The 230,686-nt window shown below is 69.6% G+C and carries 203 protein-coding genes, 5 tRNA genes, 1 pseudogene and 1 riboswitch (2 of these 210 only partly in view); of the genes and pseudogenes, 143 read left to right on the forward strand and 66 right to left on the reverse strand.

The window, feature by feature from the left end; all coding sequences use genetic code 11:
* The 3 genes from OG588_RS35470 to OG588_RS35480 all read right to left on the reverse strand — a co-directional run.
* Positions 1 to 87, reverse strand: the beginning of a protein-coding gene (locus tag OG588_RS35470) for a S1 family peptidase (protein ID WP_405953290.1). The gene continues 699 nt to the left of window position 1, outside the view; only the first 87 of its 786 coding nucleotides appear in the window; its start codon is at positions 85 to 87; the stop codon falls past the left edge of the window.
* Positions 88 to 239: 152 nt separating this feature from the next.
* Complete coding sequence (locus tag OG588_RS35475; RefSeq protein WP_405950808.1) at positions 240 to 902, reverse strand: response regulator; 663 nt, start codon at positions 900 to 902, stop codon at positions 240 to 242.
* Positions 899 to 2,053: a sensor histidine kinase gene (locus tag OG588_RS35480; protein ID WP_405953291.1), complete on the reverse strand. Its 1,155-nt coding sequence runs from the start codon at positions 2,051 to 2,053 to the stop codon at positions 899 to 901. The genes OG588_RS35475 and OG588_RS35480 overlap by 4 nt, the downstream gene beginning before the upstream one ends.
* A gap of 107 nt (positions 2,054 to 2,160) precedes the next feature.
* On the opposite strand from OG588_RS35480, the gene OG588_RS35485 reads away from it, so the two are divergent.
* From OG588_RS35485 to OG588_RS35495, 3 genes are read left to right on the forward strand one after another with little or no spacing between them, the layout of a single operon-like run.
* Positions 2,161 to 3,138: an ABC transporter ATP-binding protein gene (locus OG588_RS35485; protein WP_405950809.1), complete on the forward strand. Its 978-nt coding sequence runs from the start codon at positions 2,161 to 2,163 to the stop codon at positions 3,136 to 3,138.
* Positions 3,135 to 4,667 (forward strand): hypothetical protein, encoded by a 1,533-nt coding sequence (locus OG588_RS35490; RefSeq protein WP_405950810.1) that lies wholly within the window; start codon positions 3,135 to 3,137, stop codon positions 4,665 to 4,667. The genes OG588_RS35485 and OG588_RS35490 overlap by 4 nt, the downstream gene beginning before the upstream one ends.
* Entirely contained in the window at positions 4,664 to 5,434 is a 771-nt protein-coding gene (locus tag OG588_RS35495; RefSeq protein ID WP_405950811.1) for an ABC transporter permease, read from the forward strand. Before OG588_RS35490 ends, OG588_RS35495 begins: the two co-directional genes overlap by 4 nt.
* Here the strand turns inward: OG588_RS35495 and OG588_RS35500 are convergent.
* Positions 5,415 to 5,630: a DUF397 domain-containing protein gene (locus OG588_RS35500; RefSeq protein WP_405950812.1), complete on the reverse strand. Its 216-nt coding sequence runs from the start codon at positions 5,628 to 5,630 to the stop codon at positions 5,415 to 5,417. The genes OG588_RS35495 and OG588_RS35500 overlap by 20 nt on opposite strands.
* Positions 5,627 to 6,448: a helix-turn-helix domain-containing protein gene (locus OG588_RS35505; RefSeq protein WP_405950813.1), complete on the reverse strand. Its 822-nt coding sequence runs from the start codon at positions 6,446 to 6,448 to the stop codon at positions 5,627 to 5,629. The genes OG588_RS35500 and OG588_RS35505 overlap by 4 nt, the downstream gene beginning before the upstream one ends.
* Before the next feature lie 112 nt (positions 6,449 to 6,560).
* Here OG588_RS35505 and OG588_RS35510 point away from each other — a divergent pair, with 112 nt between their 5' ends.
* Positions 6,561 to 6,980, forward strand: coding sequence for an ATP-binding protein (locus OG588_RS35510; protein ID WP_405950814.1), 420 nt, complete (start codon positions 6,561 to 6,563; stop codon positions 6,978 to 6,980).
* On the opposite strand, the gene OG588_RS35515 is transcribed toward OG588_RS35510, so the two are convergent.
* A complete protein-coding gene (locus OG588_RS35515) occupies positions 6,971 to 9,247 on the reverse strand; it encodes a tetratricopeptide repeat protein (RefSeq protein ID WP_405950815.1) in 2,277 nt (758 codons plus the stop codon). The genes OG588_RS35510 and OG588_RS35515 overlap by 10 nt on opposite strands.
* 182 nt (positions 9,248 to 9,429) lie before the next feature.
* On the opposite strand from OG588_RS35515, the gene OG588_RS35520 reads away from it, so the two are divergent.
* The 3 genes from OG588_RS35520 to OG588_RS35530 all read left to right on the forward strand — a co-directional run bounded on the left by OG588_RS35520 (position 9,430) and on the right by OG588_RS35530 (position 12,812).
* Positions 9,430 to 10,878 carry an ATP-binding protein gene (locus tag OG588_RS35520; RefSeq protein WP_405950816.1) on the forward strand — a complete coding sequence of 483 codons (1,449 nt, stop codon included), beginning with the start codon at positions 9,430 to 9,432 and terminating at the stop codon, positions 10,876 to 10,878.
* Positions 10,879 to 11,005: 127 nt separating this feature from the next.
* Positions 11,006 to 11,749 (forward strand): DUF6461 domain-containing protein, encoded by a 744-nt coding sequence (locus OG588_RS35525; protein WP_405950817.1) that lies wholly within the window; start codon positions 11,006 to 11,008, stop codon positions 11,747 to 11,749.
* Entirely contained in the window at positions 11,742 to 12,812 is a 1,071-nt protein-coding gene (locus OG588_RS35530) for a DNA glycosylase AlkZ-like family protein (protein ID WP_405950818.1), read from the forward strand. Before OG588_RS35525 ends, OG588_RS35530 begins: the two co-directional genes overlap by 8 nt.
* Before the next feature lie 9 nt (positions 12,813 to 12,821).
* Here the strand turns inward: OG588_RS35530 and OG588_RS35535 are convergent, their stop codons facing one another.
* Positions 12,822 to 13,433, reverse strand: coding sequence for a YceI family protein (locus OG588_RS35535; RefSeq protein ID WP_405950819.1), 612 nt, complete (start codon positions 13,431 to 13,433; stop codon positions 12,822 to 12,824).
* Between the two features lie 443 nt (positions 13,434 to 13,876).
* Between OG588_RS35535 and OG588_RS35540 the strand changes: the two genes are divergently transcribed.
* Both OG588_RS35540 and OG588_RS35545 read left to right on the forward strand, forming a co-directional pair.
* On the forward strand, positions 13,877 to 15,460 hold the full coding sequence (locus tag OG588_RS35540; protein WP_405950820.1) for an acyl-CoA carboxylase subunit beta: 1,584 nt from the start codon (positions 13,877 to 13,879) through the stop codon (positions 15,458 to 15,460).
* 56 nt (positions 15,461 to 15,516) lie between these two features.
* The gene (locus tag OG588_RS35545) at positions 15,517 to 15,708 is read left to right on the forward strand and encodes an acyl-CoA carboxylase subunit epsilon (RefSeq protein ID WP_078652542.1); all 192 of its coding nucleotides are present in this window, start codon (positions 15,517 to 15,519) and stop codon (positions 15,706 to 15,708) included.
* A 66-nt stretch (positions 15,709 to 15,774) separates the two neighbouring features.
* On the opposite strand, the gene OG588_RS35550 is transcribed toward OG588_RS35545, so the two are convergent.
* From OG588_RS35550 to OG588_RS35590, 9 genes are all read right to left on the reverse strand, one after another.
* A complete protein-coding gene (locus OG588_RS35550; protein ID WP_405950821.1) occupies positions 15,775 to 18,906 on the reverse strand; it encodes an NACHT domain-containing protein in 3,132 nt (1,043 codons plus the stop codon).
* 73 nt (positions 18,907 to 18,979) lie between these two features.
* Positions 18,980 to 19,561: an ATP/GTP-binding protein gene (locus tag OG588_RS35555; RefSeq protein ID WP_009314218.1), complete on the reverse strand. Its 582-nt coding sequence runs from the start codon at positions 19,559 to 19,561 to the stop codon at positions 18,980 to 18,982.
* Positions 19,542 to 20,117, reverse strand: coding sequence for a DUF742 domain-containing protein (locus OG588_RS35560; protein WP_026150694.1), 576 nt, complete (start codon positions 20,115 to 20,117; stop codon positions 19,542 to 19,544). Before OG588_RS35560 ends, OG588_RS35555 begins: the two co-directional genes overlap by 20 nt.
* A 95-nt stretch (positions 20,118 to 20,212) precedes the next feature.
* Positions 20,213 to 20,626 (reverse strand): roadblock/LC7 domain-containing protein, encoded by a 414-nt coding sequence (locus tag OG588_RS35565; RefSeq protein WP_019058640.1) that lies wholly within the window; start codon positions 20,624 to 20,626, stop codon positions 20,213 to 20,215.
* Between the two features lie 10 nt (positions 20,627 to 20,636).
* The gene (locus OG588_RS35570; protein ID WP_405950822.1) at positions 20,637 to 23,927 is read right to left on the reverse strand and encodes a nitrate- and nitrite sensing domain-containing protein; all 3,291 of its coding nucleotides are present in this window, start codon (positions 23,925 to 23,927) and stop codon (positions 20,637 to 20,639) included.
* A 401-nt stretch (positions 23,928 to 24,328) separates the two neighbouring features.
* Complete coding sequence (locus tag OG588_RS35575) at positions 24,329 to 24,904, reverse strand: ATP/GTP-binding protein (protein ID WP_006375318.1); 576 nt, start codon at positions 24,902 to 24,904, stop codon at positions 24,329 to 24,331.
* Positions 24,885 to 25,283 carry a DUF742 domain-containing protein gene (locus OG588_RS35580; RefSeq protein WP_019058642.1) on the reverse strand — a complete coding sequence of 133 codons (399 nt, stop codon included), beginning with the start codon at positions 25,281 to 25,283 and terminating at the stop codon, positions 24,885 to 24,887. The genes OG588_RS35575 and OG588_RS35580 overlap by 20 nt, the downstream gene beginning before the upstream one ends.
* Before the next feature lie 111 nt (positions 25,284 to 25,394).
* Positions 25,395 to 25,808 (reverse strand): roadblock/LC7 domain-containing protein, encoded by a 414-nt coding sequence (locus OG588_RS35585; protein WP_005479910.1) that lies wholly within the window; start codon positions 25,806 to 25,808, stop codon positions 25,395 to 25,397.
* Positions 25,809 to 25,817: 9 nt separating this feature from the next.
* Entirely contained in the window at positions 25,818 to 29,792 is a 3,975-nt protein-coding gene (locus OG588_RS35590; protein ID WP_405950823.1) for a nitrate- and nitrite sensing domain-containing protein, read from the reverse strand.
* 572 nt (positions 29,793 to 30,364) lie between these two features.
* Here OG588_RS35590 and OG588_RS35595 point away from each other — a divergent pair.
* From OG588_RS35595 to OG588_RS35640, 10 genes are all read left to right on the forward strand, one after another.
* Complete coding sequence (locus OG588_RS35595; protein ID WP_019058645.1) at positions 30,365 to 30,550, forward strand: hypothetical protein; 186 nt, start codon at positions 30,365 to 30,367, stop codon at positions 30,548 to 30,550.
* 79 nt (positions 30,551 to 30,629) lie between these two features.
* Positions 30,630 to 31,406 carry a fumarylacetoacetate hydrolase family protein gene (locus OG588_RS35600; RefSeq protein ID WP_019058646.1) on the forward strand — a complete coding sequence of 259 codons (777 nt, stop codon included), beginning with the start codon at positions 30,630 to 30,632 and terminating at the stop codon, positions 31,404 to 31,406.
* Complete coding sequence (gltX, locus tag OG588_RS35605) at positions 31,390 to 32,874, forward strand: glutamate--tRNA ligase (RefSeq protein ID WP_405950824.1); 1,485 nt, start codon at positions 31,390 to 31,392, stop codon at positions 32,872 to 32,874. The genes OG588_RS35600 and gltX overlap by 17 nt, the downstream gene beginning before the upstream one ends.
* Positions 32,875 to 32,988: 114 nt before the next feature.
* Positions 32,989 to 33,648, forward strand: coding sequence for a DUF4241 domain-containing protein (locus OG588_RS35610; RefSeq protein WP_405950825.1), 660 nt, complete (start codon positions 32,989 to 32,991; stop codon positions 33,646 to 33,648).
* Positions 33,649 to 33,698: 50 nt separating this feature from the next.
* Positions 33,699 to 34,430, forward strand: a complete 732-nt coding sequence (locus tag OG588_RS35615) for an HAD family hydrolase (protein ID WP_405950826.1) — start codon at positions 33,699 to 33,701, stop codon at positions 34,428 to 34,430.
* 91 nt (positions 34,431 to 34,521) lie between these two features.
* Positions 34,522 to 34,593, forward strand: a tRNA-Gln gene (locus OG588_RS35620).
* Positions 34,594 to 34,635: 42 nt separating this feature from the next.
* Positions 34,636 to 34,708, forward strand: a tRNA-Glu gene (locus OG588_RS35625).
* 61 nt (positions 34,709 to 34,769) lie between these two features.
* A tRNA-Glu gene (locus OG588_RS35630) sits at positions 34,770 to 34,842 on the forward strand.
* Between the two features lie 20 nt (positions 34,843 to 34,862).
* Positions 34,863 to 34,934 (forward strand) — tRNA-Gln (locus OG588_RS35635).
* Positions 34,935 to 34,978: 44 nt separating this feature from the next.
* Positions 34,979 to 35,051 (forward strand) — tRNA-Glu (locus OG588_RS35640).
* 50 nt (positions 35,052 to 35,101) lie between these two features.
* Here OG588_RS35640 and OG588_RS35645 read toward each other — a convergent pair.
* Positions 35,102 to 35,746: a MerR family transcriptional regulator gene (locus OG588_RS35645; protein WP_405950827.1), complete on the reverse strand. Its 645-nt coding sequence runs from the start codon at positions 35,744 to 35,746 to the stop codon at positions 35,102 to 35,104.
* Between the two features lie 79 nt (positions 35,747 to 35,825).
* Here OG588_RS35645 and OG588_RS35650 point away from each other — a divergent pair, with 79 nt between their 5' ends.
* Entirely contained in the window at positions 35,826 to 36,332 is a 507-nt protein-coding gene (locus OG588_RS35650) for a DUF4188 domain-containing protein (protein ID WP_405950828.1), read from the forward strand.
* Between the two features lie 64 nt (positions 36,333 to 36,396).
* Here OG588_RS35650 and ndgR read toward each other — a convergent pair whose 3' ends face one another.
* The gene (ndgR, locus tag OG588_RS35655) at positions 36,397 to 37,113 is read right to left on the reverse strand and encodes an IclR family transcriptional regulator NdgR (protein WP_019068721.1); all 717 of its coding nucleotides are present in this window, start codon (positions 37,111 to 37,113) and stop codon (positions 36,397 to 36,399) included.
* 190 nt (positions 37,114 to 37,303) lie between these two features.
* Here ndgR and leuC point away from each other — a divergent pair, with 190 nt between their 5' ends.
* From leuC to OG588_RS35675, 4 genes are all read left to right on the forward strand, one after another.
* Positions 37,304 to 38,728 (forward strand): 3-isopropylmalate dehydratase large subunit, encoded by a 1,425-nt coding sequence (gene leuC, locus OG588_RS35660; RefSeq protein ID WP_365986525.1) that lies wholly within the window; start codon positions 37,304 to 37,306, stop codon positions 38,726 to 38,728.
* 5 nt (positions 38,729 to 38,733) lie between these two features.
* Positions 38,734 to 39,327, forward strand: coding sequence for a 3-isopropylmalate dehydratase small subunit (leuD, locus tag OG588_RS35665; RefSeq protein WP_266862695.1), 594 nt, complete (start codon positions 38,734 to 38,736; stop codon positions 39,325 to 39,327).
* 276 nt (positions 39,328 to 39,603) lie between these two features.
* Entirely contained in the window at positions 39,604 to 39,834 is a 231-nt protein-coding gene (locus OG588_RS35670; RefSeq protein ID WP_019058655.1) for a hypothetical protein, read from the forward strand.
* 138 nt (positions 39,835 to 39,972) lie between these two features.
* On the forward strand, positions 39,973 to 40,614 hold the full coding sequence (locus OG588_RS35675; protein WP_405950829.1) for an HU family DNA-binding protein: 642 nt from the start codon (positions 39,973 to 39,975) through the stop codon (positions 40,612 to 40,614).
* 85 nt (positions 40,615 to 40,699) lie between these two features.
* On the opposite strand, the gene OG588_RS35680 is transcribed toward OG588_RS35675, so the two are convergent.
* Together OG588_RS35680 and cofC are read right to left on the reverse strand one after the other, a co-directional pair.
* On the reverse strand, positions 40,700 to 40,903 hold the full coding sequence (locus OG588_RS35680; protein WP_366098885.1) for a hypothetical protein: 204 nt from the start codon (positions 40,901 to 40,903) through the stop codon (positions 40,700 to 40,702).
* A 29-nt stretch (positions 40,904 to 40,932) separates the two neighbouring features.
* Positions 40,933 to 41,571, reverse strand: a complete 639-nt coding sequence (cofC, locus tag OG588_RS35685; protein WP_405950830.1) for a 2-phospho-L-lactate guanylyltransferase — start codon at positions 41,569 to 41,571, stop codon at positions 40,933 to 40,935.
* A gap of 144 nt (positions 41,572 to 41,715) precedes the next feature.
* Between cofC and OG588_RS35690 the strand changes: the two genes are divergently transcribed.
* From OG588_RS35690 to OG588_RS35700, 3 genes are all read left to right on the forward strand, one after another.
* Complete coding sequence (locus OG588_RS35690; RefSeq protein WP_405950831.1) at positions 41,716 to 42,525, forward strand: lysophospholipid acyltransferase family protein; 810 nt, start codon at positions 41,716 to 41,718, stop codon at positions 42,523 to 42,525.
* Entirely contained in the window at positions 42,522 to 43,532 is a 1,011-nt protein-coding gene (locus OG588_RS35695; RefSeq protein WP_266862697.1) for an NAD(P)H-dependent glycerol-3-phosphate dehydrogenase, read from the forward strand. The genes OG588_RS35690 and OG588_RS35695 overlap by 4 nt, the downstream gene beginning before the upstream one ends.
* Positions 43,533 to 43,718: 186 nt before the next feature.
* Positions 43,719 to 44,876 (forward strand): D-alanine--D-alanine ligase family protein, encoded by a 1,158-nt coding sequence (locus OG588_RS35700; protein WP_019058661.1) that lies wholly within the window; start codon positions 43,719 to 43,721, stop codon positions 44,874 to 44,876.
* Between the two features lie 28 nt (positions 44,877 to 44,904).
* Here OG588_RS35700 and OG588_RS35705 read toward each other — a convergent pair whose 3' ends face one another.
* Both OG588_RS35705 and OG588_RS35710 read right to left on the reverse strand, forming a co-directional pair.
* Positions 44,905 to 45,396: a DUF3515 domain-containing protein gene (locus OG588_RS35705; RefSeq protein ID WP_405950832.1), complete on the reverse strand. Its 492-nt coding sequence runs from the start codon at positions 45,394 to 45,396 to the stop codon at positions 44,905 to 44,907.
* Between the two features lie 20 nt (positions 45,397 to 45,416).
* A complete protein-coding gene (locus OG588_RS35710; protein WP_327401057.1) occupies positions 45,417 to 45,650 on the reverse strand; it encodes an Lrp/AsnC ligand binding domain-containing protein in 234 nt (77 codons plus the stop codon).
* Between the two features lie 203 nt (positions 45,651 to 45,853).
* Here OG588_RS35710 and OG588_RS35715 point away from each other — a divergent pair, with 203 nt between their 5' ends.
* Positions 45,854 to 46,819, forward strand: coding sequence for a thiamine-phosphate kinase (locus tag OG588_RS35715; RefSeq protein WP_019058663.1), 966 nt, complete (start codon positions 45,854 to 45,856; stop codon positions 46,817 to 46,819).
* Entirely contained in the window at positions 46,816 to 47,601 is a 786-nt protein-coding gene (gene thiD, locus OG588_RS35720; protein WP_405950833.1) for a bifunctional hydroxymethylpyrimidine kinase/phosphomethylpyrimidine kinase, read from the forward strand. Before OG588_RS35715 ends, thiD begins: the two co-directional genes overlap by 4 nt.
* 91 nt (positions 47,602 to 47,692) lie before the next feature.
* On the opposite strand, the gene rpmB is transcribed toward thiD, so the two are convergent.
* A complete protein-coding gene (gene rpmB, locus OG588_RS35725) occupies positions 47,693 to 47,878 on the reverse strand; it encodes a 50S ribosomal protein L28 (RefSeq protein ID WP_004924906.1) in 186 nt (61 codons plus the stop codon).
* Between the two features lie 260 nt (positions 47,879 to 48,138).
* Here rpmB and OG588_RS35730 point away from each other — a divergent pair, with 260 nt between their 5' ends.
* Positions 48,139 to 49,851: a DAK2 domain-containing protein gene (locus tag OG588_RS35730; protein ID WP_405950834.1), complete on the forward strand. Its 1,713-nt coding sequence runs from the start codon at positions 48,139 to 48,141 to the stop codon at positions 49,849 to 49,851.
* 25 nt (positions 49,852 to 49,876) lie between these two features.
* Here the strand turns inward: OG588_RS35730 and OG588_RS35735 are convergent, their stop codons facing one another.
* Together OG588_RS35735 and OG588_RS35740 are read right to left on the reverse strand one after the other, a co-directional pair.
* Positions 49,877 to 52,816, reverse strand: coding sequence for a tetratricopeptide repeat protein (locus OG588_RS35735; RefSeq protein WP_405950835.1), 2,940 nt, complete (start codon positions 52,814 to 52,816; stop codon positions 49,877 to 49,879).
* The gene (locus tag OG588_RS35740; protein WP_405950836.1) at positions 52,816 to 54,633 is read right to left on the reverse strand and encodes an HSP90 family protein; all 1,818 of its coding nucleotides are present in this window, start codon (positions 54,631 to 54,633) and stop codon (positions 52,816 to 52,818) included. The genes OG588_RS35735 and OG588_RS35740 overlap by 1 nt, the downstream gene beginning before the upstream one ends.
* Before the next feature lie 168 nt (positions 54,634 to 54,801).
* Here OG588_RS35740 and OG588_RS35745 point away from each other — a divergent pair, with 168 nt between their 5' ends.
* The 8 genes from OG588_RS35745 (at position 54,802) to mutM (ending at position 63,190) form a co-directional block, all read left to right on the forward strand.
* Positions 54,802 to 58,038 carry a helicase-related protein gene (locus OG588_RS35745; RefSeq protein WP_405950837.1) on the forward strand — a complete coding sequence of 1,079 codons (3,237 nt, stop codon included), beginning with the start codon at positions 54,802 to 54,804 and terminating at the stop codon, positions 58,036 to 58,038.
* Between the two features lie 84 nt (positions 58,039 to 58,122).
* Positions 58,123 to 58,710 (forward strand): 16S rRNA (guanine(966)-N(2))-methyltransferase RsmD, encoded by a 588-nt coding sequence (rsmD, locus tag OG588_RS35750; RefSeq protein ID WP_405950838.1) that lies wholly within the window; start codon positions 58,123 to 58,125, stop codon positions 58,708 to 58,710.
* Positions 58,707 to 59,216 (forward strand): pantetheine-phosphate adenylyltransferase, encoded by a 510-nt coding sequence (coaD, locus tag OG588_RS35755; protein ID WP_019058670.1) that lies wholly within the window; start codon positions 58,707 to 58,709, stop codon positions 59,214 to 59,216. Before rsmD ends, coaD begins: the two co-directional genes overlap by 4 nt.
* Positions 59,217 to 59,315: 99 nt before the next feature.
* Positions 59,316 to 60,407, forward strand: a complete 1,092-nt coding sequence (locus OG588_RS35760; RefSeq protein WP_405950839.1) for an ATP synthase F0 subunit B — start codon at positions 59,316 to 59,318, stop codon at positions 60,405 to 60,407.
* A gap of 155 nt (positions 60,408 to 60,562) precedes the next feature.
* Positions 60,563 to 61,216 (forward strand): DUF177 domain-containing protein, encoded by a 654-nt coding sequence (locus tag OG588_RS35765; RefSeq protein WP_033282673.1) that lies wholly within the window; start codon positions 60,563 to 60,565, stop codon positions 61,214 to 61,216.
* Positions 61,217 to 61,218: 2 nt separating this feature from the next.
* Complete coding sequence (gene rpmF / locus OG588_RS35770) at positions 61,219 to 61,392, forward strand: 50S ribosomal protein L32 (protein ID WP_015657589.1); 174 nt, start codon at positions 61,219 to 61,221, stop codon at positions 61,390 to 61,392.
* A 19-nt stretch (positions 61,393 to 61,411) separates the two neighbouring features.
* Entirely contained in the window at positions 61,412 to 62,257 is an 846-nt protein-coding gene (gene rnc, locus OG588_RS35775) for a ribonuclease III (RefSeq protein ID WP_405950840.1), read from the forward strand.
* A gap of 78 nt (positions 62,258 to 62,335) precedes the next feature.
* Positions 62,336 to 63,190, forward strand: a complete 855-nt coding sequence (mutM, locus tag OG588_RS35780; protein WP_405950841.1) for a bifunctional DNA-formamidopyrimidine glycosylase/DNA-(apurinic or apyrimidinic site) lyase — start codon at positions 62,336 to 62,338, stop codon at positions 63,188 to 63,190.
* Here the strand turns inward: mutM and OG588_RS35785 are convergent.
* Positions 63,187 to 63,588 carry a winged helix-turn-helix transcriptional regulator gene (locus OG588_RS35785; RefSeq protein WP_405950842.1) on the reverse strand — a complete coding sequence of 134 codons (402 nt, stop codon included), beginning with the start codon at positions 63,586 to 63,588 and terminating at the stop codon, positions 63,187 to 63,189. The genes mutM and OG588_RS35785 overlap by 4 nt on opposite strands.
* A 97-nt stretch (positions 63,589 to 63,685) precedes the next feature.
* Positions 63,686 to 64,972: a CAP domain-containing protein gene (locus OG588_RS35790; RefSeq protein WP_405950843.1), complete on the reverse strand. Its 1,287-nt coding sequence runs from the start codon at positions 64,970 to 64,972 to the stop codon at positions 63,686 to 63,688.
* A gap of 155 nt (positions 64,973 to 65,127) precedes the next feature.
* Between OG588_RS35790 and OG588_RS35795 the strand changes: the two genes are divergently transcribed.
* The 4 genes from OG588_RS35795 (at position 65,128) to OG588_RS35810 (ending at position 71,457) form a co-directional block, all read left to right on the forward strand.
* Positions 65,128 to 65,409 carry an acylphosphatase gene (locus OG588_RS35795; RefSeq protein ID WP_405950844.1) on the forward strand — a complete coding sequence of 94 codons (282 nt, stop codon included), beginning with the start codon at positions 65,128 to 65,130 and terminating at the stop codon, positions 65,407 to 65,409.
* A 392-nt stretch (positions 65,410 to 65,801) separates the two neighbouring features.
* Complete coding sequence (locus OG588_RS35800) at positions 65,802 to 66,005, forward strand: hypothetical protein (protein ID WP_329258332.1); 204 nt, start codon at positions 65,802 to 65,804, stop codon at positions 66,003 to 66,005.
* 216 nt (positions 66,006 to 66,221) lie between these two features.
* A complete protein-coding gene (smc, locus tag OG588_RS35805) occupies positions 66,222 to 69,827 on the forward strand; it encodes a chromosome segregation protein SMC (protein WP_405950845.1) in 3,606 nt (1,201 codons plus the stop codon).
* A 208-nt stretch (positions 69,828 to 70,035) separates the two neighbouring features.
* Positions 70,036 to 71,457, forward strand: coding sequence for a sugar porter family MFS transporter (locus OG588_RS35810; protein WP_365306921.1), 1,422 nt, complete (start codon positions 70,036 to 70,038; stop codon positions 71,455 to 71,457).
* A 97-nt stretch (positions 71,458 to 71,554) separates the two neighbouring features.
* On the opposite strand, the gene OG588_RS35815 is transcribed toward OG588_RS35810, so the two are convergent.
* The 3 genes from OG588_RS35815 to OG588_RS35825 form a co-directional block, all read right to left on the reverse strand.
* Positions 71,555 to 71,914, reverse strand: coding sequence for a hypothetical protein (locus OG588_RS35815; RefSeq protein WP_405950846.1), 360 nt, complete (start codon positions 71,912 to 71,914; stop codon positions 71,555 to 71,557).
* 70 nt (positions 71,915 to 71,984) lie between these two features.
* The gene (locus OG588_RS35820; protein ID WP_266862711.1) at positions 71,985 to 72,956 is read right to left on the reverse strand and encodes an LLM class flavin-dependent oxidoreductase; all 972 of its coding nucleotides are present in this window, start codon (positions 72,954 to 72,956) and stop codon (positions 71,985 to 71,987) included.
* A 373-nt stretch (positions 72,957 to 73,329) separates the two neighbouring features.
* Positions 73,330 to 74,754, reverse strand: a complete 1,425-nt coding sequence (locus tag OG588_RS35825) for a cytosine permease (protein ID WP_405950847.1) — start codon at positions 74,752 to 74,754, stop codon at positions 73,330 to 73,332.
* 110 nt (positions 74,755 to 74,864) lie between these two features.
* On the opposite strand from OG588_RS35825, the gene ftsY reads away from it, so the two are divergent.
* On the forward strand, positions 74,865 to 76,067 hold the full coding sequence (ftsY, locus tag OG588_RS35830; protein ID WP_266862714.1) for a signal recognition particle-docking protein FtsY: 1,203 nt from the start codon (positions 74,865 to 74,867) through the stop codon (positions 76,065 to 76,067).
* A gap of 147 nt (positions 76,068 to 76,214) precedes the next feature.
* On the opposite strand, the gene OG588_RS35835 is transcribed toward ftsY, so the two are convergent.
* Positions 76,215 to 76,880 carry a bifunctional DNA primase/polymerase gene (locus OG588_RS35835; protein ID WP_405950848.1) on the reverse strand — a complete coding sequence of 222 codons (666 nt, stop codon included), beginning with the start codon at positions 76,878 to 76,880 and terminating at the stop codon, positions 76,215 to 76,217.
* A 446-nt stretch (positions 76,881 to 77,326) separates the two neighbouring features.
* Between OG588_RS35835 and OG588_RS35840 the strand changes: the two genes are divergently transcribed.
* The 7 genes from OG588_RS35840 (at position 77,327) to ftsH (ending at position 87,902) form a co-directional block, all read left to right on the forward strand.
* Positions 77,327 to 78,811, forward strand: coding sequence for a hypothetical protein (locus tag OG588_RS35840; RefSeq protein ID WP_405950849.1), 1,485 nt, complete (start codon positions 77,327 to 77,329; stop codon positions 78,809 to 78,811).
* A 325-nt stretch (positions 78,812 to 79,136) separates the two neighbouring features.
* On the forward strand, positions 79,137 to 79,736 hold the full coding sequence (locus tag OG588_RS35845; RefSeq protein WP_405950850.1) for a hypothetical protein: 600 nt from the start codon (positions 79,137 to 79,139) through the stop codon (positions 79,734 to 79,736).
* A 328-nt stretch (positions 79,737 to 80,064) separates the two neighbouring features.
* Complete coding sequence (locus tag OG588_RS35850) at positions 80,065 to 81,393, forward strand: ammonium transporter (protein WP_405950851.1); 1,329 nt, start codon at positions 80,065 to 80,067, stop codon at positions 81,391 to 81,393.
* Positions 81,390 to 81,728, forward strand: a complete 339-nt coding sequence (locus tag OG588_RS35855; RefSeq protein WP_003997576.1) for a P-II family nitrogen regulator — start codon at positions 81,390 to 81,392, stop codon at positions 81,726 to 81,728. Before OG588_RS35850 ends, OG588_RS35855 begins: the two co-directional genes overlap by 4 nt.
* Before the next feature lie 24 nt (positions 81,729 to 81,752).
* Positions 81,753 to 84,203, forward strand: a complete 2,451-nt coding sequence (locus tag OG588_RS35860) for a [protein-PII] uridylyltransferase (RefSeq protein ID WP_405950852.1) — start codon at positions 81,753 to 81,755, stop codon at positions 84,201 to 84,203.
* An 81-nt stretch (positions 84,204 to 84,284) separates the two neighbouring features.
* Positions 84,285 to 85,841 (forward strand): signal recognition particle protein, encoded by a 1,557-nt coding sequence (gene ffh / locus OG588_RS35865; protein ID WP_405950853.1) that lies wholly within the window; start codon positions 84,285 to 84,287, stop codon positions 85,839 to 85,841.
* Positions 85,842 to 85,964: 123 nt separating this feature from the next.
* Complete coding sequence (gene ftsH, locus OG588_RS35870) at positions 85,965 to 87,902, forward strand: ATP-dependent zinc metalloprotease FtsH (protein WP_405950854.1); 1,938 nt, start codon at positions 85,965 to 85,967, stop codon at positions 87,900 to 87,902.
* Between the two features lie 33 nt (positions 87,903 to 87,935).
* Here ftsH and OG588_RS35875 read toward each other — a convergent pair whose 3' ends face one another.
* Positions 87,936 to 88,793 (reverse strand): SAM-dependent methyltransferase, encoded by an 858-nt coding sequence (locus OG588_RS35875; protein WP_405950855.1) that lies wholly within the window; start codon positions 88,791 to 88,793, stop codon positions 87,936 to 87,938.
* A 198-nt stretch (positions 88,794 to 88,991) separates the two neighbouring features.
* Between OG588_RS35875 and proS the strand changes: the two genes are divergently transcribed.
* The 18 genes from proS (at position 88,992) to OG588_RS35965 (ending at position 104,593) form a co-directional block, all read left to right on the forward strand.
* Positions 88,992 to 90,407, forward strand: a complete 1,416-nt coding sequence (gene proS / locus OG588_RS35880; protein WP_405950856.1) for a proline--tRNA ligase — start codon at positions 88,992 to 88,994, stop codon at positions 90,405 to 90,407.
* Positions 90,408 to 90,667: 260 nt separating this feature from the next.
* Positions 90,668 to 91,264: a hypothetical protein gene (locus OG588_RS35885; protein ID WP_019058697.1), complete on the forward strand. Its 597-nt coding sequence runs from the start codon at positions 90,668 to 90,670 to the stop codon at positions 91,262 to 91,264.
* A 276-nt stretch (positions 91,265 to 91,540) separates the two neighbouring features.
* Entirely contained in the window at positions 91,541 to 91,960 is a 420-nt protein-coding gene (gene rpsP / locus OG588_RS35890; protein WP_266862722.1) for a 30S ribosomal protein S16, read from the forward strand.
* A gap of 2 nt (positions 91,961 to 91,962) precedes the next feature.
* Complete coding sequence (locus OG588_RS35895; RefSeq protein ID WP_005479813.1) at positions 91,963 to 92,202, forward strand: RNA-binding protein; 240 nt, start codon at positions 91,963 to 91,965, stop codon at positions 92,200 to 92,202.
* A gap of 82 nt (positions 92,203 to 92,284) precedes the next feature.
* Complete coding sequence (gene rimM, locus OG588_RS35900; protein ID WP_405950857.1) at positions 92,285 to 92,845, forward strand: ribosome maturation factor RimM; 561 nt, start codon at positions 92,285 to 92,287, stop codon at positions 92,843 to 92,845.
* The gene (gene trmD, locus OG588_RS35905) at positions 92,842 to 93,675 is read left to right on the forward strand and encodes a tRNA (guanosine(37)-N1)-methyltransferase TrmD (RefSeq protein ID WP_393759431.1); all 834 of its coding nucleotides are present in this window, start codon (positions 92,842 to 92,844) and stop codon (positions 93,673 to 93,675) included. The genes rimM and trmD overlap by 4 nt, the downstream gene beginning before the upstream one ends.
* A gap of 133 nt (positions 93,676 to 93,808) precedes the next feature.
* Positions 93,809 to 94,159 carry a 50S ribosomal protein L19 gene (gene rplS / locus OG588_RS35910; RefSeq protein WP_019058701.1) on the forward strand — a complete coding sequence of 117 codons (351 nt, stop codon included), beginning with the start codon at positions 93,809 to 93,811 and terminating at the stop codon, positions 94,157 to 94,159.
* A gap of 45 nt (positions 94,160 to 94,204) precedes the next feature.
* Entirely contained in the window at positions 94,205 to 94,921 is a 717-nt protein-coding gene (gene lepB, locus OG588_RS35915; RefSeq protein ID WP_266862724.1) for a signal peptidase I, read from the forward strand.
* Complete coding sequence (lepB, locus tag OG588_RS35920; protein ID WP_405950858.1) at positions 94,914 to 96,035, forward strand: signal peptidase I; 1,122 nt, start codon at positions 94,914 to 94,916, stop codon at positions 96,033 to 96,035. The genes lepB (OG588_RS35915) and lepB (OG588_RS35920) overlap by 8 nt, the downstream gene beginning before the upstream one ends.
* Positions 95,923 to 96,897, forward strand: coding sequence for a signal peptidase I (gene lepB, locus OG588_RS35925; protein ID WP_405950859.1), 975 nt, complete (start codon positions 95,923 to 95,925; stop codon positions 96,895 to 96,897). Before lepB (OG588_RS35920) ends, lepB (OG588_RS35925) begins: the two co-directional genes overlap by 113 nt.
* Positions 96,898 to 96,975: 78 nt before the next feature.
* A complete protein-coding gene (lepB, locus tag OG588_RS35930) occupies positions 96,976 to 97,755 on the forward strand; it encodes a signal peptidase I (protein ID WP_405950860.1) in 780 nt (259 codons plus the stop codon).
* A complete protein-coding gene (locus OG588_RS35935) occupies positions 97,745 to 98,284 on the forward strand; it encodes an NUDIX hydrolase (protein ID WP_405950861.1) in 540 nt (179 codons plus the stop codon). The genes lepB (OG588_RS35930) and OG588_RS35935 overlap by 11 nt, the downstream gene beginning before the upstream one ends.
* A 56-nt stretch (positions 98,285 to 98,340) precedes the next feature.
* On the forward strand, positions 98,341 to 98,649 hold the full coding sequence (locus OG588_RS35940) for a DUF2469 domain-containing protein (RefSeq protein WP_003965949.1): 309 nt from the start codon (positions 98,341 to 98,343) through the stop codon (positions 98,647 to 98,649).
* A gap of 143 nt (positions 98,650 to 98,792) precedes the next feature.
* The gene (locus OG588_RS35945) at positions 98,793 to 99,155 is read left to right on the forward strand and encodes a YraN family protein (protein WP_405950862.1); all 363 of its coding nucleotides are present in this window, start codon (positions 98,793 to 98,795) and stop codon (positions 99,153 to 99,155) included.
* Position 99,156: 1 nt separating this feature from the next.
* Entirely contained in the window at positions 99,157 to 100,782 is a 1,626-nt protein-coding gene (locus OG588_RS35950) for a YifB family Mg chelatase-like AAA ATPase (protein WP_405950863.1), read from the forward strand.
* Positions 100,783 to 101,660: 878 nt separating this feature from the next.
* A complete protein-coding gene (dprA, locus tag OG588_RS35955) occupies positions 101,661 to 102,803 on the forward strand; it encodes a DNA-processing protein DprA (protein WP_405950864.1) in 1,143 nt (380 codons plus the stop codon).
* A 271-nt stretch (positions 102,804 to 103,074) separates the two neighbouring features.
* On the forward strand, positions 103,075 to 103,917 hold the full coding sequence (whiG, locus tag OG588_RS35960; protein ID WP_019058710.1) for an RNA polymerase sigma factor WhiG: 843 nt from the start codon (positions 103,075 to 103,077) through the stop codon (positions 103,915 to 103,917).
* Positions 103,918 to 104,035: 118 nt separating this feature from the next.
* The gene (locus tag OG588_RS35965) at positions 104,036 to 104,593 is read left to right on the forward strand and encodes a TetR/AcrR family transcriptional regulator (protein WP_405953292.1); all 558 of its coding nucleotides are present in this window, start codon (positions 104,036 to 104,038) and stop codon (positions 104,591 to 104,593) included.
* A gap of 64 nt (positions 104,594 to 104,657) precedes the next feature.
* On the opposite strand, the gene OG588_RS35970 is transcribed toward OG588_RS35965, so the two are convergent.
* Positions 104,658 to 105,227, reverse strand: a complete 570-nt coding sequence (locus OG588_RS35970) for a murein hydrolase activator EnvC family protein (RefSeq protein WP_405950865.1) — start codon at positions 105,225 to 105,227, stop codon at positions 104,658 to 104,660.
* A gap of 279 nt (positions 105,228 to 105,506) precedes the next feature.
* Between OG588_RS35970 and rpsB the strand changes: the two genes are divergently transcribed.
* The 9 genes from rpsB to OG588_RS36015 all read left to right on the forward strand — a co-directional run bounded on the left by rpsB (position 105,507) and on the right by OG588_RS36015 (position 115,537).
* Entirely contained in the window at positions 105,507 to 106,478 is a 972-nt protein-coding gene (rpsB, locus tag OG588_RS35975) for a 30S ribosomal protein S2 (RefSeq protein WP_405950866.1), read from the forward strand.
* 191 nt (positions 106,479 to 106,669) lie between these two features.
* Positions 106,670 to 107,506: a translation elongation factor Ts gene (tsf, locus tag OG588_RS35980; protein ID WP_019058714.1), complete on the forward strand. Its 837-nt coding sequence runs from the start codon at positions 106,670 to 106,672 to the stop codon at positions 107,504 to 107,506.
* Positions 107,507 to 107,710: 204 nt separating this feature from the next.
* On the forward strand, positions 107,711 to 108,469 hold the full coding sequence (pyrH, locus tag OG588_RS35985; RefSeq protein WP_019058715.1) for a UMP kinase: 759 nt from the start codon (positions 107,711 to 107,713) through the stop codon (positions 108,467 to 108,469).
* 130 nt (positions 108,470 to 108,599) lie between these two features.
* Positions 108,600 to 109,157, forward strand: a complete 558-nt coding sequence (gene frr, locus OG588_RS35990) for a ribosome recycling factor (RefSeq protein ID WP_019058716.1) — start codon at positions 108,600 to 108,602, stop codon at positions 109,155 to 109,157.
* Complete coding sequence (locus OG588_RS35995) at positions 109,157 to 110,347, forward strand: phosphatidate cytidylyltransferase (RefSeq protein WP_405950867.1); 1,191 nt, start codon at positions 109,157 to 109,159, stop codon at positions 110,345 to 110,347. Before frr ends, OG588_RS35995 begins: the two co-directional genes overlap by 1 nt.
* 107 nt (positions 110,348 to 110,454) lie before the next feature.
* The gene (gene rlmN / locus OG588_RS36000) at positions 110,455 to 111,561 is read left to right on the forward strand and encodes a 23S rRNA (adenine(2503)-C(2))-methyltransferase RlmN (RefSeq protein WP_405950868.1); all 1,107 of its coding nucleotides are present in this window, start codon (positions 110,455 to 110,457) and stop codon (positions 111,559 to 111,561) included.
* Positions 111,562 to 111,592: 31 nt separating this feature from the next.
* Positions 111,593 to 111,699: riboswitch (TPP riboswitch) on the forward strand.
* Entirely contained in the window at positions 111,696 to 112,772 is a 1,077-nt protein-coding gene (locus tag OG588_RS36005; RefSeq protein WP_405950869.1) for a thiamine ABC transporter substrate binding subunit, read from the forward strand. (Overlaps the previous riboswitch by 4 nt.)
* A 74-nt stretch (positions 112,773 to 112,846) precedes the next feature.
* Positions 112,847 to 114,448, forward strand: coding sequence for an ABC transporter permease (locus OG588_RS36010; RefSeq protein ID WP_405950870.1), 1,602 nt, complete (start codon positions 112,847 to 112,849; stop codon positions 114,446 to 114,448).
* A gap of 36 nt (positions 114,449 to 114,484) precedes the next feature.
* Positions 114,485 to 115,537, forward strand: a complete 1,053-nt coding sequence (locus OG588_RS36015; protein ID WP_405950871.1) for an ABC transporter ATP-binding protein — start codon at positions 114,485 to 114,487, stop codon at positions 115,535 to 115,537.
* A 63-nt stretch (positions 115,538 to 115,600) separates the two neighbouring features.
* On the opposite strand, the gene OG588_RS36020 is transcribed toward OG588_RS36015, so the two are convergent.
* The 7 genes from OG588_RS36020 to OG588_RS36050 form a co-directional block, all read right to left on the reverse strand.
* Entirely contained in the window at positions 115,601 to 116,284 is a 684-nt protein-coding gene (locus OG588_RS36020) for an LAETG motif-containing sortase-dependent surface protein (protein ID WP_405950872.1), read from the reverse strand.
* Positions 116,285 to 116,444: 160 nt separating this feature from the next.
* The gene (locus tag OG588_RS36025) at positions 116,445 to 117,566 is read right to left on the reverse strand and encodes an LOG family protein (protein WP_405950873.1); all 1,122 of its coding nucleotides are present in this window, start codon (positions 117,564 to 117,566) and stop codon (positions 116,445 to 116,447) included.
* A gap of 25 nt (positions 117,567 to 117,591) precedes the next feature.
* Positions 117,592 to 117,999: a VOC family protein gene (locus OG588_RS36030; protein ID WP_405950874.1), complete on the reverse strand. Its 408-nt coding sequence runs from the start codon at positions 117,997 to 117,999 to the stop codon at positions 117,592 to 117,594.
* Positions 118,000 to 118,062: 63 nt separating this feature from the next.
* Positions 118,063 to 119,391, reverse strand: coding sequence for a hypothetical protein (locus OG588_RS36035; protein ID WP_405950875.1), 1,329 nt, complete (start codon positions 119,389 to 119,391; stop codon positions 118,063 to 118,065).
* Positions 119,373 to 120,113 carry an ABC transporter ATP-binding protein gene (locus tag OG588_RS36040; protein ID WP_405950876.1) on the reverse strand — a complete coding sequence of 247 codons (741 nt, stop codon included), beginning with the start codon at positions 120,111 to 120,113 and terminating at the stop codon, positions 119,373 to 119,375. Before OG588_RS36040 ends, OG588_RS36035 begins: the two co-directional genes overlap by 19 nt.
* Before the next feature lie 192 nt (positions 120,114 to 120,305).
* Positions 120,306 to 121,685: an aspartate aminotransferase family protein gene (locus OG588_RS36045; RefSeq protein WP_026150705.1), complete on the reverse strand. Its 1,380-nt coding sequence runs from the start codon at positions 121,683 to 121,685 to the stop codon at positions 120,306 to 120,308.
* Positions 121,670 to 122,188 carry an Lrp/AsnC family transcriptional regulator gene (locus OG588_RS36050; protein WP_019058728.1) on the reverse strand — a complete coding sequence of 173 codons (519 nt, stop codon included), beginning with the start codon at positions 122,186 to 122,188 and terminating at the stop codon, positions 121,670 to 121,672. The genes OG588_RS36045 and OG588_RS36050 overlap by 16 nt, the downstream gene beginning before the upstream one ends.
* 177 nt (positions 122,189 to 122,365) lie before the next feature.
* Between OG588_RS36050 and OG588_RS36055 the strand changes: the two genes are divergently transcribed.
* Both OG588_RS36055 and OG588_RS36060 read left to right on the forward strand, forming a co-directional pair.
* A complete protein-coding gene (locus OG588_RS36055) occupies positions 122,366 to 123,814 on the forward strand; it encodes a gamma-aminobutyraldehyde dehydrogenase (protein ID WP_405950877.1) in 1,449 nt (482 codons plus the stop codon).
* Positions 123,815 to 124,053: 239 nt separating this feature from the next.
* Complete coding sequence (locus tag OG588_RS36060) at positions 124,054 to 125,202, forward strand: spermidine/putrescine ABC transporter substrate-binding protein (RefSeq protein WP_019058730.1); 1,149 nt, start codon at positions 124,054 to 124,056, stop codon at positions 125,200 to 125,202.
* A gap of 212 nt (positions 125,203 to 125,414) precedes the next feature.
* On the opposite strand, the gene rfbB is transcribed toward OG588_RS36060, so the two are convergent.
* Together rfbB and OG588_RS36070 are read right to left on the reverse strand one after the other, a co-directional pair.
* On the reverse strand, positions 125,415 to 126,425 hold the full coding sequence (rfbB, locus tag OG588_RS36065) for a dTDP-glucose 4,6-dehydratase (protein ID WP_405950878.1): 1,011 nt from the start codon (positions 126,423 to 126,425) through the stop codon (positions 125,415 to 125,417).
* The gene (locus tag OG588_RS36070) at positions 126,422 to 127,489 is read right to left on the reverse strand and encodes a glucose-1-phosphate thymidylyltransferase (RefSeq protein ID WP_405950879.1); all 1,068 of its coding nucleotides are present in this window, start codon (positions 127,487 to 127,489) and stop codon (positions 126,422 to 126,424) included. Before OG588_RS36070 ends, rfbB begins: the two co-directional genes overlap by 4 nt.
* 223 nt (positions 127,490 to 127,712) lie before the next feature.
* Here OG588_RS36070 and OG588_RS36075 point away from each other — a divergent pair, with 223 nt between their 5' ends.
* Together OG588_RS36075 and OG588_RS36080 are read left to right on the forward strand one after the other, a co-directional pair.
* Complete coding sequence (locus OG588_RS36075; protein ID WP_405950880.1) at positions 127,713 to 129,722, forward strand: glycosyltransferase family 2 protein; 2,010 nt, start codon at positions 127,713 to 127,715, stop codon at positions 129,720 to 129,722.
* Positions 129,723 to 129,749: 27 nt separating this feature from the next.
* A pseudogene (locus OG588_RS36080) lies at positions 129,750 to 130,001 on the forward strand (dTDP-4-dehydrorhamnose 3,5-epimerase family protein); the annotation flags it as partial.
* A gap of 107 nt (positions 130,002 to 130,108) precedes the next feature.
* On the opposite strand, the gene OG588_RS36085 reads toward OG588_RS36080, so the two are convergent.
* The 4 genes from OG588_RS36085 to OG588_RS36100 form a co-directional block, all read right to left on the reverse strand.
* Positions 130,109 to 131,494 carry a hypothetical protein gene (locus OG588_RS36085; protein ID WP_405950881.1) on the reverse strand — a complete coding sequence of 462 codons (1,386 nt, stop codon included), beginning with the start codon at positions 131,492 to 131,494 and terminating at the stop codon, positions 130,109 to 130,111.
* A 71-nt stretch (positions 131,495 to 131,565) separates the two neighbouring features.
* Positions 131,566 to 131,826 carry a hypothetical protein gene (locus OG588_RS36090; RefSeq protein WP_405950882.1) on the reverse strand — a complete coding sequence of 87 codons (261 nt, stop codon included), beginning with the start codon at positions 131,824 to 131,826 and terminating at the stop codon, positions 131,566 to 131,568.
* A 31-nt stretch (positions 131,827 to 131,857) separates the two neighbouring features.
* Complete coding sequence (locus OG588_RS36095; RefSeq protein ID WP_405950883.1) at positions 131,858 to 132,412, reverse strand: hypothetical protein; 555 nt, start codon at positions 132,410 to 132,412, stop codon at positions 131,858 to 131,860.
* Positions 132,413 to 132,774: 362 nt separating this feature from the next.
* The gene (locus OG588_RS36100; RefSeq protein ID WP_405950884.1) at positions 132,775 to 133,752 is read right to left on the reverse strand and encodes an Lrp/AsnC ligand binding domain-containing protein; all 978 of its coding nucleotides are present in this window, start codon (positions 133,750 to 133,752) and stop codon (positions 132,775 to 132,777) included.
* A 112-nt stretch (positions 133,753 to 133,864) separates the two neighbouring features.
* Between OG588_RS36100 and OG588_RS36105 the strand changes: the two genes are divergently transcribed.
* Positions 133,865 to 135,307 (forward strand): carboxylesterase/lipase family protein, encoded by a 1,443-nt coding sequence (locus OG588_RS36105; protein WP_405953293.1) that lies wholly within the window; start codon positions 133,865 to 133,867, stop codon positions 135,305 to 135,307.
* 119 nt (positions 135,308 to 135,426) lie between these two features.
* On the forward strand, positions 135,427 to 136,275 hold the full coding sequence (locus OG588_RS36110) for a PhzF family phenazine biosynthesis protein (RefSeq protein WP_405950885.1): 849 nt from the start codon (positions 135,427 to 135,429) through the stop codon (positions 136,273 to 136,275).
* A 3-nt stretch (positions 136,276 to 136,278) separates the two neighbouring features.
* Here OG588_RS36110 and OG588_RS36115 read toward each other — a convergent pair whose 3' ends face one another.
* The gene (locus tag OG588_RS36115) at positions 136,279 to 136,734 is read right to left on the reverse strand and encodes an Lrp/AsnC family transcriptional regulator (RefSeq protein WP_405950886.1); all 456 of its coding nucleotides are present in this window, start codon (positions 136,732 to 136,734) and stop codon (positions 136,279 to 136,281) included.
* A gap of 159 nt (positions 136,735 to 136,893) precedes the next feature.
* On the opposite strand from OG588_RS36115, the gene OG588_RS36120 reads away from it, so the two are divergent.
* Together OG588_RS36120 and OG588_RS36125 are read left to right on the forward strand one after the other, a co-directional pair.
* Positions 136,894 to 138,078 carry a trans-sulfuration enzyme family protein gene (locus tag OG588_RS36120; RefSeq protein WP_405950887.1) on the forward strand — a complete coding sequence of 395 codons (1,185 nt, stop codon included), beginning with the start codon at positions 136,894 to 136,896 and terminating at the stop codon, positions 138,076 to 138,078.
* A gap of 82 nt (positions 138,079 to 138,160) precedes the next feature.
* Positions 138,161 to 139,456 carry an amidohydrolase family protein gene (locus OG588_RS36125; RefSeq protein ID WP_405950888.1) on the forward strand — a complete coding sequence of 432 codons (1,296 nt, stop codon included), beginning with the start codon at positions 138,161 to 138,163 and terminating at the stop codon, positions 139,454 to 139,456.
* A 55-nt stretch (positions 139,457 to 139,511) separates the two neighbouring features.
* Here OG588_RS36125 and OG588_RS36130 read toward each other — a convergent pair whose 3' ends face one another.
* The gene (locus OG588_RS36130) at positions 139,512 to 139,964 is read right to left on the reverse strand and encodes a MarR family winged helix-turn-helix transcriptional regulator (RefSeq protein ID WP_405950889.1); all 453 of its coding nucleotides are present in this window, start codon (positions 139,962 to 139,964) and stop codon (positions 139,512 to 139,514) included.
* A 104-nt stretch (positions 139,965 to 140,068) separates the two neighbouring features.
* Here OG588_RS36130 and OG588_RS36135 point away from each other — a divergent pair, with 104 nt between their 5' ends.
* The 8 genes from OG588_RS36135 to OG588_RS36170 all read left to right on the forward strand — a co-directional run bounded on the left by OG588_RS36135 (position 140,069) and on the right by OG588_RS36170 (position 147,231).
* A complete protein-coding gene (locus OG588_RS36135) occupies positions 140,069 to 141,163 on the forward strand; it encodes an ABC transporter permease (protein WP_405950890.1) in 1,095 nt (364 codons plus the stop codon).
* A 73-nt stretch (positions 141,164 to 141,236) separates the two neighbouring features.
* Complete coding sequence (gene lpdA, locus OG588_RS36140) at positions 141,237 to 142,649, forward strand: dihydrolipoyl dehydrogenase (RefSeq protein WP_405950891.1); 1,413 nt, start codon at positions 141,237 to 141,239, stop codon at positions 142,647 to 142,649.
* 144 nt (positions 142,650 to 142,793) lie between these two features.
* A complete protein-coding gene (locus OG588_RS36145; protein WP_019058741.1) occupies positions 142,794 to 143,183 on the forward strand; it encodes a hypothetical protein in 390 nt (129 codons plus the stop codon).
* Positions 143,180 to 143,803 carry a class F sortase gene (locus OG588_RS36150; protein ID WP_405950892.1) on the forward strand — a complete coding sequence of 208 codons (624 nt, stop codon included), beginning with the start codon at positions 143,180 to 143,182 and terminating at the stop codon, positions 143,801 to 143,803. Before OG588_RS36145 ends, OG588_RS36150 begins: the two co-directional genes overlap by 4 nt.
* Positions 143,804 to 143,850: 47 nt before the next feature.
* Positions 143,851 to 144,342 carry an RNA polymerase sigma factor gene (locus tag OG588_RS36155; protein WP_366099636.1) on the forward strand — a complete coding sequence of 164 codons (492 nt, stop codon included), beginning with the start codon at positions 143,851 to 143,853 and terminating at the stop codon, positions 144,340 to 144,342.
* A complete protein-coding gene (locus OG588_RS36160; RefSeq protein WP_405950893.1) occupies positions 144,326 to 144,844 on the forward strand; it encodes a hypothetical protein in 519 nt (172 codons plus the stop codon). Before OG588_RS36155 ends, OG588_RS36160 begins: the two co-directional genes overlap by 17 nt.
* 83 nt (positions 144,845 to 144,927) lie before the next feature.
* Positions 144,928 to 146,610: a carboxylesterase/lipase family protein gene (locus tag OG588_RS36165; RefSeq protein WP_405950894.1), complete on the forward strand. Its 1,683-nt coding sequence runs from the start codon at positions 144,928 to 144,930 to the stop codon at positions 146,608 to 146,610.
* 93 nt (positions 146,611 to 146,703) lie between these two features.
* Positions 146,704 to 147,231, forward strand: a complete 528-nt coding sequence (locus OG588_RS36170) for a hypothetical protein (RefSeq protein ID WP_019058746.1) — start codon at positions 146,704 to 146,706, stop codon at positions 147,229 to 147,231.
* A gap of 8 nt (positions 147,232 to 147,239) precedes the next feature.
* Here OG588_RS36170 and OG588_RS36175 read toward each other — a convergent pair whose 3' ends face one another.
* Positions 147,240 to 148,391, reverse strand: a complete 1,152-nt coding sequence (locus OG588_RS36175; protein ID WP_405950895.1) for a serine hydrolase domain-containing protein — start codon at positions 148,389 to 148,391, stop codon at positions 147,240 to 147,242.
* A gap of 246 nt (positions 148,392 to 148,637) precedes the next feature.
* Here OG588_RS36175 and OG588_RS36180 point away from each other — a divergent pair, with 246 nt between their 5' ends.
* The gene (locus OG588_RS36180; RefSeq protein ID WP_405950896.1) at positions 148,638 to 149,927 is read left to right on the forward strand and encodes an alginate lyase family protein; all 1,290 of its coding nucleotides are present in this window, start codon (positions 148,638 to 148,640) and stop codon (positions 149,925 to 149,927) included.
* A 43-nt stretch (positions 149,928 to 149,970) separates the two neighbouring features.
* Positions 149,971 to 151,896 (forward strand): RNA polymerase sigma factor, encoded by a 1,926-nt coding sequence (locus tag OG588_RS36185; protein WP_405950897.1) that lies wholly within the window; start codon positions 149,971 to 149,973, stop codon positions 151,894 to 151,896.
* Here the strand turns inward: OG588_RS36185 and OG588_RS36190 are convergent.
* Positions 151,878 to 152,237, reverse strand: a complete 360-nt coding sequence (locus OG588_RS36190) for a winged helix-turn-helix transcriptional regulator (RefSeq protein ID WP_405953294.1) — start codon at positions 152,235 to 152,237, stop codon at positions 151,878 to 151,880. The two genes, OG588_RS36185 and OG588_RS36190, sit on opposite strands and share 19 nt — an antisense overlap.
* Positions 152,238 to 152,366: 129 nt before the next feature.
* Here OG588_RS36190 and OG588_RS36195 point away from each other — a divergent pair, with 129 nt between their 5' ends.
* Complete coding sequence (locus OG588_RS36195) at positions 152,367 to 153,032, forward strand: NADPH-dependent F420 reductase (protein WP_405953295.1); 666 nt, start codon at positions 152,367 to 152,369, stop codon at positions 153,030 to 153,032.
* On the opposite strand, the gene OG588_RS36200 is transcribed toward OG588_RS36195, so the two are convergent.
* From OG588_RS36200 to OG588_RS36210, 3 genes are all read right to left on the reverse strand, one after another.
* Positions 153,016 to 153,702 carry a glycerophosphodiester phosphodiesterase gene (locus OG588_RS36200; protein ID WP_405950898.1) on the reverse strand — a complete coding sequence of 229 codons (687 nt, stop codon included), beginning with the start codon at positions 153,700 to 153,702 and terminating at the stop codon, positions 153,016 to 153,018. The two genes, OG588_RS36195 and OG588_RS36200, sit on opposite strands and share 17 nt — an antisense overlap.
* 37 nt (positions 153,703 to 153,739) lie before the next feature.
* Entirely contained in the window at positions 153,740 to 154,828 is a 1,089-nt protein-coding gene (locus OG588_RS36205) for an adenosine deaminase (protein ID WP_405950899.1), read from the reverse strand.
* A 306-nt stretch (positions 154,829 to 155,134) separates the two neighbouring features.
* Entirely contained in the window at positions 155,135 to 155,260 is a 126-nt protein-coding gene (locus tag OG588_RS36210) for a hypothetical protein (protein ID WP_405950900.1), read from the reverse strand.
* Positions 155,261 to 155,448: 188 nt separating this feature from the next.
* Here OG588_RS36210 and OG588_RS36215 point away from each other — a divergent pair, with 188 nt between their 5' ends.
* Entirely contained in the window at positions 155,449 to 156,198 is a 750-nt protein-coding gene (locus OG588_RS36215) for a DUF4190 domain-containing protein (protein ID WP_405950901.1), read from the forward strand.
* A gap of 921 nt (positions 156,199 to 157,119) precedes the next feature.
* Here the strand turns inward: OG588_RS36215 and OG588_RS36220 are convergent.
* Positions 157,120 to 157,713 carry an NADAR family protein gene (locus tag OG588_RS36220; RefSeq protein ID WP_405950902.1) on the reverse strand — a complete coding sequence of 198 codons (594 nt, stop codon included), beginning with the start codon at positions 157,711 to 157,713 and terminating at the stop codon, positions 157,120 to 157,122.
* 211 nt (positions 157,714 to 157,924) lie between these two features.
* Here OG588_RS36220 and OG588_RS36225 point away from each other — a divergent pair, with 211 nt between their 5' ends.
* The 8 genes from OG588_RS36225 to OG588_RS36260 all read left to right on the forward strand — a co-directional run bounded on the left by OG588_RS36225 (position 157,925) and on the right by OG588_RS36260 (position 167,621).
* Positions 157,925 to 159,460, forward strand: a complete 1,536-nt coding sequence (locus OG588_RS36225; protein ID WP_405950903.1) for a gamma-aminobutyraldehyde dehydrogenase — start codon at positions 157,925 to 157,927, stop codon at positions 159,458 to 159,460.
* A 56-nt stretch (positions 159,461 to 159,516) separates the two neighbouring features.
* Positions 159,517 to 160,764 carry a PotD/PotF family extracellular solute-binding protein gene (locus OG588_RS36230; RefSeq protein WP_405950904.1) on the forward strand — a complete coding sequence of 416 codons (1,248 nt, stop codon included), beginning with the start codon at positions 159,517 to 159,519 and terminating at the stop codon, positions 160,762 to 160,764.
* Positions 160,765 to 160,769: 5 nt separating this feature from the next.
* Complete coding sequence (locus tag OG588_RS36235; protein WP_393049968.1) at positions 160,770 to 161,924, forward strand: ABC transporter ATP-binding protein; 1,155 nt, start codon at positions 160,770 to 160,772, stop codon at positions 161,922 to 161,924.
* Positions 161,924 to 162,850: an ABC transporter permease gene (locus tag OG588_RS36240; protein ID WP_266862755.1), complete on the forward strand. Its 927-nt coding sequence runs from the start codon at positions 161,924 to 161,926 to the stop codon at positions 162,848 to 162,850. Before OG588_RS36235 ends, OG588_RS36240 begins: the two co-directional genes overlap by 1 nt.
* Positions 162,851 to 163,651 (forward strand): ABC transporter permease, encoded by an 801-nt coding sequence (locus OG588_RS36245; RefSeq protein ID WP_405950905.1) that lies wholly within the window; start codon positions 162,851 to 162,853, stop codon positions 163,649 to 163,651.
* 29 nt (positions 163,652 to 163,680) lie between these two features.
* Entirely contained in the window at positions 163,681 to 165,108 is a 1,428-nt protein-coding gene (locus OG588_RS36250; protein WP_405950906.1) for an NAD(P)/FAD-dependent oxidoreductase, read from the forward strand.
* Positions 165,109 to 165,235: 127 nt separating this feature from the next.
* Positions 165,236 to 165,700 (forward strand): hypothetical protein, encoded by a 465-nt coding sequence (locus tag OG588_RS36255; protein WP_405950907.1) that lies wholly within the window; start codon positions 165,236 to 165,238, stop codon positions 165,698 to 165,700.
* 112 nt (positions 165,701 to 165,812) lie between these two features.
* On the forward strand, positions 165,813 to 167,621 hold the full coding sequence (locus OG588_RS36260; RefSeq protein WP_405953296.1) for a chitinase: 1,809 nt from the start codon (positions 165,813 to 165,815) through the stop codon (positions 167,619 to 167,621).
* Here the strand turns inward: OG588_RS36260 and OG588_RS36265 are convergent.
* Both OG588_RS36265 and gabT read right to left on the reverse strand, forming a co-directional pair.
* Positions 167,614 to 168,426 carry a phosphatase PAP2 family protein gene (locus OG588_RS36265; protein ID WP_405950908.1) on the reverse strand — a complete coding sequence of 271 codons (813 nt, stop codon included), beginning with the start codon at positions 168,424 to 168,426 and terminating at the stop codon, positions 167,614 to 167,616. The two genes, OG588_RS36260 and OG588_RS36265, sit on opposite strands and share 8 nt — an antisense overlap.
* A 288-nt stretch (positions 168,427 to 168,714) precedes the next feature.
* Positions 168,715 to 170,049, reverse strand: a complete 1,335-nt coding sequence (gene gabT, locus OG588_RS36270) for a 4-aminobutyrate--2-oxoglutarate transaminase (RefSeq protein WP_405950909.1) — start codon at positions 170,047 to 170,049, stop codon at positions 168,715 to 168,717.
* Positions 170,050 to 170,317: 268 nt separating this feature from the next.
* Between gabT and OG588_RS36275 the strand changes: the two genes are divergently transcribed.
* The 3 genes from OG588_RS36275 (at position 170,318) to OG588_RS36285 (ending at position 176,072) form a co-directional block, all read left to right on the forward strand.
* Positions 170,318 to 172,735 carry an ATP/GTP-binding protein gene (locus OG588_RS36275; protein WP_405950910.1) on the forward strand — a complete coding sequence of 806 codons (2,418 nt, stop codon included), beginning with the start codon at positions 170,318 to 170,320 and terminating at the stop codon, positions 172,733 to 172,735.
* A gap of 116 nt (positions 172,736 to 172,851) precedes the next feature.
* The gene (locus tag OG588_RS36280; protein WP_405950911.1) at positions 172,852 to 174,429 is read left to right on the forward strand and encodes a PucR family transcriptional regulator; all 1,578 of its coding nucleotides are present in this window, start codon (positions 172,852 to 172,854) and stop codon (positions 174,427 to 174,429) included.
* A 197-nt stretch (positions 174,430 to 174,626) separates the two neighbouring features.
* Positions 174,627 to 176,072, forward strand: a complete 1,446-nt coding sequence (locus OG588_RS36285) for an aldehyde dehydrogenase family protein (protein WP_405953297.1) — start codon at positions 174,627 to 174,629, stop codon at positions 176,070 to 176,072.
* Between the two features lie 172 nt (positions 176,073 to 176,244).
* On the opposite strand, the gene OG588_RS36290 is transcribed toward OG588_RS36285, so the two are convergent.
* On the reverse strand, positions 176,245 to 179,082 hold the full coding sequence (locus tag OG588_RS36290; protein WP_405950912.1) for a glycoside hydrolase family 3 C-terminal domain-containing protein: 2,838 nt from the start codon (positions 179,080 to 179,082) through the stop codon (positions 176,245 to 176,247).
* 292 nt (positions 179,083 to 179,374) lie between these two features.
* Here OG588_RS36290 and OG588_RS36295 point away from each other — a divergent pair, with 292 nt between their 5' ends.
* From OG588_RS36295 to OG588_RS36325, 7 genes are all read left to right on the forward strand, one after another.
* Complete coding sequence (locus OG588_RS36295) at positions 179,375 to 181,066, forward strand: extracellular solute-binding protein (RefSeq protein ID WP_405950913.1); 1,692 nt, start codon at positions 179,375 to 179,377, stop codon at positions 181,064 to 181,066.
* 27 nt (positions 181,067 to 181,093) lie between these two features.
* Positions 181,094 to 182,128: an ABC transporter permease gene (locus OG588_RS36300; protein WP_405950914.1), complete on the forward strand. Its 1,035-nt coding sequence runs from the start codon at positions 181,094 to 181,096 to the stop codon at positions 182,126 to 182,128.
* A complete protein-coding gene (locus tag OG588_RS36305) occupies positions 182,125 to 183,087 on the forward strand; it encodes a carbohydrate ABC transporter permease (protein ID WP_405950915.1) in 963 nt (320 codons plus the stop codon). Before OG588_RS36300 ends, OG588_RS36305 begins: the two co-directional genes overlap by 4 nt.
* Positions 183,088 to 183,214: 127 nt before the next feature.
* Entirely contained in the window at positions 183,215 to 185,425 is a 2,211-nt protein-coding gene (locus tag OG588_RS36310; protein ID WP_405950916.1) for a 1,4-beta-glucanase, read from the forward strand.
* On the forward strand, positions 185,425 to 187,395 hold the full coding sequence (locus OG588_RS36315) for a beta-galactosidase (protein ID WP_405950917.1): 1,971 nt from the start codon (positions 185,425 to 185,427) through the stop codon (positions 187,393 to 187,395). Before OG588_RS36310 ends, OG588_RS36315 begins: the two co-directional genes overlap by 1 nt.
* Positions 187,392 to 189,653 carry a glycosyl hydrolase family 95 catalytic domain-containing protein gene (locus tag OG588_RS36320; RefSeq protein ID WP_405950918.1) on the forward strand — a complete coding sequence of 754 codons (2,262 nt, stop codon included), beginning with the start codon at positions 187,392 to 187,394 and terminating at the stop codon, positions 189,651 to 189,653. Before OG588_RS36315 ends, OG588_RS36320 begins: the two co-directional genes overlap by 4 nt.
* A gap of 36 nt (positions 189,654 to 189,689) precedes the next feature.
* On the forward strand, positions 189,690 to 190,403 hold the full coding sequence (locus OG588_RS36325; protein ID WP_405950919.1) for a glycoside hydrolase family 12 protein: 714 nt from the start codon (positions 189,690 to 189,692) through the stop codon (positions 190,401 to 190,403).
* 26 nt (positions 190,404 to 190,429) lie between these two features.
* Here OG588_RS36325 and OG588_RS36330 read toward each other — a convergent pair whose 3' ends face one another.
* The 3 genes from OG588_RS36330 to OG588_RS36340 form a co-directional block, all read right to left on the reverse strand.
* Complete coding sequence (locus tag OG588_RS36330; protein ID WP_405950920.1) at positions 190,430 to 190,816, reverse strand: hypothetical protein; 387 nt, start codon at positions 190,814 to 190,816, stop codon at positions 190,430 to 190,432.
* A gap of 108 nt (positions 190,817 to 190,924) precedes the next feature.
* Positions 190,925 to 192,988, reverse strand: a complete 2,064-nt coding sequence (locus OG588_RS36335; RefSeq protein ID WP_405950921.1) for a TIM-barrel domain-containing protein — start codon at positions 192,986 to 192,988, stop codon at positions 190,925 to 190,927.
* A 111-nt stretch (positions 192,989 to 193,099) separates the two neighbouring features.
* Entirely contained in the window at positions 193,100 to 194,113 is a 1,014-nt protein-coding gene (locus OG588_RS36340) for a LacI family DNA-binding transcriptional regulator (RefSeq protein ID WP_019058779.1), read from the reverse strand.
* A 278-nt stretch (positions 194,114 to 194,391) separates the two neighbouring features.
* On the opposite strand from OG588_RS36340, the gene OG588_RS36345 reads away from it, so the two are divergent.
* The 5 genes from OG588_RS36345 (at position 194,392) to ispG (ending at position 201,680) form a co-directional block, all read left to right on the forward strand.
* A complete protein-coding gene (locus OG588_RS36345; protein ID WP_405950922.1) occupies positions 194,392 to 195,201 on the forward strand; it encodes a GH12 family glycosyl hydrolase domain-containing protein in 810 nt (269 codons plus the stop codon).
* Positions 195,202 to 195,312: 111 nt separating this feature from the next.
* On the forward strand, positions 195,313 to 197,244 hold the full coding sequence (locus OG588_RS36350; RefSeq protein ID WP_405950923.1) for an acyl-CoA dehydrogenase family protein: 1,932 nt from the start codon (positions 195,313 to 195,315) through the stop codon (positions 197,242 to 197,244).
* A 540-nt stretch (positions 197,245 to 197,784) separates the two neighbouring features.
* Positions 197,785 to 199,053, forward strand: a complete 1,269-nt coding sequence (gene dxr / locus OG588_RS36355) for a 1-deoxy-D-xylulose-5-phosphate reductoisomerase (protein ID WP_318019151.1) — start codon at positions 197,785 to 197,787, stop codon at positions 199,051 to 199,053.
* A gap of 8 nt (positions 199,054 to 199,061) precedes the next feature.
* Positions 199,062 to 200,354 (forward strand): M50 family metallopeptidase, encoded by a 1,293-nt coding sequence (locus OG588_RS36360; RefSeq protein WP_405953298.1) that lies wholly within the window; start codon positions 199,062 to 199,064, stop codon positions 200,352 to 200,354.
* A 168-nt stretch (positions 200,355 to 200,522) separates the two neighbouring features.
* Positions 200,523 to 201,680, forward strand: coding sequence for a flavodoxin-dependent (E)-4-hydroxy-3-methylbut-2-enyl-diphosphate synthase (ispG, locus tag OG588_RS36365; RefSeq protein ID WP_405950924.1), 1,158 nt, complete (start codon positions 200,523 to 200,525; stop codon positions 201,678 to 201,680).
* Between the two features lie 55 nt (positions 201,681 to 201,735).
* Here ispG and OG588_RS36370 read toward each other — a convergent pair whose 3' ends face one another.
* Positions 201,736 to 202,194, reverse strand: coding sequence for an ATP-binding protein (locus OG588_RS36370; RefSeq protein ID WP_405950925.1), 459 nt, complete (start codon positions 202,192 to 202,194; stop codon positions 201,736 to 201,738).
* Positions 202,195 to 202,328: 134 nt separating this feature from the next.
* On the opposite strand from OG588_RS36370, the gene OG588_RS36375 reads away from it, so the two are divergent.
* The 10 genes from OG588_RS36375 to OG588_RS36420 all read left to right on the forward strand — a co-directional run bounded on the left by OG588_RS36375 (position 202,329) and on the right by OG588_RS36420 (position 210,251).
* Entirely contained in the window at positions 202,329 to 203,168 is an 840-nt protein-coding gene (locus OG588_RS36375; protein WP_405950926.1) for a helix-turn-helix domain-containing protein, read from the forward strand.
* The gene (locus OG588_RS36380) at positions 203,165 to 203,428 is read left to right on the forward strand and encodes a DUF397 domain-containing protein (protein ID WP_405950927.1); all 264 of its coding nucleotides are present in this window, start codon (positions 203,165 to 203,167) and stop codon (positions 203,426 to 203,428) included. Before OG588_RS36375 ends, OG588_RS36380 begins: the two co-directional genes overlap by 4 nt.
* Positions 203,429 to 203,505: 77 nt before the next feature.
* Positions 203,506 to 204,354 (forward strand): GNAT family N-acetyltransferase, encoded by an 849-nt coding sequence (locus tag OG588_RS36385; RefSeq protein WP_405950928.1) that lies wholly within the window; start codon positions 203,506 to 203,508, stop codon positions 204,352 to 204,354.
* An 88-nt stretch (positions 204,355 to 204,442) separates the two neighbouring features.
* Positions 204,443 to 205,006 (forward strand): GNAT family N-acetyltransferase, encoded by a 564-nt coding sequence (locus OG588_RS36390; RefSeq protein ID WP_405950929.1) that lies wholly within the window; start codon positions 204,443 to 204,445, stop codon positions 205,004 to 205,006.
* 73 nt (positions 205,007 to 205,079) lie between these two features.
* Positions 205,080 to 206,795 carry a proline--tRNA ligase gene (locus OG588_RS36395; RefSeq protein ID WP_405950930.1) on the forward strand — a complete coding sequence of 572 codons (1,716 nt, stop codon included), beginning with the start codon at positions 205,080 to 205,082 and terminating at the stop codon, positions 206,793 to 206,795.
* A gap of 109 nt (positions 206,796 to 206,904) precedes the next feature.
* Entirely contained in the window at positions 206,905 to 207,246 is a 342-nt protein-coding gene (locus OG588_RS36400; protein WP_405950931.1) for a hypothetical protein, read from the forward strand.
* On the forward strand, positions 207,246 to 208,229 hold the full coding sequence (locus OG588_RS36405; protein WP_405950932.1) for an FAD:protein FMN transferase: 984 nt from the start codon (positions 207,246 to 207,248) through the stop codon (positions 208,227 to 208,229). Before OG588_RS36400 ends, OG588_RS36405 begins: the two co-directional genes overlap by 1 nt.
* Positions 208,226 to 208,807 carry a ferric reductase-like transmembrane domain-containing protein gene (locus OG588_RS36410; RefSeq protein WP_405950933.1) on the forward strand — a complete coding sequence of 194 codons (582 nt, stop codon included), beginning with the start codon at positions 208,226 to 208,228 and terminating at the stop codon, positions 208,805 to 208,807. The genes OG588_RS36405 and OG588_RS36410 overlap by 4 nt, the downstream gene beginning before the upstream one ends.
* Positions 208,804 to 210,027 carry an NADH-ubiquinone oxidoreductase-F iron-sulfur binding region domain-containing protein gene (locus OG588_RS36415; RefSeq protein WP_405950934.1) on the forward strand — a complete coding sequence of 408 codons (1,224 nt, stop codon included), beginning with the start codon at positions 208,804 to 208,806 and terminating at the stop codon, positions 210,025 to 210,027. Before OG588_RS36410 ends, OG588_RS36415 begins: the two co-directional genes overlap by 4 nt.
* Before the next feature lie 2 nt (positions 210,028 to 210,029).
* The gene (locus tag OG588_RS36420) at positions 210,030 to 210,251 is read left to right on the forward strand and encodes a ferredoxin (RefSeq protein WP_405950935.1); all 222 of its coding nucleotides are present in this window, start codon (positions 210,030 to 210,032) and stop codon (positions 210,249 to 210,251) included.
* A 68-nt stretch (positions 210,252 to 210,319) separates the two neighbouring features.
* On the opposite strand, the gene OG588_RS36425 is transcribed toward OG588_RS36420, so the two are convergent.
* Positions 210,320 to 211,324 (reverse strand): Lrp/AsnC family transcriptional regulator, encoded by a 1,005-nt coding sequence (locus OG588_RS36425; protein ID WP_405950936.1) that lies wholly within the window; start codon positions 211,322 to 211,324, stop codon positions 210,320 to 210,322.
* Positions 211,325 to 211,504: 180 nt separating this feature from the next.
* Here OG588_RS36425 and OG588_RS36430 point away from each other — a divergent pair, with 180 nt between their 5' ends.
* The 4 genes from OG588_RS36430 to OG588_RS36445 are packed head-to-tail and all read left to right on the forward strand — an operon-like array spanning position 211,505 to position 215,656.
* Complete coding sequence (locus OG588_RS36430) at positions 211,505 to 212,743, forward strand: M20 family metallopeptidase (protein ID WP_405950937.1); 1,239 nt, start codon at positions 211,505 to 211,507, stop codon at positions 212,741 to 212,743.
* Positions 212,743 to 212,985, forward strand: coding sequence for a hypothetical protein (locus OG588_RS36435; protein ID WP_405950938.1), 243 nt, complete (start codon positions 212,743 to 212,745; stop codon positions 212,983 to 212,985). Before OG588_RS36430 ends, OG588_RS36435 begins: the two co-directional genes overlap by 1 nt.
* Positions 212,982 to 214,430: a sodium:solute symporter gene (locus tag OG588_RS36440; protein WP_405950939.1), complete on the forward strand. Its 1,449-nt coding sequence runs from the start codon at positions 212,982 to 212,984 to the stop codon at positions 214,428 to 214,430. The genes OG588_RS36435 and OG588_RS36440 overlap by 4 nt, the downstream gene beginning before the upstream one ends.
* Entirely contained in the window at positions 214,427 to 215,656 is a 1,230-nt protein-coding gene (locus OG588_RS36445) for an amidohydrolase family protein (RefSeq protein ID WP_405950940.1), read from the forward strand. The genes OG588_RS36440 and OG588_RS36445 overlap by 4 nt, the downstream gene beginning before the upstream one ends.
* Before the next feature lie 64 nt (positions 215,657 to 215,720).
* On the opposite strand, the gene OG588_RS36450 is transcribed toward OG588_RS36445, so the two are convergent.
* Genes OG588_RS36450 through OG588_RS36460 form a run of 3 tightly spaced genes read right to left on the reverse strand, consistent with a single transcriptional unit; the run spans position 215,721 to position 217,669 of the window.
* Positions 215,721 to 216,626 (reverse strand): aminoglycoside phosphotransferase family protein, encoded by a 906-nt coding sequence (locus tag OG588_RS36450; RefSeq protein WP_405950941.1) that lies wholly within the window; start codon positions 216,624 to 216,626, stop codon positions 215,721 to 215,723.
* A gap of 51 nt (positions 216,627 to 216,677) precedes the next feature.
* The gene (locus tag OG588_RS36455) at positions 216,678 to 217,154 is read right to left on the reverse strand and encodes a ferritin-like domain-containing protein (RefSeq protein WP_405950942.1); all 477 of its coding nucleotides are present in this window, start codon (positions 217,152 to 217,154) and stop codon (positions 216,678 to 216,680) included.
* A complete protein-coding gene (locus OG588_RS36460; RefSeq protein ID WP_405950943.1) occupies positions 217,151 to 217,669 on the reverse strand; it encodes a hypothetical protein in 519 nt (172 codons plus the stop codon). The genes OG588_RS36455 and OG588_RS36460 overlap by 4 nt, the downstream gene beginning before the upstream one ends.
* 334 nt (positions 217,670 to 218,003) lie before the next feature.
* Here OG588_RS36460 and rimP point away from each other — a divergent pair, with 334 nt between their 5' ends.
* From rimP to OG588_RS36505, 9 genes are all read left to right on the forward strand, one after another.
* On the forward strand, positions 218,004 to 218,540 hold the full coding sequence (gene rimP / locus OG588_RS36465) for a ribosome maturation factor RimP (RefSeq protein ID WP_405950944.1): 537 nt from the start codon (positions 218,004 to 218,006) through the stop codon (positions 218,538 to 218,540).
* A 2-nt stretch (positions 218,541 to 218,542) separates the two neighbouring features.
* On the forward strand, positions 218,543 to 219,541 hold the full coding sequence (gene nusA / locus OG588_RS36470) for a transcription termination factor NusA (protein WP_393049868.1): 999 nt from the start codon (positions 218,543 to 218,545) through the stop codon (positions 219,539 to 219,541).
* 90 nt (positions 219,542 to 219,631) lie between these two features.
* The gene (locus OG588_RS36475; protein WP_266862787.1) at positions 219,632 to 219,910 is read left to right on the forward strand and encodes a YlxR family protein; all 279 of its coding nucleotides are present in this window, start codon (positions 219,632 to 219,634) and stop codon (positions 219,908 to 219,910) included.
* 146 nt (positions 219,911 to 220,056) lie between these two features.
* Positions 220,057 to 223,254 carry a translation initiation factor IF-2 gene (gene infB / locus OG588_RS36480; RefSeq protein ID WP_405950945.1) on the forward strand — a complete coding sequence of 1,066 codons (3,198 nt, stop codon included), beginning with the start codon at positions 220,057 to 220,059 and terminating at the stop codon, positions 223,252 to 223,254.
* 136 nt (positions 223,255 to 223,390) lie between these two features.
* Entirely contained in the window at positions 223,391 to 223,684 is a 294-nt protein-coding gene (locus OG588_RS36485) for a DUF503 domain-containing protein (protein ID WP_019064765.1), read from the forward strand.
* A 105-nt stretch (positions 223,685 to 223,789) separates the two neighbouring features.
* Positions 223,790 to 224,245 (forward strand): 30S ribosome-binding factor RbfA, encoded by a 456-nt coding sequence (gene rbfA, locus OG588_RS36490; RefSeq protein ID WP_019064766.1) that lies wholly within the window; start codon positions 223,790 to 223,792, stop codon positions 224,243 to 224,245.
* Positions 224,242 to 225,147 carry a tRNA pseudouridine(55) synthase TruB gene (gene truB / locus OG588_RS36495; RefSeq protein WP_405950946.1) on the forward strand — a complete coding sequence of 302 codons (906 nt, stop codon included), beginning with the start codon at positions 224,242 to 224,244 and terminating at the stop codon, positions 225,145 to 225,147. Before rbfA ends, truB begins: the two co-directional genes overlap by 4 nt.
* A gap of 299 nt (positions 225,148 to 225,446) precedes the next feature.
* Positions 225,447 to 229,439 carry a trypsin-like peptidase domain-containing protein gene (locus OG588_RS36500; RefSeq protein WP_405950947.1) on the forward strand — a complete coding sequence of 1,331 codons (3,993 nt, stop codon included), beginning with the start codon at positions 225,447 to 225,449 and terminating at the stop codon, positions 229,437 to 229,439.
* A gap of 139 nt (positions 229,440 to 229,578) precedes the next feature.
* Complete coding sequence (locus OG588_RS36505) at positions 229,579 to 230,565, forward strand: bifunctional riboflavin kinase/FAD synthetase (RefSeq protein WP_405950948.1); 987 nt, start codon at positions 229,579 to 229,581, stop codon at positions 230,563 to 230,565.
* Positions 230,566 to 230,654: 89 nt separating this feature from the next.
* Here OG588_RS36505 and OG588_RS36510 read toward each other — a convergent pair whose 3' ends face one another.
* On the reverse strand, positions 230,655 to 230,686 hold the 3' portion of the coding sequence (locus OG588_RS36510; protein WP_405950949.1) for an SCO5717 family growth-regulating ATPase. 3,121 nt of this gene lie beyond the right edge of the window; only the last 32 of its 3,153 coding nucleotides appear in the window; its start codon lies off the right edge, out of view — the gene reads right to left on this strand; it ends in the stop codon at positions 230,655 to 230,657.

The following is a 230,686-nucleotide window of genomic DNA, read 5'->3' on the forward strand; positions in this document are numbered from 1 at the left end:
GGCCGAGACGGGCTGAAGGCTGGCGATCGCGAGAGCGGCGGCGCCGACGGCCGCGCATCTCTTGAGGGCGGTGAGGAGCTTCTTCAACGTGATGCCTTCCGTGGGGGTGGCAATGACGCGCACATGTCAATCGAGAGCATCAAAGAAATGCTCAATTTCTGACATGGGCTGGTCAAATCTGTTGATGGATTATGGGAACCCTGTGAACGTCCGCACAAGGGGTGTGTTTCAGCCATCGGTCAGCCGGTCCTCGGCACGACGAGTCCCGTCTCGTAGGCCATCACCACGGCCTGTGTACGATCCCGCAGCCCCAGCTTCGACAGAATGCGACTGACGTGGGTCTTCACGGTCTCCTCGCCGACGTGCAGGCGGGCGGCCAGCTCCGGGTTGGACAGGCCCTGGGCCAGCAGCCGCAGGACGTCGGTCTCGCGTGGGGTGAGGGCGTCAAGTGCGGTGCGCGCGGGGCCGGTTCGGGGCCGTTGGCGGGCGAACTCGGCGATCAGCCGCCGGGTGATCCCGGGTGCGAGCAACGCCTCACCGGCCGCCACGACCCGCACCGCGTCGAAGAGCCGCTCGGCGGTCACGTCCTTGAGCAGGAACCCGCTCGCCCCCGCGGTCAGCGCGTCGTAGACATGCTCGTCGAGGTCGAAGGTGGTCAGCACCAACACCCTTGGTACCTCAGGGCAGTTCTGGAGCCGCGCGGTGGCCTCGATGCCGTCCATGACCGGCATTCGTACGTCCATCAGCACCACGTCCGGTGACTCCTCGCGGCAGACGCGGACCGCCTCGGCGCCGTCGCGGGCCGTGCCGACGACCGTGAAGTCGGCCTGGGTGGCGAGGAGTCCGGCGTATCCGAACCGGACGATCTCGTGGTCGTCGGCGACGACGATACGGATGTTCACGACAGCGCCGCCTCTTCCTCCGGCTTGACGGGAAGCCGCGCCTCGACCAGGAAACCGCCGCCGGGAGCGGGCCCGGTGCGCAGTGTCCCGCCGACCGTCGCGGCACGCTCGCGCATCCCGAGCAGACCGTGACCGGAGAGGGCGGCGGCGGATCCCGGGCCGGTGGACCCCGGGCCGTTGTCACGCACGCGCACCGCCAAGTCCCCGTCCCCGTAACGGAGTTCTACGTCCACGGCGGCACCCGGCGCGTGTCGGCGGGCGTTGGTGAGGGCTTCCTGGACGATCCGGTACGCCGTGACCTCGATGCCGGGGTCGAGCGCGGCGACGGGCCCGCTGACGATGAGGCGGGTGCGGGAGCCGGCCGCGTCGCGTGACTCGTCGACCAGGTCGATGAGTTGGGCGAGGCCGGGCTGGGGGCGGCGTTGGACCCCCGTGTCGGCGTCCTCCCGCAGCACGCCCAACAGCCGCCGCATCTCGGTCAGGGCGGTGCGCGCCGTGTCGCCGATGGCGAGCAGGCGGGTGGCGCCCTCGGCCGGGAGCCCCGGGGTGGTGAGGCGGGCGGTCTCCGCCTGGACGGCGATCATCGAGATGTGATGCGCGACGACATCGTGCAACTCCCGTGCGATACGAGCCCGTTCACCCCGGGCGGCATGTTCGAGGAGGGTGTCCGCGAAGGCCTGTTCCGTCGCGCTGTGCGCCTGTGCCGTGCTGCGTACGTGGTGGGCGATGCCGGTGGCCGCGGCGGCGGAGGCGAGGGTCGCGACGAGGACGGCGACGATCCGGGTCGGTTCTTCCTGACTGCCGAGGGCGATCACGACGTAGGGCAGGACGAGCAGTCCGCCGAGGCGGGTGGCTCCGGCGCGGCCCAGCACGTAGACGCACACCAGTTGGGCCACGACCCCGCCGACGGTGAGGATGCCGAAGGGCACGAGGGACAGCACGCAGGCCGTACTGACGGCGACAGCGGTACCGCTGCGCGCGGGGCCACCGGACCCCAGTACGAGGGCGAGGGGCAGGGTGGAAGCGAGGGTGAGCAGCAGGAGGACGGCGAACCCAGCGCCCAAGTCGGTGCTGCGCAGCAGCATTTCGGAGAGCGCGAGAACACCCAGGACACCAGAGGCGACGAGATTCCCCGGCCCGCTTCTCTCCACAGCCACCCCCTCATTGTGCCGACCCCCGTCCGGCCCGGCGTCCCCCGCGCGAGGGACCTCCCGGGCGTGACGACGCACCGCACCGGCCGCCCTTAGCCTCCCTCACCATGAGCCACGCAACCGGCGCAACCGATGCAACCGAAGCGACCATCGAAGTCCGCGATCTGCGCAAGCGGTTCGGGCGGACGCTCGCGGTCGACGGACTGTCCTTCAGGGTCGAGCCCGGCACGGTGACCGGCTTCGTCGGACCCAACGGGGCGGGGAAGTCCACCACCATGCGCACTGTTCTGGGGCTGGACGCCCCCGACGGAGGACAGGCGTTGATCGGCGGCCGTCCCTACCACGCCCTGCGCACCCCGCTGTTGGAGGTCGGCGCGCTCCTGGACGCCGCCGCCCTGCACCCCAGCCGCCGGGGCCGCGACCACCTCCGCTGGCTGGCCCACTCGCACGGCCTGCCGATGCGTCGCGTGGACGAGGTCCTCGAACAGGTCGGCATGGAGCAGGCGTCCCGGAGACGGGCGGGTGGCTACTCCCTCGGGATGCGCCAACGCCTGGGCATAGCAGCCGCGTTGCTCGGCGACCCACCGGTCCTGCTGCTCGACGAACCGGTCAACGGCCTTGATCCAGAAGGCATCCAGTGGATCCGCACCCTCCTGCGCCACCTGGCCTCGGAGGGCCGCGCGATCCTCGTCTCCAGCCACCTGATGAGCGAACTCGAAGACACCGCCGACCATTTGGTCGTCATCGGCCGGGGCCGCCTGATCGCCGACACGGCGGTGGCCGACCTCCTTACGGCGGCCTCCGGCGACCGGGTACGGCTGCGCACGAGCAGTCGTACAGAAGCGATGGAACTGCTGGCGAGGGAGGGCGGCACGGTCGCCGTCATCGACCGGGACACCCTCACGGTCACTGGCCTGCCCGCCGAACGGATCGTGGAGCTGCTCGCCGCGTCCCGCGTCCCCTTCGCCGAAGTGGGCGCGCATAGGGCGACATTGGAGGAGGCGTATATGGAACTCACCCGGAACGCGGTCGAGTTCACGTCCACGTCCACGCCCGCCTCGGACGCGGACGAGGTGACCCGATGACGACTCCCACGAAAACCGTCCCGCCGTACCGCTCGGCCCTCCACCCCACCCGGGCCGGCTTCGGCCGTCTGCTGCGCGCGGAGTGGACGAAGTTCTGGACGGTCAGGGCCTGGCTGCTGGTGCTGGCGGTGGCGGCCGTGGTCACGGTCGTGATCTCCCAGATGGGCGCGAGCGGCTCCACCACCGGCGGCGGCCCTCCGGTCGTCCTCGGCCCGGGCGGCGAGGTGGTCAACGACTCCTTCCGCTTCACCCACCGCACGCTGACCGGCGACGGCACGATCACGGCGCGGGTCACCGGCCTGAAGGACGCCTCCGGCAAGGGACTTGGGCCCTGGACGAAGGCCGGGATCATGGTCAAGTCGAGCCTGAAGCAGGGCTCGCCGTACGTGGCGGTGATGGCGACGCCCGCCCACGGCGTCCGTATGCAGTGGAACTTCACCCACGACACGGCGGGCCCGAGCAGCGACCTGGCGAAGGCGCCGCAGTGGCTCAGGCTGAAAAGGCTGGGGGGAAAACTAACCGGCTATGCGTCGGTAGACGGTGAGAAATGGACCCCGCTTGGGGAGGTGGGAGTTGGTGGGGGGCTGCGGGGGACGGTTCAGGTGGGGCTGTTCCTGGCGGCTCCCGTCCACGAGATCGTGCACCGCTCCTTCGGCGGTACGAGCGAGGTGGCGGGCAGCGGCCAGGCCACCGGCACCTTCGACCGTCTCACCTTCCAGGGCAAGTCGACGGACAGCGGCTGGACGGCCACGGACATCGGCGCCCCGACTGCGGACGGCCCGAACAGCCGACCGGGTACGACGACGGTGACCGCGACCGGCACCTACACCCTCACCGGCCAGGGAGACATCGCCCCCGACGAGAACAGCCCCGACACGGTCCAGATGAGCTTCCAGGGAGTCTTCATGGGCCTCCTCTTCATGGTCGCCCTGGGCACGCTCTTCGTGACGACCGAATACAAACGGGGCCTGATCCGTACGACGTTCACGGCGACCCCGTCCCGCCTGAAGGTGCTGGCGGCGAAGACGACGGTGATAGCGGCGATCACCTTCACAACAGGCCTGCTGGCTACGGCAATCGGCTTCACCCTGGCCCAGAAGACCCTGCGCTCGAACGGCTTCAAGCCCCCGGAGTTCCCCGACCTCTCCCTCCTGGAGAACCCGGCCCTGAGGGCGGTGGTGGGCAGCGCGGTACTCCTGTCCCTGGTGGCGGTCCTGGCGCTGGCCGTAGGGGTGGTCCTGCGCAACAGCGCCGGCGCGATCGCCACGGTGGTGGTCCTGGTGATCCTCCCGCAGATCCTGTCCTTCGCCCTCCCGCTCCCCGTCGCGCAATGGCTCCTACGGGTCACACCGGCGGCAGCCTTCGCCGTCCAGCAGGGCGTGACGTACTACCCCCAGGTCCAGCACAACTGCCTCCCGGAGAGCGGCTGTTACCCCCTGTCCCCGTACAACGGCCTGGCGGTCCTGGTGGCGTACGCGGCGGCGGCGCTCCTGCTGGCGGCCTGGACGGTAAGGAGGCGGGACGCGTGAGGTGGCGAGGTTCTCTGCACGCTCTCCATGCCGAGTGGACCAAGCTCCGCACGCTGCCCAGTACTTGGTGGCTCCTGGCGGCAACGGTCGCCCTGACGGCGGCGATGGGCGCGGCGGCGGCCTCGTCGCTCACGACCCGCGTATGCCCGACACCGACGGCCTGCCACGAGGACACGGTCAAACTGGCGCTCACCGGCGTCCAGTTGAGCCAGGCGGTGTGCCTGGTCCTGGGCGCGCTGTCGATCGGCGCGGAGTACGGCACGGGCACGATCCGCACGACGCTGACGGCGATGCCGGGGAGATGGCGGGTGCTCGCGTCGAAGGCGGTGACCTTGTCACTGCTGACGTCGGCTGCGGGGGTGCTGGCGGTGCTGTCCGCCCTGGGCCTGGCCCGCCTGATCTTTCCGGCCCCGCCGCCGGTGGACGGCGCGATGTTCCGCGCGGCGGGCGGCTCGATCCTGATCCTCGTCCTGGTGACGCTCCTGGGCCTGTCCCTGGCGACCCTGCTCCGCGACACGGGCGGCGCGATCACCCTGGGCCTGGGCGTTCTCTATGTCGTCCCGGTCCTGTCCCACGTCATCAACTCCCCGACCTGGCAACACCATTTGCAACGCTGGGCCCCCATGCCGGCGGGCCTGTCCATCCAGGCGACGAAGAACCTGACGGGGTTGGCGATCGGTCCGTGGGCGGGGCTGGGGGTGCTGGCGGCGTATGCGGTGGGGCTGTTGGTGGTGGGGGGAGCGGCGTTCAGGGTGCGGGATGCGTGACCCGGCTCAGGAACTCTGTCCAAGTGCTGGGTGAGACGGTGAGGATGTCGCCGGCGGGGACCTTGGAGTCACGGATGTGGATGGCGGCGGGGTGGGCGGCGACTTCGAGGCAGTTGCCGCCTTCGCTGCTGCTGTAGCTGGACTTGAACCAGGCCAGGTCGCCAGAGCGGTCGTGCTGCCGTGCTGCGGTGTTCATTGCTCTCCTAGCAGTCGCTCCAGGAGGCGCATGCTCTCGGAGGGAGAAAGCGCCTGTGACCGCAGCATTCCATATTTCAGGTGGTAGTTACTCACCTCTTCCGGGTCCTCGACGAGGAAGCTGGCGCGCTGAACTTCCAGGTAGGCGAGGCGCTCGTGGTGCGGGGTCTCCAGCAGTACCAGGGGACCGCCGAGGGACGCGTGGGGCATCCGGTCCATCGGCATGATCTGCACACCCATGTGCACGGGTTCGTTGGCCGCGATCAACTTGCGGATCTGGTCCCGCATGACCTCCGGGCCGCCGACGTTCCGCCGCAGGACGCTCTCCTCGATGATGAAGTGGCCCACCGGAGGCCGATCGCGCGTCCAGATCTCCTGCCGTTGCATCCGGTTGGCCACCCACTGGTCGGCCGTCTCGTCCTCGACCGCTGGATGCCGAGACTCGAAGACGCAGCGGGCGTACGCCTCGGTCTGAAGCAGACCGGGCACGACCATGTTCTCGTACGACAGGATGGCGATGGCCTCCTGCTCGTTGTCGACGAGCCCTTGTGCGAACGAGGGCATCCGCTCCTGCACCGGCAACTTGTCGACGAGGGCGAACAACGCCCCACCGGTGTGCAGCAGTTCATCGAACTCCATGGCCCGACGGTCCTGCAGCGCAAGCCGCCCTTGCTCGATGGACCTGATGGTGTCAACGTGCAGGTTCGCGGTCTCCGCGAACTGCTCCTGTGTGAACCCGGCCTGCCTCCGGTAATGGGCGACCAGCCCTCCGACCGCCTGCCAAGTACCGACCTTCTTGGGCCTCTTCGCCGATTGCATGCGTGTCCCTTTCCCCCGCGCACACCCGAAGTCGTCGTAGTGAGGTCGTAGAGAAAACAAATACGACCTCACTCACTGCCCCACGATAGTGACGGTTTGTGACAGTGGTCCCATGAACGAACAACTCCACCAAAGCCACACCCGCGAGGCCTTCTACCGACGCGACCGCAGATCAGTAGCCCTGGCCCGCGAGTTCACTCGGAACACCCTCGCGGACTGGGAGATCACCGACCGGGCCGACGAAGTGCTGCTCTGCGTAAGCGAGTTGGCAACAAACGCGATCCTCCACGGCGTACCACCCGGCCGGGGCCTCGCCCTCCGCCTCTGCGTCCACCTCGACGGAGTCCTCCGTGTAGAGGTCCACGACAGCGGCACCGGCCCACGCCGCGAGGTCAGGACCCAGTACCGGGATCTCCACGCGGAGGGCGGCCGCGGCCTGATGCTGGTCTCCATGCTTGCGGACAAGTGGGGGGTGGGGGAGCGGGCGCCAGGGAAGGTGGTGTGGTGTGAGTTTGCGGTGGGTCATGGGTGAGTGTTCGGGAGCTCGGTGATGTTGGGATCGTCGCCGAACTTCCGGTACAGATCCAGCGCTTGGCGCCTGACTGATTGTGCATCCTTGGTGCGGTCGAGCTGGAGAAGCGCGGCGCGTATGTTGGCCCGGGCCGAGGTCTCTCCAAGACGGTCGCGGAAAAAGACGTACCAGTTCAATGCCCGGATGTGGGCTCCGAGTGCCTCGTCATGCAACCCCAACTTCCTCCAGGTCCGCCCCAGGTTGTTCCAGATGTTGGCCCGGCGGTGCCAGTCGCCGGATTCGGCGCAGAGCCCCAGAGCATGGACGAAGGCGGTGACGGCTTCCTCATGTCGGCCCAGCTTAAAAAGGATGGTGCCAAGACCGTCACGGGCCGCTATCTCGCCTCTCTTGTCGCCGAGTTCCACGTGGACGGCCAGGGCTTCTTCGAAGGCGTCTTGTGCCTCTTCCATGCGACCCGCCGAACCTAGGGCAGCGCCGAGATTCACGCGTGCATTGGATGCGTGCCGGACCAGACCCGCCTTGGCGGCGATCCGCGCGCTGCGGGTGTGGGCGTCGATCGCGTCGTCGTACCGCCTGAGTGCCACCAGCGTGATTCCGATGTGGTCCCATGCCATGGTCTGTACCTCGGCGTCGCCGGAGTCCTCGGACAACCGCAGGGCTCGGCGGTGGGCGGTCTCGGCCTCCTCGAACCGACGCAGAAGGAACAGGGCTAGGCCGTGAGCATCCGACGTCCTGGCCTCGGCCCAGGAGTCGTGGACTCGGCAGGCGGCCTCATACGCGGCCTTTGTCACGGTGGCCCAGTCGTCGAAGGCACGGCGAAGTAAGAGGTAGCTATCCAGGTACAGGGCGATCAGTAGAGAGTCGGGCCGTCCCTTGTCATCGCCGTCGGTCCAGTGGCAGATCTCCAGCAGTCCAGTACGCTCGGAATCGAGCCATGCCACGGCACGTTCGCGTGTGTTGAAGTAATTCTGGGGTTCCTCTTCAGCGATCCCCTCGACGTGAGTCTTGGCGGATGCGAGCAGTTTGACGTAGAACTTCAGCAACCTCCTCCGGGCCTGGGCTACATCCTCATGCACCCCGGGATCCTCGACGGCGACGAGCCGGGCGTAGACTCGTACGAGGTCATGCATCACCCAGCGCCCACCGCCCGGGAGCGGCGTGAGGAGCGAGACTGCTGCCAGTTCGTCAAGGAATGGTTCCAGGCGCTCCCGCTCCAGCCAGGTCAGGGTGCCCGCGACCTTGAGCTCGATACTGTCCCCCGGTGCCTGCCCCAACAGCCGGAAAACCCGGGCGAGTTCAGGTTCCATCCGCGCATACATCACGTCGAACACGGGCCGCAGACTCAGTTCCTTGCCGTACTGATCAACCCCCTTCGCTCGCAACGCCTGTACCCGATCCTCGGCCACCCGCAACTCACCGACCAGCGTGGAAACCGGCCGCTGCCGACGCCGCCGTAGCAACGCCGAGACGATCAGCAGGGCAAGCGGCAAGTGCCCGCACAGCTCGGCGAGTTGTCGTACAGCCTCCGGCTCATCCGTAACCCGACGGTCCCCGGGTTCGTACTGCCGTAGCGACCGGTCGATCAGGTCCCGCGACGCGTCCGGCGTCAGCCCGTCCACCCTGAACTGCCGTACCGGAAGCGAGTCCTGGACCTCCCGGGACGTCACGAGAACCCGATGCCCGCCGCCCTCTCCCGGCAACAGGGGAGCGATCTGGGCAGGATCGGACGCGTTGTCCAGAACGATCAACACCGGTTCACGGGAACTCAGTTCGGCCCGATACCGCGCGTACTGCTCATCAGCCGTAGGCGGCAGATCCGCATCCCCCACCCCCAGCGCCCGCAACAACGCCAGCACCGCCTGATCCGCAGTCACCGGAACGTCGTCGTACCCCCGCAGATCGACGAACAACGCACCCCCGGCGAACCACCCCCGCCCCCGCGCCGCATGCGCAACACACAACGCCAGCGCGGTCTTTCCGACCCCACCCAACCCCGAGACGGCGGAAATGACGACGGACTCGGAACCACCACCGACCCCCGGATCAAGGGCACCCAACAACTCGGCCACCTCGTCCTCACGCCCGGTGAAGACGGCGGGCGCGGCAGGCAGCGCCGACAACGCGGTGGGGGAGGGGGCCGCACGCGAGGACTCCGACTTCCCCGTCACGGGCCCGTAGAACGTACTGCCCCGCATGTCGATGTGATCCCCGTCGCCCACTGGCCCCGCCCACCACTCGTCCCCACGCAGCACCGCCCACTGCTGCACCCATCCATAGTGCCCGCAGAAAGGTCGGAGCCGTCGGCGTTGCAGCCGCCGTGACCGAGATCCCAGATCCTCGTTAAGGGAAGCGTATTTCCGGGAAACGTACTTCCCTAAGATTCTGCCTGGAGGCGCTCATGCCCGGCCCCTACTCCCGCCCTCTTCTCAACCTCCCGAAACCTCCAGACATGTTCGCCCGCGACTGGGAATGGAGCGAACTCACCGCCTTCGCGGCCGACGAGGGGCCGGAGGCCACCATGGCCGTGGTGTCCGGGCGGCGCCGGCAAGGCAAGTCCTTTCTGCTCGACTCCCTCGCCCGGGCCGCCGGAGGGTTCTACTTCTGTGCGTACGAGGCGACGGAGGCGGAGTCGCTGCGCCGCTTCGGTGAGGAACTCGGCCAGTACACCGGCAGCATCGCCCCCATGCGCTTCGACCGCTGGGAACAGGCCGTCGACGCACTGCTCGCCCTTGGCAAGGACCGACCTGTCCCCGTGGTCATCGACGAGTTCCCGTACCTCGCCAGGGCCACGCCCTCTCTTCCCTCCATCGTGCAGGTCGCCTACGGCCCCCGCCGCCCCGAACGGCTGGAGTCCCGCACCCGCCTCCTCCTCTGCGGCAGTTCCCTGTCCTTCATGGGCAAGCTGCTCAGCGGCACTTCGCCCCTGCGGGGCCGCGCCGGTCTCGAACTCGTCGTACAGCCACTGGACTTCCGGCAGGCGGCGGAGTTCTGGGGCATCGAAGAAGACCCCCGGCTCGCACTCCTCGTGCACAGCGTCGTGGGCGGAACTCCCGCCTACCGAAGGGAGTTCGTACGTGACGACGTCCCGGCCGGCCTGGACGACTTCGATGCCTGGGTCTGCCGTACCGCGCTCTCGCCCCGCTCTCCGCTCTACCGCGAGGCCCGCTACCTCCTGGCCGACGAATCCGACCTCCGGGACCGGGCCTTGTACCACTCCGTGCTCGCGGCCCTCGCCTCCGGCAACGCCACGGCGGGCCGGATCGCCGGTTGCCTGGAGCGGCCCACCAGCGACATCACCCACCCCCTCACGGTCCTTCAGGACTGCGGACTCGTCCGCAAGGAGACTGACGCCTTCCGCCGAAACCGGAGTGTCTACCGCGTCGGCGAACCGCTGATCGCCTTCGACCACGCCATCTCCCGGCCCAAACTCCCTTTGCTGGACAGAGGGTTGGCGGATCAGGTCTGGGCGAGTTCCCGGCCCCGGTTCCTTTCCGGCGTCGTAGGACCGCACTTCGAGCAGATCTGCCGCGAGTGGGTCGCCCACTTCGCCGCTCCCGAGACCTTCGGCGGCATGCCGATCGACGTCTCGTACGGGACCGTTCCGGACCAGGCGGAGCGCACCGCCCACGAGATCGACGTGGTCGTACGAGGCGCGGTGGGCCAGGACAACGGCGTACTGCTATCCCTTGGCGAGGCCAAGTGGGATCAGGTGATGGGCGTGGGACATCTGGAGCGGTTGCGTCATGCTGCCGCGTTGCTTGCTGGACGTGGAGTCGACACGTCGGCCGTCCGACCCGCCTGCTACAGCGGCGCCGGATTCACCGACGAACTGCGAGCCGCGGAGGACCGGGGAGAGGTCGTACTGGTGGACCTGGAGCGTCTGTACCGGGGTGAGTGAAACGCCGCTCGCCCAGAGCCGACGCCAGGAGCCAGGACAGGCCGACGGACGACTGAGATGTCAGTGGTGCGTCCTAGGGTCAACAGACACAGGCAGGGCGTCTGTTGGTTGCTGAAAGGGGCGGCACGTGGGGGACGGCATCCAGTGGCTGGTGGGCGAAACGTCGAGCTCCGGGTGGATGCTGGACGTCCACTTCGCCCGCGGCATCGGCGCCGAGGAACTGGCCCTCCGCCTCGGCGCACCGCCCGGGGCAAGGGCGGAACCGATGACCGACCTCGAGGTGGCTTATCTCGACGTCGACGCCTACCCCGACCGCAGGCCGGGCAGCGCCGTGGTCCGCGTCGGCGAGGACGCCGGCTGGGCGTTCGCCATCACCTACGGCCCCTACCTCGACCGGCTGGGGGAGGTATCGCGGGACGGCGTGGAAGCCGTCTATTACCACCACAACTCGGAGCACCCGCCCACCATCGTCATGTACGCGCGCGACGGCCGCACCGTCTGCGGATTCGGGCTCTGCGAGGAGAGCCGCCGCTACGGGCACGAACCCGACCTACTCCTGCCCGACTTCGTGGCCGCCGGAATCCTGCACTCGGACGGAGAGACCTACCGTGATCCCGACATCGATGACTTCGAAGAACGCGAGCGCCTCGGCCTGGCCGTCCTGGAGGAACGCTTCGGTCTCTCCCTGCCCCGCTCCGCACTCGCCGAGGACCCCCTCCCGGTGTACGCGGTCATGGGCTCACCTGCCCCCGACTTCGAAGAGATCTCCGCGTGGGCCGCGGCCAAGGGCAGACCCCTGCCCGACACCCACCCACGCCTGGTCCCGGCCGGCCTGCGCAAGGAGTACGAAAGGAGTACGAACGGTGCATGAACTGACCCGCCCCCAAGCCCGCCGCATCGCCGTCCAGGCCCAACTCCTCGACGCCGACCGACCCACCGAACTCCATGCGGTCGTACGCCAGTTGACGCTCCTCCAGATCGACCCCACGGCCGCGATCGCGCCCAACGCCGACCTGGTCGCCTGGAGTCGCCTGGGTTCGTCGTACGCGCGGGAAGACCTCACCGCCGCGCTCGCGAACCGCAGCCTCCTCGAACTCCGCGCGATGATCCGCCCGAGCGAGGACCTGGCGCTGTACCGCGCCGACATGGCCGTATGGGAGAAGAAATCGAAGCACTACCGGGAGTGGGTCGCCGCCAACGACGCCTGCCGTCGCGACATCCTCGACCGGCTCGACGGTCAAGGGCCGCTCACCTCAAGGGAGTTGCCCGACACCTGCGCGGTGCCGTGGCAGTCGTCCGGCTGGACGCACAACCGCAACGTCAGCCAGCTCCTGGAGCTGATGGTGTTGCGGGGGGAAGTCGCCATCGCGGGGCGCGCGGGACGGGAGCGGTTGTGGGACCTGGCCGCACGTGTCTACCCGGACGAACCCGCCGTACCACTCGACGAAGCGCGCAGGCTCCGCGACGAACGACGGCTGCGCGCTCTCGGTATCGCCCGCGCCACCGGCACCGCCCTCCCGGTCGAACCCGCCGTCGTCGGCGCGGTCGGCGAACCGGCCGTCGTAGAAGGGGTGAAGGGGCAGTGGCGCGTCGATCCGACGTACCTGAAAAGGGAGTTCACCGGGCGGGCGGCACTGCTGTCGCCCTTCGACCGGCTGATTCACGACCGGAAGCGCACCACCGAACTCTTCGGCTACGACTACCAGTTGGAGATGTACAAACCGGCCGAGAAGCGCCGCTGGGGTTACTTCGCCCTGCCGATCCTCTACGGCGACCAGCTCGTCGGGAAGCTCGACGCCGTCGCGGACCGCAAGGCCGGCGTGCTCCTGGTGAACGCCGTCCATCAGGACGTGGAGTTCAGCAGGAGCATCGCCGATGCCGTGGAGGCCGAGATCGAGGATCTCGCGGTCTGGCTCGGCCTCAGGCGTTCTTGAACCTCGACCTCAGGCGCTCTTGATCGCCGAGATGTCGAAGTTCAGCTTGATCTTCTCGGAGACGAGGACGCCACCGGTCTCCAGCGCGGCGTTCCAGGTGAGGCCGAAGTCGGAGCGCAGGATCTCGGCCTTGCCCTCGAAGCCGACGCGCTCGTTGCCGAACGGGTCCTTCGCCGCGCCGTTGAACTCCAGGTCGATGGTGAGCGGCTTGGTGGTGCCGAGGATCTCCAGGTCACCGGTGATGCGGTAGTCGTCGCCGCCGAGGGCTTCGGCCGAGGTGGAGCGGAAGGTCATCGTCGGGAACTCGTCCGTCTTGAAGAAGTCCGCGCTCTTGAGGTGACCGTCACGGTCCGGGGAACCGGTGTCGATGCTGTCCATCTTGACGTCGAGGGACGCGGTCGACTTGGCCGGGTCCGAGCCGTCCAGGTGCAGCGTGCCGGTGAAGTCGAGGAACTTGCCCTTGACGTTGGTGACCATCGCGTGCCGGGCGGTGAAGCCGAGCGTGGTGTGCGACGGGTCGATGGTGTAGTCGCCGGTCAGCGCGGCCAGGTCGGGGTTGACGGCGGTGGGTGCCGAGGTGGTGGCGTCGGTCTCGTCGCTCTTGCGGCCGAAGATGCCCATGACGTGCTCCTAAAGGGGACGGGAGTGGTGCGGGGGGTTGTGCGGGGTGGTGCAAAGTGGTGCAGGGATGAATCTGTTGAACGTTCAACGATGCCAACACGAAGGACCGTAGACCTATTCCATTCAATTTTCAACATCATCCGCAGCGCGTTGCTCCAACTACTACGAGTACGCCCTCCCGGCGGCCCCGGCAACGCGGGAGCCGCCTCGTGAACCACTCGGGAATCGCTCGTGAATCACTCCAGGGATGGCATCCGCCGCACATGAATGTGAGGTGGCTCTCAGCTGACGCCTTTGTGTGACTCCTACAACGGGTAAGCCCCTTGAGCAGTCGGAACGGCTGCATGGCGCCGAGGTTCTGTTCAGGGGTACCAGGAAAACGGGCCGGAGACTGTGCAGAGTCAACGGCGCCCTTTCCTTGGTGTCCTTCGTAGGGTCAGTACATGACCGTTTTGGATGAGGCGCCGGGTGAGCCGACGGACGCGCGCGGGCGAGTGGCCGAGCTGCACGAGATCCGTGCGCAGGCACTGGCCGGCCCGAGCGAGAAGGCGACCGAGGCGCAGCACGCCAAGGGGAAGCTGACCGGCCGGGAGCGCATCGACCTGCTCCTCGACCCCGGATCCTTCCGTGAGGTCGAGCAGTTGCGCCGGCACCGCGCCGTGGGCTTCGGTCTGGAGGCGAAGAAGCCGTACACCGACGGTGTCATCACCGGCTGGGGCACGGTCGAGGGCCGCACGGTCTTCGTCTACGCGCACGACTTCCGGATCTTCGGCGGCGCGCTGGGCGAGGCCCACGCCACGAAGATCCACAAGATCATGGACATGGCCATCGCGGCCGGTGCGCCGCTGGTGTCGTTGAACGACGGCGCGGGCGCCCGTATCCAGGAGGGCGTCTCCGCGCTCGCCGGTTACGGCGGCATCTTCCAGCGCAACACCAAGGCGTCCGGCGTCATCCCGCAGATCAGCGTGATGCTCGGCCCGTGCGCGGGCGGTGCGGCGTACAGCCCCGCCCTCACGGACTTTGTCTTCATGGTCCGCGAGACTTCGCAGATGTTCATCACCGGCCCGGACGTGGTCAAGGCGGTGACGGGCGAGGAGATCACCCAGAACGGCCTGGGCGGCGCGGACGTGCACGCCGAGACGAGCGGCGTCTGCCACTTCGCCTACGACGACGAGGAGACCTGCCTCGCCGAGGTGCGCTACCTCCTGTCGATGCTCCCGCAGAACAACCGCGAGAACCCGCCCCGCGCGGAGTCGAGCGACGAGGCCGACCGCCGCTCGGACATCCTGCTCGACCTGGTCCCGGCCGACGGCAACCGGCCGTACGACATGACCAAGGTCATCGAGGAGATCGTCGACGACGGCGACTACCTGGAGGTCCACGAGCGCTGGGCCCGCAACATCATCTGCGCGCTCGCCCGCCTGGATGGCCGGGTCGTCGGCATCGTCGCCAACCAGCCGCAGACCCTCGCGGGCGTCCTGGACATCGAGGCCAGCGAAAAAGCTGCGCGCTTTGTCCAGATGTGTGACGCTTTTAACATTCCGATCGTTACGTTCCTGGACGTTCCGGGATTCCTTCCCGGCGTGGACCAGGAGCACGGCGGAATCATCCGGCACGGAGCGAAGCTGCTCTACGCGTACTGCAACGCCACCGTGCCGAGGATTTCGCTCATCCTGCGCAAGGCGTACGGAGGTGCCTACATCGTCATGGACAGCCAGTCCATCGGCGCCGACCTCACCTACGCCTGGCCCACCAACGAGATCGCCGTGATGGGCGCCGAAGGTGCCGCCAACGTCATCTTCCGCCGCCAGATCGCCGACGCCGAGGACCCCGAGGCGATGCGGACGCGCATGGTCAAGGAGTACAAGTCCGAGCTGATGCACCCGTATTACGCGGCTGAGCGCGGACTCGTCGACGACGTCATCGACCCCGCCGAGACCCGCGAAGTACTCATCAGCTCCCTCGCGATGCTGCACACCAAGCACGCGGACCTGCCCTCGCGCAAGCACGGCAACCCCCCGCAGTAACCCAGCGGACCCTCCGCGCTACCCGTGCGGAAACCTCAGCCACGGAGACTGAACCTATGAGCACCCCTGACATTCGCGTCGAGAAGGGCCACGCCGAGCCCGAGGAAGTCGCCGCCATCACGGCGATCCTGCTGGCTCGCGCGGCGGCCGCGCCTGCCGAGGCTCCGGCTCACCGTCCGTTGCCCAAGGCCGGCTGGCGTCGGCTTGAGCGCGAGGGTGGCTTCCGCGCCCCGCACAGCTGGCACTGAGGCTTTTAGCGCGTTCACGGCGGCCCCACTCTTCTTCGGGAGGGTGGGGCCGTTGGCGTTGGCGGGTCAGCCGATGGAGAGGTTCTTGACCGGAAGGTCGAGGGTGGTGATGGGGGTGCCGTCGGGAAACCGGCAGGACCTGATGTGCAGCGAGTGGAGGGAACTGAGGTCGCGGTAGGCACCGGAGTCCCCGGGCACGACGCAGTCATACAGCATGAGTGTCCGCAATTCGGCCGGAAGGGGTTCACGGGCTGTCAGCCACTCCAGCAAGTGCAGGTCGCTGAGGCTGAGGTCATGGAGCCCGGGGATGGCGGAGACACTGCTCAGGCCACGCGGCGTACATGTGCTCGTGGCCGACAGAAGAAGGCTTCTGACATTGGGGAAGTAGCGCAAAGCGGTCAGTTCGCTGGTCTCGCTCAGCTCATAGAGGCTCAGCCAGGACGTCATCAACCCAAGACGCAGGCTGTCGAGGTCGGTCGTGCCCCCGTGGCCGAGCCCAAGGTAGACGAGGTTCCGCAAGTTCTCCACGGATTCGAGCCCGTGCAGCTTTCCGCGCCCCAAGACTGAGAACAACTGCAGCTGTGGGTGAGCCGTCAGCACTGAGAGGTCTCCGGAGCCATCGAGGTTCTCGACCGCCAGACTCGTCACGGGAGGGAGCTGGTCCACGGCCGCGAGCGTCGGGAGCGGGTATTGGATCGACAGCTCCGTGATGGACTTCAACCGAGTCGCCGCACGCCACTGCTGGGAGTGCGTGAGACTCACGAGGTGTCTCTCCAACGGCAGCCCGGCCAGTACCTGCTCGCCGTAGGCGTCCGCGTGGAAGTACGCCCAGGCCTCGACGATTTCCTGGACGACGGGGCGGCGCCGATCCTCGGCGTACGCAACCATCAACGCCAGTGCCTCCTCACCGCCGACCATCGCTACAGTCCGTACGGTCTGTACCGCGGCCTTCTCCGTCAACTCACCCAGCGAACGCGGTAACCGCCGCAACAGGCTCGGCCCCACCGCCGCCAGAGCCGGCGGGTCCGTCTGCCGACGAGCCGGAAGCAGTGCCGACATAGCCCTGTCCAGCCGCCCCGCCAACCCGTCCGGGACCGACGGCAGCGTCTCCTGGCATGAAGCCGCGAGCAGCCGCAGCGCCCGTGCGTGCCGGGGCTCCGCCTCCGCCCGGTCGAGGATGCCGTCCAACAGCTCCCGACACTGCAGGGTGGTGGCGTGCCCAGCGACCATGATGATCGTCTCGCGCCACAGGTCCAGGTGGGCCCGCCCGACCAGGTTGCCGATCCGGTCCTCCTTCGAGGCCTCGTCGGCGGCCAGGTACTCCTGGAAGGTCCGGTGGACGAAGTCGAGGCGGCCCTCGACCGGGGAGCGGAGGATGCCGGACCGGTCCCGCAGCTGTTCGAGGACCCGGTGACCGTCCTGTACCTCTAGGTGCCGCATCGCCGAGAGCTTGGAGGCGACATGGACGGCGGCCTGGTCTAAGGCAATCTCGCTGCGGTTGTTGTCCGACAGGCGCCAGGCAAGATCCCGTAGCACCACCAGCTTGTCACCGAGACTCAGCTTGCTGCCCTGCGCGCTCGGCACGTTCCGGTCGGCGTCGCGTTCGTGGACCAGAGTATGGAGCGCGTTGCGGTACAACTCCATGCGGTCACGGGGGAGTTGGCTGCCCCTGTTCAGGTGCATCGCACAGAGCATGGCGGCCAGCAACGGCGTCCCCGCCAGGGACTGGAGATGCGCACGATCCTTGAGGCTGTTCAAGAGAGATTGCTCGTAGCGCGGCAACTCGTCGACACCGCACGGAAGTTCGTCCCCCAAATCCCGGACCGCCTCGTGCCACTGCCGTACGAACGCGGCCAGGTCCGGCGGGGTCATCCGGTCCAGGTGTAGGGCTGTGAAGTCCTCCCGGCGCAGCCAGTCCGCCCCGGCGGCGGTCGGACGCGAGGTCACGACCACCCGTATGCCGCCGTACGCCCCTAGCAGCTTGCGCAGCCAGTCACGCACCGACCGCCGTTCCGAGCCGAGTAGCTCGTCCACTCCATCCACCAGCAACAGGACCTTGTTGTCCCGCAGTTGGCGTTCCACCCACCCCCTGGGCATGATCCCGGTGATGTTCCCGGCGACACCGTCCAGCAACTCCTCGGGCCGCTTGGGGAGTTGACGGCCGCTGTACTCACGGAGCTTCACGAAGACCGGCGTCAGACCGTTCCAGTCGGCGAGTTCAGCGGTGAAGGCGCCCCTCGCCGCCGTGATCGCCAGCCAGCGCAGCAGCGTGGTCTTGCCGGAGCCCGCCTCGCCGCGCAGGAGCACCCTGGACGCCCCGCCGAGCGCCGACTCCACCCGCATCCCGGAACTCTCCGTCCCGGACTCCTCCCAGCCGCTCAGATCCGGCCTGAGCGGCAGCGCGCGGACGGCGGCGCGGCGGCGGGTCCCGTCGTCCCCGGTGGCGCGCAGGCTGACGTAGGCCACCGACAGCCGTACCTGCGCGGCGGCGCGGTCGGACGTGCGGCGGAACAGTTCCACCTCGTCGAGGCTGTTGCTGACCAACTCCATGTACCAGCGGCGGAATTCCTGGTCCTGGTCGGTGCCGTCCGGGGCGAACAGAGAGCGGTCGGGGAGGCGTTCGAGGACGCGGGTGACTCCGTCGCTCAAGGAGCTGGTGCGGGTCAGGAGTTCGGTCAGCGTCCGTTCCTCGAAGACCGGCAGGGTCCGCACGATGCTGATGTAGTACTCGCAGCACTCGCTGAAGAGGAGTTCATACAGCCGTGTCTCGGGCTCGCTCAGGCCGACCGGTGCGCTCACCGATGCCGTGATGCGGCGGATCAGTTCGGCGGGTTGCGCATCCGCCGCCAGGATCGCCTCGTCGGACAGGTCGGCGCGCGCGAACGTGTCGCACACCCCGTTGAGTGCCGCTTCCCGGCCGCTCTCGTCCAGCCCGCGGAACTCCTGGGCCAGGAACGGCTCCAGCCGCGCGGCCACCGTGTCGGCCATCTCCTCGAACTGCCGCTGGACGCTGCGCGATTGGCGCAGGCCCGGCACCCGTCGTCGTATGAGATCGTCCATCGGCAGCCGGCGCTCCTGCTCCTGCCGCTTGCCCCCCAGCCAGGTCTGCGCCGCCGCCTTCACCACGGTCGTCCCCAGACGTAGTGCAGCCGCCTCCGCGCTCATCGCGCCCCCCTTGCCGAACCGAAGAGCGTTCATTGTGGCAGGGGGTACGACAAAGGGGCCTACTCCAGCCGGAGTTGGCCCCTCGACGTCGTCGTGATGCCGCGTGCTACCGCAGCCGCGCCATCAACGCATGCTCCACCAACGTAATAAGCGCCGACTTCGCATCCGCCCGATGCCGCGCGTCCGTCGTGATGATCGGAGTGTCCGGGCCGATCTGCAGCGCCTCGCGGACCTCGTCCGGGTTGTACGGCTGCTGGCCGTCGAAGCCGTTGAGGGCGATGACGAAGGGGAGACCCGAGTTCTCGAAGTAGTCGACCGCGGGGAAGCAGTCGGCGAGACGGCGGGTGTCCACGAGCACGATCGCGCCGATCGCGCCGCGTACCAGGTCGTCCCACATGAACCAGAAGCGGTCCTGACCGGGTGTACCGAAGAGGTACAGGATCAGGTCCTGGTCCAGGGTGATACGGCCGAAGTCCATGGCGACCGTTGTGGTCGTCTTGTCTCCGGTGTGGGTGAGGTCGTCGATGCCCGCGGACGCGGACGTCATCACAGCCTCGGTACGCAGCGGGTTGATCTCCGAGACGGCCCCGACGAACGTGGTCTTGCCCACGCCGAAGCCACCCGCCACCACGATCTTCGCCGAGGTGGTGGAGCGGGAAGGCCCTCCGCTAGAGCTTGCGAAGTCCACTGAGCACCCTTTCGAGCAGTGTCACATCTGGCTGGCCGCCGGCGTTCTCGTCGCCGCCGGGTTGATGAATGGCGACCAGGCCCGCCTCCGCCAAGTCGGCGACGAGAATCCTGGCCACACCGAGAGGGATCGTCAGGAGGGCCGAGATCTCGGCCACCGACTTGATCTCCCGGCAGAGGTTGCAGATCCGCTGATGCTCGGGCAACTGGCCCTGCATCTGGTGCGGTTGTGCGGTGGTGTGCACCAGCGCCTCGATGGCGAGCTGGTAGCGGGGGCGCGTCCGGCCGCCGGTCATGGCGTACGGACGCACCAGGGGATTGCTCGTCGACCCCGCGGGCGCCGACTCGGGAGAGCGTCGATGGGGCTGCACAGGCTGGATACGCGGCGCCGGCGGCTGGTCGTACGGCGAAGGGCCGGGGCCCTGCGGGTACGGCTGCTGGCGGCGCGGGGACGGCGAGGAGGGGAAGTTGTACCGGTTCTGGGAACCGTCGCCCTGCCCCTGGCCGGGGCCGTACGACCAGTTGCCCGAAGACGAACCGCCTGGGGGTGTTGCCACTTTTCTCCTCCTCCGACTGTGCCGGGCACCCATCAATGTGGAGCCGCGTCCCGAAACCTTATGGCCTCAGGACGCCAAAACGCACCGTCCATCTGTTAGTTGAGAAGACTCCCCTGGAGCTCTGCTCGAAGGTCCGGGGTCAGGACCGTGCCGGCCCGGTCCACCAGAAGGGCCATCTCGTACCCAATGAGGCCGATGTCCGCCTCGGGGTGCGCGAGAACCGCGAGCGAGGAACCGTCGGATACGGACATGAGGAAGAGGAATCCCCGCTCCATCTCCACAACCGTCTGGTTCACGGCGCCGCCCTCGAAGATGCGGGAGGCACCCGCGGTCAGCGAGGTCAGGCCCGACGCGACGGCCGCCAACTGGTCGGCACGGTCGCGCGGGAAGCCGTCGGACATCGCCAGAAGGAGTCCGTCGGCGGAGACCACCACTGTGTGGGACACACCGGGGGTGTTGTCCACGAAGTTGGTGATCAACCAGTTCAGGTTCTGCGCCGCCTGGCTCATCGGGCTCACACTAACGCTCCTGGTTGTAGGTGCTGCCAGAGCCGAAGCCCTGACCGTTCGTTTCGCTGCCTTCACTGCGTCCCCGCTGGACCCCGCGGCGGAGGTTGCTCAGCCTGCCCCGGATGTCCTCGGGAGCGCGGGAGACCTGGGGGCCGCCCTGGGGGGTGCTCTCGGCGGTGCCCTCGACCAGGTTGGCCTTGGGTACCCGCCGCGGCAGGCCGGAGGAGGTGACGCCGCCCGCCTTGGGCTTCTTCAGCGCCGACGCCTGCTGCCAGCGCTCGTCGTTCGCCGACTGCCAGTCCGTGGTGCCCGTGCTGCCGCCCGCACTCGCGGTACCGAAGATGTCGACCTTGCTGCTCTCCGGTGCCGACGGACCCGGCTGCGAACCGTTCGTACTCGTACCGTTCGCGGCCGAACCGCGGCGCGGAAGTCCCGCGTCGGTCAGCGCGTGCACGGCGGAGGGGGCCGGTCCCGGACGCTCGAAGCCTACGTGGTCCCGCTCACTCACGTCAGCGGCCTGCGTGGACTCCGCTTCCGGAGCGTACTGGTCCGGGTACCCGTTGCGGTAACCGTCCTGCTGCGGCCAGTCGTCCCGGTAGGACGGCTCTTCGAATCCCGAGAACGTCTCCGGTGCCGCCGAGTGCGCCGACGCGTGCTCCTCCTGCACCGGCTCCGCGTACCCGGGCTCCGGGTAGCCGCCGTTCGCCTGGAAGGACTCGGCGAAGGTGTCGTTCTGCCCGGCCGTGCCGTTCGGCGCGAAGTACTGCTCTTCGTACGAGGGTTGGCGCGGCTCGTCGTACGACGTCTGCTGCTGCTCCTCGTACGCCGGCTGGCCGGTGAAGCCGGTCGGCTGCTCCTGGTAGCCCTGCTGCCCGTTGCCGTACGGCTGCTGCTGGTCGTCGAACTCGGCGGGGAACTCCGGGTAGTCGCCGGCCTCCAGCTCCTGGCCGGGCTTCTGGGTCTCCAGGGCCGCGCGGCGCTCCTCGCGCATCAGCGAGCGGCCCACCGGGTCCAGCTCGCGGATGTCGTCCGGCACCTCGGGATAGCGGGTGTCGTCGAAACCGAGCTCGGCGGCCGTGCGCAGCGGGGTCTGGCTGAAGTTCTCGCCCTGGTACTGCGGCTGCGGCTGCTCCGGCATGATCTGCGAGACGGTGAACTCGTCGCGCTGGAGCTGCGATTCGCCACCACCACCGTGCGTGATCGCGTCCGGCAGCATGACCAGCGAGGTCGTACCGGCCTGCTCGCCCGAGGGGCGGAGCTGGACGCGGATGCCGTGCCGGTCGGAGAGGCGGCCGACCACGAACAGGCCCATGCGCTGGGAGATCGCGACGTCCACGGTCGGCGGGTTGGCCAGCTTGTGGTTGATGTCCGCGAAGTCCTCGGCGGTGAGGCCGATGCCCTTGTCGTGGATCTCGATCATGACGCGGCCGTCGGGGAGCCGGGTCGCGGTCACGCGGACCTTGGTCTGCGGGGAGGAGAACGTCGTCGCGTTCTCCAGCAGCTCGGCGAGCAGGTGCACGAGGTCGGTCACGGCGCGGCCGTGGATCTCGGCCTCCGGGACACCCGACAGCTCGATGCGCTCGTACTGCTCCACCTCGGAGGAGGCGGCGCGCAGCACGTCGACCAGCGGGACCGGCTGGTCCCAGCGGCGGCCGGGCTCCTCGCCGGCGAGGACCAGGAGGTTCTCGCCGTTGCGGCGCATACGGGTCGCGAGGTGGTCCAGGCGGAAGAGGTTCTCCAGCTGGTCCGGGTCGGCCTCGTTGTTCTCCAGGTCGGTGATCAGGGTCAGTTGGCCCTCGATCAGCGACTGGTTGCGGCGCGAGAGGTTGGTGAAGATCGCGTTGATGTTGCCTCGCAGGAGGGCCTGCTCGGCGGCCAGTCGTACGGCCTCGCGGTGGACCTGGTCGAAGGCTCTGGCGACTTCGCCGATCTCGTCCGTGGTGGTGATGGGGATCGGCTGGACGCGGGTGTCGACGCGGCCGGGGTCGGTGCGCGAGAGCTGGTCGACCAGCATCGGGAGGCGCTGCTCGGCGATGCCGAAGGCGGCGTTGCGCAGCTGGCGCATCGCGCGGCTCATCTGGCGGGCGACCGCGCCGGCCAGGATGAAGGCGAGGAGCAGGGCGACGACGACGGCGGCACCGGTGATGATGGCGTCGCGCTTGGCGTTGTCGGCGATGCCGGACGCCTCGCTCACCGCGATGTCGGCCTTGTCCTCTTCGATCTTGCGGTACGCGTTGTACTTGAGGGTGGTGCCCGCCCACCAGTTCTGGGCGGTGATGCCCTGTGCGGCGAGGGCGGTGCGCGCCGAGGTGTCGGTGGTCTGCAGCTGCGACATGGCCGTGACGATCTTGACCGGGTCGCTCGGCGGCGGTACGTACGTCTTGTTGGCGGCCTTCGCCTGCGCGGCGGCCTGCTTGACCATGGCCGCGCCGTCGGTCTGCACCTTCGCCAGCGCCGTGTTCAGCTTCGCGATGTCCGCGTCGGTACCGCCGGCCTGGTACTCCTGGATGGCGATGCCCTCCAGGTAGGCGTACGAGGTGATGGCGGTGCGCTGGGTCGCCAGGCTGGTCTGGTCGGGGCCGGGGCTGATCAGCAGGTGGGTGCCGATGGAGCGCTCCAGGGAGAGCGCGCCCTTGGCCAGCGCGATGGCGTAGACCGAGCGGCCGTAGCTGGTGATGTTGCCGGTGCCGAGGCCGAGCTCGTTCGAGAACTCGAGGAGCGGGTGCTCCAGGTTGACGTAGCTCTCCTCGGTCTGCACGCCCTTCATCTTCGAGGTGTAGGCGGCGGTCCGGATCGACTGCAGCTGCGGCTCCACCTTGCGGAAGCGGCTGAGCCGGCGCTCAAGGCCCGGCTGGTCCGGCATGTTCTGCGCGGCCTTGTCGAAGACGTCGGCGGCGTCGTCCGTGGCCTTGCGGGCGGCCACGACCGTCGCGTCCTTCGCGCCCTTGCCCTCCAGCAGCGGAGCGGCGGTCACGTCACGCTCGTTGGTGATCGCGTTGCTGTAGGTCAGCGCGGCCTGCACCACGCGGGCGGTCTTCTCCGCGTCCTCGGCGTTCTGCCAGGTGTCGATCGAGCTCTTGACCTGGAAGCCGCCCATGATGAGGCCGACGCCCACGGGTATGAGCAGGATCGCGTTCAGCCTGGTCGGCACCCGCCAGTTGCGGGGGGAGAAACGGCTGCCGCTGGGAGCGGGGGGCGCCGTGGGCTCCGAGCCTGGCACAGGGGCGGGCGCCGCTCCGCGCGGCGGCGGGGTGAAGTTGCCCCGGGCCGACGGCTCGGGACCGTTCTTGCTTCGCCTCACTCGACCAACAACCTTCCGGCGGTCGGCACCTATCGTCGTGCCGCAGTGTCTCAAGCCCGTCAACGACCTCTGCTTATCAGTACGTCGTTGACTATTGGGCAGTTCACGCATTCCAGCACGTCAGCATCCGCGATTCCAAACAGTCGGAACCGCGGATTCCGAGTGATGTAAGCCCCAGATAAAACGGTCATAAAGAGCGAGCCCCGCCAAAAGACGGGGCTTTGTTAGCGCAGCGGCACCGGATGACCGCGACGTGTTGCGGTACCACCGGATTCCTCTGCCGAAACGTTATGAACACCGGGGCCGACCGTGTCAAAGGCCACAGCCGGCTCCGGGGTGTCTACGACAACTGCCGTATGGCGCTGCCGACTTGAGAACTGCATGCAGGGACCCGTCGAGAGCTACCGGAGCCGGGCCATGAGCGCGTGCTCGACCAGCGTGATCAGCGCACTCTTCGCGTCCGAGCGGTGCCGGGCGTCCGTCGTGATGATCGGCGCGTCCGGACCGATCTGCAGCGCCTCGCGGACCTCTTCCGGGTTGTACGGCTGGTGGCCGTCGAACCCGTTGAGGGCGATGACGAAGGGCAGCCCGCTGTTCTCGAAGTAGTCGACCGCGGGGAAGCAGTCGGCCAGCCGGCGGGTGTCCACCAGGACGACGGCGCCGATCGCGCCGCGTACCAGGTCGTCCCACATGAACCAGAAACGGTCCTGACCCGGCGTACCGAAGAGGTACAGGATCAGGTCCTGGTCCAGGGTGATGCGTCCGAAGTCCATGGCCACCGTGGTGGTGGTCTTGTCCCCGGTGTGGGTGAGGTCGTCGATGCCCGCGGACGCGGACGTCATGACGGCCTCCGTGCGCAGCGGGTTGATCTCCGAGACGGCACCCACGAACGTGGTCTTGCCGACGCCGAAGCCACCCGCCACCACGATCTTCGCGGAGGTGGTCGCCCGCCCTCCGTCAGAGCTTGCGAAGTCCACTGAGCACCCTTTCGAGCAGCGTCACGTCCGGTGCGCCGCCGTTGTTCTCGTCGCCGCCCGGCTGGTGGATGGCCACCAGTCCGGCCTCGGCGAGGTCCGCGACGAGGATCCTGGCCACACCGAGGGGCATGGCGAGGAGTGCCGACACCTCCGCGACCGACTTGACCTCGCGGCACAGGTGGCAGATGCGCTGGTGCTCAGGGAGCAGTCCCATCAGCGCTGCCGGGTCGGCCGTCGTGCTGATCAGCGCCTCGATGGCGAGCTGGTAGCGCGGCCTGGTCCGGCCGCCGGTCATCGCATACGGACGGACCAGCGGCTGGTCGCCCTCGTCCCCGTACGGCTCGGCGTACGGGTCGTGAGAGGCGGTGGGCGGGGTCATGAATCCTCCGGGCGGGACAGCAAGTCGGTCGGGCTAGCCGTCTGACAGGGCCGGTGGGGGGATTGTGGCGGCCGGACGGTGATTTGGTGAGACGGGTGGTGCCGGGGCCGGTCAGTGAAGCAGACTGCCCTGGAGTTCGGCGCGCAGGTCCGGCGTGAGAACCGCCCCCGCACGGTCGACGAGCAGTGCCATCTCATAGCCGACGAGACCGATGTCGCACTCGGGGTGCGCGAGCACTGCCAGGGACGAGCCGTCCGAGACGGACATGAGGAAGAGGAATCCCCGCTCCATCTCCACGACCGTCTGTGCCACGTCGCCGCCCTCGAAGATCCGGGATGCCCCGGCCGTCAGCGAGGTGAGCCCGGAGGCCACGGCCGCGAGTTGGTCGGCGCGGTCGCGCGGGAACCCTTCCGACATGGCCAGAAGGAGTCCGTCGGCAGACACGACGACGGTGTGGGACACCCCGGGGGTGTTGTCCACAAAGTTGGTTATCAACCAGTTGAGGTTCTGTGCCGCCTGGCTCATCTGGCTCAACTAACGCTCCTGCTGGTGAGTGGGGCTGGGGAAGCTGCCGGTCTGGCCGGTACCCGTACCGGCCTGTCGACCCTGTGCGATGCCCCGACGAAGATTGGTCAGCCGGCCACGTACGTCGTCAGGCGCACGGGAGACCTGCGGACCGGTTTGGTGCTGTTGCTGCTGAGCCGTACCCGGGACGAGGTTCGCCCTGGGCACCCGGCGCGGCAGGCCGGAAGTGGTGACGCCGCCCGCGGCCGGTTGCCGTACACGCTCTGCCTGCCGAACGAGATCGTCGTTCGGCGAGCTGCGCCAGGTACCGCCCGTGGGACGTTGGGGGGGTGTCGCCGGTACCGACGGTGCCGACGACTGCGGGGCGGGAGCGGAGCCGTTGCTCGAGGAGCCGTTGCTCTGCTGCTGTTCCGCCTGCTGGCCGTGGAACCAGTTGGTCTCCAGCGTGTCGTACAGCGGCGTCCTGCCGTCACCGGGACCCGTGGCAGGCGGCAACGCCTCGGGCTCCTGGCGGGTGGGACGCTGCGGGGCGGGCGGCCGCCCGGTGCCGAGGTCGGCGCCGTTGCGGTTCCCGTTGACCTGCGGCCGCTCGAACTGCCCGGTGTTCGCGGGGTTCTGACGGTTCGGCAGATTGTGCTGACCGGTGGAGCCGTTGTCAAAGCCGGGGGTCGCGAACTGGCCCGTGGAGCTGGGGTCGTACGCCTGCGGGACCGCGAACTGTCCCGTGTTGGCCGGGTTCGACGGGTTGTTGGCCGGGCTGTTCGGTGAGCCGAAGACGTCCGAGCGGACGAACTGGCCGCCGTTCTGCGGGGAGTTGGCGCCGGGACGCGGGGCGTCGGAGTCCGGCCGCGGGAACTGCCCGCTGTCCTGCGATCCGTTCACACCGGGACGGGGGAACTGGCCCGTGTCCTGCGGCCCGCTCGTGCCCGGGCGGGGGAACTGCCCGCTGTCCTGGGACCCGTTGGCGCCCTGCCGGGGGAACTGCCCGGGGTTCTGCGACCCGTTGGTGCCGGGGCGCGGGAACTGGCCCGTGTTCTGCGCTCCGTTGGCACCGGGGCGCGGGAACTGGCCGCTGTCCTGGGCGTCGAAGCGCGGTATCGCCGGCATCTCCGTCGTGGCCGCGGGGCCCTGGTGGTCGTCGATGCGCGGCATCCGGGAGGTCTGCTCGGCGTCCCGCTCGTCGTGACCGCGCGGGGCGTCGAGGTTGCCGCGGCCCAGCGGGGGCTGCGCGTTCTCGTCGCTCCAGCTGGGGCGCTGGTTGCTGTTGCCGCCGGGCAGCTCGGCCCGCGCTCCACCGCGCGGCGGGAGCTGGGGCTGACGCCCGCGCCGCCGGCCACCACCGCGGGGCGGCTCGGGCTCGTCGTTGCTCGTGCGCTGCGGCGGCACCGGGTTGTTGTTGTTCTGCGGCGGCATCCCGCCGAAGGCGTCCTGGCGACCGTCGCCGAAGCCCTGCGGCGTACCCGTACCGGTGGCCTGCAGACCCTGCGGGGTGCCCGGCGCCTGGCCGAAGAGACCGGCACCGGAACCGGCACCCGCGCCGGCCGGACGGCCCTGCGGCGCCGAGGGACCCTGAGGCCCACGCGCACCGCCCGGACCACCCGGACGTCCACCGCCCGCACCGGGCAGCGCGGCCCGCGGGCCCTGACCGGAACCGACCTGGCCGCGCGGAGCGGCCCCGGCACCGAGAAGTCCACCACTGCCACCGGCGGGCGCACCCGCGCCGAGCGCGGAGCCACCCTGGCCGTTGCCCCGGCGGGCCGCACCGGCACCGGCCGCTGCCGCTGCCGCCGCGGCGCCGACGGCGGCCTGACCGGGCTTGCCCGGAGCGGGCTTCTTGCCGCCCTGGGCGACGTCGACGGGGAGCATGACCAGCGCGGTCGTACCACCGGAGTCGGAGGGACGCAGCTGGATGCGGATGCCGTGGCGCTGGGACAGCCGGCCGACCACGAACAGACCCATGCGGCGGGAGACCGAGACGTCCACGGTGGGCGGCGAGGCGAGCCGCTCGTTGATCGCCGCGAGGTCCTCGGGGGAGAGGCCGATACCGGTGTCGTGGATCTCGATCAGGACGCGGCCGTCGGGCAGCGCGTGACCGGTGACCTTGACCTTGGTCTGCGGCGAGGAGAAGGAGGTCGCGTTCTCCAGCAGCTCGGCGAGGAGGTGCACGAGGTCGTTGACCACGCGGCCGGCCACTTCGGTGGTCGGCACGGAGGAGAGCTCGATGCGCTCGTACTGCTCCACCTCGGAGGCGGCGGCGCGGAGCACGTCGACCAGCGGGACCGGTCGGGTCCAGCGGCGGCCGGGCTCTTCACCGGCGAGAACCAGGAGGTTCTCACCGTTACGGCGCATGCGGGTCGCGAGGTGGTCGAGCTTGAAGAGCGAGGACAGCTGGTCCGGGTCGGCCTCGCGGGACTCCAGCTCGGAGATGAGCGAGAGCTGACGCTGGATGAGGCCCTGGGAGCGGCGCGAGAGGTTGGTGAACATCGCGTTGACGTTGCCCCGCAGCATGGCCTGCTCGGAGGCGAGGCGGACGGCCTCGCGGTGCACGTCGTCGAAGGCCGAGGCCACCTGGCCGATCTCGTCCCGGGAGTGCACACCGACCGACTCCACGGACGTGTCGACGTCCTGCGGGTCGGACTCGGACAGCTGCCGGACCAGCTCGGGCAGCCGGTCCTGGGCGACCTTGTTGGCGGTCTCCTGGAGGCGGCGCAGCGAGCGGATCATGGACCGGGCGATGACGAAGGCGCCGACGAGGGAGACACCGAGCACGAGCAGGATCAGCGCACCGGAGATGATCGCCTCACGCTCGGAGGCGGAGCGCAGCTCGCGGGCCTTCTGCTCCATGTCCTCCAGGAGCGTGTGCTCGATCTTCTTCATCTGCTCGATCTTGGTCGAGCTGTCGTCCACCCAGTCCTTGTACGACCGCTTGTCCAGCGAGGCCAGGCCGTTCTGGTTGTCGAGGACACGCTGGGCGTAGGTGTCCGCCGACTCGATGATCGGGTTGCTGTCCTCGATCGGCGTGATGAGCTCTTCGGCGCCCTGGTCGCCGTAGATGTTGCGGAAGATGCTCAGTTCCGACTTCTCGCTCTCCAGAGCGGAGTCGGCGTACAGCCGGTCGTTGGCGGAGAGGCTGCCCGCGACCGTGTTGCTCGCGGGCAGGGCCGCCGCGATCACGGCGCGCTGCACGGACGAGAACTCCTTGGCGGAGGAGAAGGCCGCCAGGGCGCGCGTGCGCTGGATCATCTCCGGGTTGCTGGTGGCCTCCGCCATGTCCTGCGAGAGGTCCAGCAGCTGGCTGATCAGCCGGTGGTAGGCGTCGACCGTCTGTGTCGAGTTGCCCTTCGACTGGTACGCCGTCTTGCGGATCTTGTCGAGGTTGTCCAGCTCGGTCGCGAGACCGACCAGGCTCTCCCGGACGCCCTGGAGGTTGCCGCTCTTGCTGGCGGTGTCCACCTCTTCCGAGGCGTTGATGAAGTTGTCGCGGGCGCGGTCGGTCTTCTCCTCGTAGCCCTTGACCTCGTAGTCGGTGGCCTTGCCGCCGTGCGAGAGAGGGCCGGCCGACAGGTCGCGCTCGTCCTGCAGCGCGGTGGCGAGCGCGGTGGCCTGCTTGGTCATGTCCGTCAGCAGCTTCATGTTGTCGAGCTGCTGGATGTCGGTCATGGAGTCGCTGATGCGCAGCGCGCCCAGCGAGGTGGCCGCGACCACCGGGAGCGCGAGCAGCGACACCAGACGCGTGGAGATGCGCCAGTTACGCAGAGCGACGCGCGAGCCGGGTCCTGGCGCGCCGGACGGCGGCTTCACCGGGGGCGCGGGGGTCGGGGCTGCGGACACACCAGGGCGCCCGGGGCCTCCACCGTCACCTGACGGCGCCGGGCCCGGGTTCTGGGCGTGCTGGGGCGAGGAGCTGCCGGTCTTGGGGCCAGCCCCGCCATGCGGCTCCGGCTCCGCCGAAGCACTGCCATCCCTCTTGAAACGTCCCTGCACTAGCGTCGCAACCTCTGGACCAGGCGCCCCTCCGCGTGAACGGAAGGACGGTGTCGGCGTCTTAGGGAGCGCCCTGAACGCGCACCCCAGTGTGTGGTCGTGAGTGACCGGCGCTGCTCCCCCTTCCGCCGCCCCTGGCGCTGCGTTGCGCCCTCTGAGCGCCGGGCTGATTCTGCGGCGGTCCGTGGAATTCCAGCACAGTGCAGGATCTCCAACAAGGCCCGTAGGCCAGGCTGTGACCTGTGTGACACCGCGTGAGGGGTGCGTCACGAGACGTAGAAAGCTATTCACTCCAAAGGGGGCATATCCCTACCGCCCCCAGGGGCATGCCATGTGCCCAAGTCGCCATGATCAGGAGCGGAATGACAGCTTCAAGGGGGCAATGTCCGTTTCGTTGAGGTGAGTTGGGGGTCCGAATTGGACGCTTTGCCCATGCGGCCGTGAGCAAACTCACACGCGGATCAAGGCCTCTTCGCGTCTTCGCTCGGGAATTGGATGTTTAGCCTGACGCTTTACATGAGGGCACATACTGCCAACCATCCACTCACGGACGACGAGGGTCGAGTACAACAGTGAAGACCACGATGATGTTCCGCAACATTGCCAACCCGCGACGCACGACGCTGGCGCACCTCACGGACGCCGAGCCGCTGCAGACGCCGGAGCTGCAGGAACACTCGCTCGACCTGCCGGCCCAGACCGCCAACCCGCGCCGCACCATCCTCATGGAGATCCCGGTCACCGCCGCCGCGGAGTAATCGCGCGAGCAGGGCACCCGCACCGCGTTAGCCTGGAGCGTCAGACTCCAGCCAGCTCAGTGAGGGGCGCCAGGATCCCGTGCGCATCGCCAGATTCTCCATCGACGGGAACGTCGCCTTCGGCGCGGTCGAGGGCGACAAGCCGGACGAGCTCGTCCTCGACATCATCAAGGGCATCCCGTTCGCGGACTTCGAACTCTCCGGTACGAAGGTCCCGCTCAGCAAGGTCAGGCTGCTGCCGCCGGTCCTCCCGAACAAGGTCGTCGCCTACGGCCGCAACTACGCCGAGCACGCCCGGGAACTGGGCAACGAGGTGCCGGACGTCCCCTTCGCCTTCTTCAAGCCGTCCACCTCGGTGATCGGCTCCGGCGACGACATCCAGTACCCCTCTTTCACCGAGGACCTCCACCACGAGGCCGAACTGGCCGTCGTCATCGGCCGGATGTGCCGCGAGGTCCCGCGCGAGCGCGTCAAGGACGTCATCCTCGGCTACACCTGCGCCAACGACATCACCGCGCGGGACGTCCAGAAGCGCGAGAAGCAGTGGGCCCGGGCCAAGGGCTTCGACACCTCCTGCCCGCTCGGCCCCTGGGTGGAGACGGACCTCGACCCGAGCGACCTCACCATCCAGCTCACGGTCAACGGCCAGCAGCGACAGCTCGGCCGCACCAGCGAGATGATCCACTCGATCGAGGATCTGATCGTCAACATCACCGAGGCCATGACGCTGCTCCCCGGCGACGTGATCCTCACGGGCACCCCGGCAGGCGTCGGACCGCTCACCGTCGGCGACGAGGTCGCCGTCTCCATCGAAGGCATCGGCACTCTCACCAACAAGGTTGTCAAGCGTGGCTAGCGCACCTGTACGCGTCCGTTTCTGCCCCTCGCCGACCGGCAACCCCCACGTGGGCCTGGTCCGCACCGCCCTGTTCAACTGGGCGTTCGCCCGGCACCACCAGGGCACGCTGGTCTTCCGCATCGAGGACACCGACGCGGCCCGCGACTCCGAGGAGTCCTACGGCCAACTCCTCGACGCCATGCGCTGGTTGGGCTTCGACTGGGACGAGGGCCCCGAGGTCGGCGGCCCGCACGCGCCGTACCGCCAGTCGCAGCGGATGGACCTCTACAAGGACGTCGCGCAGCAGCTCCAGGACGCCGGACGCGCCTACCACTGCTACTGCTCCACCGAGGAGCTGGACGCCCGCCGGGCCGCCGCCCGTGCCGCCGGCAAGCCGTCCGGCTACGACGGCCACTGCCGCGACCTCAGCGCCGAGCAGATCGACGCCTACAAGGCCGAGGGCCGCACGCCGATCGTCCGGTTCCGGATGCCCGACGAGACGATCACCTTCACGGACCTGGTCCGCGGCGAGCTGACGTTCACCGCGGAGAACGTGCCGGACTACGGCATCGTCCGGGCCAACGGCGCCCCGCTGTACACGCTGGTCAACCCGGTCGACGACGCCCTGATGGAGATCACCCACGTCCTTCGCGGGGAGGACCTGCTCTCCTCCACCCCGCGCCAGATCGCCCTCTACAAGGCGCTGATCGACCTGGGCATCGCGAAGCAGATCCCCTCCTTCGGGCACCTGCCGTACGTGATGGGCGAGGGCAACAAGAAGCTCTCCAAGCGCGACCCGGAGTCCTCGCTCAACCTCTACAGGGAGCGCGGTTTCCTGCCCGAGGGACTGCTCAACTACCTTTCCCTGCTGGGCTGGTCGCTCGCGGCGGACCGGGACGTCTTCTCCATGGACGAGATGGTCGCGGCCTTCGAGATCTCCGACGTGAACCCGAACCCGGCGCGCTTCGACCTGAAGAAGTGCGAGGCGATCAACGCCGACCACATCCGCCTGCTGGACGTGAAGGACTTCACCGAGCGCTGCGCCCCCTGGCTCCAGGCCCCGTTCGCCCCCTGGGCGCCGGAGGACTTCGACGAGGCCAAGTGGCAGGCGGTCGCGCCGCACGCGCAGACCCGCCTGAAGGTGCTGTCGGAGATCACGGACAACGTCGACTTCCTGTTCCTGGCCGAGCCGGTCGAGGACGAGGCGTCCTGGACGAAGGCCATGAAGGAGGGCTCGGACGCCCTTCTCCGCACGGCCCGCGAGAAGTTGGAGTCCGCGGACTGGACCTCGCCCGAGTCCCTCAAGGAGGCCGTCCTGGCCGCCGGTGAGACCCACGGCCTCAAGCTCGGCAAGGCCCAGGCCCCGGTCCGCGTCGCCGTCACCGGCCGCACGATCGGCCTGCCGCTCTTCGAGTCCCTGGAGATCCTGGGCAAGGAGAAAACCCTCGCCAGGATCGACGCGGCCCTCGCCAAGCTGGCCGCGTAACGCACGCGCGCGTGAAGGGGCGGCGGCCGCAACGGCCTGCCGTCCCTTCGGCGTTGTCAGTGCGGGGCGCTAGGGTTCCGGATCATTGAAGATCGTTCAGGAGAGGCACCTTTCATGCCGATGACCGCTCGTGACTACACCTGGCTGTTCACGCCGGGCAGCGAGTTCAGGGAGGACGAGACCGGCACGGTCGGCGTGATCCACCTCGTCGACGGCGGCCAACTCTGGCTTCCCACCGGCCAGGTGGTCGCCTGCGACCCGTTCGTCTCCCTGGGCGGCGGCGAGTCCGAGCCCTTCACGGTCGCCGTGGCCCCCGGCCACTACCGAGTCGAAGCGGCCGTCGCCACCCTCACCCAGCCCGACGAACTCCCGTCCGACAAGCCCCACTTGCGCGTGGCCGCCGCCCGCCTGGTCATACGGGACGAACCCACCACCGCCTGGGAACTAGCCCTCCAGCCCGGCCAGGACCTCGCCGAACTCACCGAGGACGAGTTCTACGGCTACGGAGTCGACGCCGGCACGGGCTCGTTCTACGACGCGTCGGCCGACGGCTCCTTCCCCGAGTGCGAGGGCGACGAGGGCCCGCTGTGGGACGCCTTCGAGGAGACCGGCCACGCTCCGGGGCCCTACCTGGTCACCTCTCCCTCCACCGGCCACACCCTGGCGGCCTTCGGCTCCGGCTGGGGCGACGGCGCGTATCCGACCTTCATCGGCCGTACGGCGGCCGGTGAAGTCACCTGCTTCGTCACGGACTTCTTCATCGTCCCCGTGTGACGGCGGGCCGGGGGCAGACGCGCCCCCGGGCCGCGGGTTACCGTCGGATCATGACCATTCGGGCCGTTGTCTGGGACGTCGACGACACCTTGTTCGACTACACGGGTGCGGACCGCGCGGCCATGCGCGAGCACCTGCTGGCCGAGGGACTGGCCGACGGGCACGCGGACCTGGCGGAGGCCCTGGAGCGCTGGCGGGTGGCCACCGAGTTCCACTGGGCGCGCTTCTCGGCCGGCGAGGTCTCGTTCGAGGGACAGCGACTGGACCGCGTCCGGCTGTTCCTGGACCGGGAGTTGACCGACACCGAGGCCGAGGACTGGTTCCAGCGCTACAAGGCCCACTACGAGACGGCCTGGGCCCTCTTCCCCGACGTCCTGCCCGTCCTGGACGCCCTCGCGGCCACCCACCGGCACGCCGTCCTCTCCAACTCCAGCCTCACCGTCCAGGACCGCAAACTGCGCGCCCTCGGTGTGTACGACCGCTTCGAGGCCGTCCTGTGCGCGGCCGAGCTGGGCGTCTCCAAGCCTGAGGCCGGCGCCTTCCTCGCGGCCTGCGAGGCGCTCGAACTGCCGCCGCACGAGGTGGCGTATGTCGGAGATCACCCCGAGATCGACTGGCGCGGTGCCGCGGACGCCGGACTGCTGTCCGTGTGGATCGACCGTCACGGCGGGCACACCCCTGGTGAGGCCCTCGTGGGGCGGCACCGGATCGCCTCGCTCGCCGAACTTCCCGCGCTCCTCGGTGCTGATACCCGTTTTGGAGCCCCGTCCACCTTCAGGTAATGTTCTTCCTGCGCCGCCGGAGAACAGACCGAAAAGTCAGTCACCTGGAGGCGCACGCTAGAACAAGATCCCGACAGGGATTGAGTCTTAGTGGCCTATGGTGTAATTGGCAGCACGACGGTTTCTGGTTCCGTTAGTCTAGGTTCGAGTCCTGGTAGGCCAGCTCGCAGAGCTCATCTGCAACCGCAGAGGTCAACTCTGCAAAGCCCCCGTTGTGTAGCGGCCTAGCACGCTGCCCTCTCACGGCAGTAGCGCCGGTTCGAATCCGGTCGGGGGTACAGATCCTTCCCAGGAAGGTGGTCGGGTCGCACCCGCCGCCTCTCATGCAGGATCGCTAGGGCCCCCGTTGTGTAGCGGCCTAGCACGCTGCCCTCTCACGGCAGTAGCGCCGGTTCGAATCCGGTCGGGGGTACGCTTTACCTTGTATCACCTTGGTCTATGGTGTAATTGGCAACACTACGGTTTCTGGTACCGTCATTCTAGGTTCGAGTCCTGGTAGACCAGCTCTGATCTGCGGCTGTATAGTTTTAAACGCCTGCACGATCTAGGCCCCCGTTGTGTAGCGGCCTAGCACGCTGCCCTCTCACGGCAGTAGCGCCGGTTCGAATCCGGTCGGGGGTACGTACAGCAGAGCCCCTCCACTTCGGTGGAGGGGCTTTCGCGTTCCCTGCTCACTCGAAGCCGTACCGCCGCGCCGACTCCTCCTCCTGCGCCAGCCGGTGCAGCGCCTGGAGCACCGGCTCGACGAAGATCGCGCCCGCGACCGCCGTCTCCACCTTCTCGGCCTCCGAGGGGTGCGTCTCCACGAAGTCCAGGTCGAGGACGGCCGCCTGATGCATCAACTTGGCGTAGTTCACGACGAGTTCGGGTGGCCAGTCGTACCCGAGCCGACGAAGTGCGGCCACCGCCACCACCAGTGAGCGGTAGGACGGCGAAATGGTCACCAGCGCCTGGGAGTTGGACCAGCCCAGCGTCTCCAGGAGCTTGTCCACCTCGCGGTGCGCGGACTGGACGTACTCGTCCTCCGCGTCCGGCTCGGGCACCTGCGGCAACGCCCAGAGGGCCGCGCCCAGCCGGATCGTACGGCCGAGGGAGTCGTCGTCGACATGGCCGAGCACCTCGCGGACCGTCGCCACCGGCAGTCGGCCGACCTGGATCATCGCGCGCACCAGCCGCAGCCGGCGCAGGTGCTCCTCGTCGTACTCGGCGGTGGTCGTGTTGACGTGGCGGCCGGGGCTCAACAGGCCTTCGCGCAGGTAGTACTTGATCGTCGCGACGGACACACCGCTGCGCTCGCTCAACTCGGCCAGCCGCATGTCTTGCGCCCTTCCTCGGGTACCGGCACTATCCAAACACGGGTTATCGGATAGTGCTGGTACCCAACAAGGGGGCGCCATGTTCGCGAAGGCTGTCAACGGCCGTACCACCGCTGCCGCCGAGGGAGAGGTGGTGGTGCTGTTGATCGGGATGCGCATCAACCGCTTCTGGGCCGTGCACCACTGGGTGCCGGTGTTCCTCGCGATGCCGCGCATGCTGCGGGAGCTCGGGAAGGACAAGAGCCGCGGATTGCTCGGGCATGTGCTGCTGACGGCGTCCCCGCGGACGTACTACGTCGTCCAGTACTGGGAGTCCAAGGAGAAGCTCTACGCGTACGCGAGTTCGCCCGACATGTTCCATCACAGGGCGTGGGCGATCATCAACCGCAAGGAGAAGGCCGGGAAGGTGCGCGGCCATGTCGGGCTGTGGCACGAGAGCTATGTGGTGCCCGAGGGGTCGTACGAGGCGATCTACGCCGACATGCCGGCCTTCGGACTCGCGGCGGCGCACGGACAGGTGCCGGTGGAGCAGCGGGGGCGGCGGGCCAAGGACCGGTTCGCGTACCGGTCGGGGAGTGCCGAGTAGGTCCGGACATGACGGAGGGCCTGCCGCGGCGTTGAGGCAGGCCCTCCTGTGATGTTCCGGGGGATCAGCCGGTGCGGCGCAGGGCCTCGGAGAGGCGGGCGGCGGCGTCGATGACCGCCTGGGCGTGCATACGGCCCGGGTGGCGCGTCAGGCGCTCGATGGGGCCGGAGACGGACACGGCGGCCACCACGCGGTTCGAGGGGCCGCGCACGGGCGCGGAGACGGACGCGACGCCCGGCTCCCGCTCGCCGATGGACTGGGCCCAGCCCCGGCGCCGTACGCCCGAGAGGGCCGTGGCCGTGAAGCGGGCGCCCTGGAGGCCGCGGTGCAGGCGCTCCGGCTCCTCCCAGGCCATCAGGATCTGCGCGGACGAACCGGCTTTCATCGTGAGCGTCGAACCGACCGGGACCGTGTCCCGCAGTCCGGACAGACGTTCCGCCGCGGCGACGCAGATGCGCATGTCGCCCTGGCGGCGGTAGAGCTGCGCGCTCTCGCCCGTGATGTCCCGCAGATGCGTGAGCACCGGGCCCGCCGTGGCGAGCAGACGGTCCTCGCCGGCGGCCGCGGCCAGCTCGGCGAGACGGGGGCCGAGAATGAACCGGCCCTGCATGTCGCGCGCCACCATGCGGTGGTGTTCCAAAGCCACGGCCAGCCGGTGTGCCGTGGGTCGTGCCAGCCCGGTCGCCGCGACCAGACCCGCGAGGGTGGCCGGACCGGACTCCAGAGCGCCCAGGACAAGGGCTGCCTTGTCCAGGACGCCGACGCCGCTACTGTTGTCCATGAAACGATACTCGCGTCTCACTCTGTGAAACGCAAGTTCCTTTTTTCGTGAGACGCGCAACTCTTGTAGACACAGCGGCCCGCGGACCAACGGGCCAGGCGGCGGCTGCCCGTGAACCAGGGGTGCGAGCGCCGTCTCCTCAAAAATCTCTAGTTGGGCCGGCGCTGTTTCGTCGGCCGGAGGGAAAGCGATGGGTAGGACACTCGCGGAGAAGGTCTGGGACGACCACGTCGTCCGGCGCGCGGAGGGCGAGCCCGACCTCCTCTTCATCGATCTGCACCTGCTGCACGAGGTGACCAGCCCGCAGGCCTTCGACGGTCTCCGTCAGGCGGGCCGTCCGGTGCGGCGCCTCGACCTCACCATCGCCACCGAGGATCACAACACCCCGACCCTCGACATCGACAAGCCCATCGCGGACCCGGTCTCCCGGGCCCAGCTGGAGACGCTGCGCAAGAACTGCGCCGATTTCGGCGTGCGCCTGCACTCCCTGGGTGACGTCGAGCAGGGTGTCGTGCACGTCGTAGGACCGCAGCTGGGTCTGACCCAGCCCGGTACCACCGTCGTGTGCGGTGACTCCCACACCTCCACCCACGGCGCCTTCGGCGCGCTGGCGTTCGGCATCGGCACCTCCCAGGTGGAGCACGTGCTGGCGACGCAGACGCTGCCGCTGGCCCGCCCGAAGACCATGGCCATCACGGTCGACGGCGAACTGCCCGACGGCGTCACCGCCAAGGACCTGATCCTCGCCATCATCGCGAAGATCGGCACCGGTGGCGGCCAGGGCTACATCCTGGAATATCGCGGCTCCGCCATCGAGAAACTCTCGATGGAAGCCCGCATGACCATCTGCAACATGTCGATCGAGGCCGGTGCCCGCGCGGGCATGATCGCCCCCGACGAGACCACCTTCGAGTACATCAAGGGCCGCGCCCACGCCCCCGAGGGCGAGGACTGGGACGCCGCCGTCGCGTACTGGAAGACCCTGAAGACCGACGCGGACGCGGAGTTCGACGCCGAGGTCGTCATCGACGGTCCCTCGCTTGCGCCGTTCGTCACCTGGGGCACCAACCCCGGTCAGGGCGCGCCCCTTTCGGCGACCGTCCCCGATCCGGCTTCGTACGAAGACGCTTCGGAGCGCTTCGCCGCCGAAAAGGCCCTGGAATACATGGGGTTGGAGGCCGGCCAGCCGCTGCGCGACATCAAGGTCGACACCGTCTTCGTAGGTTCCTGCACCAACGGCCGTATCGAGGACCTGCGTGCGGCCGCCGCGATCGTCGAGGGCCGCAAAGTCGCCGACGGTGTACGGATGCTGGTCGTTCCGGGCTCCGCGCGGGTCGGTCTGCAGGCCGTCTCCGAGGGCCTGGACCTCGTGTTCAAGGAGGCCGGCGCCGAGTGGCGGCACGCGGGCTGCTCGATGTGTCTGGGCATGAACCCGGACCAGTTGGCACCCGGTGAGCGCTCCGCGTCCACCTCCAACCGCAACTTCGAGGGCAGGCAGGGCAAGGGCGGCCGTACGCATCTCGTCTCGCCGCAGGTCGCCGCCGCGACCGCCGTGCTGGGCCACCTGGCCTCGCCCGCCGATCTGTCCGACGCCCCTGTGCCCGCTGGAGTCTGAGAGCCATGGAAGCATTCACCACGCACACCGGCCGGGCCGTCCCGCTGCGCCGCAGCAACGTCGACACCGACCAGATCATCCCCGCCCACTGGCTCAAGAAGGTGACCAGGGACGGCTTCGAGGACGGGCTCTTCGAGGCCTGGCGCAAGGACGAGAACTTCATCCTCAACCGCCCCGAACGCAAGGGCGCCACGGTCCTGGTGGCCGGCCCCGACTTCGGTACCGGCTCCTCCCGTGAGCACGCCGTGTGGGCGCTGCAGAACTACGGCTTCAAGGCCGTCATCTCCTCCCGGTTCGCCGACATCTTCCGCGGCAACTCGCTGAAGAACGGCCTGCTCACGGTGGTTCTGGAGCAGAAGATCGTGGACGCGCTGCAGGAACTCGCCGAGAAGGACCCGCAGGCCGAGATCACCGTCGACCTGGAGGCCCGCGAGGTGCGCGCCGAAGGCATCACCGCCGCCTTCGAACTCGACGAGAACGCCCGCTGGCGGCTGCTGAACGGCCTGGACGACATCTCCATCACCCTCCAGAACGAGGGCGACATCTCCGCGTACGAGGCCAAGCGCCCCTCGTACAAGCCCCGGACGGTCCAGGTCTGACCCCAAGGACCCTCACGAGGCCTTCCACGGGTCGAGATTCGGCCACGCGACACCCCGTCTGTACCCCCGATCGCCACGATTGGGGGTACAGCCATGTCTGCACCCGAACGGCCCTGCGCGCCTGCAACGCTTTGCTCAACTCCCTGTGTTAGACAGGGTGTTGACGGGGTACGCGCAGCTTTGAGCCAAGGCTGCCGCCGGGCTCCGTCACGCTGTTTGAGGCACCAGTTGCTACCCCCGCAGGCGACAACTCGCCCCAGATGGCACAATCTGTGCATGGAACACGACGGCCAACTCAAGCTCTATGCGGCAGTCGCGGACCAACTCAAGGAAGCGCACACAAGGGTGCGCGCACTGCAAGTCCCGGAGGGCGTACGGATGGCGCTGACCCGGAAGCTGCTGGTCATTACGGCCGCGGCCAAGCACGATCTCGCCGACGCGACAAGGCGGCTGGACCGGTTCACAGAGGACCTCGACGCGGGTCGATTCCCGGAAGAGGAACGCTGAAACAAGTCCAGGACAGCCGAGTTCGTTGCGGCGCACGGGTGATTAGCCCGTTTCGTGTTTGATTTGCGGTATATATCTGCCTAACGTGCGAAAAAGCCGGAGCAGTTTCGTTCCGGCAATGTCTCCGAAGGGGAAGACGTGAACAAGGCGCAGCTCGTAGAAGCGATTGCGGACAAGGTCGGTGGCCGTCAGCAGGCCGCCGAGGCGGTCGACGCGGTTCTGGACGCCGTCGTCCGTGCCGTGGTCAATGGGGACCGGGTTTCGGTCACCGGCTTCGGTTCGTTCGAGAAGGTCGACCGTCCGGCCCGTTACGCCCGCAACCCCCAGACGGGCGAGCGGGTTCGGGTCAAGAAGACCTCCGTGCCGCGCTTCCGCGCGGGCCAGGGTTTCAAGGACCTGGTGAGCGGCTCGAAGAAGCTCCCGCGCGGCGGCGAGGTCGCCGTCAAGAAGGCGCCCAAGGGCAGCCTGAGCGGCACCGCCTCGGCGACGGTCAAGAAGGCCGCGGCCAAGAAGACCACCGCCAAGAGGGCGACGGCCGCCGCGAAGAAGACCGTGGCGAAGAAGACGGTCGCCAAGAAGACCACGGCCACGGCCAAGAAGGCCACGGCGAAGAAGGCGACCGCCAAGAAGACCACGGCGACGGCCAAGAAGACGGCGGCCAAGAAGGCCACCGGCACCGCCAAGAAGGCCCCGGCCAAGAAGGCGACGGTCACCAAGGCCCCCGCCAAGAAGTCGACGGCGCGCAAGACCACCGCCAAGAAGGCCACCGCCACCCGCTAGTCACGGGTGCAGGGCACTCACGCACCGGGCCGGACTCCCTCTGGGAGTCCGGCCCGCGGCGTATTCACGGCCCGTAGGCGGGCGTTCAGAAGGTCTGCAGCGTCACCAGCGTGACCCTGAGCCCGTCCTTGGGGCCCTCGGTCTCGATCCGCACCCGCTGTCCCGGCCGCAGCAGCCGCAGCCCGCCCGCGTCGAACGCGGGGGCGTCGAAGGGCACCGGGGTGCCGTCGTCGAGCAGCACACTTCCGGTACGGGTTCCGGCGTCGTAGGTGTAAGCGGTCGCCTGCATGGCCGCAGCCTACTGCCGCCCACTGCCGTCTACTGCCCCGGAATCAGCAGCCCCGCCGCCGCTGCCGCCGTGCGCGGTCCGACCCCGAGGGCCAGTGCCGCGCGCAGGTCCTCGCCGGTGTCCACGTCCTGCCGTACGGAATCCACCGCGTCCAGGGTGAGTTCGCGTGCCCCGGAGATGCGATGGCGGGTGCGGGAATCCGGGCCGAAAGCCGGGCGCAATTCGCGGCCCTCTCGCGCGGTGAGCAAGGTGGTACCGATTGTGGCCGCGTCCGGGAGAAAAGCGCGGGGGAATTCGGCGGCCGCGTCGAGGACCCGGGCCAATTCCGCGGGGCGCAGCGCCGGCAGATCGGCGTTCAGGGCCGCGACCGCGCTTTCGGGGCGGGAAACCCGCACGACCGCCGCCGCGTGCCGCAGAGCGGCGTTCAGGCCGCCTCCCGGCTCGTCCGCGACGATACGGGCGCCCAGCGCGGCCAGTTCGCGGCCGGCCAGGGCGTCGTCCGTGACGACCGCCACATCGCGGACCGCCGGGCAGGCCAGCGCGGCTGCCACGGTGTCCTGGGCGAAGGCGAGGGCGAGGCCCGGGCGCAGCCCGTCGCCCGCGGTGTCCGAGAGCCTGCTCTTGGCGCGCGCCAGAGGCTTCAGGGGGATGACCAAGGTCCACTGCACGGGCGTTCCGCCCCTCTCTTGTCGCGGCCATTGTCACCCGGCGCCCCTGGCGGTGTCGGTGGCGGGGCGTACGGTGTTCTCGACAGACCGACGGCCTGGGGTGACACTTGTGCGGCCCCCCGGGTCCAAGAGGAAGGTGTTCGCGTGCCCCGCCGCAGAATCGGGTTCTGGTACCGCTTCGCAGCGGTCCTCTGCAAACCGCCGCTGGTGGTTCTGATCAAGCGGGACTGGGGCGGAATGGAACACATTCCGGCCGAGGGCGGGTTTATCACCGCGGTGAACCACAATTCACACGTGGACCCCTTCGCATACGGACACTTTCAGTACAACACCGGACGTGTTCCGCGATTCCTGGCGAAGAGCAGCCTTTTCGGGAAGGGATTCGTCGGCGCCGCGATGCGCGGCACCGGACAGATCCCCGTCTACCGCGAGACCACGGACGCGTTGAGTGCCTTCCGCGCCGCGATCGACGCCGTGGAACGCGGTGAGTGCGTCGCGTTCTATCCCGAGGGCACCATCACCCGGGACCCCGACCAATGGCCCATGACGGCAAAGACCGGTGCCGCGCGGGTGGCCCTGCAGACCCAGTGCCCGGTGATTCCCGTAGCGCAGTGGGGCGCCAACGAGTTGCTCCCGCCGTATGCCAAGAAGCTGCGCGTCTTTCCGCGCAAGACCAGCCATGTGCTTGCGGGTCCGCCGGTGGACCTCACGCGTTTCTACGGCAAGGAGATGAGCCCGGACCTCCTCAAGGAGGCGACCGAGGTCATCATGGCCGACATCACCCGCCTGTTGGAGCAGGTCCGCGGCGCGCAGGCACCCGCGACGCCCTACGACCCGCGCCGTGAGCGGATCGAGCAGCGGCGCCGGACGGCCGCGGAAACCCACGAGTTGGAGTCTCAGGCCGAGTCGGCGAGCGAGCCGAAGGTCGAGCAGGAAGAGGGGCAGGGCACGTGAGCAAGCCGGTCAAGGCGGCTGTCTTCAGCGCCGGTTCGTGGGGCACGGCTTTCGGCATGGTGCTCGCCGACGCGGGGTGCGAGGTCACGCTGTGGGGGCGTCGCGCGGAAGTCGTGGAGGCCATCAACTCCACACGTACGAACCCCGATTACTTCCCCGGCGTCGAACTCCCGGAGAACCTGCGGGCCACCACCGACGCCGCCGAGGCCGCCGCCGACGCCGACTTCACCGTCCTGTCGGTCCCTTCGCAGACGCTGCGCGCCAACTTGGCCGAATGGGCACCCCTGTTGGCGCCCGACACGGTCCTCGTCTCGCTCATGAAGGGCGTCGAACTCGGCTCCGTCATGCGGATGAGCGAGGTCATCGAAGACGTCGCCAAGGTCGGCCGGGACCGTATCGCCGTGGTCTCCGGACCCAACCTCGCGCGCGAGATCGCCTCCCGGATGCCGGCCGCCGCGGTGGTCGCGTGCACCGACGAGGCCGTGGCCCGCCGGCTCCAAACCGCTTGCCACACGCCGTACTTCAGGCCGTACACCATCACCGACGTCGTGGGCTGCGAGCTCGGTGGCGCGGTGAAGAACGTGATCGGGCTCGCCGTCGGCATCGCGGACGGCATGGGGCTCGGGGACAACGCGAAGGGTTCGCTCATCACCCGGGGTCTCGTCGAGACGACCCGGCTCGGTATCGCGATGGGCGCGGATCCGCTCACGTTCTCCGGGCTCGCGGGCCTGGGGGACCTGGTGGCGACCTGCTCCTCGCCGTTGTCGCGCAACCACACCTTCGGTACGAACCTCGGCAAGGGCATGACCCTCCAGGAGACGATCGCGGTCACCAAGCAGACCGCGGAGGGCGTCAAGTCCTGTGAGTCCGTACTGGACTTGGCCCGTCGGCATGATGTCGACATGCCCATCACGGAGACGGTGTTCGAGATCGTGCACGAGGGGAAGTCGCCGGTGGTCGCGGTGAAGGAGCTCATGTCGCGCAGCGCTAAGCCTGAGCGTCGTTGAGGGCTCCGCCCCAGGGGGTGCCGCATTCGGTCGTTGGGCGGCTGCGGCGCCGTCGTGGCTGGGCGCGCAGTTCCTCGCGCCCCTTTGGGGCGCTGCGCGAACCGCCCGTTTCAGGGCGCTGATCGAACCGCCGCTCGTCAACGGACGCTGACTCAAAGCACTACCACCGGGTACTCTCATCGCGATATGAGCACCGAGAACCTCTCCCAGAACCCTGAGCAGCCGCCTCGCAAGCCGCGTGTGGCCGTTGTGTTCGGCGGTCGCAGCTCCGAACACGGGATCTCCGTGGTCACCGCCGGCGCCGTCCTCGCGGCCATCGACCGGGACAAGTACGACGTCCTGCCGATCGGCATCACCCGCGAAGGCCGCTGGGCCCTCACCGCCGACGCCCCGGAGCGGATGGCGATCACCGACCGCCGTACCCCGGACGTCGACGAACTCGCCGAGTCGAGCGAGGGCGGAGTGGTGCTCCCGCTCGACCCCGGGAACCGCGAAGTCGTCGTCAGCGAACCGGGATCCGTGCCCAAGGCCCTCGGCGAGGTCGACGTCGTCTTCCCCGTCCTGCACGGCCCCTACGGCGAGGACGGCACCCTGCAGGGACTCCTGGAGCTGTCCGGTGTGCCGTACGTGGGCGCGGGTGTGCTCGCCTCGGCCGTCGGCCAGGACAAGGAGTACATGAAGCGGGTGTTCACCTCGTTCGGCCTCAAGGTCGGCCCCTACGTGGTGATCCGGCCGCGCGAGTGGGAGCGGGACGAGTCCGCCGCGCGTAAGAAGATCATCGACTTCGCGGGTGAGCACGGCTGGCCGCTGTTCGTGAAGCCCGCGCGCGCGGGGTCGTCGATCGGCATCACCAAGGTCGACGATCTGGCCGGTCTGGACGAGGCGATCGCCGAGGCCCAGCGGCACGACCCGAAGATCCTCGTGGAGGCCGCGCTGCGCGGACGCGAGATCGAGTGCGGGGTCCTGGAGTTCGAGGACGGGCCCCGCGCGAGTGTGCCGGCCGAGATTCCGCCGCCCCAGGAGCACGCGTACTACGACTTCGAGGCGAAGTACATCGACTCGACTCCTGGCATCGTGCCCGCCCCGCTGACGCCGGAGGAGACCGCCGAGGTCCAGCGGCTCGCGGTGGACGCCTTCGACGCGGCCTCCTGCGAGGGGCTCGTGCGGGCGGACTTCTTCCTTACCGAAGACGGCGAGTTCGTCATCAACGAGATCAACACGATGCCCGGGTTCACGCCGATCTCGATGTACCCGCAGATGTGGCAGGCCAGCGGTGTCCCCTACGGGGAGTTGGTGGACCTGCTGGTGCAGGCGGCGCTGCGCCGGTCGACGGGGCTTCGCTGAGCCGGTCGGTTCCGTGGTGTGAGTCGGGCTAGTCGGCGATCCCCTCGGGGATCGCCTTCTTGACGGACTTCGCGAGGTCGACAAGGGGCGCCATGCCGTCTCCGGTGCGGTCCTTCGGGATGGTCACCTCTATGTACGCCTTGCGCAGTGTCGTGGTGAAACGGAAGGAGCCGTCGTCCTCCTTCTGGAGGAGCCAGCCGACGCCGTTCACCTCGACCCCGTCGGCCTCCGGGTCGTTCATCTTGGCGGGTCTGACGACACCGCAGCGCAGTATGATCGCCGGGTTCCCCCAGCCCGCGGTCAGCGCGGACGCGGGCTCGGGATCCCGGCGGCCCTGGTCGTCGACCTTCGACGGCAACACCTTGTCCAGGTTCCGGCACAGCCCGGTGACCTTCGCGCCCGGCGAGGGAACCGCCGCCGATGCGCTGTCGTCTGCTGAGGAGCAGCCCGCAACGATGATCAGCGGGGCGAGCACGGACAGCCCGAGGACAGAACGGCGCCGGTGACGGAGAGAGTTCACCGGCCAAGGGTAGACGGGGGCTACAGATGCACCACCGGGCAGGTCAGGGTGCGGGTGATGCCGTCCACTTGCTGGACTTTGGCGACCACCATGCGGCCGAGGTCGTCGACCGTGTCGGCCTGGGCCCGCACGATCACGTCGTACGGTCCTGTCACGTCCTCGGCCTGGATCACTCCAGGGATCTTGCTGATCGCTTCGGCGACGGTCGACGCCTTGCCGACCTCCGTCTGGATCAGGATGTACGCCTGTACCACGGAACCTCCAGGGCGGCCACGAGGATCATGTGGGGAAAAGGAACGCCACGGTATCGCGTCGCCGCTCACCACGGGGAGACCTGCGGAGGTCCTGGGCCACGTGCCTCGGCGCGGGCACGACTGAAGTCGACGGTCACCTCGACCGTACCGAGCACACCGACGGCTCGCGACCGGGCGCTGCCGTCACGAGAAGAGGACGAACGATGAAGGGCACCGTCGGTGAGTTGGGGGAGTTCGGGCTCATCAGGGAGCTCACTTCCCGGCTCACCACCACCCCCGCGGTCCGGGTCGGCCCCGGCGACGACGCCGCGGTCGTCGCCGCGCCCGACCGCAGGGTCGTGGCGAGCACCGACATACTGCTGGAGGGCCGCCACTTCCGCCGCGACTGGTCCACGGCCTACGACGTCGGACGCAAGGCCGCCGCGCAGAACCTCGCGGACATCGCCGCCATGGGCGCCGTACCGACCGCGCTGCTCCTCGGGCTGGTCGTACCGGCCGAACTCCCGGTCACCTGGCCCATGGAGCTGATGGACGGACTGCGCGACGAGTGCCAGGTCGCGGGCGCCTCGGTGGTCGGCGGCGATGTCGTACGAGGCGACACGATCATGGTGTCGATCACCGCGCTCGGCGATCTGCGGGGCCGGGAGCCGGTCACCCGGGGTGGTGCCCAGCCCGGCGACGTGGTCGCCGTGACCGGGTGGCTGGGCTGGTCCGCGGCCGGGTTCGCGGTGCTGTCGCGGGGCTTTCGCTCGCCGCGCGCGTTCGTCGAGGCGCACCGGCGCCCTGAGCCGCCGTATCACGCGGGTCCGGCGGCGGCCGGGCTCGGCGCGACCTCGATGTGCGACGTGAGCGACGGGCTGATCGCCGACCTCGGGCACATCGCGGAGGCCAGCAAGGTCCGTATCGACATCCGGTCCGGCGCGATCGACGTCCCGACGCAGATGAACGACATCGGTCAGGCCGTCGGCGTCGACCCCATTCAGTGGGTGCTCACCGGGGGAGAGGACCACGCGATCGTGGCGACCTTCGCGCCGGACGTGAAGCTGCCCGCCCGCTGGAAGGTGATCGGCGAGGTCCTCAACCCCTCGGCGCTGCCCCAGGTGACGGTCGACGGGGCGCCCTGGACCAGCAAGGGCGGCTGGGACCACTTCGGGGACATCGAGTCGTGAAGCCTCTTGTACTGACGGTGGCCGGCTCCGACTCCGGTGGCGGGGCCGGGATCCAGGCCGACTTGAAGACGATGCTGGCGCTCGGTGTGCACGGCATGAGCGTCGTCACGGCGGTCACCGCGCAGAACTCCCTCGGTGTGCAAGGGGCTTGGGAACTTCCGGCGGAGGCGGTGCGCGCCCAGTACCGCAGCGTGGTCGACGACATCGGCGTACAGGCCGTGAAGACCGGGATGCTCGCGTCGGCCGAACTCGTCGAGACGGTCGCGGAGTTGATCGGTGACACGGATGTTCCTACGGTCGTCGACCCGGTCGGCATCTCGAAGCACGGGGACTCGCTGCTGGCGGACTCCGCGCTGGACGCCGTACGGACGAAGCTGTTGCCGGTGGCGACCGTAGCCACGCCGAATCTGGACGAAGTGGCGCAACTCACCGGCGTACGGGTCGAGTCGGAGGCGCAGGTGCGGGAGGCCGCGGCGGCTGTGCTGTCGTACGGGCCGCGTTGGGTGTTGATCAAGGGCGGTCATCTGCCGGGTGACGCCGTGGATTTCCTCACCGACGGTTCTGAGGAGCACTGGCTGCGTGCTCCCCGGCACGACAACCGGCACACCCACGGGACCGGCTGCACGCTTGCTTCCGCGATCGCCTCGGAGCTTGCCAAGGGGCGGTCGGTGCCGGAGGCGGTGACGGCGGCGAAGGTGTATGTCACGGGGGCGATCGCGGCGGGGTTCGCGCTCGGCGGGGGGATCGGGCCGGTGGATCATGGGTGGCGTTTCGGCAACTGAACCTGCCCCTGGGCACGGCAAAAAGCCGGCCCACACGAGGTGGACCGGCTCGATGCAGCGAACCAGCAGTGGCCGCGCGCTCAGCAGTGCGTCAGCGCGAGACCTTGCCGGCCTTGATGCACGAGGTGCAAGCGTTCACGCGCTTCGGCGTCCCGCCGACCACGGTACGAACGCGCTGGATGTTCGGGTTCCAGCGACGCGGTGTACGGCGGTGCGAGTGCGAGATGTTGTTGCCGAAGCCCGGCCCCTTGCCGCAGACGTCGCAGTTGGCAGCCACGGGTCACTCCAAAGACTTCAGATGCACAGATGCACTTACGGATGATCCCGGCATGCCGGGATCGAGATCGTAGGATCTGGAAGTGGCGCTGCCAGGGCGGATGGCCCGATCGGGATCGGGCAACCGGAGCAGCATACAACGACCGCGCCAGTGCAACGAAACTACCATGCCTGGTCGGGGCCTCGCTCCGGCCCTCCTCGGGACCGGGCCGCCCCAAGGTCTACGCTGCGTTCCCAGTCCAGCAGCTCAAGGAGGCGCAGGTGCCGCAGGTGCCGCAGACATTCTTCGATGCTCTCGCGGTGCGTACCTGGTGCGGTCTCGCGCTGCGGGCGCTGGGGCGTGCGCGCGAGGAGATCGACGCGATCAACGTGTATCCCGTGGCCGACGGGGACACCGGTACCAACCTGTACCTGACCATGGAGTCCGCCGCCGCCGCGGTCGAGGCGGTGTTCGACGGGCACGGCACCCTGACCGAACGGAAACCGCCGCTGGCCGACGCCGCCCAGGCGATGGCCCACGGGGCGCTCATAGGGGCGCGCGGCAACTCCGGGACGATCCTCGCGCAGCTGCTGCGCGGCATGGCCCAGGTCCTCGCCGCCGACGGTGAGACGGCTCACACGGACGGGGAGGGGCTACGGCTCGCCCTGCGCCGCGCGGCCGACTCCGCCCGGCACGCGGTGGCCCACCCGGTCGAGGGCACGGTCCTCTCGGTCGCCTCGGCGGCGGCGGACGCGGCCGACGACACCCAGGGCGACTGCGGGACCGTCGCACGGGCCGCCTACGAGGGAGCGTGCGCGGCGCTGGCCGCGACCCCCGGGCAACTGGCCGTCCTGGAGCGCGCGGGAGTCGTGGACGCGGGCGGGCGGGGGCTGGTGGCGGTGCTGGCCGCGCTGGTGGAGACGTTCACGGGAGAGGTGCCGGTCTTCAGGGTCCTGGAGACGCACGCACGCGTGGGCGCTGACGGGACGCATGCAGCCGCTGACGGGACGCACGCACGCGTGGAGGACGTTTCGGCTCCCGGAGCCACTGCGGCCACCCCTTGCGAGGGCGGCCCCGCCTTCGAGGTGATCTACCTCCTGGAGGCCGACGACTCGGCCGTGACGCGGCTGCGGGAGCGGCTGGACGCCCTCGGCGACTCGCTCGTCGTGGTCGGCGGCGACGGCCTGTGGAACGTCCACGTGCACGTCGACGACGCGGGCGCCGCCGTGGAGGCGGGCGTCGAGGCCGGGCGGCCGTACCGCATCCGGATCACCCACTTCGGGCTCGGCGACGTCCACACCACGGGTGCCGAACGGCCGCCCAGGGAGCGCGCTCAGCGGGCCGTCGTCGCCGTCGTGCCGGGGGAGGGTCTTGCGGGGCTCTACGGAGAGGCCGGCGCGACCACTGTGCTCGCGCGCCCAGGAGAGCCGCCTGCCAGTGGGGAGTTGGTCGCGGCGGTACGGCGGGCACACGCGCGTGAGGTCGTGCTGCTGCCCAATGACGCGGAGCTGCGTCATACGGCGGCGGCAGCGGCCGAGCAGGCCCGTGCCGAGGGCATTCGGGTCGCGCTGATCCCGACGCGGTCCGCGGTGCAGGGGATCGCGGCGCTCGCCGTGCACGAGCCGGAGCGGCGCTTCGACGAGGACGTCGTCTCGATGACCTCGGCGGCGGGCGCGACCCGCTACGCCGAGGTCGCCGTCGCCGAACGCCAGTCCTGGACCATGGCCGGCATCTGCCAGGCAGGGGACGTCCTGGGGCTCGTCGACGGCGATGTGGCGGTGATCGGTGCCGACGTCACGGCCACCGCCCGGGCCGTCCTCGACCGCATGCTCGCGGCCGGTGGCGAGCTGGTCACGCTCGTCCTCGGTGACGAGGCACCCGTGAGCGTCGCCGACATCCTGGAGGTGCACGTCCGGGAGTCGTACCTCGCCGTCGACACGGTGGTGTACCGGGGCGGCCGGCAGGGTGCCCTGTTGCTCATCGGCGTGGAGTAGGACTCCGGCCCCGCCCCAACTCCCCCTACTTCTCCGTCTGTTCCTCCATCAGCTGGAGCAGCTGCTCCGCCTCGGCACGACGGGCCCGCACCGTCTCGTCGCCGTCGTCGGCGCCCTCGTAGGCCTTCAGCACGCCACGCGCGCGTGCCGCCGCGTCGGCGGGGCGGCTGAGGTCGGCCTCCAGCCAGCCCGCGGCGAGTTCGGCGCCGGTGCGGGTGTGCACCGCGCCCTCCCCTAGGGCCGCGAACACGGTGACCGACTCCGCGGTCTGCGCCAGGGCATCCTCGAACGCGGCCTGGATCGCGGTGTCTTCGGCCTCCTCGGCGACGGAACGGGCCAGCAGCTCGCCGAACTGCCGGTGCGTGTGGCCGAGTTCGCCGGTGAGCCGCTGCCGCGCTTCCTGGTCGTCGGTCACGAGCAGCGCGGCCTCGCACTCCTCGATCGCGCCCGCCATCAACTCCCGCGCGCGGTCAAGGCCCCGGTCCGCCAGGTCCGCGCGCAACGCCAGCCACGCGCGGGCACGCAGTGAGCGGACGAGCCCGTGCACGTTCCCCAGGGACCGCCACAGCTCGCCCGCGCGCTCGTACGCCTGGTCCGCCTCGGCGGGCAGTTCCGCGTGGCCCAGTGACTCGGCGGCGAGGTGGGCGAGCGTCGCGTGGTCGTTCTGCTCGGGCCAGGTCCGGGCGATCTCGGCCGCCTGCAAACGCCGTTCGGCAGCGGCCCGGTGCTCGCCCAGCTCGCTCAGACAGTCACCGAGCCACCACTGCGTCTGGACGATCGCGCCGTCGCCGTGCGTCTCGACGCTCAGGTCGGGCAGCGCCGACTCCAGCACCTCCGCGGCCTCGGCCCAGCGGCCCTGGCGCAGCAGGAAGCCGCCGAGCTGGTGCCGCGCCCAGGCGCCCAGCGTCGGCCCCTCGCCCGCCTCGTCGGACCAGTGCGCGGCCTCCAGGGCGTGCTCAGCGGCCTCCTCGGACCGTCCACGGCCGCCGAGCACCTCGGCGAGCTGGAGATGCAGCTGAGCCCGCCCAGGGGCCTCCAGATACGGCCCACCGTGCTCCAGGGCCGCCCGCAGCGCCCGCTCCGCCTCCGTGACGTCCCCGAGGTGATGGGCGAGCCCGGCCAGCCGGGCCTCGTACTCCACCGCGAACCACGGCAGCCCCGCGACCACGAACGCCGTAGACGCCTTCGAGAACAGCCGCACGGCCGTCTCCAAGTCCTCGCCCCGCACCGCGAGTTCGGCCAGCATCGCCTGCCCCTCGGCCCCCCGCGCGGCCAGCCGCACATCGTCCCCGGTGTGCCCCTCGACCAGGGCGAGCACTTCCCGTACGGCGGCTTCGGCGGTGGTCAGGTCCCCGCTGTCGGGGGTGTGATCGGGGGAGTCCCCGTGGACCCTGCGCATCAGGATGCGCGCCCGGCTCATCAGCACGGCCGCCGTCTGCCGTACGCCGGTGCCCTCCTCGGAGTACAGGGCGAGCACCCCGTCGTACGGCTCGGCGATCGCGGTGAGGGCCTCGTCGATCTCGCCCGTGAGAGCGCGTACGTACGCTCCACGCGCGCGTGCCGCCCACGCCTCCCCGGGGTCGCCCGCCTCGGCGAACAGCTCGGCCGCGCGCTCGAAGAGGGCGATGCCCTCGGGACCCCGGTCCATCGCCTGGTGGTCGGCGATCTCGGCGCGGTCGCGGGCGGACAGCTCGACGCCCTCGGAAGCCTGCGAGACGGCCAACCAGGCCTCTACGGCGTGCGGTTGGAGGGTGTCCGACAGCCGTCGCGCCTCCGTGAGGAGCGCGGTGAGGTCCTTCTCCGGGATGACCTCGGGTGCCGTGGGCGTCACCGGTGCCGCGACGGGCCGGCCCGCCGAACGCACTCCCAGGGGGAGCCGTTCCACCAGGGGCCGCTGGTCCATGCGCGCGCGTGCCCGGTCGCCGACGTGGGTCGTGCCGTTGCGCTCGTCGAAGCGGGCGGCCAGGGAAAGGGCCTCCACGCGTGCGTGCGCGGCGAGTTCGCGTGCCGTCCAGATACGGCCGGTCGGCCCGGGCACCTGCTGGTCGCCGAGTCCCAGCTCGGTCAGGCGGTCCATCAGCAGGGTCACCGTGGCCAGGAAGTCCAGCCCGCTCTGCGGGTTCCCGGAGTCCGTGAAGTACGCCGGACGCTCCGCGAGCAGCTCCAGACCGCGCGCCTCGTTGCCGCTCAGCGCGCAGAACTCCACATGGTCCGCGTAGGCGCCCCGCATGCTCTCCATGGGCCGTACGAGACGGAAACCGCGCAGGTGATGGGCGCGCGCCTCGTCGGCCCGTCCCAGGTGCAGCAGCGGGGCCAGGGAGGACGCGAGGACGGTGTGCGGCTCGTGGGCGCAGGTGAACTCGCCCTCCAGGACCGGCGCCCACAGGCCGAGGGCCTCGGCGTACCGTTCCTGCCGCACCTGCCACTCGCCCTGGGTGTGCAGCTCGCACGCGTGGCAGTCGGCCATGGTGTCCCGGTCGGCGGCCAGCCACGCGGCGTAGGCCCGCTCGGCCCGCGCCAGGTCACCGACGTGCGAGGCGACGCTGAACTCGGCGCTGCGCACGGCCCGTTCGGAGTGACCGGCCAGCCGGTAGCGGTGGTCCATCTCGCCGAGCCACTTCTCGATCGAGGCGAGCGGGATGTGCGGCTGGCCCAGCATCCCGGACGACATCCACTTGAAGACCCAGTGCAGCGAGTGGACCTCGTACTCGTCGAAGTCCTCGGGCCGCTCGTCCCACATGCGCAGCAGGCGCGCGAAGGGGACGAACATCTTGTCCTTCTCGGAGCTGTAGTTGTAGACCTTCAGCTGGTGCCCGAGCGCCTCGATCACCGCGAGCGGAACGTCCAGCTTCTCGGCCTCGGCCAGCAGCTGCTCCGCGCGCGCGTTGCGGGCCGGTCCCTCCGGCTCCTCGGAGTTCTCCGCCATCGCCCGGCGCAGCGCGTCGAAGTCCGTGATCCCTGTCATCAGTGGTCGTTCTCCCCGTGTGTGGCCCATTCCAGGAGGCCGATGAACGCCCGGTTCAGCAGCGCCGAGTCGGCGGGACGCAGTGGTCGCTGCGCCATCAGGAGTGCCTGCCCGTACAGGGACTCCGTGGCCGTCCCGATCAGGTCCCGGTCCCTGAGTGAACTGATGCGCCGGATCAGCGGGTTGAGATGGTTGAGCACGAGACGCGCGCGTGGAGCGCTGCCCCGCAGCGAGCCCAGGATGCCCGCCCACAGGTCGTCGGCCTGCTCCTCGGCCTCCGCGCGGGCCTGCTCGTGCCGGGCCGAGCGGTCGTCCAGGTGCAGCGCGGGCACCGACAGTGGATGGAACGCCCGCAGGACGACATCGCAGCCCAGGGGGTCCAGTTTGGCCCGCGCGGCGGCCAGGAAGTCCGCCAGGGCCAGCTCCTCGGCCGGGTCGACCGAGTCCAGGTGCGCGGTCACGGTGTCCGAGTCCAGCTCGGCGACCACCGTCCCCGGGCGCACCGACGGCAGCGCCTCGACCAGCTCGCCGTCGTAGGTGTAACCGCCGTTGATCACCCCGATGCCCTGCGCGGACGCGATCGGCGCGACCTGCCGGTACTCCTCGACGGTCCGCGTGAAGTGCACCACCGGGTGGCGCTGTGCGAACTCCTCCAGGGACACCCGTCCGTCGGTCGTCTCGAACGGGAGCCACGGCAGCATCGTGCGCAGCATCTCCTTGTCGTGCCGCGCCAGGGACTTCACCCCCAGGTGGTGCACCGACAGGAACGCGGCAAGCCGCTCCGGATCACCCGCCGCGAGCCCGGTCAGCCACGCGCGGATCCGCTCCCCGAGCGCCTCCCGTACGGCGGCCAGCGTCTCGTCCTCGTACAGCGACTCGCGCGAGGCGGTGGGCCGCAGACTGTCCGTGTCCAGCACACAGCGCACGAAGAACGCCCAGTCGGGCAACAGCTGTTCGGCCCGCTCGGTGAGCAACATGCCCTTGAGATGCACCCGGTGACTCGCCCGCTGCGCCGGACTCACGGCACCGGGAAGGACGTAGGCCACACCCCGGATCCCCGCGAGCGGCACCGACAGGTCGATCGAGTCCAACGGCGTGAATCCGAACAGGTCGTGACAGTGCCGGGCCAGCGCCACCCTGCGGGTGCTGGGACTCGGGTACGACCGGTCCCAGGGCGCGGGCAGATCGGTGACCGCCTCGCCGTCCACGCGCACGTCGTACGGCAGCAGCGCCCCGAAGTCCCGCGCCAGCGCGAGGACCTTCTCCTTGGTGAGCCACTCACCGGCGCCCGCACGCGCCACCAGGTGCACGGTGGTGCCCGGTTCGGGGCGCTCGGCGTGGGGCAGGGTCCGCACGGTGTACGACCCGTCGTCGGTCGCCGTCCACTCCACGGGCGGCGCGTCGGGCGTACGGGCGCTGCGGCTGACGACCCGGATCCGCTCGGCGACCACGAAACAGGCGAGCAGCCCGATGCCGAACTGCCCGAGGAAGTCGGAGCGGGCCTCCTGGAGCCCGTCGGCGCGCTTGGAGCTACGGCCGATGGTCGCAAGGAGGTTGTGCACGTCCGCCTCGGTGAGCCCGACGCCGGAGTCCTCGACGCGCAGGGTGCCCCCGTCGGCGAACAGCCGTACCAGGGCAGGGGAGTCGGGCTGCTCGGCCCGGCGGGCGGTGATCGCGTCCACGGCGTTCTGCAGCAACTCGCGCAGATAGACCTTGGGGCTCGAGTAGAGGTGATGGGAGAGCAGGTCCACCAGACCGCGCAGGTCGACCTGGAACGTGTGAGGTGACTGGGATGACTGTGAGGTCTGGGAGTCCATCGTCGCAGCGCCGAGGTGGGGGAAGTGCGATCGGCGCGAGGGTCGGGCGGTCCCTGTGAGGCGGTGACCGCGGGGGATGGCCGGAGCGCGCCATCCTAGGCCGCGAACGACCCACCTGACCAGGAGTTTCGCAAGACGTATACGGCATTGTCAGTGGCGTGGTGTGCAATGGATCTCGTGCCCGCACTGGAAGAACCCCTGAAAAAGGTGCTCGGCCCCGCCACCGCGAAGGTGATGGCCGAGCATCTCGGCCTGCACACGGTGGGCGACCTCCTGCATCACTACCCGCGCCGTTACGAGGAGCGGGGCCAGCTCACCCACCTCGCCGAGCTGCCGATGGACGAGCACGTCACCGTGGTCGCCCAGGTCGCCGACGCCCGCCTGCACTCCTTCGCGTCCAGCAAGGCCCCCCGGGGCAAGGGCCAGCGTCTCGAAGTCACGATCACGGACGGCAGCGGCCGACTCCAACTCGTCTTCTTCGGCTCGGGAGTTCATAAACCCCACAAGGAACTGCTGCCGGGCACGCGCGCGATGTTCGCGGGCAAAGTCTCCGTCTTCAACCGCCGTCTTCAACTCGCTCATCCGGCATACGAGTTGCTGAAGGGCGACACCGAGGAGACGGTGGAGACCTGGGCGGGCACCCTGATCCCCATCTACCCCGCCACCGCCAAACTGGAGTCCTGGAAGATCGGCAAGGCCCTCCAGACGGCACTGCCCAGTGCCGAGGAAGCCGTGGACCCGCTCCCGGACTCCCTCCGCGAGGGCCGCGGCCTGGTCTCCCTCCCCGAGGCCCTCCTCAAGATCCACCGCCCCCACACCAAGGCGGACATCGCCGCCGCCCGCGACCGCCTCAAGTGGGACGAGGCCTTCGTCCTCCAGGTGGCCCTGGCCCGCCGCCGCCACGCGGACGCCCAACTCCCCGCCGTAGCCCGCAAACCGTCCCCCGACGGCCTCCTCTCCGCCTTCGACGACCGCCTTCCGTTCACGCTCACGGACGGGCAGGTGAAGGTGTCCAAGGAGATCTTCGACGATCTGGCTACGGAGCATCCGATGCACCGGCTGCTCCAAGGGGAGGTCGGATCGGGCAAGGCCCAGCCGCTCGACTCGCTCGTGCTCACACCCGCCGGGTTCCGTCGTATGGGCGATCTGACGGTGAGGGACGAGGTTGTCGTGCCGGACGGGGAGATCGCGCTGATCGACGGGGTCTTCCCCCAGGGAGAGCGTGAGGTCTGGCGCCTGGTCCTCTCCGACGGCAGCCACGTGGAGTGCGACGACGAACATCTTTGGATCGTCGGCACGAGCCGCGGGTGGCACCGAGGACAGACCCCCAAGGTCATGACGACTCGGGAGATCCGCCTGGACACGTTCAGGGCCAACGGATCCTCGAAGTGGTATCTCCCAGCAGCCGCTCCAGTCGATCTGGGCGGCGACTGTGGACTGCCTCTCGATCCCTACCTGTTCGGTGTCCTTCTGGGCGACGGCTCATTCCGGCACAACCTGCGGTTGTCCACGATGGACGACGAGATCCGTGATGCCGTGGCGGCGGCTGTCGCCCCTGAGTGCCACGTGGTCCCGGTGAAGGGCTCCCGTGGCGACTTCACCGTTCAGCTTGCCCAACGTGCTGGAGGGGTCCGCAACCCCGTGATCCAGACCTTGCGTGGGTTGAATCTCTGGGGTGTCACATCGCACAGCAAGTTCGTTCCCGACGAATTCAAGAACACGTCGATCAAGAACCGCCTTGCTCTGCTGCAAGGGTTGATGGATACGGAGGGCACCGTCGACGCGGACGGCTTCAGTCCCTCGTTCTGTTCTGCCTCGCTCACACTGGCGAACGACGTTGCCTGGCTGGTGCGTTCACTCGGCGGTCGAGCACGCGTCCTGCCGAAGAAGGCGTCCTTCAACGTCTCTGTGGCCCTGCCCGACGAATACGCGCCGTTCAGGCTCGCCCGCAAAGCCGAACGAGCAGGGACCAGGCCGAAATACAACACATTCCGCACATTCCGTCGCGGAATCCGAGCAGTTGAGTACGTCGGACGTAAACCCGTTCAGTGCATCAGCGTCACGCACCCCAGCCATGCCTACGTCACCGACAACTTCACAGTGACCCACAACACCATGGTGGCCCTCCGCGCGATGCTCGCCGTGGTCGACGCCGGCGGTCAGGCCGCGATGCTCGCGCCCACCGAAGTGCTCGCTCAGCAGCATCACCGGTCGATCACCGAGATGATGGGGGAGTTGGCCGAGGGCGGGATGCTGGGCGGGGCCGAGCGGGCCACCAAGGTCACGCTGCTCACCGGTTCCATGGGGACGGCCGGGCGGCGTCAGGCACTCCTGGACCTCGTCACCGGTGAGGCCGGGATCGTGATCGGCACGCACGCGTTGATCGAGGACAAGGTCCAGTTCCACGACCTGGGTCTGGTGGTGGTCGACGAACAGCACCGCTTCGGCGTCGAACAGCGAGACGCCCTGCGCGGTAAGGGCAAGCAGCCCCCGCACCTCCTCGTCATGACCGCGACCCCCATCCCACGCACGGTCGCGATGACGGTCTTCGGCGATCTGGAGACCTCGGTCCTCGACCAACTCCCGGCAGGCCGCTCCCCCATCGCCAGCCATGTCGTCCCCGCCGCCGACAAGCCCCACTTCCTGGCCCGCGCCTGGGAGCGCGTCCGCGAGGAGGTCTCCAACGGCCATCAGGCGTACGTCGTCTGCCCGCGCATCGGCGACGAGGACGACGACCCCAAGAAGGCCGGCAAGGCCAAGAAGAAGTCCCCCGAGGACGAGGCGGAGAAGCGTCCACCGCTCGCGGTCCTCGACATCGCGGCCCAGCTCGCCAAGGGCCCGCTCCAGGGGCTGAGGATCGAGGTGCTGCACGGCCGTATGCACCCCGACGACAAGGACGCCGTGATGCGCCGCTTCGCCGCCGGGGACACGGACGTCCTGGTCGCCACGACGGTCATCGAGGTCGGCGTCAACGTGCCCAACGCCACGGCCATGGTGATCATGGACGCGGACCGTTTCGGCGTCTCCCAGCTCCACCAGCTCCGCGGCCGAGTCGGTCGTGGCTCGGCGGCAGGCCTCTGTCTCCTGGTCAGCGAGATGCCCGAGGCCAGTCCCGCCCGCCAACGCCTCAACGCCGTCGCCTCCACCCTCGACGGCTTCGAACTCTCCCGCATCGACCTCGAACAGCGGCGCGAGGGCGATGTGTTGGGGCAGGCGCAGTCCGGCGCCCGTACTTCCCTGCGGGTGCTGTCGGTCATCGAGGACGAAGAGGTCATCGCGGAGGCGCGGGAGGAGGCGACGGCGGTGGTGGCGGCCGACCCAGACCTGGAGCGTCTGCCGGGCCTGCGTACAGCACTGGACGCGCTACTGGACGAGGAGAGAGAGCAGTACCTGGAAAAGGGCTAGCGGAAGGCCACCTTCTTCAGGGGCGCGAGGAACTGCGCGACCAGCCACAATGGACCTGCACCGACCCACGAACAAGGACCCCAGATGACCCGCGTGATCGCCGGCGAAGCCGGCGGACGTCGACTCGCCGTCCCGCCAGGCACCGGCACCCGCCCCACCTCCGACCGCGCACGCGAGGGCCTCTTCTCCACCTGGCAGTCCCTCCTCGGCGCCCCCCTGAACGGCGAACGAGTCCTCGACCTCTACGCAGGCTCGGGCGCCATCGGCCTCGAAGCCCTCTCCCGCGGCGCGAGCCACACCCTCCTCGTCGAGGCCGACCCGAAGGCCGCCCGCGTCATCAGGGAGAACGTCAAGAACATCGGCCTCCCCGGCGCCGAGGTCAGGGCGGGCAAAGCGGAACAGATCGTTCAGACACCGGCGCCGACAGACCCGTACGACATCGTCTTCCTCGACCCGCCGTACGTTGTCGCAGATCACGATCTTCGGGAGATTCTCCTCACACTCCGGTCCGGGGGCTGGCTCGCGCCGGACGCTCTCGTCACCGTGGAGCGCAGCACCAGAGGCGGCGAATTCGGGTGGCCGGACGGATTCGACGCGATCCGGGCCCGTCGCTACGGCGAGGGGACCTTTTGGTACGGTCGCGCCGCCTCTACGTGCGAAGACGCACGATGACCGGACCGGAGAGCGAGGGAACTCAGTTGCGCCGCGCCGTTTGTCCGGGGTCGTTCGACCCCATCACCAATGGACACCTCGACATCATCGCCCGTGCCTCCCGGCTGTACGACGTCGTGCACGTCGTCGTGATGATCAACCAGTCGAAGAAGGGCATGTTCACCGTCGACGAGCGGATCGAGCTGATCCGCGAGGTCACCGCGGAGTTCGGCAACATCCAGGTCGAGGCCTACCACGGCCTGCTCGTCGACTTCTGCAAGCAGCGCGACATCCCCGCCATCGTCAAGGGCCTGCGCGCGGTCAGCGACTTCGACTACGAACTCCAGATGGCCCAGATGAACAACGGACTGTCGGGCGTCGAAACCCTGTTCATCCCGACCAGCCCCACCTACAGCTTCCTGTCGTCCTCGCTGGTCAAGGAGGTCGCGCAGTGGGGCGGCGACATCTCCCACCTGGTACCCGGCGTGGTCCTGGAGGCGCTCACCGAGCGGCTCGGCAAGGCCTGAGGGACTGACAGTGCGTCACCCGGTGTCGGGCGGGGCGGGAGTGGTCGTACAGTCGACCCGTCCGTCTCCAACACGTCGGTAGAGAGTGGCGAGCACACGGTGGACGTGCAGAAGAAGCTCGACGAGATCGTCGCCTCGGTCTCCAGCGCCCGTTCCATGCCCATGTCGGCCTCGTGCGTGGTCAACCGCGCCGAGCTGCTCACGCTGCTCGAAGAGGTGCGTGCGGCCCTGCCCGATTCGCTGGCGGAGGCGCAGGAGCTGATCGGTGGCCGGCACGAGATGGTCGAGCAGGCCCGCCAGGAGGCCGAGCGGATCATCCAGACCGCGCACGCCGAGCGCGGCTCGCTGATCTCCGACACCGAGGTCGCCCGCCGCTCGCAGAACGAGGCGGACCGCATCCTCGCCGAGGCCCGCCAGGAGGCCGAGGAGGTCCGCGCGGAGGCCGACGACTACGTCGACTCCAAGCTCGCCAACTTCGAGGTCGTCCTCACCAAGACCCTCGGCTCGGTCGGCCGCGGCCGCGAGAAGCTGCTCGGCACCGGCCCCGGCATCGACGACCAGGGCTACGAGGACGAGGACGCCCCCGAGCGCAGCCACGACCCGGAGACCCTGCGCCGCGACGCCGACGCGTACGTGGACGTCAAGCTCGGCGCCTTCGAGGCGGTCCTCGCCAAGACCCTGGAGGCCGTAGGAAAGGGCCGGCAGAAGCTGCACGGGCGGATCGCCAGCGACGACCTCGGCGCCCTCTCCCTCGACGACGACGGCAACCAGGTCCAGCACACCAGCGACGCCGACTACCTCGCCGACCTCGCGACCGTCACGGACACCCCGGTCTCGGCCACCCCGCTCCAGCCCGAGCAGCAGGACTACGCCCCGCAGGCGGCCTACGACTACCAGCAGACCGCGCAGCAGCAGGATCCGTACGGCTATCAGCAGCAGGGTTACGCCCAGCCCCAGCAGCAGGACCCCTACGGGTACCAGCAGGCCGACCCCTACGCCTACCAGGGCTACGACACCGGCCAGCAGCCCGTGTACGACCCGAACCAGATGCACCAGGCCCAGCTCGACCAGCAGCAGAACCAGCAGGCCCAGGCTCAGCAGGGCTACGCGCTCGACGAGACCAGCCTCTTCGACACCGGCATGATCAGCGCGGAGCAGCTGCGGGCGTACGAGCAGGGTCGCGGCCTGTAGCGATCGGGGCCGGTGGCCGAGAGCGCACACCGGATTGGGCCGTGAGCGAAAGGTCCAGTATCCTGGCTCTTCGGTCGCGTGTACGTCCGCGATCAACGCTGCCCGGAAGCACCGAAGGGCAGCGTCCTCTTGAGCTAGCAGACCGAAAGACAGGGATGGCTCTGAACGCCCGCCTCGACCACCGCAACCCTCTCGTGTTCGACACTCACGAGCTGGGTCGGCGTCCTGGTGCGCTGCAGCGCCTGAACCGTTCGATCGACGCTCCCAAGGATCTCGGGATCCAGGGGGTCATCGGAGTGCCGGAAGGCGCCCCGGTGGAGCTCGACCTCCGCCTTGAGTCCGTCATGGAAGGGGTGCTTGTCACAGGCACCGCCCGTGCAACGGCCAAGGGGGAGTGCGTAAGGTGTCTGGAGCCGCTGGAGCTGTCGCTCGAAGCGGACTTCCAGGAGATGTTCTCGTACCCTGACGCCGACGACCGTGGCCGCGTAAAGGCGGAACCGGTCGACGACGCCGAGGAAGACGAGGACAGGCTCTTCATCGAGGACGGCTTGTTCGACCTCGAATCCGTGCTGCGCGATGCGGTGGTGCTCGCACTGCCGATGCAGCCGGTGTGCCAGGACGACTGTCTGGGCCTGTGCTCCGAGTGCGGAGTACGGCTCACGGACGACCCGGACCACCACCATGACGCCGTCGACATCCGTTGGGCGGCACTGCAGGGACTCGCCGGTTCACTCGAAGACGGCGAGAAGGACGAGATCAGTGGCGAAGCGCCCCGACCGGCGCGCGCCAACGAGAAGCAGGAGAAGTAGCCGTGGCTGTTCCGAAGCGGAAGATGTCGCGCAGCAACACGCGCCACCGCCGGTCGCAGTGGAAGGCTGCGGTCACCCCTCTGGTTGCGTGCGAGCGCTGCCACGAGCCCAAGCAGCAGCACATCGCGTGCCCTTCTTGCGGCACGTACAACAAGCGCCAGGTCCTCGAGGTCTGAGCGGCTGGTGAGAGGCACCATGTCTGACGTCAAGGCCGACTCAGTCGCCAAGAAACACGCGGACACAGCCTCGTCCCACACGCTGTTGGAAGGGCGGCTCGGGTACCACCTCGAGTCCGCCCTTCTGGTGCGTGCGCTGACCCACCGTTCGTACGCGTACGAGAACGGCGGTCTGCCGACGAACGAGCGGCTGGAGTTCCTCGGGGACTCCGTGCTCGGCCTGGTCGTCACGGACACGCTGTACACCACCCACCCCGACCTGCCCGAAGGCCAACTGGCCAAGCTGCGGGCCGCGGTGGTCAATTCTCGTGCGCTGGCGGAGGTCGGTCGCGGTCTGGAACTCGGCTCCTTCATCCGGCTCGGCCGTGGTGAAGAGGGCACGGGGGGCCGGGACAAGGCGTCCATCCTCGCCGACACCCTGGAAGCGGTGATCGGCGCGGTCTATCTCGACCAGGGCCTCGACGCGGCCTCCGAACTGGTACATCGCCTGTTCGACCCGCTCATCGAGAAGTCCTCGAACCTCGGTGCCGGCCTGGACTGGAAGACCAGTCTCCAGGAGCTCACCGCGACCGAGGGGCTCGGTGTCCCCGAGTACCTGGTCACGGAGACCGGCCCCGATCACGAGAAGACCTTCACTGCTGCCGCCCGCGTCGGAGGCGTCTCGTACGGCACCGGCACCGGCCGCAGCAAGAAGGAGGCGGAGCAGCAGGCCGCCGAGTCCGCCTGGCGGTCCATCCGGGCCGACGCGGACGAGCGAGCCGAGAAGGCGAAGGAGACGGCCGAACAACAGGCCGTCGAGACCGCCACCGAGGCCGCTGAGCAGCCTGCCGAGGAGAGCGCCGACCCGTCGTCGGCGTCCGCCTGACCGAACAGCGCGACCGAGCGCCCGTCCCCGCGTGGGACGGGCGCTCGGCTCATTCACCCGTTGCCACAAGGGGATGTCATGCCCGAGTTGCCCGAGGTCGAGGTAGTCCGACGCGGTCTGGAGCGGTGGGTCGCCCAGCGCACCGTCGCCGATGCCGAGGTACTGCATCCGCGTGCGGTGCGGCGGCATGTCGCCGGCGCCGACGACTTCGCCCACCGGCTCAAGGGACATCGGATCGGTACGCCGAGCAGGCGCGGCAAGTATCTGTGGCTGCCGTTGGAGGACACGCATCAGGCGGTGCTCGCGCATCTCGGGATGAGTGGTCAACTCCTGGTCCAGCCGCATGAGTTGGCCGACGAGAAGCATCTGCGCATCCGGGTCCGGTTCGCGGACGGCCTCGGTACCGAACTCCGTTTCGTCGACCAACGCACCTTCGGTGGGCTGTCGTTGCACGAAACCACTCCGGACGGGCTGCCGGACGTCATCGCGCACATCGCGCGCGACCCCCTGGACCCGTTGTTCGACGACGAGTTGTTCCACCAGTCCCTGCGCCGCAAGCGGACGACCATCAAACGGGCCCTGCTCGACCAGTCGTTGATCAGCGGAGTCGGCAACATCTATGCGGACGAGGCCCTTTGGCGGGCCCGCGTCCACTACGAACGCCCGACCGCGACCTTCACCCGCCCGCGCACCGCCGAACTCCTGGGCCACGCACGGGATGTGATGAACGCGGCCCTCGACGTGGGCGGCACCAGCTTCGACAGCCTGTACGTCAACGTGAACGGGGAGTCGGGCTACTTCGACCGCTCGCTCGACGCCTACGGCCGTGAGGGTCTGCCGTGCCGGCGCTGCGGTACGCCGATGAGCCGGCGGGCGTGGATGAACCGGTCGAGCTACTTCTGCCCGAAGTGCCAGCGGGCGCCGAGGAGTTAGCGGGCGCCGCGGGTCTCGTCGTAGCGCGTGCGGGCCGCGAGGACGTCGTCCATGCGGGACTCCACGAAGTCGACCAGTCCCGTGAGGCGTTCGGCGACGCCGTGTCCCAGCGGGGTCAACTCGTAGTCCACGCGTGGTGGGTTGGTCGGCTGGGCCTCGCGGTGGACCAGGCCGTCGCGCTCCAGGGCGTGCAGGGTCTGCGAGAGCATCTTCTCGCTCACGCCGTCGACGCGGCGCCGCAGCTCGTTGAAGCGCAGCGAGCCCTCGTGCAGCGCGCACAGGGTGAGTCCGCCCCAGCGGCCCGTGACGTGCTCCAGGGTGCCTCGGGAGGGGCAGGCCTTCGCGAAGACGTCGTACGGGAAGCTCTGCTCCTCCGTACGCTCCTGGGTCGTGTCCATGTCGCCAGAGTACGCGAACGCAGCGCTAACCAAAAGGGAGCACTAACCAGTGGTTAGCGCTCCCTGTAGGCGTCCATAGGAGTCCTACGGCCTCGGACTAGTACCCGAAGTCCTGCGTCCACCAAGGACCGTCGGTGCCGAAGTGCACACCCACGCCCAGGGTCTTGAAGTCGCAGTTCAGGATGTTGGCCTTGTGGCCGGGGCTGTTCATCCAGGCGTCCATGACCGCGGCCGCGTCGGCCTGGCCGCGGGCGATGTTCTCGCCGCCGAGGTTGGTGATGCCGAGCTTCTCCGCCCGGTCCCACGGAGTGGCCCCGCTGGGGTCGGTGTGGTCGAAGAAGTCCTCGGTGGCCATCTGTGTGCTGAAGTTCTCGGCCAGCTCGGTCAGCGCGCTGTTCGCGGCCACCGGGCTGCAGCCGACGATCGCCCGCTGCTCATTGACGAGCTTGAGCACCGCGGCCTCGGCCGCGGCCTCCGCGGAGACCGTCACCGGTGCGTCGGCGGACTGCGTAGGCGTCGGAGTGGTGGGCTTCGCCGAGGGAGCCTTGGTCGTCGGCTCCTCGGTCGGGGTGGCCGCCGGCTTCTTTGCCGGGGCCTTCGTGGCGGGCGCGGTGGCGGACTTGGTCGGAGCCGCCGAGGGGGAGGCCGCGCGGTTCGCGCCACGGCTCGTGGAGGAGCCGTCGTCGCGGGACTCCGCGCTGCCGGAGGTGCCGCCCTGCTCGGTCGCGGAGTTGGACGGCGAACCGGCCGCCTGCACCTTGTCCGAGCCGCCACCGCCGCCGAGCTTGTAGTTCTCCAGCCCCGGCATCGCGCCCGCGGCGACCGCCACCGTGCCGATGGCGACCGCGGCGGAGACGCCGAGCAGACCGGACTTGACCGCCGGCGTCACGCTCTTGCGCTTGCGGCGGCGTCCGCGGCCCGGGCGTGAGCCGTCGCCCCGGGAGGAGGCACCCGCCGCCTCGGGGAAGACCACGGCGTAGTCCTCCTCGGTGGCGAAGAGATAGGCCTCGCTCTTGAGTCGGGTGTCGGCCTTCAGCCGGGTCTCGGCCCGCAGGCGGGCTTCGCTCTTCGGCGGGACCTCGTGGTTCGAGCGGACCTCGCGGACCCCATGGTCCGCGGGGACCTGGTGGTTCGCGTGGGTCTGGTGGTTCGGGTGGAACTCGGCGGGACCCTCCGGGTGGAGATAGGGCGCCATGCCGATCGTCGAGCCGTCGGCCGGGTTCCAGTCGAAGCGGTCGTTCCGGTTGGAGAGGTCGGAGCGGTCGTTCCAGTCGTACGAGTCATGCGGGTCGTAGCCGCTCGTGTATGAGCCGTGCGTCTCTGTGACCCCCGTGGCGCGGCTCGTGGCGGCGCGGCCGGCGGCGGAGCGTCGGTGGCGTCCCATGTCCTTGCCTTTCGTCCTTGCGGTCAACTCGTCCGTGCGGTGACCCAGCTCACTCGATCGAGTGAGTTTCATATGAGATTCATTGGGGCGGACGGTACCGCATGGCGGGAGGGGAGCAAGTGCCCAGAGAGGTTTTGGCCGGTTAGGTTGCAGCCATGAGCGTGGATGTGCGGATGGTCGCCTGGGTGCGAGGGCGTGTGCAAGGTGTGGGTTTTCGGTGGTTTACCCGTGCCAAGGCTCTGGAGATCGGGGGCCTGAGTGGTTTTGCTCTCAATTTGGGCGACGGACGCGTGCAAGTGGTCGCGGAAGGATCGCGCGAGGGCTGCCAAGGACTCCTGGACTGGCTCCAGGGGCACGACACGCCCGGGCGCGTGGATGGCGTCACCGAGATCTGGGACACACCCCGCGGCGGCTACGACGGCTTCGCGATCCGCTGAGCACAAACTGCGAAACGGTGTAAAGCGGTCCTGGCGGAAGCGGCGGGACATGCCACCGGCAGCTGCCGCTAGCGGAAATTGCCTGGTGGTTGCCAAGAACGGCTCGCTCTGGCAGGCTCCGCACCTAAGGATGATCGCCACACCTGAAGAAGCCCGCAGGAGTCGCAGCGCCGCCCGCTCAGGGCCGCGCGCCCCCGGGATGCCCGCCAATACAGGGCGTGATCGTGTTGACCGTCAAACTTTTTGGTGAGACTCTGAAAGCCCCGCGCACCTTAGCTGTTTGGCATGGAAGAACAGCAGAGCAACACCCAAGACTGTCAAGCACCGCGGGTGCGATTCCCTCACGACCCACACCGCTTCGGTCGGTCACTCAGTGTGGAGGACCATCCATCATGGCAAAGGCGCTTCTCGGTTACGTCGGCGGTTCCGACCCGCGACTCCTCGCCGAGATGCGACGGCTCCAGCAGCGCGTCCAGGACCTGGAATCCGAGCTCGTTCGGATCCAGGAAGAGAACGACGCGCTGACGGCTGCCGCAACTCACGATTCGCTTCTCGAGAGCATCGACGTACGCCAGGCTGAGCCCGCGCTCACCTGATCACTACGACGCACCATGACGAACAGTGGCTGAGCTGCCAGCATCAACCGCTGCACTGTCAGAGTTTGCAAGGGACGCTTCGGCGTCCCTTCTTTCTTTCCCCCGCATGCCTCCACCCTCTTTAACGTTTGGTGTGCCCTGCACGTTCAAGGGCGAAACCGCGGGGAACCGGACGTTCATGGAGAGAGCGAGCAGCGGAAGGTAGAGTCCAGCGGCGTGCACCTCAAGGCCCTGACCCTGCGGGGGTTCAAGTCGTTCGCCTCGGCGACCACGCTCCGGTTCGAGCCGGGGATCACATGCGTCGTCGGTCCGAACGGCTCGGGCAAGTCCAATGTCGTGGACGCGCTCAGCTGGGTCATGGGCGAACAGGGCGCCAAGTCACTGCGCGGCGGCAAGATGGAGGACGTTATCTTCGCCGGCACCACCGGCCGCCCCCCGCTGGGCCGCGCCGAGGTGTCCCTCACCATCGACAACTCCGACGGGGCACTGCCCATCGAGTACGCCGAGGTCACCATCACGCGGATCATGTTCCGCAACGGCGGCAGCGAGTACCAGATCAACGGCGACACGTGTCGCCTCCTCGACATCCAGGAACTCCTCTCCGACTCCGGCATCGGCCGCGAGATGCACGTCATCGTCGGCCAGGGCCAGCTCGACTCCGTGCTCCACGCCGACCCCATGGGCCGCCGCGCCTTCATCGAGGAAGCGGCCGGAGTCCTCAAGCACCGCAAGCGCAAGGAGAAGGCCCTCCGCAAACTGGACGCGATGCAGGCCAACCTCGCGCGCGTACAGGACCTGACGGACGAACTCCGCCGCCAGCTCAAGCCCTTGGGCCGCCAGGCCGCCGTCGCCCGCCGTGCCGCCGTCATCCAGGCGGACCTCCGCGACGCCCGCCTCCGCCTGCTCGCCGACGATCTCGTACGACTGCGCCAGGCGCTGAACACCGAGATCGCCGACGAGGCCGCACTGAAGGGCCGCAAGGAGGCCGCCGAGCTGGAGCTGCGCAAGGCACTCCAGCGCGAGGGCCTCCTGGAGGACGAGGTACGGCAGCTCACCCCACGCCTCCAGCGCGCCCAGCAGACCTGGTACGAGCTGTCCCAGCTGGCCGAGCGGGTACGCGGCACGATCTCGCTGGCCGACGCCCGGGTGAAGAGCGCGACGTCGGCTCCACCGGAGGAACGGCGAGGCCGCGACCCCGAGGACATGGAGCGCGAGGCCGCCCGCATCCGCGAACAGGAAGCCGAGTTGGAAGCGGCCTTGGAAGCGGCCGAGCACGCCCTGGAGGACACGGTCGCCCACCGCTCCGAGCTGGAGCGGGAGTTGACGGCCGAGGAACGGCGCCTGAAGGACGTGGCCCGTTCCATCGCCGACCGCCGCGAGGGCCTTGCCCGTCTCAACGGCCAGGTCAACGCCGCCCGTTCACGCGCCGCCTCCGCCCAGGCCGAGATCGACCGCCTGGCCTCCGCCCGCGACGAGGCCCAGGAGCGTGCGGTCACCGCGCAGGAGGAGTACGAGACACTCCAGGCCGAGGTGGACGGCCTCGACGCCGGCGACGCGGAACTCTCCGAACAGCACGAGGCGGCCAAGCGCCAACTGGCCGAGGCGGAGGCCGGGTTGACGGCAGCCCGGGAAGCGGCCACAGCGGCGGAACGCAAGCGGGCCGCGACCCAGGCCCGCCACGAGGCGCTGGCGCTGGGCCTGCGCCGCAAGGACGGCACCGGAATACTGCTGGGCGCCCGCGACCGCCTCACCGGAATCCTGGGCCCGGCCGCAGAACTGCTCACGGTGACCCCGGGCCACGAGGTAGCCCTGGCGGCGGCCTTCGGCGCGGCGGCGGACGCGATCGCCGTGACGACACCGGCATCGGCGGCGGACGCAATCCGCCTGCTGCGCAAACAGGACGGAGGCAGGGCGGCACTGCTGCTGGCAGGCAACCCTGAGCATTCGACCCCGGTGACTGAGGCGCCCCAAAGGGGCGCGGGGAACGGCGCGCCCAGCCACGACGAGCCCGCAGACAACAGACAACCCTTCGCCGCTGATTTCGTCCGCGCCCCCGCCGACCTCATGCCCGCAGTCCGCCGCCTCCTGCACAACTACGTCGTGGTCGACACCCTCGAAGCCGCCGAGCAACTCGTATATACGCACCCCGAGTTGACCGCGGTAACCGCCGAAGGCGACCTGCTAGGCGCCCACTTCGCCCACGGCGGCTCCGCAGGCGCCCCCAGCCTCCTCGAAGTCCAGGCCTCAGTGGACGAAGCCGCAGCCGAACTCGAAGAACTGGCCATCCGTTGCGAGGAGTTGGCCGCCACCCAGCAGACCGCAGGCGAGCACCGCAAGGAATGCGCCGCGCTCGTCGAGGAGTTGGGGGAGCGGCGCCGAGCCGCGGAGCGCGAGAAGTCGACCGTGGCACAGCAGTTGGGGCGGCTCGCAGGGCAGGCGCGGGGCGCCGCCGGGGAGGCCGAGCGATCGACCGCGGCGGCGACACGGGCACAGGACGCGCTCGACAAGGCCGTAGAAGAGGCTGAAGTACTGGCCGAACGGCTGGCTGTTGCTGAGGAGATGCCGGTCGAGGAGGAGCCCGATACCTCCGTGCGGGATCGGCTTGCCGCTGATGGGGCCAATGCGCGGCAGACCGAGATGGAGGCGCGGCTTCAGGTTCGTACGCATGAGGAGCGGGTCAAGGGGCTTGCCGGGCGGGCCGATGCGCTGGACCGGGGGGCCCGAGCGGAGCGTGAGGCGCGTGCGCGGGCGGAGCAGCGGCTCGCGCGGCTGCGGCACGAGGCGGCCGTGGCGGAGGCCGTTGCCTTCGGGGCTCGGCAGTTGCTCGCGCATGTCGAGGTGTCCCTCGCCCGTGGTGACGAGGAGCGCACCGCCGCCGATGCCGCCAAGGCGCGCCGCGAGCAGGAGCTGGCCGCCGCCCGGAACCAGGGGCGCGACCTCAAGGGCGAGCTCGACAAGCTCACCGACTCCGTGCACCGAGGGGAAGTGCTCGGTGCCGAGAAGCGGATGCGGATCGAGCAGCTGGAGAGCAAGGCGCTGGAGGAGTTGGGGGTGGAGCCGGCGGGGCTCGTCGAGGAGTACGGGCCGCATCAGCTCGTGCCGCCCTCGCTCGCCGCCGAGGGTGAGGTGCTGCCCGATGATCCGGAGGACCCGCGCAACCAGCCCCGGACATTCCACCGCGCCGAGCAGGAGAAGCGGCTCAAGTCGGCCGAACGGGCGTACCAGCAGCTCGGGAAGGTGAACCCGCTCGCGCTGGAGGAGTTCGCGGCGCTGGAGGAGCGGCACAAGTTCCTCAGTGAGCAGCTGGAGGACCTGAAGAAGACCCGCGCCGACCTGCTTCAAGTGGTGAAGGAGGTCGACGAGCGCGTCGAGCAGGTCTTCACCGAGGCCTACCGGGACACGGCCATCCAGTTCGAGGGTGTCTTCAGCCGACTGTTTCCGGGTGGCGAGGGCAGGTTGATCCTGACCGATCCCGACAACATGCTGACCACGGGTGTGGATGTGGAGGCCCGCCCGCCCGGCAAGAAGGTCAAGCGGCTCTCGCTGCTCTCCGGCGGGGAGCGGTCCCTCACCGCCGTAGCGCTGCTGGTGTCGATCTTCAAGGCTCGGCCCAGCCCGTTCTATGTGATGGACGAGGTCGAGGCGGCGCTCGACGACACCAACCTCCAGCGGCTGATCCGGATCATGCAGGAGCTGCAGGAGGCCTCGCAGCTGATCGTGATCACCCACCAGAAGCGCACGATGGAGGTCGCCGACGCGTTGTACGGCGTCTCCATGCAGGGCGACGGGGTGTCGAAGGTCATTTCGCAGCGCCTCCGCTAGACCTTCATCGCGCGTTCAAGTGTTGAACGCGTGGCGTGACCTGTGGCGTTGGATTTCACATCAGACCCCCTATTGACTTCGAAACTTGAAGGCATAGTCTCTGCAACGTTGCTTTTACCTTCAGGTGGTGGGCAGCGGGAAGCTGTGCGCCACTGGAAGGGTCGCCCCCCCACCCCGGCAGCGACGCCGGTGGCCTCAGGAGTTACACGTGACCAGCACTGCGCAGGCACCTCAGTCAGGAGCCGGGCCGGCTCATCCCGAACATCTCGCGCACGTCATCTTCATCGCGGCGGCGGCCGCGATGGGCGGTTTCCTCTTCGGCTACGACAGCTCCGTGATCAACGGCGCCGTCGAAGCGATCCGCGACCGCTACGACGTCGGCTCCACGGTCCTGGCGCAGGTCATCGCCATCGCCCTGATCGGCTGTGCCATCGGCGCGGCGACCGCCGGCCGGATAGCCGACCGGATCGGCCGTATCCGCTGTATGCAGATCTCCGCGGTGCTGTTCACCATCAGCGCCGTCGGTTCGGCGCTGCCCTTCGCGCTCTGGGACCTCGCCTTCTGGCGGGTCATCGGCGGTTTCGCCATCGGTATGGCCTCCGTCATCGGCCCGGCCTACATCGCCGAGGTCTCCCCGCCCGCCTACCGCGGCCGGCTCGGCTCCTTCCAGCAGGCCGCGATCGTCATCGGCATCGCGATCTCGCAGCTGGTCAACTGGGGCCTGCTGAACGCCGCCGACGGCGACCAGCGCGGCAAGCTGATGGGCCTGGAGGCCTGGCAGGTCATGCTCGGCGTGATGGTGATCCCGGCCATCCTCTACGGCCTGCTCTCCTTCGCCATCCCCGAGTCCCCGCGCTTCCTGATCTCGGCGGGCAAGCTGAGCCGCGCCCACGACGTGCTGCGTGAGGTCGAGGGCGACGACATCGACCTGGACGCCCGCGTCGCCGAGATCGAGCACGCGATGAAGAGCGAGCACAAGTCGACCTTCAAGGACCTGCTCGGTGGTGGAGGCTTCTACTTCAAGCCGATCGTCTGGGTCGGCATCGGCCTCTCGGCCTTCCAGCAGCTCGTCGGCATCAACGTCGCGTTCTACTACTCCGCGACGCTGTGGCAGTCCGTCGGCGTCGACCCGACCCAGTCGTTCTTCTACTCCTTCACCACGTCGATCGTGAACATCATCGGCACCGTGATCGCCATGATCTTCGTGGACCGCATCGGCCGTAAGCCGCTGGCCCTCATCGGTTCGGTCGGCATGGTCGTCGGTCTCGCGCTGGAGGCCTGGGCCTTCTCGTACCACCTGGTCGACGGCAAGCTGCCCTCCGCGCAGGGCTGGACCGCGCTGATCGCGGCCCACGTCTTCGTCCTGTTCTTCGCCCTGTCCTGGGGTGTCGTGGTCTGGGTCTTCCTCGGCGAGATGTTCCCGAACCGGATCCGCGCCGCCGCCCTGGGTGTCGCGGCCTCCGCGCAGTGGATCGCCAACTGGGCCATCACCGCGAGCTTCCCGTCGCTGGCCGACTGGAACCTCTCCGCGACCTACGTGATCTACACGGTCTTCGCCGCGCTCTCCATCCCGTTCGTCCTGAAGTTCGTGAAGGAGACGAAGGGCAAGCGGCTGGAGGACATGGGCTGACCGGCCCCAAGAATCGGGTCCCGTGAGCCGGGGCCCCATGAACTCGGGGAGGCGGGCTCAATCCCCCGCCGCCCGTCTCCCCGAAACCACCCATCGGTCACCAGATGAGGACGCCGCCGCCGATCTCCCGGGCCCGGAGAGCGGCGGCCTCGATGTTGTCCAGGCGGCTCTCCACGAGGTCGGTGCGCTCGCCGACCGCCGCGGCGACAGCTTCCAGACGCTCCCGCAGCAACGCCAGCTCGCGCAGGAAGTCCGGTACGTCCGTGGCCTCGACGTACAGGTCGCTGGAGGCCAGCACGGGAAGGTACACGCAGCCCAGCGCGCGCACGGGCGCCGAACCCCAGACGGTCTCGCGCCAGTTCTCGAAGCCGGCCGAGTCGTTGCACCCCTCCGGAACGTCGAGCACGTTCCACTGGCCGTCCGCGTCACGCAGGAACACATCCACAGCCAAGGTCATGACCGCAGTGGACCACCGGTCGACCGGCCGGTCCACCGGTTGCGGGTAAAGGTCACTCTCCGGATCGGGGTCACTCCCCGAGCCGCGGCAGCACCCGCTCCGCGAACAGCCGCAGGCTGCGCCATCCCTCGTCCACCGGCATCCCGCCCGACAGCGGATGCAGTACGAGGTTGTCGAGCCCCAGCGCCACGCACTCGTCCGGCGTGAGAATCCGGTAGACGCCCTCCGCGCGCAGCTCGGCCACGGTCGTCGCCCCCGACTTCACCGCCGAGCGGATGTCCCCGGACTGCCAGGACGCGTACGTCCGCGCCTCGTGCAGGAAGTGCGCCCCGTACTCGGCCCAGGCCCGGTCCGGATCCTCGGCGATGTGCAGCAGCGGGGTCTCGGCGCCCGGCATCATGGTCCAGCCCTCGGTGCCGTACTCGACGAGCCGGTCCTTGTAGTACGCCTCCAGGTCGGGCAGGTGCGCGCTGGGGAAGAACGGCAGACCGAGCCGGGCGGCCCGACGGGCGGCGGCCTTCGAGGAACCGCCGACCAGCAGCAGGGGGTGCGGGTCGGAGAACGGGCGCGGGGTGACCCGTACGGTACGGCCGCGATACTCGAACTCCTCGCCGGACCACGCCTTCAGGACCGTCTCCAGCAACTCGTCCTGGAGCCTGCCCCGTTGCTTCCACTCCACGTCGAACTGGGCGTATTCCTCCGGTCGGTAGCCGATCCCGGCGACGGTCACCAGTCGGCCGCCGCTCAACAGGTCGAGTACGGCGATGTCCTCGGCCAGCCGGAGCGGGTCGTGCAGCGGGCCGATCACCGCCGAGACGGTCACCGCGATGTGCCGGGTCGCCCCGAACACCGCGCCCGCGAAGGCGAAGGGCGACGGCAGCCAGTTGTTGGCGACACCGTGGTGCTCCTCCGTCTGCACGGTGGTGATCCCGTGCTCGTCGGCGTACGCGGCCATCTCCAGGGCGGCCCGGTAGCGGGCGCTCAGCGAGGCGGGGGTGGCGCCGGGTTCGACGAGGTTGAAACGTACGACCGAGACGGGCATGGGAGGTCCCCCTTCGTGTGCGGTGGGGTCGTGTGTGCTGGGGGACGGTAGCTGACGGTACGTCAGATGGCCATGGGGGCGGCCGGAGTTGCTCGTAGGCTCGGGGGATGAGCGATCCCGCACCCACGAACCCGCAGGCGGAGGCCGAGCACGGGCGCATCGCCCTCTGGCTCGCCCCGGAGGACCTCCGGTAGCTGGCCGAACACTGCTGCTGCGCCCAGGACGCGCCGCACGAAGCGGCCGACCGCTGCCTGCGGCTGCGCTTCCGGGCGAGCACCGCCCTGCACAAGAGCGGCCGGAACGGGTAGCGCCTGTCCGGCGGATCGCCTTGCAGCCGCGCGCACCAGACGCCGCCGATTTCCTGGGACCGGCCCTAGACCGCCACCCTCGCGGGCTCCCCGGCGCGCGCCGCCTCGCGGACAGGCGGCTTCGGCAGGACCGCGTACAGCAGGCCCGAGACCGCGATCGTCGCCACCCAGCCCATGCCGTACTCGCCGACCGGGTTGCCGGTGGCCAGTGGGCCGGTGAACCAGTCCGAGCTCGTGAACAGCAGGCCGGCGCCCAGGCCGAGCGCCCACGCGATGACCGCCGCCGGAGCGAAGCCCGCCCGGTACCAGTAGGCGCTGGTGCGGGTGGTGTCGAGCAGGGCGACGGGGTCGTACTCCGTGCGGCGGAGCATGTCCACGCCGAAGACGCCGATCCAGGCCGAGAACGCCACCGCGAGCAGCGAGAGGAAGGCGACGAAGGAGCCGATGACACCGGTCGTGGCCAGCATCAGGACCGCGCCCAGGACCAGCGAGATCACCGCGTTCACCGAGACCGCCCAGGGGCGCGACACCCGGAAACCGAGGGTCTGCGCGGTGAAGCCCGCCGAGTACATCGACATCGCGTTGATCAGCAGCATCCCGACCAGCGCGATGAGCAGGTACGGCACCGCGAGCCACAGCGGGAGGATCTCGCCGAGGAAGGACACCGGGTCGGCGGTGGCCGCGAGATCCGGGAGCTCCGCCGCCATCACCGCGCCCATCAGGACCATCGGGAGTACGACGATCCCGGCGCCGGTGACCGTGTTGCGCACGATCGCCGCCGAGGACGCCGTACCGGGCAGATACCGCGTGAAGTCAGGCGCGGCCGGTGCCCAGCTCATCCCGCCCGCGGCGACCAGCCCGATACCGGTGACCACGGCGGAGACGGGGCCCGGACCCCGCCCGAAGACCCTGCCCCAGTCCGTGTCGACGAGCAGTCGGCCCAGCACGAGCACCGAGAAGACGCCGAAGAGCCAGGTGGCCCATCTGGTGCAGCGCTGCACCGCGTCGATGCCCAGGCCGGAGATCGCGAACGTGGCGGTGACGAACAGCAGCAGGGTCACGACGATCAGCGCCGTACCGCGCCGGATGCCGAAGAGCACGTCCAGCACGGTCAGCAGCGCGTAGGCGCCGGTCACCGCGTTGATCGTCTCCCAGCCCCAGCGCGCGACCCAGATCAGCGCACCGGGGAGCAGATTGCCGCGCTGCCCGAAGACGGCCCGGGACAGTGCCATGCCGGGGGCGCCGCCCCGCTTGCCTGCGATGCCGATCAGCCCGACCAGGCCGAACGCCACGATCGGGGCCACGATGCCGACGACCAGGGTCTGCCAGAAGTTCAGGCCGAAGGTGACGGCGAGGGTCGCGCCCATGGTCAGCAGCAGGACGGTGATGTTGGCGGCGACCCAGGTGGGGAAGAGGGCGCGGGTGCTCGCGGTGCGCTCGGCGAGGGGTACCGGTTCGATGCCCCGGGTTTCGAGGCCGTGGCTTGCCATGGGGAGAGATCGTACATTGATCCCGTTGTATGTATGAATGCAAGCATTTGCCCCAGTGGGAAAACAGGCGCTGGGTACGGACCAGACCCATGGCTGATACTGAGTGGGTTATGGAAACCGTCATCCTTGCTGTAGTCATCGCCGTGGTCGTGCTCGGTGCGCTGGGTGGGCTCGTCGTCGGCAGTCGGCGCAAGAAGCCGCTGCCCCCGCCGCCCACCTCCGTGCCCGACATCACCGCCCCGCCGGCCGAGCCGCACGTCGGCGACGAGGCCGAGACGCCGCGCGACGAAGCGCGCCGGACGATAGAGGAGGTGGATCTTCCGGACGGCTCGGCCCCGGTCGCCGTCGAGGAACCCCCCGTACTGGATGTCCCCGAGCTGGATGTTCCCGAGCCGACCGCCGGACGCCTCGTCCGGCTGCGCTCCCGGCTCTCCCGCTCGCAGAACGCGCTCGGCAAGGGGCTGCTCACGCTGCTGTCCCGCGAGCACCTCGACGAGGACACCTGGGAGGAGATCGAGGAGATCCTCCTCACCGCCGACGTCGGCGTGGCTCCCACCCAGGAACTGGTCGACGGCCTGCGCGCCCGCGTGAAGGTGCTCGGCACCCGCACCCCGCAGGAACTGCGCACGCTGCTGCGCGAGGAGCTGCTCAAGCTGGTCGGCACCGACGTCGACCGCACGGTCAGGACCGAGCCCGAGGACCGTAAGCCCGGCATCGTGATGGTCGTCGGGGTCAACGGCACGGGCAAGACCACCACGACCGGCAAGCTCGCGCGCGTGCTCGTGGCCGACGGGCGGACGGTCGTGCTCGGCGCCGCCGACACGTTCCGGGCTGCCGCCGCCGATCAGTTGCAGACCTGGGGTGAGCGGGTCGGTGCCCACACCGTGCGCGGGCCCGAGGCCGGGGATCCTGCCTCCGTCGCGTTCGACGCGGTGAAGGAGGGCAAGGAGATGGGGGTCGATGTCGTCCTCATCGACACGGCCGGGCGGTTGCACACGAAGACCGGGCTCATGGATGAGCTCGGGAAGGTCAAGCGGGTGGTCGAGAAGCATGCGCCGCTCGACGAGATCCTGCTTGTGCTCGACGCCACGACCGGGCAGAACGGGCTGGTGCAGGCGCGGGTCTTTGCCGAGGTCGTCGACATCACCGGCATTGTGCTGACGAAGCTGGACGGTACCGCCAAGGGGGGCATCGTGATCGCCGTTCAGCGTGAACTGGGGGTGCCGGTGAAGCTGATCGGGCTTGGCGAGGGGGCGGATGACTTGGCGCCCTTTGAGCCGGAGGCGTTTGTCGATGCCCTTATCGGGGACTGACGCTCCGCGGGTTGGGCGGTTTTTTGGCTGCGGGTCGGTGGGGGCTGGTCGCGCAGTTCCCCGCGCCCCTGAAGGGGCGCTTCGCTTGCCCCCTTTGACGAAGTGCCCTTCTCCAGCTTGGAGAAGGGCACTTCGTCGTCTCTACGGCTACGCGCGCGACCTGTGTGCCACGTACGCCAGCGTGCCCAACAGCAGCCGCGCGGCCGGTGGTTTGGTCGCCGAGTCCAGCGCGGGGGAGCGGAGCCAGCGGACCGGGCCCAGGCCTGCTCGGTCGGAGGGTGGGGCGGTGATGTGGGTGCCGGGGCCCAGGCCGCGGAGGTCCAGGGAGGTGGGGTCGTCCCAGCCCATGCGGTAGAGCAGGGAAGGGAGTTCGGCGGCGGCGCCGGGGGCGACGAGGAACTGGGCGCGGTGGTCGGGGGTCGCCGCGACCGGGCCGAGCGGGAGGCCCATCCGCTCCAGGCGGGCCAGCGCGCGGCGCCCGGCGGGCTCGGCCACCTCGATCACGTCGAACGCGCGGCCCACCGGCAGCATCACCGCAGCGCCCGGCAACTCGGCCCAGGCGTCGGTGACTTCGTCGAGGGTCGCGCCGGCCCGCACTTCCGGAGCGAAGGTCAGTGGATGCGCGCCCGGCGTGGGGCACTTGGTGTCGCCGCAGGAGCACGCGCCGCCCGCGGCCCGTGCGCCGGCGACCACGTCCCAGCCCCAGAGGCCGGTGAACTCGGCCACCGCTGTGCATTCCGACGCGCGGCCGCGGCGGCGCGTGCCGGACCGGATGTCGCGGATACCCCGGCTGCTGCCGATCGTGAAGCCCATGCCCCCTCCAACGGGTCCAACGCACCGGTGGTTACGAGACGGATGCGTAACGTCACTCTGCGTTCACGCCTGCCCCGTGCCGCGTGGTCCAGGCGGCGCTCAGGGGTACCCCGGGTGGTGTGCTCGACGGTGCGCGCCCCTGCGTGCACCGCTACGCCCACTCCCGGCCGTCCTATGTCAAGTGAATCGTGCGCGGGCAACCGTAGGTTCATTCGAAGGGGTGGCGAATGGTGGCGTTTCCGGGATCGCCGTGGCTGGACCGGTGATCGTAGGATTACTTTGAGTGCACAAGTCCTCGGGGCACATGCGCTCGTGGGTATGCCGGAGGCAACTCGTCATCTCGTTCGAAGGGTGACAAGTGCGGGACGGGAAGCCGTATTTACCGGCATTCTGATAGGGCTTGGCGCACAGCGGCGACAAGTGGTTCCAGGGATGGGGGCGTTCCAGTGGGCGGCAACGGCGGAAGCGGGACAACCGCGACCAGTACGGACAAGCGCCCCAATGAGCTGCTCGGCTCGTGGTTCGTGCGCAGCGGCTGGTCCAAGGGTGAGCTGGCGCGGCAAGTGAACCGCAGGGCGCGGCAGTTGGGGGCCAACCACATCTCGACGGACACCTCGCGGGTGCGCCGCTGGCTGGACGGCGAGAACCCGCGCGAGCCGATCCCGAGGATCCTCTCGGAGCTGTTCTCCGAGCGCTTCGGCTGTGTCGTCTCGGTCGAGGACCTGGGGCTGCGCGCGGCCCGCCAGGCACCCTCCGTGTCCGGCGTCGACCTGCCCTGGACGGCCCCGCAGACGGTGGCCCTGCTCAGCGAGTTCTCCCGCAGCGACCTCATGCTGGCCCGCCGCGGCTTCCTCGGGGCCTCGCTGGCCCTGTCCGCGGGACCGTCCCTCATCGAGCCCATGCAGCGCTGGCTCGTCCCTGGCCCCTCGGCCCACCAGCCGGAGCCCGAGCCCGCGAGCGCCTCCCGGCACCAAGGGCGGCTCTCCCGGCCCGAGTTGGAGCTGCTGGAGTCCACCACGGCGATGTTCCGCAAGTGGGACGCCCAGTGCGGCGGCGGCCTGCGCCGCAAAGCGGTCGTAGGGCAGCTGCACGAGGTGACCGACCTCCTTCAGGAGCCCCAACCCGAGGCCACCAACCGCAAGTTGTTCAAGGTCGCCGCCGAACTCGCCGAGCTGGCGGGCTGGATGTCGTACGACGTGGGGCTCCAGCCCACCGCGCAGAAGTACTTCGTCCTCGCCCTGCACGCCGCCAAGGAGGCGGGCGACAAGCCGCTCGGGTCGTATGTCCTGTCCAGCATGAGTCGGCAGATGATCCATCTCGGGCGGCCCGACGACGCGCTGGAGCTGATCCACCTCGCGCAGTACGGCAGCCGGGACTGCGCGAGTCCGCGCACCCAGTCGATGCTGTATGCGATGGAGGCCCGCGCGTACGCCAACATGGGCCAGCCCGGCAAGTGCAAGCGGGCGGTCCGGATGGCCGAGGACACCTTCGGGGACGTGGACGACTGGGACGACCCGGACCCCGACTGGATCCGTTTCTTCTCCGAGGCCGAGCTGTACGGCGAGAACTCGCACTCCTATCGCGACCTCGCCTACGTCGCCGGCCGCAGTCCCGCCTACGCCTCGCTCGCCGAGCCCGTCATGCAGCGGGCGGTGGACCTCTTCGCCAAGGACGACGACCACAAGCGGTCGTACGCGCTCAATCTCATCGGCATGGCCACCGTGCACCTGCTGCGGCGCGAGCCCGAGCAGAGCGCGGTGCTGGCGACGGAGGCGATGACCGTCGCCAAGAAGGTGCGCTCCGAGCGCGTCAACACACGTATCCGAAAGACCGTCGACACCGCGTTCCGCGACTTCGGCGAGCTGGCCGCAGTCGTCGACCTCACCGAGCGGCTCGCGATCGAGCTGCCGGAGACCGCCGAAGCGGTCTGAACACCCCAGAGCCCCGGCCGCGGCCGGCCCTCCCGAACCGCCCGACTCGGCTCCCCCATGCCAGGTCATTCGGAGGACCGACCGCGGCCGGTCTGTGTCGCGGTTCTTCTGAGGGGCCGTACTCAGTCGGGGAGCCCGATCTTGGTGAAACCTTTTCACATGATCGCTTGCGCCTACCATGGCGACTTCGGCAATCTACTGATTCGCCGCCGCTAATCATGGGCGGCGGCGTTTCGAACGGCGGCAGGGGGCTGCCGTTCCTGACATAACGGGGATTCCAAAAATGGCCAAGAGGCTATTCGCCGTTGCCCTTGCAACGGGTGTCATGTCCACCGGGCTGCTCGCCGCCGGCGCCACCGACGCGTCGGCGATCGCCACCAAGACGTACACAAAGCCGTACAGCAAGAGCGCGAACTTCTACTCCAAGCCGCTCGGGCGCTGCGTCAGGACGACGCTCTCCGGCAAGGTCACCTTCAAGCACTACTACTACAAGCAGAAGGGCGCCATCTCGGACGCGTTCCTCGGCGTCAAGCTCATCAACCCGACCATGCGCACCACCGTGCTGACCAAGTGCACCGGGGGCAAGAGCGCCACCGTCACCAAGATGGCGATGACCCAGCGCTGGTACGAGAGCACGAAGTGCAAGCTGAACGTCGCGATCGCCGCCGGCTACCAGTGGACCGTCGCCGTCACCCCCACCGTGGAGTGCGGCAAGCGCAAGGCGGGCACCCGGGCCACGACGTACGCGGTCAAGGCGAACAACTACACCCAGAGCAACAGCGGCCGTCCGGTCGGCTTCAACGGTGAGGTGCACATCAAGTACAACACCGCGCTCTGCCTGTCGGCGCGGACCACGGTGACCGCATACATCAACAACAAGTCCGACTCCGGGACCAACACCATCAAGGCCTGCGTCAAGGTCTGACGTAGAGACGTAGGGACGTAGATCCGGGAGACACGGGGGCGGGCGCCGAACGCGTCCGCCCCCGCGTTCGTGTGCGCGGGGCTCGAACTGTCCAGGTCAACCGGGCCGTATACAGCTCCGGGGGGCGCTCCGGGCGATCACGGAGTGGTCACGGCCGCCGCGAGCGGGGCGTCGATTCATCCCTCCGTAACGTGGCGGACGCCTTCGTCACATGCCTGAAACGTTGTGCGGCCTTCATAGAAACCAGGCTGGGACAACCTCATGGCGGAAAACCGGCCCAAACCTTGACCTTGCCCGCACGGGCCGTTCGGATGACGAGGAGACGCCGATGCCAGAAGGCATCCTGACGCTAGCAGCAGCCGCTCCCAAGATCGACACCGGCAACACCGCCTTCATGCTGCTCAGCGCCGCGCTGGTTCTGCTGATGACCCCCGGCCTCGCCTTCTTCTACGGCGGCATGGTCAGGGTCAAGAGCGTGTTGAACATGCTGATGATGAGCTTCATCAGCATCGCCATAATCACCATTCTCTGGACGCTCTACGGCTTCAGCATCGCCTTCGACACCGGCAACGGTTTCCTGGGCGGGTTCGACTGGGTGGGCATGCGCCACATCGGTCTGACCGAGCCGTTCGCCACGTACAACATCCCGATCTACGCGTTCGCCGTCTTCCAGCTGATGTTCGCCATCATCACCCCGGCGCTGATCAGCGGTGCCCTGGCGGACCGCGTGAAGATCGTGGCGTGGTCGGTCTACATCGCGCTGTGGGCCACCCTCGTGTACTTCCCCGTAGCCCACTGGGTCTGGGAGCCGACCACGGGCTGGCTGTTCAAGTACGGCGTGATCGACTTCGCCGGTGGTACCGCGGTGCACATCAACGCCGGTGCGGCGGCGCTCGGCGCCATCCTCGTCATCCGTAAGCGTGTGGGCTTCAAGAAGGACCCGTTCCGGCCGCACAACCTGCCGCTCGTCATGCTCGGCGCCGGTCTGCTGTGGTTCGGCTGGTTCGGCTTCAACGCGGGCTCCTGGCTCGGTGCCGACGGCGTCTCCGCCGTCGCGTTCACCAACACCCAGGTCGCCACCGCCGCCGCCATGCTCGGCTGGCTCATCTACGAGCGCATCAAGCACGGCGCCTTCACCACCCTCGGTGCCGCCTCCGGCGCGGTCGCCGGTCTGGTCGCCATCACCCCGGCCTGTGGCTCGGTGAGCCCGCTCGGCGCCATCGCGGTCGGCGTCATCGCCGGTGTCCTGTGCGCCGCGGCCGTCGGCCTGAAGTACAAGTTCAACTTCGACGACTCGCTCGACGTGGTCGGTGTCCACCTCGTCGGCGGTATCGTCGGCTCGCTGCTCATCGGCCTCTTCGCCACCGGCGGCGTCGGCCAGACGGCCAAGGGCCTCTTCTACGGCGGTGGCCTGGCCCAGCTCGGCAAGCAGTTCGTCGGTGTCGGCGCGGTGCTCGGCTACTCGCTGGTCGTCTCCGCGATCCTCGCCTTCCTGATCGACAAGACCATCGGCTTCACCGTGGACGAGGACGTCGAGGTGGCCGGCATCGACCAGGCCGAGCACGCCGAGACCGCATACGACTTCAGCGGCGCAGGCGGCGGCCTCAGCGGCGGCACGCTCAACTCCGCCACGGCGACGAAGAAGGTGGACGCATGAAGCTCATCACCGCCGTTGTGAAGCCCCACCGGCTCGACGAGATCAAGGAAGCGTTGCAGGCCTTCGGGGTCCACGGTCTGACGGTCACCGAAGCGAGCGGCTACGGTCGTCAGCGGGGACACACCGAGGTATACCGGGGCGCCGAGTACACGGTCGACCTGGTCCCCAAGATCCGCATCGAGGTGCTGGCCGAGGACGACGACGCCGAGCAGCTGATCGACGTCATCGTCAAGGCCGCCCGCACCGGCAAGATCGGTGACGGCAAGGTCTGGTCCCTCCCGGTCGAGACGGCCGTCCGGGTCCGGACCGGCGAGCGCGGACCGGACGCGCTCTAAAAAGAAACGAACAGGAGTCGCTGGGTGACGAGTACGGACGTGCGCAAGGATGCAGAGGACTCCGGACCCAGCGGCTACGCGGCGGCCCGGCTGCGCCTCCTCACTGAGGGGGTGCGGTCCGGGCCGCCGCGCCGTGCGGCCCTCGCCGAACTGACCGACGACTGGCTGACCGGCCTCTTCACCGCGGGCTCCGAGGCCCTCAAGGGCGTCTCCCTCGTCGCCGTCGGCGGCTACGGCCGCGGCGAACTCTCCCCGCGCAGCGACCTCGACCTCCTTCTCCTGCACGACGGCAGCGACTCCGGCGCGGTCGCGGCCCTGGCCGACCGCATCTGGTACCCGGTCTGGGACCTCGGCCTCGCCCTCGACCACTCCGTCCGCACCCCGTCCGAGGCCCGCAAGACCGCCGGCGAGGACCTCAAGGTCCAGCTCGGCCTCCTCGACGCCCGCCACATCGCCGGCGACCTCGGCCTGACCGCCGGATTGCGTACGGCCGTCCTCGCCGACTGGCGCAACCAGGCGCCCAAACGCCTCCCCGAACTCCAGGAACTCTGCGCCGAACGCGCCGAGCGCCAGGGCGAGTTGCAGTACCTCCTCGAACCCGACCTCAAGGAGGCTCGCGGCGGCCTGCGCGATGCCACCGCGCTGCGCGCCGTAGCCGCCTCCTGGCTCGCCGACGCCCCGCGCGAGGGACTCGCCGACGCCCGCCGCCGCCTCCTCGACGTGCGCGACGCCCTGCACCTCACCACCGGCCGCGCGACCGACCGGCTCGCACTCCAGGAGCAGGACCAGGTCGCCGCCGAGCTGGGCCTCCTCGACGCGGACACCCTGCTGCGGCAGGTCTACGAAGCGGCACGTGTCGTGTCGTACGCCAGTGATGTCACCTGGCGTGAAGTGGGGCGAGTGCTGCGGTCCCGTGCCGTGCGGCCGAGGCTGCGCGCGATGCTCGGCGGGGGCGCCAAACCCGCCGCCGAGCGCTCCCCGCTCGCCGAAGGGGTCGTAGAACAGGACGGCGAGGTGGTGCTCGCCCGCGCCGCGCGCCCCGAGCGCGACCCCGTTCTCCCGCTGCGCGCCGCCGCTGCCGCCGCGCAGGCCGGTCTTCCGCTCTCGCTGCACGCTGTACGGCGCCTCGCGGCCACCGTGCGCCCGCTGCCCACGCCCTGGCCCGCCGAGGCGCGCGAGCAGCTGGTGACGCTGCTCGGTTCCGGGCAGCCCACGGTGGATGTGTGGGAGGCGCTGGAGGCGGAAGGCCTGATCACCCGGCTGCTCCCCGACTGGGAGCGGGTGCGCTGCCGGCCGCAGCGCAACGCCGTGCACATCTGGACCGTCGACCGGCACCTCATCGAAACCGCCGTCCGCGCCTCGGAGTTCGCCCGCCGCGTCAGCCGCCCCGACCTCCTGCTGGTCGCCGCGCTGCTGCACGACATCGGCAAGGGCTGGCCCGGCGACCACTCGGTGGCCGGCGAGATCATCGCCAAGGATGTCGCCGCCCGCATCGGCTTCGACCGCGCGGAAGTCGCCGTGCTCGCCACCCTCGTACGTCATCACCTGCTGCTCATCGAGACCGCCACCCGGCGCGACCTGGAGGATCCGGCGACGGTCCGTTCGGTCGCCGAGGCGGTCGGTACGACGAGCACCCTGGAGCTGCTGCACGCGCTGACCGAGGCGGACGCGCTGGCCACCGGACCGGCCGCCTGGTCGTCCTGGCGGGCCGGCCTCGTCACCGACCTGGTGAAGCGGGTCGCCGCCGTGCTCTCCGGGGACGTCCCCGAGGAGCCCGAGGCGGGCGCGGCCACCGCCGAACAGGAACGGCTCGCGATCGAGGCGGTGGCAACGGGCGGCCCGGTGTTGGCACTCCGCGCCCAGACCGAGCCCCCGTCCGAGGACGAGCCCGCCGGCGACCCCGAACCCCTCGGCGTGGAACTCCTGATCGCCGTCCCCGACCAGCCGGGCGTACTCCCCGCGGTGGCCGGCGTCCTGGCGATGCACCGCCTGACGGTCCGTACGGCGGAGCTGCGCGCGCTCGACCTGCCGGACGGCGTGGAGGGCTCGGTGCTCCTGCTCAACTGGCGGGTCGCCGCCGAGTACGGCTCCCTGCCCCAGGCCGCCCGGCTGCGCGCCGATCTCGTACGCGCCCTGGACGGTTCGTTCGACATCGCGGGCCGCCTCGCCGAGCGCGACGCCGCGTATCCGCGCCGCCGAGGTGTGGTGGCCCCGCCGGCCCGCGTGACGGTCGCCGCGGCGGCCTCCCGGCACGCGACGGTGATCGAAGTGCGCGCGCACGACGCCCCCGGGCTGCTGCACCGCATCGGCCGCGCCCTGGACGAGGCGAAGGTCCGCGTCCGCAGCATGCACGTCAGCACCCTGGGCTCGAACGCGGTGGACGCCTTCTACGTCACTGGCGCGGAGGGCATGCCCCTGCCGGGGGACGAGGCCACGGCGGTGGCACGCAAACTGGAGGAAACCCTGCGGGCCTGACCCGTGACCCGCTCTTGTGCGACCGGGATACCCTGGAGGGCGATTCCCCAATAGCCACCGACCCCGAGGACCGCGAGCGCCGTGTTCGATACTCTCTCTGATCGCCTCTCAGCCACTTTCAAGAACCTGCGCGGCAAGGGACGGCTCTCCGAGGCGGACATCGACGCCACCGCGCGTGAGATCCGGATCGCGTTGCTCGAAGCGGACGTGGCGCTGCCCGTCGTCCGTACGTTCATCAAGAACGTCAAGGAGCGCGCCCTCGGCGCCGACCTCAACAGGGCGCTGAACAACCCGGCCCAGCAGGTCGTGAAGATCGTCAACGAGGAACTCGTCACGATCCTCGGTGGCGAGACCCGGCGCCTGCGCTTCGCCAAGAACCCGCCCACCGTGATCATGCTCGCGGGTCTCCAGGGTGCCGGTAAGACGACCCTCGCGGGCAAGCTCGGCAAGTGGCTCAAGGACCAGGGGCACTCGCCGCTGCTCGTCGCCGCCGACCTCCAGCGCCCGAACGCGGTGAACCAGCTGAGCGTCGTCGGCGAGCGCGCCGGAGTCGCGGTCTACGCGCCCGAGCCGGGCAACGGTGTGGGTGACCCGGTCAAGGTCGCCAAGGACTCCATCGAGTTCGCGAAGTCCAAGGTCCACGACATCGTGATCGTGGACACCGCCGGCCGCCTGGGCATCGACCAGGAGCTGATGCAGCAGGCCGCGGACATCCGCGACGCGGTCTCGCCGGACGAGATCCTCTTCGTCGTCGACGCGATGATCGGTCAGGACGCGGTCAACACCGCCGAGTCCTTCCGCGACGGCGTCGGCTTCGACGGCGTGGTGCTCTCCAAGCTCGACGGCGACGCCCGTGGTGGTGCCGCGCTCTCCATCGCCTCGGTCACCGGCAAGCCGATCATGTTCGCGTCGAACGGCGAGAAGCTTGACGACTTCGACGCCTTCCACCCGGACCGGATGGCCTCCCGCATCCTCGACATGGGTGACCTGCTCACCCTGATCGAGCAGGCGGAGAAGACGTTCAGCCAAGAAGAGGCCGAGAAGATGGCCTCCAAGCTGGCGTCCAAGAAGGGCCAGGACTTCACCCTCGACGACTTCCTGTCCCAGATGGAACAGGTCAGGAAGATGGGCAGCATCAGCAAGCTGCTCGGCATGCTCCCCGGCATGGGCCAGATCAAGGACCAGATCAACAACCTGGACGAGCGGGACGTCGACCGTACGGCCGCGATCATCAAGTCGATGACCCCGGGCGAGCGCGCCGAGCCGACCATCATCAACGGCTCGCGCCGCGCCCGTATCGCCAAGGGTTCCGGCGTCGAGGTCAGCGCCGTGAAGGGCCTGGTGGAGCGGTTCTTCGAGGCCCGCAAGATGATGTCCCGCATGGCGCAGGGCGGCGGGATGCCCGGTATGCCGGGGATGCCGGGCATGGGCGGCGGCCCCGGCCGTACCAAGAAGCAGCCCAAGCAGGCCAAGGGCAAGCAGCGCTCCGGCAACCCGATGAAGCGCAAGCAGCAGGAACTGGAAGAGGCCAAGCGCCGCGAGGCCGGCGCCGCTCCGGGCGGCAACGCGTTCGGCCTGCCCGAGCAGGGCGGCCAGGACTTCGAGCTGCCGGACGAGTTCAAGAAGTTCATGGGCTGAGCTTGAGAAGGTTCATGCGCTGACAGCCCGTCTTCTACGTCGCCGAGGGCGCCCCTCTCCGGAAGGGCGCCCTCGGCGCGTGCTGGGCGTGCCGACGCCCGGCCTGTGTCGTAACGTCCCGATATGACCAACCCCGCGCCGCCGCGCAAGTCTCCCGACCAGCCCTGGCGTACCGAGGGCACCCCGGACGAGCCCCCGAAGCCGTCGCCGGGCGGGAAGAAGATGCGCGGCGGCTGGTGGAGCCTGATCCTCACCGCGCTGGTCGTGTACCTGGTCGCCAACCTGATCCTGTCGTTCTTCAACGAGGGCGACGAACCCACCATCTCGTACACGGAGTTCAGCAAGCAGGTCGACGCGGGCAACGTCACCAAGATCTACGCCAAGGGCAATGCGATCCAGGGGCAGCTCAAGAAGGGCCAGGACAAGCCGGACGGCGACGGCAAGTACACCAAGTTCGACACCGAGCGGCCGACCTTCGCGGACGACCAGCTCTGGGAGGACCTGACCAAACACAACGTCACCGTCACGGCGGAGCCGGTCGTACAACACCGTAGCTTTCTGGCCAATCTGCTGATCTCGCTGGCCCCGATGCTGCTCCTGGTGGTCCTGTGGCTCTTCATCGCGCGCCGGATGAGCTCGGGGCTCGGTGGCGCGGGCGGCATGCTCGGCCGCAAGGCCCCGCCCAAGCCGGTCGAGCTGGAGCCGGGCAAACAGCGCACGACGTTCGAGGATGTCGCCGGCATCGACGAGGTCGAGGGCGAGCTGAACGACGTCGTCGACTTCCTCAAGAACCCCGAGGAGTACCGCAAGATGGGCGCCAAGATGCCCCGGGGTGTGCTGCTCTCGGGTCCGCCCGGCACCGGAAAGACGCTGCTCGCGCGGGCGGTCGCGGGGGAGGCGGGGGTGCCGTTCTTCTCGGCGTCGGCCTCCGAGTTCATCGAGATGATCGTCGGTGTCGGTGCCTCACGCGTGCGTGAACTGTTCGCGGAGGCCCGCAAGGTGGCCCCCTCGATCATCTTCATCGACGAGATCGACACCATCGGCCGGGCCCGCGGCGGCGGCAGCGGCATGGGCGGTCACGACGAGCGCGAGCAGACCCTGAACCAGATCCTCACCGAGATGGACGGCTTCTCCGGCTCCGAGGGCGTCATCGTGATCGCCGCCACCAACCGCGCCGACGTCCTGGATCCGGCGCTGACCCGCCCCGGCCGCTTCGACCGGGTGGTCGTCGTCTCACCGCCCGACCGGGGTGGCCGCGAGGCGATCCTGGCGATCCACACCCGCGAGATCCCGCTCGCGAAGGACGTGAACCTCGCCCAGGTCGCCCGCACGACCCCGGGCATGACCGGCGCAGAACTCGCCAACCTCGCCAACGAGGCCGCCCTCCTCGCGGTCAAGCGCAAGCAGGACCAGGTCACCCAGACCGACCTCTCGGAAGCCCTGGAGAAGGTCCAACTGGGCGCCGAACGCCCGCTGGTGATGCCCGAGGAGGAACGCCGCCGCACCGCCTACCACGAGAGCGGCCACGCCCTCCTCGGCATGCTCCAGCCCGGCGCCGACCCGGTCCGCAAGATCACCATCGTCCCGCGCGGGAGGGCCCTCGGCGTCACGCTCTCGACGCCGGACGCGGACAAGTACGCGTACACCGAGGAGTACCTGCGCGGCCGCATCATCGGCGCCCTCGGCGGCATGGCCGCGGAACAGGTCGTCTACGGAGTCATCACCACCGGTGCCGAGAACGACCTCGAACAGGTCACCAACATCGCGCGCGGGATGGTCGCCCGCTGGGGCATGAGCGAGCGCGTCGGCCGCCTCTCCGCCCTCCCGAACGACGCCCAGCAGGCCTACGGCCTCGCCGCCGCGCCGCAGACCCTGGACGTGATCGACGACGAGATGCGCCGCATCGTCGACGAGTGCTACGACGAGGCCATCCGCAAACTCGGCGACCACCGCGACCAGTTGGACGCGCTCGCGGCGGCGCTCCTGGAGAACGAGACCCTGGAGGAGACGGACGCCTACCGCATCGCGGGCGTCACGCGCCTCTTCAAGGAAGAGCCGTAGTCATCCTCAGGTCGCACCCGTGATGAGTCATCCTCAGGTCGTACGCGCGATCAGATACCGGAAGACGTTCGGCATCCACACCGTCCCGTCCGGCCGTCGATACGGATGCAATGCCTCCGCCAACTCCTTGTCCACCTGCGCCTGATCCGTCGCGACGATCGCCGCGTCGAAGAGCCCCGTCGACAGCAACCCCCGTACGGCACTCTCGACGTCGGCGTACCCGAAGGGGCACGCCACCCGGCCTGAGCCGTCCGGCCTGAGTCCCGCGCGGTGGGCGACCTCCTCCAGGTCGTCGCGCAGCACCGGGCGCGGGCTGCCCGTGCCGCGCAGCGGGTCCGCCAGCCTGGTGGCCACCCGCAGCACGGACGAGGTCGCGCAGCGCTCCGGCGGACCCCAGCCCGCCAGCACCACGGGCGTCCCGCGCGCGGCGAGCGGTGTCGCGGCGTCGAGCATGTCGCCGAGTCCCTCCGAGTCGCCCGCGAGGCACCCGATGGGCTCGAAGGCGGTCACCAGGGTGTACGCGGGCGCCTCCGCGCCGGCCGCGTCCCTGGGGGAGCCGTGGACGAGCCGGGTGTGCGCACGCGCGCGTGGGGACCAGGCGGTCGGCAGCAGTCGCTCGCGGGCGAGGGCCAGGCGCTCGGGGGAGAAGCGCTCGACACCGGTGACCGTCGCTCCTCTGGAGGCCGCCATCAGCAGGGCGAGCCCGGAGCCGCAGCCGAGGCCGAGCAGCCGGGTGCCGGGTCCCACTTCCAGTCGCTCGTAGACCGCTTCGTAGAGCGGCACCAGCATCCGCTCCTGGATCTCGGACCAGTCACGCGCGCGTGCATCCAGGTCCACGCGGGGCACTGGCCCCGCATGAGGCAGGTAGTGCCGCACGAGCGTAGGTGTCATGGAAAGCGCCCCAATCCGCCGAGAGATGTGGCCGTGCCCGTTTCCGAGGCCCCCGTGATGTGCGCCCGCACTTCCCCCGTATGCCAGCAAACTCCGCACGCGCTACGGCGTCCAGGGGTTGTGGGGCCCGGCTTGTGGCTTCCCTGTGGGAGTGGCGAGAATTCACATGACGGCAACGTGGGCCCGTACCATCGCGCCATGGCCAAGGCACCCGTACTCACGCCGCGGGCGGATGATTTCCCCCGCTGGTACCAGGATCTGATCAGCAAGGCCGAGCTGGCCGACAACGGCCCGGTGCGCGGCTCCATGGTCATCCGACCGTACGGGTACGGCATTTGGGAGCGGATGCAGGCCGAGATGGACGCCCGCATCAAGGAGACGGGCACCGAGAACGCGTACTTCCCGCTACTGATCCCGCAGTCCTACCTCGCCCGCGAGGCCGACCATGTCGAGGGCTTCGCGCCCGAGTTGGCCGTGGTCACGCACGGCGGCGGCAAGGAGCTGGAGGAGCCCGCGGTCGTCCGGCCCACCTCCGAGATGATCATCAACGAGTACTTCGCGAAGTGGGTGCAGAGCTACCGGGACCTGCCCCTGCTGATCAACCAGTGGGCGAACGTGGTCCGTTGGGAGCTGCGCCCCCGCCTCTTCCTGCGCACCAGCGAGTTCCTCTGGCAGGAGGGCCACACGGCGCACGCGACCTACGAGGAGGCGCGCGACTTCGCCGCGCACATCCACCGCCAGGTGTACGAGGACTTCATGGTCAACGTCCTCGCGATGGACGTCGTACCGGGCCGCAAGACGGCCAAGGAGCGGTTCGCGGGCGCGATCAACACCCTCACCCTGGAAGGGATGATGGGCGACGGCAAGGCGCTGCAGATGGCGACCAGTCACGAGCTGGGCCAGAACTTCGCGAAGGCCTTCAATACGCAGTACCTGTCCAAAGAGGGCAAGCAGGAACTCGTCTGGCAGACCTCCTGGGGCTCCACCACGCGCATGATCGGCGCCCTGGTGATGATGCACGGCGACGACGACGGACTCCGGGTGCCGCCGCGGCTGGCGCAGATCCAGGTCGTCGTCCTCGCGATCAAGGGTGACGAGGCGGTTCTGGCCAAGGTCCGCGAGATCGGGGACCGGCTGAAGGCGGCGGGCGTGCGCGTCCGGGTCGACGTCCGCACGGACATCCCGTTCGGGCGCCGGGCCGTCGACTGGGAACTGAAGGGCGTACCGGTACGGATCGAGGTCGGACCCCGTGACCTGGAGAACGGCACGGCGATGGTGGCCCGTCGCATCCCGGGCGGCAAGGAGCCGGTGGCGATCGACTCTCTCGTAGCGCTGCTTCCCGTAGTCCTGGAGGAGGATCAGGCGCTGCTGCTGAGGCAGTCCCGCGAGCGGCGCGAGTCCCGGACCTCCGAGGTGTCGACGATCGCGGAGGCCGTCGAGGCCGCGACCGCCGGCGGCTGGGCGCGCATCCCGTGGGCGACGCTCGGCGAAGAAGGCGAGGCCGAGCTGGCCGAGCACGCGGTGACCGTACGGTGTCTGGTCGCCGAGGACGGGTCGGTGCCGGACGACGACAAGGCGCCCGGTAATGTCGCGGTCGTCGCCCGCGCTTACTGAAGCGGCGGGCTCCGGCGGGAGAGCGACCGAAACGCCCCTTGCGCAACGGCGGACATCACCTCACCCGGCGCGCGGACAGCGTCTACGCGCCGGGTCGTACGTGGGCCTACGCACCACCTTGTGCTGAGCTGTGAGGCTTCTCCGCAGATCAGCGCACCCGCCCTCCTCCGGACGCATCAGCGGCAACTGACGGGTACGTGCAAATTATTTGGGATGCCCCGGAATCGGAACACAGGGGCACTCCGGCTCGTTGTCATTACGTGAGCACGACACAGACACCACCTGTTCTCGCCGCAGAGCTGGCAGAGGCGTGGGCCGATATTCAGCGGTACCACCCCGAACTGCCCGATCTGGCCGCGCCCGAGTCCCTGATCGGAGAGTCGTCGTCCGCCTGCGGACACGAGCTCTCCTTCGAGCGACTGCTCCATGAGGCAGTCCATGGCATCGCCGCTTCGCGCGGCGTGCGTGACACGTCCCGTGCCGGTCGCTACCACAACCGCAGATTCCTTGCGATCGCCGAGGAGCTGGGCCTGGACCACCCCGACGAACCGCATCCCAGCAGCGGCTTCTCGCTGGTCCAGCTCAACCCCGAGGCGAAGCGGCGCTACCGGCCCACGATCGAGCGCCTCCAGCGCGCGCTCAAGGCCCACACCGTCGCCACCTCGGCGGACACCTCCCGTACCTTCCGCGGCCCGGCCGCCCGGCACGGCTCGTCCGGTGGCGGCGTCCGCGTCAAGGCGGTCTGCGACTGCGGTCGTAACGTACGGGTCGTCCCGTCGGTGCTGGCCCAGGCGCCGATCGTGTGCGGGGGCTGCGGCAAGCCCTTCCGCATCCCGGAGGTCGTGGGCGCGGCCTGAGGACGCGGCTGCTCGTGGCAGCCGCATCCCGCAGGTCGGGTTGCGCACACCCGCGCCGGTCACCTCCCGGCGCCGGGTGTCGCTTCCGTATGGGCGGGGGCATCCTCCCCGGTCGGGCGGGCCGCCAGGGTGTGGCACAATGGCTAGCTGTACTCGACAGCCGCACAGGAACCCTCTCGCCTCCGGCTGACGCGTCCATCGGGCACTCGGGTACCGCAACCCCACGCGGCCATCTCGCCGTGCCCAACCACGTCAAAACCAGGAGAACCCACTCCCGTGGCAGTCAAGATCAAGCTGAAGCGTCTGGGCAAGATCCGTTCGCCTCACTACCGCATCGTCGTCGCCGACTCCCGTACCCGCCGTGATGGCCGGGCCATCGAGGAGATCGGTCTGTACCACCCGGTGCAGAACCCCTCGCGCATCGAGGTCGACACGGACCGCGCGCAGTACTGGCTGAGTGTCGGCGCGCAGCCGACCGAGCCCGTGCTCGCCATCCTGAAGCTCACCGGCGACTGGCAGAAGTTCAAGGGCCTGCCGGCCCCGGCTCCGCTGCTCGTGGCCGCGCCGAAGGCCGCTCGTCCCGTGTTCGACGCCCTTGGTGGCGACGACGCGAGCAAGGGTGAGGCGATCACCCAGAAGAAGAAGGCCGACAAGAAGGACGAGGCTACGGCCGAGTCCGAGTCGACCGAGGCCTGAGCATGCTCGAGGAGGCTCTCGAGCACCTCGTGAAGGGCATCGTGGACAACCCTGACGATGTGCAGGTCGCCTCGCGCGACCTGCGTCGTGGGCGCGTGCTGGAGGTCCGGGTACACCCCGACGACCTCGGCAAGGTGATCGGTCGCAACGGCCGTACTGCTCGCGCTCTGCGCACCGTCGTGGGTGCCATCGGCGGCCGAGGTGTCCGCGTCGACCTTGTCGACGTGGACCACGTCCGCTGACGTTTATCGCACACCGGCTCGGGCCGGGGAGGGCCTGCGGGCCGTCCCCGGCCCGTCGTCGTACTACAGGAGATCAAGCACAGTGCAGCTGGTAGTCGCTCGTATCGGCCGTGCCCACGGCATCAAGGGCGAGGTCACCGTCGAGGTACGCACCGACGAGCCGGAGCTCAGGCTCGCGCCCGGCGCCGTCCTGGCCACCGAACCCGCCTCCACCGGCCCCCTGACCATCGAGACGGGCCGTGTCCACAGCGGCCGTCTCCTCCTGCGCTTCGAGGGCGTCAGCGACCGCACCGGCGCCGAGGCCCTGCGCAACACCCTCCTGATCGCCGAGATCGACCCGGAGGAGCTGCCCGAGGAGGAGGACGAGTACTACGACCACCAGCTGATGGACCTCGACGTCGTCACCAAGGACGGCGAGGAGGTCGGCCGGATCACCGAGATCTCGCACCTGCCCTCCCAGGACCTCTTCATCGTGGAGCGGCCCGACGGCAGCGAGGTGATGATCCCGTTCGTCGAGTCGATCGTCATCGAGATCGACCTGGAGGAGCAGCGCGCGGTCATCGATCCGCCGCCCGGCCTGATCGACGACCGCGCGGAGATCGTGTCCAGCCGGGAAGAGTCCGCAGAGGACGCCGACGCATGAGGCTCGACGTCGTCACGATCTTCCCCGAGTACCTCGAACCGCTGAACGTCTCCCTCGTCGGCAAGGCACGCGCGCGTGGACAGCTGAATGTGCACGTGCATGATCTGCGCTCCTGGACCTACGACCGCCACAACACGGTCGACGACACCCCCTACGGCGGCGGCCCCGGCATGGTCATGAAGACCGAGCCCTGGGGCGACGCCCTGGACTCCGTCCTGGCCGACGGCTACGAGACGGGCTCCGGTACGCCCGCGCTCGTCGTGCCCACGCCCAGCGGCCGGCCCTTCACCCAGGAACTCGCCGTAGAACTCTCCGAGCGGCCCTGGCTGGTCTTCACGCCCGCCCGCTACGAAGGCATCGACCGGCGGGTCATCGACGAGTACGCGACCCGGATGCCCGTCTACGAGGTGTCCATCGGCGACTACGTGCTCGCCGGCGGCGAGGCGGCCGTCCTGGTCGTCACGGAGGCCGTGGCACGGCTGCTGCCGGGTGTCCTGGGCAACGCCGAGTCCCACCGCGACGACTCCTTCGCGCCCGGGGCCATGGCCAACCTCCTGGAGGGGCCGATCTACACCAAGCCGCCCCAGTGGCGCGGCCAGGGGATCCCGGACGTGCTGCTCAGCGGCCACCACGGCAAGATCGCCCGCTGGCGGCGCGACGAGGCGCTCAAGCGCACGGCCGCCCACCGGCCCGACCTGATCGAGCGCTGCGAGCCCAAGACCTTCGACAAGAAGGACCGCGAGATGCTCTCGATCCTGGGCTGGTCACCGGACCCGGCGGGGGAGCCGTACGGCCGATTTTGGCGCAGGCCGGACGGCGTGGAAGAATAGGTCGCTGTTGTGCGTCGTCCGGCGTGCGCCCCTGCCACAGGGGGACATGACGCCCGCCCCGACACGGACAGCATCCTTCCCTTCACCTAACTCCCGTCGGTGACCTGTGGCATCGATGAAGAAAGCAGACGAAATGTCCCACCTGCTCGACATCGTCGACGGCGCCTCGCTGCGCACCGACATCCCGGCCTTCCGCCCGGGTGACACCGTCAACGTCCACGTCCGCGTCATCGAGGGCAACCGCTCCCGTGTGCAGCAGTTCAAGGGCGTAGTCATCCGTCGCCAGGGCGCCGGTGTCCGTGAGACCTTCACGGTCCGCAAGGTCTCGTTCTCCGTCGGCGTCGAGCGCACCTTCCCGGTGCACACCCCGATCGTCGAGAAGATCGAGCTCGTGACCCGTGGTGACGTCCGTCGCGCGAAGCTGTACTACCTCCGTGACCTGCGCGGCAAGGCCGCGAAGATCAAGGAGAAGCGCGACAACTGAGCTTGATACGGGGTTCATATCGGGGCCGGATAACATCTGGCTCCGATGGACACCGAAGCACAGCACACGGAGCGCGACCGCTCCTCCCGTCCTTCCGACTCCGAGGCCACCTCGGACACCGAAGGGCCGGAGGACCGGTCGCGTTTCGCGTTGGTGTCGCGGGTCGCGGAGTGGCTGCCGGGCGGCCGGATCACCCTGACTGCCCTGGTCTGTCTGGTGTTTCTGCTGCTGCTCAACACGTTCTTGGTCCAGCCATTCCACATTCCTAGCGGATCCATGGAATCCGGATTGAGGATCGGCGACCGCGTTCTCGTAAATAAGTTGGCGTACCGTTTTGGTGCTCATCCGAGGCGCGGCGACATCGTGGTGTTCGACGGAACCGGCTATTTCGGGGACGCCGACTACATCAAGCGCGTTGTGGGTGTGGGGGGAGACCACGTGGTCTGCTGCGACGAGAAGGGGAGGCTCCAGGTGAACGGGCGGTCGGTCGACGAGACGGCGTTCCTGTACCCCGGTGACGCTCCGTCCACCGTGGCTTTCGACGTGGTCGTGCCCGACGGCACGCTGTTCGTCCTCGGTGACCACCGCGGCGACTCAAGTGACTCCCGGGACCACCTGGGCGACCCGGGCGGAGGCATGATTCCTGTTGGTGACGTCATCGGGCGAGCCGACTGGGTCGTCTGGCCCGCCGGGCACTGGACCCACCTCGTCCGACCCGGCGCCTACGCGCGCGTACCCGCCGCGGACGGCGCCCATGGGTAACCGCGGCAAGCCCCGCGGCGCCACACCGCCGGGCGGCTCCTTCGGGAACGAGAACCTGCTGCCGACCGGTTTCCGGCGCGCGGGCGCGGGCGCGCTCGCCCCGGCCGGGGGAGCCGGCCGCAGCCGGGCCGAGCGGCGCAAGCTCCAGCGCAAGGTCAAGCGGCGCAGACGGCGCTCCGCGGTCCGGGAGATACCGCTCCTGGTCGGAGTCGCGGTCCTCATAGCCCTGGTCCTGAAGACCTTCCTCCTCCAGGCGTTCGTGATCCCGTCGGGCTCCATGGAGCAGACGATCCGGATCGGCGACCGGGTCCTGGTCGACAAGTTCACCCCGTGGTTCGGCTCCGAGCCCAAGCGCGGTGACGTCGTCGTCTTCCACGACCCGGGCGGCTGGCTCGCGGACGAACAGACCACCAAGAAGAACGACCCCATCGTGGTCAAGCAGGTCAAGGAAGGCCTCCAGTTCATCGGCCTGCTGCCGTCCGACAACGAGAAGGACCTCATCAAGCGGGTCATCGGCGTCGGCGGTGACCACGTCAAGTGCTGTGACGCGCAAGGCCGGGTGACCGTCAACGGCGTTCCGCTGACCGAGGCCGACTACCTGTATCCGGGGAACGCCCCGTCCGAATCGAAGTTCGACATCACCGTTCCCAAGGGCCGGTTGTGGGTGATGGGCGACCACCGCGGCAACTCGGCGGACTCCCGAGCCCACCAGAACACCAGCTACGGAGGCACGGTCGCGCTCAGTTCGGTGGTCGGGCGGGCCAAGGTGATCGCCTGGCCCATGGGCCACTGGACCAGCCTGAACGAACCTAAAACCTTCGCATCGGTTTCCAACTCCGTGTCGGGGACGACCGCCGGTCCCGAACTGTCGCATAGGGTTGCCCCGGTCGATCCGAACGGATCGGCCCAACTCCCGAGCCCTGCGGAACTCCCGCTCGTTATGGGAGTGGTGGGCCTGCGCCGAGGATGGGGCAGGCGGCGGCACAGAGTAAGGAGTTGGCGTGGGGGATGTGGCGGTTGGCGCACGGTCCGGACACGACGGCGAGGAGCACCGCGGACGTCCCGTGGAAGCACCGGACCCGGTCGCGGACAGCGCCGTGACCTCCGGGAGTGACTCCGGAGCTGACGAGGACGGTACGGCGCCGGGCGACACGACCCGCACCGAGGAACGGGGACCGGGCGATCCGCCCGCCCAACCCAGGAAGCCGCGCTCCTTCTGGAAGGAGCTGCCGATCCTGGTCGTCATCGCGCTCGTCCTCGCGCTGCTGATCAAGACGTTCCTGGTGCAGGCGTTCTCGATCCCCTCCGACTCGATGCAGAACACCCTCCAGCAGGGTGACCGGGTCCTGGTCGACAAGCTCACCCCGTGGTTCGGCTCCGAGCCCGAGCGCGGTGAGGTCGTCGTCTTCCACGACCCGGACAACTGGCTGGCGGGCGAGCCGGCGGCGAACCCGAACGCCCTGCAGACGGTGCTCAGTTGGATCGGCCTGATGCCGTCCGCCCAGGAGAAGGACCTCATCAAGCGGGTCATCGGCGTCGGCGGCGACACCATCTCCTGCAGCGGCACCGGCCCGCTGACGGTCAACGGCAAGGCGCTGAACGAGCCGTACGTCTACCCCGGCAACACCCCGTGCACCAACGACGACCAGGGCGGCCAGTTCACCGTCAAGGTCCCCAAGGGCGACATCTGGGTGATGGGCGACCACCGGCAGAACTCGCGGGACTCGCGCTACAACCAGTCCGACAAGCACCACGGCATGGTCCCGGTGAAGGAGGTCGTCGGCCGCGCGATCGTCAAGGCCTGGCCCATCAACCGCTGGGGCACGCTGCCGGTCCCGGACACCTTCGACCAGGCGGGCATCAACACCCAGGCCTCCGCCTCCCGGCTCCTGACGGCCGCTCCGGAGGGCCTCGCCCTCGTCGGTGTCCTGCCGTTGGCACTGTGGCGTCGTAGGCGCTCGGCCAAGACCGAGTAAAGGCCTTGTAGAGCTTGTGACCTTGGTCCCGGAGGAAGGGCTGACCACCCTCGGTACCGCCGGGTAGGGTGCGGACCCATGGGTGGCGAGAGCGCAACACGTACGGCCCCGCGTGCCGGCGGTGGCACAGGCAAGGGCCCGGTGGGCAGCCGGACCGGACAGCGGTTGTCCGGACTGGCCGTCGCGCTGGGCCTTGTGCTGTTCCTCGGAGGATTCGGCTGGGGAGCGGTCGTCTACCGGCCGTACACGGTGCCGACCGGTTCGATGACGCCGACGATCGACGCGGGCGACCGGGTGCTGGCCCAACGGGTCGACGGCGACGAGGTGCGCCGCGGTGACGTCGTGGTCTTCACGGACAAGACCTGGGTGACGAACGCGCCCGTGGTCAAGCGTGTGGTCGCCGTCGGCGGGGACACCGTCTCCTGCTGTACGAACGGCAAGCTGGTCGTCAACGGCAAGCAGATCGCCGAGGACTACCTCAAGGGCGGGCCGGCCGAGATCAAGACGATCCCCGCGGTGAAGGTCCCCAAGGGCCGCCTGTTCCTCCTCGGCGACGAACGCCAGGGCTCCCTGGACTCCAGCGCCCACCTCACGGACGTCGCCGCCGGCACCGTCGCGAGCAGCGCCGTGAGCGCCCGCGTGGACGCCGTCGTCTGGCCCATGAAGGGCATGTTGGAGCGCCCCACCGGCTTCGAGCCGCTCGGCGCCCTCTCCCGCCCCGGCCCGCTGAGCACGATCGTCGCCTTGATCATCGCGGGCGCGGTGCTCGTCCTCGGCGGCGGCGCCTACGGCCCGATCGCCAAGCTGGCGGCCGGCCGCCGTACCCGCACCCGGACGGAGCCCGCCGGTGCCCGCTGAGGCCACCGAGGAGGGCGCCTACGGCGACTCGTACGAGGGCGGTCTGCGCAAGGTCGCCCGGGTGATCCTCCTCGACCCGCAGGACCGCATCCTGCTGCTCCACGGCCATGAGCCGGACGATCCGTCCGACGACTGGTGGTTCACGCCGGGCGGCGGCCTGGAGGGCGACGAGACCCACGAGGAGGCGGCGCTACGGGAACTCGCGGAGGAGACCGGCATCACCCAGGTCGAACTCGGCCCGGTGCTGTGGACGCGGACCTGTTCCTTCCCGTTCGCGGGCCGCCGCTGGGACCAGGACGAGTGGTACTTCCTGGCCAGGACGTCCGCCACGGCCGAGGGCGTGCCCGGCGCCACGGCCCTCACCGAGCTGGAGCGCCGCAGCGTCTCCGGAGCGCGTTGGTGGACGTGCCGGGAACTGGACCGGGCGCATGAGACGGTGTATCCGACCAGACTCGCCGAGCTGCTCCGCAGGCTGCTCGACGAAGGTCCCCCGGCCGGGCCCGTGACCCTCGACACCGAAATCGTCTAGGGGCTCACGGGACTGGCGCACAATGGTGGGATCGCACGGGTGAAGGGGAACATGCCATGAGCGCCGAGGACCTCGAAAAGTACGAGACCGAGATGGAGCTGAAGCTCTACCGGGAGTACCGCGATGTCGTCGGTCTGTTCAAATATGTGATCGAGACCGAACGGCGCTTCTACCTCACCAATGACTACGAGATGCAGGTGCACTCGGTTCAGGGTGAGGTGTTCTTCGAGGTGTCCATGGCGGATGCCTGGGTGTGGGACATGTATCGACCGGCTCGCTTCGTGAAACAGGTCCGCGTGCTCACGTTCAAGGACGTGAACATCGAGGAGCTGAACAAGAGCGATCTGGAGCTGCCGGGCGGCTGACGGCGGTGCGGGTGACGGCGGCTGCCCGTGGGGTGGCTGTCACTCGTGTGGGTGACGGAGTTTTCCACAATCACTGAACGGTCCACCAAGATCCACTTGGTGGACCGTTCTGCGTGACGGTTGGTGCCGGAGGTGGTGCCGACATGAACGCACGCAGTGCACTCGGCAAGTACGGCGAGACAGTGGCCGCACGACGGCTGGTCGCCGCCGGGATGACGGTCCTGGAGCGCAACTGGCGCTGTGGCAGGACCGGAGAGATCGACATCGTGGCGCGGGACGGGGACGTCCTGGTGGTCTGCGAGGTCAAGACCCGGCGGAGGGGCGCCTTCCAGCACCCGATGGCCGCCGTCACACCCAAGAAGGCGGAGCGCCTACGAGGCCTCGCCGCGCGGTGGATCCACGCGCACGGGGGAGCCCCGCCGGGAGGAGTCCGTATCGACTTGGTGGGCGTCGTCGTGCCCCGGCGCGGCAGGGCCGTGGTCGAGCACGCCCGGGGGGTGTTCTGAGATGGGGTTCGCTCGTACGTGTTCGGTGGCGCTGGTGGGCGTCGAGGGTGTGGTCGTCGAGGTGCAGGCCGACCTCGAACCGGGCGTCGCGGCGTTCACGCTGGTGGGACTGCCCGACAAGAGCCTGACGGAGAGCAAGGATCGGGTGCGGGCCGCGGTCGTCAACTCGGGAGCGCCCTGGCCGCAGAAGAAACTGACCGTCGGGCTCAGCCCGGCGTCGGTGCCGAAGAGCGGCAGCGGGTTCGACCTCGCCGTGGCGGCGGCCGTCCTCGGTGCGGCCGAGCGGATCGATCCGCGCGTGCTCGCCGACATCGTGATGATCGGCGAACTGGGCCTGGACGGACGGGTCCGGCCGGTCCGGGGCATCCTGCCCGCCGTACTGGCCGCGGCCGACTCCGGATACGAGCAGGTCGTCGTCCCGGAGTGCGCCGCCGCCGAGGCGTCGCTCGTGCCCGGGGTATCCGTGTTGGGCGTCCGCACCCTGCGGCAGCTGATCGCCGTACTAGCCGACGAACCGGTCCCCGACGAGGACCCGGACGAGCTGGGACGCCCGGACCCGCTGCTCGCCGGGTTGCGTATGCCCGGCACGGGCGCGGCCACGGGGATGCACAGTGTGGGCGCGTCCCAGCACGACCCAGGGCACGATCTCACCGATGTCGTCGGCCAGTTCTCGGCGCGGACGGCCGTGGAGGTCTCGGCGGCCGGCGGCCATCATCTGTTCCTCGAAGGCCCGCCGGGTGCCGGGAAGACGATGCTCGCGGAGCGGCTGCCCGCGGTCCTGCCCCGGCTCGACCGGCAGGAGTCCCTGGAAGTCACGGCGGTGCACTCGGTGGCGGGCCTGCTGCCTCCGGGCAAACCCCTGATCGACGTCGCTCCTTACTGCGCCCCGCACCACTCGGCCACGATGCAGGCGCTCGTCGGGGGCGGGCAGGGGATCGCACGGCCCGGGGCGGTGTCGCTTTCACACAGAGGGGTGCTTTTTCTGGACGAAACGCCAGAATTCAGCGGTCAGGCCCTCGACGCGCTGCGACAGCCGCTGGAGGCCGGGCATGTGGTGATCGCGCGCAGTGCGGGCGTGGTCCGGTTCCCGGCTAGGTTCCTGATGGTGCTCGCGGCCAACCCCTGTCCGTGCGGCCGTTTCTCGCAGACCGATGATCTGTGCGAGTGCGCGCCGATGTCGATCCGGAGGTACCAGGCCAGGCTCTCCGGGCCGCTGCTCGACCGGGTGGACCTGCGGGTGGAGGTGGACCGCGTCACGCGTGACCAGCTCACCGGGCGCGGTTCGCGGGGCGAGTCCACGGCGACGGTCGCGGACCGGGTGCGGGCGGCCAGGGAGCGGGCGGCGGCGCGGCTCGCGGACACGCCCTGGCGCACCAACAGCGAGGTGCCCGGCCGCGAACTGCGCAGCCGCTGGCACGCCGAGCGCGGCGCGATGGACGAGGCCGAGCGCAGCCTGGAGCGCGGTGCGCTCACCGCGCGCGGGCTCGACCGGGTGCTGCGCGTCGCCTGGACGGTCGCGGACCTGGTCGGCCACGACCGACCCGGCGCGATGGATGTCGCCCTCGCGCTCCAACTGCGCACGGGCGTACCGCGAGGCGTGCCGATGGCTATCGGGGCGATGACGTGACCCGGGCCGATGGTTCGGGCGGGGTCAACGACGGGATGGGGGTCGATGGGTGGGCCGGGAGTTCTGATCGGGCTGGGGTTGATGGCGCGGGCGGGGCCAAGGGTTGGGCCCGGATCGAGGGCGCGACCGGGGGTGATGGCCGGACCGGGATCGGGGGCGTGAACGGGGTCGATGGGTGGGCCGGGAGTTCTGATCGGGCTGGGGTTGATGGCGCGGGCGGGGCCAAGGGTTGGGCCCGGATCGAGGGCGCGACCGGGGGTGATGGCCGGACCGGGATCGGGAGTGTGAACGGGGTCGACGGGTGGGCCGGGAGTTCTGATCGGGCCGGGATCGATGGCGCGGGCGGGGCCAAAGGCCGGACCGGGGCCGATGGTGCGACCGGGGGCGGTGGCTGGGCTGGGAGTCCTGACCGGGCTGGGACTGATGGCGCGGGCGGGGCCAATGACCGGACCGGGATCGAGGGCGCGACCGGGGGTGATGGCCGGATGGAGGTCGATGGCTGGGCCGGGAGTCCTGATCTCGCCGGGGCTGATGACGTTGGCGGGGCCAAAGGTCGCGCCCGGACCGATGGCACGACCGGCACCGGTCAATTGAGCGGGGCCGATGGCTGGGACGGGACCACTGGCGCGACCGGGACCGATGACCGCGTCCGCGCCGATGGCCGGGACGGGTCCGGTGATGAGATCGGGGCCGACCACGTGACCCGAGCCGGTGACATGACCCGTGCCGGTGACGCGGGCGGGGTCAATGACAGGACGGGGGGCGATGGCCGGGTCAGGGCCGGCCATGTGATCTGGGCCGATGGCCGGGTCGGGACCGATGGCCCGGCCGGGGCCGACGATGCGACCGGGGTTGATGACCGGATCGGGACCCATGACGTGGGCGACGATCTGCTCGCCCGCGTCTTTCTGACCCGGGTTGTCGAACCCGGCGACGAGGTCGCCGGCCGGTGGGTCCGGGAGCTGGGGGCCGTGGAGGTCGCCCGGCGGCTCGGGAACGGAGGGCCGCAGCTCACCGGGGTGACCGACAAGCGGTGGGCCGGGCTGTGCGCACGGGCCGGACTGGTCGAGCCCGGGCGGGACTTGGCCGTCGCGCAGGATGCCGGCGTCCGGTTCGTGTGTCCCGGTGATGTCGAGTGGCCCGCCCAGCTCGACGATCTCGGAGACGCGCGGCCGATCGGACTGTGGGTGCGCGGGCATCCCAACCTGCGGGTGTTGGCACTCAAGTCGGTCGCCGTCGTCGGCGCCCGCGCCTGCACCGAGTACGGCGCGCACATGGCGGCCACCCTCGCCGCCGGACTGGCCGAACGCGGCTGGGTGGTCGTGTCCGGCGGAGCCTACGGAGTCGACGGTGCCGCCCATCGCGGCGCCCTCGGCGCGACCGATGTCACCGTCGCCGTGCTCGCCTGCGGCGTCGATCGGCCTTACCCGCGCGGGCATGCCGAGTTGATCCGGAGGATCGCCGAACAGGGGCTTGTGGTCGGCGAGTTGCCGCCCGGCGAGCATCCGACGCCGAGCAGGTTCATCCTCCGGAACCGGGTGATCGCCGCGCTCACCAGGGGCACTGTGGTGGTCGAGGCCGCGTACCGGAGCGGGTCCCTCGTCACGGCGCGGGCCGCGCAGCGGTTGGGGCGCCACACGATGGGGGTGCCCGGGCCTGCCACAAGTGCACTGTCCGCAGGGGTGCACGAACTGCTGCGCGGGGACGCGGTACTGGTCACCGACGTGGCGGAAATCGTCGAACTGGTCGGCGGCATGGGCGAACTGGCCCCCGACCGACGCGGACCGGTGCTCCCGCGCGACCTGTTGGAGCCGGCCGCCCGGCGCATCCTCGCCGCACTGCCCGGCAACAGGGCCGCATTGCCACGGGAGATCGCGCGCGGCGCGCAGACCACGGAGGACGACGCGATCGCGAGACTGTACGAACTCCGAGCACTTGGTTACGTCGAACGACACGGCGACGGCTGGAAGTTGACACGCCAGGCGATGATCTCGGTCCGGCCCGATCGGGGGCGCCGCTGACCGAGCGTGTTCGGCCGTCCGGGGGAACCCCGACGCCCTTGGGAATTCCCGCAGTTGGCGCATTCCGGTGATCACGCAGAGCAATCGGAGCGACCCGTTCCGGCACCCTCTCGAACGCGTCCGTGCCCGGTCCGAGCCCCGCCCTTCGCACACCGCGACACTCCAGTCACGCTACGCTCACGGGGATTCCGGCACAGACCGGCATCTCCCCATCACTCCGACAGCTCACCCAGGCACCCCCACTTCACAGCAGAACGGCACAAGGCGACGAATGCCCCAGCACACCTCCGGGTCCGACCGGGCGGCGATCCCCCCAGCCGCCCGCGACGGTGGCAGCGTCCGGCCGCCGGCTCCCTCGACGCTCGACGAGCTGTGGCGGTCGTACAAGACGACGGGCGACGAGCGGCTGCGTGAGCAGCTGATCCTGCACTACTCGCCGCTCGTGAAGTACGTCGCGGGACGGGTGAGCGTCGGGCTGCCGCCCAATGTGGAACAGGCGGACTTCGTGTCGTCGGGGGTGTTCGGACTGATCGACGCGATCGAGAAGTTCGACATCGAGCGGGAGATCAAGTTCGAGACGTACGCGATCACCCGCATCCGGGGCGCGATGATCGACGAACTGCGCGCGCTGGACTGGATTCCGCGCTCGGTGCGGCAGAAGGCGCGGAACGTGGAGCGGGCGTACGCCACGCTGGAGGCGCGGCTCAGGCGCACGCCCAGTGAGGGCGAGGTTGCCGCCGAGATGGGCATCGCGGTGGAGGAACTCCACGCCGTCTTCAGCCAGTTGTCGCTGGCCAACGTGGTCGCCCTGGAGGAGCTGCTGCATGCCGGCGGCGAGGGCGGCGACCGGCTCAGCCTGATGGACACCCTGGAGGACACGGCCGCCGACAACCCGGTGGAGGTGGCGGAAGGGCGGGAGCTGCGGCGGTTCCTGGCACGGGCGATCAACACACTGCCCGAGCGCGAGAAGACCGTCGTCACGCTGTACTACTACGAGGGCCTCACGCTCGCCGAGATCGGCAACGTGCTCGGGGTGACCGAGAGCCGGGTCAGCCAGATCCACACCAAGTCCGTGTTGCAGCTGCGGGCCAAGCTGGCGAGTTTCGGCCGTTGAGCAGAAGACGTACCGCCTTCTCGACCTCGCAGAATCGTGCCTGCATGGCCCTTGTCACTCCCGTCGGACGTGCACCGTCCGTAGAGTGGTTGACGTGCCAAGGATTCGAGCGGCCTCCGTGGCCGAGCACCGGTCGATGCAGCGAGCCGCCCTGCTGGACGCGGCTCGTTCCCTGCTGTCCGAGGGTGGGACGGAGGCGTTGACCTTCCCGGCCCTGGCCGAGCGGACGGGGCTGGCGCGGTCGTCCGTGTACGAGTACTTCCGCTCTCGGGCCGCTGTCGTCGAGGAGCTGTGCGAGGTCGACTTTCCCGTCTGGGCGGCGGATGTGTCGGCGGCGATGGAACGTGCTGACTCGGCGGAGGGCAAGGTCGAGGCGTATGTGCGGCAGCAGCTTGCGTTGGTCGGGGATCGGCGGCATCGGGCTGTTGTTGCCATCTCCGCGAGCGAACTCGATGCGGGGGCTCGGGAGAAGATCCGTGCCGCGCATGGGGGGTTGGTGGCGATGATCGTCTCGGCGCTCGGGGAGATGGGGCATGGGGAGCCTCGGCTGGCGGCGATGTTGGTTCAGGGTGTTGTTGATGCGGCGGTCCGCAGGATCGAGCTGGGGGCGGCGGAGGATCCCTCGGTGATTACTGAGGCTGCGGTGAGTATGGCTTTGCGGGGGGTTCAGGGGTGAGTTTCGTCCGCGGGCCCGGTGGGGGCTGGGCGCGCAGTTCCCCGCGCCCCTAAAAGGAGCGGGGTCACAGAACCGGCAACAGACGTGACGGGCCCCGATTCAGCAGCCACGGCGGCAGTAGCGCCAGCGGGTCCAGGTACGTCTCTCCTCTCAGTAGGCCCCAGTGCACGCACGTCGTTGCGCAATGGGAGCCGGTGATTTCCGCGGTGCCTACCACCTCGCCCGGTTCCACCTCGTCGCCCTTCTTCACCGTCGCCGTCACTGGCTCGTACGTCGTGCGTAAGTCCGTGCCGGTCAGTTCGACCGCGACCACCCCTCTCCCCGCCACCCGACCCGCGAAGGACACCCGGCCCGCCGCCACCGCTCGTACCTCGGCGCCGGCCGGGGTCGCCAAGTCCACGCCCCGGTGGCCCCGGGCGTAGACCGTCGCCGGGGGTTCCCAGCCGCGTAGGACCAAGGGGTGGGAACCGACGGGCCAGGTGCGGGCGATGGCCGGTACTGAGGGGGCCGGGACTGCGGGTACGGGTGGTGGGCTGTCGTTCGCCCGGGCCGTGCAGGTCGAGAAGGTCAGCAGCAGGCCCAGCAGTAACGCCAGGGCTGCGCGCACAGGAAGGTCACGTCGTCGCGTTCGCATGGCACAAACCGTGCCGTATCCGAGTCGATCATGGCCGGGACCTGTGGACCGACGAGGGGCTGTGGACAACGGCGTCACCCGGTGCCTCGCGGGTCCCGTACACTTCCTTTGGCGATCCGGGTCACCGGGTCGACTTCGCACGCCCCGGCATCCGGTCCTCCGTCGTAAGACGAAACCGGTGTCAGCGCTCCTCGGTCCTCTGGGCACGCGCACGTGGGCGTCAGGCGCGAGTGCCGTCCGGTGCTCGCGGCACAACCGAGTAAATCAAGGAGAACGGCCATGGCCGTCGTCACGATGCGGGAGCTGCTGGAAAGCGGCGTCCACTTCGGTCACCAGACCCGTCGTTGGAACCCGAAGATGAAGCGCTTCATCTTCACGGAGCGCAACGGCATCTACATCATCGACCTGCTCCAGTCGCTGTCGTACATCGACCGCGCCTACGAGTTCGTCAAGGAGACCGTCGCCCACGGCGGCACGGTCATGTTCGTCGGTACGAAGAAGCAGGCGCAGGAGGCCATCGCCGAGCAGGCCACCCGCGTCGGCATGCCCTACGTCAACCAGCGCTGGCTGGGCGGCATGCTCACCAACTTCTCCACCGTCTACAAGCGTCTGCAGCGCCTCAAGGAGCTCGAGCAGATCGACTTCGAGGACGTCGCCGCGTCCGGTCTCACCAAGAAGGAGCTTCTCGTGCTCTCGCGCGAGAAGGCCAAGCTGGAGAAGACCCTCGGTGGTATCCGCGAGATGTCCAAGGTTCCCAGCGCCGTCTGGATCGTGGACACCAAGAAGGAGCACATCGCGGTCGGTGAGGCCCGGAAGCTCAACATTCCGGTCGTCGCCATCCTCGACACGAACTGCGACCCCGACGAGGTCGACTACAAGATCCCGGGCAACGACGACGCGATCCGCTCCGTCACCCTGCTCACCCGCGTGATCGCCGACGCCGTCGCCGAGGGCCTCATCAGCCGCTCCGGTGTCGCCGCCGAGGCCAAGGGTGACAAGGCCGCCGGCGAGCCGCTCGCCGCGTGGGAGCGCGACCTGCTCGAGGGCGAGAAGAAGCCTGACGAGGCTCCGGCCGCCGAGGCCGAGGTGCAGACCTCCGCCGAGACGGAGAAGGTCGCCGACGCCGAGCAGGCCGACGAGGTTCCCGCCGCTGAGGCCGCTGCCGAGGTCGAGGCCCCCGCCGCCGAGGCCGCTCCGGTCGCCGAGGCTGAGGTCGAGGCCGCTCCGGCCGCCGAGGCCGAGCAGGCCTGACCCGGCCAACGGCCTGACCTTCCGGGCCAAAGGGCTGACTGAAGTGACGGCGGGTGGTGCGGACCGCGCCACCCGCCGTTCATCCACAGCCCCTAGATCTTCGTAGCCCGTAGATCTTTGGCGGAAGCCCGCTCACCACGCGGCCGCCGCCGACTTCGAGACTTCGAACTCCGAGAAGAGATTTTCAGATCATGGCGAACTACACCGCCGCCGACGTCAAGAAGCTCCGCGAGCTCACCGGCGCCGGCATGATGGACTGCAAGAAGGCCCTGGACGAGGCCGACGGCAACGTCGAGAAGGCCGTCGAGGCGCTCCGTATCAAGGGCCAGAAGGGCGTCGCCAAGCGCGAGGGCCGCTCCGCCGAGAACGGCGCCGTGGTCTCCGTCATCGCCGACGACAACACCTCCGGTGTCCTGGTCGAGCTGAAGTGCGAGACGGACTTCGTCGCCAAGGGCGAGAAGTTCCAGGCCGTCGCCAACCAGATCGCCCAGCACGTTGCCGCCACCTCCCCGGCCGACATCGAGGCGCTCCTCGCCTCCGAGATCGAGTCCGGCAAGACGGTTCAGGCGTTCGTCGACGAGGCCAACGCGAACCTGGGCGAGAAGATCGTCCTGGACCGCTTCGCCCAGTACACCGACGGCTACGTCTCCGCGTACATGCACCGCACGATGCCCGACCTGCCCCCGCAGATCGGTGTCCTCGTCGAGCTGGACAAGCCGAACGCCGAGGTCGCCCGCGGTGTCGCCCAGCACATCGCCGCCTTCGCGCCGAAGTACCTGGCCAAGGAGGACGTGCCGGCCGAGGTCGTCGAGTCCGAGCGCCGCATCGCCGAGGAGGTCACCCGCGCCGAGGGCAAGCCCGAGGCCGCGATCGCCAAGATCGTCGAGGGTCGCGTCAACGGCTTCTTCAAGGACGCGACGGTGCTCGGTCAGCCGTACGCGCTCGACCCCAAGAAGTCCGTCCAGAAGGTTCTGGACGAGGCGGGTGTCACCCTGAAGCGCTTCACGCGCATCAAGGTCGGCATCTGAGTCCGTACCGCGATCGACGCGCGGCGCCCCGCGGAATCCCGCTAGGGTCGTCAGCAGTCGAGCCGGTACGCCGTCGCGCACGCGCGCGTGGCGGACGACAGCAGATCTGACGAGGAGGCCATTGCCGAGCATGGGATGCGAACCACACCCCACCGGCAGTGGCCTTCTTCGTATGTGCGACCACGTAAAAGAGGCGAGAACGTCATGACCACCAAGCCCCAGAAGACCGACGACGGCAAGGTACGCGGCCGGTTCATGTTGAAGCTGTCCGGAGAGGCCTTCTCCGGCGGCGGTGGCCTGGGCGTCGACCCCGATGTGGTGCACAAGATCGCCCGTGAGATCGCGGCCGTCGTACGGGACGGCGCGGAGGTCGCCGTCGTCATCGGCGGCGGCAACTTCTTCCGCGGCGCCGAACTCCAGCAGCGCGGCATGGACCGGGCCCGCTCCGACTACATGGGCATGCTCGGCACGGTGATGAACTGCCTCGCGCTCCAGGACTTCCTGGAGAAGGAGGGCATCGACAGCCGCGTCCAGACCGCCATCACCATGGGTCAGGTCGCCGAGCCGTACATCCCGCTGCGCGCCGTGCGCCACCTGGAGAAGGGCCGCGTGGTCATCTTCGGCGCCGGTATGGGCATGCCGTACTTCTCCACCGACACCACCGCCGCCCAGCGCGCCCTGGAGATCAACGCCGAGGCGCTGCTGATGGGCAAGAACGGCGTGGACGGGGTCTACGACTCCGACCCGAAGACCAACTCCGAGGCCGTCAAGTTCGACTCGCTCAGCTACGGCGAGGTCATCACCCAGGACCTGAAGGTCGCGGACATGACCGCCATCACGCTGTGCCGCGACAACAAGCTTCCGATCCTGGTCTTCGAGCTTCTGGCGGAGGGCAATATCGCCCGCGCCGTCAAGGGTGAGAAGATCGGCACGCTTGTGGGTGACCAAGGCAGCCAGGGCTGATGACCCTGACCGGGGGATGGACAATGTCCTGCCGGTCGGGAACCGTGCAGGAAGAAGACGCGACGCAGCCGGCCGCCGACGCCGACACAGCACAGCAGCCGGGCCTACTCAAGACACGCAGGAGCAAGTGGTGATCGAAGAGACCCTCCTCGAGGCCGAGGAGAAGATGGAGAAGGCCGTCGTGGTCGCCAAGGAGGACTTCGCCGCGATCCGCACCGGCCGTGCGCACCCGGCGATGTTCAACAAGATCGTGGCGGACTACTACGGAGCGCTGACGCCGATCAACCAGCTGGCTTCGTTCTCCGTGCCGGAGCCGCGCATGGCCGTGGTGACCCCGTTCGACAAGACCGCGCTGCGGAACATCGAACAGGCGATCCGCGACTCGGACCTGGGCGTGAATCCCAGCAACGACGGCAACATCATCCGAGTGACCTTCCCCGAGCTGACCGAGGAGCGCCGCAAGGACTACATCAAGGTCGCCCGGACCAAGGCCGAGGACTCCAAGGTGTCCATCCGCGCGGTCCGCCGCAAGGCCAAGGACGCCCTGGACAAGCTCGTCAAGGACAAGGAGTCCGGCGAGGACGAGGTCCGTCGTGCGGAGAAGGAGCTCGACGACACCACGGCGAAGTACGTCGCCCAGGTGGACGAACTCCTCAAGCACAAGGAAGCGGAGCTGCTCGAGGTCTGATGAACGACTCTTCCTGGGGAGCACCGCCACAAGCCGGGTACTGGGGGCCGTCCGACCAGGGGCCTGTCCAGGGGGCTGCCCCGGCGGGTCCCACGTACGATGCGCCTGAGGCGCAGCAGACTCGCCCCATGCCCATCGTGCCCGACGAGCCCGCATACGGCGGACACCAGGATGACGACCGGGGGGCCGCTCGGCTGAGCGGCCCCTTGTTCCGCGACGAGACGCAGCAACCGCCGTACGACGTACGGCAGTCACAGCCGTACGACCCGCGGACGCAGCCCTCTGACACGCCGCAGGCGCAGCCCTACGGGGCGGTGCCGCAGAATCCGGAGCCCATGCCCGACGTCCCGCCACCGGCGCCCGCCCCGCAGAAGAAGAGCGCGGGCCGGGACCTCGGTGCGGCCATAGGGGTCGGCGTCGGGCTCGCCGTGGTGATCATCGCGTCCCTCTTCGTGGTGAAGGCCGCGTTCGTCGGAGTGATAGCGGTCGCCGTCGTGGTCGGCCTGTGGGAGCTCACCTCGCGGCTGCAGGAGCGCAAGGGCATCAAGGCGCCCCTAGTGCCCCTGGCGGTCGGCGGCGCCGCGATGGTCGTCGCCGGTTACGTCCGGGGTCCTGAGGGAGCCTGGGTCGCCATGGCGCTCACGGCGCTCGCCGTCCTCGTCTGGCGGATGACGGAACCGCCCGAGGGCTACCTCAAGGACGTCACGGCGGGCGTCTTCGCGGCGTTCTACGTGCCGTTCCTGGCCACGTTCGTCGCCCTGATGCTCACCGCCGACGACGGCGCCTGGCGGGTCCTGACATTCCTGCTGCTGACCGTGGTCAGCGACACCGGGGCGTACGCCATCGGCTGGCGCTTCGGCACGCACAAGCTCGCCCCGCGCATCAGCCCCGGAAAGACCCGCGAGGGCCTGTTCGGGGCGGTGTCCTTCGCGATGGTGGCGGGCGCGCTGTGCATGCAGTTCCTGATCGACGACGGCAGCTGGTGGCAGGGCCTGATCCTGGGCCTCGCGGTCGCGGCCAGCGCCACGCTGGGCGACCTCGGCGAGTCCATGATCAAGCGCGACCTCGGCATCAAGGACATGGGCACGCTGCTGCCGGGGCACGGCGGCATCATGGACCGGCTGGACTCCTTGCTGCCGACGGCTCCGGTGGTGTGGCTGTTGCTGGTGCTGTTCGTCGGCTCCGGCTGAGAACCGGCCGGCTTACGGAGCGGTTGACCTGCGGTTTTGCGTACGAGGGGCTCGTTGTCCACAGGGCGGCGAGTCCCTCTTCGTATGTCTGCGACACTGGTAGGGCCATGCCTAAGCCCGGAGAACTCACATTCGTCGCCCCCCGCGGAGCCCAGAAGCCGCCGCGGCACCTTGCCGATCTCACGCCCGCCGAGCGCAAGGAAGTCGTCGCCGCGATCGGGGAGAAGCCGTTTCGCGCCAAGCAGCTCTCGCAGCACTACTTCGCGCGGTTCGCGCACGACCCGGCGGAGTGGACCGACATCCCCGCCGGTTCGCGCGCCAAGCTGCAAGAGGCGCTGCTTCCTGAACTGATGACCGTCGTACGGCATCTGTCGACCGACCAGGACACCACCCGCAAGACGCTGTGGCGGCTGTTCGACGGGACGCTCGTCGAGTCCGTGCTGATGCGGTACCCGGACCGGGTCACCATGTGCATCAGCTCGCAGGCGGGGTGCGGGATGAACTGCCCGTTCTGCGCGACCGGTCAGGCCGGGCTCGACCGCAATCTGTCGACCGGTGAGATCGTGCACCAGATCGTCGACGGGATGCGGGCGTTGCGGGACGGAGAGATCCCCGGTGGTCCCGCGCGGCTGTCCAACATCGTCTTCATGGGGATGGGCGAGCCCCTCGCCAATTACAAGCGGGTCGTGCAGTCGATCCGTGCCCTCACCGACCCCGAGCCGGACGGCCTCGGCCTCTCGCAGCGCGGGATCACCGTCTCGACCGTCGGACTGGTCCCGGCGATCCACCGGTTCTCCGACGAGGGCTTCAAGTGCCGGCTCGCCATCTCGCTGCACGCGCCCGACGACGAGCTGCGCGACACCCTGGTCCCCGTGAACACCCGGTGGAAGGTGCGCGAGGTCCTCGACGCGGGCTGGGAGTACGCGGCGAAGTCGGGGCGCCGACTGTCCATCGAGTACGCGCTGATCCGCGACATCAACGACCAGGCGTGGCGCGGTGACCGGCTCGGCCGCCTCCTCAAGGGCAAGCCCGTGCACGTCAACCTGATCCCGCTGAACCCGACGCCGGGCTCGAAGTGGACGGCCTCCCGCCCCGAGGACGAGAAGGCGTTCGTCGAGGCCATCGCGGCCCATGGGGTGCCGGTCACCGTCCGGGACACCCGTGGCCAGGAGATCGACGGAGCGTGCGGCCAGCTCGCGGCCACCGAGCGGTAATCTTCACCCGTACCACCTGTACGTACACCTTCATATCCGACAGGGGAGCGCGCAGCGCTGAGAGTGCGGCAATCGGGCCGCAGACCCTCTGAACCTCGCCCAGGTCATTCTGGGTAGGAAGTTCGGTCATCACCGTGAACACCAAGAAGTACTGTGCTGTGCTCGTCGGCCTCGGCCTGGTCACGCTCTCCGCGTGCGGGTCGGGGTCGGACACGAGCGGCGGCTCCGACTCCAAGACCGTCACCCTCGTCAGCCACGACTCGTGGGCCGTCTCGAAGAGCGTCCTCAAGGACTTCGAGAAGCAGTCCGGCTACACGGTCAAGGTCCTCAAGGACGGCGACGCCGGTCAGGCCGTCAACAAGGCGATCCTCACCAAGGACAACCCCCAGGGCGACGTCTTCTTCGGCGTCGACAACACCCTGCTCTCCCGCGCGCTCGACAACGGCCTCTTCCAGTCCTACGACGCGAAGGGCGCAGGTCTCGTCAAGCCCGAGTACCGCGTCGACCAGACCAAGCACCGGGTCACGCCCATCGACACCGGCGACATCTGCGTCAACTACGACAAGGCCTACTTCAGCAAGCACAAGCTGACCCCGCCGACCTCCTTCGCGGACCTGGTCAAGCCCGAGTACAAGAACCTCCTTGTCACGGAGAACGCGGCCACCTCCTCGCCCGGCCTCGGCTTCCTGCTCGGCAGCGCGGCCCAGTACGGCGACGACGGCTGGCAGGGCTATTGGAAGAAGCTCAAGGCCAACGGCGTCAAGGTCGTCGACGGCTGGGAGCAGGCCTACGACCAGGAGTTCTCCGGTTCCGCCGGGGGCAAGAAGGCAGGCGGCGACCGGCCCCTCGTCGTCTCGTACGCCTCCTCGCCGCCCGCCGAGGTCATCTACGCCGACCCGAAGCCGACCACCGCGCCCACCGGGGTGTCGTACGGCACCTGCTTCCGGCAGACCGAGTACGCGGGGCTGCTCAGCAACGCCAAGAACACCAAGGGCGGCAAGGCGTTCCTCGACTTCCTGCTCACCAAGGCGTTCCAGCAGGACATGCCGCTCAACATGTTCGTCTACCCGGTGATCGAAGGCGCCACGGTGCCGCAGGAGTTCGTGCAGTACGGCCGCCAGGCCCCGGACCCCGAGACCATGGCGCCCGCGAAGATCGCCGCCGACCGGGACCAGTGGGTCAAGTCGTGGACCTCGCTCGTACTGAAGTAGCCGAAGCGGCGACTGAGGCAGCCCCGCGAAAGACGGGGAAAACCCGTAAGGGGAGCGCGACGCGGCTCGGGCTCATGGCCCTGCCTGTCGCGTTCTTCGCGGTGTTCTTCGCCTACCCCGTCGCCGCGATCGTCGCGCGCGGTCTCAAGGTCGACGGCGCCTGGCAACTGGGCCGTATCGGGGATGTGTTGGTCGAGTCCGACATCCGGCACGTCCTCTGGTTCACCACCTGGCAGGCGCTTGCGTCCACCGCGCTCACGCTGCTGGTCGCGCTCCCCGGCGCGTACGTCTTCGCGCGCTTCGACTTCCCGGGCAGACATGTCCTGCGGGCCGTCGTCACGGTCCCGTTCGTGCTGCCCACGGTCGTCGTCGGTACCGCGTTCCTCGCACTCGTGGGCCGGGGCGGACTCCTCGACGACCTGTGGGGCGTACGGCTGGACACCACCGTGTGGGCCATCCTGCTCGCGCACGTCTTCTTCAACTACGCGGTCGTCGTACGGACGGTGGGCGGCCTCTGGGCCCAACTCGACCCGCGCCAGGAGGAGGCCGCGCGGATGCTCGGCGCCTCCCGGTTCCGGGCCTGGCGGAAGGTGACGCTGCCCGCGCTCGGGCCCGCCGTGGCCGCCGCCGCGCTGATGGTCTTCCTCTTCACCTTCACGTCCTTCGGCGTGGTCCAGATCCTCGGCGGCCCGACCTTCTCGACCCTCGAAGTCGAGATCTACCGCCAGACTTCGGAGGTCTTCGACCTGTCCACGGCGGCCGTCCTCACGATCGTCCAGTTCGTCGCGGTCGGCGCGATCCTCGCCGTCCACGCCTGGACGGTACGACGCCGGGAGAGCGCCCTACGGCTCGTGGACCCGTCGGTGACCGCACGGCGCCCGCGCGGGGCCGGCCAGTGGTCCCTGCTGGCCGGAGTCGTCGCGTCCATCGCCGTACTGCTTCTGCTGCCGCTCGCCGTGCTGGTCCAACGGTCGCTCGACACACCGGACTTCGGGTACTACCGGGCGCTGACCCACGACGACGGCGGCACCTTCCTGGTCCCGCCGATCGCCGCGATCGGCAACTCGCTGGAGTACGCCCTCGCCGCCACCGTCATCGCCGTGGTGATCGGCGGTCTCGCCGCCGCGGCGCTCACCCGGCGCGATGCCGGGCGGCTGGTGCGGGGGTTCGACGCGCTGCTGATGCTGCCGCTCGGGGTGTCGGCGGTGACGGTCGGCTTCGGGTTCCTGATCTCGCTCGACAAACCCCCGGTGGATCTGCGGAGTTCGTGGATCCTGGTGCCGCTCGCACAGGCGCTGGTCGGCGTCCCCTTCGTCGTACGGACGATGCTGCCTGTGCTGAGGGCGGTGGACGGGCGGCTGCGGGAAGCGGCGGCCGTGCTCGGGGCGTCGCCTTGGCGGGTGTGGCGCGAGGTCGATCTGCCGCTCGTACGGCGGGCGTTGCTCATCGCCGCCGGGTTCGCGTTCGCGGTGTCGCTGGGGGAGTTCGGGGCGACCGTGTTCATCGCGCGGCCCGACAACCCGACCCTGCCGGTCGCGGTGGCCCGACTGCTGTCCCGGCCCGGTGATCTCAACTACGGCCAGGCGATGGCCCTTTCGACGATTCTGATGGTGGTGTGCGCGGTGGCCCTGCTGGTCCTTGAGCGGCTGCGCACCGACCGGACGGGGGAGTTCTAGATGCCGCCGAACATGCCGCGGAACAGGCGGCCGAACATGCCGCCGAGCGTGCCGCAGAACAGGCCGCTGCTGAGCCTTGAGGACGCGACCGTACGGTTCGGCGGGCGCCCGGTGTTGGACGCCGTCGACCTCGGAGTCGTCGAGCACGAGATCGTGTGTGTGCTCGGCCCCAGCGGCAGCGGCAAGTCCACGCTGCTGCGGGCGGTCGCCGGGCTCCAACCCCTCGACTCCGGGCGGGTGTTGCTCGACGGCCGGGACCAGTCGGGGGTGCCCGCGCACAAGCGGGGCGTGGGTCTGATGTTCCAGGACCATCAGCTGTTCCCGCAGCGGGACGTGGCCGGCAACGTCGCCTTCGGGCTGCGTATGCACGGAGCGTCCCGGCAGCAACAGGACGTCCAGGTGGGCGAGTTGCTCGACCTCGTCGGACTGCCGGGTGCAGCCCGCCGTGCCGTGGCCGGGCTTTCCGGCGGTGAGCAGCAGCGCGTGGCCCTCGCGCGTGCCCTCGCGCCCCGCCCTCGTCTCCTCATGCTCGACGAACCGCTCGGCCAGCTCGACCGATCACTGCGGGAGCGGCTGGTCGTCGAACTCCGGGAACTCTTCGGCGTGTTGGGCACGACTGTGCTCGCGGTCACGCACGACCAGGGCGAGGCGTTCGCGCTGGCCGACCGGGTCGTGGTGATGCGGGACGGGCGGATCGCCCAGTCCGGTACGCCACTTGAGGTCTGGCAGCACCCCGCCGACGAGTTCGTGGCCCGCTTCCTGGGCTTCGACAACGTGGTCGGGGCGACGATCGCCGGAGAGGCCGCCGACACCCCGTGGGGCAAGCTGCCGGTCCCGGAGGACGCCCCTCAGGGCACCCGGACCCTCCTCGTACGCCCCGCAGGCGTACGCCTGTTGCCCGCCGACGAGGGCCTGCGCTGCACGGTCGCCGCCCGCACCTTCAAGGGCACCCATGTCGCCGTACAGCTCCAGCCGGAGGACGCGCCGCGGCTGGAGGCGGCCTGTGCGCTGCGGGAGGCGCCGGAGGTCGGGAGCGTGGTCGGGGTGGAGTTCGACGCGGCCGAGATGGTCGTACTCGGCGACGCCTAGCCCGGACATGCGTGTGGCCCGTCCCCACGAACCGGACGGGCCACAGCAGGAACAGCGGGTGGATCAGCGGCCGTTGGTCGCACCGCGGCGACGCATGCCGAAGTAGACGGCTCCGCCGCCCACGACGACGAGGGCGCCCGCGATACCGGCGATCATGCCGGTGTTGGAGTTGGCACCGGTCTCGGCGAGGTTCGAGGAACCGGCCGCCGGGGACGGCGCGTTGTCGGTCGTCGTCGCGGGAGCGGTGCTGCTGCTCTCCGTGGCCGACGGGGTCGGGGTGTCGGACTCGGCCGGGGGCGTGGCGCTGTCCGAGGGGGCCGGAGAGGACTCGCTCGGGGTCGGGCTGGGCGAGTCCGTCGCGCAGGCCTTGGACGGGGTGGTCAGGTTCGGCGTGATGTCCTTGTCGACCTGGTTGCCCGCCTTGACATGGATGCGGTACGTGGCGTTCGGCAGCCAGTCCTCGGAGAAGGACACGGTTTCGCCCTTGGCCGAGCCCTTGACGGTCTGGGCCTCGCCGATCTGCTTGGCGTCGGAACCGTTGTTCTCCAGGAACACCGTGATGGTCGCCTCGACAGCGGAGGCGTCCTTGTCGGTGACGGTGATGACACCGTTGGTGCCGTCACAAGTGGCTGTGGCGGAGAACTCGCTGATGTTGCAGGCGAGCGCGTTGCCCGCGAATCCGAGCGCGAGTGCGGCCGAAGCGGACGCGACACCGAGGATGCGTACGGAACGTCGAGATATGGACACGTTTGCCCTTCACGGGATGTGCAACTGCGGGGGGTTTAGGGGGAGATGGAGCGGCAATGAGGTGAGGCACCACTGCCCCCAGGCGTCTCACTGGTCTATAAGTGCTGCGTAAGCAGTGTCAATGCATATGCGGTGTACAGCAGTTGCCTTTACCTGCACTTTAATCTGCGAGACGTTTCAGTGCCTCCGGAGCCTCCTCGATCCGGTCAACGAGGGCGATACGGGCCTCCATTGGCCGTTCCCGGGCAAGTGCACGCAGCAGGGGCCAGGTCGGCAGCCGCTCCGTCCAGTGCTCCCGGTCCACGAGCACCATCGGCGTGGGCTCGCCGCGCGACTCGTAGTAGTTCGGCGTCGCGTTGTCGAAGATCTCCTGTACGGTCCCGGCCGCGCCCGGCAGGAACACCACACCCGCGTTCGAGCGGGCCAACAGGCCGTCCTCGCGGGTGGCGTTGGCGAAGTACTTGGCGATGTGCGACGCGAAGGCGTTCGGCGGCTCATGGCCGTAGAACCACGTCGGGATGCCGATCGAGTGGTTGCCCTTCGGCCAGCGGGTGCGGACCTCGAAGGCGCCCTGGGCCCAGTCGGTGATCGAGGGGCTGAACGACGGTGATCCGGCGAGGAGTTCGCACGCCTCCTCCAGCATGGCGTCCTCGTACGGCGCCGCGTACGCGCCCAGGTTCGCCGCCTCCATCGCGCCGGGGCCGCCGCCGGTCGCCACCGTGAACCCGGCGCGGCTCAGCTCGCGGCCCAGGCGTGCGGCACCGCCGTAGGCCGCCGTCCCGCGCGCCATCGCGTGGCCGCCCATGACGCCCACCACCCGTGCGCCGCGCAGGAGTTCGTCGAGGGCGTCGGAGATGGAGTCGTCGTGGACGGCGCGCAGCATCGACGCGTATATGTCGCCATCGGCCTTGGTCCGCTGGAGCCAGGCGTACGCGAGCGCGTCCGGTGTCTGCTCGTACCCCTTGTCGAGCGCGGCGAACAGCTCGTCCGGCGTGTAGAGATGGCCGCGGTAGGGGTTGAAGGGGAGGTGTGGGACGGGCGGGAAGACCAGGGCGCCGTCGGCGCGGATCTTCGCCGCCGCCTCGTCGCGCATCGGGCAGCCGAGGAAGACGGCGCCCGTCGTGTCCGTGGTGAGCAACTCCCGCGTACGGTCCGTCAGATCGACGCCCTGGACGCGGTGTCCGGCGAGGGTGCCGCGGGACGAGACGGTCGCGTCGAAGTCCTCGACCGTCTCGATCTCGCGTTCGTCGTGGTGGGCCGCATGGGCCGGGCTCGTCTGCACGCGCCCATGCTAGGCACCGAGTCGGTCAGCCCTGGACGGCCGCGGGGTCCATCCACACGATTTCCCAGGAGTGGTTGTCGAGGTCCTCGAAGGAGCGGCCGTACATGAAGCCCTGGTCCTGGATGTCGTCGTTGGCGGTGCCGCCCGCCGCGACCGCCTTGTTGATCAGCTCGTCGACCTTCTCGCGGCTCTCGGCGCTCAGACACAGCAGCACCTCGCTGGTCTTGGCCGAGTCGGCGATCTCCTTCTTCGTGAAGTCGCTGTAGCGCTTCTTTTCGAGGAGCATCGTGATGATCGTCTCGCTGATCACGACGCAGGTGGTCTCGTCGTTGCTGAACTGGGGGTTGATCGAGAAACCGAGCTCGGTGAAGAACTTCTTCGACGCTGCGGCGTCGTTCACGGCCAGGTTCACGAAGATCATCTGCTGGTACATGCGGGGCCTCTCCCATCGGGCGTGCGTGCTATTCGGTGGGTAGACCGGTGGTCGAAGGAAAACTCATCGGCCGGCCAGCGGCAGAGCCGCCAGCTCGGCCACTACCAGGGTCAGCGGGAGGAACAGGGCGAGCAGCGCGCCCGCGCGCAGGGCCGCCGCGCTGCGCAGCATGGCGGCGGGGGCGCCGAGGCGGAGCAGCGCGGCCGTGGTGTCGGCGCGGGCCTGCTTGGCCTCCAGCGCGGCGGTGAGCAGGGTGGCCACCGTGCAGCCGGTCACCACCAGCCCGCCCAGCGTGGTCAGCGGGCCGAAGGCCGGGGCGTCCGCGTCGTAGAGCGCCGTCATCGCGAAGCCACCGGACGCCACCGCGCACACCACGCCCAGCGGGCGTCCGATCCGCGTCGCCTCCTCCATCAGCACCCGTCCGGCCAGCAGCCGCAGCGCGCCCGGGCCGACCGACTGGAGCAACCGCCCGCAGAGGTGCGTGAGTCCGGGCCCGGCCAGCGCAAGACCGATCGCGGTCAGCACCCAGCCGACCAGGACGCTCGCGGGCCCGTCCGCGAGCCCGCCGGGCAGCGACAGCCCGCCGCCGTCCTTCACCCGGCTCGCGTACGCCTCCACGGCGAGCCCGGCCGCCAGCACCGCGACGCCCCAGGGGAGCCCGCGCGGGGCCTCACGGGGCGCGGCCGGGCGTGAGGGGTCCGGGTCGGGGGCCGGTGCGGTCTCACTCGTGGGCTCGTCCTCCGTCGCGCTACGGCGGTCACCGCCGCGCAGGCGGGCGCCGAAGCGGCCGTACGTCCCGAAGGTCTCGCGGGACCCCGGGCGGCCCTGCGCGCCGAAGCGGCCGTACGACCGTGCCGGGCCTTTCTCGGAGGCTGGGCGGAGGTCCCTGGGCCGTAGGACGAGGGCCACCGCGAGGGAGGCGATGACCGGGACGAGGGCGAGGAGGGTCAGCGCGGCCGGGAGGGGGAGGGGTTGGTCCGAGGCCAGGAACTCCGCCGCCGCTCCGTCGAAGGGCATGCCCGTGAGGTCGCCGCGGAGGTGGAGGAAGAAGAGCAGGGCCAGCATGGAGCCGAGGGTGCAGGCGAGGGCTGTCGTCGTCGCCGAGATCGCCATCAGGCGGCCGGGGCCGAGGCCGATCGCGGAGAGGCCGGGGCGGGGTTTGGTCGACGGGTCGGTGCGGGCGACGGCCACCGCGAAGTAGACCGTGGCGGCCATCGGGGTCGCGCACCAGGCGAGGCGGAGGGCCGCGGCGGCGGGGGAGTCGGGGTGGCCGATCGCGTAGCCGAGGGTGCAGAGAAGGAGGAAGCCCGTGCCCGCCGAGGCCACCGCGACCAGCAGGCGGCGCAGTTGGACGGCGGGGTGCGAGCCGCGGGTCAGACGGAGAGCGAGCACGCGGCCCGGCCTTCCGACTCGGCGACCGGGGGGAGGTGAACCGTGTTCACACGGCGTCCGTCCAGGAGCGACACCGTGCGGTCCGCGAGAGCCGCGGTCTCCGCCTCGTGGGTCGCGAGGACGACCGTGATGCCGTGCGAGCGGGCGGCCGTCGTGAGGGTGCGCAGGACCTGGGCGCGGTCCGCGCGGTGCAGCGGGGCGGTCGGCTCGTCGGCGAACAGGACCGTGGGTGCCGGGGCCAGCGCGCGGGCGATGGAGACGCGCTGGCGCTCGGCCTGGCGCAGTTCGTGCGGGCGTTTGCGGGCGTGGTCGCCGATGTCGAGGCGGTCCAGCCACTCCAGGGCGGCGGTCTTGGCGCGTCGGCGGCTGGTGCCGCGGAGCATCAGGGGGAGGGCCGCGTTCTCCCAGACGTTCAGTTCCGGGACGAGCACGGGCGCCGGGTCGATCCAGCCGAAGCGGTCGCGGCGCAGCCGTTCGCGGGTCATCGGGCCCATGGTGTGCACGGGCACGCTGTTGAACCAGACCTCGCCGCGGCCGGGGCGCTCCAGGCCGGAGAGGCAGCGCAGCAGGGTCGTCTTGCCGCTGCCGCGCGGGCCCGTGACGGCGAGGATCTCGCCCTCCCGGACGCCGAGCGAGACACCGCCGAGCGCGGGCGTGCCGTCGTGGTGCTGGAAGTGCAGGGCGCGTGCCCAGAGCACGTCGTTGTCCGGCGGGGCCACCATGCGCGTACACCTCGTTCTGATCCGTTTTCCGTACCGCGTCCCCCTTGCGGGGGAACGAGGACGGGGCCGATCGGTTACCAGGCACGCTAAGGAGGCGGGGGACGTGACCCCGGACAGCACACGGCCCGGGGTGCACCGTTCTCACTCGTACGGGTGCACCCCGGGCCGTATAAACCGTTGAATCGCCGAAGGCTAGAGCTTCGTCCAGGCCTCCGTGAGGACCTGGCGGACGATGCCCTCGATCTCGTCGAAGGTCGACTGGTCGGAGATCAGCGGCGGCGACAGCTGGATGACCGGGTCACCGCGGTCGTCGGCGCGGCAGTAGAGGCCGTACTCGAAGAGCTTCTTGGAGACGAAGCCGTAGAGCACGCGCTCCGACTCCTCGTCCGTGAAGGTCTCCTTGGTGGCCTTGTCCTTGACGAGCTCGATGCCGTAGAAGAAGCCGTTGCCGCGGACGTCGCCGACGATCGGGAGGTCGTGCAGCTTCTGGAGGGTCTGGAGGAAGTTGGCCTCGTTGTCGAGGACGTGCTGGTTGAGGCCCTCGCGCTCGAAGATGTCGAGGTTGGCGAGGCCGACCGCGGCGGAGACCGGGTGGCCGCCGAAGGTGTAGCCGTGCAGGAAGGTGTTGTCGCCCTTGTAGAACGGCTCGGCCAGGCGGTCGGAGATGATGCAGGCGCCGATCGGGGAGTAGCCCGAGGTCATGCCCTTGGCACAGGTGATCATGTCCGGCACGTAGCCGAACTTGTCGCAGCCGAACATCGTGCCCAGGCGGCCGAAGGCGCAGATGACCTCGTCGGAGACCAGCAGCACGTCGTACTGGTCGCAGATCTCGCGTACGCGCTGGAAGTAGCCGGGCGGCGGCGGGAAGCAGCCGCCGGCGTTCTGCACCGGCTCCAGGAAGACCGCGGCCACGGTCTCCGGGCCCTCGAAGAGGATCTCCTGCTCGATCTGGTCGGCGGCCCAGCGGCCGTAGGCCTCCGGGTCGTCGCCGAAGAGCGGGGCGCGGTAGATGTTGGTGTTCGGGACCTTGTGCGCGCCCGGGACCAGCGGCTCGAACGGGGCCTTCAGCGCCGGGAGTCCGGTGATGGACAGGGCGCCCTGCGGGGTGCCGTGGTAGGCGACCGCGCGCGAGATGACCTTGTACTTGGTGTGCTTGCCCTGCAGCTTGAAGTACTGCTTGGCGAGCTTCCAGGCGGTCTCGACGGCCTCGCCGCCGCCGGTGGTGAAGAAGACCTTGTTCAGGTCGCCCGGCGCGTAGTGCGCGAGACGCTCCGCCAGCTCGATGGCCTTCGGGTGGGCGTACGACCAGATGGGGAAGAACGCCAGCTCCTGCGCCTGCTTGGCGGCGGTCTCGGCCAGCTCGGCGCGGCCGTGACCGGCCTGGACCACGAACAGACCCGCGAGACCGTCGAGGTAGCGCTTGCCCTTGTCGTCGTAGATGTAAGTGCCCTCGCCACGGACGATCGTGGGAACGGGCGCGTTCTCGTACGAGGACATGCGGGTGAAGTGCATCCACAGGTGGTCGTACGCGGTGCGGCTGAGGTCCTTGCTCACGGTTATCGGGTTCCCCACATGTAGGTCTGCTTCTTGAGCTTCAGATAAACGAAGCTCTCGGTGGAGCGCACGCCGGGGAGAGCCCGGATGCGTTTGTTGATGACGTCCAGCAGGTGGTCGTCGTCCTCGCAGACGATCTCGGCGAGGAGGTCGTACGAGCCCGCGGTCATCACCACGTACTCCACTTCCTGCATGGCCGTCAGCGCGTCGGCGACGTTCTCGACATCACCTTCGACGTTGACACCGACCATCGCCTGTCTGCGGAAGCCCACGGTGAGCGGGTCCGTGACGGCGACGATCTGCATGACGCCCTGGTCGAGCAGCTTCTGGACGCGCTGGCGCACGGCCGCTTCGGAGAGGCCGACGGCCTTGCCGATCGCGGCGTACGGCCGGCGGCCGTCCTCCTGGAGCTGCTCGATGATGGCGAGGGAGACGGCGTCCAGATGAGGAGTGCTGCCGTTCCTGGACTCGCGGGAGTCCCTCTGTTCTGCGCTGCGACTGGCCACGGCTTCACTGTGCACGACGTCTCGACCGTTCCGCAAGGCCGCTTCGATGAAATTCGTTGTTTACGTGGTCGAGACTTGCGGATTTCGTAGCCTTGGCGCAATCGGGGGTGTTGAAAACGTGGGTCGGGCGATTAGGGTGGGTGTCTCAGTGATTGGACACACTCAGAACACCCAGACCTTGGAGGGCCGGCAGTGAGCACCGAGCTGCGTCGTCTGCGCAATTACATCGACGGTGAGTTCCGGGACGCCGCCGACGGACGGACCACCGAGGTGGTCAACCCGGCGACCGGTGAGGCGTACGCGACCGCGCCGCTGTCCGGAGCGGCGGACGTGGACGCCGCGATGGCGGCCGCCGCCGCGGCCTTCCCGGCCTGGCGGGACGAGACCCCGGCCAGGCGGCAGAAGTTCCTGCTGGACATCGCCACCGCGTTCGAGGAGCGCGCGGAGGAGCTGATCGCGGCCGAGGTGGAGAACACCGGCAAGCCGATCGGGCTCACCCGCTCCGAGGAAATCCCGCCGATGGTCGACCAGATCCGCTTCTTCGCGGGCGCGGCCCGGATGCTCGAAGGGCGTTCGGCCGGCGAGTACATGGAGGGCATGACCTCCATCATCCGGCGCGAGCCGATCGGCGTCTGCGCGCAGGTCGCGCCGTGGAACTACCCGATGATGATGGCCGTTTGGAAGTTCGCCCCCGCGCTCGCCGCCGGCAACACGGTCGTCCTGAAGCCCTCGGACACCACCCCCGCCTCCACCGTCCTGATCGCCGAGATCATCGGATCGATCGTGCCCAAGGGCGTCTTCAACGTCGTGTGCGGCGACCGCGACACCGGCCGCGCGATGGTCGAGCACCACACGCCGGCGATGGCCTCCATCACCGGCTCCGTGCGGGCCGGCATGTCGGTCGCCGAGTCCGCGTCCAAGGACCTCAAGCGGGTCCACCTGGAGCTGGGCGGCAAGGCCCCGGTCGTGGTATTCGAGGACCTCGACAGTGCGGCCATCGCCAAGGCCGTCGAGGACATCTCGGTGGCGGGCTTCTTCAACGCGGGCCAGGACTGTACCGCGGCGACGCGCGTGCTGGTCCAGGAGTCGATCCACGACGAGTTCGTGGCGGCGCTCGCGAAGGCGGCGGCCGAGACGAAGACGGGTCAGCCGGACGACGAGGACGTGCTGTACGGCCCGCTCAACAACGCCAACCAGCTCAAGCAGGTGACCGGCTTCATCGAGCGGTTGCCGGCGCACGCGAAGGTGGAGTCGGGCGGCCACCGGGTCGGCGAGGTGGGCTACTTCTACGCCCCGACCGTCGTCTCGGGCCTGAAGCAGGACGACGAGATCATCCAGAACGAGGTCTTCGGGCCGGTCATCACCGTCCAGTCCTTCACGGACGAGGCGCAGGCCATCGAGTGGGCCAACGGCGTCGACTACGCGCTCGCGTCCTCGGTGTGGACGAAGGACCACGGGCGGGCGATGCGGCTCTCGAAGTCCCTCGACTTCGGATGCGTCTGGATCAACACGCACATCCCGCTGGTCGCGGAGATGCCGCACGGCGGGTTCAAGAAGTCGGGCTACGGCAAGGACCTGTCGGGCTACGGGTTCGAGGACTACACGCGGATCAAGCACGTGATGACGTCGCTGGACGCGTAGGCATTCGCTGATCTCGCAGAAGCAACTGTGCGGCCCCGGACGGGAGTTGACCGTCCGGGGCCGCGCGGTTTGCGTACCCCGCAGGTGAACGGGCGGTTACTTCACAGGCAACCGATCGACAAGGTGTCGGGTCCGTACGAAGCTGCTCGACGCAGCGTCCATTGATCGGGCAGGGGTCGGCGGGTCATGCTGCGCGGGTGCCCCAGACTCCGAAGTCGTACTCGCCCTCCCGTCGCTCCATGCTGCGTGCGCTCGGCGGTACCGCCGCGCTCGGCGCGCTCGCCGGGTGCGGTGTGCCCGCCGCGTATGTGAAGGCCGGGGACCGTGCCGGTGCCGATCTGTCCGCCAAGGACAAGCGGCTGACCTGGGCGAACTGGCCGTTGTACATCGACACCGATGACGACGACCAGACGAAGCGGCCCACGCTGGACGCGTTCGAGAAGAAGACCGGGATCTCCGTCGACTACATCGAGGAGATCAACGACAACGACGAGTTCTTCGGCAAGATCAGCCCGGCGCTCATGAACCACCAGCAGACCGGCCGCGACCTGATCGTCATGAGCGACTGGATGTGCGCGCGGTTCGTCCGGCTCGGCTGGGTCCAGCGGATGGACCGGTCCGCGCAGCCCAACGTGGCGAAGTACCTCGACCCGCAGCTCAGTTCGCCCGCGTTCGACCCGGGGCGGCGGTACACCGTGCCGTGGCAGTCGGGGATCACGGGTATCGCCTACAACCATCGCAAGCTCGGCCGCGAGATCCGCCATGTCTCCGACCTGTGGGCGAGCGACCTGAAGGGCCGGGTCACCCTGCTCTCCGGGCTCGACGAGGCGTTCGCGCTGCTGATGCAGGGCAACGGCGTCGACATCACCAAGTGGACCGCCGCCGACTTCTACAAGGTGTGCGACCAGGTACAGACCCAGATCAGCCGGAACCAGATCCGCCGCTTCACCGGCAACGACTACACCAAGGACCTGGTCAGCGGAGACGTCCTCGCCTGCCAGGCCTACTCCGGTGACGTGATCCAACTCCAGGCCGACAACCCGGACATCCGCTTCGTCGTCCCCGAGGAGGGCGCCGAACTCTGGGCGGACTCCCTGATGATCCCCGACCTGGCCCGGCACAAGACGAACGCCGAAAAGCTGATCGACTACTACTACGACCCCGAGGTCGCCGCGGAACTCGCCGCCTGGGTCAACTACGTCTGCCCGGTCCCGGCAGCGCAGGCGGTCCTCGCGGCCTCCAAGGACAAGGACACCGCGGAGCTGGCCGAGAACCCGCTGATCTTCCCGGACTCGACGATGCGGAAGCACCTTGCGATCGCGCGGGACATCACGTCGACGGAGCGGGTGGAGTTCGCGAAGGAGTGGAACAAGATCGTGGGGTTGTAGGGAGCGTGGGGTTGTGGGGGCATCGCGTTCGAGCGGGGCCCACCAGGGAGGCCGGGCCCCGTTTCAGGTCGGCAGAACACGGAACCAACGCGGCTCCTGTGCCTGTGGGTCGAGACTTCGAACTCCCCCCCAACGGCACGGGAGCCTCGTGCGTCGCGCATCCCGTCGGCGTCACCCGATCGGAGACCGGGCCAGCCGGCCGCGGTTGTCGGTCAGAGTGCGGCCCGCTCCTTCAGCGGCTCCCACCAGGCGCGGTTGTCGCGGTACCACTGCACTGTCTCCGCGAGGCCCTGCTCGAAGGTCTTGCGGGGCTCGTAGCCGAGCTCCTCACGGATCTTCGTGCAGTCCACCGAGTACCGGCGGTCGTGGCCCTTGCGGTCGGTGACGTACTCGACACTGGTCTCCCAGTCGGCGCCACACGCCTTCAGCAGCAGTTCGGTCAGCTCCCTGTTGCTGAGCTCCGTGCCGCCGCCGATGTTGTAGACCTCGCCGGCGCGGCCCTTGGTGCGCACGAGCTCGATGCCCTGGACGTGGTCGTCGATGTGCAGCCAGTCGCGGACGTTGCCGCCGTCGCCGTACAGCGGGACCTTCTTGCCGTCGAGGAGGTTGGTCAGGAACAGTGGGATGACCTTCTCGGGGAAGTGGTGGTGCCCGTAGTTGTTGGAGCAGCGGGTGACCCGGACGTCCAGGCCGTGGGTGCGGTGGTACGACAGCGCGATCAGGTCGCTGGAGGCCTTCGCCGAGGAGTACGGCGAGTTGGGCTGCAGCGGGTTTGTCTCCGGCCAGGAGCCCTCGTCGATGGAGCCGTAGACCTCGTCGGTGGAGATGTGCACGAAGGTCTTGATGCCCGCACGGTAGGCCGTGTCGATGAGGGTGTGGGTGCCGACCACGTTGGTGCGCACGAACTCCGCGCCGCCGTCGATGGAGCGGTCCACGTGCGACTCGGCGGCGAAGTGCACCACCTGATCGTGCGCGGCCATCAGCTCGCCGACCAGCTCGGGGTCGCAGATGTCGCCCTGCACGAAGGCGAATCCGGGGTGCTCGCGCACCTCGTCGAGGTTGGCCGGGTTGCCCGCGTACGTCAGCTTGTCCAGGACGGTGATCGCGATGTCACCCGGGCCTTCGGGGCCGAGCAGCGTACGGACGTAGTGCGAGCCGATGAAGCCGGCGCCGCCGGTCACCAGGATCCGGGTCGGGCGGGCCGGGGCCGAAGGGGAGGTCATGAGGAGATCTGTACCTTGCTGTGATCACCGAGGACGAGACGGTGGGCCGCGGGGTTGCGGGGCGCGGGAGTGACCTGGACGTTGCGGCCGATGAGGGACACCTCGACCCTCCGTACGCCCGTGATGGAGGACTCCCGCAGGACGATGGAGTACTCGACCTCGCTGTCGGTGATCCGGCAGCCCTCGGAGACCGAGGTGAACGGGCCGATGTACGAGTCGGTGATCACCGAACCGGGGCCGATGACGGCCGGGCCGACGATGCGCGACCCTCGGACTTCGGCGCCGGCGTCGATCCGCACCCGGCCGATGATCTCGCTGGACTCGTCGACGGTGCCCTCGATGCGGGGCTCGATCGTCTCCAGGACGGAGCGGTTGACCTCCAGCATGTCGGCGACGTTCCCGGTGTCCTTCCAGTAGCCGGAGATGGTCGTCGAGCGCACGTCCCTGCGCTGGTCGATCAGCCACTGGATGGCGTGGGTGATCTCCAGCTCGCCGCGCCAGGAGGGCTCGATGGAGCGGACGGCCTCGTGGATCGCCGGCGTGAAGAGGTACACGCCCACCAGCGCGAGATCGCTCTTGGGCTGCTCGGGCTTCTCCTCCAGCCCCTTGACCCGGCCGTTCTCGTCGAGCTCGGCGACACCGAACGACGTCGGGTTGGGCACCTTGGTCAACAGGATCTGCGCGTCGGGGTGCTCGGTACGGAACTCGTCGACGAGGCCGGTGATGCCGCCCACGATGAAGTTGTCGCCGAGGTACATGACGAAGTCGTCGTCGCCGAGGAACTCGCTCGCGATGAGCACCGCGTGCGCCAGACCGAGCGGCTTGTCCTGGGGGATGTACGTGACGTCGATCCCGAGCTTCGAGCCGTCACCGACGGCTTCCCGGATCTCCTCGGCGGTGTCGCCGACGATGATCCCGACATCCGTGATCCCGGCGTCGGCGATGGCCTCAAGACCGTAGAAGAGCACGGGTTTGTTGGCGACGGGCACCAGCTGCTTGGCCGATGTGTGGGTTATGGGGCGCAGGCGGGTACCTGAGCCACCGGAGAGAACGAGAGCCTTCATGCGCCGCATCCTAACCAGGGCTCTGTCAAGCGACACTCCGGCTGGTCGGCCACAGTTCGCGAAACCGTTCCACAGGCTTTGTGATCCGTTTGTGCCCCGGTCCGTCACTTGCTGTGACTGCGGTGGGCCCGTCACCCGTTAGCCTTGACCGAACGTCCACCGAGCGGCGGCGTACGCCGGGTCCTGACGAATGATCCCCAGTAGCTGAGGCGGAAGAAGACACATGCCCATCAAGGTGAGCGTGGTGATCCCGGTCTACAACCCGGGCAAGTACATCGAGGACTGCATCACCTCTCTTCTGCGCCAGAGCCTGCCGGACGACGAGTACGAGGCGATCTTCGTCAACGACGGTTCCACCGACGACACTCCCGCGCGCCTGGACCGGCTCGCCGCCGAGCACGCGAACATGCACGTCATCCACCAGGAGGCATCCGGCTGGTCCGGCAAGCCCCGCAACGTGGGCATCGCGGCCGCCAAGGGTGAGTTCATCCAGTTCGTGGACAACGACGACTGGCTGGGCGACGAAGCCCTCGAACGCATGTACGGCTACGGCGTGGAGAACAAGGCCGACGTCGTCGTGGGCAAGATGGTCGGCAAGGGCCGTGGCGTTCCCCGGGAGCTGTTCCGCAAGAACCGCCCGCACGCCAACGTCGACAACGCCCCACTGATCGACAGCCTCACCCCCCACAAGATGTTCCGCAAGGAATTCCTCGACCGGCACAACCTCCGCTACATGGAGGGGCGCCGGCGGCTTGAGGACCACGTCTTCGTCACCGAGGCGTACCTGCGGGCGGAGAACATCTCCGTCCTCAGTGACTATCTGTGCTACTACCACGTGAAGCGGGACGACGCGTCCAACGCGGGGTTCCAGCGCTTCGACCCGGTCGGCTACTTCAAGAACCTCCGCGAGGCCCTGGACGTCGTCGAGGAACTCACCGAGCCCGGCCCGCTGCGGGACAAGCTCTTCCGCCGCTGGCTGCGCAACGAGATGGTCGAGCGCATGCGCGGACAGCGCCTGCTGAAGCTGCCGGAGGACTACCGCCGGGAGCTGTTCGACGAGATCCACAAGGTGGTCGTCGAGCGCTTCGGCCCGGGAGTCGCCGCGGGTCTTCCCCCCGCGCAGCAGATCGTCGCGGCGCTGATCGCCGCCGGCCGGTTCGACGACATCGGGGAATTCGCCCGCTGGGAGTCCGGGATCAAGGCCTCCGGCACCCTGGACAGCCTCACCTGGGACACGGGCGTGCTGACGGTGGGCTTCACCGCCACCCTCACCTCGGGCGGCGAGCCGCTCACCTTCCGCAACGACGGCAAGCAGGACCTCCTGGTCCCGTCGTTGTCGCAGGACAGCATGGAGGCCGTCGCGCTGCTGGGCGCGGACACCTCCGCACCGCTGGGCAGGTCGAGGGCGGATCTCGTCCTGCGTGAGCGCACGTCCGGCGCGGAGTTCTTCCAGCCGGTCGAGCTCACCCGCGAGAAGGTCGCCGTGAAGGGGCAGGAGGGACACTTCCGGCAGGTGCTGCGTGCCGGCGCGCGGGTGGACCCGTTGTCGGCGGCCAACGGCGCCGGACTGGACGCCGGTATCTGGGACGTCCTTGTCCGCATCAGCTCCTGCGGGTGGTCCAAGGAGACCCGCCTCGGTGCCGTCCGCAGTCAGGCGGCCGGGCGCGGGCGCGGCGGCGCCGTTGTCGGCTCCCCGGCCCACCTGGTCCTGCCGTACTGGACCGACCCGCACGGCAACCTCTCCCTCGACGTCGACCGGCGGACCGACCGGCTCCCGTACGAGTTCGCCGGTCTCGCCCCTGCCGACGTCACCGTGACGACGGAACCCGGCCGCCTCGCCGTTGTCCTGCCGTTCCACGTCCAGGGCGAGCAGGCGGCGGCCCTGAAGCTGACGGACGTCGCGAGCGGTCGTACGGTCGCCCTCCCCGCCACGCTGATCGCCCGCGTGACCGGCGACGCCGACCTGACTGCCGACCTCCCGTTCGACGAGCTGGCGGGCGGCCGGTGGCGACTGGAGCTCACTCTGCCCTCGACCGGAGTCGGCGAGCCGGTGGCCCTCCCGCTGGCCCTCGAGGTCTCCGCGAGCGGAGGTGTCGTCGTCAAACGTCTCGCCGCCGTTGCGGCCGACCTGGTGGCCAAGGATCCCGGACGGCGCCGCCCTGGCCCTCGCCCTGCGCGGTCGACGATCCTGCGCCGCGCCGCGGGCAAGCTCCGTCGGGCCCTGAAGAAGTGACCGAACCTCGCCAGCAGGGATCAACACGTGCGACCACTGGGGATTGAGGGCGCTTGGGTGCTGGAGCCCAAGGTCTTCCCCGACGATCGTGGCAGCTTCCACGAGTGGTTCCGCGGTGCCGGGTTCCGCGAGGCGACCGGCCAGGATCTCGACCTTGCGCAGGCCAACTGCTCCGTCTCCAATCGGGGCACCCTGCGCGGCATCCACTTCGCCGACGTTCCGCCGAGCCAGGCCAAGTACGTCACGTGTGTCCGTGGTGTGGCGAGTGACTGCCCGGTATGTCCAGGGCGGGCCCTGCCGCGGAAACACGGACGGGCCCGCCGATCCAGCCCTCACCGGCGACGAGCGAAGGTCATCGGCCGCCCTGCCCCGGTGAGGGAAGGCGGCTATCGCTTCGGTACCTGGATGTCCCTGCTGCTCAGCGTCTGCGGCCGGTCCGTGAACACCCTCAGCCGTACCCGCAGGTGGGCCCGGTCCGGCAGGGGATAGCGTCCTGTGCTCGGCACCAGGACGTAACGCGCCGACTGGTGCGGGCGCAGCACGGCCGGGCCGTCGCGTACGGTCCAGTACGCGGAGGTGCTCTCGCCGGTGCTGGAGGCGAAGTGCGGAGCCAGCGCGGTGTCACCGGTGTTCGTCGCCTGCATGGTGAGCCCCTGGATCCCGCGGCTGTCGCCCCGTACGTCGCCGACCACCAGCCGGATCGGCGGCCCGCTTGCGGCAGCGACGGTCACGCAGACAGCGGCCGGAGCCACCAGCACCGCGGCCAGGGCCACGCTGACCGCCCGCCGCCGGCCGAACGGCAACCGGGGCTGCCAGGCCGAGGCGAAGGAGGAGCTGGTCGCGGTGGCTGCGGCGGCGACCCACAACGGGGTCATCATCAAGTAGTAGCCGTCCTGCGACCGCGTGGCCAGGTAGAACGCGCACCATGGCAGTACGACGGCGGCCGGGCCCAGTCGCCGTACGAAGAGGGTGAACAGCGCGAGGAGCGCGGCGGCCAGCAGCATGCTGCCGTACGAGTAGAAGTCCAGGCGACTGCTGCCCTCGGAGAAGTAGTACGACAGGCCCATGACGCCCTGGCCGTGGGGTACCCCGTGCTGGGTGAACGGCAGGGCCAGGCCGGCCAGCCAGGCTCGCGGGCCTTGCACGATGAAGTAGGCGTTGGCGGTCAGGGCCACGACCGCGGCGATCGCGGTGAACCGTGCGACCACGCCGAGCGCGGCCCGTGCCGGGAGCTCGCCGCGCCGTACCGCGTAGACACCGATGAGCAGGAACGGCGTGAGGAACCAGGGCAGTTGGTGTGTCGCGCAGGCGGCTCCGAGGAGCCCGGCGCGCACGATGTCCGAGCGGCGAAGTCGTCCGCCGGCACCGATCGAGGGCCAGCGGACGACCACCGGGATGAGCAGGACGAGTGCCGTGATCGCCGGGTATCCCATGGCCGCGTAGCCCTTGAGCATGGGGAAGCCCAGGCAGACCGCTGTCGCGGCTGACCGCCACGGTGTCGGCAGGAGCCACCACAGCACTGCGGTGCCGGCGATCAGCAGGAGGGTCGGGACGAACGTGATCGCCTTTGCGCCGATCAGCGCGTACACGGGGGCGTTGAGCAGCACGGCCAGTGGCGGATACGCGAAGGAGTGGTCCGCGCCGCCCGACATCGTCTTCGTCACCCCGACGTGGCTGCGCTCGAACACCCACGGCCATTCGTGCCCGTACACGGCGTGGCCGTGCACGAACTCGTGTGTGGCCTGGGTCATCAGCACCGTCTCGTCGTTCATCCCGCCGCCGAGGGCCTACGAACACAGGGCCAGCACGATGCCGAGCAGCAGTGCGCCGAGGTCGACGCTTATCAGGGCACGGCGGCTGTGCACGGCGAGAGCGAGAATCCCGAGAAGCAGGATTCCCGCGTAACCGAGGGTGATGACACCCCGATCGTCGGCCGCTTCGCGATCGCGGTGGTCCAGTCGGCGCGCGTCCCGATGAACAGGGCGATGACGGCGAGCAGCGTGATCGCTCGGTGCAGTGGTGCCGGTGCGGCCGATGGCGACAGCCCAGGTCGGTTGGGCGCGGCATCGGGAACGGTGGCCGAGGTGACGGCCGTCTTGCTCATGTGCGGAGTCCCTTGGGAGAGCGGGGCATGGTCAGATGAGGGATTTCTTGTAGGGGAAACCCGCCATCTTGTCGGTGTCGGTGGCGGAGTGTTCCGAGGCGAATCCCCTGGCCGGTCGGCAGGCCGCGGTGTCGCTGGTGTCCGGGATCTGGATGGCGAGGCCTTCGGGTTCGCGGAAGTAGAGGCTCTGGGCGGCCTTCGTGAGCTGACGGTCGCTCACCGACCCGGTGTTCCAGTCGATTCTGGTGACGTAGGTGTTGCCGTCGGGGTCGGTGGGTGTCGTCGTCGTGCTGTCCGCGTATGTGTACGCGTTTCCGTCGATCATGTACAGGTACTGCCCGAGGGCCGTGAAGCCCTGGAAGTCGGAATACGCGCTCCCGGTCGGCTCCGGAGACCGGCTGAACTTGGTGACCTGCGACGAACCGAGGTTGAGGACCGTGCCGTTGGCGAACTTGAAGCGGGCGATCTTGCTGCCCCAGGCGTTGGTGACGCCGCTCGAATCGGTGGCGGCGACGGCGTCGGTCTCGGTCCACAAGCAGGCGCTGTTCCCGAAGGGTTCGACGGCGAACGCGACGCCGCCGCCCACTCATCGCCCGATGCGCGGTGGAACCTGCTCGGCTTCGACGGTTACTACGGGAGCCCGTACGACCTGGAGCCCGTCGATCGCGACCGGAAGATCCAGGAACTCAAGGAGGTCGGCCTGAACCAGATGAGCGAGCGGAGGGCCGCTGGTACGGCGAGCGCCACTGTGCGCTACAGGCCTTCATCGACATCTGCGCACGGCACGTCAGCGGAACCGTGCGCTGGAGACTGACCGCCGGTGGCGCGGAAACAAGGTCCATCGTGGCGGATCAGCCCCGCTATCTCCGTGACAGAGAAGTGTGGGAGAAGGACTCGATCCGCGCGGAGAGCGCTCCCACCTCGCAGCCTGACAAGAACCTGGTCGGATCAGAGGCTCCCGGCCCGCACCAGCCCCGTCCTCTTCACCCCGCTCAGGATCGGGGTGACCTCGATCGTGGAGACGTGCGGCAGCGCGCCGATCGTGTCGTTCAGGAAGTGGTAGAGCGCGTTGAGGTCCGCGGCGGCGACGGCCACCAGGAGGTTGGCCGAGCCGGTGGTGGCCGAGGCGAAGCGGACTTGGGGGTGGCGGCTGAGTTCCTGGCCCGTTTCCTCCAGGCCGCCGGGGGAGACCGTGATCCACAGCAGAGCCTCGGTGCGGATGCCCAGCCGGGCCAGGTCGACCTCGGTCGCGAGTCTGACGACCTGGTCGGCGACCAGCGCCTCCAGTCGGCGGCGGGCGGTGAGGGCGGTGGTGTCGGCGCGGCGGGCGAGGTCGGCGTAGGAGGCCCGGCCGTCCTCGACCAGGGTCGTGATCAGGGCGTGGTCGAGAGGCTGGAGGGACGGGCGTGCCGCCGGGGCGGGCAACTCCGGTCTGAGGCTGGTCAGTTCGGCCTCCGTCAGCAGGCCGCCGCTCCAGTCGAAGGCCGCCGGGAAGACCCGTAGCAGGATGTGCGAGGTCCACGACTGGACCGCGGGGGTGGCCGGGAGGTCGCGCAGGAGCAGGGAGTTGCGGGCGTCCGGGCCGTCCAGGAACAGGATCGTGCAGATCTCGTCGCCGCCGCCGAGGATGTCCACCCAGATGGTGTCGGGGCGGCGGGCCAGGGTGGCGGCGATGGCGCTGATCTGGTTCGGCCGGCAACGGATGCGCAGGGCCAGCGGGATCAGGTCCGGGAACCACACCGGGCTGCGTACGGCGGTGGCGCGCAGCGTCTTGTCGTGGAACAGCGGCGCCGCGCGCCGCACCACCGTGCGCTCCGAGATGCCCAGGACCCGGCCGACCGTACGCCACGAGGCCCGCGGGGAGGCCAGCATCGCGGCGGCGATCCGACAGTCCGTCTCGCTCAAGGGGTGGCTTGCTCTCGCCATATCTGCCTGGTCCTCTGTCCTGCTTTCGCGCTTCTGTTTCCCCATTCTGGCTCGGATCGATACACACCGCTAGAAACAGTTCGGAGCGAACGACGGAGAGAGGGTGAGCCCGATGGTGGTGGGTGTCGTGGAGACGGATCGTGGTCGGGTCCGGGGCGTCGCGCGGGGAGAAGTGGTCTCCTTCCGGGGGATTCCGTATGCCGCCTCGCCTGTGGGCGAGTTGCGGTTCGCGCCGCCTCGGCCGCACCCGGGGTGGACCGGGCCGCGCGAGGCGGCGCAGGCCGGGCCGGCTGTTCCGCAGGGGGCCTCCCGGCTGGAACGGGTGATGGGGGCCCGCGTGCCGGACTGGGACGAGGACGGCTGTCTGAACCTCAACGTCCATGTTCCGGCAGGGGCATTGGACGGCGGTGCGGCCCGGCCGGTCCTGGTGTGGTGGCACGGGGGCGGCTTCACCAGCGGTTCCGGCGGCTGGGACTGGTACGACGGCGGGCGGCTCGCCGCGCTCGGCGACATCGTGGTCGTCTCCGCCAACTACCGTGTGGGCCCGCTGGGTTACCTGTATCTGCCGGAGATCGGCGCCGCCAACCTCGGCGCCCAGGACCAGGCCGCCGTGCTGGCCTGGGTGCGGGACAACATCGCCTCCTTCGGCGGCGATCCGCGCGAGGTGACGGTCGGCGGACAGTCGGCCGGAGCGTATGCGTCGCTGGCACTGGCCCTCGATCCGCGGACCTCGGGACTCGTGAACCGGGTGCTGCTGGAGAGCGGCCCGTTCGGCCTGGCCCCGCAGGATCCCCAGCACGCGGCCGAGAACACCGAAGCGTATCTACGGCTGCTCGGGGTGCCGGGTGGAGCGGATGCGGCAACTGCCTTGCGTGCGTTGCCCGTTGAGCGGTTGCTGTCCGCATACGGCAGGCTCGCGGGGCAGCTCGCGCGTCCTGGCAACGCCGCTCCGCCCATGCATCCGGTGCTGGGCGGGCCCGGTGTGCCCGGCGATCTGCGTCGGGGGGTCGTGGGTGGTGGGCTGGAGGGCAAGTCCTTGCTGATCGGTACCACTCGGGACGAGGCGAGCGCCTTCACCGCCTTCGACCCGAACATCCAGAACCTCACCACCGAGGGCGCGTTGGACCTTCTGGGCCAGCAACTCGGCGAATCCGCCGATGAGTTGTACCAGCGATACGCCACCCGGTTCGAAGAGCCCACCGCGGCACGGGTGTTCACCGCGACGGTGACCGACCAGCTGTTCCGCGCCGACTCGCTGCGGATCGCCGACCACCACGCGGCGGGCGGCAACGCGACCTACGTCTACGAGTTCGACTACCGGCCGGCCGAGGACCCGTACGGCCTGGGTGCCACCCACTGCGGTGAACTTCCCTTCCTTTTCGGAACGTTCGATGCCTATCCGGACAGCCCGATGCTGGGTCGGACCACCGATGCCGTACGGGAGCTGGGGCACACCTTCGCCGGTGCGGTCGCCGAGTTCGTCGTGCGTGGCTCGGTGCATGACTGGTTGCCGTACACGCCTGCGACGGCCGCTCGTGTTCGGCACTTCGGCTGACATCCGATGCTTCGGCCCGAGGGACATCAATCCACTTTGTTGTGAGTGGCCCTGTTCTCGGCGTGCGGTCGCCCGTTGGGATGGACCCGCTTTCCCCTCAGCCGTGTGAAAGGGCCTTGATGACCATGCCGCGCAACCGCTCGTTCGTGCAGGTCGACGTGTTCTCCACCAGCCCCCACTCCGGCAACCCGGTCGCGGTCGTCCTGGACGGGACGGGGCTGAGCGACGAGGAGATGCAGGGGCTGGCGCGCTGGACGGACCTGTCCGAGACCACGTTCGTGCTGCCGCCCACCGTCCCCGAGGCGGACTACCGGCTGCGGATCTTCGCCCCCGGGGGCGAGCTGCCGTTCGCCGGGCACCCCACCCTCGGGTCCGCGCGCGCCTGGCTGGAGGGCGGCGGCACACCGCGGCACGACGATCGCATCGTGCAGGAGTGCGGCGTAGGACTGGTCACCGTGCGACGGGGTGAGGGCACTCTGGCGTTCGCCGCTCCGCCCCGGGTACGTGAGGGGGCGCTCGATGAGGATCAACTGCTGCGGATCGTGGGCGCGTTCGGGATCTCGCGGGACCGGGTCGTGGCCCACGAGTGGGTCGACAACGGTCCCGGCTGGGCCGTGGTCCGGTTGGCCACGGCGAAGGAGGTGCTCGCTCTCGAACCTGACTTCGCCCTCCTGCCGGACGCGATGGTCGGGGCGATCGGGGCCCACCCCGACGGGTCCCGGCACGCCTTCGAGATGCGTACCTTCGCCCCCGGCGTCGGTGTCCCGGAAGACCCCGCGTGCGGGAGCATGAACGCCGGCGTCGGTCAGTGGCTCACCGCCACCGGCGCCGTGCCCTCCTCCTACCGGGTCTCCCAGGGCACGCGGCTGGGGCGGGCCGCGAGCATCGAGATCAGCGCCGACGCGGACGGCACCGTGTGGGTCAGCGGCGCCGCCGTCGTGCGTATCCGCGGGACCATCACGCTCTGACCGTCATGCGGTACCTGTGTCGGTGTCCGCGGTGAGCGTCTTCATCGTGACGTAGCTGGTCACCGTGGCCACGCCGGGCAGGGTGGCCAGCTGGTTCGCGTGGAACTCCTCGTAGGCGGGCAGGTCGGCCACCTCGACCTGGAGGAGATAGTCGAAGTTGCCGGTGATGTGGTGGCAGGCGACCACCTCGGGCAGCCGGGTGACCCCGCGTTCGAAGGCGACCACGTCCGCGCGGATGTGCCGCATCAGCCGTACGCCCGCGAAGACCCGCAGGCTGCGGCCGATCGCGGCGGGATCGATCAGCGCGCGGTAGCCGCGGATGACCCCGGCCTCCTCCAGCTGGCGCACGCGGCGCAGGCAGGGGGACGGGGAGAGCCCGACGCGGGCCGCCAGCTCGTTGTTGCTGATGCGGCCGTGCGTTTCGAGCACGGCCAGAATCGATCGGTCCACCTCGTCCATGACGGCAGATTATTGCGCCAAGAGTGCGACTACCACAATTGCGCGCCCGCCCAGCGCGCAATTTACTGCCGAAGTTGCCGAGATCCGGGCATCTTGGACCGCTGGGCGGTCACGATTCATGGAGTCGCACCAACGGTCCAGGTCCACGGAAGGGCAGCCATGCCGGGCAAGAGCACCATCACCGTTCACGCCGATCGCGAGGTCCATCCCAGCCGTGCCGTGGCCCCGCCCATCTACCAGACGGCGGCGTTCTCGGCCGAGGACGCGGAGACGTTCGCACATGGTGCCGTAGAGCCGCGCGGCAAGGACTTCTACACCCGGTTCGGTAACCCGAACCACGCCCAAGTCGCCGCTGTCGTAGCCGAGTTGGAGAACACCGAGACGGCCATGGTCACCGCCTCCGGGATGGCCGCGCTCACCACGTCCGTGCTGGCCCTGGTGTCCGCCGGTGACCATGTCATCGGCCAGCGGTCCACCTACGGCGGTACGGCGTCGGTACTGCTGAACCTGCTGCCGCGACTCGGCGTGACGACCACGCTGGTGGACCAGACCGACCCGGAGGCGTTCGCGAAGGCGCTGACCCCGCGCACCCGGCTGATCCTGGTGGAGACCCCGAGCAACCCGCTGCTGCAGATCACCGACCTGCGCGCCGTAGCCGAACTGGCCCGCGCGCACGGCGTGTTGACCATGGCGGACAACACCTTCGCCACCCCGCTGAACCAGCGCCCGGTGGACTTCGGCATCGACCTGGTCTGGCACAGCGCGACCAAGTATCTGAACGGCCACTCGGATGTCTCCGCCGGGGTGCTGGCCGGGCCGGCCGAGATCCTCGACCGGATATGGGACGTGGGTCTCCTCACCGGTGCCACGCTCGGGCCGATCGACGCGTGGTTGCTGCTGCGCGGGATGCGCACCCTGCCGTTGCGGGTGCCGCGGCACAACGCCAACGGGCTTGCCCTGGCCGAGGAGTTGAGCTCGCATCCGGCGGTGGCGAAGGTGCACTATCCCGGGCTGGCGACGCATCCGCAGCACAAGTTGGCCGTGGACCAGATGACTGGTTTCGGCGGGGTGCTCGGCATCGAGTTCGCCGGTGGGTTCGAGATGGCCGACGCGTTTCTCGGCAAGCTGCGCTACCCCCGCCGGTCGGCCAGCCTCGGGGGAGTGGAGTCGCTGGCCGTGCATCCGGCATCCATGTGGCGCGGAATGCTCAGCGAGCAACAGCTAGCGGAATCGGTCCCGTCTGGGCTGGTCCGGCTGGCGGCGGGGACCGAGGACACGGCGGATCTGGTCGCGGACGCGGTCGAAGCCGCCGACGCCGTGCTGACCGAGGCGGCGACCACCTGAGCGGGCGACAACACCCGTACCCCCACTGGTGACGACACCCCCCACTGGTGACGACACCCCCCACTGGTTAGGAGCTCCTCCGATGACGAAGAAAACCCTGCTCACCGGCGGCACCGTGGTCAGCATGGACCCGGCCGTCGGCGACCTCGCACGCGGTGACGTGCTGATCGAGGACGGTGTGATCGTCGAGGTGGCCGCGCGCATCGACGTGCCGGACGCCGAGGTGATCGACGCGAGCGACCGGATCGTCATGCCCGGCTTCGTCGACAACCACCGCCACTCCTGGCAGACCGCGTTCCGCGGCGCCGGCGCGGACTGGACGTTTCCCGAGTGGGCGCTGGCCATGCACCGCACGGTCAAACCCCACTACCGGCCCGAGGACGTCTACGTCGGCACCCTGCTCGGCCGCCTGGAGGCCCTGCACTCCGGTGTGACCACGATGCTGGACTGGTACCACGTCGCGCAGACCCACGACCACGAGGACGCCGCCGTCGCCGCGCTGCGGGACGCGCCGGGACGGTCGATCTTCTGCCTCGGCGCCGGGTGGGGCACCGCCGACTCCGTCGACGCCGACATCCGCCGCGTCCGCTCCGAGCTGCCCGGCGACGGCCTGGTCTCCATGGCGCTTGGCCTGCGCGGCCCCGACGACACCGGCATGGACACCGTCGCCCGGGAGCTGAAGCTGGCGGCCGAACTCGGCCTGCGCACCAGCCTGCACATCGAGGCCGCCGGCACGGTCACCGACCTCCACGAACACGGCCTGCTGCGGGACACCACCACTTTCGTGCACGCGAACGGGATCAGCGACGAGGAGCTGCGCATGCTCGCCGGCGCGGGCGCCTCGCTGTCGATCAGTCCCGACGTCGAACTGAAGATGGGGTTCGGATCGCCGGTCACCGGGCGGGCGTTGGCGGCGGGAGTGCGCCCGACGCTGTCCGTCGACGACGTCCCGTCGGTCGGCGGTGACCTGTTCTCCACGATGCGTACGGCCTTCGCCGTGCAGCGCGGTTTGGACGGCGGCCTGCGCTCCCGTGACCTGCTGGAGTTCACCACGATCGACGCGGCCCGGTCCTGCGGGCTGGACTCCCGCACGGGCAGCGTCACGCCCGGCAAGGACGCCGACCTGATCCTCCTGCTCACCGACGACCTGACCGTGTTCCCGGTCACCGACCCGGCCGGCACGATCGTCAGCGCCGGTCACCCCGGACTCGTCGACACCGTCCTCGTTGCCGGTCAAGTGGTCAAGCGGGACGGGAAGTTGGTCGGCGTGGACCTGCCGGCGCTGCGGACCCGACTGCTCGCGTCCCGGGACCGGATCGCGACGGCTGCGGGGATTCCGGTCGACGGCACGTGGCGCCCGCGGCCGGAATGGAAGTAGGCGCACGTGGCCGGACCCGGGGCGAGTATCTGTTCAACGTGCCCGCCCGGGCTCGTCACACCGCGTCCCCGCCCTCCAGCGCCGAAGGGTTCAGCGACGCCAGCAACTTGAGCAGCAGCGTGTGTGTCTGCTCCTGCTCCGTCGGCGTCAGTGCGTGAAGCGCCTTGGCGTGGGCGGCGTCGACCGTCTCCGCCGCCTCCGCCGCGAGCCGTACACCGGCCTCCGTGACGTGCAGACGCTGGGTGCGCCGGTCGCCGGGCGTGGTGCGGCGCTCCAGCATCCCGCGCTCGACCAGCCCGTTGACCGCCGTGCCCATCGACTGCGGGGTGATCGCCGCCCGGCGTGCCGCGGTCGCGCTGGAGACGCCCGGGTCGAGGACCGCCTGCATCAGGGCCCGGTGCTGGGCGAGGGTCAGCTGGAGCGGGCGCAGGGCGCGCTCCATCCGGGCCGCCATGATCTGGCCGATCTGCCAGGCGACGTAGCCGGTGCGGCGGTCGGGATGCTTCACGGGGAGACCTCTTCTGCGGGGCACTTCGGAGCGGGCACTTTTGTAAGGCAGCTGATTGTGATGTACAAATAATATCAGTTGCCTTCTAATCTAGGAACGCTCCGATGTCCCAGCAAGTCGCACCCCGAGCCACCGGCACGACCGGCACCCCCCGGCCGTCGCACAAGCACGCCCTGGACGTGGCCCACCCGCCCCCCGGCCCCGGAAACCTGCGTGCCGTCCTGCTCCCCGTGGCGGTCGTGCTGCTGATCGGTGCCGTGTTCGTCAGCGTCTACCTCGCCGCCTTCCACGCCCCGCGCCCCCACCAACTCCGCGTCGGCACAACGGAGATAGGCACCGCGCAGGCCCACCTGAACCAGGACCTCGACCGCATCGCCCCCGGTGGCTTCACCGTCGAGACCTACCCCGACGAGACGGCCGCCCGGAACGCCGTACAGGACAGAAAGGTCTACGCGGCCTACCTCGGCGACGGAAAGCTCCTCTACGGCAGCGCCAACGGAGCCGCCGTCACCGCGACCGTCACCACCGCCTTCGGCTCCGTGGCCCACGCCGAGCAGCACGAACTCGCCGTCGAGGACGTCGCCCCGGCGGCGGCGGGGGACACCCGGGGCCTCTCCGTCTTCTACGCGGCCTTCGGTCTGGTCCTCGCGGGCTACCTCTTCGGTATGACGACGTACCAACTGGCCCCCCGCCTCCAGTACCGCTGGCGGATGGCCAGCCTGGCCCTGTTCGGCGTCGTCGGCGGTCTCCTGATCGCCACCATCGCCGGCAGCACGGGCTTCGGCGCGCTGCCCGGCTCCTTCCTGCCGCTGGTCGTCGTGATCTCCCTGATGGGCGCCGCGGTCGCGGCCACGACGATGGTCCTGCTACGACTGTTCGGCTCGGCGGGCGTCACCCTCGCCTCGATCCTGATGCTGATCCTCGGCAACAGCAGCGGCGGCGGGATCATGCCGGCCGCCTATCTGCCGGGCTGGCTGCGCCCGCTCTCCGAGATCCTGCCGGTCGGCGTCGGCGTCCGTGCGATGCAGGGCCTGTCCCGCTTCCAGAACGACGGCCTGTCCCGCGCCCTGGTGATCCTCCCGGTGTGGGTCCTCGGCGCCGCGCTGGTGCTCTACCTGAAGGATGTGTACCGGCGCGGGGCTCCGGCAGCCGGTGCGGGGGAGAAGAGCGCGCCGGGACCCGACCCCGTCGCGGGCTGACCTCGACGTACCGGGCCTCGGGGCGTGCATCCTGGACACTGGTGAGGATCTCCCTCCGGGAAAGGAACCATCGATGGACGAGCAGGACGAGCGGTTCGATGTCGTCGTACTCGGCGCGGGTCCCGGCGGCTACGTCGCCGCCATCCGTGCCGCCCAACTGGGCAAGCGGGTCGCGGTCGTCGAGGAGAAGTACTGGGGCGGGGTCTGTCTGAACGTGGGCTGCATCCCGACCAAGGCCCTGTTGCGGAACGCCGAGTTGGCGCACATCTTCACCCGCGAGGCGAAGACCTTCGGCATCAAGGTCGAGGGGGAGGTCTCCTTCGACTACGGCGAGGCGTTCCGTCGTAGCCGCCGGGTCGCGGACGGCCGGGTCAAGGGCGTCCACTATCTGATGAAGAAGAACAAGATCACGGAGATCGACGGCCGCGGCACCTTCCTCGACCCGCACACGCTCCAAGTGGCGGGCTACGACGGCGAATTGCGCACCATCGGCTTCGAGCACTGCATCATCGCGACCGGCGCCACCCCCAGGCTGCTGCCCGGCACCAAGCGCACCGCGCGCGTGGTGACGTACGAGGAGCAGATCCTCGCCGACGACCTGCCGCGGTCGATCGTCATCGCGGGCGCCGGCGCGATCGGCATCGAGTTCGCGTACGTGCTGCACAACTACGGCGTGAAGGTCACGATCGTCGAGTTCCTGGACCGGATGGCACCCCTCGAAGACGTCGAGGTCTCCACCGAACTCGCCAAGCAGTACCGCAAGTTGGGCATCGACGTCCTCACCTCCACCCGCGTCGAGTCGATCGACGAGTCCGGCCCGCAGGTCCGCGTCACGGTCACCGGCAAGGACGGTGCGCAGCAAGTCCTGGAGGCCGACAAGGTGTTGCAGGCGATCGGCTTCGCCCCGAACGTCACCGGCTACGGCCTGGAGAACGCGGGCGTACGGCTGACCGAGCGCGGCGCGATCGACGTCGACGGCCGGTGCCGCACCTCCGTCCCGCACCTGTACGCCATCGGCGACGTCACCGCGAAGCTGATGCTCGCGCACGCGGCCGAGGCGATGGGCGTGATCGCCGCCGAGACCCTCGCGGACGCGGAGACCATGGAGCTGGACTACGCGATGATCCCGCGCGCCACCTACTGCCAGCCGCAGATCGCCAGCTTCGGCTACACCGAGGCGCAGGCACGGGAGTTGGGCCATGACGTCAAGGTCGCGAAGTTCCCGTTCACCGCGAACGGCAAGTCGCACGGCCTCGGCGACACCACCGGTTTCGTCAAGCTGATCAGCGACGCGAAGTACGGCGAACTCCTCGGCGGCCACCTCATCGGCCCCGACGTCACCGAACTGCTCCCCGAACTCACCCTGGCCCAGCAGTGGGACCTCACCGTCCACGAGGTCGCCCGCAACGTGCACGCCCACCCGACGCTGGGCGAGGCGGTGAAGGAAGCGGTGCACGGCCTCGCGGGACACATGATCAATATGTGAGCCGGACGCCTCTCGGCCGACTTTGCCATCTCTTTACAACCCGCCCTCCCGCTGCCTCGTCTCTCCGCTCGATCACTGACCCGCCCCACCGCCGAACCGTCGTCCGACGGACCCGGTGGGGCGGCCGACGAGAGAGAGCGATCCATGCGCCGAACTGTCCTCAGCGCCCTGGCACTCACGTGCGGCGCGGTCCTGGCGTCCACCGCGCCCGCGTTCGCGGCCGGGGCCTCCGCGGCCCCGACCCGCACCCCGTCCGCGGTGCCGAGCGCCACCAGGGCGCCGACCCCGGCCCCCACCGCCGAACCCACCCGCAGCGCGTCCACCGCGCCCTCCGCCGAACCGTCCGCCGCCTCCACCCGGGCCCCGAGCCAGGTCGCCGAGGTCCCCAGCGGCGCCCCGGACACCGGTGTCACGACGGGGTCGAAGTCGTCCGACGACATGACGACCGGGCTGGCCGGTGCGGGAGCCGCCGCGCTGCTCGTCGGCGGCGGCGCCTTCGTCGTCGTACGGCGCCGGAGGACGACCGGCGTATGACCTCGCTCTCCAGGCGCGCCTTCGTCACCGCGGCGACGGCAACGCTGCTCGCGGGCTGCGGCGGCGGGCACGGGACGACCTCGGCCGCGAACGCCCCTCAGCAGCAAGGGAGTTCGACGCCCACCGGACAGTCCTCGGCGCCACCCTCCGCCAAGACGGCACACGCCCTCGCGCGTTCCGTCCCGGTCACCCTGCGCGTCCCGGCGATCGGGGTCGACACCCCGGTCATGCAGCTGGGGCTGGCCTCCGACGGCACCGTCCAGGTGCCGCCGATCGCCGCGCACGACCGGGCGGGCTGGTACCGGCACTCGCCGACACCCGGCCAGACCGGGCCGTCGGTGATCCTCGGGCATGTGACCGTCGGCGCGTACGGGGACGGCGTCTTCCGCCATCTCGCGAAGCTGCGCAAGGGCGACCGGATCGAGGCGGGCCTGGAGAACGGCACGACGGCCACGTTCACCGTCACCACCGTACGGACGGTCGCCAAGGCCGACTTCCCGTCCGACGAGGTGTACGGGAACGTGGCCCGCCCCGAACTGCGTCTCATCACCTGCGGCGGGACCCGCACCGGTACGGGATACCTCGACAACGTGATCGTCTTCGCCACGCTGACCGGCTGAATTCCCGTACCCCGTAGCCACTTTGCACGTCACGACCATGGAGAGCGTTGAAACGGTCCCGCGAGAGGGCAGCGTCCGAACTGTTCGCCGCCGTCTACCCGCGCCTCGCCGGCTGGTGCCGCCGTCTCGTCGACGACGACGAGACGGCGCACGAGATCGCCTCCGAGGCGTTCACCCGGCTCTGGGCCCGCTGGACGAAGGTGGCGGAACCGCGCGGCTTCCTCTACGTCACCGCGGCCAACCTCGTCCGTGACCACTGGCGCAAACTGGAGCGCGAACGCCGGGCCGTGCGCCGCGCCACCACGGAGGAGGCGATCCGGCCGCCGACCGAACAGAGCGACCCGTCCGTACGACTGCTCGTCCAGTCGCTGCCCGAACGACTGCGCGTCCCGATCCTCCTGCACTACTACGCTGACATGCCGATCCGGGAGGTGTCCGTGCTGACCGGACGCAAGGAAGGAACCATCAAGGCCGACCTCCACGCGGCCCGCGAACTGCTCCGCGCCCACCTGAGGAGAAGCCTTGACCACACACTTTGACGAGGGAGACGGGGAACCGGGCCGCGACCTCGACGACCCCCTCACGGTCATCCTGCGCCCCTCCTCCACCGAGTACCTCGGCCCGCCCACCGGCCGCTACGAGTCGATCCGCCGCGGCGCGAACCGCCGCCGCCTGCTCCGCGCGACACTCGGCGCCGGCGCGACCTGCGCGGTGATCGCCCTCGTGGCCCTCCCCTTCCGCCTCTCCCACCACGACTCTCCTACGACCCCCACGGTCCCGCTCGCCCCACCCCCCGCGAGCAGTAGTCCTACGACCCCGCCCAGCCCGTCCGCGACGAGGGCTCCCACCCCCACCGCGAGCCCGAGTTCCCCCACCGACTCCCGGGCCCCGGGCCGCACGATGGTCCCGACCACGACACCGTCCAGGGATCCGTCGGCATCGGCGTCGGCATCCGCCGCGGCACCTTCGTCGGCGGGTGCCTCGTCCTCACCGACCGCACGTTCCGTCGAGCCGTCGGCCGTGCAGACGCACACGGGGTAACTCCCGCGCTGGTAGGGGCAATTGCAGCCAATCCTGTCGCGCATCTTGCCGACAATATTGCCGGGGCGTTACACAAGTGGGTCATGGGAAGGACGACCACACTCCGCAGTAGAGTCCGCACCATCCTGGCAACCGCAAGCGTGCTCGGCCTCGGGCTGCTGTCCCCGATCGCCGTCCACGCACTGAAGTCCACTCCCGCACAAGGGAGTTCGGAACACTCATCCCTGGTGGTGTCCACCGCCACCGGCAAGGTCAGGGGACTGGCCCAGACCGGATACGACGCCTGGCTCGGCATCCCCTACGCCGCCGACCCCACCGCCACCAACCGCTGGACGGCCCCACGACCCGCCTCCGCCTGGAGCGGCATCCGCGACGCCTCCCGCTTCGGCGACCGCTGTGCCCAGTCCTCCGGCTGGGACCCCGGCTACGAGAAGACGATCACGACCGAGGACTGCCTCGACCTCAACGTCTATGCACCACAGGGGAGTACACGGGGGAGCGGGACCGACACCCCGGTCGTCGTGTGGATCCACGGCGGCGGTTTCACCGGCGGCGCCGGACAGGACACCAACCCGCGCAAGTTCGTCCAGCAGACGGGCGCGATCGTCGTCACCGTCAACTACCGCCTGGGCCCGCTCGGTTACCTCAACCTGCCCCAGCTCCGCGCCGAGAACGCCAACGGTGCAGGAAACTACGGCCTGTTGGACCAGCAGACGGCGCTGCGCTGGGTCCGGTCCAACATCGGGCACTTCGGCGGCGACGCGAAGAACGTCACCATCGCCGGCCAGTCCGCGGGCGGGAGTTCTGTCTGCGACCAGCTCGCCTCGCCCACCGCGAAGGGCCTGTTCGCCCGGGCGGTCATCATGAGCGGCGGCTGCGCCCTCCAGACGGCGGCGGCCGGTGAGACGCAGAGCCAGGCCTTCGTCAAGGAGATCGGCTGCGCCACCGCCTCCGACGTCCTCGCCTGCCTGCGCGCCAAACCGGCCTCGGCGATCGTCGCCGCCCAACTGAAGGCCCCGATCCGCCCGTCCCTCGGCGGCACCGCGTTCCCGGTGGACCCGGGGACGGCCGTACAGACCGGGAACTTCACCAAGGTCCCGGTCATGCTGGGCCAGACCAACAGCGAACGCGGCCTGTTCACCTTCCAGAACTACGACTACCTCGGCACACCGATGACCGCCGACCAGTACACCCAGGCGGTGAGGTCGACGTACGGCACGAACGCGGACAAGGTCCTCGCCGAGTATCCGCTCACCGCCTACCCCACCCCGGGCCAGGCCTGGACCGCCGTCCAGAACGGCTCGACCTCCTACGACCGCCAACAACTGATGGCGCGCCTGTCGAAGTGGGTGCCGACGTACGCCTACGAGTTCGCCGAGAGCGACACCCCGCACTTCACCTCGATCTACCGCCTCCAGCAACAGAGCGCCACGGCAAGGGACTTCCCCTTCGGCGGAGCCATCCACGTCGACGACCTCGGCTACATCTGGGACTACCTGGGCCAGACATTGCCCTACGACGACGACCAACTGGAGCTGTCCCGCCAGATGATCACCTTCTGGGACCGCTTCACCACGACCGGCGACCCGAACGGCTCCGGCACCCCGAACTGGCCGAAGTACAGCACCAAGACAGGGGAGTTGATGTCCCTGAAAGCCTGCGACACGGCACCGTCGAGCAACGAACCCCCGGCGGCCTGCTCCAAGGTCACCCGTGACTTCGCCCAGGAACACGACCTGGACTTCTGGCAGAGCCTCGGGTCGTAGCGACGACATCTGTCGGCCGACACACCACACCTGTCGGCCGACAGGCGTCGGCATTGTTTTGAACGTGTTCAATTCTCGGCGTAAGCTGCCGCCATGAACGACAGAGCCGCCCTCCTGAAGGGCATCCGCGCCTGGCTGGTCCTGTTCGTCGTCTGTCTGGTGCTCAGTGGCGCCACCGCCTTTCCGCTGGTCCATGAACTCCGCTGGACCGAGGACGTGTTGAGGTCCCTGTCCGTACCGCACTACCTGCCCACCCTGATGGACTGGATCGTGCAGGTGCGACAGGGACTCGACACCGCCGACACCGACTACCCCTTCCTCCTCTACGGCACGGACTGGCTGGCCTTCGCGCACCTCGTCATCGCGGTCGCCTTCTACGGCCCCTACCGCGACCCGGTCCGCAACATCTGGGTCGTCGAGTTCGGGATGATCGCCTGCGCCGGGATCGTTCCGCTCGCCCTGATCTGCGGGCCGATTCGCGGAATTCCCTTCTGGTGGACGGTGATCGACCTGTCCTTCGGGATTATCGGGATCGTCCCGCTGTACGTCGTGCGGAGGAAGATCAAGCGTTTGGAGGCCGTGACGTTCGAGTCAACTCCCGCCCTCATCCCCGCTACTTGAGACCCCCGCTACTTGAGCGCCGCCAACGCGATCCGTTCCGCGACCGCGTTCATCGACTCGCCCTTCGCGTCCGTCGAGTTGACCGAGTAGACGAGGGTGCGGGACAGGTCGCGGGTGGCGAGGACGACGGCGCTGTAGCCGTACCGGGAACCGGACTTGAGCCAGTACACCTTGCCGCCGTACTCGAAGCGCTGGAGCCCCGCGCTGTAGCCGGCGCCCTCGATGCCGGCCGGGACCGTGAACATCTCCTCCAGCTGCGGGCGCGGCACGATCCGGCCCCGGAACAGCGCCGTGATCAGCCGTTCCAGGTCGGCGGTCGTCGAGATCATGTCGCCGGCCGCCCGGCGGTCGGCCTGGTTCCAGTCGGTGACGTCGACGAACTTCGTTGTGCCGTCGGGCTGTTGGACGATCTGGTAGCCGTGGTTGTGGGGGCCGAGGATGCGCGGGTTCGTGCCGGGGAAGTACGTGTCCCGCATGCCCGCCGGGCGCAGGACGAGCCGGGTGGCCTCCGAGGCGTACGAGTGGCCCGTCACCCTCTCGATCAGCAGACCGAGGATCGTGTAGTTGATGTTGAGGTAATCCTGCCGCTCGCCCGGCCGGAACTCCGGGCCCTTCGCCACCGCCGACGCCACCACCTGCCTCGGCGTGAGCGTGTCGAAACGGTGCGCGTACTGGTCCTCGAAGGCGTCCCCGAAGCCGTCACCCGCCTGGATGCCGCTGGTGTGGTTCAGCAACTGCCGTACGGAGATGGGCTCGAAGGCCTTCGTGAGCAGTCGTGGCAGGTAGTGCTGGATCGCGGTGTCCAGGTCGACCTTCCCCTGCGCCGCCAGCCGCAGCACGGTCGCCGCCGTCACCACCTTCGTCGTCGAACCGGCCCGGAAGCGCGCGTCGGGGTCGGCGGTGGCACCGCTCTCCAGATCGTGCACGCCTGAACTGCCGCGCCAGGAACCGTCGGTGCCTCCCACCCGGACGAGAGCCGCTGTGGCGTCGGAGTTGGGGAGTCCGGCGAGCGCGGCGCGCAGGGCTTCGGCGTCCGGGCCGGCCGTCGCCCGCGCGCTGGCCGACGGGGACGCGGCGAACGCGGGTGCGGCCAACGGGCCTGCCGCGAGGGCGAGTACGAGGGAGGCGGTGAGGACGGTGGTGCGACGACGGGGGCGCATCGGCTGCTCCTGGGATCTCCGGTGTATGTCGGTGATCAGCCTTGTCCGGTACGGCCGTTCGCGGATCGTCGGCGAGGAGGGCGCTCGTCCCTGATGCCGCCCGGTCCAACTGTCGTGCTGCGTAAGGGTGTTGCCGGGGTTGCTTCTTACGGGATCCAACTCGGCGCCGTAAAAACTGTTATCCCGGAAGCCTTCACTCCGTCTCCCTCTGCGTCCCCAGTCTCCTCACGCACCGGAGCCACCCACATGGCCACCAGCGCACGCAAGCCCGCCAACAAGCACCGCCTCACCCGCCGGGGTCTCTTCACCCTCGGCGGCGGAGTCGCGGCGGCGGGAGTCGTCGGCGGCGGGATCGCCGCGTTCTCCGGGGGAGGGGCGGACGCCGCGCAGACCGGCACAGCCACCGCCATCGGTACCGCCACCGCCCGGCCGCAGGCCCTCGTCCACCCGGGCATGCTGCACAACGCCGGCGACCTGAACCGCGCCAAGGTCCGTGTCGCCGCCCGCAAGGACCCGTGGCTGTCGGGCTGGACACGGCTCACCGCCAACCGGCACTCCGACAGCACCTGGCAGGCCCGCCCGCAGGCCACCGTCGTACGCGGCGGCACCGGCCAGAACTACGTCACCCTCTACAACGACATCCACGCCGCCTACCAGAACGCCCTGCGCTGGCGGATCGGCGGCACAAAGGCCAACGGCGACACGGCAGTCGCCATCCTCAACGCCTGGTCGGCCACCCTCACCACGGTCAGCGGCAACTCCGACCGCTTCCTGGCCTCCGGCATCTACGGCTACCAGTTCGCGAACGCCGCCGAACTCGTCCGCGACCACCCGGACTTCGAGTTCGCCCGCTTCAAGAAGATGATGACCACGGTCTTCAAGCCGATGAACATCGACTTCCTGACCAACCACAACACCGCCAACATCACCAATTACTGGGCGAATTGGGACCTGTGCAACGTCGCCTCCCTCATGGCGACCGGCATCCTCTGCGACGACCGCGCCACCTTCGAGCGCGGGGTCACCTACATGAAGTCCGGCGCGGGCAACGGTTCGTTCCAGCACGCCATCCCCTTCGTCTACGACGGTCAGGGCCTCGCCCAGTGGCAGGAGAGCGGCCGCGACCAGGGCCACACCATGATGGGCATGGGCCTGCTGGGCGCGATCTGCGAGATGGCCTGGAACCAGGACGCCGACCTCTACGGCTACCTCGACAACCGGTTCATGAAGGCCGCCGAGTACGTCGCCAAGTACAACCTCGGCGCGGCCGTGCCCTTCACGACCTACGCCTGGCGCAGCGGCCAGGGCAACGGCAAGTACATGGAACAGCCTGTGATCTCCGACATAGCCCGGGGCGCCGTTCGCCCGGTTTGGGAGATTCTGCACAACCACTACGCCCGCCGCCGACGCCTCTCCACCCCGTTCATCACCCTCATGGCTGAGAAGGTGCGTGCGGAGGGCGGTGGCGGCGACTACGGCCCGAACAGCGGCGGTTTCGACCAACTCGGCTTCGGGACGCTGCTGTACAGCAAGTGACACCGGGCGGTATCGGGTGATGCCGGGGAGGGCGGGGAGCGACATGGACGGGCGGCAGTGGCGCTCCACCATCGCGGCGGCGCAGGCCGGTGACCGGCGGGCGCTGGACGAACTGGTCGCGGGCTGGCTGCCGTTGGTCTACAACGTGGTCGGCCGCGCCCTCAACGGCCATGCGGACGTGGACGATGTGGTCCAGGAGACGATGCTGCGCGCCGTCGACCACCTGGGATCGCTCCGTGACCCCGACAGCTTCCGGTCCTGGCTGGTGGCGATCGCCATGCGCCAGATCCGGGACCGGGCCCGCCGCCGCAAGTCCCCCGACCAACTCCCGGACGGGCTACCGGGAGACGCCGCCGACTTCGCCGAACTCACGGTCCTGCGGCTCCAGTTGGAGGGGCAGCGGCGCGAGGTCGCGGAGGCGGTGCGCTGGCTCGACGACGAGGACCGCCAACTCCTCTCCCTGTGGTGGCTGGAGGTCGCGGGCGAACTCACCCGCCGCGAACTGGCATCGGCGGTCGGCATCAGCCGCCAGCACGCGGCGGTCCGCGTCCAGCGGATGAAGGAACGCCTGGAGACCGCCCGGGGCATCGTCCGCGCCCTCGACACCGCCTGCCCCGACCTGCGCGACGTCACCGCCCGCTGGGACGGCCGCCACGACTCGGTTTGGCGCAAACGCATCGCCCGCCACCTACGAGGCTGCGCCTACTGCGGCGACCCCCGCGAGTCCGTCGTACCGGCGGAACGCCTCCTCGTCGGCATCGCCCTCGTTCCGCTGCCGATCGGGTTCACGCTGTCGCTGGCGTTCGGCGCGAAGACGGCGGCGGCTGCGGCGGGGGTTGCCGGGGCTGCCTTCGGGGTCGGGGCGAGTGGGTTGGGCGGGGCGGCGGGTGTGACAGGCGCCGGTGGGGTCACAGGTGCGGCGGGTGCTTCTGGTGTTGCTGGTTCCGCCGGGGCGGCCGGGGCTTCGGGTATCGGAGGTTCGGCAGGGGCCGCCGGTGCTTCCGGCGTCGTGGGTTCGGCCGGAGTCTCGGGAGCCTCCGGGGCGGCGGGCTCCGCCGGGATCGCCGGTTCGGCCGGTGCGCCCGCCGGGTGGTCCGCCAAGTTGCTCGGGGTGTTGACCAAGCCCGCCGTCGCCGTGGCGGCGGGCGCGACGATCGCCGCGGGCGGCGTCTACGTCGTCACCCAGTCCCCGAACGACCCACCCCCCAAGGCCCTCACCCCTACCGCGACGGTCACCACACCCGGCCCGGGTTCCGGCACCCCGACGCCCACCGCGTCACCCTCGCCGTCCCCATCCGAGTCCCCGTCTCCGTCCCCGTCACCGTCCAAGACGACCACCGGCCCCTACGGCTCGGTCGTCGACGCCGTGGACCGGGCCCCGAACCCCAACACCCCGCCTGCGACGCTTCCGCACCGCCCCGCGTCCGGCGTCATCAGCACCGGCGGTGCGCACGCCACCATGAACCACCGGGGTGACAACGTGACGCTCAGCGGCCAGGGTTACGTCCTCGTCCGCTGGCAGATCTCACCGCAGTACCGCAGCGGCGCGCTGGTCATGCCGAGTTGGACCGCGCTGAAGGGCAAGCTCTTCCACGTGGCCTCGGGCGGCGGACGCCGGATGGACGACCCGGTCAGCACCACCGACACCACCGCCACCGGCATGGGCAACTCGACCATCGGCTACGACGTCCCGCCCACCGGCACCCAACAGATGTGGCAGAACGAGTACTTCTACGTCGACGGCAGCGTCACCCTCACCAACAACGAACGCGGCGCCGACTACGGCCTGAACATCTTCCCCACCACCTGGGACGCCGTGGAGAAGGACATCACCACCGGCCCCACCCAGGGCGCGACCCGCTACGGCCTGACCCGCGACACCGGCAAGGACGACACCCCAGTACCCCAGTACGTCACCCGCACCACCCCGACCGACCCGGCGACGGTGGTTCAGAAGTCCCGGGTGTGACCGCCGTGCGGGTAGCTGTCCTGCGCGGCCATGACCTCGTCACCGTGCTCGAAGGCCCACGCCCCGAACGCGTCGATCGGGTCGAGCAACGTCCGCCCCAGCGCGGTGAGTTCGTACTCCACCCGCGGCGGCGAACCACCGTACGACCGCCGCGCCACGAGCCCGTTGAACTCCAGTCGCCGCAAGGTCTCCGTCAGCACCTTTTGGCTGATCCCGCCGATCCGCCCGCGTAGCTCACCCGGCCGCCGAGGCCCGTGCCGCAGCGCCCACAGCGCCACACAGTTCCAGGTGTTGCCCAACAGGTCGAAGGCGAGCCGGGCTCGGCAGTCGGCGAGAAACATCGAGTCCGTCGAGTCCGTCGAGTCCGTCGGGTTCGTCGAGTTCGTCTGGTTCGTCGTGTTCGTCGGGTCTGAGGTCACGCACCACATGGTGCCCGAGCCGCTTCCTACTGTCGTGGCATGCAGACGCAGATGCGGATAGGAATCCTCGGCACCGGCGGCATGGCGGACGCGCTGGGCGCGCAGTGGCTCCGGGCCGGACACGAAGTGCTGTTCGGCGGACGGGACTTGGGGCGGGCGCAGGCGCTGGCGCGGCGACGGGGAGGCTTGTCCGGCAGCCTCCGCGAGGCCGCCGACTTCGGCACCGGCGCCGTACTGGTCGCGTTGCCCTGGGACGTCGTAGCGGAAGTGACCCGGCAACTCCCCTTGGCCGGAAGGGTGTTGATCGACTGCACGAACCCCGTCGGCGACGGCTTCCGCCTGCTCACCGCGGGCGGCCCCTCCGCCGCCGGACAACTCGCCCTCGCCGCCGGTCCCGAGGCCCATGTCGTCAAGGCGTTCAACCTCTGCCACGAGGACGTCTGGCGCCTGACACCCCCGGTGTTCGACGGCCGCCCCCTCGGCGTACCGCTGAGCGGAGACGACCCCGAAGCCCTCGCGGTCGTACGGCAGTTGGTGCGGGACATGGGCTGCGAGCCGTTCGCGGCGGGGGAGTTGGACCAGGGGGCGGCGTTGCTGGAGGCGACGGCCGCGCTGCTGATCCGCCTGTGGGTCGGTGAAGGGGTGGACGCTCAATCCATCGCCCCGCCAAGGGAGTTGGCGGGGCGATCGGGCACGCCCCTCAGCCCTTCTTCCTGAGCCCGCAGAGCACGTCGACCCGGTTGGTGGTGATCGAGTCGACGCCCATGTCGAGGAGACGGCGCATCGAACGACGGGTGTCCGGGGTCCAGACCGAGAGGAGGTAGCCGTCGCGGTGGACGCGGGCGGTGAGGTCCCGATCCACCAGCGTGAAGCGGTAGTTGAGCCAGCGCGGCCGTACCGCTTCGAGCACCGCCGGGCGCGGCGGCGCGATGGAGGTCCAGGTCAGGGCGATCTCGGCGGACGGGTCGGCCGCCCGGACGGCGAGCATCGCGTCGGCGCCCGCGCAGTAGTACACCCGGTCGTCCGCCCCGCACTCCCCGATCACGTCCACGACCCGGCGCACGGCCCGCGGGTCGGCGGGGCCGGGCAGGTCGACCATCACCCGGCTGCCCTCGGTCGCGGCCAGCGCCTCCACCAGCGTCGGCACCCCGCCGTCCGTGAGCCCGCGCACCTCGTCCACCGACAGCGACTTCAGCGGCCGGTCCACTTCCCACAGCCGTTGCAGTGTCTCGTCGTGCAGCAGCGCGGGGACGCCGTCACGGGTCAGCCGTACGTCGAACTCGACCGCGTCCGCGCCCTGTTCGAGCGCGGAACGCAGTGAGTCGGTGGTGTTCTCACGGACGCGGTAGGGGTCGCCGCGATGGGCCACGGCGGTCACGTTCTGCATGGGCCCATTGTGCTGGTTGTTCGGCGAGGGCCGGCTGTCAGGGGGCGAGCCACGCCGAGGTGTAGGTGTCGATCTCGTCGTCGATGCGGGCCTTGCCGGCCGGGTCCAGGAAGGAGGCCCGCACGGCGTTCTTCGCGAGGTCGGCGACACCGCGCTCGTCGAGGTCGAGGAGGCGGGCGGCGACCGCGTACTCGTTGTTGAGGTCGGTGCCGAACATCGGCGGGTCGTCGGAGTTGATCGTGACGAGGACCCCGGCGCGGACGAACTCCTTGATCGGGTGCTCGTCGAGCGTGCGGACCGCGCGGGTGGCGATGTTGGAGGTCGGGCAGACCTCCAGCGCGATGCCGTGCTCGGCGAGATGGGCGAGCAGCTTGGGATCCTGGGCGGAACTGGTGCCGTGCCCGATGCGTTCGGCGTGCAGCTCGTTCAGGGCGTCCCAGACCGTCTCGGGGCCCGTGGTCTCACCGGCGTGCGGCACGGAGCGCAGGCCCGCGGCGATGGCCCGGTCGAAGTACGGCTTGAACTGTGGCCTGGGCACCCCGACCTCCGGCCCGCCCAGCCCGAACGACACCAGCCCCTCGGGCCGCAGCCGGTCGTCGGTCGCCATCCGCACGGTCTCCTCGGCGGACACGAGCCCGGCCTCACCGGGAATGTCGAAGCACCACCGCAGTACGGTCCCGAAGTCCGCCTCGGCCGCCTTGCGGGCGTCCTCGATCGCGTCCATGAAGGCTCGCTCGTCGATCCCGCGCCGGGTCGACGAGAACGGCGTGATGGTCAACTCCGCGTACCGCACCTGCTGCCGGGCCATGTCCCGGGCGACCTCGTAGGTCAGCAGCCGTACGTCCTCGGGCGTGCGAATCAGATCTACGACGGACAGGTACACGTCGATGAAGTGCGCGAAGTCCGTGAAGCTGAAGTAGTCGACCAGGGCCTCGGGGTCGGTGGGCACCTTGGAGTCGGAGTGCCGGGCGGCCAGCTCCGAGACGATCCGCGGGGAGGCGGAGCCGACGTGATGAACATGCAGCTCGGCCTTCGGCAGCCCGGCGATAAAGGCATGCAGGTCACGGGTCTGACGGGCCTGACCGGCGGCGGGTGCGGCGCTGTGGTCGGAGCGCTGGTCTGACAAGGTTCCTCCCCGGAACGGCGTCCCGGGCAGTGCCGTGCGGGACGCGGGTGATCGGCTGATCGATGACTCGGGATCATCGTAGGCCGGGGTGGGTGGGGGTGCGTTGGGGTGCCGGGTTGGGGGTGGGTGGTTTGGGGTTGTGTGCGGGGTGCGGGGCGGTGGGGGCTGGTCGCGCAGTTCCCCGCGCCCCTTAGGGAGTTGGTGCGGGCCGGGTCCAGGGGCGCGGGCGAGGGCGCGGGTGTGTGGGTGGGGTCGGGGTCGTGGCGGTACGGCGAGCCCGCCGCTGGTCGGGCCCCTGTGGTGTTGTCAGGGTTGGACGGGTTGGTGCCGGGTACGCGGCGGGCTGCGCCGTACCGCCACGACCCGCTCCCGTGGTTCGGCGGCTGCGGGCTCGTGGTCCATTCCGCCCTGTTCCAGAGCGGTCGCGCTCACGGGCGCGGGGTGTCCGGTGGGGTTGGCGGTACCCGTGCTTGCCTTGCGTGGTGGAACTGCCGGTGGTGTTGTGCGGGGGTGTTCCGGTGGGGTCGGTGGCATCCGTGCCCGCCCACGTGGCGGAGCTGTCATGGGGACGCTCTAGCATGGTCGGTCTGACGATCAACCGACGGGGACGGGGACAAGACGTGGGGGACCAGACACAGCCGGACGGCGGCGCGGGAGCGAACAGCGACCCGTGGGCGCCGCCGGAGAGCAAGCCGTCGCTGGAGAAGAGCGTGCCGCAGCAGCCCACGCCCGGACAGCAGCCGGCCCCCGGACAGTGGGCCGCTCCGCAGGACCAGCAGCCTCCGCCGCAGTCGCCGTCCGTGCACAACCAGGCCACGGTGACCTCCCTGCCGTCCGACGGCTTCGCCCCACCCGCACCCGGTACGCCGTCCACCGCACCTGGCTACGGTCCCCCCGGCACACCCCAGGGCCTCCCGAGCTACGGCGCTCCGGGCTACGGCCAGCCCAACGCCCCCGGCGGCCCCGGCGGCTACGGCTACCCCGGTTACCCGCAGGGCTACGGCTGGCCCGGTATGCCGATGGCCCCGCAGAACAACATGGGCACCGCGGCGATGGTGCTGGGCATCCTGTCCTGCTGCCTGTTCTGCTTCTACGGCGTCGTCTCCCTGGGCCTCGGCATCACCGCGATCATCCTCGGCGTCAAGGGCAAGAAGCGGGCGGACCGGGGCGAGGCCACGAACCGCGGCCAGGCCCAGGCGGGTCTGATCACGGGCATCATCGGGACTGTCTTGGGTGTTCTCACGGCCGCCGCGTTGATCGCCACCATCGTGTTCGCCATCAACCACGGTGACAGCACCGACACCTCGGACACCGACCCCTTCTACAACTCCGCCCCCAGCCTGACGGCCCCGGTCCTGCCCCAGGCCTGACCCGCCCTGGCAGAAGCTCCACCTCACACCCACGGCAGCGGTCCCGCACTCGCTCCACCAGGGGTGTGCCCACGCCCGTGATCATGGGCACCTCTCCCACCTGGGTGCCCCGTCCTCTCCGAGCCTCCGATGCACCCGCGCCCGTGAGCGCGACCGCTCTGGAACAGGCCGGAATGGACCATGAGCCGGCAGCCGCCGACGAAACGGGAGCGGGTCGTGGCGGTACGGCGAGCCCGCCGCGTACCCGGCACCAACCCGTCCAACTGTGACAACACCACAGGGGCCCGACCAGCGGCGGGCTCGCCGTACCGCCACGACCCCGACCCCACCCACACACCCGCGCCCTCGCCTCCTGACCCGGCCCGCACCGACACCCCCAAGGGGCGCGGGGCTGTGTCGATCTGCGGCTCCGCCGCGCGGGCGCGACCAGCCCCCACACACCCGCGCCCTCGCCCTTGGACCCGGCCCGCACCAACCCCCTAAGGGGTGCGGGGCTGTGTCGATCTGCGGCTCCGCCGCGCGGGCGCGACCAGCCCCCACACACCCGCGCCCTCGCCCTTGGCCCCGGCCCGCACCAACCCCCTAAGGGGCGCGGGGCTGTGTCGATCTGCGGCTCCGCCGCGCGGGCGCGACCAGCCCCCACACACCCGCACCCTCGCCCCTGGCCCCGGCCCACACCAACCCCCTAAGGGGCGCGGGGCTGTGTCGATCTGCGGCTCCGCCGCGCGGGCGCGACCAGCCCCCACACACCCGCGCCCTCGCCCCTGGACCCGGCCCACACCAACCCCCTAAGGGGCGCGAGGAACTGCGCGACCAGCCCCCACCGACCCGCACCCCGCACACAACCCCAAACCACCCACCCCCAACCCGGCACACACCCCGGGCCCCGCTTAACCCCCGTCACCCCACCCCCCCCGGGGGTCACCTCTCCCGCAACCGCCCCCGCGCCCCCATCAACGCAAACCCCAACAAATTGGGCCCTCGCCACCGCTCCGGATCCCCCGCCGCCACATCATCCGCAGCCAGCCCGATCCCCCACACCCGATCCACCGGACTAGCCTCCACCAACACTCGATCCCCCGTACCCAGCAGAAACGCCCGCATCTCCGCATCCCCCGCGAACTTGTGCACGCTCCCCTCGACGACGATCCCGAACCGCTCCCGCGCCCAGATCTCCTCGTCGAACCCCCGCACCAGCCTTCCCGCCTTCTTGGCCTGAGACGGATGCCCCGCAGCCAAGACCCGCGCGAGTGCCTCCTCGTCGCCGAACAGCCGCGCCTTGCCCGCCATCATCCAGTGCTCGGCGGTCGCATACGTCACCCCGTCCACGGTGAACGGCGACGGCCACCACTGGCTCAGACAGCTCGCGCTCACGCGGCCGTCCGGGCGTGGCCGGTGGCCCCAGAAGTGCAGGTACTTGACCCTGGTCCCGGCACGCACTTCCCTGATCAGGGCTTCCTGCGAATCGATCTTTTCCGCGGCCCCCGCCGCGAGCTTCCCCGTGATCTTGTCCATACACGCGAGTCTGGCAGGCACCACTGACACTCCGTCCCCCCTTTTCCGTACGGACTCGACACCTGGTCGACAGATTCCGTCGCGTAACCAAAAGGCAACAACGGAATCACTTGTTGGAGTCCCTTTGCTCTGTCAGGATCGGCATTCAAATCGAGCTGGAGCTACGCCACCCGCCAGCGGACGAAGCGGGGCGAAGGCGGAGGAGAGCGACATGCACAACCCGGGCAGCGTCACCCCGGAACGATTCCCCGCACAGGAGTACTTCGCGGACGGCGCGCAGTTCATCGCGGGCCGCCTGACCAAGGGCACCTCCGGTCACACCCACGCCGTCGTCGACCCGGCCACCGGCGAGGACGTCTACACGTACGAGCTGGCCGGTACCGACGACGTGGACGCCGCCGTGGCAGCCGCCCGCGCCGCGTTCCCGGGCTGGTCGGGAGCCACCCCCGGCGAGCGCTCCGACGCCCTGCACCGCTTCGCCGCCGTGCTCGCCGAGCGCGCGGACGACTTCGCCCGCGCCGAGTCCCTCCAGTGCGGCAAGCCCCTCAAGCTGACCCGCGAGTTCGACATCCCCGGGACCATCGACAACACGGCCTTCTTCGCCGGTGCCGCCCGGCATCTCCAGGGGCAGTCGGCGGGGGAGTACTCGGGCGACCACACGTCGTACGTACGCCGTGAACCCATCGGTGTCGTCGGCTCCATCGCGCCCTGGAACTATCCCCTCCAGATGGCCGCCTGGAAGATCCTCCCGGCGATCGCCGCGGGCAACACGATCGTGCTGAAGCCCGCCGAGCTGACCCCGCTCACCTCGCTGATGTTCGCGCAGGCCGCCACCGAGGCCGGTATCCCGGACGGTGTCATCAACATCATCACCGGCGCGGGGAAGGTCGCCGGTGAGCATCTCGTCGGTCACCCGGACGTGGCCATGACGTCCTTCACCGGGTCCACCGCCGTCGGCAAGCGCGTCGCCGAGATCGCGACCGCCACCGTCAAGCGCATCCACCTGGAGCTGGGCGGCAAGGCACCCTTCGTGGTCTTCGACGACGCCGATCTCGAAGCCGCCGTCAACGGAGCCGTCGCCGGTTCGCTCATCAACACCGGGCAGGACTGCACGGCCGCCACGCGCGCGTACGTGCAAAGGCCCCTCTACGAAGCGTTCGTCGAGAGGACCGCCGCCCTCATGGAGTCCGTCCGGGTCGGCGATCCCTTCGCCCCTGGCACCGACCTCGGGCCGCTGATCTCGCACGTCCAGCGCGACCGCGTCGCCGCCTTCGTCGACCGGGCGCGTGGCTACGCGCGCGTGGTGACCGGCGGCGAAGCTCCTCAGGGAGATCTCAAGAACGGCGCGTACTATCGCCCCACCCTGGTCGCGGACGCCGCCCAGGACAGCGAGATCGTGCAGTCGGAGCTCTTCGGCCCGGTCCTCGTGGTGCTGCCCTTCGACACCGACGACGAAGGCATCGCGCTCGCCAACGACACCCCGTACGGCCTCGCCGCCTCCGCGTGGAGCCGCGACGTCTACCGGGCCAACCGCGCGACCCGCGAGATCAAGGCGGGCTGCGTGTGGATCAACGACCACATCCCGATCATCAGCGAGATGCCCCACGGCGGATACAAGGCGTCCGGCTTCGGCAAGGACATGTCCGCCTACTCGTTCGAGGAGTACACGCAGATCAAGCACGTCATGTTCGACAACACCGCGGTCGCCAGGAAGGACTGGCACCGCACGATCTTCGGGGACCGATAGCAGAACTGACGGCCGCCGAAGCCGCGGCCGTCTCCTCCCGAAAGGGCAGCACGCGCATGAAGCAGTACGAGCCCGACCGCCTGACCCCGGCCGAAGTGGCCGCCGCGCGGCGCAGCTTCCGCAAGAGCCGTTCCGCGACGACCCGCCGTTCGGTGCTGCGCGCCTCCGCCGGCGGCGCGCTCGCGATCGGCGGCCTCGGGGCCCTGAGCGGCTGCGGGATCCCCGCGGCAGGCAAGACGCAGGGCGGCGTGTCCGCCGACGACCACTCGGCCAAGGAGAAGGAGATCGACTTCTCGAACTGGCCCGAGTACATCGACACGGACGAAAGCGGCAAGCACCGCCCGACGCTGGACACGTTCACCAAGCGGACCGGCATCAAGGTCAAGTACACCGAGGACATCAACGACAACGACGAGTTCTTCGGCAAGATCCAGCCGCAGCTCGCCGCCGGCCAGTCCACCGGCCGCGACCTGATCGTCCTCACCGACTGGCTGGCCGCCCGCATGATCCGCCTGGGCTACGTCCAGAAGCTGGACGCCTCGAACCTGCCGCACGCCTACGCCAACCTGTCGGACCAGTTCCGCAGCCCCGACTGGGACCCGGGCCGGGCGTACTCGTACGTGTGGCAGGGCATCTCGACCGTCATCGCCTACAACAAGAAGGCGCTCGACGGCGTCGAGGTGAAGTCGATCTCCGATCTCCTCGACAACCCCAAGCTCAAGGGCCGAGTCGGCTTCCTCACCGAGATGCGCGACAGCGTCGGCATGACCATGCTCGACATGGGCAAGGACCCGGCGAAGTTCACCACCGACGACTACGACGCGGTCATCGCCCGCCTCCAGAAGGCCGTCGACAAGGGCCAGATCCGCCGCTTCACGGGCAACGACTACACGTCCGACCTCACCAAGGGCGACTTCGCCGCGTGCGTCGCCTGGGGCGGCGACATCGTGCAGCTCCAGTCGGACAACCCGGACGTCGGCTACGTCATCCCCGACAGCGGCTACATGACGTCGACCGACAACCTGCTGATCCCCAACAAGGCCCGGCACAAGACGAACGCCGAGCGGCTGATCGACTACTACTACGAGCCCGAACCGGCCGCCGAACTCGCCGCCTACGTCAACTACGTCAGCCCGGTCGCGGACGTGAAGCCCTACCTCGCCAAGATCGACAAGACGGCGGCGAACAACCCGCTGATCCTTCCCGACAAGGCCATGGCGGCCAAGTCCCACGCCTTCCGCTCCCTGAGTTCGAAGGAAGAGACGTCATACCAGCAGAAGTTCGCAAAGCTCACAGGGGCGTGACGACGATGAACACCAAGGACAACAGCGGCGACGTCCGCCTCTCCGGTATCAGCAAGACCTACGACAACGGCTTCACCGCCGTGCAACCGCTCGACCTGACCGTCCCCCAGGGCTCCTTCTTCGCCCTGCTCGGCGCCTCCGGCTGCGGCAAGACCACCACCCTGCGCATGATCGCCGGCCTGGAGGAACCTTCCTCCGGCACCGTCCACCTCGGCGACCAGGAAGTCACCAACCTCCCGCCGTACAAGCGGCCGGTGAACACGGTCTTCCAGTCGTACGCCCTCTTCCCGCACCTCGACATCTTCGAGAACGTCGCCTTCGGTCTGCGCCGGCGCGGCATCAAGTCGGTGAAGCAGCAGGTCGTCGACATGCTCGACCTGGTCCAACTCGGCGAGCAGGCGCGGAAGAAGCCGCACCAGCTCTCCGGCGGCCAGCAGCAGCGTGTCGCCGTGGCCCGCGCGCTGATCAACCACCCCAAGGTGCTCCTCCTCGACGAGCCCCTCGGCGCCCTCGACCTCAAGCTGCGCCGCCAGATGCAGCTGGAGCTCAAGCGCATCCAGACCGAGGTCGGCATCACCTTCATCCACGTCACGCACGACCAGGAGGAGGCCATGACCATGGCCGACACGGTCGCCGTGATGAACGCGGGCCGCGTCGAGCAGCTCGGCTCGCCCGCCGACCTCTACGAGAACCCGAACACCACCTTCGTCGCCAACTTCCTCGGCACCTCCAACCTCATCGAGGCCGAGGTCGACTCCAAGAGCGGCGACGAGATCATCCTCAAGGCGGGCGGCGGCAAGCTCGTCCTCCCCGAGGCGCGATGTTCCGCGCCCACGACGACCGGCGGCAAGGTCCTGGTCGGCGTACGCCCGGAGAAGATCACCCTCACGCACGCCGACGACGCGGGCGAGATCCCGGCCGGCCGCAACCGCATCACCGGCAAGATCGCCGACTCCAGCTTCATCGGCGTCTCCACCCAGTACGTCATCGACAGCCCGGTCTGCCCTGAGTTCGAGGTCTACGCCCAGAACATCGACCGCGACTCCCGGCTGCGGCCCGGCGCCGACGTCGTCCTGCACTGGAACCCGGCCCACACCTTCGGCCTCGACGCGGCGCAGGACATCGACGCCGGCGTCGACATCGAGGAGGAGGCCGCCTGATGGCCGCTGTCACCGAGGCGCCACCCCTGGCGCCCGCGCCGGAGGAGAAGCCGGCGCGCAAGAAGCGGGGCCGCTGGACGCCGTACTGGCTGCTGCTGCCCGGCATTCTCTGGCTGATCGTCTTCTTCGCGCTGCCGATGATCTACCAGGGCTCCACGTCGATCCAGACCGGCTCCCTGGAGGACGGCTACAAGGTCACCTGGCACTTCGCGACCTACTGGGACGCGCTGTCCGAGTACTGGCCGCAGTTCCTGCGCTCGGTCTTCTACGCCGCCGCCGCGACCATCCTCTGCCTGCTCCTCGGCTATCCGCTCGCGTACCTCATCGCCTTCCGCGCGGGACGCTGGCGGAACCTGATCATGATCCTGGTGATCGCGCCGTTCTTCACCAGCTTCCTGATCCGCACCCTCGCCTGGAAGACGATCCTCGCGGACAGTGGCCCGGTCGTCGGCGCGCTCAACACGCTGCACGTCCTGGACGTCACCAACTGGCTCGGCTGGACCTCGGGCGACCGCGTCCTCGCCACCCCACTCGCGGTCGTCTGCGGACTGACGTACAACTTCCTGCCGTTCATGGTGCTGCCGCTCTACACCTCCCTCGAACGCATCGACGGACGGTTGCACGAAGCGGCCGGTGACCTCTACGCCAAGCCGTTCACCACCTTCCGCAAGGTCACCTTCCCGCTGTCGATGCCCGGCGTCGTCTCCGGCACCCTGTTGACCTTCATCCCGGCGGCCGGTGACTACGTCAACGCGGAACTCCTCGGCTCCACCGACACCCGCATGATCGGAAACGTCATCCAGACACAATTCCTACGGATTCTGGATTACCCGACAGCGGCCGCACTCTCCTTCATCCTCATGGCCGCCATCCTCGCCATGGTGACCATCTACATTCGCAAGTCCGGGACGGAGGATCTGGTTTAAATGGCCGTCGTACGCTGGTTCAAGCGCCATCTCGTCGTCATCGCGGGACTGATCACCCTCGGATATCTCCTCCTTCCGAACGTCATCGTCACGGTGTTCTCCTTCAACAAGCCGAAGGGGCGCTTCAATTACGAGTGGCAGCAATTCTCGCTGGACGCCTGGAAGCAGCCGTGCGGTGTCGCCGACATGTGCGGCTCGCTCTCCATCAGCCTCCAGATCGCCGTCTGGGCGACCATCGGCGCCACCCTCCTCGGCACGATGATCGCCTTCGCGCTGGTCCGCTACCGCTTCCGCGCCCGCGGCGCGATCAACTCGCTGATCTTCCTGCCGATGGCGATGCCCGAGGTCGTCATGGCCGCCTCGCTGCTCACCCTGTTCCTCAACATGGGTGCCCAACTGGGCTTCTACACCATCCTGATCGCCCACATCATGTTCTGCCTCAGCTTCGTCGTCACCGCCGTCAAGGCCCGTGTGATGTCGATGGACCCACGCTTGGAGGAGGCGGCCCGGGACCTCTACGCCGGCCCGGTGCAGACGTTCGTCCGGGTCACCCTCCCCATCGCGGCCCCCGGAATCGCGGCAGGCGCGCTGCTCTCCTTCGCGCTCTCCTTCGACGATTTCATCATCACCAATTTCAACGCGGGTTCGACCGTCACCTTCCCCATGTTCGTCTGGGGTTCGGCACAGCGCGGCACACCCGTTCAGATCAATGTCATCGGTACGGCCATGTTCCTCGTCGCCGTATTGTTGGTGCTCTTCTCCATGGTGATCACCAACCGCCGCAACAAGGTAAAGGCGTAACCGTACTATCCCTGTAGGGAGTTGAAATCATGGCCCCGAGCGCCATGAGCCGTAGCAGCAACTGGACCAAGTCCCTTTCCGAAGCCCGGCCGGTCCCGTACTGGCTGGACGACCCCGGCAAGCCCCACCCCGAACCCGCGCTCACCGGCGCCGAGACCTGCGATCTGCTGGTCGTCGGCGGTGGTTACAGCGGACTGTGGACCGCGCTCATCGCGAAAGAGCGCGACCCGCAGCGGGACGTGGTGCTGGTGGAGGGCCGCGAGGTGGGCTGGGCCGCCTCGGGCCGCAACGGCGGTTTCTGCGCCGCCTCGCTCACCCACGGACTGTCCAACGGCCTCACCCGCTGGCCCGACGAGATCCACAAACTGGAGGAGCTGGGCGCCCGCAACCTCGACGCGATCGAGAGCGCGGTCGCCCGCTACTCCCTGGACTGCGAGTTCGAGCGTACCGGCGAGATCGACGTCGCCACCGAACCGCACCAGGCCGAGGAACTCCACGACTGGTACGGCGAGTTGGAGAGCAAGGGCCTGGCCGACGGCACCGAGTTCCTCGACGCCGAAGCGGTCCGCGAGCAGGTCGCCTCCCCGACCTTCCTGGCCGGCCTGTACGACAGCCGCGGCGTCGCGATGCTCAACCCGGCAAAGCTGGCCTGGGGATTGAAGCGCGCCTGCCTCGGGCTCGGCGTCCGCGTCTACGAACACACCCCCGCCCTCGCCCTCAAACCGCACGGCGCCGGCATGGCCGTACGCACCCCCTACGGCTCTATCCGCGCCCGCCGCGTCGCGCTCGGCACCAACATCTTCCCGAACCTGGTCAAGCGCGTCCGCCCGTACACCGTCCCGGTCTACGACTACGCCCTGATGACCGAGCCGCTCTCCGCCGACCAGTTGGCGTCGATCGGCTGGAAGAACCGCCAGGGGCTCGGCGATTCGGCGAACCAGTTCCACTACTTCCGCCTGTCGGCCGACAACCGCATCCTGTGGGGCGGTTACGACGCGATCTATCCCTACGGCGGCCGGGTCCGCGCCGAGTACGACGACCGGCCGGAGACCTACGCCAAGCTCGCCGAGCACTTCTTCACCTGTTTCCCGCAGCTGGAGGGCCTCAACTTCAGCCATGCGTGGGGCGGCGCGATCGACACCTGCTCGCGCTTCTCGGCGTTCTTCGGCACCGCCCACCAGGGAAAGGTGGCGTACGCGGCGGGCTTTACGGGCCTCGGCGTCGGCGCGACCCGCTTCGGTGCGGACGTGATGCTGGACCTGCTCGCGGGGGAGCGGACCGAGCGCACGGAACTGGAGATGGTCCGCAAGAAGCCGCTGCCCTTCCCGCCCGAGCCCTTCGCCTGGACGGGCATCGCGCTCACCAAGTGGTCGCTGGCGTACGCCGATTCGCACGGCGGCCGGCGCAACCTCTGGCTGAAGACGATGGACAAGCTGGGCCTCGGCTTCGACAGCTGAGCCCCGCCCTTATGAGATGTGATCCGGTTCACTCCTTCGGGGTGCCGGAACCCGCGTAATGCCTGGCGGAGACCTCCCTCTCACCTGTGACGCGACCAGCGTCGACATGAGAAAGGGAGGTCTCCTCATGACTGGGGCGAAGACGGCCGTCGAGTGGCTGGCATCGGTGGCTCCGGATCCGGAGGCCTGCCGCTGGGAATGGGAGCGCAACCCCCTCGGGGTCGCGCTGCTGCCCGCCGGCAAGGCCTGGGACGTACTCATCCTGCCGGGTGAGCTCGGCTATCCCACGCTCGATGTGCTCACCAGGGTCATCGATCAACCGGGCCCGGTACTCGTCGACTTCGGCGACGCACGGATGGGCTTCCTCGTACCGCCCGGCACCGCGACCCGCTGGCTGGGCACCGGGATCCGTTCGGCCGGACTCGGCACCTGGATCGTCGTGCCGTACCCCGGCCGGTCGACCGGCGGAGTCCGCTGGCTGGTGCCGCCGGACGGCTCCGGCACCCTCACCGACCCCGCACTCCTCGAACTCGCCATGCACGAGGCGGCGGCGGGCCTGGCCACGGAAGGGACGGAACGGGAGGACGGGTAACTGATTGAGGTCTTGACAGGCTAATTGGTCTGGACCAAATTGGGCGCGCTCCACCCCTCCAATTCCCCCATGCCCGGAGGCACTTGTGGACCGCCCCAGACCTGTCCTCACCATGCTCACGGTCGCGGCCCTGGCCGTGTCCGGACTCACCGCGCTCTCGTCGGTCGCCCGTGCGGCCGACGCGGACCTGGCGAAGAACGGAGGCTTCGAAGCGGGCCTCGACAGTTGGTCCTGTTCCGCGAACAGCGGTACGACGGTCAAGTCGCCCGTGCACGGCGGCAGTTCGACGTTGCAGGCGACCCCGGCCGGCAACGACTACGCCCAGTGCGCGCAGACGGTGACCGTGAAACCGGACTCGCAGTACTCGCTCGCCGGTTACGTCCGCGGCAGCTACGTCTACCTCGGCGCGAGCGGCACCGGCACCACGGACGTCTCCACCTGGACCCAATCGGCCCCGGACTGGCAGCGGTTGACGACGAGCTTCCGCACCGGCCCGACCACCACCAAGGTCACGATCTACACCCACGGCTGGTATGCCACCGGCGCCTACTACGCCGACGACCTCTCCCTCACCGGCCCGGCAGTGGACGTGGGCCAACCGCCAACGACCCCCACAGGCCTGGCCGTCGGCACGATCACGTCCTCCTCCGTCGCCCTGTCCTGGTCCGCCGTCACCGGCGCCACGAGCTACGCGATCTACCGCGACGGGGTCAAAGTCCAGACGGCGAGCGGCACTTCGGCCACCGTGAGCGGGCTGTCGGCCGCGACGGCGTACAGCTTCCAGGTCACAGCGGTGAACGACGCGGGCGAGTCCGCGAAGTCGACGGCGGTCACCGCGACGACGTCCACCGGCTCGGGCCCCGGCACCGGACTGCCGACCCACGCCCTGGTCGGCTACCTCCACGCGAGCTTCGCCAACGGCTCCGGCTACACGCGCCTGGCCGACGTACCCGACAGCTGGGACGTCATCGACCTGGCCTTCGGCGAACCCACCTCCGCGACCTCCGGCGACATCCGCTTCAACCGCTGCCCGGATGGGGGCCCCTCCCGCTCGAGCGAAGCCGAGAGTGGGGGAGAGTGCGCCAACGTCGAGAGCGACGCCGACTTCAAGGCGGCGATCAAGGCCAAACAGGCGGCGGGCAAGAAGGTGTTGATCTCCATCGGCGGCGCCAACGGCCAGGTCCAACTGACCACGACGGCGGCGAGAGACACCTTCGTCTCGTCCGTCTCGAACATCATCGACACCTACGGCCTCGACGGCCTGGACATCGACTTCGAGGGCCACTCGCTGTCGCTGGACGCGAGCGACACGAACTTCAAGAGCCCCACAACTCCCGCGGTGGTCAACCTGATCGCGGCCCTGAAGACCCTGAAGGCCAAGTACGGCTCGAAGTTCGTGCTGAGCATGGCGCCGGAGACGTTCTTCGTGCAGATGGGCTACCAGTTCTACGGCACCGGCAAGTTCGGCGGCCAGGACCCGAGGTGCGGGGCGTATCTCCCCGTCATCTACGCCCTGCGCGACGACCTCACCCTGCTGCACGTCCAGGACTACAACTCGGGCCCGATCATGGGCCTCGACGGCCAGTACCACACCATGGGCGGCGCCGACTTCCACATCGCGATGACGGACATGCTGCTGACGGGCTTCCCGGTCGCGGGTGACACGAACAACGTGTTCCCGGCCCTGCGCCCCGACCAGATCGCCATCGGCATGCCGGCGTCGGTCAACGCGGGCAACGGTTATGTGGCCCCGGCCGAGGTCACCAAGACCCTGGACTGCCTGACGAAGAAGGTGAGTTGCGGCTCGTACGCGACCCATGGCACCTGGCCGACCCTGCGCGGCCTGATGACCTGGTCGATCAACTGGGACCGGTACTCGAACTGGGAGTTCCAGAAGACGTTCGACGGCTACTTCAGCTGAAGGCCGGAGGGTCGCTGCGAAAGCGGCCGAGGAACAAGCGCAGCGAGGCGAGCAGCACCGTACCGAGGCACCAACTGGCCACGACGTCCAGTGGCCAGTGGTAGCCCCGGCGGACCAGGCCGAAGCTGACGCAGGTGACGAGGGCGGCGCAGACGATGACAGCTCCGCGCCGGGCGTATGCCGACCGGAGCCAAGGGAGGAGAACCAGGGTCGAGGCGCCGTACGCGATCATCGCGGTGGCCGTGTGGCCGGAGGGGTAGTAGCCGGTGCCGGGCGGGACCGCCGGGGTGCCGCCGCGGGCGATCAGTTCCTTGACGGGGACGACGATCGCCGGGACCAGGGCCATCAGCACGGCCGCCGCGAGAGGCGGCAGCCACCAGCGGTCTGTACCTGTGGCACGGCCGCGCCATCCGACGTAGACGAGAACGACGACGAGGACCGGGACCGCGACCTGCACGTTGCCGAGGTCGGCGAGGAGTTCGGAGGCGCGGTCCGGGTGGACGAGGGCGCGGCTGAGGCGGGTGTCCAGGCGGAGGAGGGGGCCGTCGGCCGCGACCTGCCAGGTGATCACCGCGAAGAGGAGCGCGGGAAGGGCGAGAAACAGCCAGAGAAAGGAGGTCGGCCGACCTGGAACAGGGGGGGTAGTTCCAGGCCGGCCGTCCGGATCGGCGGGCCGACCGCCCCGGGGGGTTTGGGGCGGGCGACTGTCCGATCGGTGAGGAGATTCGGAGCCAGAGGCTCCTGTTGTGTGCGCGAGGGCACGACCAGGTCGAAGCTGGGGAGGCCCCGGCCTGAAATCGCCCACAGTCCCCTGTGGGCGGGGTGTATCTCTCATCTGGGTAGAACCTACGGCAGTGACTGCCGGTACGACAGGCGGAATCGCGTCCCGTCATGCACCCCGCACACCTTCTTCACACGGCCTGACTCCCGCCGCCCCGCCCCCGGAATTGCTGTGGATGAAACGGGTGCGGCGGATGAGGCGCCTGAGGCTCAACTCCTGTGCGGGAGCTGCGAGTTGCGTGTGGCCGAGATGTACGGGCGGGGATGGCTCAGACACGCGGGCGGGGTGGCTCGGATACGCGTGCGGGATGGCTCAGATACGTGCGAACGCCTGCTCGATGATGTCGAGCCCCTCGCTCAGCAGGTCCTCCCCGATGACCAGTGGGGGCAGGAAGCGCAGCACGTTGCCGTAGGTGCCACAGGTCAGGACCAGCAGCCCCTCCTGGTGGCAGGCCTTGGCGAGCGCGGCCGTCGCCTCCGGGTTCGGCTCCTTGGTCGTACGGTCCTTGACGAGCTCGATGGCGATCATCGCGCCGCGCCCGCGTACGTCGCCGATGATGTCGAACTTCTCCGCCATGGCCCCGAGCCGGACCTTCATGACCGACTCGATGTTCTTGGCCTTGGCGTTGAGGTCCAGCTCCTTCATGGTCTCGATCGCACCGAGCGCACCGGCACAGGCGACGGGGTTGCCGCCGTACGTACCCCCGAGCCCACCGGCGTGCGCGGCGTCCATGATCTCGGCGCGCCCGGTGACGGCGGCGAGCGGCAGCCCGCCCGCAATCCCCTTCGCGCTGGTGATGAGATCCGGGACGACCCCCTCGTCCTCACACGCGAACCACTGCCCCGTACGGCAGAACCCGGACTGGATCTCGTCGGCGACGAACACGATCCCGTTGGCCTTGGCGAACTCGCTCAGCGCGGGCAGGAAGCCCTTCGCCGGCTCGATGAAACCGCCCTCGCCGAGGACCGGCTCGATGATGATCGCGGCGACGTTGTCGGCGCCGATCTGCTTGTTGATCATGTCGATGGCCTGCGCGGAGGCCTCGGCACCGGCGTTGTCGGGACCGGTCGGCCAGCGGTAGCCGTAGGCGACCGGCACGCGGTAGACCTCGGGAGCGAACGGCCCGAAGCCGTTCTTGTACGGCATGTTCTTCGAGGTCAGCGCCATGGTGAGGTTGGTCCGGCCGTGGTACCCGTGGTCGAACACGACGACGGCCTGCCGCTTGGTGTACGCCCGCGCGATCTTCACGGCGTTCTCGACGGCCTCGGCGCCGGAGTTGAACAGCGCGGACTTCTTGGCGTGGTCACCCGGGGTCAGCTCGGCGAGCGCCTCGGCGACCTCGACGTACCCCTCGTAGGGCGTGACCATGAAACAGGTGTGGGTGAAGTCGGCGAGCTGCGCGGTGGCCCGGCGTACGACGGCCTCGGCGGAGGCGCCGACGCTCGTCACGGCGATGCCGGAACCGAAGTCGATGAACCGGTTCCCGTCGACGTCCTCGATGATCCCGCCGCCCGCGCGCGCGGTGAACACGGGCAGTACGGAGCCCACACCGGCCGCGACCGCGGCGGTACGGCGGGCCTGCAGCTCCTGCGACTTCGGGCCGGGGATGGCGGTGAGAACGCGGCGCTCCTGCGGAAGTGCGGTCATGAGGGGCTCCTGGGGTGGTGCGGACGCTTTTCTTCTTTCTTCCTTTCTCGCAGGCTAGGGCGGGTGACCGGGGGTGGGCATGCTCCATGTGGGCGGTGTCGGCGACGCGGGTTGTCCGCCGTGGACAGTGCCGGGATCACGCCGATCGGTACGGGACCGGCCGTGTAAGCGGTGAACTCCCCTTGTGGGCGCGTTAGATTGACTCGCTGACGGTGTACGGAACGGCTGGTCAACGGAACGGCTGGTCAAGGGGCGAGGGGCGAGGTCGATGGACAGCGACGGGGCGCGGGACGCGCGACACACACAGGCCAATCCTGTGCCGCGTCCGGCGGGGCCGCCGGAGGTACCGGCCATGCCGCCGCGGCCCGCACGGGCACCGGGTATGACGCCCGCGCCCGAACAGCCGCCGCGGCTCACCCCGGCCGTCGCCGACTGGCTGAACGAACCCCGGCCGGCCGCCGCACCCGGCATCTGGCGCTACGGATACCGCCCGCCCAAGGCCGACCGCGCATCGACGAGGCTCTCCCCGGTCGCGATCCTCGGTCTGCTGGTCCCCCTGGTGGTGGCGCTGATCGTGTGGTCCTTCTGGCGCCACGGTGCCGTTCCGTACCAATGGGCCCTGCTCAAGCTGTTCACCCCGAGCGACTGGTGGTGGGCCGGCACCGTGTCCCCCAAGGGGAGCGAGGGCGGAGACGCCATCAGCGTCTACGACGGTGTCTTCTTCGCCCTGCTCGTCTACGCCGTCGTCAAGCTGGGCGGCTGGCTTGAAGTGGCCCGGCACGTCGTCGGCGGTCGCCCCCAGCCCGCTCGCGCCCTGCTGGCGCTCGTCGGTGGTCTCGTCGCGCTCAGCTTCGTGTTTCCCTCCGCCTTTCCCGGTGTCGGCTGGGAGCCCCTGCCGGTCCAGGACCCGCTGTTCTCCCTTGTTTTCCTGATCGCCGGTGGCTCCGATCTCTTTCACTCGGTGCTCTTCATCGACACCCTGTACGCACTCATCACCGCGCTGGTGCTGTGGCCCTTCGCCCGGCTCGGCGGATGGTGGGCGCTCGCGAAGGAACGGCTCGCCGCGCGCGGCCGTACGGGCGAGGGCGAGACCCGGCCGGCGCCCGCCGCTGTGCTGCCTGCCCAGTGGCCCGAACTGCGCGAGGCGGGCCAGTACGAGGCGGCGGAGCTCCTCACCGCCGAAGTACTCACGGGCCGTATGAACGACGTGGACTGCGCACGCGTCGGGCACGCGTGGGAAACCGCCCGCAGGGAAGCGCAGTTGGCCGCCTTCAGCGACATGGTGCTGCGCAAGGGAGCGGCGGCCTGGGTCCACCCGTCCGGAGCCCGGGACCTGCCCGGCCGTGCCGCACGGCACGACCTGCTGGACGGGCAGGTGCGCATCGGACAGTGGACGGCCGGGGAGCGTACGCCGACTGCCTACCGCGGCGCGGGTACGGCGCTCGGCCCCGATGCCCTCGGCACCTCGCTCCTCGTCGTGGGACCGTCCGGCTCCGGCAAGACCAAGCACGTGGTCGCCCCGGTCGTCGAGTCCCTCGCCCTGCGGGCGCTGACCGGGCAGTGCGCCGTCGTCGCGGTCTGCGCGGCCGGCACCCCGATCGGCCCGGACTCGGCGTACGACGTCGTGGTGCGGATCGGGGACCCCGCCTCCGTCTACGACCTGGATCCCTACGCCGACACCACCGACCCCGACGCGGCCGCCGCGTTCCTCGCCGAGGGACTGGTCGGAGACCTCGACACCGTCGGCGCCCAGCGGGCCGCGACCGCGCTCGCCCAACTGCTCGGGCCGTATCGGGCGGTGCACGGCACCTTCCCGCCCCTGCCCGTTCTGCGGGAACTCCTGGAGGGCGAACCGTCGGCGCTCGACGCCCTGCGCCAGGCCCTGTCGGCGCCGGAGCACGCCGGTCTGCGCCGAGATCTCGACGCCAGGGCCCGTCAGAGCGGCGGTGCCGCCGACCCGGGCCCGGTACTCGCCGACCGGCTCGCGCTGCTGGACCGGCCCGTGTTCGCCGACTTCTTCGGCACCGGCGACGCGGCTGTCCGGCCGTTCTCGCTGCGTGCCGTCGCCCATCACCCGCTGCGGGTCCGCATCGACGTGCCGGCCCACGGGCACGAGGAGGCCTCCCGGCTGATCACCCGGCTGGTCCTGGCCCAGTTCGACCATGTCGTGCACGACACAGGGCGCCGGCACTTCGCCTGTCTCGTCCTCGACGACGCGACCGGGACGGTGACCACCGAGTCCGTACGGCGCATGCAGCGCCTGCGCTCGCAGAACGCGGGCGTACTCGTCGCCCTGCGCACCCTCGGTGACGTCCCCGAGGCGTTGCACGGACCGCTGCACGGCGCGGTCGGCTGCCGGATGGCCTTCTCCGGAGTCACGACCTGGGACGGCAGCCGCTTCGCCCACGCCTGGGGCACGGAATGGGTGGAGACCCGGGACGTGGCCCAGCACACCGTCTTCGCGGACCAGCCGATGACCCGGGCCATCCACGCCCTGCGCAAGCTGGTGACGGGCCGGGCGGTGACGACGGAGGCCGTGACCGTACGGCAGGTCGAGCGGGAGCGGTGGTCCGCGTCCCAGCTCGCGCACGAGGTGCCGCCGGGGCACGCGGTGCTGTCGCTCACCACGGTCGAGGGGAAGCACACTCCGCCGTCACTGGTGGATCTGCGGTCACCAGGCCGCTGAACCGGACATACAGGTACGCGCTCACCGTACGGTGAGGCAGAATCGGCACAGGCAGTTCATACGCGACGGCCAAAAGATCGACATGATCGCCAGTTCTTCCTCCACCTGAAGGCCCCATGCCCCCCACCCTCGCCTCCCTCGTCCACCACTCCGCGCTCAAGCTCACCGTGCGCGCCGGCGAGGACCGGCTGGACGTGCCCGTCCGGTGGGCGCATGTCAGTGAGTTGGCGGACCCGGTGCCGTACATGGAGGGTGGAGAGCTGTTGCTGACCACCGCCCTCAAGCTGGACGCGGACGACGCGAAGGCCATGCGGCGGTATGTGAAGCGGCTGGTGGGGGCGGGAGTTGTCGGGCTGGGGTTCGCCGTCGGGGTCAACTACGACGAGATTCCCGAGGTGCTCGTCGACACCGCGCAGGAAGAAGGGCTGCCGCTGCTCGAAGTACCCCGGCGTACCCCCTTCATCGCGATCAGCAAGGCCGTCTCCGCCGCGATCGCCGCCGACCAGTACCGCTCCGTCACCGCCGGCTTCGCCGCGCAGCGCGAGCTCACCAAGCAGGCCCTCACCGACGGCCCCGAGGGACTCCTCGCCGCGCTCGCCGCGCAGGTCGACGGATGGGCCGCGCTCTACGACGCGTCCGGCGCCGTCGTCGCCACCGCACCGGAGTGGGCGGGCCGCCGCGCCGCCCGGCTCACCGCGGACGTGGAACGGTTGCGGGACCGGCCCGCGCCGGCCTCGTCCGTCGTGGGCGGCCCGGACAACGAGGACCGCGTCGAACTGCACACCCTCGGCACCGGCCGCCGCCCCCGTGCCGCACTCGCCGTAGGAACCGCATCCGCGCTCGGGACGGCGGAGCGCTACGCCGTGCACTCGGCGATCGCGCTCCTGACCCTCACCACGGAACGCTCACGGTCTTTGCGTGCCGCCCACGAGCGGATCGGCGCGGCGGTGCTGCGGTTGCTGCTCGCCGGGCACCCGGACCATGCGCGGGCGGTCGCCGGGGATCTGTACGGCGGGCTGCTCGACGCGCCGTTCCGGATCATCGTGGGGGAGTCGGCGGACGGCGATCCCTTGGACGGGCTGGCCGAGGTCGTGGAGTCCGCTGCCGCGCGGTCCGGGGAAGCCGTGCTCGTCGTAGCGGAAGGGCCGGAACGGCTGGTCGTGCTGGCCGTGGACGGCGGTGCCGCCGTGGAGGCGTGCGGGGAGTACGCGGCGACGCGGGAGGCTGAGCGGGCAGCCGGCGGGCAGGAACAGGGCGGCGAGGAGCGTGAACTCGTCGTAGGGCTCTCGGCGCCCGCCGGGCCCATCGCCGCGGCGGCCGCCTACAAGCAGGCCGAGCAGGCGTTGTCCGTAGCGCGGCGGCGCGGGCGGGTGCTCGTCGAGCACGAGCAGCTCGCCGCCGGGTCCGTGCTGCCGTTGCTCGCCGATGATGCGGTGCGGGCCTTCGCGGACGGGTTGCTACGGCCGTTGTCCGAGCACGATGCCACCGGGCGCGGGGATCTCGTCGCCTCGCTGAGGGCGTGGCTGTCCCGGCACGGGCAGTGGGACGCGGCGGCCGCCGACCTCGGGGTGCACCGGCACACCTTGCGGTACCGGATGCGGCGGGTCGAGGAGATCCTCGGGCGGTCGCTGGACGATCCCGATGTACGGATGGAGTTGTGGCTCGCGTTGAAGGCGACAGCCGCCGCGGAGTGACCTCTCCTACGGGGACGCCTTCTGCCGAACTGGAGTGTCCCCACCGGGCACTGCTACGCCCCGGACAAACGCACCTCCGCTTCTCCGCACCTACCGTTGACCGGGAAGCACCGAGAAGCATCGAGCAGCACCGAGCAGCACCGAGAACAAGCACCCCCAACGCGGAAGGGCCGGCACACGCAATGCCCAACGAAACTGTGGCAGTCACCCACGCCTTCTGGCTCGCCGGCCGCCAGGCCAGCGGCGAGGACACCTTCGACGTCACCTCGCCCTGGGACGGACGCCTCGTCGGCAAGGTCAGCGTGCCGACCGACGCCCAGGTCGAGGAGGCGGTGGCCGCCGCGTACGCCGTACGGGACGAGTTCGCCGCCACCCCCGCCCACGTCCGCGCCGCCGCCCTCGACCACGTCAGCCGGCGTCTCGTCGAGCGCACCGAGGAGATCGCCCAGCTGATCTCCGCCGAGAACGGCAAGCCGATCAAGTGGGCGCGTGGTGAAGTCGGCCGCGCGGTGTCCGTGTTCCGGTTCGCCGCTGAGGAAGCCCGGCGGTTCAACGGCGGCGAGGCCCAGCGCCTCGACACCGACGCCGGCGGCCAGGGCCGGCTCGCCCTCACCCGGCGCTTCCCGAAGGGCGCCGTCCTCGGCATCGCGCCCTTCAACTTCCCGCTGAACCTCTGCGCCCACAAGATCGCCCCCGCGATCGCGGCCGGCGTGCCGATCATCCTCAAGCCCGCCCCGGCCACCCCGCTCTCCGGCCTGATCATCGGCGACCTGCTCGCCGAGTCCGAGCTGCCCGCCGGTTCGTGGAGCATCCTGCCGGTCGCCAACGACCACATGCCCGCCCTCGTCCAGGACGAGCGGCTGCCGGTGATCTCCTTCACCGGTTCGGAGAAGGTCGGCTACGCGATCATGGACTCGGTGCCGCGCAAGCACTGCACCCTGGAGCTGGGCGGCAACGGCGCGGCCGTCGTCCTCGGGGACTACGCCTCCGACGCCGACCTCGACTGGGCCGCGACCCGTATCGCCACCTTCTCCAACTACCAGGGCGGCCAGTCCTGCATCTCCGTGCAGCGGGTCATCGCGGACGCGGCCGTCTACGACCGGCTGCTCCCGCGCATCGTCGCCGCCGTCGAGGCCCAGGTCACCGGCGACCCGGGCGACGACAAGACCGACGTCGGGCCGCTGGTCAGCGAGGCCGCCGCGCAGCGCGTCGAGTCGTGGGTCCAGGAAGCCGTCGAGGCGGGCGCCACCCTCCTCACCGGCGGCAAGCGCGACGGCGCCTCGTACGCGCCGACCGTCCTCACCGACGTACCGGCCGACACGACGATCTCCTGCGAGGAGGTCTTCGGACCGGTGCTGACCGTGACGAAGGTGGACGGCGAGGCCGCCGCCTTCGCCGCCGCCAACGACTCCAAGTACGGCCTCCAGGCAGGGGTGTTCACCCACGACGTGCAGGTCGCCTTCCGCGCCCACCGCGCGCTCGAGGTCGGCGGTGTCGTGATCGGCGACGTCCCGTCCTACCGCGCCGACCAGATGCCGTACGGCGGCGCCAAGCAGTCCGGCGTCGGCCGCGAGGGCGTGAAGTTCGCGATGGACGACTACACCTACGAGCGGGTGCTGGTGCTCACGGGCCTCGCGCTCTGACGGTCCTCCAGGAGAACGCGGTCGCTCTGACCGTCCTCTCACCCAACGGCTCTAGCTAATGGGATCCATTTTCATATAGCCTGCCCGAAGGGGCCCGGCACCGATGCCTTCCGGTGCCGGGCCCCTTCTCTGCTGCCGGCCTTTTCGGGCCGGCGTCGACCTCTCCGGACCCTCAGCCGGAGAAGCCGACGTGCGCGAGCCGCAGCGGGCCGCGCAGCTTCAGGTGCACGTCGTGCACGCCCTCGGTGACGATCCCGGCGCCGAGCGTGGTGTAGTCGTACGGGCCCGATGCCGGTGCGGGCAGGGCGAGTTGGGCGAGCGCCGGGCCGCCGTCGAGGGACAGTTCCACGACGCCCTCGCCCGCCACCTCCATGGTCACCTCGGTGACACCGGAGCCGAAGTCGCAGTGCCGGTAGGTCAGTTCGGCCGTACCGCCCTGGATCGGGGTCACTGCGTCGCCCGCCGCCTTCGTGCGGTCGACGATCTCGCCGCCCGACTGCTCGTCGAAGTCGGCCGCGTCCAGGCCGTGTTGGAGAGCGGCGCGGGGCGCTGCGGGCTCGCCGGTGAGCGTCACCGTCGTCCGCAGGCGGATGTCCTCGCTGGAGGCGCCGACAAGCAGGTCGTACGGCCCCGGCTCCAGCCGCCACGCACCCTGGGCCACGTCCCAGAACTCGAAGGCTGACAGAGGGAGTTGGAAGTCCAGCTCGGCCCGTTCGCCCGGCGCGAGGGTCACCCGCCGGTGTGCCACGAGTTCGCGGCGCGGGCGCGGGACCGACGGGTCGGCGGCGCGTGTGTACAGCTGCGCGACCTCGTCCGCCGTCACGTCGCCCGTGTTGGTGACCGTGAACTGCACGTGCACCGCGTCGAGTTCGACCCGGGCCGTCAGGTCGCCGTACGCGAAGGACGCATACGACAGGCCGTGGCCGAACGGGAACAGTGGGGTGCCCTCGAAGTAGAGGTAGGTCTGCCGGCCGCCGATCACGTCGTAGTCGAGGAGGTCGGGCAGGTCGGTGTCGGCGGCGTACCAGGTCTGGGGGAGTCGGCCGGCGGGGGAGACGTCGCCTGCGAGGACGCGGGCCAGGGCGGTGCCCGCCGCCTGGCCGCCGTGGGCGGTCCACAGGATCGCGGGGAGGTCGGCCGGGTCGACCGTGTACGGGTACGCGGAGACCAGGGCCAGGACCGTGTTCGGGTTCGCGGCGCGGGCCGCGCGCAGCAGGCGCTGCTGGTGGGCGGGGAGGTGGAGTGTCGTACGGTCCTCGGTCTCGCGGCCGTTGATGTGCGGGTCGTTGCCCGCGACGACGAGCACCACGTCCGCCGCCTCGGCGACCCGGGTCACCGCGTCCTCGCCACGCTCGGCGACCAGCAGCTCGAAAACTTCCGCGCCTTCCTCGGCAACCTTCACGCCGTCGGCGGCGACAGAGACGTGGCGACCCGTACCGATGTGCAGCAGGAGGTGACCGTTCTCGTGGGGTTCCAGGCGGAATGTCTCCTGGACGACCCAGCCTCCGGGCTGGTCGGCGGAGGCGCGGACGTAGCCGTCCTCGGCGACCGAGAGGTAACGGCCGTCGGGGGCTCGGAGGGTGAGGACGCCCTCACCCCAGTCGACGAGGGCCAGTTCGGTGCCGGTGTCGCCCGTGGTGAGCGGCGGGAGGTCGGTGCGGCCCGCGAGGAGGGCCGGGTCCAACGCGCCCTCGGCACCGCGCACTTCATCGGCCACCTCCACCAACGGGACCTGCAGGAAGGCGCCTTGGGACGTCCGCAGCCTGACCCGGTCCACGCCCTCCGCGAACTCGACGCGCTCGGCGCCGAATTGCTCGTACAGGCCCTCCAGCGGGGTGGAGCGGTGGATCAACGTGCCGCTGTACCAGTCGAGTTTGCACTCGTCCGCGAGCAGACCGACGACGGCGAGGCGCGTGTCGTGGGCGAGGGGCAGCAGGTCGTCGTCGTTCTTGAGGAGGACGACCGCTTGCTCGGCGGCCTCCTGGGCGAGGGCCCGGTGCGCCGGGGTGTCGAAGTCCTTGGTGTCGGCGTGCGGGTCGTGCGCCGGGTCGAACTCGCCGAGCCGGAACCGCACCGAGAGCTGACGGCGGACCGCCGCGTCGATGTCCGCCTCCGTCAACAGGCCCTGATCCAGGGCACCTTGGACCCGTGCCACGATCGTCGAACCGTCCGTGCCGTGGTCCGTGAAGCTGTCGACACCCGACAGCAACGACGCCGCCGTCGCCTCCTCGTGGGTGTCGAAGTAGTGCTCGGAGTCGACCAGGTTGGAGGGCGCGCCCGCGTCCGAGCAGACCAGCAGGTCCTCGTCGGTCCAGGTGCGGAGGTGCTCGCGGAGGTAGGGCGAGACGTGGTTGGGGCGGCCGTTGACCAGGTTGTACGCGGGCATCACGCCCGCCACCGCGCCCGCCTCGACCGTCTCGCGGAACGCGCGCAGGTCGTACTCGTGCAGCACGCGCGGGCGGACGGAGGAGGACGAGATGTCGCGGCCCGTCTCGTTGTTGTGCGCCAGCCAGTGCTTGAGGACGGGGGCCGTGCGCCAGTACGTCGGGTGGTCGCCGCGCAGGCCGCGCGTGTACGCGGTGGCGATCGCCGAGGTCAGCTTCGGGTCCTCCGAGTAGCCCTCCTCGTTACGGCCCCACAGCGGGTGGCGCAGCAGATTCACCGTGGGGGCCCACACGTTGAGGCCGACGCGGTCGTCGCGGGCGCGCATCGCGCGGACCTCCTTGGACACCGCGTCGCCGACCCGGCGTACGAGATCCTCGTTCCAGGTCGCGCCGAGGCCCACCGCCTGCGGGAAGACCGTCGCCGGGCCCATCCATGTGACGCCGTGCAGGGCCTCCTGGCCGGTGCGGAACGGGGCGACGTCCAGACGCTCCACGGCGGGCGCGTACTGGTGCAGGAAGCCGACCTTCTCGTCGGGGGTGAGCCGTGCCAGCAGGTCGTCGATGCGCTTCGCGAACGGCAGGTGCGGATCGCGGAAAGGCGGCGTAGGCGGCGTTTGTGCGGTCACGTGGGGTTCCCCTTGCGATGGAGCGGCGCGGCTCTTTCGAAGCGCTTCGATGCTCATTCGACGCGGGGGTGGGTGTCAAGAGACCTTCACCGTTATTTCAAGCAGCACATACGGACAGGTCACCCCCTGCGCTGCGGAGGAATCTTGGGAACGACCCTTGTGCACCCTTGGGTGTTCACTTAACCTCGCAGCAACATCGAAGCGCTTCGACTAAGTGCTCTGTTCCACTCAAGACACCGCAGCCGACGGCTCCACCGCCGGGTGTCCTGGTGCGCCATGAAGGGTTGACGCAATGACGCCGAACGCCTCCGCCGCCTCCGCTCCCAGCCGGAGAAGTTTCCTCGCCTCCACGGCGGTCGCCGCCGCAGCGGTGGCGGGAGGGGTACCGCTGCTCTCCGCCTGCGGGGCCTCGGACAGCGGTTCGGGCGGGGGCAGTTCGGAGGGCAAGGGCGTCAAGAAGCTGCTGCCGGCCTTCGTGGCCAGCAACGTGGTGACCCCGGATCTCCCCTCCAAGAACGGCTCCGCGATCGGCTTCTCCAGCAAGCTGGACCTCGCCACGCTGAAGACCTCGGTGCCGAAGAAGCTCGGCAAGGGCGGCAAGGTCACCATCATGGCGCCGTTCTGGGGCTCGCCGCCGAAGAGCGACAACGCCTACTACAAGTCGATGAACAGCCTCATCGGCGTCGACGTGGCCTGGCAGAACCAGGACGGCAACACCTACGACCAGAAGCTCGGCGCGGTGCTCGCCTCCAGCGACATCCCGGACGTCGTGGTCGTCCCCGGCTGGAACATGGGCGGCAAGATACCCAGCGCCATCATCGGCAAGTTCGCCGACCTCGGCCCCTACCTCGCAGGCGACAAGGTCAAGGACTACCCGAACCTCGCGGCGATCCCGTCCGACGCCTGGCAGCGCTGCATCTTCGGCGGCGCGCTGCGCGGACTGCCGATGCCGTCCTCGTACGTCCCCAACATCGTGCCGCTCTACCGCAAGGACATCTTCGACAAGGAGGGGTACGAAGTCCCCACCTCCGCCGACGAGTTCATGGCCCTGGCCAAGGAGATCACCAACGCCAAGGCCAAGCGCTGGGCCTGCCTGGACATGAAGTGGACCGCCTTCAACATGTGGGGCGTGCTCTCCGGCAGCGAGAAGTCGCTCGGCTGGAACCTCGTCGACGGCAAGCTGGTCAACCGCGTCGAGACCCAGGAGTACCTCGAAGCGCTGGAGTGGACCCGCAAGCTGTTCGCCGCCGGATATGTGCACCCCGACGCCAAGTTGGGCAAGAGCGCGGCCACCGACCCGGGCCCCAAGTTCGCGGCGGGCGAGTTCCTCATCTACCCCCAGGACATCTCGCAGTGGTGGAGCCGCACCGCCGAACAGGCCACCCAGAATCCGTCCTACAAGATCTGGGGCATGGACCTCTTCGGCCACGACGGCGGCGACCCGACCCTCTGGGCCGGCGAACCGGCCAACATCTTCGCCTTCATCAGCAAGAAGGCCTCCGAGTCCGTCATCCGTGACGCGCTGGCCGTCGCCAACGTCACCGCCGCGCCGTACGGCACCAAGGAGTACATGCTCACCAACTACGGCGTGGAGGGCACCCATTACACCGTCAAGAACGGTGTCCCCACCAAGACCGACCAGGGCAACAACGAGGTCATCAACGCCTACGTGATGGTCGCCAGCCCCGCCGCCACCATCGCCCACCCCGACTTCCCCGAGGTCGCCAAGGCGCAGGTCGAGTGGCAGCAGCGGATGGGCGCCTTCACAAAGAAGTCCAGCTTCTACGGCCAGCAGATCACCGAGCCGAGCCGCTACACCAACCTCTCCAACGACTTCGAACAGTTGGAGGACGACGTCACCCGCGGCCGCAAGAAGATCAGCGACATGCAGCAGGCCGTATCGGACTGGAAGAGCAAGGGCGGCGACCAACTCCGCGCCTGGTACCTGAAGTTGCTCGACGACAACGGTACGGCGGCGAGCTGACCGGGTACCGAGGCAAGGAGAACGGCCGTGTCCCACAGCACGGTGCCTCGGAGCAGGACCGAGGCCGACACGACGGGCAAGACCCCGGAGGCGTCCGGCGGCGCCACCGGCTCCCGGCAGAACACGCCCAAGGCGAAGGTGAGTTGGCGGCTCAGGTTCAGACGCGACCGCGTCCTGCTCCTGATGACGCTGCCGGCCGTCCTGCTCATCCTGGTCTTCAACTACCTGCCGATCCTGGGCAACATCGTCGCCTTCGAGGACTACGACCCCTACGTCAGCGACAACGGCATCGTCTCGATGCTGCACAGCCCCTGGGTCGGCCTGGAGAACTTCCAGCAGATCTTCGCGGACTCGTCCTTCTGGAACGCCGTACAGAACACACTGGTCCTGTTCTTCCTCCAACTCATCCTGTTCTTCCCGATCCCGATCCTCCTCGCGCTGCTCATCAACAGCGTGGTCAGGCCCCGGGTCCGGGCGCTCTCGCAAGCGATCCTCTACCTTCCGCACTTCTTCTCCTGGGTGCTGGTCATCGCCGTCTTCCAGCAACTCCTGGGCGGGGCGGGCCTGTTCTCGCAACTCCTCCGCCAACACGGCTTCGACGGCCTCGACGTCATGACCGACCCCAACACGTTCAAGTTCCTGATCACCGCGCAGAGCGTGTGGAAGGACGCGGGCTGGGGGATCATCGTCTTCCTCGCCGCGCTGTCCTCCGTCAGCCCCGATCTGTACGAGGCCGCCGCGATGGACGGCGCCGGGCGCTGGCGCCGGATGTGGCACGTCACGCTGCCGGCACTCCGACCCGTGATCGCGCTGCTGTTGGTGCTTCGGGTCGGTGATGCGCTGACCGTCGGCTTCGAGCAGATCCTGCTCCAACGCGACGCCGTGGGGCCGGGAGCGGCGGAGGTCCTCGACACCTTCGTCTGGTGGAACGGCGTCCGCAACCAGGACTTCGGCTACGCGGCCGCCGCCGGACTCGTCAAGGGCGTGATCAGTCTCGGGCTGGTCCTCGCCGCGAACAAAGTGGCCCACCTCATGGGCGAGCAGGGGGTGTACAAGAAGTGACCGCCGTCATCGACCAACCCGTCGAGCCCGCCACGTCTGCCAAGTCCGTACGGCCGCCCGGGCGTTGGGCCGCGCCGCCCCGGCCCACCTGGGAGGAGGAACCCGGCAAGGTCGGCCTCGCGAGCAAGGGGCTCGTCCTCACGCTCGCCTGTCTCGCCATCCTCTTCCCGCTGTGGATCGTCCTCGTCACCAGCCTCTCCTCACGCAAGACCATCGACCAGGCCGGCGGTCTCGTCATGGTGCCCAAGGGCATCACCTTCATCGCCTACAAGGAACTCCTCAGCGGTGGGCAGGTCACCCGCGCGGCGGTCATCAGCATCCTCATCACCGTCGTCGGCACGCTGTTCTCCATGACGGTGTCCGTCCTCTGTGCCTACGGCCTCTCGCGTATCGGGTCGCTCGGGCACCGGTGGATTCTGATGATGATGTTGGCGACGATGTTCTTCAGTGCCGGGCTCATTCCGACGTATTTGCTCGTCCAGTCGCTCGGCCTGACCGACAGCTATCTCGCGTTGATTCTGCCGAGTGCGCTCAGCGTGTTCAACATCCTTGTGCTGCGCGGGTTCTTCATGGGGATCTCGCAGGAACTCATCGACAGTGCGCGGATCGATGGCGCCGGTGACTTCCGGATTCTGTGGGTGATTGTGATGCCCTTGTCGCGCGCGGTGCTGGCTGTCATCACGCTGTTCTACGCCGTGGGGTATTGGAGTGCCTGGTTCAATGCCTCGCTGTATCTGAACGACCAGGACATGATGCCGTTGCAGAACGTCATGATCCAGTTGGTGCAGAAGCAGCAGGCTCCGGTGGGGCTTGGTCAGGCGATCAAGACCGGGGAGTTGTCGGGGCTTGCCGTGCAGATGGCGGTCATGGTGATGGCGTTGTTGCCGGTGGCTGTGCTTTCGCCGTTTGTGCAGCGGCATTTTAAGAAGGGGATGCTTACCGGCGCCGTTAAGGGCTGAATCGGTTGTCTTTTGTCTGCGGGTGTGTTGGGGCTGGTCGCGCCCACGCGGCGGAGCCGCAAATCGATACAGCCCCGCGCCCCTAAAACATCTCTCCTTGCCCCATCTCATACAGCGAGGTATGTGCATGCTTGCGTCCCGAGTGAGCCGCCGGGCCGTTCTTGCCGGGGCTGCGGCTGGCGCCGCGCTCACCACTGTGCCGGGTTTCACCGCGAAGGCGAATGCGGCGGAAGGCCTCTCCTATCGCTGGCGTAACGTTGCAATAGGCGGCACTGGATTCGTTACCGGCGTCCTCTTCCACCCCTCCGTCCGTGGGCTCGCCTACGCCCGTACCGACATCGGCGGTGCCTACCGCTGGGACGACCGGACCGCGCGCTGGACCCCGCTCACCGATCAACTCGGGTGGGACGACTGGAACCTGCTCGGGGTAGAAGCGCTCGCCGTCGACCCCGCGCACCCTGACCGGCTGTACCTCGCCGTCGGCACCTACGCCCAGTCCTGGGCCGGCAATGGTGCCGTACTCCGCTCCGAGGACCGGGGTGCGACCTGGACCCGTACCGACCTCGCCGTGAAGCTCGGCGGGAACGAGGACGGGCGAGGCGCGGGGGAGCGGTTGCTCGTGGACCCGCGGGACAGTGACACCCTCTGGCTCGGCACCCGGCACGACGGGTTGCTCAAGTCGACCGACCGGGGCGCCACTTGGGTAGCAGCGACCGGCTTCCCGGCGACCGCCAGCGCCTCCGGCCAAGGTGTCACCTTCCTCGTCGCCGTCGGTCGTGCCGTCTATGCCGGGTGGGGTGACGGCGATGGCACCGCGACCGCCGTCAATCTCTACCGCACCACCGACGGCACCACCTGGACCGCCGTCCCCGCGCAGCCCACCGGCACCTCCGCCAAGGTCCCGATCCGCGCCGCGTACGACGCCCGTGCCCGCGAGCTGTACGTGACGTACGCCGATGCCCCCGGGCCCAACGGCCAGTCCACCGGCAGTGTGCACAAGTTGGCCGTCGCGCGCGGGACTTGGACGGACGTGACGCCGGTCGTGCCGGGCGGGACTACGTCCGACGGGTCCGCCGACAGCTTCGGCTACGGCGGGGTCGCCGTCGACGCCCGTCGCGCCGGCACCGTCGTCGTCTCCACCAACAACCGCTGGGCAGCCGTCGACACCCTGTACCGGACCACCGACGGCGGCCGTACCTGGACGTCCCTCAAGGACGCTGCCGTGTTCGACGTGTCCGAGACTCCTTTCCTCAAGTGGGGTGCGGAACAGCCGAAGTTCGGCTGGTGGATCCAGGCCGTGGCCGTCGACCCGTACGACTCGAAGCACGTCGTCTACGGCACCGGTGCCACCCTCTACGGCACCCGTGACCTCACCCACTGGGCGCCACAGATCCGTGGCCTGGAGGAGACGTCCGTGAGACAGCTGATCTCGCCCCCGGTCGGGGAGGCGCACCTGATCAGCGCCTCGGGGGACATCGGCGTGATGTACCACGAGCGGCTCACGGCGTCTCCGTCGCGCGGCATGGCGACGAACCCCGTGTTCGGGTCGGCGACGGGACTCGCGCAGGCCGCGGGCAGGCCGGCCTACGTCGTCCGTACGGGCTGGGGCGACAACGGCAACGGCGCACACTCGGGCGACGGCGGCCGGACCTGGGCGCCCTTCGCCGCCCAGCCCTCCATCGCCCACGACGCACCGGGGCCGATCGCCACCGGCGCCGACGGCAGTACGCTGCTGTGGTCCTTCGTGCACTGGGACGGCACGAAGTACGCAGCCCACCGCTCGGCGGACAACGGCGCGACCTGGACCGAGATCTCCTCCTTCCCGAAGGGCGCCACGCCGGTCGCCGACCCGGCCGACCCGACGCTCTTCTACGCGTACGACACCGACACAGGAACGCTATACGCCAGCACTGACAGTGGCCTTTCGTTCACTGCGCGTGCGGGTGGGCTGCCCGCCGGGGACAGTCAGTTCCAGCTGGTCGCGGCGCCGGGGCGGTCCGGTGACCTGTGGCTCAGCGTCAAGTGGAACGGGCTCTACCGGTCCTTCGACGGCGGCGTGAGTTTCTCGAAGATCTCCAGTTGCTGGGCCTCGTACACCCTCGGCTTCGGCAGATCCGCCCCCGGCGCCGATTACCCCGCGATCTACCAGGTCGGCTCGACCGAGACCATCACCGCCGTCTACCGCTCCGACGACGGGGCGAAGACCTGGGTGCGGATCAACGATGATCTGCATCAGTGGGGTTGGGTCGGACAGGCCATCACCGGTGACCCGCGCGTCCACGGGCGCGTGTACCTCGCCACCAACGGGCGGGGCATCCAGTACGGAGAGCAGATCTGATGCCGCAGCTCAGTGACACCACCCGCGGGCGCATCCTCTTCGGCGGTGACTACAACCCCGAGCAGTGGCCCGAGGAGACCTGGACCGAGGACGTCCGGCTGATGAAGGACGCCGGCGTCAACTCCGTCACCCTCGGCGTCTTCTCCTGGGCCAGGCTCGAACCCGAGCCGGGGGCAAGGGAGTTCGGCTGGCTCGACCGGCTGATGGATCTGATGCACGGCAGTGGGATCGGCGTCGTCCTCGCCACGCCCACGTCCTCCCCGCCGCCGTGGCTGGGGCGCCTCCACCCGGAGACCCTGCCCCGCGATGCCGACGGCCGCGTCGAATGGTGGGGCGGACGGCAGCACTTCTCCCACTCCAGCGCCGTCTACCGCCACCACGCCGCCGCCATCACCGAGGCCCTGGCCGCCCGTTACGCCGGCCACCCCGCCCTCACGATGTGGCACATCAACAACGAGTACTGCACCTTCGACTACGGCGACGAGGCCGCCGTCGCCTTCCGTCGCTGGCTGCGCGCGAAGTACGGCACGCTCGACGCCCTCAACTCGGCCTGGGGCACGGCATTCTGGAGCCAGGGCTACGACACCTGGGACGGCGTCCTGCCCCCGCGTCACGCCCATTACCTCAACAACCCCACCCACGTGCTCGACTTCAAGCGCTTCACCTCCGACATGCTGCTGGAGTGCTACACCGCCGAGCGTGACATCGTCCGCCGGCACACCCCGCACATCCCGGTCACCACCAACTTCATGCCGCTGTGGGTGGGGCAGGACGGCTGGCGCTGGTCCGAGGAGGAGGATGTCGTCTCGGTCGATCTGTATCCCGACCCGCGTGATCCCCTCGGCGCCCAAAGTGCCGCGCTCGTCCAGGACTTGACCCGTTCGCAGGCCCACGGTCCCTGGATGCTCATGGAGCAGGCCGCCGGACCGGTCAACTGGCGCGGCGTGAACCACCCCAAGCCGCGCGGCCTCAACCGCCTCTGGTCCCTCCAGGCCGTGGCCCGAGGCGCCGACGCCGTCTGCTACTTCCAGTGGCGCCAATCCCGGCAGGGCGCCGAGAAGTTCCACTCCGGGATGCTCAGCCACGCGGGGGAGCACGGTCGCACCTTCCAGGAGGTCAAGCAGCTCGGCGCCGAACTCACCCGGATGGGTGAGGAAGTGACAGGTAGTCACATCGCCTCCGACATCGCGATCCTGCACGACTGGAACGCCTGGTGGGCGGGCGCGCAGGACGGCCGTCTCTCCACCGAGGTCGACTACCCGGAAGTCCTTCGCGCCTGGCACCGCGCCCTCTGGGAGTCCCACCTCGCGACCGACTTCGCCCACCCCGAACACGACCTGTCCGCCTACAAGTTGGTGATCGTCCCGCAGCTCTACCTCCTCACGGACACCGCCATCGACAACCTCCTCGCCTACGTCCGCGCCGGTGGCACCCTGGTCTCCGGCTTCCTCACCGGTATCGCCGACGAGGACGACCGGGTCCGGTCCGGCGGCATGGACGCCCGTCTCCGTGAGCTGTTCGGCATCCGCACCCTGCACGAGTGGTGGCCGCTGGACGCGGGGGAGACGGTGGAGTGCGAGGGCCTTCGCGGGACGCTGTGGTCCGAGGAGATCGAGCCGGAGGACGACGGCGTCGACGAGGTGATTGCGTACAAGGGCGGAGAGCTGGACGGTCTGCCCGCCGTCCTGCGCAAGGGCAGCTCCTGGTACGTCTCGACGCTCCCGGAACCACACGCGCTCCGCGCCCTGCTCGCCCGGGTGGCAGCCGAGGCGGGCGTCCGACCGGTACTCGCCGGGCTTCCGTCGGGCATCGAGGCCGTACGGCGCGGGGAGCTGCTGTTCCTCCTGAATCACAGCCGCGAACCAGTCACCGTCGAACTCCCCGGCACTCACCACGACGTGCTCACCGACACGACCGCCGAGGGCGAGATCACCCTCGGCCGTTACGGTGCGGCAGTGTTGCGCCCATGATCAGCGAACCCGCACCGGCCACCCCTCCGGCCCCCGGCCCCGCGCACGCCACCTGGGAACCCCTCCCCGCCACCCGCTGGGAGGACGCCTATCTCAGCGGCAACGGCCACCACGGCGCCCTCGTGTTCGGCGATCCGAACGACGACCGTGTCATCGTCAGCCACCACACCCTCGTCCGCCCGAACGGCGCCGAACACGCACGCCCTCCACGCCTCGCCGCCGAACTCCCCGCGCTCCAGGCCAGGTTGCTCGCCGGTGACCTCACCGCCGCCGAGGGGTTCACGGACGACCGCCCGCTTCAGTGGGTGCAGCCGTTCCACCCGGCCTTCCAGCTACGGCTGCGCAGGCCGTCCGGCACGGCCGGGGGCGACTACCGCCGTACCGTCGACTTCACGACAGGCGATGTCACCGCCACCTGTGAGGCCACCGACACTCACGCGGACTGGCGCAGCCGCGTCTTCGTCTCCCGCGCCGACGACGTGATCGTCCAGCACATCACCGCCCCCGACCTCACCCTCGACCTCGCCCAGGACCACCAACTCCCGGGTGCTCCGACAGGGTTGGGCGTCGGCCACGGCACGCTCCTCACCTCCGACGGCGCCGTTCTCACCCTCCGCGTCCGCTATCCCGACAGCGATCGCGCGTACACCGGAGTCACCCTCGCCGTGGTCACCGGCGGCACAACACGGCTCACCTCGACGGGAGTTCGGATCGCCGGGGCCGACGAAGTCCTTCTCCTCACCCGGGTCCGACGCCACACCGGCGAGCTGGACGTCGTGGAAGAGAGCCGTGCCCTACGGGAGTTGGTCGCCGACCGGCAGCAGTCCTATGACGCCCTCCTCGACCGGCACCTCGCCCTCCATCGCGCGGCCTACGCCCGCGTCGCCCTCGATCTCCACGCCGACGATGCCGAACGTGCCCTTCCCGGCAGCGAGTTGCTGAAGCGGCCCCACAGTCCTGCCCTCCTCGAACGGCTCTTCGCCGCCGGCCGGTATCACCTGCTCTCCTCCAGCGGGCTGCTCCCGCCCCGGCTCACCGGACTGTGGACCGGCGACTGGAACACGGCCTGGTCGGGGGCGTTCACCAACGACGCGAACCTCAACCTCCAGACCGCCTCCGCCGCGAGCGCAGCTCTCCCCGAAGTCACCGACGCGCTCGCGTCCTTGATTCATCGTCAGCTCGATGACTGGCGGGAGAACGCCCGTGCCGTCTTCGGCGCCCGGGGTGTCGTCGCGCCCGCGCACACCGACGGCGAGTCCGGGCTGTCGTACCACTTCAGCCTGGAGTACCCGCTGCACCTCTGGACAGCGGGCGCGGACTGGCTGCTCAAGCCGCTCGTCGACCACGACGAGACACGCGGCGCACGCGATCCGCGTACCGCCGCCGTACTCGCCGAAGTCGCTCTGTTCTACGAGGACTTCCTCAGTCGTACCGACGCAGGCGGCCAACTCGTCGTCGTGCCCTCCTACTCACCCGAGAACCGTCCGGCGAACGCCAACGCCAGTTGGGGCGCGATCAACGCGGCGATGGATCTCTCCGCCGCTCGGCACGCACTTCACACCGCCGCCGCCTACCACCAGGGCACTCCCGACGCGGCCCGCTGGCTCGCCCTCGCCGACCGGCTGCCGCCGCACCGGGTCAACTCCCAAGGCGCGCTTGCCGAATGGGCCTGGCCGGGTCTCGACGACACCTACGACCACCGGCATCTCAGTCACCTCTACGGTGTCTGGCCGCTCGACGAGATCAACCCGTACGACACCCCGCGGCTCGCCGCCGCCGCGCACCGCGCGCTCCAACTCCGGGGCGCCGAGAACGATTCCGCGCACGGGCACCTCCACCACGCGCTTGTCGCCGCCCGGCTCCGGGACGGTGAGCGGGTGGCGCACGCCCTCGGCCAGGTGCTCGACGGCGACTTCTTCCACGCCTCCCTCATGAGCGCGCACTACCCGAACCGTGACGTCTACAACGCGGACGCCGCGCACACCCTGCCGGCGCTGCTCGTCGAGGCGCTCGTGCAGTCCACCCCGGACCGGCTGGTCCTGCTGCCCGCACTCCCGGCGGCGTATCCGCACGGTCAACTCACCGGCGTACGCACGAGGTTCGGGGCGGAGGTCGATCTGAGCTGGGCGCCCCACTCCGCCACCGCGCTGATCCGGCCGTCCCGAACTCACCGCGTCGAACTCCGGACTTCCTCCGGCACGGAGCCGCTCGACCTCGTGGCCGGAGAAGACCGCGTCCTCACCCTGGGGGCGCGGTAGCCACTCGCAGTTCCCCCCACCCATGGAAGGGACACCATGGCAACACGCAAGCTGGGCCGCGTACTTACGGCCGTTCTCGCCCCCGCTCTCGCGCTCGGCGCCACCGTCGCACTCGCCTCGGCCCCCGCCTCCGCCGCGGTCTGGAGCTCGTGCGCCCAGTACGGCAACACGACCCTGAACGGCTACACGCTCTACAACAACATCTGGGGCTCCGGCGCCGGCAGCCAGTGCATCTGGGCCAACTCCGGTACCAACTGGGGCGTCAACGCCAACCACCCCAACACCGGCGGCATCAAGTCCTACCCCAACGCCAAGAAGGTGATCAACAAGTCGATCACCTCGCTGGGTTCGCTCACCAGCAGCTACAACGTCACGGTGCCGTCGTCCGGCGCGTACAACACGTCGTACGACATCTGGGACACCAACTACGACTACGAGATCATGCTCTGGATGAACAAGACCGGAGCCGTCGGCCCGCTCGGTACCTCGCAGGGCACCCTCACCCTGGGCGGTCACACCTGGACCGTCTACAAGGGCAACAACGGCGCCAACGACGTGTTCTCGTTCGTGCGCACCTCGAACTCCAGCTCCGGCACGGTCAACGTCCTGCCGATCCTCAAGTGGATCAAGGACACCAAGGGCTGGTTCGGCAACGTGACCATCGGGGACCTGCAGTTCGGCTTCGAGATCACGTCCTCGTCCGGCGGGCTCGACTTCACCACCAACAGCGAGAGCGTCACCAGTAGTTGACCCATCCCGGCAGTCCGGTACTTCGCTCAGCCGTCCGGTCCTCGTGCTCCGCGAGGGCCGGGCGGTGCCACGACGAGTGCGGCGACCCAGCAGCCGAGCGCGGTCAGCACCAGGCCGAACACCGCCGGATTGACGTACCCGGGAACGGTGTTGGCGACGTAGCTGCCCCCGCCCGTCATCTCGCAGTCGAACCTGAGCGGGGCGAAGCCCACGGAGTAGTCCACGACATGAGCGGCTCTGGGGTCCACCGGCCCGCCTTCCTCCCCGTTGGTCGTACGGCAGGGCAGCATCGGCGAGGAGTCGGCGCCGCCGTCCTCGGCCTGGAGGATCGCGCCCAGGACGTAGAGCAGACCCCAGAGATACAGGGCGAACGCGGCGAGGCCCGCAGCAAAGGCGAGCTTGCGTAACACCATCGGAGGAGTCCAGCAGAACAAGATCGGTACGGCTGTGACGGACCCCACAGTTCCGCACAACGGAAGCGTCACGGCTCGGGCGCCCGCCCCCAACGGGCGCCCTGGCCTCTACTCCGTCACCGGCAGCGTCGCCTCGTCCCGCAGGAACAGCGGGATCCGGTCCAGCGGCGCGTCGACCGTGACCGCCGTTCCGCCCTCGTACGTCTCGCCCGTCCACGCGTCCGTCCACCACGCGCCCGCCGGGAGATAGGCCGTACGGACCGTGGCGCCCGCCGTCAGCACCGGCGCGACCAGCAGGTCCGGGCCGAAGAGGTACGCGTCGTCGACCGACCAGGTCGCCGGGTCCCGGGGGAACTCCAGGAACAGCGGGCGCATCACCGGCAGCCCCTCCTCGTGCGCGGCCCGCATCACGTCCAGGACGTACGGCTTCAGGCGCTCGCGCAGCCGCAGGTACTTCTCCAGGATCGGCAGGGCCCGATCGCCGTACGACCAGACCTCGTTGGGGCCGCCGGTCATGTCGGGGCCGAGCGGCATGCCCGGGTCGCGGAAGCCGTGCAGGCGCATCAGCGGGGACAGGGCGCCGAACTGGAACCAGCGGACCATGACCTCCTGGTACGCCGGGTCGTCCGGGTCGCCGCCGTGGAAGCCGCCGATGTCGGTGTTCCACCAAGGGATGCCGGAGAGTGCGGTGTTGAGGCCCGCGGCGATCTGGCGGCGCAGGGTCGGGAAGTCGGTGCCTATGTCACCCGACCAGAGCGCGGCACCGTGGCGCTGACTGCCCGCCCACGCCGAGCGGTTGAGGGTGATGACCTCGTCGTCACCGATGCCTTCGGCGCGCAACCCCTCCGCGAACGCACGGGAGTTCTCGGCCGGGTAGATGTTGCCGACCTCCAGGCCCGGGCCCGCCCAGTAGCGCAGGTTCTCCGGGAAGCCCGGCTTCAGCTCGGGCTCGCACGCGTCCAGCCAGAAGGCCGTAATGCCGTACGGCACAAGGTAGTTGTCGCGGATCTTCGACCACAGGAAGTCGCGGGCCTCGGGGTTGGTGGCGTCGTAGAAGGCCACCTGGACCGTCGACGCGACCCCCTTGTCCGGCCAGTCGGCGTGGGCCATCGGGCCGTACTGGGTGCCGATGAGGTAGCCGCGCTGTTCCAGCACCGAGTGGTTCTCGCTGAGGGGGGAGACGGAGGGCCAGACGCTCACCACCAACTTCACGCCCATCTCGTCCAGTTCGCGGACCATCGCCGCCGGGTCGGGCCACTCGGCCGGGTCGAACTTCCAGTCGCCCAGGTGCGTCCAGTGGAAGAAGTCGCAGACGATCGCGGAGAGGGGGAGTTCCCGGCGCTTGTACTCCCTTGCCACGGCGAGGAGTTCGGCCTGGGTGCGATAGCGCAGCTTGCACTGCCAGAAGCCCGCCGCCCACTTGGGGAGCATCGGCGTACGGCCCGTCACCGCGCTGTAGCGGCGCTGGCCGTCGGCCGGGTCGCCCGCGGTGATCCAGTAGTCGATCTGCCGGGCCGAATCGGCCACCCAGCGGGTGCCGTTGCCGGCCAGCTCCACGCGGCCGATCGCCGGGTTGTTCCACAGCAGGGTGTAGCCGCGGCTGGAGACCAGCACCGGGATGCCGACCTCGGCGTTGCGCTGGACCAGGTCGAGGACCAGCCCCTTCTGGTCCAGCTGGCCGTGCTGGTGCTGGCCGAGGCCGTACAGCTTCTCGTCCTCGTACGCGGCGAAGCGCTGCTCCAGGCGGTGGTGGCCGTTGCCGACCGCCGTGTAGAGCCGCGAGCCGGGCCACCAGAAGTGGGCGCGGGCCTCGGCTAGGAGTTCGGTGGAGTCGTCGGTGCGCAGGAAGCGGACCAGACCCTCGGCGTCGACGTGGACGGTCAACTTGCCCACGATCAGCGTCCCTTGACCGTCCTCGATCTTGACGCTGGCCTCGGTGGCCGGCGCCTCGTCGAGGAGTGCGCCCGGCAGCCCGTCGAGCAGCGGACCGCCGAGCCGGGCCCTGACCCGGACCGCGTCAGGCCCCCACGGCTCGATCCGCAGGGTCTCCTGACGGCCACTCCACTCCAGCGCGCCGTCCCGCTCACGGAAGGTGCCGACGGTGGGCGACGACTGCGCGAGGCTGACCGCACCCGCGCCCTGAATGGTCTGGTTTTCGGCAGGCTGATTCACGAGAGGGCTCCTGTGAGAAGAGCAGACAGAGGAGTTGCAGACGGAGGAGTTGCGGACATGGCGGTGCCCTGGCGGCGGCACAGGGGTGGAGCTCTGAGGTCGGAAAAGGGGTCAGGAAACTGCGGGTGCTGGTCCCGTACTCGCCCGCACCGTCAACTCCGGTGCGATCAGCACGACTTCGTCGCTGCCGCGGCCGTCCAGCTTGGCCACCAGGTGCTCCACGGCGTAACGGCCCATCTCCTGCGCGGGGATGGCGACGGACGTCAGCCGCACCGAGGCCTGGGTGGCGACCTGGTCGGGGCAGACCGCGACCACCGACACGTCCTCCGGCACGGCCCGGCCCTGCTGGCGCAGCAGGGCGAGCAGCGGCTCGACCGCCGACTCGTTCTGCACGACGAAGCCCGTGGTGCCGGGGCGCTCGTCGAAGATCCGGGCCAGGGTCATCGTCATCGCGTCGTACCCGCCCTCGCACGGCCGGTGCAGCACCCGCAGGCCCAACTCCCTTGCCCGGGAGCGGAGTCCGTCGAGGGTGCGTTCGGCGAAGCCGGTGTGCCGTTCGTAGACGCCGGGTGCCTCGCCGATGACGGCGATGTCCTGGTGGCCGAGCTTGGCGAGGTGCTCGACGCACAGCGCGCCGGTCGCCCCGAAGTCGAGGTCGACGCAGGTCAGTCCGGTGGTGTCGGCGGGGAGGCCGATGAGCACGGAGGGCTGGTCGGTGCCGCGCAGCAACGGCAGCCGCTCGTCGGCGAGTTCGACGTCCATCAGGATCATCGCGTCGGCGAGTCCGCTGCCGGTGACCCGGCGCACCGCGTCGGGACCCTCCTCGCCGGTGAGCAGCAGCACGTCGTAGCCGTGCAGGCGGGCGGTGGTCGCCACTGCGATGGCGATCTCCATCATCACCGGCACGTACATGTCGGTGCGCAGCGGCACCATCAGCGCGATGATGTTCGACCGGCTGCTGGCCAGGGCGCGGGCGCCCGCGTTCGGGTGGTAGCCCAGCTCGCGGATGCTCTGCTCGACCCGCTGCCGGGTGGCTCCGGAGATGGACCGCTTGCCGCTGAGGACATAGCTCACCGTGCTCGCCGAGACTCCGGCGTGCTGGGCGACCTCGGCGAGGGTGACCATCCAGCTCTCCAAGCTTTGTGAAGCGCTTCGACAGTGCGCGTTGCTGACAAGGGCGGGTGAGGGTGGTTCGACATTAGCTTCAGGCGGTGTGGGGTGTCCATAGGTTGTCGAAGCGCTTCGACACTTTCTCCGGACACCGGGCTCGACTGCTCGGGAAAACCGGGCCCGGCGGGATTCTCCGCGCCGGGGAGGCAACCTCGGGGCGGGTCGGCGGCCACTGAGAGGTCGTAACGGCCGCTGACGGGTCGTAGACGAACCGTCCCTCGGAAGGACCCCCGATGCAACACCGCAGACCACGCCTGTCGAAGAAGCGGAAGGCGCTGGTCGCCACCGCGGTGGCCCTCGCTGCCGTCGCCGGTGTCACCGTCGCCCAGGCGGGTGAGTCGAGCAAGAAGTGCACGGCCGATGACACGGTCACCCTCGGCAAGTACTACGTCAACAACAACCAGTGGGGCCGGGACAAGGCCACCGGCAACCAGTGCGTGTGGGACAACTCCCAGTCGGGGTCCACGATTTCGTGGGGTACGTCCTTCAGCTGGGCCAACAACAGCGAGGGCACCGACGCGGACGTGAAGACGTTCGCCAGTACCGTCCTCGGCTGGCACTGGGGCTGGAAGGTCGACAAGGCGACCACCGGGTTGCCGATCCGCGTCGGTGACCGGAAGAGCGTGAAGACCAGCTGGGAGTTCGCTCTCAGCAGCAACCCGGGCACGCTCGACGTGGCGTACGACCTGTGGCTGCACTCCAAGAACACCGCCGACTGGGCGGACCAGCCCACCGACGAGATCATGATCTGGCTCAACCGGCAGGGCGGCGCGGGCCCGCTCGGCACCAAGTACGGCAGCGTCAGTCTCGACGGCGCGATGTGGGACATCTACCAGGGCAACATCGGCTGGAACGTGTACTCCTTCGTCCGCACCGCCAACACCACCAAGGCGACCCTGAACATCGACGACTTCACCCAGGCCCTCGTCCGGCGCAAGCTGCTGAGCAACGACAAGTACCTCTCCGGCATCGAGTCCGGCACCGAGGTCTTCAAGGGCTCGGGGCGGCTTGACACAAAGGCGTACTCCGTCGACATCGGCTGAACGGACGCGCGAAGGGTGGCTGCTTCGCGGTGGATCGGGTACATACGAACGGGTAGCACCCGTCGGTAACCGCCATGGTCCGAGGGCCCGATTCGCGGCGAGGTGAGCCTCATGTCCGCTCCATCCAGCAAACCCACCGTCACCGAGCGAGAAGCCCGGCAGGTGGCGGAAGCGGCCCGGGAACAGGACTGGCGCAAGCCCAGCTTCGCCAAGGAACTGTTCCTCGGCCGCTTCCGGCTCGACCTGATCCATCCCCACCCCCTCCCGCCTGCCGAGGACTCCCGGCGCGGCGAGGAGTTCCTCGCGAAGCTGCGCGTCTTCTGCGAGACCCAGATCGACGCCGCCCGCATCGAACGCGAGGCGCGCATCCCCGACGAGGTCATCAGCGGCCTCAAGGAGATCGGCGCCCTCGGCATGAAGATCGACACCAAGTACGGCGGCCTCGGCCTCACCCAGGTGTACTACAACAAGGCGCTGGCCCTCGCGGGCTCCGCCTGCCCTGCCGTCGGTGTGCTGCTCTCCGCCCACCAGTCGATCGGCGTACCGCAGCCGCTGAAGCTGTTCGGCACGGACGAGCAGAAGGCGGAGTTCCTGCCCCGCTGCGCCCGCACCGCCATCAGCGCCTTCCTGCTCACCGAACCGGACGTCGGCTCCGACCCGGCGCGGCTCGCGACCAGCGCGGTACCGGACGGGGACGCGTACGTCCTCGACGGCGTGAAGCTCTGGACCACGAACGGCGTGATCGCCGACCTGCTGGTCGTGATGGCCCGGGTGCCGAAGAGCGAGGGCCACAAGGGCGGCATCACGGCGTTCGTCGTGGAGTCCGACTCGCCCGGCATCACCGTCGAGAACCGCAACTCCTTCATGGGCCTGCGCGGCATCGAGAACGGCGTCACCCGCTTCCACCAGGTCCGGGTCCCGGCGGCCAACCGCATCGGCCCCGAGGGTGCGGGCCTGAAGATCGCCCTCACCACCCTCAACACCGGCCGCCTCTCGCTCCCCGCGTCCTGCGTCGCGGCCGGCAAGTGGTGCCTGAAGATCGCCCGCGAGTGGTCGGCGGCGCGTGAGCAGTGGGGCAGGCCGATCGCCGAGCACGAGGCGGTGGGCGCGAAGATCTCCTTCATCGCGGCGACGACTTTCGCCCTGGAGGCCGTACTCGACCTGTCCTCGCAGATGGCCGACGAGGACCGCAACGACATCCGCATCGAGGGCGCGCTGGCCAAGCTCTTCTCCTCCGAGATGGGCTGGCTCATGGCCGACGAGCTGGTCCAGATCCGCGGCGGCCGGGGCTTCGAGACGGCCGAATCCCTCGCGGCCCGCGGCGAGAAGGCGGTCCCCGCCGAACAGGTCCTGCGCGACCTCCGCATCAACCGCATCTTCGAGGGCTCGACGGAGATCATGCACCTCCTCATCGCCCGCGAGGCCGTCGACGCCCACCTCAAGGTCGCCGGCGACCTCATCGATCCCGACAAGTCCCTCCAGGACAAGGCGAAAGCGGGCGCCAACGCGGGCGTCTTCTACGCCAAGTGGCTCCCGAAGCTCGTCGCGGGCAGCGGCCAACTCCCGGGCACCTACGGCGAGTTCCGCCACGGCATCGACCTCTCCCGGCACTTGCGCTATGTCGAGCGCAACGCCCGCAAACTGGCCCGCTCCACCTTCTACGCCATGTCCCGCTGGCAGGGCCGCATGGAGACCAAGCAGGGTTTCCTGGGCCGGATCGTCGACATCGGCGCCGAACTCTTCGCGATGAGCGCGGTCTGCGTACGGGCCGAACTCCTGCGCACCCAGGGCGATCACGGCCGCGAGGCCTACCAACTCGCCGACGCCTTCTGCGAACAGTCCCGCATCCGCGTCGAGGAACTCTTCGGCCGGCTGTGGACCAACACCGACGACATCGACCACAAGGTCGTCAAGGGCGTCATGGGCGGCGCGTACACCTGGCTGGAGGAAGGCATCGTCGACCCGTCGGGCGAGGGACCGTGGATCGCCGATGCCTCCGACGGTCCGAGCAAGGTGGAGAACGTGCACCGAACCATCAACTGACCCCGGATCAGCAGTACTTGTCGCTCGGATCCCGCGTCGTCCACGAACAGGTGTCGACCTTGCTGCCGTTGGACTTCGTCAGCGTCGCGGTGTCCGTGCCCTTGCCGGCGTGCACCTCGCCACCCCGCCGGCGGCCTCGGCCGGGGTGCTGAGCAGGTGCCGGTGAGTATCGCCGCGCCCGCTGAGCGGACCTGGTGAAGTCGGCTGCGGTTCGGTAGCGCCCTGAAGGGGCGCGGGGCTGCATATATCAGCGGCTCCGCCGCGGGGCGCGACCAGCCACGACGGACCCGCAGCCGACGCACCGGACCGCCAGCGGAGCGCTTGGCGCGGGCAGGGCAGCGCGTATCCGCATGGAGAATCCCCCCAGGACGTCGTCCATGCGCCGGTCGTCCACCGGCGCAGGACTGAAGTGTTATCACGCGACCTTCACGCCGTATTCACAAAGGGGGATTTCCCTTCAATCACCGACGAGAGCCGATAAGCCACCCGCCCGAGGGAACCGCTGTCCCCCCGGCCACCCGTTGCGGCAACAATGGAGGGATGAGCGACAGTCCAGCACCCCTCGCCGACCCACATCTCGTCTACGACCCCGTCGTGGGCGACGGTCCCAAGGCCCTGGTGATCCTCGGGTCCACCGGGTCCATCGGCACCCAGGCCATCGACCTGGTGCTGCGCAACCCGGACCGCTTCAAGGTCACCGCACTCTCCGCGAACGGCGGCCGGGTCGGGCTTCTCGCCGAGCAGGCGTACCAGCTCAGGGTGCGGACGGTCGGGGTCGCCCGCGAGGACGTCGTACCGGCACTGCGCGAGGCGCTCGCCGCGCAGTACGGCGCGGGGGAGCCGCTCCCCGAGATCCTGGCCGGACCGGACGCGGCCACCCAACTCGCCGCCTCCGACTGCCACACCGTGCTGAACGGCATCACCGGATCCATCGGCCTCGCGCCCACCCTCGCCGCCCTGGAGGCGGGCCGTGTCCTCGCGCTCGCCAACAAGGAGTCGCTCATCGTCGGCGGCCCGCTGGTGAAGGCGCTGGCCAAGCCGGGGCAGATCATCCCGGTGGACTCCGAGCACGCGGCGCTCTTCCAGGCCCTCGCGGCCGGTACCCGCGCGGATGTCCGCAAGCTCGTCGTCACCGCGTCCGGCGGCCCTTTCCGCGGCCGTAGCAAAGCGGACCTGGCTCGAGTGACCGTAGAAGAGGCCCTCGCGCACCCCACCTGGGCGATGGGCCCGGTGATCACGATCAACTCCGCGACCTTGGTGAACAAGGGGCTGGAGGTGATCGAGGCGCACCTGCTGTACGACATTCCCTTCGATCGCATTGAGGTGGTCGTGCACCCGCAGTCGTATGTCCACTCGATGGTGGAATTCACGGACGGTTCGACACTCGCCCAGGCGACGCCCCCCGACATGCGTGGGCCGATCGCCATCGGGCTCGGCTGGCCCGAGCGGGTCCCGGACGCGGCGCCCGCGTTCGACTGGAGCAAGGCGTCGACGTGGGAGTTCTTCCCGCTCGACACCGACGCTTTTCCGTCGGTCGGGCTGGCCCGGCAGGTGGGACAGCTCGCGGGCACGGCCCCGGCGGTGTTCAATGCGGCGAACGAGGAGTGCGTGGAGGCGTTCCGCGCGGGCGCGCTGCCGTTCAACGGAATCATGGAGACGGTGACACGGGTGGTCGAGGAACACGGGACACCGGCCACGGGAACTTCACTGACCGTGCCCGACGTCCTTGAAGCGGAGACCTGGGCACGCGCCCGGGCCCGCGAACTGACAGCGCAGACGACCACGGCGAACGCGGAGGCGCGTGCATGACAGCCCTGATGATGATCCTCGGCATAGTCGTCTTCGCGGTCGGCCTGCTGGTCTCGATCGCCTGGCACGAGCTGGGGCATCTCTCGACGGCGAAGCTCTTCGGCATCCGGGTGCCCCAGTACATGGTCGGCTTCGGCCCGACCATCTGGTCCAAGCGGAAGGGCGACACCGAGTACGGCTTCAAGGCCATCCCGTTCGGCGGCTACATCCGCATGATCGGCATGTTCCCGCCCGGCCCCGACGGCAGGATCGAGTCCCGCTCCACCTCGCCCTGGCGCAGCATGATCGAGGACGCCCGCTCGGCGGCCTTCGAGGAGCTGGAGCCCGGCGACGAGTCCCGCCTGTTCTACACACGCAAGCCCTGGAAACGGGTCATCGTGATGTTCGCGGGCCCCTTCATGAACCTCATCCTGGCGGTGGCGCTCTTCCTCACCGTCCTGATGGGCTTCGGCATCTCGCAGCAGACCAACACGGTCAGCTCGGTCTCCGAGTGCGTCATCGCGCAGAGCCAGAACCGCGACACCTGCAAGAAGACCGACAAGGCGTCCCCGGCGGCGGCAGCGGGCCTCAAGGCCGGCGACAAGATCCTCAGCTTCAACGGCGTCAAGACGACGGACTGGAACAAGCTCTCCGACCTGATCCGGGCCGCCCCCGGCAAGACGGTCCCGATCGTCGTGGAGCGCAAGGGCCAGGCCCTGACCCTGCACGCGAAGATCGCGTCGAACCAGGTCGCCAAGAAGGACTCCAGCGGCCAGATCGTCCAGGGCCAGTACGTCACCGCCGGCTTCCTCGGCTTCAGCGCGGCCACCGGCATCGTCCGCCAGGACTTCGGCGACTCGGTCACCTGGATGGGAGACCGCATGGGCGAGGCTGTCGACTCCATCGCGGCCCTCCCCGGCAAGATCCCGGCCCTGTGGAACGCGGCCTTCGACGGCGCCCCCCGTCAGGCCGACTCCCCGATGGGCGTGGTCGGCGCGGCCCGCGTGGGCGGCGAGATCTTCACGCTCGACATCCCGCCCACCCAGCAGTTGGCCATGGCCCTGATGCTGGTGGCAGGCTTCAACCTCTCCCTGTTCCTCTTCAACATGCTCCCGCTGCTCCCGCTCGACGGCGGGCATGTCGCGGGCGCGCTGTGGGAGGCGCTGCGGCGGAACCTGGCGAAGGTGCTCAAGCGCCCGGACCCGGGCCCGTTCGATGTGGCGAAGCTGATGCCGGTCGCGTATGTGGTGGCGGGGATCTTCGTCTGCTTCACCCTGCTCGTCCTGGTGGCGGACGTGGTTAACCCAGTCAAAATCTCCTAGCCATTCATAGTTCGTGGCGGCCCGGCATCTTCTGTGCCGGGCCGCTCTCCATTGAGTGGGTTTACGGCCGGGATGTGCTCGGGCGCGCACGGTTGACGTAATCTCGAAGCCTGGAGCCCGCTGTTCCGGGACCGGGGCCTTGATCCACGACTTGGGGTTGCACAGCAGATGACTGCGATTTCTCTCGGCATTCCGTCCGTACCGACCCGGCTCGCCGAGCGCCGCAAGAGCCGGCAGATCCAGGTCGGCACCGTGGCGGTCGGCGGCGACGCGCCGGTGTCCGTGCAGTCCATGACGACGACCCGCACGTCGGACATCGGGGCGACGCTCCAGCAGATCGCCGAGCTGACCGCGTCCGGCTGCCAGATCGTCCGCGTGGCCTGTCCGACGCAGGACGACGCCGACGCCCTCTCGACGATCGCGCGCAAGTCGCAGATCCCGGTCATCGCGGACATCCATTTCCAGCCGAAGTACGTCTTCGCGGCGATCGAGGCGGGCTGTGCGGCGGTCCGGGTGAACCCCGGCAACATCAAGCAGTTCGACGACAAGGTCAAGGAGATCGCGCGGGCCGCGAAGGACCACGGCACGCCGATCCGCATCGGCGTGAACGCGGGCTCGCTGGACGCTCGACTCCTGAAGAAGTACGGCAAGGCGACCCCCGAGGCGCTCGCCGAGTCGGCTCTCTGGGAGGCGTCCCTCTTCGAGGAGCACGGCTTCCAGGACATCAAGATCTCCGTCAAGCACAACGACCCGGTCGTGATGGTCGAGGCGTACCGCCAGCTCGCGGCCCAGTGCGACTACCCGCTCCACCTCGGCGTCACCGAGGCCGGGCCCGCCTTCCAGGGCACGATCAAGTCGGCGGTGGCGTTCGGCGCGCTGCTCTCGCAGGGCATCGGCGACACGATCCGCGTCTCGCTCTCCGCCCCGCCGGTGGAGGAGGTCAAGGTCGGAAACCAGATCCTGGAGTCCCTGAACCTCAAGCCCCGCCGCCTGGAGATCGTGTCGTGTCCGTCGTGCGGTCGCGCGCAGGTCGACGTGTACAAGCTGGCCGAGGAGGTCACGGCGGGCCTTGAGGGCATGGAGGTCCCGCTGCGGGTCGCGGTCATGGGCTGTGTCGTCAACGGCCCCGGCGAGGCCCGCGAGGCCGACCTCGGTGTCGCCTCCGGCAACGGCAAGGGCCAGATCTTCGTCAAGGGCGAGGTCATCAAGACGGTGCCCGAGTCGAAGATTGTGGAGACGCTGATCGAGGAGGCGATGAAGATCGCTGAGCAGATGGAGGCGGACGGCGTCGCCTCCGGCGAACCCACGGTGGCCGTCGCCGGCTGAGGGACGAGGGTAGTTGGAAAAGTGTGACACTTTCGCCGAAAGTGTCACACTTTTTTTAGGTACCTAGGTCGGCCCAGACGGACTTGCCGGGAGCGCGCGCGACGACACCCCAGCGCGAGGAGAGCGCCTCGACCAGCAGCAGCCCCCGCCCGGACTCACAGTCCCCCTCGCCCCGCCCCATCGGCTCAGGCAGCCGCTCCCCTCGCGTGTCACTGACCACCAGACGGAGGGTGTACGACGTTCCGGGCGCCCCCGCCTCGACAAGACTCAGGTGAAAATCCCGCCCCGGCACATGCCCGTGCCGCACCGCGTTCGCGACCAACTCGGCCGCGATCAGCGTGACCGTCTCGTTGACGGCGTCGCCGTACGGGTAACCCCAGTCGTGCAACCGATGCGAGACCAGCCGTCTGGCCAGCCGCGCCCCGCGCGGGGTGGACGTGAACCGCATGGTGAACTCGTGCAGGGGAAACGGGAGTTGTGGCATATGCCGGTCCAGGGGAGTCGGTGACTTCATGCCACCACGGTCCCGTGGCGTGCGTAGCGTTGAACAGCGGCGACGCGGTGACCGTCACGCGCTGTACGCGTACGGCTGCGATTTGTACGCGGTTGCGCCGTGACTGGTGGTGGGCCCCGGGCAATGAGGTGTGCATGAGCGAAGAAGAGGCAGCAGCCGAGGGGGAAGCGCCGGAGGCGGGAGCGGGGGTATTGCACGTCTTCGGGCGGCAGTTGAAGCGGTTCCGGGTACGGGCGGGGACGGAGCGGGCGCAACTCGGGGCACTCACCGGGTACTCGGCGTCGACGATCGCCTCGTATGAGCAGGGAAGGCGGATTCCATCCGGGAGATTCATCGCGAAGGCTGATGAAGTGCTGGGCGCGGAGGGGGTGTTGGCCGAGTTCGTGGAGGAGATGGAGAGGGCCCAGTATCCGGCTTTCTTCCAGGACGCCGCCGAGCTGGAGAAGAAGGCGGTCTCCCTCCACTTCTTCGCTGTGCAGGGGGTTCCCGGTCTGTTGCAGACGGAGGAGTACGCGCGGGCGGTGTTCACCATGTGGCGTCCCCTGCTGACCGAGGCGACCATCGAGCAGCGGGTGGAGGCGAGGTTGGCGCGGCAGAAGGTCTTCGCCCGGAAACCGGCACCCACCATGTCCTTCGTGATGGAGGAGTCCGTCGTGCGCAAGCGTCTGGGCGGATCGGCCGTCTGGCGGGGGCAGTTGGAGCAGATCCTGCTCGTCGGTGAGCGGCGGCATGTGCAGATCCAGATCATGCCGGATGTCCGTGAGGAGCATGCCGCGATGGATGGCCCATTCAGCTTGATCGAGACGGAGAAAGGGCGCAGGATCGCCTATGCGGAGGTGCACCAGTACAGCCGCCTCTTCACTGACCGTAAGACGGTCAGGGAGCTGGAGGAGCAGTACAGCCTCCTGCGCGCCCAGGCTCTGACCCCGCGCGAATCGCTGGCCCTTGTAGAGAAGTTGCTTGGAGAGACATGAACGTCGAAGAGCCGTCCAGGCTGATGTGGTTCAAGAGCAACTACAGCAGCGGCGACGGCGGCGAATGCGTCGAGGTCGCCCTCACCTGGCACAAGTCCAGCTACAGCAGCGGGGCTGGTGGCGAATGCGTAGAGATCGCCGCCTGCCCCACCACCATCCACGTACGGGATTCCAAGCGCCTCCCGGATCACGGCGGAGCCGCCCTCACCCTCGCCCCCGCCAGCTGGGATGCCTTCCTCGGGTTCGCCGCCCGGAGGTGACCGCGGCCGGGCGGCGCTGCCTGCCTCTGCCGGGTAAGGTGCAGAGATCCGCAGAACCCAGGGTGAGGCTCCTGACCGTGTTGACCCAGACCACCTCTCGGGTGCTCGAACCGAGCGACCTGGACGCCGCGCTCGCCGTGCTCGACCGCGAGCCGGTCACGAACGCCTTCGTGACCTCGCGGGTGCAGGTCGCGGGCCTAGACCCCTGGCGGCTCGGCGGCGAGATGTGGGGCTGGTACGAGGACGGCATGCTGACGTCCCTCTGCTACGCGGGGGCCAACCTCGTCCCGATCTGCGCGACCCCCAGAGCCGTCCGCGCCTTCGCCGACCGCGCCCGCAGGGCAGGCCGCCGCTGTTCCTCGATCGTCGGCCCCGCCGAGGCCACCGCCCAACTCTGGCGGCTCCTCGAACCGAGCTGGGGCCCGGCCCGCGAGGTCCGCGCCCACCAGCCCCTCATGGTCGCCGACTGCATGCCCACCGACATCGCCGCCGATCCGTACGTCCGCCGCATCCGCAAGGACGAGATGGACACGATCATGCCGGCGTGCGTGGCGATGTTCACCGAGGAGGTGGGCGTCTCCCCGCTGGCCGGAGACGGGGGCCTCCTCTACCAGGCCCGAGTGGCCGAACTCGTAGGCTCCGGGCGCTCGTTCGCCCGCCTCGACGAGTACGGCAAGGTCGTCTTCAAGGCGGAGATCGGCGCGGCAACACCCAAGGCCTGCCAGATCCAGGGCGTCTGGGTGGCTCCCGAGTACCGGGGGATGGGCGTGGCGGCCCCCGCGATGGCATCCGTACTGCGCTACGCGCTCGCGGACGTCTCCCCGATGGTCAGCCTCTACGTGAACGACTTCAACACCCCGGCGCGACGGGCGTACTTGAGGGTCGGCTTCCAAGAGGTCGGCGCCTTCATGAGCATCCTGTTCTAGAGGCTTTTAGGGGCGCGGGGAACTGCGCGCCCAGCCACATACGACCGGCACCCGAAAGACAACCGTCACACCCCTGTACTCTCCCCACATGCGATTTCCCGGTCACGGTCACCGCCACCCCCAAGACGTCGTGATCGGCCCCCTGGACCTCTCGGCCCACGTGGACGAAGCCCTCGCCGTACAGGCCCTCGCCTTCGGCCTGGGCCAGGACGAAGTAGCGGTACGACGCCAGATCGTCCTGCGCCACATGACCTACCCCGGCGCCCGCGCCCTCGGCGCCACCACCGAGGGCCGACTGGTCGGCTTCGTCTACGGCATGCCCAACAACCGCACCCACTGGTGGTCCACGGTCGTAGAGCCGTACCTCCGAACCCGCGACCACGACGAGTGGCTCGACAACTCCTTCGTGATCACCGAGTTGCACGTCCACCCGCACTACCAGAACCGCGGCGCGGGCCGTTCCCTGATCACCACCATCACGGACGCCGCCACCGAACCCCGCTCGATCCTCTCCGCGATCGACACGGACAGCCCGGCCCGCGGCCTCTACCGCTCCCTCGGCTACGAGGACCTCGCCCGCCAGGTCCTGTTCCCGAGCGCCCCCAAGCCGTACGCAGTCATGGGCGCCCCGCTGCCACTCTGCCGCCGCTAACCGATTTCCACCGGCACAGCACGCCCGGCTAACCTCCTAGCCATCACCCTTTCCCGGCAGGAGTACAGGAACCATGGCGAACGCACCGGTCCAGCGCATGTCCCAGTTGATGGCGAAGACGCTGCGCGACGACCCGGCGGACGCCGAGGTCCTCAGTCACAAGCTGCTCGTGCGGGCCGGCTACGTCCGCCGTACCGCGGCCGGTATCTGGTCGTGGCTGCCGCTGGGCAAGAAGGTCCTCTCCAACGTCGAGCGGATCGTGCGTGAGGAGATGGACGCGATCGGCGCCCAGGAGGTGCTGCTCCCCGCGATCCTGCCCCGCGAGCCGTACGAGGCGACCGGCCGCTGGGAGGAGTACGGCCCCGAGCTGTTCCGCCTCAAGGACCGCAAGGGCGGCGACTACCTCCTCGGCCCCACCCACGAGGAGATCTTCACGCTGATCGTGAAGGACCAGGCGTCCTCCTACAAGGACCTGCCGGTCATCCTCTACCAGATCCAGAACAAGTACCGCGACGAGGCCCGCCCGCGGGCCGGTGTGCTGCGCGGCCGTGAGTTCCTGATGAAGGACTCGTACTCCTTCGACACGGAGGACGAGGGCCTCGCCCACTCCTACGCCCTGCACCGCGAGGCCTACCAGAAGGTGTTCGCGCGCCTCGGCCTCGACTACCGCATCTGCGCCGCGACCGCGGGCGCGATGGGCGGCTCCAAGTCGGAGGAATTCCTGGCCCCGGCCGAGGCCGGCGAGGACACCTTCGCCGACTGCCCGAACTGTGACTTCGCCGCCAACACCGAAGCGATCACCTACGAGTTGAAGCCCGTGGACGCCGCCGGCGTGCCCGCGCTCGAAGAGATCCCGACCCCCGACACCCCCACCATCGAGACCCTCGCCGCCCACCTCGGCGTCGAGGCCTCCGCCACGCTGAAGAACCTCCTCGTGAAGGTCGACGGCGAGATCGTGGCCGTAGGAGTCCCCGGTGACCGTGAGGTCGACCTCGGCAAGGTCGAGGCCCATTTCGCCCCCGCCGCAGTGGAGTTGGTGACGGCGGAGGACTTCACCGGGCGTCCCGACCTCGTGCGTGGCTACGTCGGTCCTCAGGGCCTGGGCGAGAAGGTCACGTACATCGCCGACCCGCGCGTGGCCCCCGGCACGAGCTGGATCACGGGTGCCAACAAGGAGGGCATGCACGCCAAGAACGTCGTGGCGGGCCGGGACTTCGAGGTCGGCGAGTACGTCGACGTCGTGGTCGTGCAGGAGGGCGACCCCTGCCCCAAGTGCGGCACCGGCCTCAAGCTGGACCGCGCCATCGAGATCGGCCACATCTTCCAGCTCGGCCGCAAGTACGCCGACGCCCTCAAGCTCGACGTCCTCGGCCAGCACGGCAAGCCGGTCCGCGTGACCATGGGCTCCTACGGCATCGGTGTCTCCCGCGCGGTCGCCGCCCTCGCCGAGCAGACCGCCGACGACAAGGGCCTGTGCTGGCCCGCCGAGGTCGCCCCGGCCGACGTGCACGTCGTAGCCGCGGGCAAGGCCCTCCAGACCGAACTCGCCCTGGACGTATCGGAGAAGCTGCGCGCGGCCGGCCTGCGCGTCCTGGTCGACGACCGCGCCGGGGTCTCCCCGGGCGTGAAGTTCACCGACTCGGAGCTGATCGGCGTACCGAAGATCCTGGTCGCGGGCCGCCGCTCCGCCGAGGGCGTCCTGGAACTGAAGGACCGCAGGACCGGCGAGCGCGAGGAACTGACGGTCGACGAGGCGATCGCCCGCCTGACCGCACAGCCCGCCCTGTAAGAGATCTCTCAGGGAGTTCTGCGCAGGCGTATGGGCGCCTCACAGACTTCTCTCAGGCTGGTCCCTGACCGTAGTACGTGACAGAGCGTCACTGCGGAGGGGAACGGTCATGACAGTCAAGGAGCGTGGGGCCGCTACGGCGGTCCGCAGAGGCAAGCGGCGCATCGCGGCCGCCACGGCAGCGATCACGCTGGCGGCGGCGGCCGGGGTGTTCGCCCTGGTCGGCACGATGCAGTCGGACGCGGAGGCGGACACGGCGGCGAGCACCACGACGACGACCAGCTCGTCATCGCCCTCGCCGTCCGCCTCTTCTTCAAGCTCTTCTACGTCGGACAGCTCGTCCTCATCTTCTTCGTCCTCGTCCTCGTCCTCATCGGACCTCCAGTCGTCCTCCTCCGGCGTGACGTCGTCCTCCGGCGGCTCCACCGACTCCACGTCGGGAGCGTCGTGATGAGCACACGTACGAGTACCGCGCCCCTGCGCACGACCGCCGCCGCCGACTGGCACGCCCTCGGGACCAGCGTCCGGCTGGTCGTCACCGACCCGGCCCTGTTGGACTCCTGCAACCTGCTCCTCGCCCGGCACCTCGCCGAGGTCGACGCGGCCTGCAGCAGATTCCGTACCGACTCCGAACTGACCGCGCTCGACGCCTCGTCGGGCCGCCCGGTCACCGTCAGCCCGTTGCTCGCCGAGGCGTTGGCGGTCGCGCTGCGCGCCGCCGAGGCGACGGACGGCGCGGTGGACCCGACGGTCGGCTCGGCCATGAACGCCATCGGCTACGACCGCGACTTCACCCTCGTCCAGGAGGACGACCGCCCGATCCGGCTCACCGTCAAGCGCGCCCCGGGCTGGCGCACGATCGACCTGGACCGTACGACGGGCACGGTCACCGTCCCGGCCGGTGTCCGCCTGGACCTCGGTGCCACGGCGAAGGCCTGGGCCGCCGACAAGGCGGCGGCCATGCTCGCCCAAGTGGCGGGCTGCGGAGTCCTGGTGAGCCTGGGCGGCGACACGGCCGTGGCGGGGGAGCCCCCGGCCGGCGGCTGGAACATCCGCGTCCAGGACGTCACCGGTTCCGTCGACGAGGTGCCCACCCACGGTACGTACGCCACGATCGGCCTGCGCTCCGGCGGCCTCGCCACCTCGGGCACGGCGGCGCGCCGCTGGCGCCGGGGCGGCTACGAGCTGCACCACATCGTCGACCCGCGCACCGGCCTCCCGGTCCGCAGCCCCTGGCGCACGGTCTCGGTCGCCGCGGCGACGAGCGCCGACGCCAACGCGGCGAGCACGGCGTGCCTGGTCAAGGGGGCAGGCGCGGAACGCTGGTTGACGCGCCTGGGCCTCCCGGCGCGCCTGGTGGCCCAGGACGGCACGGTCGTCACGACCCCGGGCTGGCCCACCCACCGGGCGACGACCCATGGGACCGCCGCATGAGCTCCGAGATCCTCTGGTACGCCAACCGCGCCACCGGTGCCGTCTGCCTGGTCCTCTTCACAGTCGTGGTCCTGCTCGGCATCGCGGTCCGCCTGCGCACCCGGCTCCCCGGCCTGCCCCGCTTCGGCACGGTGAACCTGCACCGCACCCTCTCCCTCTCCGCGACCGCCTTCCTGGCCCTGCACATCGCGATGGCGGTGATCGACGGCTACGTGAACATCACCGTCGTCGACGCGGTCGTCCCCTTCGTCTCCGCCTACGAACCCTTCTGGCTCGGCCTCGGCACGGTCGCCTTCGACCTGATGCTCGCGGTCCTGCTCACCAGCCTCCTCAGGGAACGCATCGGCCACCGCACCTGGCGGGCGCTCCACTGGCTGGCGTACGCCTCCTGGCCGGTCGCCCTGATCCACGGCATCGGCATCGGCACGGACACCGGTACCGACTGGATGACCTGGCTGACCGTGTCCTGCGTGGCCGCGGTGGTAGCCGCCTTCGGGATCCGCCTGGCCCACTCGGCCCGCGATTCCCGCCGCACCCCCGCAGCCCTGCTCCGCACAGCCGAAGGAGCCCGTTCATGACCACGACCACGACCTTCACCGACGTCTACATGTCCCCCCGCCTCCTCGCCCCCGGCGGCACCGCGGCCGACCTCTCCACCCACGAACTCCGCTACGGCCCACTGCAGTACGGAGATCCCGACACCCTCCTGAGAACGGTCGCCGAATCCGGCCTCACCGGCCGCGGAGGCGCCGCGTTCCCGATGTACCGCAAGCTGGTCGCGGTGGCCGACGCGAGCCGCCGAACAGGCCGCGCCCCCGTGGTCGTGGCGAACGGAGCGGAGGGCGAACCGGCCAGCCGCAAGGACAAGACGCTGCTCCGCCTCTCGCCCCATCTGGTCCTGGACGGGCTGCAGTTGGCGGCGCAGGCAGTCGGCGCGGGGGAGGCCCACCTGGCGGTGGAGGACGGCGCGTCGTACCTGGAATCGGCCCTGGCTCAGCGCAACGACCCGCTCCCCGTACAGGTCATCCGCCTGCCCAAGCGCTTCCTGTCCGGCCAGGCGTCGGCCCTCGCGCAGTACGTCTCCGGCAACGCCCCGTTGCCCCGCCACCAGCACCCGCCGGTCCGCGAACGCGGAGTGCGCAAAGCCCCCACGCTCGTCCAGAACGTCGAAACCCTGGCCCACTTGGCCCTGGTCGCCCGCTACGGCGCCGACTGGTTCCGCAGCGCGGGCACGCCCACCCAACCGGGCAGCACCCTGTGCACGTTGCACGTCACGGGTCGTGAAGTCCGGGTGGTGGAAGCCCCGTTCGGCCTCCCCCTGAACCGACTCCTGCCCCTGGACGGACTGTCCGCGGTACTGGTCGGCGGCTACCACGGCACCTGGATCCCGGCGGCAGAGGCAGCCCAACGCACCCTGGACGCAGGCGACTTGGGAGCAGGAGTCCTGGCCGCACTCCCGGCAGACCGCTGCGGCGTAGCCGAAACCGCCCGAGTCCTCCGCTACTTGGCCCTGCAATCGGCCGGCCAGTGCGGCCCTTGCCTCAACGGCCTCCCGCGCATTGCCTCCGCTTTCCAGGCCCTGGCCATCCCGGGCCCGCAGGCCAACACCCGCCAGGACGTGGCCCGTTGGTCGGGCCTGGTGGAGGGGCGGGGCGCCTGCCACCACCCCGACGGTACGGTCCGCCTGGTCCGCAGCGCGCTGACTGCTTTCGCTCCTGAACTGGACGCTCACGCAAGGGGTTTGTGCACCGCGAGCGACGCGACCCCCTTGCTCCCGATCCCGAACGAGGCCCACTGACCATGGACCAGAAGACGCCCCAGAAAATCGACATCGACTGGACAGCCTGCCAGGGACATGGCCTGTGCGCCGAGTTGCTCCCCGACCACATCACCCTGGACGAATGGGGCTACCCCTTGGTGGACGGAGCGCCAATACCGCCCCGCACTCTGAAACGCGCGCGCCGAGCGGCCTCCGACTGCCCCGTCCTAGCCCTGAAACTAACGCCCAGGGCAACCCCCTAAGGGGCGCGGGGAACTGCGCGACCAGCCCCCACGCACCTGCACTTCGAACACAACGGAAGGCCCCGAACTCACCCGCCCCAAAAATCCATAGCCACCCGCCCCTCGATCCGCCCCCGTTCATCCAACAAACACCCACCCAACTTCACCGCCCGCAAAGTCACCGCCCGATCAACAATCTCCAACCGAGACAACTTCGCCACCATCTCGCTCTCCAACCCCACCGCATCCCCCGGAGACCGCAACCACACCCCGACCAACAAATTCGCCGCCCCGCTGACCGCCGCGCACATCCGCACCTCAGGAAACCGCCCAAGCGTCCGAGCCGCCCGCTCCAACTGATCCGGCGGCACCCGCAACCACAACAACATCGTCACCGGCGCAGGAGACAGAGACCGAGCGACCTCACACCGCAACCTAATCACCCCACCTGCAAGAGCCGCCCCCAAATGCCGCCGAACGGTACTCGCGCCGACCCCCAGCCGCGAAGCCAACTCCGCATGAGAGGCACGCGCGTTCTCCCCAAGCGCAAGCAGCAGATCCCGATCCAACTCCCCGAACCGAGGCGCCATCCCCGCCGAGGACGAGGACTCCGCACCCATCAACAACCCCCGCTGCTCACGCGAGATGGCCCGAACCTGCCACCGACTCCCCTCCGCGTACATCCGCGGCGCCACCAAGGTCCGCGTCCCAACAACCCCCCGCAGCCCCGAGACCCGGTCGACGACATACCGAGACACCCCCTCCAGGCTCGACGTCACCAGATGCAGCACCAGATCACAGGGCCCCGCCACATAGTCGACGGCGGTCAACTCCGCGTCACCGGCCACTGTCCGCGCCACCCGCATCGCCTCACCCGGCGCACAGTCCACCTGCACGAACGCGAACGCCAGCCGTTCACCGACCGCCGCCCCCGGATAGGCAGTCAGCCACGCCTCACGCCGCTCGACGAGCCGCTCCCAGTGCCGCGCCACCGTCACCGGCCCGACCCCCAGCGCTCTCCCGATCAGTGACCAGGGAGCACGCGGCCGGAGCTGCAACGCGTTGACCAGGGCGAGATCGGATTCGGACAGCATGGTGGATCCCTCGGATTAATGGCCTTCGTACGGCGGATCTCTCCCAAAATCGCTGCGGTGATGCACCGCCCTCTCATCATTGCCGACCAGAAGCACGGTCCGTACGGCGCCCGACGCACGAGCGCCGGTCCGGCTGGGCAGCGTCCTGGAGTTGCGGGAGTGACCTACGAGGGGAGAGGGATGACTCTGCGAGACGACGCACACGAGCTCCAGGGCGAACTGGCCGTCCTGCGCCGGGCGTTGCACCAGGAACCGGAGATCGGCCTGCACCTGCCGCGCACGCAGGAGAAGGTACTGGCCGCACTGGACGGACTGCCGCTGGAGATCAGCACGGGCACGTCACTGTCCTCCGTGACGGCGGTCCTGCGCGGCGGAGGAACCGAGCCGGGTGGAGGAAGCGAGCCCGGCGGCCCCGTCGTACTGCTGCGCGGAGACATGGACGGTCTACCGGTCACCGAACGCACCGGCGCGGAGTTCACCTCCCGCATCGACGGCGCCATGCACGCCTGCGGCCACGACCTGCACACCGCCGGTCTCGTCGGCGCCGCCCGACTCCTCGCCGACCGGCGCGAACGCCTCGCCGGGGACGTGGTGTTCATGTTCCAGCCGGGGGAGGAGGGCTGGGACGGTGCCGGACACATGGTCGAGGAGGGGGTGCTGGCAGCGGCGGGGCGCCCGGTCGACGCCGCCTACGGACTCCACGTCAGCTCGTCGTCGTACCCCACCGGCGTCTTCAGCTCCCGCCCCGGCACGCTGATGGCGGCCTCGGCGGGTCTGCACGTACGGGTCGTAGGAGCGGGCGGGCACGGTTCGCGGCCGCACGCCGCGCTGGACCCGGTGCCGGTGGCCTGCGAGATGGTCACCGCGCTCCAGACCATGGTGACCCGGCGCTTCGACGTCTTCGACCCGGTCGTGGTCACCGTGGGCACCTTCCACGCCGGCACCCGGCGCAACATCATCCCGGACGACGCCGTCTTCGAGGCGACCGTCCGCACTTTCACCCCGGCCGCCGCCGAACGCGCCGCCGAGGTCGCCGTCCGCCTCTGCGAAGGCATCGCGGCGGCCCACGGCCTCACCGCCGAGGTCGACTTCGTCCCCGAGTACCCGGTCACGGTCAACGACGTCGCCGAGCACGACTTCCTCGCCGACACCGTCCGCGAGGCCTTCGGCGAGGAGCGCTTCGCACCGCTGGCCGACCCGATCACCGGCTCCGAGGACTTCTCCCGGGTCCTGGACCGGGTGCCGGGCGCCTTCGTCTTCCTGGGCGCCGACACCACCGGCGACCCGGAGACCGCGCCCGCCAACCACTCCCCGCTCGCCGCCTTCGACGACAGCGTCGTCTCCGACGGCTCCGCCCTGCTCGCGGAACTCGCCGTCCGCCGTCTGGACCGGCTCAACTCCCTTGCCAAGGAGGCGTAGTGCGCCCCTACCACCTGATCCCAGCCGTGCCCGCGCTCGCGCTGGCCCTCATGCCCTTCCTGCCGTTCGTGAACACCGAGGGACTGTGGTTCGGCCTGCCACGGATGCTCGTGTGGGGCGCGGCATGGTGCGTACTGTGCACCCCCGCCCTGCTGTTGACGGAGCGTCAGATGGCCCGCGAGGGAGCCGAGTCGACCGACACCACCGCGACTGTCACGACCGCCGAGGGGGTTGACCAGTGACGACCATTCTCATCATGACGTTCACCGGCATCGTGCTGATCGGCGTCCTCGGCTTCGCCGGCCGCCGCAAGCCCGCCGCCGACCTGTCCGAATGGGCCGTGGGCGGACGGAACTTCGGCGCGGTGAGCATGTGGTTCCTCCAGGCCGGCGAGGTCTTCACCACCTTCACCTTCCTCGGCATGGCGGGCCTCGCGTTCAGCGGCGGAGTGGCAGCCCTCTACGCCCTCCCGTACGTCCCCATCGGCTACATGGTCCTGTTCTTCCTCGCCAAGCGCCTCTGGTCCCTCGGCAAGGAACGCGGCTACCTCACCCAGGGCGACTACCTGGAGGACCGCTACGACAGCAAACTCCTCGGCACGGTCGCGGCCGTCCTCGGCGTCGTCTTCGTCCTCCCGTACCTCCAACTCCAGATCACAGGGCTGGGGTTGATCGTCCAGCTGGTCACCGGCAACTCGTCCTCCGGCACCCTCAGCATGATCATCGGCAGCGTGCTGGTCGTGGCCTTCGTGCTGTGGGCGGGCCTGCACGGCGTCGCGATGACGTCGTACTTCAAGGACGTCGTCATGCTGATCGTCCTGGGCGTGCTCCTGGTCGCGATCCCCTCCCACTTCGCGGGCGGCGTGAGCGCGATGTTCCACCGCATCGACAAGCTGCACCCCGAGATGCTGACGATCCACGCGGGCCCCGCCGACCAAGTCTGGTTCACCACAAGCATGTTGGTCAGCGCGATCGGCGTGGGCCTGATGTGTCTCCCGCACGCCTGGCCCGCGGTGATGTCCGCCCGCGACCCCAAGGTCCTGCGCCGCAACTACACCTGGATGCCCCTCTACGAACTCTGCCTCCTGATGCCGATCATCGTCGGCTTCGCAGCCATCCTCGTTCTCAAGCCGGGCAGTTCGGCCAACGGAATCCTCCTGACCCTGAGCAAGCAGGTTCTGCCCGCGTGGGCGACGGGCCTGGTGGTGATCGCGGCGATAGCGACGGCGATGGTCCCGGCGGCGGGCATCCTGATCGGTATCTCGTCACTGGTGGCCCGCAACATCGCCCGCGTACAGGGCGAACGCACCCAGTTCTGGATCAACCACGGCACGGTGGTGGCGGCTTGTGGCCTGTCACTGTTGCTGGCGATCTTCCGCCCGGAATTGCTGGCCAACCTCCTTCTGCTCACCTACAGCGGCACCGTCCAACTGGCCCCCGCCATCGCCCTGGGCTTCCTGACCCGCCGTCCGGTGGGCAAGGTCCCGATCCTGGCGGGCCTGTTCGTGGGTGAACTGGCCGTCATCTGGCTGACGTTCTGGAACAAGGACCTGGCGGGCAACGTCAACGTGGGCCTGATCGGCCTGGCCGCGAACCTGATCGTCCTGACCCTCGCGGCCCCCGCGGAACGCCTCCTGGCCCGCAGGACAACTCTCGAACCCGACAAGCAGGTTGCGATGACGGCATGAACAACTCCCCAATCCGTACGGTCTTCACGGGTGGCCTGGTCTTCGACGGCACCGGCGCAGACCCCGCCCCCGCAGACGTGGTCGTGTCCGACGGCCGCATAGTCGACGTCGGCACAGGCCTGGACGGCGACACCCAAGTCGACTGCACAGGCCGCACGTTGCTCCCGGGCCTGTTCGACTGCCACGTCCACCTCACCCTCAACGGCATAGGCCTGCTGGGCGCGTTGCAGAAGCCGTTCTCGTACCAGTTCTACGAGGCGGCGGTGAACCTGCGCCGCACGCTCGAAGCGGGCATCACCACGGTCCGCGACGCGGCGGGCGCCGACCTGGGCATCAAACAGGCAGTGGAGGACGGCCTGTTGACGGGCCCCCGCGTCCAGATCTCCATCGGCCTGATCACCCAGACCGGCGGCCACGGCGACCCCTGGATGCCCTCGGGCCAGTGCGCGGGCCTGGCCGTACCGCACCCGGGCCGCCCACCCGCGATGGCCGACGGCCCCGACGAGATGCGCCGCACCGCCCGCACCCTGCTCCGCGCCGGCGCCGAGGTCCTGAAGGTATGCACGACGGGCGGTGTCCTCTCCCCGCGCGACGACCCCCGGCACAGCCAGTTCACCCCGGAGGAACTGGACGTCCTGGTGACCGAGGCGAACGCGCAGGGCCGCTACGTCATGGCCCACGCCCAGGGCGCCGAGGGCATCAAGAACGCGGTCCGAGCCGGAGTCCGCTCCATAGAACACGGCATCCACCTGGACGACGAGGCAATCGACCTCATGCTGGAACGAGGCACCTGGCTCGTGCCCACGCTCATCGCTCCTGTGTCGGTGATCCGCGCGGCCGAGGCCGGGGTCGGTATCCCCGACGCCATGGTCCGCAAGGCCAAGGAGGTCACAGAGGCCCACGCCAACTCCGTACGCCGAGCCGCAGAGGCAGGCGTCCGCATAGCCATGGGCACAGACAGCGGCATCGGCCCCCATGGCACCAACCTCGATGAACTCCCCTTGATGCAGGCCTGCGGCATGACTCCGGCCGAGGTCCTGGCGGCGACCACATCTTCGGCGGCCCGCCTTCTGGGCTACGACGACCTGGGCACCGTAGAACCGGGCCAGAGAGCAGACCTGGTCCTGGTAGAGGGCAACGCCTACGACCTAGCAGGGCTCGCTTCCAACGTGACAGAGGTATGGAAGGACGGGACAAGGGCGGTACGACGCAACACGGGGGACTGAGGTTTTTTAGGGGCGCGGGGAACTGCGCGACCAGCCACAACGCACCCGCAGCCGAAGAACCGACCTAAAGCCACCCAGCAAATTCCAGCAACAACTCAGCATCCCGAGGCCGCCCCACGCGCAGTGCCCGCACCCCGGACTCAACCGCCCGGAACAACGTCCACCCCCGCAACCGCTCCTGATCCACATCCAAGGACTCAGCAAGTCGCTTGATCCGCCGCCGAGTTGTGGACGCCCCCGAAGGCGTGGCGATCAGATCCTCAACCCGATCCCGAACCAACCGAGCCAGATCAAACGCACACTCACCCACGACCGGATCCGGCCCCACGGCAAGCCACGGCACCCGCTCAGCCGCAAGCACCTTGCTCTGCCGAAACGTCCCATGCAGCAACCGAACCTCAGGCGGCGCAGCCAACAACGCCTCCCGAGCCTCCAACGCCGCCGAGACCAACGAGGCAACCTCAGCCCCACTGCTGCCGCTGCCGCTGTCCCGCATGACCCGAGCCTGCCGCCCCGTCCGCTCGGCCACCGTCTCAAACGCATGGTCACCAGGCGGCTCCACCCACAACCGCCGCAAGGTCCCCGCCGCCTCCAACAAGGCCTTGGCCTCCGGCAACGACCGCACCGACACATCGGGATGCAACCGCTCCAGGACCAGCACACCCTCGGCGGCGAACGGCTCGACAAGCTGCACGGCACCCAGCCCACCCCACCGCGCCAGCGCAGCCCGCTCACTCTCGGGCCGAGCCCGACGCGGGGCCAGCTTCAGCACGGCCGGGGTGCCATCAGCCCACCGCATCAGCACGACCAAGCTGCTGCGCCCGCCGGGAACCTGCACCCGCTCCACGGTCAACTCGCGTAGATCAACGGCCTGTTGAGCCACCTCGGGCAGCTTCTCCAACCAGTCGTCACCGCTCGGTGCCGTCTCCCCGAGCGCCCTCACCAGACGCTGCGGCGGTTCGAAAGCCATGCGCGAGTTGTTCCCTTCCTACGGTCCTGCCGTCCTGCGTCCCCGTGCGGATCACGCCGTGGGTGTCGCCGAGGCCGTGGGGGTCGCGGCCCGCTCGGCGAGACCAGGGAAGGGTACGCTCCCGCCGCGCCAGCGCACCGCGCGGACCGCCGCTTCCCGCAGAGCCTCCGTGGCCGTACCCCGTACCCCTTCCGTCGACGCCCGCACCATGTCGGAGTAGACCCCGGCCACCCGGTCCTCCAGCTCCGCGGCGAGCCGTACGGCCGCCGCCGAGTCCGGCACCGCGAACGGCAGGGCGTACGCGGCGGACGCGGCCACGGGCCTGCCGCCCAGGTCCCGCACCTCGCGGACCAGCGCGTCGCGCCGGGCGCGGTGCGCGTCGTAGGCCGCCTTGGCCTCGGTCCGCCGGCCCTCGCGGATACGGCCGCCGACGACGCCGTAGCCGTACACCGCCGCGTGCTCGGCGGCCAACGCGGCCTGTAGCGCGGTCAGTTCCGCGGCTTTCTCCTCGGCCGTCCGCTCGCTCACTTGGCACCCTCCGTCAGCAGATACGCGTGCGCGGCCCCCGCGGCGGCCACCGAGGCCAGCAGCCGGGCCAGCTCACCGGGCAGTTCGAGCAGTGCCTTGGCCCGCCGGTCGGCGAGGGCCCGCTCGGCGGTGGCGAGATCGGCGAGGGCGTCGCTCGGGGTCGCGGGTACGGCCGTGGCCGAAGCCGACGGTGAGGCAGTAGCCGTAGCGGACGGTGTTGAGCTGTTGCCGCCGAAGGCCGCCGTGTGCCGTACGACCTCCGCCCGCAGCGGGTCCAGGCGGTCCGCCAGTGTCGGGTGCGCGGCGAGTACCGCGTCGTAGCGCTGGAGGAGGGTCTCGCTGTCGGTGGCCGCACGCGCGCGTGCGTGTTCGGCGGCCGATTCGCTGCCGCCCGTGGTCCCGGAGTCGTCGGCGCCGGTGGAGCAGCCCACCAGGAGGGCGGCTCCGGCGGCCGAGGTGAGCAGGCTCCTTCTGCGCGGTCCCAGGAGGGTGCGCGGAGGTGGGGGGAACGGCACGGCAGATCGTCCTCGGGGGCTCGTACGAACGAAAAGGCGAGAAGGGCGGCGCGGCCCGTGATCACGGTACCCGCGCATCCCCCTAACTCATGTCACCGGCTCGTGGACCCACCTGAGGGGCGCGGGGCTGTATCGATTTACGGCTCCGCCGCGTGAGCGCGATCAGCCCCCACCAACCCGCACCCGCCCGACCACCGCAACCACCCGAGCTCAAAGGCGCCCCCGGTCCACCGCCGGAGGCACACGTGGACGGCAACACACCCTGAGACCGGATACCCTTTGAGCAGACACGCGCCCTACCCACAACAGCACACGCGGCCGAGGAGTCACCCGGATGAGCACGACCCAGAGCGAGAGGCTGCGAGAACTGCTGGAACCGCTCGTCGGCTCCCAGGGACTCGATCTCGAAGAGGTCGCGGTGGACTCGGTGGGACGCAAGCGGGTGCTGCGCGTGGTCGTCGATTCCGACACCGGTGCCGATCTGGACCAGATCGCCGATGTGAGCCGCGCGCTCTCGGCGAAGCTCGACGAGACCGACGCGATGGGCGCGGGCGAATACACCCTTGAGGTCGGGACGCCCGGTGCCGAGCGCGAGCTCACCGAACACCGTCACTACGTACGCGCCACCGACCGGCTGGTGAAGTTCCAGCTGGCCGAGAGCGGTGAGCTGGTCGCCCGGATCATCGAGGTGGACGACGACGGCATCGACGTCGAGGTGCCCGGCGTGAAGGGGCGCAAGCCCACCGCCAAGCGGCTCGCCTTCGCGGACGTCGTCAAGGCGCGCGTCCAGGTCGAGTTCAACCGCAAGAACAAGAACGACGAGCACGTAGAAGAGCACGTAGAAGACACTGAGAACGAAGAGGAGGCGTAGCCGTGGACATCGACATGAGTGCCCTGCGGGGCTTGGTGCGGGAGAAGGAGATCTCCTTCGACCTGCTGGTCGAGGCGATCGAGTCGGCCCTCCTCATTGCCTACCGCCGTACCGAGGGAAGCCGCCACCACGCGCGCGTGAAGCTCGACCGGGACACCGGCCACGTGACGGTGTGGGCGAAGGAGGACCCCGAGGACCTGGAGGAGGGGCAGGAGGCGCGCGAGTTCGACGACACCCCGTCCGACTTCGGGCGGATCGCCGCCACGACCGCCAAGCAGGTCATCCTGCAGCGGCTGCGCGACGCCCAGGACGACGCGACGCTCGGCGAGTACGCGGGCCGCGAGGGAGACATCGTCACCGGCGTGGTCCAGCAGGGCCGCGACCCGAAGAACGTGCTCGTCGACATCGGCAAGCTGGAGGCCATCCTGCCGGTGCAGGAGCAGGTCCCCGGCGAGACGTACCCGCACGGCCTGCGCCTTCGGTCGTACGTCGTCCGGGTGGCGAAGGGTGTGCGTGGTCCGTCCGTGACGCTCTCCCGTACGCATCCCAATCTGGTGAAGAAGCTGTTCGCCATGGAGGTGCCGGAGATCGCCGACGGGTCGGTGGAGATCGCCGCCATCGCGCGCGAGGCCGGCCACCGTACGAAGATCGCCGTCCGCTCCACCCGCAGCGGTCTGAACGCCAAGGGCGCCTGCATCGGCCCCATGGGCGGCCGGGTGCGCGCGGTGATGGGCGAGCTGAGCGGCGAGAAGATCGACATCGTCGACTGGTCGGACGACCCGGCCGAGATGGTCGCCAACGCGCTCTCCCCGGCGCGGGTCTCCAAGGTCGAGGTGGTGGACCTCGCGGCCCGCTCCGCGCGGGTGACGGTGCCGGACTACCAGCTGTCCCTGGCGATCGGCAAGGAAGGGCAGAATGCCCGACTTGCGGCCAGGCTCACCGGGTGGCGCATCGACATCCGTCCGGACACCGAACAGCCGTCCGACCAGCCAGGGGAATAGATCTCGGCCGCGAGTGGCTTAGATCACGACAACAACCGTTCGATTCTTCCCCCGAAGGGGTGAGGTCGGTGCGGGGAGGTAGACTTAGCAGTGTCTGGCCGGACGCGAGCCCGCGCATGCCCTGAACGCACCTGTGTGGGGTGTCGGGAGCGAGCGGCCAAGAAGGACCTGCTGCGCATCGTGGCGGTCGAGGGCGAATGCGTCCCCGATCATCGCGGTACGCTGCCCGGCCGGGGCGCGTATCTGCACCCCGCCCTGGTCTGTCTCGACCTGGCGGTACGCCGCCGGGCGTTCCCACGGGCGCTGCGTGCCCAGGGAGCGCTCGACACAAAGGCGTTGCGCCTCTACGTCGAGCAGGCAACACAGTAAGAGCGAGTCGTACGGAACCTCCGTGCGGCCCGGTATTCCGCGAGTTGGAAGTAGGTCGAGATTGCGATGAGCACTCGATGAGCACGCGATGAGTACGCCCATGAAGTAGCGACGGTCCGGACGCACCCGGACCTAAAAGGAGCGAAGTGGCTAAGGTCCGGGTATACGAACTCGCCAAGGAGTTCGGGGTGGAGAGCAAGGTCGTCATGGCCAAGCTCCAAGAACTCGGTGAATTCGTCCGTTCGGCGTCCTCGACGATCGAGGCGCCCGTTGTACGCAAGCTGACAGACGCCCTCCAGCAGGGCAACGGAGGCGGCAAGCCCGCCCCCGCACGCAAGGCTGCCCCGGCTCGTCCGGGCGCCCCCTCTCCGGCGCAGGGTGCCCGTCCGGGTCCTGCCGCCCCGCGCCCGCCGGCCCCGAAGCCGGCCGTCGCCGAGAGCGCCCCCGCGGCTCCCGCAGCCCCGGCCGCACCCGCCGCACCGGCTACCGCCGGCGGCCCCCGTCCGGGTCCGCGGCCCGCGCCGCGTCCGGCTCCGGCCTCGCCGGCGCCGACCACACCCGAGTTCACCGCCCCCCCGGCGGCTCCCGTGGCTCCGGCCGCGCCCGCCGCCCCTGCTTCTACGGGCGGTTCCAGCTCTGCCCCGCGTCCGGGCGCCCCGCGTCCGGCCAGCCAGGCCCCCCGTCCGGGCGGTGCCCGTCCGGCCGGTCCCGGCCAGGGTGGTCAGGGTCGTGGCGACCGTCCCGAGCGCAGTGACCGCGGCGACCGTCCCGGCGCTCCGCGTCCGGCCGGTCAGGGCGCGCGTCCCGGTGCTCGTCCGGCCGGTCCCCGTCCGGGCAACAACCCGTTCACCTCCGGTGGTTCCACCGGCATGGCGCGTCCCGGGGCTCCCCGTCCCGGTGCCCCGCGTCCCGGCGGTCAGGACCGTCCGGGCGGTGCCCCCGGTGGCGCTCCGCGTCCGCAGGGTGCCGGTCAGGGCGGTCCCCGTCCCCAGGGCGCTGCGGGCGGTGCCCGTCCGGGTGCTCCCGGTGGCGCGCGTCCGAGCCCGGGCGGCATGCCCCGCCCGCAGGGCGGCGCTCCGCGTCCGGGCGGTGGCCCCGGTGGCAACCGTCCGAACCCCGGCATGATGCCGCAGCGTCCCGCTGCGGGTAGCCCCCGTCCCGGTGGCGGCCCCGGTGGCCGTGGTCCCGGCGCCGGCGGCGGTCGTCCCGGTGGTCCGGGTGCCGGTGGCGGTCGTCCCGGTGGTGGCGGCGGCTTCGCCGGTCGTCCGGGTGGCGGCGGTGGCGGTTTCGCCGGTCGTCCCGCGGGTCCCGGTGGCGGTGGCGGCGGTTTCGCCGGCCGTCCGGGTGCTCCCGCCGGTGGCGGCGGTGGCCGTCCCGGCTTCGGTGGCCGTCCCGGTGGTCCGGGTGGCCGCGGTGGCACACAGGGCGCCTTCGGTCGTCCCGGTGGTCCCGCGCGTCGTGGTCGCAAGTCGAAGCGGCAGAGGCGCCAGGAGTACGAGGCCATGCAGGCCCCGTCGGTCGGCGGTGTGATGCTGCCTCGTGGCAACGGACAGTCCGTCCGTCTGTCGCGCGGTGCGTCCCTCACCGACTTCGCCGAGAAGATCAACGCCAACCCGGCGTCGCTCGTCGGCGTGATGATGAACCTCGGCGAGATGGTCACTGCCACGCAGTCCGTCTCCGACGAGACGCTGAAGCTCCTCGCGGACGAGATGAACTTCGTCCTCGAGATCGTCAGCCCCGAGGAGGAGGACCGCGAGCTGCTCGAGTCCTTCGACATCGAGTTCGGCGAGGACGAGGGTGGCGAGGAGTTCCTCGTCGCGCGTCCGCCGGTCGTGACCGTCATGGGTCACGTCGACCACGGTAAGACCCGCCTCCTCGACACCATCCGCAAGACGAACGTCGTCGCGGGCGAGGCCGGCGGTATCACCCAGCACATCGGTGCTTACCAGGTCGCGACCGAGGTCAACGGCGAAGAGCGTCGCATCACCTTCATCGACACCCCGGGTCACGAGGCGTTCACCGCCATGCGTGCCCGTGGTGCCAAGTCGACCGACATCGCGATCCTCGTGGTGGCGGCCAACGACGGTGTGATGCCCCAGACGATCGAAGCGTTGAACCACGCCAAGGCGGCCGACGTGCCGATCGTGGTCGCGGTCAACAAGATCGACGTCGAGGGCGCCGACCCGACCAAGGTGCGCGGTCAGCTCACCGAGTTCGGTCTGGTGGCCGAGGAGTACGGCGGCGACACCATGTTCGTCGACATCTCCGCCAAGCAGGGCCTCAACATCGAGAGCCTGCTGGAGGCCGTGATCCTGACCGCGGACGCCTCGCTCGACCTGCGGGCCAACCCGGAGCAGGACGCGCAGGGCATCGCGATCGAGTCCCACCTGGACAAGGGCCGCGGCGCCGTCGCGACCGTCCTGGTCCAGCGCGGCACCCTGCGGGTCGGCGACACCATGGTGGTCGGCGACGCCTACGGCCGAGTCCGCGCGATGCTCGACGACAAGGGCGACAACGTGGAAGAGGCGGGTCCCTCGACCCCGGTCCTCGTCCTCGGACTCACCAACGTCCCGGGCGCCGGCGACAACTTCCTCGTCGTCGACGAGGACCGCACGGCACGTCAGATCGCCGAGAAGCGCGCGGCGCGCGAGCGCAACGCCAACTTCGCCCGGCGCGGAGTCCGGTTCTCCCTGGAGAACCTGGACGAGGCCCTCAAGGCCGGTCTGGTGCAGGAACTCAACCTCATCATCAAGGGCGACGCGTCCGGTTCGGTGGAGGCTCTCGAGTCCTCGCTGCTCCAGCTCGACGTCGGCGAAGAGGTCGACATCCGCGTCCTGCACCGCGGCGTGGGTGCGGTCACCGAGTCGGACATCGACCTGGCGACCGGCTCCGACGCGATCGTCATCGGCTTCAACGTCCGCGCTGCGGGCCGCGCGGCGCAGATGGCGGAGCGCGAGGGCGTCGACGTCCGGTACTACTCGGTGATCTACCAGGCCATCGAGGAGATCGAAGCAGCGCTCAAGGGCATGCTCAAGCCGGAGTACGAGGAGGTCGAGCTCGGCACGGCGGAGATCCGCGAGGTCTTCAAGTCGTCCAAGCTGGGCAACATCGCCGGTGTCCTGGTCCGGTCCGGAGAGGTCAAGCGCAACACCAAGGCGCGCCTCGTCCGCGACGGCAAGGTCATCGCGGAGAGCCTCAACATCTCCGGTCTGCGTCGCTTCAAGGACGACGTCACCGAGATCCGCGAAGGGTTCGAGGGCGGTATCAACCTCGGCAACTTCAACGACATCAAGGTCGACGACGTCATCGCGACGTACGAGATGCGCGAGAAGCCTCGCGGCTGATCGACACAGCACGCGATCGGGGCCGGTCGGCGGAGAGAATTTCCGTCGATCGGCCCCGGCCGTTGCGTGTACGGTTCCTGTATCGGCGTCCGAGACCGGCGCCCATACCCCGAACCGGCGGGACATCCGGACACACATGTATGTGGGGACTCTGTCCTTCGACCTGCTCCTCGGCGACGTCCACTCGCTGAAGGAGAAACGCTCTCTCGTCCGTCCGATCGTGGCCGAACTCCAGCGCAAGTACGCGGTGAGCGCGGCCGAGACGGGCAGCCAGGACCTCCATCGCAGGGCCGAGATCGGGCTCGCGGTGGTCTCCGGGGACACGGGACACCTCACCGACGTACTGGACCGCTGCGAGCGACTCGTCGCCGCGCGGCCCGAGGTGGAACTGCTCTCCGTTCGACGCAGACTTCACAGCGACGAAGACTGAAGCCGGACGAAGAGCGAAGCCCGACGAAGACCGAAGCCGGACGAAGACCGAAGCAAGCGGCAAGACGTAGTTGCAGCAAGACGTAGTTACTAAGGAGACGGACCAGTGGCCGACAACGCGCGTGCCAAGAGGCTGGCGGACCTCATCCGAGAGGTGGTGGCCAAGAAGCTGCAGCGCGGGATCAAGGATCCGCGGCTCGGCACGCACGTCACCATCACGGACACCCGGGTGACGGGTGACCTGCGGGAGGCGACCGTCTTCTACACGGTGTACGGGGACGACGAGGCGCGGGCCGAGGCGGCTGCCGGACTGGAGAGCGCCAAGGGCGTGCTCCGTTCCGCGGTGGGCGCCGCGGCGGGCGTGAAGTTCACGCCGACCCTCACCTTCGTCGCGGACGCCCTCCCGGACACCGCCAAGACCATCGAGGACCTCCTCGACAAGGCACGGCAGTCCGACGAGAAGGTACGCGAGGTCTCGGCGGGCGCCGCGTACGCGGGTGACGCGGACCCGTACAAGAAGCCGGACGACGAGGACGACGACGAGGACGACACCGCCGAATGACCGAGAAAACCCCGACGCCCGACGGCCTTGTCATCGTGGACAAGCCGTCGGGCTTCACCTCGCACGACGTGGTCGCCAAGATGCGCGGCATCGCCCGCACCCGCCGCGTCGGGCACGCGGGCACCCTCGACCCCATGGCAACGGGCGTACTCGTCCTGGGAGTCGAGAAGGCGACAAAGCTCCTCGGGCACCTCGCCCTCACCGAGAAGGAGTACCTGGGCACGATCCGCCTGGGCCAGAGCACCCTGACCGACGACGCAGAGGGCGAGATCACGGGGTCGACAGACGCCTCGAAGGTCACCCGGGACGCCGTCGACGCCGGGATCGCCAAGCTCAGCGGCCAGATCATGCAGGTCCCGTCCAAGGTCAGCGCCATCAAGATCAACGGCGTCCGCTCGTACAAACGGGCCCGCGACGGCGAGGACTTCGAGATCCCCGCCCGCCCCGTCACCATCTCCTCCTTCGCGGTCTACGACGTCCGGGACGCCGTCGCCGAGGACGGCACCCCCGTCCTGGACCTGGTGGTCTCGGTGGTCTGCTCGTCCGGCACGTACATCCGGGCCCTGGCCCGCGACCTGGGCGAGGACCTCGGCGTGGGCGGCCACCTGACCGCCCTGCGCCGCACCCGCGTGGGCCCGTACAAGCTGGACACGGCGAGGACCCTGGACCAGCTCCAGGAGGAGCTGACGGTCATGCCGATCGCCGAGGCCGCCGAGGCCGCGTTCCCACGCTGGTCCGTGGACACCCGGCGGGCGAAGCTCCTCCTCAACGGTGTCCGCCTGGACATCCCCGAGGAGTACACGGGCGCCGGCGCGGTCGGCGTCTTCGACCCCGAGGGCCGCTTCCTGGCACTCGTGGAGGAACAGAAGGGCAAGGCGAAGAGCCTCGCGGTCTTCGCCTGACAGTCCCTCCGGGGGTAGGACCGAAGACAGGGCCAGGGCGGGGCGGAGTCCCAAGTCCCGCCCGTGGAGCGGCGGTCACGGGGTCTACGTTCCCGCCGCTCCACGGTCCCCCCTCGGTTCCCCCACCCCTAGGGTGTATCCAACCCTCCGCTTCTATTCACCCGTCCGGGCAGGCGCTCGGAGTGAACCGAGGGAGCGGAAGGGGGCGCGTTCACCACGCGATCTGTCCCGCTGATCACGGCACGCCTACCGTCGAACACAGGGCACGGGTACGGCGGGGCGGGCGGGGAGGTTCGACCATGGCGGGACGGAGCCCGCGGACGGGCGGCGGCCGTCGGACGCGGGAGGACACACGGGCGTCGGCGCGATCAACGCACGGCGCCGCACCCGCTGTTGGCGACGTGATCGGCGCGGCACCCGATGCTGCTGACGGGGCCGGGGCCACCCTCGCAGCCGGTGACGAGTCCTTGGTGCGCATCCGTGACCTCGCCGGGCGCCCGCGCGGCACCGGATTCGTCGCCGACCACCACGGCACGGTGATCACCAGCCACGAAGCGGTCGACGGACTGCCCCGCATCGTCCTGCACGCCGCGGGCGACCGCACCTGCCTCGTGACGGCCGACGCGGTGACCCCGCTCCCCGCCCTCGACCTGGCCCTCGTCCGCACCGAGGGCCTGGGCGTCGACCCGCTCCCCGTCACCGTCCGGGACCGCGTCGAGACCGGCACCTACGTACGCGTCGCCGCCGGCCGCTGGCGCGAGGCCCGCCTCCTGGGCGCGACCTCCGTGACCTACACGGCCACCGACCGCTTCCATCTCCTCGACGACGCCCTGGAGTTGGCGATCGGCACGGCCGGGCGGGACGCGCTGCGGCTGGGCGGGGGAGCGGCCGGGGGCCCGGTCCTGGACGCCGCGACCGGCGCGGTGATCGGCGTCCTCGGCACGGCGCTGCAGTCCGGCCAACGGGACACGGGGTTCGCGGTACCCCTGCGCCAAGTCCGTGATCCCGGGGACCCGTTGACCGAACTCCTCGCCCGCAACGCGGCGACGGTGCCCGCGTACGGCGCCGACCTCAACCTCGCGGGCGTCCTGGAACTGACGGCGACTTCGGTGGGCTCGGACGGGCCACCGGGTGCACTCGCGGGGTTCATCGGTCCCGGCCGTGACAGCGACGGTTCGTGTGTGGTGGAGCCGGTCGAACGCCCCTCGGTGATAAGGGAGTTCGCCGATTTCACTTCGGGCCCGGCCGCCGTGCTGGGCCTCGTCGGAGCACCGGGCAGCGGCCGTACGACGGAACTCGCGGCGCTCGCCGCACGGCGCAACGGGGGTGCCGAACCGGCTCCCACGCTGTGGTTGCGCGGCGCCGATCTGCGGGACGGGGACACCTCGGTCGCGGACGCGGTACGCAGGACGGTCGAACGGGCGGCCCGCATCGTCGCCGCGTCCGTCTCCCCGCCGGAAGGCTCCCGCGACCTCGGCGACGTCAGCCCCGAACGCCTGGCCCGGGTCGCCCGTGACGCCGGCCGCCCCCTGCTGCTGCTTCTGGACGGCCCCGAGGAGATGCCGCCGGTGCTGGCGCACCGGTTGGCCGAGTGGACCGGGGGGACGGGGGAGTGGTTGCGGGGGAGTGGGGCGCGGTTGGTGGTGGGGTGTCGGGCGGAGTATTGGGAAGGGGCGGGGGCGGGGTTTCCGGGGGAGTTGTTGTACGGCGGGTCTTTGCCAGGGAAGGCCGGGGCTGGCGGGGCGGGTTCGGATTGCTCCGGGGCGTCTGCGGCTGATGGTGCTGGTCCGGTTTACTCCGGGGCGCCTGTGGGGGACGGTGCCGGTCCGATCTCTTTCGGTGCGCCTGCCGCTGGCGGCGCAGGTCAGTTTCCCTTTGGGGCGTCCGCGTGTGAGGCGGACGGTCCGGCTCACCCCGGCGCGCTCGCGGCTGACGGTGCCGGTCCGGTTTCCTTCGGTGCGCCGGCGGCTGACCGTGTGGGTCCGCCTTTCCATGGGGCGCCCGCGTCTGACGCGGCCGATCCGGCTCGCTCCGGGGCGCCCGCGCCTGATGACGCCGGTCCGCACTACTCAGCCCGTCCGGCGTTTGAGGACGAGGCCGTTCAGGCCGATGGGGGGTCTGGGGGCGCAGCCCCCAGGGGGGTGACCCCGGCCTGCGTTCAGCTTGGTGACCTTGGGTCACACGAAGCGCGCCGAGCTCGCGCAGCGTATGCCGTGCCGGAGGGCGTCCTCGCCGAAGCCGACGCCCGTCACCCCCTCACCCTCCGGCTCCTCTCCGAGGTGCTCGCCGCGCTGCCCTCCACCCCGGGTGCGCAACTCGACCGGGATGATGTGTTCGCCGCCTACCTCGACCTGATGTGCCTCCGGATCGCGGTCCGGCTCGCCGCAGAGAACGGGCTGCGCGGCACCGCCGTACGAAGGCTCGCCGCGAAGGTGTCCGGGCAGGTGCACGAGGCCGCGCGGCGCAGTCTCGGGCCGGGGCAGGGGGAGTTGGACCGGGAGTCGTTCGAGGCGGTGTTCCCGTGGGGACCCGCACCGGCTCGGCTCGGCGGCGGTACCGGGTGGGCGTCCGCCGTCCTCACCGAAGGGCTGCTCGTGCCGGCCGGTACCGGATACCGGTTCGCCCACGAGGAGTTGGCCGACTGGATCCAGGGCACGCACCTCGACCTGGACGAGGCACTGCGCGCCCTGGTGCACCGGCCCCGGACACCACGCTCCGGGCACCCCCTCCCCGTACCGCACCACCGTATCGGCCCGGTCGTACAGGCCCTGTTGCTCCTCGCCCGGCAACACGGCACCCATCAACTCGCCCTGAGGCTGGAAGAGTTGGCGGACGCCCTGAATGCCGACCAGGACTCCTGGTGGGCCGCACACCTGCTCGCCGAGGTGCTGCGAAGGGTGCCCGATGCCACGCCGTACGGTAACGCATTGCGGCTGCTGGCCGACCAGTTGGTGGCCCGGAGGCAGCAACAGGCAGCCGTACCGAAGGAGTTCGCACCGGAGTTCTGGACCGCGCTGCAGCTGCCACAGGTCGAACGATTCGAGCTGCTACGGCGTCTCGTGCTCGCCGACGACGCCCCGCAGGACGCCACCGCCCCGCCCCGATTCCTGGACACCGCCGCCGAGTTGCTCGCCGCCGACCCCGCCGCCGTACAGCCGCTGCTGACCCGGTGGTTCGACGACGAGCGGGCGTTGCCCGCGACGCCGGAGGCGACCGTGGCGACGGCCGCGCAGGCCTTGCTGCACACGCATCGGCGGCGGGCGCTGGACGATCTGACGGAGGTGCTCGTCGGCTGTGCGCACGGGCGGGCCGACGAACTCCTCGCGGTACTGGCCGAGGAGGAGCCGTCGGCCGTGTGCCGGGCCGTGGACCGGTGGGCGCACGACGAGCGGCCGGCGCGCAGGGTGGCGGCGGTGGCGTACGGACTGCGGGCCGCACCACACGTACGGACCGAGGCCGACCGCGAACTCCTGCGCTACGCGGCCGAGTTCCTGCTGGCCCGCCCCGCCGACTCCACCCTGCACGGTGGCGCGCTCGCCCTCCTCGTCCGCGATCCGCACACCCGCACCCGCCATCTCCCGCAGGCGCTACGGCACTTCGTGTCCGGTGACCCCCAGTTCCCGCCGAGTGCGCTGGCCGCCGCCCTGACCACCCACCCCGAACCGGTCCTGGAGGCCTTCCGCGCCCGCCTGCACGGACCGCACGCGAGCGATGCCGTCCGCACCCTCGCCGACGTCACGACCCCCGACCTCGCCCGCCGGGCCGCCGCCCTGGTGCGCGGGACCGCCGTACGGTGGCCGGAGACGGCGGCGCACCTCGGCGTCTACGTCGACCGGTGCCTGGAGCGCGGCCCCGCCGCCCGGGCGATCCTCTTCCCCCTGGTCACCGGCCTCCTGGGCGGCGGCCCGGCATCGGCGCGGACCGCCCTCGCCCCCGTGCTCGCCGCCCCCGGCACCCCGGCCTCGCGCCCCCTGCGCCGCGAACTCCTGGAGTTCCTGCTCACGCACGAGCACGACCCCGCCGTACTGGACGCACTCCTGCACACGGCCGGCCGCCGTGACGACGACGAGATCCGCGACCTCGTCCACCGCACCGGCCGACTGCTCGTCCGTACCCCCGCGGGCGCGACCCGTTTCGACCGCGGCCTCGTCGACCTGGGCCGCCACGTGCCCGGCTTCGCCGCCCTGATGGCCCGCTGGCTGGCCGACACCCCGGAGGACTGGGCGGCGGTGGTCGGACCCAGCACGCGGCGCATGATCGAGAACCTGGCCGGGGTGGGGGTTCCCGCGTAGCGGCTCTGGTACGTGCGCCCGGTCACAGCCTCCAGGCCGATGCGGGCCACAGGCCCCCGGCATGGCACCCTTAGACCTGCGTAAGAGGTCAATGACACAGGTCTACATACGGACACGGGTTCGATGAGGAGCGGTCACAGTGCAGCGCTGGCGTGGCTTGGAGGACATCCCTGAGGACTGGGGGCGCAGTGTCGTCACCATCGGTTCTTATGACGGGGTCCACCGCGGGCACCAGCTGATCATCCGGCATGCCGTGGAGCGCGCCCGTGAGCTGGGCGTTCCCTCGGTCGTCGTCACCTTCGACCCGCACCCCAGCGAGGTCGTGCGCCCGGGCAGCCACCCGCCGCTGCTCGCCCCGCACCACCGCCGTGCCGAACTGATGGCCGAGCTGGGGGTGGACGCGGCGCTGATCCTGCCGTTCACCAAAGAGTTCTCGAAGCTGTCCCCGGCCGACTTCGTGGTCAAGGTCCTGGTGGACAAGCTGCACGCGAAGGCGGTCGTCGAGGGCCCCAACTTCCGCTTCGGCCACAAGGCCGCGGGCAATGTGGCCTTCCTGATCGAGCAGGGCAAGACATACGACTTCGAGGTAGAGGTGGTGGATCTTTACGTGAGCGGTGCGGCGGGCGGCGGCGAGCCCTTCTCCTCCACACTGACCAGGCGGCTGGTCGCCGAGGGCGACGTCGAGGGTGCCCGCGAGATCCTCGGCCGCCCGCACCGGGTGGAGGGTGTCGTGGTGCGGGGCGCCCAGCGCGGGCGTGAGATGGGCTTCCCGACGGCCAACGTCGAGACCCTGCCCCACACGGCGATCCCGGCGGACGGCGTCTACGCCGGTTACCTCCACGTCGAGGGTGAGGCCATGCCGGCCGCGATCTCCGTCGGCACGAACCCGCAGTTCGACGGCACCGAGCGCACGGTGGAGGCGTACGCGATCGACCGCGTCGGCCTCGACCTGTACGGCCTGCATGTTGCCGTCGACTTCCTCGCGTTCGTGCGCGGCCAGGCGAAGTTCGAATCGCTGGAGGGCCTGCTGGAGCAGATCGCCCAGGACGTGAAGCGCTGCCGGGAACTGATCTCGGCGGACGCGGGCGACACGGGCGACGCGACGGACGAGCCCGACGCCGGGTAACCGGTCTCGGTCACGTTCTCTTTCCTACGACGTCGAAGGGCGGCCGGTGCTGGTGAGCACCGGCCGCCCTTCGCGTTCGGCGGTGGGGGTTACTGCTGCGGGGGTGCCGCCGGGGGCGGGG

Origin of the sequence: Streptomyces prunicolor (assembly GCF_045162825.1) — a bacterium.
GTDB classification, from domain to species: Bacteria; Actinomycetota; Actinomycetes; order Streptomycetales; family Streptomycetaceae; genus Streptomyces; species Streptomyces prunicolor.

Excerpts from the sequence above, each read along its gene's own strand:
- rimP (WP_405950944.1), top strand. The coding sequence starts at position 218,004 with ATGAGCACGACCCAGAGCGAGAGGCTGCGAGAACTGCTGGAACCGCTC.
- OG588_RS35500 (WP_405950812.1), bottom strand. The coding sequence starts at position 5,630 with ATGAACACCGCAGCACGGCAGCACGACCGCTCTGGCGACCTGGCCTGG.
- rnc (WP_405950840.1), top strand. The coding sequence starts at position 61,412 with ATGTCTGACGTCAAGGCCGACTCAGTCGCCAAGAAACACGCGGACACA.
- whiG (WP_019058710.1), top strand. The coding sequence starts at position 103,075 with ATGCCCCAGCACACCTCCGGGTCCGACCGGGCGGCGATCCCCCCAGCC.
- OG588_RS36040 (WP_405950876.1), bottom strand. The coding sequence starts at position 120,113 with ATGGTGGCCCCGCCGGACAACGACGTGCTCTGGGCACGCGCCCTGCAC.
- OG588_RS35845 (WP_405950850.1), top strand. The coding sequence starts at position 79,137 with ATGTCCACCGGGCTGCTCGCCGCCGGCGCCACCGACGCGTCGGCGATC.
- OG588_RS36220 (WP_405950902.1), bottom strand. The coding sequence starts at position 157,713 with ATGGACAAGATCACGGGGAAGCTCGCGGCGGGGGCCGCGGAAAAGATC.
- dxr (WP_318019151.1), top strand. The coding sequence starts at position 197,785 with ATGAGCGACAGTCCAGCACCCCTCGCCGACCCACATCTCGTCTACGAC.
- OG588_RS36170 (WP_019058746.1), top strand. The coding sequence starts at position 146,704 with ATGAACGACAGAGCCGCCCTCCTGAAGGGCATCCGCGCCTGGCTGGTC.
- OG588_RS35485 (WP_405950809.1), top strand. The coding sequence starts at position 2,161 with ATGAGCCACGCAACCGGCGCAACCGATGCAACCGAAGCGACCATCGAA.
- OG588_RS35765 (WP_033282673.1), top strand. The coding sequence starts at position 60,563 with ATGGCTCTGAACGCCCGCCTCGACCACCGCAACCCTCTCGTGTTCGAC.
- OG588_RS35670 (WP_019058655.1), top strand. The coding sequence starts at position 39,604 with ATGGAACACGACGGCCAACTCAAGCTCTATGCGGCAGTCGCGGACCAA.
- proS (WP_405950856.1), top strand. The coding sequence starts at position 88,992 with ATGGCCAAGGCACCCGTACTCACGCCGCGGGCGGATGATTTCCCCCGC.
- OG588_RS36310 (WP_405950916.1), top strand. The coding sequence starts at position 183,215 with ATGCTTGCGTCCCGAGTGAGCCGCCGGGCCGTTCTTGCCGGGGCTGCG.
- ftsY (WP_266862714.1), top strand. The coding sequence starts at position 74,865 with ATGGAAACCGTCATCCTTGCTGTAGTCATCGCCGTGGTCGTGCTCGGT.
- OG588_RS36010 (WP_405950870.1), top strand. The coding sequence starts at position 112,847 with ATGGCCCTGCCTGTCGCGTTCTTCGCGGTGTTCTTCGCCTACCCCGTC.
- OG588_RS36135 (WP_405950890.1), top strand. The coding sequence starts at position 140,069 with ATGTCCCAGCAAGTCGCACCCCGAGCCACCGGCACGACCGGCACCCCC.
- OG588_RS36410 (WP_405950933.1), top strand. The coding sequence starts at position 208,226 with ATGAGCTCCGAGATCCTCTGGTACGCCAACCGCGCCACCGGTGCCGTC.
- OG588_RS35895 (WP_005479813.1), top strand. The coding sequence starts at position 91,963 with ATGCTCGAGGAGGCTCTCGAGCACCTCGTGAAGGGCATCGTGGACAAC.
- OG588_RS36445 (WP_405950940.1), top strand. The coding sequence starts at position 214,427 with ATGAACAACTCCCCAATCCGTACGGTCTTCACGGGTGGCCTGGTCTTC.
- OG588_RS36330 (WP_405950920.1), bottom strand. The coding sequence starts at position 190,816 with ATGGTGTTACGCAAGCTCGCCTTTGCTGCGGGCCTCGCCGCGTTCGCC.
- OG588_RS36450 (WP_405950941.1), bottom strand. The coding sequence starts at position 216,626 with ATGGCTTTCGAACCGCCGCAGCGTCTGGTGAGGGCGCTCGGGGAGACG.
- rplS (WP_019058701.1), top strand. The coding sequence starts at position 93,809 with ATGTCCCACCTGCTCGACATCGTCGACGGCGCCTCGCTGCGCACCGAC.
- OG588_RS35735 (WP_405950835.1), bottom strand. The coding sequence starts at position 52,816 with ATGACAGGGATCACGGACTTCGACGCGCTGCGCCGGGCGATGGCGGAG.
- OG588_RS35785 (WP_405950842.1), bottom strand. The coding sequence starts at position 63,588 with ATGGACACGACCCAGGAGCGTACGGAGGAGCAGAGCTTCCCGTACGAC.
- OG588_RS36175 (WP_405950895.1), bottom strand. The coding sequence starts at position 148,391 with ATGCGCCCCCGTCGTCGCACCACCGTCCTCACCGCCTCCCTCGTACTC.
- OG588_RS35855 (WP_003997576.1), top strand. The coding sequence starts at position 81,390 with ATGAAGCTCATCACCGCCGTTGTGAAGCCCCACCGGCTCGACGAGATC.
- OG588_RS35520 (WP_405950816.1), top strand. The coding sequence starts at position 9,430 with ATGTTCGCCCGCGACTGGGAATGGAGCGAACTCACCGCCTTCGCGGCC.
- OG588_RS35580 (WP_019058642.1), bottom strand. The coding sequence starts at position 25,283 with ATGACCCCGCCCACCGCCTCTCACGACCCGTACGCCGAGCCGTACGGG.
- OG588_RS36190 (WP_405953294.1), bottom strand. The coding sequence starts at position 152,237 with ATGTTTCTCGCCGACTGCCGAGCCCGGCTCGCCTTCGACCTGTTGGGC.
- lpdA (WP_405950891.1), top strand. The coding sequence starts at position 141,237 with ATGGACGAGCAGGACGAGCGGTTCGATGTCGTCGTACTCGGCGCGGGT.
- ftsH (WP_405950854.1), top strand. The coding sequence starts at position 85,965 with ATGACCAACCCCGCGCCGCCGCGCAAGTCTCCCGACCAGCCCTGGCGT.
- rfbB (WP_405950878.1), bottom strand. The coding sequence starts at position 126,425 with ATGACCTCCCCTTCGGCCCCGGCCCGCCCGACCCGGATCCTGGTGACC.
- OG588_RS36370 (WP_405950925.1), bottom strand. The coding sequence starts at position 202,194 with ATGAAGTCACCGACTCCCCTGGACCGGCATATGCCACAACTCCCGTTT.
- OG588_RS35565 (WP_019058640.1), bottom strand. The coding sequence starts at position 20,626 with ATGAGCCAGGCGGCGCAGAACCTGAACTGGTTGATCACCAACTTCGTG.
- OG588_RS35800 (WP_329258332.1), top strand. The coding sequence starts at position 65,802 with ATGGCAAAGGCGCTTCTCGGTTACGTCGGCGGTTCCGACCCGCGACTC.
- OG588_RS36485 (WP_019064765.1), top strand. The coding sequence starts at position 223,391 with ATGTATGTGGGGACTCTGTCCTTCGACCTGCTCCTCGGCGACGTCCAC.
- OG588_RS35550 (WP_405950821.1), bottom strand. The coding sequence starts at position 18,906 with ATGAACGCTCTTCGGTTCGGCAAGGGGGGCGCGATGAGCGCGGAGGCG.
- OG588_RS36105 (WP_405953293.1), top strand. The coding sequence starts at position 133,865 with ATGGTGGTGGGTGTCGTGGAGACGGATCGTGGTCGGGTCCGGGGCGTC.
- OG588_RS35745 (WP_405950837.1), top strand. The coding sequence starts at position 54,802 with ATGGATCTCGTGCCCGCACTGGAAGAACCCCTGAAAAAGGTGCTCGGC.
- OG588_RS36255 (WP_405950907.1), top strand. The coding sequence starts at position 165,236 with ATGACTGGGGCGAAGACGGCCGTCGAGTGGCTGGCATCGGTGGCTCCG.
- OG588_RS36400 (WP_405950931.1), top strand. The coding sequence starts at position 206,905 with ATGACAGTCAAGGAGCGTGGGGCCGCTACGGCGGTCCGCAGAGGCAAG.
- OG588_RS35995 (WP_405950867.1), top strand. The coding sequence starts at position 109,157 with ATGAACGACTCTTCCTGGGGAGCACCGCCACAAGCCGGGTACTGGGGG.
- OG588_RS35940 (WP_003965949.1), top strand. The coding sequence starts at position 98,341 with ATGAGCGCCGAGGACCTCGAAAAGTACGAGACCGAGATGGAGCTGAAG.
- lepB (WP_266862724.1), top strand. The coding sequence starts at position 94,205 with ATGGACACCGAAGCACAGCACACGGAGCGCGACCGCTCCTCCCGTCCT.
- OG588_RS36245 (WP_405950905.1), top strand. The coding sequence starts at position 162,851 with ATGGCCGTCGTACGCTGGTTCAAGCGCCATCTCGTCGTCATCGCGGGA.
- OG588_RS36325 (WP_405950919.1), top strand. The coding sequence starts at position 189,690 with ATGGCAACACGCAAGCTGGGCCGCGTACTTACGGCCGTTCTCGCCCCC.
- OG588_RS36030 (WP_405950874.1), bottom strand. The coding sequence starts at position 117,999 with ATGTACCAGCAGATGATCTTCGTGAACCTGGCCGTGAACGACGCCGCA.
- OG588_RS36090 (WP_405950882.1), bottom strand. The coding sequence starts at position 131,826 with ATGAGCAAGACGGCCGTCACCTCGGCCACCGTTCCCGATGCCGCGCCC.
- OG588_RS36180 (WP_405950896.1), top strand. The coding sequence starts at position 148,638 with ATGGCCACCAGCGCACGCAAGCCCGCCAACAAGCACCGCCTCACCCGC.
- OG588_RS36100 (WP_405950884.1), bottom strand. The coding sequence starts at position 133,752 with ATGGCGAGAGCAAGCCACCCCTTGAGCGAGACGGACTGTCGGATCGCC.
- OG588_RS36345 (WP_405950922.1), top strand. The coding sequence starts at position 194,392 with ATGCAACACCGCAGACCACGCCTGTCGAAGAAGCGGAAGGCGCTGGTC.
- mutM (WP_405950841.1), top strand. The coding sequence starts at position 62,336 with ATGCCCGAGTTGCCCGAGGTCGAGGTAGTCCGACGCGGTCTGGAGCGG.
- gabT (WP_405950909.1), bottom strand. The coding sequence starts at position 170,049 with ATGACCGCACTTCCGCAGGAGCGCCGCGTTCTCACCGCCATCCCCGGC.
- OG588_RS36390 (WP_405950929.1), top strand. The coding sequence starts at position 204,443 with ATGCGATTTCCCGGTCACGGTCACCGCCACCCCCAAGACGTCGTGATC.
- OG588_RS35610 (WP_405950825.1), top strand. The coding sequence starts at position 32,989 with ATGCCGATGACCGCTCGTGACTACACCTGGCTGTTCACGCCGGGCAGC.
- rsmD (WP_405950838.1), top strand. The coding sequence starts at position 58,123 with ATGACCCGCGTGATCGCCGGCGAAGCCGGCGGACGTCGACTCGCCGTC.
- OG588_RS36380 (WP_405950927.1), top strand. The coding sequence starts at position 203,165 with ATGAACGTCGAAGAGCCGTCCAGGCTGATGTGGTTCAAGAGCAACTAC.
- OG588_RS35540 (WP_405950820.1), top strand. The coding sequence starts at position 13,877 with ATGACCGTTTTGGATGAGGCGCCGGGTGAGCCGACGGACGCGCGCGGG.
- OG588_RS36235 (WP_393049968.1), top strand. The coding sequence starts at position 160,770 with ATGAACACCAAGGACAACAGCGGCGACGTCCGCCTCTCCGGTATCAGC.
- lepB (WP_405950858.1), top strand. The coding sequence starts at position 94,914 with ATGGGTAACCGCGGCAAGCCCCGCGGCGCCACACCGCCGGGCGGCTCC.
- OG588_RS35650 (WP_405950828.1), top strand. The coding sequence starts at position 35,826 with ATGTTCGCGAAGGCTGTCAACGGCCGTACCACCGCTGCCGCCGAGGGA.
- OG588_RS35490 (WP_405950810.1), top strand. The coding sequence starts at position 3,135 with ATGACGACTCCCACGAAAACCGTCCCGCCGTACCGCTCGGCCCTCCAC.
- OG588_RS36500 (WP_405950947.1), top strand. The coding sequence starts at position 225,447 with ATGGCGGGACGGAGCCCGCGGACGGGCGGCGGCCGTCGGACGCGGGAG.
- truB (WP_405950946.1), top strand. The coding sequence starts at position 224,242 with ATGACCGAGAAAACCCCGACGCCCGACGGCCTTGTCATCGTGGACAAG.
- OG588_RS36360 (WP_405953298.1), top strand. The coding sequence starts at position 199,062 with ATGATGATCCTCGGCATAGTCGTCTTCGCGGTCGGCCTGCTGGTCTCG.
- OG588_RS36260 (WP_405953296.1), top strand. The coding sequence starts at position 165,813 with ATGCTCACGGTCGCGGCCCTGGCCGTGTCCGGACTCACCGCGCTCTCG.
- leuC (WP_365986525.1), top strand. The coding sequence starts at position 37,304 with ATGGGTAGGACACTCGCGGAGAAGGTCTGGGACGACCACGTCGTCCGG.
- OG588_RS36250 (WP_405950906.1), top strand. The coding sequence starts at position 163,681 with ATGGCCCCGAGCGCCATGAGCCGTAGCAGCAACTGGACCAAGTCCCTT.
- OG588_RS35680 (WP_366098885.1), bottom strand. The coding sequence starts at position 40,903 with ATGCAGGCGACCGCTTACACCTACGACGCCGGAACCCGTACCGGAAGT.
- OG588_RS36200 (WP_405950898.1), bottom strand. The coding sequence starts at position 153,702 with ATGCAGAACGTGACCGCCGTGGCCCATCGCGGCGACCCCTACCGCGTC.
- OG588_RS36075 (WP_405950880.1), top strand. The coding sequence starts at position 127,713 with ATGCCCATCAAGGTGAGCGTGGTGATCCCGGTCTACAACCCGGGCAAG.
- OG588_RS36070 (WP_405950879.1), bottom strand. The coding sequence starts at position 127,489 with ATGAAGGCTCTCGTTCTCTCCGGTGGCTCAGGTACCCGCCTGCGCCCC.
- OG588_RS35740 (WP_405950836.1), bottom strand. The coding sequence starts at position 54,633 with ATGGACTCCCAGACCTCACAGTCATCCCAGTCACCTCACACGTTCCAG.
- OG588_RS35850 (WP_405950851.1), top strand. The coding sequence starts at position 80,065 with ATGCCAGAAGGCATCCTGACGCTAGCAGCAGCCGCTCCCAAGATCGAC.
- OG588_RS36430 (WP_405950937.1), top strand. The coding sequence starts at position 211,505 with ATGACTCTGCGAGACGACGCACACGAGCTCCAGGGCGAACTGGCCGTC.
- OG588_RS35715 (WP_019058663.1), top strand. The coding sequence starts at position 45,854 with ATGAAGGGCACCGTCGGTGAGTTGGGGGAGTTCGGGCTCATCAGGGAG.
- OG588_RS36350 (WP_405950923.1), top strand. The coding sequence starts at position 195,313 with ATGTCCGCTCCATCCAGCAAACCCACCGTCACCGAGCGAGAAGCCCGG.
- OG588_RS35700 (WP_019058661.1), top strand. The coding sequence starts at position 43,719 with ATGAGCACCGAGAACCTCTCCCAGAACCCTGAGCAGCCGCCTCGCAAG.
- OG588_RS36115 (WP_405950886.1), bottom strand. The coding sequence starts at position 136,734 with ATGGACGAGGTGGACCGATCGATTCTGGCCGTGCTCGAAACGCACGGC.
- OG588_RS35645 (WP_405950827.1), bottom strand. The coding sequence starts at position 35,746 with ATGCGGCTGGCCGAGTTGAGCGAGCGCAGCGGTGTGTCCGTCGCGACG.
- OG588_RS36120 (WP_405950887.1), top strand. The coding sequence starts at position 136,894 with ATGCCGGGCAAGAGCACCATCACCGTTCACGCCGATCGCGAGGTCCAT.
- OG588_RS36425 (WP_405950936.1), bottom strand. The coding sequence starts at position 211,324 with ATGCTGTCCGAATCCGATCTCGCCCTGGTCAACGCGTTGCAGCTCCGG.
- OG588_RS36280 (WP_405950911.1), top strand. The coding sequence starts at position 172,852 with ATGCCCCCCACCCTCGCCTCCCTCGTCCACCACTCCGCGCTCAAGCTC.
- OG588_RS36015 (WP_405950871.1), top strand. The coding sequence starts at position 114,485 with ATGCCGCCGAGCGTGCCGCAGAACAGGCCGCTGCTGAGCCTTGAGGAC.
- OG588_RS36395 (WP_405950930.1), top strand. The coding sequence starts at position 205,080 with ATGGCGAACGCACCGGTCCAGCGCATGTCCCAGTTGATGGCGAAGACG.
- OG588_RS36340 (WP_019058779.1), bottom strand. The coding sequence starts at position 194,113 with ATGGTCACCCTCGCCGAGGTCGCCCAGCACGCCGGAGTCTCGGCGAGC.
- trmD (WP_393759431.1), top strand. The coding sequence starts at position 92,842 with ATGAGGCTCGACGTCGTCACGATCTTCCCCGAGTACCTCGAACCGCTG.
- OG588_RS35835 (WP_405950848.1), bottom strand. The coding sequence starts at position 76,880 with ATGGGCTTCACGATCGGCAGCAGCCGGGGTATCCGCGACATCCGGTCC.
- OG588_RS36315 (WP_405950917.1), top strand. The coding sequence starts at position 185,425 with ATGCCGCAGCTCAGTGACACCACCCGCGGGCGCATCCTCTTCGGCGGT.
- OG588_RS35535 (WP_405950819.1), bottom strand. The coding sequence starts at position 13,433 with ATGGGCATCTTCGGCCGCAAGAGCGACGAGACCGACGCCACCACCTCG.
- OG588_RS36085 (WP_405950881.1), bottom strand. The coding sequence starts at position 131,494 with ATGAACGACGAGACGGTGCTGATGACCCAGGCCACACACGAGTTCGTG.
- pyrH (WP_019058715.1), top strand. The coding sequence starts at position 107,711 with ATGACCACCAAGCCCCAGAAGACCGACGACGGCAAGGTACGCGGCCGG.
- OG588_RS36185 (WP_405950897.1), top strand. The coding sequence starts at position 149,971 with ATGGACGGGCGGCAGTGGCGCTCCACCATCGCGGCGGCGCAGGCCGGT.
- rpsB (WP_405950866.1), top strand. The coding sequence starts at position 105,507 with ATGGCCGTCGTCACGATGCGGGAGCTGCTGGAAAGCGGCGTCCACTTC.
- OG588_RS36295 (WP_405950913.1), top strand. The coding sequence starts at position 179,375 with ATGACGCCGAACGCCTCCGCCGCCTCCGCTCCCAGCCGGAGAAGTTTC.
- OG588_RS35875 (WP_405950855.1), bottom strand. The coding sequence starts at position 88,793 with ATGACACCTACGCTCGTGCGGCACTACCTGCCTCATGCGGGGCCAGTG.
- OG588_RS35970 (WP_405950865.1), bottom strand. The coding sequence starts at position 105,227 with ATGCGAACGCGACGACGTGACCTTCCTGTGCGCGCAGCCCTGGCGTTA.
- OG588_RS36125 (WP_405950888.1), top strand. The coding sequence starts at position 138,161 with ATGACGAAGAAAACCCTGCTCACCGGCGGCACCGTGGTCAGCATGGAC.
- OG588_RS35615 (WP_405950826.1), top strand. The coding sequence starts at position 33,699 with ATGACCATTCGGGCCGTTGTCTGGGACGTCGACGACACCTTGTTCGAC.
- OG588_RS36225 (WP_405950903.1), top strand. The coding sequence starts at position 157,925 with ATGCACAACCCGGGCAGCGTCACCCCGGAACGATTCCCCGCACAGGAG.
- OG588_RS36415 (WP_405950934.1), top strand. The coding sequence starts at position 208,804 with ATGACCACGACCACGACCTTCACCGACGTCTACATGTCCCCCCGCCTC.
- OG588_RS35585 (WP_005479910.1), bottom strand. The coding sequence starts at position 25,808 with ATGAGCCAGGCGGCACAGAACCTCAACTGGTTGATAACCAACTTTGTG.
- OG588_RS35795 (WP_405950844.1), top strand. The coding sequence starts at position 65,128 with ATGAGCGTGGATGTGCGGATGGTCGCCTGGGTGCGAGGGCGTGTGCAA.
- OG588_RS36420 (WP_405950935.1), top strand. The coding sequence starts at position 210,030 with ATGGACCAGAAGACGCCCCAGAAAATCGACATCGACTGGACAGCCTGC.
- OG588_RS36165 (WP_405950894.1), top strand. The coding sequence starts at position 144,928 with ATGGGAAGGACGACCACACTCCGCAGTAGAGTCCGCACCATCCTGGCA.
- ndgR (WP_019068721.1), bottom strand. The coding sequence starts at position 37,113 with ATGGACAACAGTAGCGGCGTCGGCGTCCTGGACAAGGCAGCCCTTGTC.
- OG588_RS36150 (WP_405950892.1), top strand. The coding sequence starts at position 143,180 with ATGACCTCGCTCTCCAGGCGCGCCTTCGTCACCGCGGCGACGGCAACG.
- OG588_RS35510 (WP_405950814.1), top strand. The coding sequence starts at position 6,561 with ATGAACGAACAACTCCACCAAAGCCACACCCGCGAGGCCTTCTACCGA.
- OG588_RS35505 (WP_405950813.1), bottom strand. The coding sequence starts at position 6,448 with ATGCAATCGGCGAAGAGGCCCAAGAAGGTCGGTACTTGGCAGGCGGTC.
- OG588_RS35790 (WP_405950843.1), bottom strand. The coding sequence starts at position 64,972 with ATGGGACGCCACCGACGCTCCGCCGCCGGCCGCGCCGCCACGAGCCGC.
- OG588_RS35815 (WP_405950846.1), bottom strand. The coding sequence starts at position 71,914 with ATGACCTTGGCTGTGGATGTGTTCCTGCGTGACGCGGACGGCCAGTGG.
- coaD (WP_019058670.1), top strand. The coding sequence starts at position 58,707 with ATGACCGGACCGGAGAGCGAGGGAACTCAGTTGCGCCGCGCCGTTTGT.
- OG588_RS36060 (WP_019058730.1), top strand. The coding sequence starts at position 124,054 with ATGCTGCGTGCGCTCGGCGGTACCGCCGCGCTCGGCGCGCTCGCCGGG.
- OG588_RS35820 (WP_266862711.1), bottom strand. The coding sequence starts at position 72,956 with ATGCCCGTCTCGGTCGTACGTTTCAACCTCGTCGAACCCGGCGCCACC.
- OG588_RS36195 (WP_405953295.1), top strand. The coding sequence starts at position 152,367 with ATGCGGATAGGAATCCTCGGCACCGGCGGCATGGCGGACGCGCTGGGC.
- OG588_RS36230 (WP_405950904.1), top strand. The coding sequence starts at position 159,517 with ATGAAGCAGTACGAGCCCGACCGCCTGACCCCGGCCGAAGTGGCCGCC.
- rlmN (WP_405950868.1), top strand. The coding sequence starts at position 110,455 with ATGCCTAAGCCCGGAGAACTCACATTCGTCGCCCCCCGCGGAGCCCAG.
- OG588_RS36320 (WP_405950918.1), top strand. The coding sequence starts at position 187,392 with ATGATCAGCGAACCCGCACCGGCCACCCCTCCGGCCCCCGGCCCCGCG.
- OG588_RS36275 (WP_405950910.1), top strand. The coding sequence starts at position 170,318 with ATGGACAGCGACGGGGCGCGGGACGCGCGACACACACAGGCCAATCCT.
- lepB (WP_405950860.1), top strand. The coding sequence starts at position 96,976 with ATGGGTGGCGAGAGCGCAACACGTACGGCCCCGCGTGCCGGCGGTGGC.
- OG588_RS36110 (WP_405950885.1), top strand. The coding sequence starts at position 135,427 with ATGACCATGCCGCGCAACCGCTCGTTCGTGCAGGTCGACGTGTTCTCC.
- leuD (WP_266862695.1), top strand. The coding sequence starts at position 38,734 with ATGGAAGCATTCACCACGCACACCGGCCGGGCCGTCCCGCTGCGCCGC.
- ispG (WP_405950924.1), top strand. The coding sequence starts at position 200,523 with ATGACTGCGATTTCTCTCGGCATTCCGTCCGTACCGACCCGGCTCGCC.
- OG588_RS35950 (WP_405950863.1), top strand. The coding sequence starts at position 99,157 with ATGGGGTTCGCTCGTACGTGTTCGGTGGCGCTGGTGGGCGTCGAGGGT.
- OG588_RS36405 (WP_405950932.1), top strand. The coding sequence starts at position 207,246 with ATGAGCACACGTACGAGTACCGCGCCCCTGCGCACGACCGCCGCCGCC.
- tsf (WP_019058714.1), top strand. The coding sequence starts at position 106,670 with ATGGCGAACTACACCGCCGCCGACGTCAAGAAGCTCCGCGAGCTCACC.
- OG588_RS36145 (WP_019058741.1), top strand. The coding sequence starts at position 142,794 with ATGCGCCGAACTGTCCTCAGCGCCCTGGCACTCACGTGCGGCGCGGTC.
- OG588_RS36375 (WP_405950926.1), top strand. The coding sequence starts at position 202,329 with ATGAGCGAAGAAGAGGCAGCAGCCGAGGGGGAAGCGCCGGAGGCGGGA.
- OG588_RS35945 (WP_405950862.1), top strand. The coding sequence starts at position 98,793 with ATGAACGCACGCAGTGCACTCGGCAAGTACGGCGAGACAGTGGCCGCA.
- OG588_RS35545 (WP_078652542.1), top strand. The coding sequence starts at position 15,517 with ATGAGCACCCCTGACATTCGCGTCGAGAAGGGCCACGCCGAGCCCGAG.
- OG588_RS35825 (WP_405950847.1), bottom strand. The coding sequence starts at position 74,754 with ATGGCAAGCCACGGCCTCGAAACCCGGGGCATCGAACCGGTACCCCTC.
- OG588_RS36240 (WP_266862755.1), top strand. The coding sequence starts at position 161,924 with ATGGCCGCTGTCACCGAGGCGCCACCCCTGGCGCCCGCGCCGGAGGAG.